The organism is Streptomyces sp. NPDC087300 (genome assembly GCF_044744425.1).
Lineage (GTDB): Bacteria > Actinomycetota > Actinomycetes > Streptomycetales > Streptomycetaceae > Streptomyces.
The window spans coordinates 109950-284647 of the sequence record NZ_JBIUYI010000012.1 but is presented as its reverse complement, the minus strand read 5'-3'; the positions used below and the strand labels follow the sequence as shown (position 1 = coordinate 284647).

Here is a 174698-nt window from a genome sequence, read left to right as displayed (position 1 = left end):
GGAGGGGGCACCTCCCTGCTCGAGCGAAGCCGAGAGCTTGGGGGAGGGCGTGCCAGACCCCGCGAGCCCGGCCTGATCCAAACGAAAGGCCCTAGCGCTCCTCGACCGACTCGAACCGCCACCTGTGCACCGTCCGCGTCACCAACTCCGGTGCGGGTTCGGCCAGTTCGGGCAGGTCCGCGTCGAGCGGCGCGTCCCACCAGGTGATGACGAGGACCCGGTCCTGCGGCGCGCGGAACGTCTCGCGTCGCAGCGGCTCGCCGGGCAGCGCCTGCGCCCGCGCCCAGGCGAGCAGGTCGTCCCCGCGCCCGTCGACGGCGCGGGCCTCCCACATCAGCGCGACGCTCACGAGTACAGGTTCTCCTTGCTGACCTCGTGCACGTGGTCGTGGTCATGGCCGTGCGCATGCCCCGGCACGTGCGGCTCCGTCACCGGCAGCGACGAGTCCGCCGACAGGTCCCAGTCCGACGCGGCCCTGTTGCGCGCCACCATCTCGGCGCCGAGGGCCGCGACCATCGCGCCGTTGTCGGTGCACAGCTTGGGGCGCGGCACCCGCAGCCGGATCCCGGCCTTCTCGCACCGCTCCTGGGCCAGCGCGCGCAGCCGCGAGTTGGCCGCCACGCCGCCGCCGATCATCAGGTGGTCGACGCCCTCGTCCTTGCAGGCCCGCACGGCCTTGCGGGTCAGCACGTCGACGACCGCCTCCTGGAAGGACGCCGACACGTCCCGCACCGGCACCTCCTCGCCCGCGGCCCGCTTCGCCTCGATCCAGCGGGCGACGGACGTCTTGAGGCCGGAGAAGGAGAAGTCGTAGGCGGGGTCGCGAGGACCGGTGAGCCCGCGCGGGAACGCGATCGCGTCCGGGTCGCCCTCGCGCGCGTAGCGGTCGATGACGGGCCCGCCGGGGAAGCCGAGGTCGAGCACCCGCGCGATCTTGTCGAACGCCTCGCCCGCCGCGTCGTCGATGGTCGCGCCGAGCGGACGTACGTCCGAGGTGATGTCGGTGGACAGGAGCAGCGAGGAGTGGCCGCCCGACACGAGCAGCGCCATCGTCGGCTCGGGCAGCGGCCCGTGCTCCAGCTGGTCCACGCAGATGTGCGAGGCGAGGTGGTTGACGCCGTAGAGCGGCTTGCCGAGCGCGTACGCGTACGCCTTGGCGGCCGAGACGCCGACGAGCAGCGCGCCCGCGAGGCCGGGGCCCGCGGTCACCGAGATGCCGTCGAGGTCCTTCGCGCTCACCCCCGCTTCCTTCAGGGCTCGGTCGATGGTCGGCACCATCGCCTCCAGGTGCGCACGCGAGGCGACCTCGGGCACGACGCCGCCGAAGCGGGCGTGCTCGTCGACGCTGGAGGCGATGGCGTCGGCGAGCAGCGTGGTGCCGCGCACGATGCCGACGCCCGTCTCGTCGCAGGAGGTCTCGATGCCGAGGACGAGAGGTTCGTCGCGCGAGTCAGCCATGAATCTCGGTTCCTTGTACGCCGGTTGCGGGGGTGGAGGGGTCGGTGCGGCGCATGACCAGGGCGTCCACGTTGCCGGGCTGGTAGTAGCCGCGCCGGAAGCCGATGGGCGCGAAGCCGAAGCGCTCGTACAGCTTCTGCGCCCTGGTGTTGTCGACCCGCACTTCCAGCATCACCTCGGGGCACTCGAAGGCGGTCGCGGCGCGCAGCAGGTCGGTGAGGAGGCGGGCGCCGAGTCCGGTGCCCCAGTGGTCGCGGGCCACGGCGATGGTCTGGACGTCGGCGAGGTCGCCGGACGCGGCGAGCCCCGCGTACCCGACGAGGCGGTCGCCGTCCATGGCCACCACGTAGCGGCGGGTGGCCAGCGGACCGCGCGCGTGCGCGAGCTCCGACCAGAACATGCCGCGCGACCAGGCGTCGTCGGGGAAGAGCTCCTTCTCCAGGACGAACACGGGATCGATGTCCCACCAGCGCATCTCGCGCAGTACGGCGCCCTCGGTCGGCCGGGTCGCCTCGGTCGCCTCGGTCACTTGGGGGTGACCACCTTGTAGTTCTTGGGCACCTGCGCGTCGGGTCGGCGCAGGTACAGCGGCCTGGGCTCCAGGAGCTCCTCGCCCGCGGCCAGCCTCTCGGCGGCCAGCGAGGCGAGCGCGGCCGCCGAGACGTGCTCGGGGGCGCGGGCGTCGGGGAACGTGTCGGGGTAGAGCAGCGCGCCGGCGCCGACGGCGGGCAGCCCCGCGACCTCGGCGGCGATGTCCGCGGGCCGGTCGACGGCGGGGTCGCTCACCCGGGTGCGTACGTCGTCGTAGCGCGCCCAGTAGACCTCCTTGCGCCGGGCGTCGGTGGCCACCACGAAGGGGCCCGAGTCGATGCCGGAGGCGTACGCGAGGCCGTCCAGGGTGCACACCCCGTGCACCGGGACGCCGAGCGCGAGGCCGAACGTGTCGGCGGTCATCAGGCCGACGCGCAGCCCGGTGTAGGGGCCGGGGCCCACGCCGACGACGATGCCGGTGACGGCGTCGAGTCTCAGGCCGGCGTCGGCGAGCACACGGTCGACGGCCGGAAGCAGCAGTTCCCCGTGGCGGCGGGCGTCCACCTGGCTCGACTCCGCGATGACGGAGGAGCCGTCGTGGAGGGCGACGGTGACGGCGGGCGTTGCGGTATCCAGAGCGAGCAAGAGCACGCGAACAGCCTACGGCTCCGAGGCCCCGCGCACGGCCGCACCGGGACGGGGACGGCCGCCCGGGGGCGGTCGGGCCCGCCGCCGGGGGGACGGGGGCGCGGCTGCCCCGGGGTGGGGCGCGGCGGCTGCTACCGTCACCCCGTAGCCGTACGCAGTACGAAGAGGATGGGTGGCGCAAGGTGTCAAGGAGCAGCTCGGGAATCGTGGCCGGGCTCACCGCCGCTGCGGTCGCCGCGGTCGCCTTCCTCGCCTACCAGGCGTCGGCCAGCGTGCCGGACACCCTGGGGAAGCCCGACAAGTCGCCGTCCGCCGGCGCCTCGCGCTCCCCCAAGGACAAGAAGAACCCCACGGCGCTGCCCGGCCAGTCCGGCGCCGGCGAGCGGGTCGTCTACTCCCTGGGCGACGACCGCGTCTGGCTGGTCACCGCGGCGGGCAAGGTCAAGCTCACGTTCGAGGTCACGCCCGGCACGGTCGACCCGGCCCCCGGCAAGTACGCCGTGACCTCGCGCACCGGCTCGGTCACCGGCACGGACGGCACCCCGATCGAGCACGTCGTGATCTTCACGTCCAGCGACGGGGTCGCGATCGGCTTCAGCGCGGCCGTCGACGGCTCGACGCCCGAGCCCGACCCCGCCAAGAAGACCGGCGGCATCCGCGAGTCCCGCGAGCACGGTGACGCGATGTGGCAGTTCGCCGGGATCAGCCAGAAGGTCGTCGTCGTTCCCTAGCCCCGTCACCCGTGGGGGTCGGCGCGCTGGGCGGCGTGGAGACCGCGCTCGCCGCGGCGCAGGACGCCAGCAGATCGCTCATGGAGAGCCGCGCCGGATCCGGCACGCGCGAGGGCCCTGGCACCGGCAGCCCGTGCGGCTGCGGCGGTACGTCACGTTCTGAAGCCGACATGGACGCCTCCTGGGCTCCGGGGGCAGACGTGGTTAGGTAGACCTAACCAGTACCGGTATCCATGTGACCACGCCCGGCGCACGCCGCGCAACATTTTGCCGACGACTTGTCGGCACGTTCGGCGGAACGTACGAGGGCCCCCGGCGGCACGCGCCGACGAGTTCAAGCCGCGCGGGGCTGGCGCCGGGCCTGGGGGCACGTCGCCCTGCGCAGGGCGACGCCGCCGTAGAGCGGGCCTCGCGAAGGGACACGCCGCCCGAGAGCGGGGTCCGCGCGGGGGCACGTCAGGGGTCGCCCGAGAGCCCGGCCCCCGAGGGCTTACGCCGCGAGCAGCGTCAGATCCGCGTCCGCCCAGCGCGCGCCGAGACCGGTGAGCGTCACCTCACGGACCTCGTCCGTCGTGTCGCCGACGGCCCGGTCGATGACCACCCTGAGGCGGTCGTCCGAGAGCTCCTCGACCTTGCCGTCGCCCCACTCGACGACGATCACCGAGTCGGGGAGCGAGACGTCGAGGTCCAGGTCCTCCATCTCGTCGAGCCCGCCGCCCAGGCGGTACGCGTCGACGTGCACGAGCGCGGGGCCCACGCCGAGCGGGGGGTGGACGCGGGCGATCACGAAGGTCGGGGACGTGACGGCGCCGCGTACGTCGAGGCCCTCGCCGAGCCCCCTGGTCAGCGTCGTCTTCCCGGCGCCGAGCTCACCGGTGAGCATGACGAGGTCGCCGGGGCGCAGGATTTTGGCCAGGCGGCGGCCCAACTCGCCCATCTGCTCGGGCGAGTTGACGGTGATCTTGAGGGCGGCGGCGGGGGCCTGGTGGTGCGGTGCTTCCATACCGCCCACGTTAGCCCCTGGACGCCGCCGCACCGTCCGCCACCGGGACACCACCGGCGCGCGCGAGCAGCTCCAGGAGCCGGTCGGTGACCACCTCGGGATGCTCCAGCATGACCATGTGCCCCGCGTCGGGGACGAGCACGAGCTCCGCGTCGGGCAGCCGCTCGGCGATGGCCTCGCTGTGCCCGCTCGGCGTCACCATGTCGTGCTCGCCCGCCAGGACCAGCACGGGCAGCTCCGCGAAGTGCTTGAGCGCCTCCGCCTTGTCGTGCTCGGTGAAGGCCGGGTAGAACTCCGCGACCACGTCGATCGGCGTCGACTCGATCATGCGCTCGGCGAACCGCGCGATCGCCGGGTCCACGTCCTTGGACGAGAACGAGTAGCGCTTGATGACGCCGGCGAAGAGGTCGGCCGTGGCCCGCCGCCCCCGCTCCACCAGCTCGGCCTGCGAGCCGAGCGCCCGCAGCACGCCGGGCAGCACCCGCCGGACCGCGTTCATCCCGGCCACCGGGAGCCCGAAGTTCACCTGTCCGAGCTGCCCCGACGACGTACCGACCAGGGCCACGCCGACGACGCGCTCGCGGATCAGCTCGGGGAACTGGTCGGCGAGGGCCATCGTCGTCATGCCGCCCATGGAGTGCCCGACCAGGACCAGCGGCCCCTCGGGAGCGGCCGCGTCGATGACGGCCTTCAGATCGCGCCCCAGGTCGTCGATGGAGACCGGCACGCCGCGCTCCAGCTGGTCGACGCCGCGGCCCGAGCGGGCGTGGCTGCGCTGGTCCCAGTAGACCGCGCGCACGACACCGCGCAGCGCGGCCCGCTGGAAGTGCCAGGAGTCCTGGCTCAGGCAGTAGCCGTGGCTGAAGACGACGGTCACGGGCGCGGGCTTGCGCCGCCCGAGGCGCCCGCGCGGCCGCGCGGCGCGGGCGCTGTCCGGTTCGACCTCGTCGACCTCGTAGGCGAGCTCCGTGCCGTCCTCCGCGTACGCCGTGCCCGGCATGCCGCGCAATGAGCCGTACGGGCCCGCCGAGTCGAGCGCGAGCCGCGCCTTCTTGCGCATGCCGCGGCCGACCGTGAGCCGTTCGATGGCGACGCCCGCCGCGGCGCCCGCGGCGATGACGCCTATCGCGGCACCGGCCACCGAGGCCCTGCGCCAGTTCCCGGTCGCGGCTGCGGCCTCCGTCACCGCTTCCACCGCGGCCGCCCCCGTGCTGCTCTCGCTCACGTGCCGCTCCTCAGTCAGTCGTCCGTCTGCTCGTCCGCTCCGGGCCGCTCGTTCACATAGACGCGCGGGACGCGCGATCCGATGCGCGTGACGATCTCGTACGCGATGGTGCCCGCGGCCTGCGCCCAGTCCTCCGCGGTCGGCTCACCCCGGTCGCCGGGCCCGAAGAGCACCGCGTCGGACCCCACTTCGGGCAGGTCCCCGCCTAGATCGACCACAAACTGGTCCATCGCGATACGACCGGCCGCCGTCCGCCACTTGCCGTCGACCAGGACGGGGCCCGCGCCGGACGCGTGGCGCGGGATCCCGTCGCCGTATCCGGCGGGGACGAGGCCGAGGGTGGTCTCGCCCGGGGTGGTGTAGTGATGCCCGTAACTGACGCCATGACCCCCGGGGGCGCGCTTCACATGGGCGAGCGAGGCGGCGACCGTCATGACGGGGCGCAGGCCGAACTCCTGTGAGGTGCCGACCTCGGGGCTCGGCGACACCCCGTACATCGCGATGCCGGGGCGTACGAGATCGAAGTGCGACTCCGGCAGGGTCAGCGTCGCCGGGGAGTTGGCGATGTGCCGCACCTCGGGGCGCACGCCCTGCTCCTCGGCGTACGCCACCATCTCGCGGAAGACCGTGAGCTGGGCGGCGATCGAGGGGTGGCCCGGCTCGTCGGCGCACGCGAAGTGCGACCAGAGGCCGGTGACCTCGACCGTCCCCTCGGCCTCGGCGCGCAGGCACGCGGCGATCAGCTCGGGCCAGTCGGCGGGCATGCAGCCGTTGCGCCCCAGGCCCGTGTCGGCCTTGAGCTGGACGCGGGCGGTGCGGCCCGCGTCGCGGGCGGCGGCCGTCACCTCGCGCAGCGCCCACAGGGCGCTCACCGACATGTCCAGGTCGGCCTCGACGCCCTCGCGCCAGGGGTCGCCCGGCGTCCACAGCCAGCACATGATCCGGCCCGGCAGCCCCGCGGCGCGCAGCGCGAGCGCCTCCTGCGGCGTCGCGGTGCCCAGCCACTCGGCGCCCGCATCGACCGCGGCCCTCGCGCAGGACACCATCCCGTGTCCGTACGCGTCGGCCTTCACCACGGCCATGAACGCGGCGCCCCGCGCGCGGGCGCGCAGGGTCCGCACGTTGGCACGGAGGGCGGCGAGGTCGATCTCGGCGCGGACACGGAAAGGGGCTGTCTCGTTCATCGCGGACAAGTGTCTCAGAGGCCACCGACAGCCCCTTCTCCCGAGGCCCTGGCCAGGACCGGCTCAGGTGCCCGGCTTGCGGCCCCACACGTAGACCCGGTCGCCCTTGAGGAGCGTCTTCCACAGCGCCTTGGCGTCACTCAGCCGCATGTTCACGCAGCCGCGCGAGCCCGGCGGGTTGTAGACGTTGCCGTAGATGGCGTGGAAGGCCTGCCCGCCGTCGAAGAACTGGCTGTACGGCATGGGGGTGTTGTACAGCGACGACCAGTGGTTCTTGTGCTTCCAGTAGACCTTGTGCCAGCCGGTGCGGGTCGGGTAGCCGGCCCGTCCGGTGCGGATCGGCACGGGGCCGAGCAGCACCTTCTCGCCCTGCTGCACCCACATCAGCTGCCGGGACAGATCGACGCAGGCCAGCCGGTACGCGCGCGTGGGGCACTTCTTCGTCGCGTTGGGGTTCGCGCGGGCGTCGAGCCACCGCATCCTGGCCCAGGTCACCGGGCCCGCGAAGCCGATGGCGGGCCGGATGCCCTGCTTGCGCTGGAACGCCCGCAGGGCCCGGCAGTCCGCCGCCGACTGCCCGCCGTCCACCGGGCGCCCGAGCCAGCGCTCGGCCTGGCGCTGGTAGGGCCCGGTGCGCTTGGTGCACGCGGGCGCCGCGGCCTTGCCCGCGACCTCGCTCGGCGGCACGTACTCGACGAGGGCGTCGGCGCCCTCGGGCGCCTCCAGGGGCTCGATCGCGTCCTCGGCGGCGCTCGGCCGGTACACGTGCGGCAGCAGGGCCTGGTCGGGGGTGTCCAGCTGCCAGGGGTGGAGCGGGGAGAGCGGGACGCCGGGCACCAGTGCGGCGGGCGCCGGGGACGCGGGCCGCGGCGGCGCGGGGTCCGCGGCCGCGGGCGCCGCGGGCAGCGCGGCGGCCAGGGCGAGCAGCACGGTGAGTCCGTGCCGGACTGTCTTACTGATCATGCGATGAGCGAACCCCGGACCGTGCCGTGCCGCCGTCAGCCGCGCTCAGGTGTCACTCGAAGAGCAGTACGCCCGCACTCCCGCGCGCTACCGCCGTACGTCCCGCCAGGCGGCCGGCACCGCGTCCGCCACGTCGTGCGCCCCCACCGGCGCCCCGTCCGCGGCGAGCCGCGCCGCGAGACCGTGCAGATAGGCGCCGACGGACCCGGCGTCCAGCGTGCCGAGCCCCGCGGCGAGCAGCGAGCCCGCGAGCCCGGACAGCACGTCGCCGCTGCCCGCGGTGGCGAGCCAGGGCGTCCCGGTGGGATTGACGCGTACGACGCCGTCGGCCGAGCCGACCAGTGTGGTGGACCCCTTCAGGAGCACGGTCGCTCCGTAACGCCCCGCCAACTCCCGTACGGCGGCGAGCCGTCCCGACTCGACCTCGTCACGGGAGACCCCGAGCAGCGCGGCGGCCTCGCCCGCGTGCGGGGTCAGCAGCGTGGGCGCGCGCCGCTCGCGCACGGCCCGCTCCCCCGCGAGGCGCAGCCCGTCGGCGTCGATCAGCACGGGCACCTCGGCGCCGACCACGTCCCGCAGCCGCTCCGCGTCGTCCCCGAGCCCCGGACCCGCCACCCACGCCTGCACGCGCCCGGCCTTGGACGGGGGTCCCGTGGACACCAGCGCCTCGGGGAAGCGTGCGATGACGGCGTCGGCGGCCGGCCCCACGTACCGCACGGCGCCCGCGCCCCCGCGCAGCGCGCCCGCGACGGCGAGCACGGCGGCACCCGGGTAGCGCGCGGACCCCGCGACGATCCCGACCACGCCCCTGCGGTACTTGTCGCTCTCGCCGGTCGGCACGGGCAGCAGCTCCGCCACGTCGGCGTACTGCAGGGCCTCGACGGCACGCTCACGCCCGCCCATGTCGAGCCCGATGTCGACGAGCCGCACGACACCCGCGTACTCCCTGGCGGGGTCGATGAGCAGCCCCGGCTTGTACGTCCCGAAGGTCACGGTCACATCCGCGCGCACCGCGTCGCCGTGCACCTCGCCGGTGTCCGCGTCGACGCCGCTCGGCAGGTCGACGGCGAGGACGGCCCCGGCCGACTCCCTGGCGGCGGCCGCGAGCTCGGCGGCGCGGGGCCTGAGCCCGCCGCGCCCGCCGATCCCCACGATCCCGTCGACCACGAGCCGAGCGCGCCGTACGACCCCGTCCGCCCGCGCGTCCGCCCCGTCCACGACCAGGCCCCCGGCGGCCCGCAGCGCGGCGAGCCCTCCGCCGTGCGTACGCTCCGGCGCGAGCAGCACGGCACTGACACCGGCCCCCCGCCGGGCGAGCCGGGCCCCCGCGTACAGCGCATCGCCCCCGTTGTCCCCGCTGCCCACCAGGAGGGTGACCCGCGCCCCGTAGACCCTGCCGAGCACCCGCGCACACTCCACGGCGAGCCCCGCCGCGGCACGCTGCATCAACGCCCCCTCGACCAGGCGCCCCATGAGCGCCCGCTCCCCCACCCGAACACTCTCCACGCCATACGCAGTCCGCATGCCCCCAGTCTCTCTCCCCACCCGCCCACCCGTTTCTCCGCGCCTCTGGGTGGCCAGTAGGGGCCGGTGGCTCCTGTCGCGCCTCGGCTGCGTCTCGGGGCGGGGCCGCGGCGGTATGTCCGTCCTCGCTATCCCGGTGAACCGTCGTCGTCATGCACCTCGGCACGTGGCCACTTGTGCTCCGGGCAGACATACCGCCACGTCCCCTCCGGTCTCGCTCGCGGCTGCGAGCCGGTGGGACACCGGGTGAACTGGGGCATCGGCGCAGTCCGGGGTGTACGGAAAAGCACCCCGCACCGGGGCGCGGCTGCGGGACCGGCCCGACCTACCGCCACGTCCTCTCCGGTCACGCTGTCCGGACGTGTGTGGGGCAGCCCCCACCTACCCCTCAGCAATAACCACCGCAGAAGCCACCCCCGCATCATGGCTCAACGACACATGCCACCCCCGAACCCCCAGCACGGCCGCCCGCTCCGCCACACTCCCCCGCACCCGCACCCGCGGCTGCCCGCTCTCCTCGACCCACACCTCGGCATCCGTCCACCGAAGGCCCCCCGGCGCCCCCAACGCCTTGGCCAGCGCCTCCTTCGCGGCGAACCGAGCCGCCAGCGAGGCCACGCCCCGCCGCTCGCCGCTCGGCAGCAGCAGCTCCTCCGTCACGAACAGCCGCTCCGCCATCCCCGGCGTCCGCTCCAACGCGGCCCCGAACCGCTCGATCTCCGCCACGTCGATGCCAACCCCGATAATCACCGGCTCAGCGTGACACACCCCACCGACACCCCACCCCGCCCGCCGTTCAAACAGCCGTAACAATGGACTGTGATCTCTTCGGTCTCCGAGCCAACCAAGGCTGCGCGGAGCGCCCACCGGCACAAGCCGGAGGCGACTCCCTACGTCGATCTCACCCGCACGGAGTGGAGCGCGCTGCGCGCCAAGACTCCCCTGCCCCTGACCGCCGAGGAGCTGGAGAAGCTCCGCGGCCTCGGCGACGTCATCGACCTGGACGAAGTCCGGGACATCTACCTCCCGCTCTCCCGCCTCCTGAACCTCTACGTAGGCGCGACGGACGGCCTGCGCGGCGCCCTCAACACGTTCCTGGGCGAGAAGGGCTCCCAGTCGGGCACGCCCTTCGTCATAGGAGTCGCCGGCTCCGTGGCGGTCGGCAAATCGACGGTCGCCCGCCTCCTCCAAGCACTGCTCTCCCGCTGGCCCGAGCACCCCCGCGTCGAGCTGGTCACCACGGACGGCTTCCTGCTGCCCACCAAGGAGCTCGAATCCCGCGGCCTGATGTCGCGCAAGGGCTTCCCCGAGTCGTACGACCGCCGCGCGCTCACCCGCTTCGTGGCGGACATCAAGGCAGGCAAGGACGAGGTCACCGCCCCCGTCTACTCCCACCTGATCTACGACATCGTGCCCGGCCAGCGCCTCACCGTCCGCCGCCCCGACATCCTCATCGTCGAGGGCCTGAACGTCCTGCAGCCCGCGCTCCCCGGCAAGGACGGCCGCACCCGCGTGGGCCTCGCCGACTACTTCGACTTCAGCGTGTACGTGGACGCCCGCACCGAGGACATCGAGCGCTGGTACCTGAACCGCTTCAAGAAGCTGCGTGACACCGCGTTCCAGAACCCGTCCTCGTACTTCCGCAAGTACACCCAGGTCTCCGAGGAGGAGGCACTCGACTACGCGCGGACGACCTGGCGGACCATCAACAAGCCGAACCTGGTGGAGAACGTGGCACCCACCCGGGGCCGCGCGGCCCTCGTGGTCCGCAAGGGCCCGGACCACAAGGTCCAGCGCCTGAGCCTGCGCAAGCTGTAAGCCACCCGGAAGGTCCTGCCACCATGCTGCATCTGCGTCTCATCACCCCGTCGGACAAGACCGACGACGTGGTGCGCCTGATCGAGAAGACCGTCGGCACCACCCACCTCGCGGTGGTGCCCGGCGCCGCCCGCAACCCGGCGGGCGACGTCATCATGTGCGACGTCGCGCGCGAGGCGGGCGACGAGCTGATCGGCGGCCTGCGCGCCCTGGACATCGACAAGTCCGGTTCGATCGCGGTGGAGAACATCGACCTCTCGCTCTCCTACCGGGCGGACAAGGCGGAGGACGAGGCGCCCGGCGAGGGCGCGGACGCGGTCCTGTGGGAGCAGCTCACCGACGCCACGCACGAGGAGTCGACGCTCTCCTTCACCTACGTCGCGTTCATCACGCTCGCCACGATGATCGCGGCCTGCGGCGTGGTCCTCGACAACGCGATCCTGATCGTGGGCGCGATGGCGGTGGGCCCGGAGTTCGGCCCGCTGGCCGGCTTCTGCACGGCCCTGGTGCGGCGCGCGCCCCGCCTCGCGCTGCGCTCGCTGATCGCGATCGTCGCGGGCTTCGCGGTGGCGATGCTGGTGACGGTGGGATTCAGCTACTTCATGGACGGCGTCGGCCTGTTCAGCCAGGGGATGCTGGACAAGGACAGGCCCAACACGGCGTTCGTGTACGCGCCGGACTGGTTCTCGTTCGTCGTCGCCGTCCTCGCGGGAGCCGCGGGCATGCTCTCGCTGACCTCGGCGAAGTCGGGCGCCCTCGTCGGCGTCGCGATCTCGGTGACGACGGTCCCCGCCGCGGCCAACGCCGCGGTCGCCCTCAGCTACGGGGAGCCGGGACAGACCTGGGGCTCCACCGAACAGCTGCTGCTCAACCTGCTCGGCATCGTCCTGGCGGGCACGCTCACGCTGCTGGCCCAGAAGTTCTTCTGGGCCAGGCAGCGCGAGCGGGCCGCCAAGTCACAACAGGCCTAGCCCAGCGCGGACTTGACGACGTCCGCGAGCCGCTGGGCCACCGAGCGGGCCTGCTCGATGTCGGCGGCCTCGACCATGACCCGCACCAGCGGCTCGGTCCCGGAGGGGCGCAGCAGCACCCGCCCCGTGGAGCCCAGCTCACGCTCGGCGTCGGCCACCGCGGCGGACAGCTCGGGCGAGGTCCGCACGCGCGACCTGTCGACGTCGGGCACGTTGATGAGCACCTGCGGGAGCCGCTCCATGACGCCGGCGAGGTCCGCGAGCGTACGACCGGTCTCCGCGACCCGGGCCGCGAGCAGCAGACCGGTCAGCGTGCCGTCGCCGGTCGTCGCGTGGTCGAGGATGATCACGTGCCCGGACTGCTCGCCGCCGAGGGCGTAGCCGTGCTCCTTCATCGACTCCAGGACGTAGCGGTCGCCGACGGCGGTCTGTACGAGCGAGAGCCCCTGCCCCTCCATGGCGAGCTTGAAGCCGAGGTTGGACATCACGGTGGCGACAACGGTGTCGTGCCGCAGCGAGCCGTGCTCACGCATGGCGAGGGCGAGCACGGCGAGGATCTGGTCCCCGTCGATCTCGGCACCGGTGTGATCCACGGCCAGGCACCGGTCCGCGTCCCCGTCGTGCGCGACGCCGAGGTCGGCCTTGTGCTCGACGACGGCGGCCTTGAGCAGCTCCAGGTGCGTGGACCCGCACCCGTCGTTGATGTTGAGGCCGTCGGGCTGGGCGCCGATCGTGATGATCTCGGCTCCGGCGCGCGTGAACGCCTCGGGCGAGACCCGGGCGGCCGCGCCGTGCGCCTCGTCCAGGACGATCTTCAGCCCGTCGAGGCGGTTCGGCAGGACCCCGATGAGGTGCGCGACGTACTGGTCGAGCCCCTGGTCGTACGACTTCACACGGCCGACGCCGGACCCGGTGGGCCGCTGCCAGGGGGCGCCGGTGCGGTGCTCCTCGTACACGGACTCGATGCGGTCCTCCAGCTCGTCGGCGAGCTTGTGGCCGCCGCGGGCGAAGAACTTGATGCCGTTGTCGGGCATGGCGTTGTGGCTCGCGGAGAGCATCACGCCGAGGTCGGCGCCCAGCGCACCGGTGAGATGCGCCACCGCGGGGGTGGGCAGCACACCGACGCGCAGGACGTCCACGCCCGCGCTCGCCAGGCCCGCGACCACCGCGGCCTCCAGGAACTCCCCGGACGCGCGCGGATCCCGGCCGACCACCGCGACCGCGCGATGACCTTCAAAGGTGCCCGCCTCGGCCAGTACGTGCGCCGCCGCCACGGAGAGTCCGAGCGCGAGCTCGGCCGTCAGATCCGCGTTGGCGACACCGCGCACGCCGTCCGTGCCGAAGAGTCGTCCCACTGCTGTCCTCCGAACGTTCCAGAAAAGCCGATACCCCTGTACCGGTGATGCCCGGCGTCCCAGGGGTTCCTGATAGACGAACGCCCCGGCAGCACGATGTGTGCCGCCGGGGCGAACGAAGAGTACGAGCAGGCAGCGATTAGCGCTTGCTGTACTGCGGGGCCTTGCGGGCCTTCTTGAGACCGGCCTTCTTGCGCTCGACCGCACGGTCGTCACGCTTGAGGTAACCGGCCTTCTTGAGGGCGCCACGGTTGTTGTCGACGTCGGCCTCGTTCAGCGCACGGGCGACACCGAGACGGAGCGCACCGGCCTGACCGGAGACGCCGCCACCCGAGATGCGGGCGATGACGTCGTAGCGGCCGTCGAGCTCGAGCACCTTGAAGGGCTCGTTGACTTCCTGCTGGTGGACCTTGTTCGGGAAGTAGTCCTCGAGCGTACGCCCGTTGACCTTCCACTTGCCGGTGCCCGGGACGATCCGGACGCGGGCGATGGCGTTCTTGCGACGGCCCAGGCCGGCGGCCGGCTGCGGGTCGCCGAAGCGCGCGGCGTTCGACTCCGAGGTGTACTCGCCCTCGACGGGCGCCTCGGACTCGGTGGTGTACTGCTCTACGTCAACAACCTCGGTCTCTTCGACCGGCTGCTCAACGGTGGTCTCGGCCACGATTCTCCTCAGAATTCTTTACGTCTTTGGGGGTGGCCGGAACTACTGCGCGACCTGGGTGATCTCGAACGGCACGGGCTGCTGAGCGCCGTGCGGGTGCTGGTCGCCCGCGTAGACCTTCAGCTTCGAGAGCATCTGACGGCCCAGGGTGTTCTTGGGGAGCATGCCCTTGACGGCCTTCTCAACGGCCTTCTCGGGGCTCTTCTCGAGCAGCTCGTCGTAACGGACGGAACGCAGACCACCCGGGTAGCCGGAGTGGCGGTACGCCATCTTCTGGGTCTTCTTGTTGCCGGAGAGGTGCACCTTCTCGGCGTTGATGATGATGACGAAGTCACCGGTGTCAACGTGGGGCGCGTAGATCGGCTTGTGCTTGCCGCGCAGAAGGGTCGCAGCAGTGGTCGCCAGACGACCCAGGACGATGTCCCGGGCGTCGATGACGTGCCACTGGCGGGTCACATCGCCGGGCTTGGGGCTGTACGTACGCACTTCGTAGCCTTCGCTTCTTCAGTGGATGGGGTCCAGACACACGGCACCCAGGAAGCGATCATGCAGCTGGGGCTCACAATGCCGGGGACGCTGCCCGTATGCGAGCCACTGGTAACTGCTCCAGGGAACCTACGCAAGGCCCTTTCGCGTGAGAACGACGAAGCCAATACGTATCAATCCCCGAGGGTACCCGCGCCGCCCCGTACGGGTCAAAACGCGCGCCAGGAGCCCACCACACCGACTCCACCCCTCAAGGGACCTGCCCTTCCAGGCTACCTGCCCCGCCGGACCCGCAGCCGCGATCTCCACCCGAGGCACATGCGGCGGGGCGCGACGCCCCACCGGGCCGCGGTCGCGAGCGCTCCGGAGGGGCCGCGGCGGCATGTCCGCCCGGAGCACAGGTGGCGGCGCGCCGAGGTGCATGACGACGACGGCTCACCGGGATAGCGAGGACGGACATACCGCCGCGGCCCCGCCCCACAACCGCACCCAGGCGCACAGCCCACAGCCCGCACCCGGCACCCGGCACCCTCACCCACCCCGAACCCCCACCCCTTCCCGCCGCCCCCGAGGCACCACGAGCCCCCGCCCCGCACCCCCACCACGAGCCCCCCGCCCCACACACCGGCACCCGGCCACCCCCGCGAGCAGGCACAACGTCGCCGCGTCCTTGAAGGCCCGCCGCGTCCCCGGCTCCAGCCACGGCCAGGCGAACCCCGGCACCTGAGGCACGAGCGCCACCCAGAACCACGGGCTCCGGGCCACCGCCCCCGGCGTCAGCGCCCCGGCGAGCAGCAGCGGCAGGACGACCAGGAGGTAGTGGTCGTACGAGGGCCGGGAGACGAGGAAGGCCGAGAGCATCAACATCACGGCACTCTCCACGAGCCGCACGGGCTGCCCACCCCCTCCACCCGCGCCGTCCCCACCGACACCGCCATCCCCACCGTCCCCCCTGCCCCACCGCCGCCACGCACACCACACCCCACCCCCCGCCGCCCCCACGGCAAGCAACGTGGCCAGAGACTGCGGCACCCCGAGCCGCGCGAGCACCGCCCCGGGCGACGCCTCGTAGAGGCGGACGAAGCTGTCCTCGCCGCGGAGCAGGAACGGCAGGGTCCGGGTGACGAAGCCCCCCGGATCCGGCAGCACGAGCGCCGCGGCCGCCGACCCCACCACCGGCACCCCCACCGCGACGGCCAACGCACGCCACCGCCGCGCGAAGAGGAAGAGCAGCACGACGGGGGCGAGCAGCGGCTTCACCGCGACGGCCGCACCGATGGCCAGGCCCGCGGCGACCCACCGGCCCCGGCCGGCGAGGAGCAGCGCGAGGGGCAGTACGGCCGCGGAGGCCACCGTCCAGTTGCCGAGCGCGACCAGGTGCCCGAAGGGCGCGAAGCCGAGCGCGAGCCCGAGCAGCCCGTACGCGGCGAACCTGCTGCGCAGGCCGGCCCCGTGGATCCGCAGCGCGCACGCCCACCCGAACACGAGGCCCGCGGTGACCCCGGCGGGCACGAGGAAGCGCACCACCGCGGTCGGCAGCAGCGCCTGCGGCACCGCGGCGAGCACGGCGCCCGGCAGATAGAGGAAGTGCCGGTCGGCGTAGGGCGAACGCCCGTGCAGCCAGGCATCGGCGGCCCGCACCACGATGGCGTTGTCCATCCCGCCGTCCGGCACCGCGAGCCCCACCCGGACGCTCCCGGCGAGCAGCACCACGCCGAGCACGGCCCAGGCGTGCCAGGAGGCCGGGCGTAACAGCCACGCACGGACCGCCTCCCCCACCCCTCCCGCCCCGTTAACCTCCGTTTTGCCCGTATCCATACGCCTCAGGCTAGGTCGAGGCCCCCGCTCCACCCCCGCTCAACATCCCCAACTCCCCGTCTAAGATGCGGCCCATGAGCTTTGGGCAAGGGGGACCTCAGTGGGGTCCGGGGGGAACGGGCGGGCCCGGCGGCGGGCCCACGCCCGACTGGGCGGCGCTCGCCGAGGCCTCCGAGGCGCGCACCCGGCGCCGCAAGTGGCTGCTGATCGGCGGCGGCGCGTTCGCCACGATCGGCATCGCCGCGGCCGTCGCGATCACCGTCGTCTCCGCGAACAGCGACGACAGCTCCGCGTCGAACAAGCCGGCCAGCGAGCTGCCCGCGACCGCGGACATCCCGGGCGCCAGCACGGACCCGGAGCCGTCCTTCAAGGAGACCACTCCGCCGCCCCCGCCGGACCCCAAGGACTTCATCGCCAGCGCCAAGAAGGACAAGGCCCCGCTCACCCCGGAGGGCCTCTTCCCCGGCAAGACGTACACGGCGGGCGAGAGCGTCTACAAGAAGGGCGCGACCGACAGCACCGAGAAGTGCTCGTCCCGCACCCAGAGCGCGCTCGGCGCGGTCCTCGCCAGGAACGACTGCACCCGTCTGATCCGCGCCAGCTACCTCAAGGACGGCATCGCGGTCACGGTCGGCGTCGCCGTCTTCGACACCTCGGCCGACGCCGCCAAGGTCAAGGCGCAGGCCGACAAGGGCCTGGTGCAGTCGCTGCCGGGCAAGGGCATCGCCGACTTCTGCCGCACCGGCGTGTGCCGCGGCACGTACAACGCCTACGGCCGCTACGCGTACTTCACCACCACCGGCTACACCAGCGGCAAGAACGTCACGGAGAAGGACACCAAGGCGTACGCCGTCGGCGACGACCTGGCCAGGTTCGCCTTCCAGCGGATCAACCAGCGGGGCGAGGCCCAGGCATCGGCCGCGGCCAACGCCCCGCAGCAGTAAGGCGATCGGGGGCCCGGCCGGGACTCAGCAGCACCCGGCCCCGGGCAGCGTCCGCTTGTTGCGCGCCTCCTTGCTGCGCGCGGCGAGCAATTCGTCGGCGGGGTAGCCGACTTCCTCCAGCGTGAGCCCGTGCGGCCGCACGACGTGCACGGCGGAGTCCCGCACCCCGGCGGCGAGCACCTTCGCGGGCCACTCCACGGGCCGGTGCCCGTCCCCCACGAACAGCATGGCGCCCACCAGCGAACGCACCATGTTGTGGCAGAAGGCGTCCGCCCGCACGGTCGCCTCCAGGATCCCGTCGGGCCGCCGCACCCAGTGCAGTTGCTGAAGCGTACGAATGGTCGTGGCGCCCTCACGCTTCTTGCAGTACGCCGCGAAGTCGTGCTCGCCGACCAGCTTCTCGGCGGCCTCGTTCATCGCGTCGAGGTCCAACTCCCAGTCGTGCCAAAGGACATGACCGCGCAGCAGCGGGTCGACGCCGCCCGGGTGGTCGGTCACGCGGTAGGCGTAGCGCCGCCACACCGCCGCGAACCGCGCGTTGAACCCCGCGGGCGCCTCGGCCACCTTCCACACCCGCACGTCGTGCGGCAGCCGTCCCGCGAGCCTGCGCAGCAGCTTGTCGCTGTGCTCGGCCCACACGCTCTCCGGCAGATCGACGTGGGCGACCTGCCCCCGCGCGTGCACCCCGCTGTCGGTCCGCCCCGCGACGGTCAGCTCGTACGTCTCCTGCGACCGGGTCACCGTCCGCAGCGCGGCCTCGATCTCCCCCTGGACGGTCCGCTGCCCCTGCTTCTGCTTGGCCCAGCCGGAGAAGTCCTTGCCGTCGTACGAAAGGTCGAGACGCACCCGAACGAACCCGGGCTCCACTTCATCACTCACACCAACATCCTCTCAGCCGCACCGGCACGCGAAAGCGGGCCCGCCCCGAAGGGCGGACCCGCTCACAGAAGCGCGGAGCCTCAGGCGTCCTTGGACTCCTCGGCAGCCTCAACCGGCTTCGCGTCCTCGACGGGCGCGTCCTTCTTGAGGGTGTCTTCCTTGACCGCACGCTTGGTGGCGGCCTCGGCCTCACCGGTGGCCTCCTGGGCCACGGTCAGGGCCTCCACCAGCTCGATGATCGCCATGGGCGCGTTGTCGCCACGACGGTTACCGATCTTGGTGATGCGGGTGTAACCACCGGGGCGGTTCTCGTAGCGCGGGCCGATCTCCGTGAAGAGCGTGTGCACGATGCTCTTGTCGGTGATGACGGACAGCACCTGGCGGCGGTTGTGAAGGTCACCCTTCTTCGCCTTGGTGACCAGACGCTCCGCGTAGGGACGCAGACGACGGGCCTTCGCCTCGGTGGTGGTGATGCGGCCGTACTCGAAGAGCTGCTTGGCGAGGTTCGCCAGCAGAAGCTTCTCGTGCGCGGCGCTGCCGCCCAGACGGGCACCCTTGGTGGGCTTCGGCATGGTGTTTCTCCTTGATGTCTGCCCCGGCCGTATCAGGTACCGAGGTCAGTGGCCGTGCCCCGATAGGGGCGCGGGGAACTGCGCGACCAGCCACGACGGACGCGCAGCCAAAATCCGTCCTAAACGCGAAGCGCCTAGTACTGCTCGGTCTCCACGAAACCCGCATCCGCGTCGTCGTCCGCGCCGAACGCGTCGGCCGCGGCGGTCGGGTCGAACCCGGGAGGCGAGTCCTTGAGGGCCAGGCCCATGCCGTTGAGCTTCATCTTGACCTCGTCGATCGACTTCGCACCGAAGTTGCGGATGTCGAGCAGGTCCGCCTCGGAGCGGGCCACGAGCTCACCCACGGAGTGGATGCCCTCGCGCTTGAGGCAGTTGTACGACCGAACGGTGAGCTCGAGCTCCTCGATCGGCAGGGCGAGATCAGCGGCAAGGGCGGCGTCCGTCGGGGACGGGCCCATGTCGATGCCCTCGGCGTCGATGTTGAGCTCGCGGGCCAGACCGAACAGCTCGACCAGGGTCTTGCCGGCGGACGCCATGGCGTCACGCGGGCGCATGGCCTGCTTGGTCTCGACGTCGACGATGAGCTTGTCGAAGTCGGTGCGCTGCTCGACTCGGGTCGCCTCGACCTTGTAGGTGACCTTGAGGACCGGCGAGTAGATCGAGTCGACCGGGATGCGGCCGATCTCCTGGCCGACCTGCTTGTTCTGCACGGCGGAGACGTAGCCGCGACCGCGCTCGACGGTCAGCTCCATCTCCAGCTTGCCCTTGCCGTTGAGCGTGGCGAGGACGAGGTCGGGGTTGTGCACCTCGACACCGGCCGGGGGCGCGATGTCGGCGGCGGTGACCAGACCGGGACCCTGCTTGCGCAGGTACATGACGACCGGCTCATCGTGCTCGCTGGAAACGACCAGCTGCTTGATGTTGAGGATGAGGTCGGTGACGTCTTCCTTGACGCCCGGCACGGTGGTGAACTCGTGCAGGACACCGTCGATGCGGATGGACGTGACGGCCGCACCCGGGATCGAGGAGAGAAGGGTCCGGCGCAGGGAGTTGCCGAGGGTGTAGCCGAAGCCCGGCTCCAGCGGCTCGATCACGAACCGGGAGCGGAATTCGTCGACGACCTCTTCGGTCAACGAGGGACGCTGAGCGATCAGCATGAAGTGATTCCTTCAGTCATGGGCACCCACTATTTGATGCCCTTGAGTACTACAAGGGTACGGGCGGCACGGCCCGAAGGAGCCGTACCGCCCGAAAACCTCAGACCAAGCGGCCCGTGCTGAAAAAGATCAGACGCGGCGGCGCTTGGGCGGACGGCAGCCGTTGTGCGGCGTGGGCGTCACGTCCTGGATCGAGCCGACCTCAAGACCGGTCGCCTGCAGCGAACGGATCGCGGTCTCACGGCCGGAGCCGGGACCCTTGACGAAGACGTCGACCTTGCGCATGCCGTGCTCCTGGGCGCGACGGGCAGCCGACTCGGCGGCCATCTGCGCGGCGAACGGCGTGGACTTGCGCGAGCCCTTGAAACCGACGTGGCCGGCGGAGGCCCACGAGATCACGTTGCCGGTCGGGTCCGTGATGGACACGATCGTGTTGTTGAACGTGCTCTTGATGTGAGCGTGCCCGTGGGCGACGTTCTTCTTTTCCTTGCGGCGCACCTTCTTGGCAGCGCCCTGACGACCCTTGGGGGGCATCTATAACTCCTACGGGAGGTGGTCGGTCCTGCAGCGTCAGCTGTCGATAGACCGCTGAGCGAGGACTACTTCTTGCCCGGCTTCTTCTTACCGGCGATGGCGCGACGCGGGCCCTTGCGGGTGCGGGCGTTCGTGCTGGTGCGCTGACCGCGGACCGGCAGACCACGACGGTGACGGAGACCCTGGTAGCAACCGATCTCGACCTTGCGGCGGATGTCGGCCTGGATCTCGCGACGGAGGTCACCCTCGGTCTTGATGTTGGCGTCCACGTACTCACGGATCTTGACGAGGTCTTCCTCGGTCAGATCGCGGACGCGGGTGTTGCGGTCCACCTCGGTGGCGTCCAGCGTCTGCTGGGCCAGCGTGCGGCCGATGCCGAACACGTAGGTGAGGGCGACCTCGATGCGCTTCTCGCGCGGGAGGTCAACACCTTCAACGCGTGCCATTCATGGCTCCTGTTGATTCTTCGGAGGTCTTCAGCAGAACCACTCCCAGGTGCCGTTCCCTTGTGAAAAGGGTTGGTACATCCTGAGTCCCCGGCCTCCGACCGGGGGTGCCGCCCTCCATTACCGAAGGAACTGAAGAGGGACGGGTTCTGCGTATCTACTTACTTGCGTCGCGCGAAAATCTGCGAACTGCAGTCGTGCGTCAGCCCTGGCGCTGCTTGTGGCGCGGGTTGTCGCAGATGATCATGACCCGGCCGTGACGGCGGATCACCCTGCACTTGTCGCAGATCTTCTTGACGCTCGGCTTGACCTTCATTGGGTGAGGTTCTCCGGGTCAGTGCCACCACCCCGCGCGAGCGGGATGCGGGCAAGATCTACTTGTACCGGTAGACGATCCGGCCACGCGTCAGGTCGTACGGAGACAGCTCCACCACGACCCGGTCGTCAGGGAGGATGCGGATGTAGTGCATACGCATCTTGCCGCTGATGTGTGCCAGGACCTGGTGGCCGTTCTGGAGCTCCACCTTGAACATGGCGTTCGGAAGAGACTCGACGACAGTGCCTTCGATCTCGATGGCACCTTGCTTCTTGGCCACGCTTCGCCCTTCGAATCGACTACCTTGATCGACTTCGTTCCCCGTATGCAGACACACGGATGCACGAGAGCCGACGCGTCAGTCTACGTCAGTGCACTCGGAAAGACGAATCGAGAAAGTTTGCCCCACAACAAAGATCGTTAAGCAAACAGGCTCGCGCGACCGTCCCGGCGAACTGAGTCACCTCAGCCGAGCGGATCCGGCGCCACGGAAACCCCGTACTCCGCCAGCTTCGCCCTGCCGCAGTCCGGCGACGTCAGCACGATCGGGCCCTCCTCCGTCAGCGCGACGGAGTGCTCCCAGTGCGAGGACCAGGTCCCGTCCGTCGTGATGACCGTCCAGTCGACCATTTCCAGACGCCCCTCTCGCGGGCTCGGCGCCGGGGCGCCTCACAAGCTTCGAGCGGCTGCGCCGGACTCCGTCCGCCGGACCGGGCTCGGCAGCGCGTCAGCCCAACGGATCCGGCGCCACGGAAACCCCGTACTCCGCCAGCTTCGCCCTGCCGCAGTCCGGCGACGTCAGCACGATCGGGCCCTCCTCCGTCAGCGCGACGGAGTGCTCCCAGTGCGAGGACCAGGTCCCGTCGGTCGTGATGACCGTCCAGTCGTCCTCCAGCACTTCGGTGCGGGGGGTACCGAGGGAGACCATCGGCTCGATGGCCAGGCAGAGGCCGGGGACCAGCTTCGGGCCCTTGCCGCGGCGGCGCTCGACGTAGTTCAGGAGGTGCGGGTCCATGTGCATCTCGGTGCCGATGCCGTGGCCGCCGTAGTCCTCGACGATGCCGTACTTGCCGCCGCCGGGCTTCGGCTGGCGGCGGATGTACGTCTCGATGGCGCGGGAGATGTCGACGAGGCGGTTGCCCTGCTTCATGGCGGCCAGGCCGGCCCACATCGACTCCTCGGTCACCCGGGAGAGCTCGATCAGCTCCGGGGCGTGACCGGTGCCGACGAACGCGGTGTACGCCGCGTCACCGTGCCAGCCGTCGATGATCGCGCCGGCGTCGATGGAGATGATGTCGCCGTCCTTGAGGACGGTCTTCTCGTCGGGGATGCCGTGCACGACGACCTCGTTGACCGAGGTGCAGATCGTCGCGGGGAAGCCGCCGTAGCCGAGGAAGTTGGACTTCGCGCCGTGCTCGGCGATGACCTTGCGCGCGACGTCGTCGAGGTCCTTCGTGGTGGCACCGGGCACCGCGGCCTCACGGGTCGCGGCGTGGATGGCGGCGACGACAAGGCCCGCCTCACGCATCTTCGCGATCTGCTCGGGGGTCTTGATCTGCACCATGGGACTTCCGCTCTCCGTCATCCGTCAACGACCGGCTACGCACACACGAACCGGGTACGTAGACAACAGTACGGCCGCGGTCCCCTCACGGGCACCGCGGCCGAACAGCGTACTGGCTACTTGTCGCCCTTGAGGGCGTCCATCGCGCGCTCCGTGACCTCTTCCACCTTGCCGAGCGCGGAGATCGTCACGACCAGACCCTGGGTCCGGTAGTAGTCGATGATCGGCTCGGTCTGCGTGTGGTAGACCTCGAGGCGCTTGCGGACGGTGTCCTCGCTGTCGTCCTCGCGCTGGTACAGCTCGCCGCCGCAGACGTCACAGACACCCTCGGTCTTCGGCTGCGCGTACGTCACGTGGAAGACGTGGCTGGAGTGCTTGCGGCAGATGCGCCGCCCCGCGATCCGCTTGACGACCTCGTCCTCGGGGACCTCCAGGTCCAGGACGGCGTCGAGCTTCACGTCGTCGGCCTTGAGGGCCACGTCCAGCGCCTCGGCCTGCGACACGTTCCGCGGGAAGCCGTCGAGCAGGAAGCCGTTCTCGGCGTCCGGCTGGGCCATGCGGTCCTTCGCCATGCCGATGGTCACCTCGTCGGGGACGAGGTTCCCGGCGTCCATGTACGCCTTCGCCTGCTTGCCGAGCTCCGTGCCCTGGCTGATGTTGGCACGGAAGAGGTCGCCCGTGGAGATGTGCGGGATCGACAGGTTCTTGGCGAGGTACGCGGCCTGCGTGCCCTTGCCCGCACCGGGCGGCCCGACGAGGACGATTCGCATCAGCGGAGGAACCCTTCGTAATTGCGCTGCTGGAGCTGGCTCTCGATCTGCTTCACGGTTTCCAGACCCACACCCACGATGATGAGGATGCTCGTCCCGCCGAACGGGAAGTTCTGGTTAGCCCCGAAGCCCACCAACGCCATCGTCGGCACAAGAGCGATCAGACCCAGATACAGCGAACCCGGCCATGTGATCCGGTTGAGTACGTAGCTCAGGTACTCAGCGGTCGGACGGCCAGCCCGGATGCCCGGGATGAAGCCACCATACTTCTTCATGTTGTCGGCGACTTCCTCGGGGTTGAAGGAGATCGCGACGTAGAAGAAGGCGAAGAAGACGATCAGAACGAAGTACGTGGCGATGTAAATCGGGTGGTCACCCTTGGTCAGGTTCGCCTCGATCCACGTCTTCCAGCCGGACTGGCCACCCGCGAACTGGGCGACGAGAGCCGGGATGTAGAGCAGTGACGAGGCGAAGATCACAGGGATGATGCCCGCCTGATTGACCTTCAGCGGAATGTACGTCGACGTTCCGCCGTAGGAACGGCGGCCGATCATTCGCTTCGCGTACTGGACGGGAATGCGGCGCTGCGCCTGCTCGACGAAGACCACCAGACCGACCATGACGAGACCGACCGCGATCACGGTGCCGAACTCGATCCAGCCGCCCGCGAGGTCACCCTGCTGCTTGATGGCCCACAGGGCGCTCGGGAAGGTGGCGGCGATCGAGATGAACATCAGGATGGACATGCCGTTGCCGATGCCGCGGTCGGTGATGAGCTCACCGAGCCACATCACACAGGCCGTACCGGCGGTCATCGTGATGACCATCGTGACGGTGACGAAGATCGACTGGTCGGGCACGATCTCGCTGGCGACCGAGCAGCCCTGGAACAGGGTGCCGGTGCGGGCGGTGGCGACCAGGCCCGTGCCCTGAAGGATCGCGAGCGCGATGGTCAGGTAGCGCGTGTACTGCGTGATCTTCGCCGTGCCGGCCTGGCCCTCCTTCTTGAGGGCCTCGAGCCGGGGGATCACCACGGTCAGCAGCTGCAGAATGATGCTCGCCGTGATGTACGGCATGATGCCGAGGGCGAAGATCGTGATCTGGAGCAGCGCGCCACCACTGAACATGTTGACGAGACCGAACAGGCCCTGGTTCGAGTTGGCCTGGTCGATGCACTGCTGGACGTTGGTGTAGTCAACTCCCGGAATCGGCACGTGCGTACCGATCCGGTAGATCACGATGATCCCGAGCGTGAAGAGCAGCTTCTTGCGCAGGTCGGGCGTCTTGAACGCCCGGGCGAACGCGGTGAGCACGGTGCCTCCTGCGACCCCCGCGCGCGTGCGCCAGAGGTGGTGGTCTGAGGTTCGACGAATACGTATCAGTCAAGAAAACCGTGCGGACAGACCGCACGGAGCTTAGACAGTGCACGCCACCTTACCGGCGACCGTGCCCCCCTTGGAACGACCAACCGGGGATGCCCCTTTTGTGGGGCATCCCCGGTTGGGAATCGCTCATGTCATCGACACGTCTGAGGGAATATCAGACGAGCTCGGTGACGGTACCGCCCGCGGCGGTGATCTTCTCCTTGGCGGAGCCGGAGACGGCGTCAACCGTCACCTGCAGCGCCACGGTGACCTCACCCTGGCCGAGGACCTTGACGAGGCTGTTCTTGCGAACCGCACCCTTGGCCACGAGGGCCTCGACGGTGACCTCGCCACCCTCGGGGAACAGCGCGCTCAGCTTGTCGAGGTTCACGACCTGGAACTCGGTCTTGAACGGGTTCTTGAAGCCCTTGAGCTTCGGGAGACGCATGTGGAGGGGCATCTGGCCACCCTCGAAGCGCTCCGGAACCTGGTAACGGGCCTTGGTGCCCTTGGTACCACGACCAGCGGTCTTACCCTTGGACGCCTCACCACGACCCACACGGGTCTTGGCGGTCTTGGCGCCCGGGGCGGGCCGGAGGTTGTGGACCTTCAGCGGGTTCTGCTCCGCCATGTCAGTCGACCTCCTCAACCGTCACGAGGTGGCGGACGGTGTGCACCATTCCGCGGAACTCGGGGCGGTCCTCCTTGACGACCTGCGTGTTGATCCCCTTGAGACCAAGGGAGCGCAGGGTGTCGCGGTGGTTCTGCTTGCTGCCGATGTACGACTTCGTCTGCGTGACCTTGAGGCGAGCCATTACGCACCCGCCCCGGCACGTGCACGAAGGAGAGCCGCGGGGGCGACGTCCTCGAGGGGCAGACCACGGCGAGCCGCGATCTCCTCGGGACGCTGCAGGCCCTTGAGGGCCGCCACGGTCGCGTGCACGATGTTGATCGCGTTGTCGGAGCCCAGGGACTTCGACAGGATGTCGTGCACGCCGGCGCACTCGAGCACGGCACGCACCGGGCCACCGGCGATAACACCGGTACCGGGGGAAGCAGGCTTGAGCAGGACGACGCCCGCGGCCTTCTCGCCCTGGATCGGGTGCGGGATGGTGCCCTGGATACGGGGGACCTTGAAGAAGTGCTTCTTGGCCTCCTCAACACCCTTGGCGATGGCGGCCGGCACCTCCTTGGCCTTGCCGTAACCGACACCCACGGTGCCGTCACCATCGCCCACTACGACGAGCGCAGTGAAGCTGAAGCGACGACCACCCTTCACAACCTTGGCGACACGGTTGATCGCGACAACGCGCTCAACGTATGCGGTCTTCTCGGCGGCAGCGCCACCGTCGCGACCCTTCCGGTCCCGCCGCTCGCCGCCACCGGCACCGCCACCGCGGCGCTGGGGTCCAGCCATTGGAATTACCTCTCTCTGTTTCCGCTAGCTACGGAACCGACTCAGAACTTGAGTCCGGCTTCGCGGGCGGCGTCCGCCAGGGCGGCGATGCGCCCGGCGTACTGGTTACCACCACGGTCGAACACGACAGCCTCGACACCGGCGGCCTTGGCGCGCTCGGCGACCAGGGCGCCGACCGACTTGGCAGCCGCGGACTTGTCGCCCTCGGCACCGCGGATCGTGGTGTCCAGGGTCGAGGCCGACGCAAGGGTGTGACCCTTGATGTCGTCGATGACCTGGGCCACGATGTGGCGGTTGGAGCGCGTCACGACCAGGCGCGGACGCTCAGCCGTACCCGAGATGTGCTTACGGATGCGGATGTGACGACGCTTGATGGCAGCACGCTTGTAAGCGTCGCCCTTAGCAATCTTGACACCGTATGCCATGGCTTACTTACCCGCCTTTCCGACCTTGCGGCGGATGACTTCGCCTTCGTACTTGACGCCCTTGGCCTTGTACGGGTCGGGCTTGCGCAGCTTGCGGATGTTGGCCGCAACCTCGCCGACCTTCTGCTTGTCGATGCCCTCGACCGAGAACTTGGTCGCCGATTCGACCTTGAAGGAGATGCCCTCGGGCGCCTCGATCAGGATCGGGTGGCTGTAGCCGAGCGAGAACTCCAGGTTGGAGCCCTTCGCCAGGACGCGGTAACCGACACCGCTGATTTCGAGCTTCTTCACGTAACCCTGGGTCACGCCGGTGATCATGTTCGCCACCAGCGTGCGGGACAGGCCGTGCAGGGCCTTGTTCTGACGCTCGTCGTTCGGGCGGGTGACGTTCAGAACGCCGTCCTCACCCTTAGCGATCTCGATCGGCGCGACGACGGTGTGGCTCAGGGAACCCTTGGGGCCCTTGACCGCGACCGTCTGGCCGTCGATGGTGACGTCCACGCCGGCGGGAACCGTGATGGGGAGCTTGCCAATACGCGACATTAGCTATTCCTCCGTTCCCGACTACCAGACGTAGGCGAGGACTTCCCCACCTACGCCCTTCTTGCCTGCCTGCTGGCCGGTCAGGAGACCGTGCGACGTGGAGATGATCGCCACGCCGAGGCCGCCGAGGACCTTCGGCAGGTTGGTGGACTTCGCGTAAACCCGGAGACCGGGCTTGGAGATCCGCTTGATGCCCGCGATGGAGCGCTCACGGTTCGGGCCGAACTTCAGCTCGAGAACGAGGTTCTTGCCGACCTCGGCGTCCTCGACCTTCCAGCCCGTGATGAAGCCCTCCTGCTGGAGGATCTCCGCGATGTGAGACTTGATCTTGCTGTGCGGCATACCCACGGTGTCGTGGTACGCCGAGTTCGCGTTACGCAGACGAGTCAGCATGTCCGCGATCGGATCAGTCATGGTCATGAATTGGCCTTCGGCCTCTCTCGCCGTGGTTTCCTATCTGCGCCATCCCTCTCCCCACTCAGAGGCGGGACGGGTGCGGCGCGGGGACCTACGGCGTAGTAAGTCGGTCAGGGCGGCAGACGCCCAACCCTCCTAGCCTAAGCCATGTGGAGGACGGCATCTGCCAACCCTTTACTTACCGAGAGATCCAGACAATCCCGTATGCCCAAGGGGCAGTGGGACTACCAGGAGCTCTTGGTCACGCCCGGCAGCTCGCCACGGTGAGCCATCTCACGAAGGCACACGCGGCACAGGCCGAACTTGCGGTACACGGAGTGCGGGCGGCCGCAGCGCTGGCAGCGGGTGTAGCCACGCACACCGAACTTGGGCTTACGAGCAGCCTTGGCAATCAGAGCCTTCTTCGCCATCTCGCTTACGCCTCCTTGAACGGGAAGCCGAGGTGACGAAGGAGCGCACGGCCCTCAGCGTCGTTGGTCGCCGTGGTCACCACGGTGATGTCCATACCCCGGACGCGGTCGATCTTGTCCTGGTCGATCTCGTGGAACATGACCTGCTCCGTGAGACCGAAGGTGTAGTTGCCACGGCCGTCGAACTGCTTGGGGGACAGACCACGGAAGTCGCGGATGCGCGGCAGCGCGAGCGACAGGGTGCGGTCCAGGAACTCCCACATGCGGTCGCCACGGAGCGTGACGTGGCAGCCGATCGGCTGGCCCTCGCGCAGCTTGAACTGCGCGATGGACTTCCGGGCCTTCGTCACGGCCGGCTTCTGACCGGTGATCGTGGTCAGGTCGCGGATGGCGCCGTCGATCAGCTTCGAGTCACGGGCGGCGTCGCCGACACCCATGTTCACCACGATCTTGACCAGGCCGGGGGTCTGCATGACGTTCTCGTAGGAGAACTCTTCCTGCAGCTTGCCCGCGATCTCCTCGCGGTACTTCGTCTTGAGACGCGGAGTGGTGGTGGTCGTCATCAGATGTCCTCACCCGTCCGCTTGGCAACGCGGATCTTGTTGCCCTCGTCGTCGAAGCGGTAACCGACACGCGTGACAACCTTGTTGCCGTCCTTCTCCACGACCAGCTGGACGTTGGAGACGTGGACGGGGGCCTCGGTGGTCACGATGCCGCCGGCCTGCGAGCCGCTGGCGGTCGGGCCGGCCTTCGTGTGCTTCTTGACCCGGTTGACACCCTCGACCAGGACGCGCTCGTCGCGCGGGTAAGCGGCAATGACCTTGCCCTGCTTGCCCTTGTCCTTACCGGTGATGACCTGGACCAGGTCGCCCTTCTTGATCTTCATGCTTACAGCACCTCCGGCGCGAGCGAGATGATCTTCATGAACTTCTTCTCGCGCAGCTCACGGCCGACGGGGCCGAAGATACGGGTGCCGCGAGGGTCGCCGTCGTTCTTCAGAATGACGGCGGCGTTCTCGTCGAAGCGGATGTACGAGCCGTCCGGACGGCGGCGCTCCTTGACGGTGCGAACGATGACCGCCTTGACGACGTCACCCTTCTTCACGTTGCCACCGGGGATCGCGTCCTTGACGGTGGCGACGATGACGTCACCGATGCCCGCGTAGCGGCGACCCGAGCCACCGAGAACACGAATGGTGAGAATTTCCTTCGCACCCGTGTTGTCGGCGACGCGAAGTCGCGACTCCTGCTGGATCACGTCTATCTCCTGTTTGTCTGCCGGTTCCCCCGGGGCAGTTCAGTGAACTGCCCCGGGAGCCTGGCGGAACGAACTCTGCGGGAAACCCCTCAGAGCTGTACTTGTCGGAATTCCCTTGCGGGAATTGCCTACTTGGCCTTCTCGAGGATCTCGACGATGCGCCAGCGCTTCGTCGACGACAGCGGACGCGTCTCCATGAGGAGGACACGGTCGCCGACGCCGGCAGCGTTCTGCTCGTCGTGCGCCTTGAGCTTGTTCGTACGGCGGATGACCTTGCCGTACAGCGCGTGGGTCACGCGGTCCTCGACAGCGACGACGACGGTCTTGTCCATCTTGTCGCTGACGACGAGACCCTGACGGGTCTTGCGGAAGCCGCGCGCGGCCTTCGTCTCTTCAGTCACGTTGCTCTCGCTCATCAGGCGCTCTCCACCGTCTCGATGCCCAGCTCGCGCTCACGCATCAGGGTGTAGATCCGCGCGATGTCCTTGCGGACGGCCTTGAGCCGACCGTGGTTCTCGAGCTGGCCCGTCGCCGCCTGGAAGCGGAGGTTGAACAGCTCTTCCTTGGCCTCGCGGAGCTTGTTGACAAGCTCCTCGTCGCCCAGTTCGCGCAGCTCGGACGCCTTAATTCCCGCCGACATCACGCTTCACCTGCCTCGCGCTTAACGATCTTGCACTTCATCGGCAGCTTGTGCGCTGCACGAGTCAGCGCCTCACGCGCGATCTTCTCGTTGGGGTACGACAGCTCGAACATCACGCGTCCGGGCTTGACGTTGGCGACCCACCACTCCGGGGAACCCTTACCGGAACCCATGCGGGTCTCGGCAGGCTTCTTGGTGAGGGGGCGGTCCGGGTAAATGTTGATCCAGACCTTGCCGCCACGCTTGATGTGACGCGTCATGGCGATACGAGCGGCCTCGATCTGACGGTTCGTCACGTACGCCGGGGTGAGGGCCTGAATGCCGTACTCACCGAACGCAACCTGCGTGCCACCCTTGGACATACCGCTGCGCTTCGGGTGGTGCTGCTTGCGGTGCTTGACCCTACGGGGGATCAGCATTTCGGTCAGGCCTCCGTTCCGGTGCTCTCAGCAGCCGGAGCGGCAGCGGCGGGAGCCTCGGCCTTGGGGGCCTCGGCAGCCGGCGCGGACTGCTGCTGCGGCTTGCGGCCGCGGCCGCCACGCTCGCCACCACGGCCACCACGGGCCGGGCGGTCGTTGCCGCCACCGCGGGCCGGGCGGTTACCCGCACGGGCAGCGGCGTTCTCGGCGCGGACCTCGGCGATGTTCTTGACGTCGCCCTTGTAGATCCAGACCTTCACGCCGATGCGGCCGAAGGTCGTCTTGGCCTCGAAGAAGCCGTAGTCCACGTTCGCGCGGAGCGTGTGCAGGGGCACACGGCCCTCGCGGTAGAACTCCGAGCGGGACATCTCGGCGCCGCCGAGACGACCGCCACACTGGATCTTGATGCCCTTGGCGCCCGCCTTCATCGCCGACTGCATGCTCTTACGCATGGCGCGGCGGAAGGAGACGCGGGAGGACAGCTGCTCCGCGACGGCCTGGGCCACGAGCTGAGCGTCGACCTCGGGGTTCTTGACCTCGAGGATGTTCAGCTGGACCTGCTTGCCCGTGAGCTTCTCGAGGTCACCGCGGATGCGGTCGGCCTCGGCGCCACGACGGCCGATGACGATGCCGGGACGAGCGGTGTGGATGTCCACACGCACGCGGTCACGGGTGCGCTCGATCTCCACCTTCGAGATGCCGGCGCGCTCCATGCCGGACGTCATCATCCGACGGATGGCGACGTCTTCCTTGACGTAGTCCTTGTACAGCTTGTCGGCGTACCAACGCGACTTGAAGTCGGTCGTGACACCGAGCCGGAACCCGTGCGGGTTTACCTTCTGGCCCATTACCGGGTTCCTTCCTTGCTGCTGACGACCACGGTGATGTGGCTGGTCCGCTTACGGATCCGGTAGGCACGGCCCTGGGCGCGCGGACGGAACCGCTTCAGGGTCGGGCCCTCATCCACGTACGCCTCGCTGATGACCAGCGAAGAGGCGTCGGTGTGGTCGTAGTTGTGCGCGGCGTTGGCAATGGCGCTGTCAAGCACCTTGCCGACCGGCACGCTCGCGGCCTGCGGGGCGAAACGCAGGACCGCCTGAGCCTCCGTGGCATCCATGCCACGGATGAGGTCCACCACGCGGCGGGCCTTCATGGGCGTGACGCGGATGTACCGCGCCTGGGCCCTGGCTTCCATGGTTGTCCCTTCGGTGTTAGTCATAGTCGATTCCACCCCGCCTTAGCGGCGCTTCGACTTCCGGTCGTCCTTGACGTGACCCCGGAAGGTGCGCGTCGGCGAGAACTCGCCGAGCTTGTGGCCGACCATCGACTCGGTGACGAACACCGGGATGTGGGTCTTGCCGTTGTGCACCGCGATGGTGTGACCCAGCATGCTGGGGATGATCATCGAGCGACGGGACCAGGTCTTGATGACGTTCTTGGAACCGGCTTCGTTCTGAGCGTCCACCTTCTTCACGAGGTGGCCGTCAACGAAGGGTCCCTTCTTGAGACTGCGCGGCATCTAAACCCGCTCCTAGCGCTTCTTGTTCGACTTGCGGCGGCGGACGATGTACTTGTTGCTCGCCTTGTTGCGATCACGAGTACGACCCTCCTTCTTGCCCCACGGCGAGACCGGGTGGCGACCACCGGAGGTCTTGCCTTCACCACCACCGTGCGGGTGGTCGACCGGGTTCATCACGACACCACGCACGGTCGGGCGAACGCCCTTCCAGCGCATACGGCCGGCCTTGCCCCAGTTGATGTTCGACTGCTCGGCGTTGCCGACCTCGCCGATGGTGGCGCGGCAGCGAACGTCGACCAGGCGGATCTCACCGGACGGCATGCGAAGGTGCGCCATGGCGCCTTCCTTCGCGAGCAGCTGCACGGAGGCACCCGCGGAGCGGGCGAACTTCGCGCCGCCGCCGGGCCGCAGCTCGATGGCGTGGATGGTCGTACCGACCGGGATGTTGCGCAGCGCCATGTTGTTGCCGGGCTTGATGTCGGCGCCAGGGCCGCTCTCAATCCGGTCACCCTGCTGCGTACCGCGCGGGGCGAGGATGTAGCGCTTCTCGCCGTCCGCGTAGTGCAGCAGCGCGATGCGCGCGGTGCGGTTGGGGTCGTACTCGATGTGCGCGACCTTGGCCGGCACGCCGTCCTTGTCGTGACGACGGAAGTCGATCACGCGGTAGGCGCGCTTGTGTCCGCCACCCTGGTGACGAACGGTGATCCGACCGGCGTTGTTACGGCCGCCCTTGCTGTGCAGCGGGCGAACCAGCGACTTCTCCGGCGTGGACCGCGTTACCTCGACGAAGTCGGCGACGCTGGAGCCACGACGGCCCGGCGTAGTCGGCTTGTACTTGCGGATTCCCATTTCTCAGTCCTCGTCCGATATTCGGACCAGGGCGCTCCGTTAGGAGGCCTGGCCGAAGATGTCGATACGGTCGCCCTCAGCAAGGGTCACGATGGCGCGCTTGGTGTCGGCACGCTTGCCGAACCCGGTGCGCGTGCGCTTCCGCTTGCCCTGACGGTTGATCGTGTTGACCCCGGTGACCTTGACCGAGAAGACCGCCTCGACGGCCTGCTTGATCTGGGTCTTGTTGGAGCCGGGGGCCACGATGAACGTGTACTTGCCCTCGTCGAGCAGCGCGTACGACTTCTCGGAGACGACCGGCTTGACGAGGACGTCGCGCGGGTCCGAGAAGGACTTGCTCAGCGGGGTGGGCTCAACAGCGATCTTGCCCTCGGTCGCGATGCGCTTCGCCTTGGCGACGCGCGCGGCCTTGGCGGCCTTCGCAGCCTTGGACGCGATGCTCTGGTGACGAATAGCCATCAGGCTTCGCTCCCTTCGGTCTCATTGGCCTTGGGGCCAGACACGAAGGACTCGAAGGCGGCCTTGGTGAAGACCACGTCGTCCGAGACGAGCACGTCGTACGTGTTCAGCTGGCCCGGCTCCAGGATGTGCACCTGGGGCAGGTTGCGGGCGGAGAGCAGCGAAGTCTCGTCCGCGCGGTCGATGACCAGGAGCACGTTCTTGCGCTCGCTGACCTTGCCGAGCAGCGTCTTCGCGGCCTTCGTGGAGATGTCGCCCTCGACCACGTTGGTGACAACGTGGATGCGAGCGTTGCGGGCCCGGTCGGTGAGGGCGTGGCGCAGGGCCGCGGCCTTCATCTTCTTCGGGGTCCGCTGCGAGTAGTCACGCGGCTGCGGGCCGTGGACAACGCCACCGCCGGCGAACTGCGGCGCACGGGTCGAACCCTGGCGCGCGCGGCCGGTGCCCTTCTGGCGGTACGGCTTCTTGCCGCCACCACGGACTTCGCCGCGGCGCTTGGTCTTGTGCGTGCCCTGACGGGCAGCGGCCAGCTGCGCGACGACGACCTGGTGGATCAGCGGAATGCTGATCTTCTCGACGTCGAAGATCTCCGCGGGGAGCTCGACCGTCCCGGTCTTGTCGCCTGCCGGCGAAAGGATGTCAATGGTGCTCATGGGTTACCTCAGGCCCCCTTGGCCGCAGTACGGACCAGGACGAGGCCGCCGTTCGGACCAGGAACCGCGCCCTTGATGAGCAGCAGGCCCTTCTCCGCGTCAACGGCGTGGACGGTCAGGTTCTGGGTGGTGACCCGCTCGCTGCCCATGCGACCGGCCATGCGCTGGCCCTTGAACACACGGCCAGGCGTGGCGCAGCCACCGATGGAACCGGGCTTGCGGTGCACGCGGTGGGCACCGTGGGAGGCCTTGCCACCGGCGAAGTTGTGACGCTTCATCACACCGGCGAAGCCCTTGCCCTTGCTCTTGCCGGTGACGTCGACCTTGATACCGGCCTCGAACGTCTCGGCAGTCAGCTCCTGGCCGAGGACGTACTCGCTGGCACCAGCGGTACGGATCTCGACGAGGTGGCGACGGGGGGTCACGTCGGCCTTGGCGAAGTGGCCCTTGAGGGGCTTGTTCACCTTGCGCGGGTCGATCTCGCCGAAGGCGATCTGGACCGACTCGTAGCCGTCGCTGTCATTCGTACGGACCTGGGTAACGACGCAGGGTCCGGCCTTGACCACGGTCACCGGGACGACACGGTTGTTCTCGTCCCAGACCTGGGTCATGCCGAGCTTCTCGCCCAGGATGCCCTTGATCTGCTTGGTCATCTTCTCCGCGCCCTTCAGAGCTTGATCTCGATGTCAACGCCGGCCGGAAGGTCCAGGCGCATCAGCGAGTCAACGGTCTTGGGGGTCGGGTCGAGGATGTCGATCAGACGCTTGTGCGTGCGCATCTCGAAGTGCTCGCGCGAGTCCTTGTACTTGTGCGGCGACTTGATGACGCAGTACACGTTCTTCTCAGTGGGCAGCGGCACCGGGCCCGCGACCGACGCACCAGTACGCGTCACCGTCTCGACGATCTTCTTCGCCGAGGAGTCGATGACCTCGTGGTCGTAGGCCTTGAGCCGGATGCGGATCTTCTGTCCCGCCATGGCTACTTAGTAGTCCTTCGTCTCGAACGCTCTGGCTCCCCGGTAGGTCCTTTTTTCCACTTCCTCCGACCCACGCGGTCGGGCGTGTCGCAGTCCCGCCCACACAGATCTCCCGAAGGATTTCCCTGCTAGGGGCTGCGGCCCTTGATGACCACGGGTCCGGGGGAAGAAACCCACCGGGCGCCTGGCCGAGCCACCGCACTGCACTTCCCGAAAGATTCCCGTACGTCCGCCACAGCGCTGCCTGCGGGCCTTGCGGCCTTTCGACAGATGTGGCGACGAGTACTGTGGGACTCGCTTCCGGTCCTCCCGGCGGGAGGCGCACAGCATCGGCACTCAACCGAGCAACCTGAACAGTGTGCCATACGGGGCATGCCGAAGGCCAATCGGGCCGAACTGTCAAGCTGCCACGGCCGACATCGCGTACGCAAAGGGCCGTCCGGTCCATAGCAAAGAGCCCCGCCCACCCGAAGGTGTGCGGGGCTCTTCGCTGCGCTCAGTTCAGAGCGACCGGGTCTCCCCGATCTCCAAGCAAGCGGGAAGCTTACTTGTTGATCTTGATGACCTGGCCGGCGCCGACGGTCCGGCCACCCTCACGGATGGCGAACTTCAGGCCCTCTTCCATCGCGACGGGCTGGATGAGCTCAACGGTCATCTCAGTGTTGTCGCCCGGCATGACCATCTCGGTGCCCTCGGGGAGGGTCACGACGCCGGTCACGTCCGTGGTGCGGAAGTAGAACTGCGGGCGGTAGTTGTTGAAGAACGGGGTGTGACGGCCACCCTCGTCCTTCGACAGGATGTAGGCCTGGGCCTCGAACTCGGTGTGCGGCGTGACCGAACCGGGCTTGATGATGACCTGGCCGCGCTCGACGTCCTCGCGCTTGATGCCACGGAGGAGCAGACCGACGTTCTCACCGGCCTGGCCCTCGTCGAGCAGCTTGCGGAACATCTCGATGCCGGTGACCGTGGTGGTGGTCTTCTCCTGCTTGATGCCCACGATGTCAACGGTCTCGTTGACCTTGAGGATGCCGCGCTCGATACGACCGGTGACGACGGTGCCACGACCGGTGATCGTGAAGACGTCCTCGATCGGCATCAGGAACGGCTTGTCGACGTCACGCTCGGGCTGCGGGATGGACTCGTCGACGGCCTTCATCAGGTTGAGGACGGACTCACCCCACTCCTTGTCGCCCTCGAGCGCCTTGAGCGCCGAGACCTTGACGACCGGCAGGTCGTCGCCCGGGAACTCGTACTCGGAGAGGAGCTCACGGACCTCGAGCTCGACGAGCTCCAGGATCTCCTCGTCGTCCACCATGTCGGCCTTGTTCAGGGCGACGACGATGTACGGAACGCCGACCTGGCGGGCCAGGAGCACGTGCTCCTTGGTCTGCGGCATCGGGCCGTCGGTGGCGGCGACCACGAGGATGGCGCCGTCCATCTGCGCGGCACCCGTGATCATGTTCTTGATGTAGTCCGCGTGACCGGGGCAGTCGACGTGCGCGTAGTGACGGTCCTCGGTCTGGTACTCGACGTGCGCGATCGAGATCGTGATACCGCGCTGGCGCTCCTCGGGAGCCTTGTCGATCTGGTCGAAGGCCGAGGCCTCGTTCAGGTCGGGGTACGCGTCGTGCAGCACCTTGGTAATGGCGGCCGTGAGGGTCGTCTTACCGTGGTCAATGTGACCGATGGTGCCGATGTTGACGTGCGGCTTAGTCCGCTCGAACTTTGCCTTCGCCACTGAATCCTCCTGCGGAGTGGTTCTGTACGCCTTGCTTCATCGGCGCCAGGTGATCTTTGCTGGGAAGCCAGCCGCCGGGGTTCTTGCCCGAGGGGTTCGAACCCCGGCGGATGGTGTCAAGCCTAAAGCGTGAACTCGGGTGAGTTACTCGCCCTTGGCCTTCGCGATGATCTCCTCGGCGACGTTCCGCGGAACCTCGGCGTAGGAGTCGAACTGCATTGAGTAGCTTGCGCGACCCGACGTCTTGCTGCGGAGGTCTCCGACGTAGCCGAACATCTCCGAGAGGGGCACGAGGCCCTTCACGACGCGAGCGCCGCTGCGCTCCTCCATGGCCTGGATCTGGCCACGGCGGGAGTTGATGTCACCGATGACATCGCCCATGTAGTCCTCGGGCGTGGTGACCTCGACGGCCATCATCGGCTCGAGCAGCACGGGCTTGGCCTGCCGCGCGGCCTCCTTGAAGGCCTGCGAACCGGCGATCTTGAAGGCGAGCTCGGAGGAGTCGACCTCGTGGTAGGCACCGTCGAGAAGGATGACGCGGACGCCAGTCATCTCGTAGCCGGCCAGGATGCCGAACTGCATGGCCTCCTGCGCACCGGCGTCCACCGACGGGATGTACTCCCGCGGGATGCGGCCACCGGTGACCTTGTTCACGAACTCGTACGACGCGTCGCCGTCGAGGATCGGCTCGATCGCGATCTGCACCTTGGCGAACTGACCGGTACCACCGGTCTGCTTCTTGTGGGTGTAGTCCACGCGCTCGACGGCCCGACGGATCGTCTCGCGGTAGGCGACCTGCGGCTTGCCGACGTTCGCCTCGACGCGGAACTCGCGCTTCATGCGGTCGACGAGCACCTCGAGGTGAAGCTCGCCCATACCACCGATGATGGTCTGGCCGGTCTCCTCGTCCGAGTGCACCTGGAAGGAGGGGTCCTCCTCCGAGAGGCGCTGGATGGCGACACCCAGCTTCTCCTGGTCACCCTTGGACTTCGGCTCGATGGCGACCTGGATGACCGGCGCCGGGAAGTCCATGGACTCCAGGATCACCGGCTGCTTGTCGTCACAGAGCGTCTCGCCCGTGGTGGTCTGCTTCAGACCCATGACGGCGACGATGTCACCGGCGCCCACCGACTCGATCTCCTCACGCTTGTTCGCGTGCATGCGGTAGATCTTGCCGATGCGCTCCTTCTTGCCCTTGACGGAGTTCAGCACCGCGGTGCCGGAGTCCAGGCGGCCGGAGTAGATCCGGACGAAGGTGAGCTTGCCGAGGTGCGGGTCGCTCGCGATCTTGAACGCGAGAGCCGAGAGCGGCTCCTCGTCAGAAGGCTTGCGCTTGACGACGACCTCGGGGTCCTTGACGTCGTGGCCCTCGATGGCCTCGACGTCCAGGGGCGACGGCAGGTAACGCACGACCGCGTCGAGCAGGGGCTGAACGCCCTTGTTCTTGAACGCGGTGCCGCAGAACACGGGGGTGACGGTGGTGTCGCCGCCCTTGCCGGAGGCGATGGTGATGCGACGGATCGCCGCGTACAGCTGCTCCTCGGTGGGCTCCTGGCCCTCCAGGTACAGCTCCATCATCTGCTCGTCGTTCTCCGCGACCGCCTCGAGCAGCTTGCCGCGGTACTCCTCGGCAGCCTCGGTGTGCGTGTCGGGGATGTCGACGATGTCGTAGGCCTCGCCCATCTTGGTCTCGGCGGACCAGACGAAGGCCTTCATCGTGACGAGGTCGACGACACCCTTGAAGTCAGCCTCTGCGCCGATGGGCAGCTGCATGACGATGGGGGTCGCACCGAGGCGGTCGACGATCATGTCGACGCAGCGGTGGAACTCGGCACCCGTACGGTCGAGCTTGTTGACGAAGCAGATGCGCGGGACGCCGTAGCGGTCGGCCTGACGCCACACGGTCTCGGACTGCGGCTCGACACCGGCGACGCCGTCGAACACCGTCACGGCACCGTCGAGTACACGGAGCGAACGCTCTACCTCGACGGTGAAGTCGACGTGACCCGGGGTGTCGATGATGTTGATGGTGTGGTCGACGTCGTTCATCGGCCAGTGACAGGTGGTGGCAGCAGAGGTGATCGTGATGCCACGCTCCTGCTCCTGCTCCATCCAGTCCATGGTCGCGGCGCCGTCGTGGACCTCACCGATCTTGTACGAGACACCGGTGTAGAACAGGATCCGCTCGGTGGTCGTCGTCTTGCCCGCGTCGATGTGAGCCATGATGCCGATGTTGCGCACCTTGGCCAGGTCAAGTGAAGTGGTAGCCATATCGGCTCAGTCTTCTCTCGGTCTCGATGGGGGTAGCGACTACCAGCGGTAGTGCGCGAAGGCCTTGTTGGACTCGGCCATCTTGTGGGTGTCCTCACGCTTCTTCACAGCGGCACCAAGGCCGTTGGAGGCGTCGAGGAGCTCGTTGAGCAGACGCTCGGTCATGGTCTTCTCGCGACGGGCGCGGGAGTAACCGACCAGCCAGCGCAGGGCGAGCGTGTTCGCACGACCCGGCTTGACCTCGATCGGGACCTGGTAGGTCGCGCCACCGACACGGCGGGACTTGACCTCGAGAGTCGGCTTGATGTTTTCCAGCGCGCGCTTCAGCGTGATGACCGGGTCGTTACCGGTCTTCTCGCGCAGGCCCTCCATGGCGCCGTACACGATGCGCTCGGCGGTGGAGCGCTTGCCGTTCAGCAGCACCTTGTTGATGAGGGAGGTCACCAGAGGAGAACCGTAGACCGGGTCGATGATGACCGGGCGCTTCGGGGCGGGGCCCTTACGAGGCATTCTTACTTCTCCTTCTTGGCGCCGTAGCGGCTGCGGGCCTGCTTGCGGTTCTTGACGCCCTGGGTGTCAAGGGAGCCGCGGATGATCTTGTAACGAACACCCGGCAGGTCCTTCACACGGCCACCACGCACGAGCACGATGGAGTGCTCCTGCAGGTTGTGTCCCTCACCCGGAATGTAGGCCGTGACCTCGATCCCGGAGGTCAGACGCACACGCGCGACCTTACGGAGGGCCGAGTTCGGCTTCTTCGGGGTGGTCGTGAACACACGCGTGCAGACGCCACGGCGCTGGGGCGAACCCTCGAGTGCGGGCGTCTTGTTCTTCTCGACCTTGTCCTGCCGGCCCTTACGGACCAGCTGCTGGATCGTAGGCACTACTTCTCCGGTTTCTGTGTGCCGAATAGTAAAGCTAACCTGGAACGTCGCCGACCCACGCGGTCGGGTGTGTCGAATGCTGCAGACTCCCGCCGCAAGGCGGAAAGGGGCGCAGATTACGGTGGCCGTTCTCGGACTCGCGATGCGGTTGAAGACACGCGCACGAGCCCAGGCACACCCCAGGCACAAGGTCTGAGCGTACCTACCTCATCGGGGTTGGTCAAAACAAATGCGGTGGGGGGCGACACGCCGGGCTTTTCGACTCCCGATCCGACCATCAGGGCGCCCCCCTCTCGCCGCCGAAGCTCCCGCGCGCGTTACAGCGCTTCCAGCACGTCACGCGCGCCCGTTTGATGTCATGCACACAGTCAGTACGGTGATCCTTCCGTTGAGTGACGATCGGGGAGGGCCCATGGCAGGCGCGTACTTACCGGGCGGGGGCCTGGACGATCAAGTGCCCTTCCTCGCGAGGCTGGAGCGTGAGGACCGATCCACGCTCCTGGCCTTGGGGAACGAACTGCGCTTCGGGCCACGCGTCGCGCTCCTGCACGAACGTGAGCCGTCATCCCATGTGCTGTTGATCGTGCAGGGCTGGTCCAAGGTGACCGCTGCCGCGCCCAATGGGTACGAGGCCCTGCTCGCCCTGCGGGGTCCCGGCGACATCATCGGTGAGTCCGCCGCCCTTACCGGGCGACCACGGTCGGCGACCGTGACAGCACTGGAGCAGGTCCGCGCCGTGGCCGTGCAGCGCGAAGCCTTCACCGACTTCCTTGCCCACTCCCCCGCGGTCTCGTTCGCCCTCCTCGGGCTCACATCCGACCGCACCCGAGCCGCCGACCGGCGACGCCTCGAGTTCGCCTCGATGGGTGTGCGGGAAAGGTTCGCCGTTCTGCTGCTCGACCTGGCACGCACCCACGGGCGCCGTACCGACGAGGGCATCGAGCTTTCCGTGCCCTTGAGTAAGCAGGAGCTCGCGGGCTCCGTGGGTGCGTCCCGGGAGATGGTCCAACGCCTCCTGAAGGAGCTGCGCACACGCGGGGCCGTGGTCACCGGACGACGCGCGCTGCTGATCGCGCGTCCGGACGTCCTTCGCCGCATCGCAGGAGCCGAGCCCACGGACATGTGACCGCACGCCACAGCGTGTGCGGAGCGGTTCTGTGCACACGTTCACAGTTCGAGTGCGTCATCGTCCCTCACGACGGCGGGTTCTCCGGCGCCAAGCTGCTGCACGGCACAGCTCCCCGACCGAGAGGCGACCATGAGCGACCCCGTGAGCCGGACGATCCTCCTGCTCGACATCGAGAAGTACAGCGCCCGGGACGACGTGGAGCAGGCGTACCTCCGGCGCATGCTCTACGGCATCACCGACCGCGCCCTGGAGAGCGCCGGCATCGACAAGACGGTGCGGCTGCGCGCCGACCGCGGTGACTCCGTCATGGAACTGATCGATGCCGGCGCTTCGGTGATCGCACTGCTGCGTGCCTTGCTGACCGAGGTTCCGGTGCAACTGCGCGCGGTGAACCGCACTGCGTCGACATCCGCTCAGATCAGGCTCCGAGCCGTACTCGCGACGGGCTACGTCGCCGTCGACGAGCTCGACGGCTGGGTGGGCTCCGACCTCAATCTCGCCTGCCGCCTGCTCGACGGCGACCCCCTGCGCGCGGCTCTGCGGGAACGCTCGGACGACTTCGCCCTGTGCGTGTCGGAGAGCGTGCACCGCGGAATCATCCAGCACGACTATCCAGGTGTCCCCGCGGACTCCTTCCACGCGATCACGGTGCCCAGCAAGAACGGTCCCCTGCTCGCGTGGCTGCACGGACGTGTTCCCGAGCACGTGGGCCGTCAGCACGACGCCGACAGCCCTGCGCAGGAGCCTCGCCGGCCGTCGCGCGAGCCCTCTCCTGTCACCTTTCTCGGCGGCTCCCCGTCTTTCGGCGGCAGTTTCGTCAACGGCGACCAGCACGGCGTGAGCGGCGGAACCGTGAACGGAGACGTCCATCTCGGGGGCGGCGGGGCCGGCGGAAAGGGTGACCGGGGATGAGTGCGGGCGAGCCGGGAGCCAGGCAGGCACCCGGAGCAGCCACCGGACCTCAGCAGCGCGGCGGTGACAAGGAAAGCCCCGCAGCTCCGCAGTCCGGCCCCGAGGCCTCGGACGCCGAAGGCACCGAAACCAAGGAACCCGAGCAGGACCAGCCGCAGGAGGCGTGGTCCGCCCGCAGGGATCTGGTGGACCACAGCCCGAAGGCCATGGGCGTCGGCTCCAACGCGCGCTTCGGTGGCAGCCTGGTCGCCGGCGACCAGCACGGCGTCAGCGGCGGTCGGGTCGCCGGCGACGTGATCATGGGCAGCAAGACCGTCTACCACTTCGGGGTCTCCGCCACGAGCCACGGCTCCGGCGAGGTGCCGCAGCCGACACTGGACCGGCTGGCCCCCTACTTCGTCGCGGACGAGACCTTCTTCGACGGCCTCCTGATGCGGCTTCGCGCGGAACGGGTCCTCGTGCTCTCCGGCTCCCACTTCACCGGCCGCCGGACCGCGGCCCTGATGCTGCTCCACCGCTTGGGCGTCTCCCCCATCCGCACTCTCGTACGCGACACCACCCCGGCACAGCTCGTCCAGCAGCTGAGTGACGACCAGCACCAGGCCAAGGGATACGTGCTGTGCGACTTGACCACGCGCCGCGACCAGCCCCTCAGGGAGCCGCATCTCCTTGCGGCCCGCGCCCAACTGGTCGAGGACGACGCGTACATGGTCATCACGGTCGGCCCCACCGCCGCTCTGGAGGACATCGTCGCCATCGAGTGGCGTCCGCCGAGCCCGGATAACGTACTGACTGCGCACCTGTCGGTGCTGACGGACGAGGTGACAGCACACCAACTCCTCGCGCTCCCGTCCGTCGCGGAGTTCCTCGCCCGTGACCACCAGCTGCGCGAGGTCGCGGCCTTCGCGAAGCACATCAGACGGTACGTGGACGGAGAGATCACCGAGGCGGCCGTCGGGGACTTCTCACTACTGACTCTCGAAAGTCAGGTCCAGGAGTGGTTCGAGGAGAACGAGGAACTCGTTCCGCTCCGGGACAAGGCCTTCCTCGTCGCGCTGGCCGCCTTCGACGGCGGGCCGTACGCGCTCACCGCCGAGCTGAGCGACCTGCTCTACGCCTTCCTGCAGGAGACGGAGAACTCTGCCCACCGGCCCGAGGTCCCGGTGTTCGGCACCCACATCGGCAAGCGCCTGCAACTCGCCCGCGCCCGGCGATATCCGGAGGAGGAGAACACGGAGTGGGGTCCGGTCACCCAGTCGAAGGCCGCTTTCCTCGACGACCGGGTCTCGCTCGTCCTGCTGCGCGAGGTGTGGACGGGGCACCCCTCAGCCAGGCCTGCCCTGGTCAGCTGGCTGCAACGGCTCGCCGGTGACGGCCGGCCGCTGGTCCGCACCCGCGCGGCGTCCACCGTCGCAGTCCTCGCCTATGCGGATCTGCCGTCCACCATGGCGCTGATCATCGAACCGTGGGCCACGTCCCATCTGTTCGGCCGCCGCCTCGTCGCGGTGAACTCGCTGACGCTCGCCCATCTCCTCGAAGCGCCCAACATCCCGAGCATCCTCGACGCCTGGTGCGAGAGCGACGACGAGGGCATGCGCTGGGCGGCGATTCGCGCCTACGGCCTGATCGGCGCGGAACGGCCGAAGCAGACGCTCGCCGCACTCCGCGGCGCCGTACGCATGGAGTACAGGTCGGCCGAGGACGACGAGGGCGACGACATCGATGAGCTCATGGTGGAACAGCTCGCGCAGTCGGTGGAACTGCTGCTGCTCTCGCCCGCCGGAGATGAGGTCCTCTCGGAACTGCTCCGCACGCTCGACGACGACCGGCCCGTGCACGACCTCGCTCTGGGCGGCTTCCTGAGCGCGTGCGCACGGCGGGCAGAGGGGGACCGGCACGGGCGGCCGCTGGTTCTCGACTGGTACACCGCCTCGGCCGCCAACGGCGGCCGAGCGGCCGGCCAGATCGTGTGCCTGTGGCGCTCCGCGCTCGACGACCGCCACCACACGCGGGCCGCCCTCGAGGAACTGAGTACGTGGATCCGCATCGCCGACCAGGATCCCACCAGCGAATGGGCACTCGCCTCCCTGCTCGCCGCCTTGCCCACGACGGCCGCCGAGCGCCAGCGCCTGAGCCATCTCCTGCGCACCATGCGCGGCGAGGATGGCACGGCCCCGCCGCCCGTCGCGGCCCGCCTGGTGTCCGCCGTTCCAGGCCACTCCTGAAGCGCGCAGACCGCAGCCATTCGACGTACGAACCCGCCGAGGAGACAGACACCATGGCTGACTTCCGCCGTCCTCCGGACTGGCAGCAACCCGCCGACCGCCACACCTCGCTGATCGATCCCGTGATCACCGTGCGGCAGCTCTCGCGGTTCGGATTCGCCCGCAAGGCATTGACCAGGATCGATCACGCGCTGGTCTTCTCGACCGCCAAGGGCGAGTACGAGACCTATCTGCCGCCTCTACGCCCGGGGCGCGGCGAAGTCGCGGCGAGGCGGTACACGGCGGTGTACGAGGTGGACATGGGCATCCATCCGCACCGGGCCGAGATCTCCCTGCCCAGCGACAATGACGCCTTCGAATTCATCGCGACCGTCGACCTGTCCTGGCAGGTCGTCGACCCTTCCGCCTTCGTACAGGGCGGCCACCGGGACGTACCCACCCTGCTCCTCGGCGAGCTGCAGCAGGCCACCAGGTCCCTCACGCGACAGTTCGCCATCCACGACAGCGCGGGCGCCGAGGAACAGGCACTGCGCGGCCTCGCCGACCGGCCATCTCCCGGCGCCTCTGTCGGACTGAAGGTGATCTGGACCCTTCGTCTCCGCCGCGATCAGCAGGACATCGAGCACCAGCGCCGACTCCAGTCCATCGGCCACACCTCCGCCGAGCAGATACGTACGGAACAGCTCGGCATGGCGTATGACATCGAGCTCGACCGACGTACCCGCCAGCAGGACGCGTTCCAGGTGGAACGGGCCATGGAGTACGGCCGGCGCGACCAGGAGCTCGTGCTCCAGCGGCAGGAATGGCAACAGGAGCAGGACCGACTGCGCGCCCGTCACGAGGCGGAACTCCGCGAGCTCGACGCCGAGAAGATCGCGTTTTACCAGCGGTACCTGGAGGAGGGCGGCGTCGTCGCCTGGGCGATGCATCTTGCCTCCAACCAGCAGGACTCACGCCTCGTCCTCAACAGCATGCGAGAGGACCAACTCCGCCTGATTCAGGCGAAGATGGAACTGGCGAGGGAACTTCTCAGCGGCGACAACGCCGAGGACTACGAACTGGAGAGCCCCAAGCGGCTCGCGCTGGACGCCATGCACGAGATCTTCAACCAGCACCTCCCGGGGATCCCCGGCTCCCAGCCAGTCCCTCCCCCTTCCTCACCATCGGCGGAGGCTCGGCTTGCCAAGGCGGACCCGCCCGGATCCGCTCCCGAACAAGTGGTTCCCACGGAAGGGCAGGACAGCACCTTTCCGGGCTGGCGGCCGCCCCCGGGATACGACACCTCACCGAGCGCACCAACACCGAAGCGTGACGGCGACGAGCGAGGGGACCACACCTCGTGACCAGCCCCGCCGCTCAGGCACCCACTCCCCGCGCACCGGAGACCGCGCTCGGAGCCAGGACCGCTGAACGCCTCCTCTCCGATATGCGCAGCGAGATCGCCCGGGCGGATGCGAAGGCAGCGGTGCTGGTGACAGCTCTCGGGGTGATGTCAGGCGTTTTCGGCGGTCTGATCGCCCGCAACCAGTGGACACCGGCCGCCCTCTCTGCCCCTGGCTTTTCGACCTGGTGGGCGGGTGTTCTCGCACTCGCCCTCACTCTGCTCGCGCTCCTCATGGCCGTGCTGCCGCGCTACGGAACGAGCACGTGGGCGCCAGGCGCCCCCTTGTCGTACTTCGGCGACATCCAACGGGCCGCCCGCGGAGGCCACTTGGCAGAGGCGCTGATCGACACCGAGCGCGATCCAACGGCGGACGCGATCACCGCACTGGCAGCGACCAGCCGTATCGCCCTGCGCAAGCACCAGTGGGTACGCACCGGCCTGATCACATTCGCCATGGCCTCGGTGCTGCTCCCCGGATCCCTCCTCATCGGCTGAACTTCCTTTCCCGGAGGCAGACCATGGACCGACCACACACCCCGCAGCAGCCCGATCCCTCCGACGACGACATGTCCCGACCATCTGCCCCTGACGACCTCGACTATCGCCACCGCGGTGGCCGTCTCCACTTCACCGCCCACCAGCGCGGGCTCGATGCCACGGCCCTCGGCCGCATCATCCTGTACCTGCCTGGCACGCTCATGAGCCTGCTGGTCCTGCTCCTGACAGCAGCTGCGCTGGATGCCTGGCTGGGTATTCCGCTCTGGATACTGCCGGTTGTCTGGCTGCTGTCCGGAGCCATGGTCTTCCACCGCCCCACGGAAGACTTCCTCGCCCGGTACCTGCTGCGACTGCACCGTCCGATGCCCGAGGAGTACGCACGCCTCGAACCCGTATGGCACGAGGTGACCGCACGCGCGGGCGTCGACGGACGGACATACGAACTCTGGGTCGAGGACAGCGACCACCTCAACGCCTATGCCGCAGCCGGTCACATCGTCGGGGTCACCAAGTGCGCCCTCGACCGTCTGCCGAGCTCACAGCTCGCCGCGGTGCTCGCCCACGAGCTGGGGCATCACACGGGCGGCCACGTCTGGGTCTCGCTGCTCGGCTACTGGTACGCACTGCCGGGACGAGCGGCCTGGTACGCGATCCGCGTCGTCCTCGCCTTCGCTCTGGCGATGACCACGTACTTCTCCTGGCTGGCGACAGCAGCCCTCGTCATCGCGATCGGCATCGTCAGCTACACCACGGTCACTCGTCTGTACGGGCTGCCGCTGGTGCTGCTAGTCACTCCGTATCTGATCGCCGCCGTCGGGCGGCGGGCCGAACTGCGCGCGGACCAGCACGCCGCCGCGCTGGGCTTCGCCCCCATGCTGGCTCAGGTGCTGCAGGCGATGCACACCACCGAGGCCGAGTCGAAGTGTCGGGCGATGGCCGCCTACGGGCCCAAGCAGACCGAGCGCAGGTTCCTTGCCCAGTTGCTCTCCACGCACCCCGACTACGCGACCCGCATTCACCGTCTGCGCCCGTACTTGTGACCGTCATGGCCACTGAAACACCAAAGGGCGTCCACCCCGCAAGAAGCGGAGTGGACGCCCATCAGTTCAACTCAAGCCAACCGGCAAGCAACGCCTACTGGTTGTAAGGCCCGTAGTCGTAGTCCTCCAGCGGCACAGCCTGACCGGAGCCCGTGCCGAACGGCGAGTAGTCGATGTCGTCGTAACCGACGGCCGAGTACATCGCTGCCTTGGCCTCCTCGGTCGGCTCCACCCGGATGTTGCGGTAGCGGGAGAGACCCGTACCGGCCGGGATGAGCTTACCGATGATGACGTTCTCCTTGAGGCCGATCAGGGAGTCGGACTTGGCGTTGATCGCCGCGTCCGTCAGGACCCTGGTCGTCTCCTGGAAGGAAGCCGCGGACAGCCACGACTCCGTCGCCAGCGAGGCCTTGGTGATACCCATCAGCTGCGGACGGCCGGAGGCGGGGTGACCGCCCTCGGTGACCACACGACGGTTCTCGGTCTCGAACTTCGAGCGCTCGACGAGCTCGCCCGGCAGCAGCTCCGCGTCGCCGGACTCGATGATCGTCACACGGCGCAGCATCTGCCGGATGATGATCTCGATGTGCTTGTCGTGGATCGACACGCCCTGGCTGTTGTAGACCTTCTGGACTTCGCCGACCAGGTGGACCTGGACCGCGCGCTGACCGAGGATCCGCAGCACGTCGTGCGGGTTGGTGGCACCGAAGGTGAGCTTCTGGCCCACCTCGACGTGGTCACCCTCACGCACGAGGACCTTGGCGCGCTTCGAGATCGGGAAGGGAGTCTCGTCGCTGCCGTCGTCCGGCGTGACGACGATCTTCTTGGTCTTCTCGGTCTCCTCGATGCGGATGCGGCCTGCCGCCTCCGAGATCGGGGCGACACCCTTGGGCGTACGAGCCTCGAAGAGCTCGACGACACGGGGCAGACCCTGGGTGATGTCGTCACCGGCCACACCACCGGTGTGGAAGGTACGCATCGTCAGCTGGGTACCGGGCTCACCGATGGACTGGGCGGCGATGATGCCGACCGCCTCACCGATGTCGACCAGCTTGCCGGTGGCGAGCGAACGGCCGTAGCAGAAGGCACAGGTGCCGACCGCGGACTCACAGGTCAGGACCGAGCGGGTCTTGACCTCCTCGACGCCGTTGGCGACCAGGGCGTCGATGAGGACGTCACCGAGGTCGACGTTGGCCGGCGCGATGACCTTGCCGTCGATGACGACGTCCTCGGCCAGCATGCGGGCGTACACCGAGGTCTCGACGTTCTCCGTCTTGCGGAGCACACCGTCCTCGCCCTTGACCGCGATCTTCAGCTTCAGACCGCGCTCGGTGCCACAGTCCTCCTCGCGAATGATGACGTCCTGGGAGACGTCGACCAGACGACGGGTGAGGTAACCGGAGTCGGCGGTACGGAGAGCCGTGTCCGCCAGACCCTTACGGGCACCGTGCGTGGAGATGAAGTACTCGAGAACGGTCAGGCCCTCACGGAACGAGGCCTTGATCGGACGCGGGATCGTCTCGTTCTTCGCGTTCGACACCAGACCACGCATACCCGCGATCTGACGCATCTGCATCATGTTTCCTCGGGCACCCGAGTCAACCATCATGAAGATGGGGTTCGTCTTCGGGAAGTTCGCGTTCATCGCCTCGGCAACCTCGTTGGTCGCCTTGGTCCAGATCGCGATGAGCTCCTGCGTGCGCTCGTCCTTGGTGATCAGACCGCGCTCGTACTGCTTCTGGACCTTCTCGTCCTGGGCCTCGTAGCCCGCGACGATCTCCTTCTTGGCCTCGGGGACCACGACGTCGGAGATGGCCACGGTGACGCCGGAACGGGTCGCCCAGTAGAAGCCCGCCGCCTTCAGGTTGTCGAGCGTCGCCGCCACGATGACCTTGGGGTAGCGCTCGGCGAGGTCGTTGACGATCTCGGAGAGCTGCTTCTTGCCGACCGAGTAGTCGACGAACGGGTAGTCCTCGGGCAGCAGCTCGTTGAAGAGCGCACGGCCCAGGGACGTACGCAGCCGGAAGCTGTCGCCCTGCTGGTACTCCTGCTCGCCCTCCTCGGCGACCGGCGGGGTCCAGCCGCGCGGCGGGATGGTGCCCACCGGGAAGCGGATGTCGACGGTCGACTGGAGCGCGAGCTCGCCGGCGTCGAACGCCATGATCGCCTCGGCGGTGGAGCCAAACGCACGGCCCTCGCCCTTGACGTCACGGAGCTCACCGTCGGTGGTCAGGAAGAACAGACCGAGGACCATGTCCTGGGTCGGCATCGTGACCGGACGGCCGTCGGCCGGCTTGAGGATGTTGTTCGAGGACAGCATCAGGATGCGGGCCTCGGCCTGCGCCTCCGCGGAGAGCGGCAGGTGCACGGCCATCTGGTCACCGTCGAAGTCCGCGTTGAACGCGGTGCAGACGAGCGGGTGGATCTGGATGGCCTTGCCCTCGACCAGCTGGGGCTCGAAGGCCTGGATGCCGAGGCGGTGCAGCGTGGGCGCACGGTTCAGGAGAACCGGGTGCTCGGCGATGACCTCTTCGAGGACGTCGTACACGACCGTGCGGCCGCGCTCGACCATCCGCTTGGCGCTCTTGATGTTCTGCGCGTGGTTCAGGTCGACCAGGCGCTTCATCACGAACGGCTTGAAGAGCTCCAGTGCCATGGCCTTGGGCAGACCACACTGGTGCAGCTTCAGCTGCGGACCGACGACGATCACGGAACGCGCGGAGTAGTCCACACGCTTACCGAGCAGGTTCTGACGGAATCGACCCTGCTTACCCTTCAGCATGTCGCTGAGGGACTTCAGCGGACGGTTGCCGGGGCCCGTGACCGGGCGACCACGACGGCCGTTGTCGAAGAGGGCGTCGACCGCCTCCTGGAGCATGCGCTTCTCGTTGTTCACGATGATCTCGGGCGCACCGAGGTCGAGAAGGCGCTTCAGGCGGTTGTTGCGGTTGATCACGCGGCGGTACAGGTCGTTCAGGTCGGAGGTCGCGAAGCGGCCACCGTCCAGCTGCACCATCGGACGCAGGTCCGGCGGGATGACCGGCACGCAGTCGAGCACCATGCCCTTGGGGCTGTTGCTGGTCTGCAGGAACGCGGAGACGACCTTGAGGCGCTTGAGCGCACGGGTCTTCTTCTGGCCCTTGCCGGTACGGATGATCTCGCGGAGGCGCTCGGCCTCCTCGTCGAGGTCGAAGGACTCCAGGCGCTTCTGCAGCGCCGCGGCACCCATCGAGCCGTCGAAGTACGTGCCGAAGCGGTCACGCAGCTCGCGGTAGAGCAGCTCGTCGCCCTCGAGGTCCTGGACCTTGAGGTTCTTGAAGCGGTTCCACACCTCGTCGAGACGGTCGATCTCGCGCTGCGCACGGTCGCGCAGCTGCTTCATCTCGCGCTCGGCACCTTCGCGCACCTTGCGGCGCACGTCGGCCTTGGCGCCCTCGGCCTCGAGCTCGGCCAGGTCGGTCTCGAGCTTCTTGGCGCGGGCCTCCAGGTCGGAGTCGCGACGGTTCTCGATCTGCTGGCGCTCCACGGAGACGTGCGCCTCCAGGGAGGGCAGGTCGCGGGTGCGGCGCTCCTCGTCCACGAACGTGATCATGTACGCCGCGAAGTAGATGACCTTCTCGAGGTCCTTCGGGGCGAGGTCGAGGAGGTAGCCCAGGCGCGACGGGACGCCCTTGAAGTACCAGATGTGCGTGACAGGGGCGGCCAGCTCAATGTGGCCCATCCGCTCACGACGCACCTTGGCGCGAGTGACCTCGACGCCGCAGCGCTCGCAGATGATGCCCTTGAAGCGGACACGCTTGTACTTACCGCAGTAGCACTCCCAGTCCCGGGTCGGACCGAAGATCTTCTCGCAGAAGAGTCCGTCCTTCTCGGGCTTGAGCGTGCGGTAGTTGATGGTCTCCGGCTTCTTGACCTCGCCGTGCGACCACTGTCGGATGTCGTCCGCGGTGGCAAGGCCGATCCGCAGCTCGTCGAAGAAGTTGACGTCGAGCACTTGTCGTCAATCCCTCTTTCGGGGTCGTGTCTCAATCATGGTCTGTACGGGTCCGGGGCAGGGCCGGGACCTCACGAGGAGGTCCCGGCCAGACCCGTCAGACCTCTTCGACGCTGCTCGGCTCGCGCCGGGACAGGTCGATACCGAGCTCCTCCGCCGCGCGGAAGACGTCCTCGTCCGTGTCGCGCATCTCGATGGACATGCCGTCCGAGGAGAGCACCTCCACGTTGAGGCAGAGCGACTGCATTTCCTTGATGAGCACCTTGAAGGACTCGGGAATGCCGGGCTCGGGGATGTTCTCGCCCTTGACGATGGCCTCGTAGACCTTCACGCGGCCGGTCACGTCGTCGGACTTGATCGTCAGCAGCTCCTGGAGGGCGTAAGCGGCGCCGTATGCCTCCAGCGCCCACACCTCCATCTCACCGAAGCGCTGACCACCGAACTGGGCCTTACCACCCAGCGGCTGCTGGGTGATCATCGAGTACGGGCCGGTCGAGCGCGCGTGGAGCTTGTCGTCGACCAGGTGGTGCAGCTTGAGGATGTACATGTACCCGACCGAGATCGGGTCCGGGAACGGCTCGCCGGAGCGGCCGTCGAACAGCTGCGCCTTGCCGGACGGCTGGACCAGGCGGTCGCCGTCGCGGTTCGGGATCGTGGCCTCGAAGAGACCGGAGATCTCGTCCTCGCGGGCGCCGTCGAAGACCGGGGTCGCGACGTTGGTGCCCGGGGGCACCTGGTCGGCGCCGATGGCCTGCAGACGCTGGGCCCAGTCGTCGGCCAGGCCGGAGACGTCCCAGCCGCGGCTGGCGAGCCAGCCGAGGTGGATCTCAAGGACCTGTCCCGGGTTCATTCGGGACGGCACACCCAGCGGGTTCAGGATGATGTCGACCGGAGTTCCGTCCTCGAGGAACGGCATGTCCTCGATCGGAAGGATCTTCGAGATAACACCCTTGTTGCCGTGCCGGCCGGCCAGCTTGTCGCCGTCCGTGATCTTGCGCTTCTGCGCCACGTAGACACGAACCAGCTGGTTCACGCCCGGCGGCAGCTCGTCGCCCTCTTCACGGTCGAAGACGCGGACGCCGATGACCTTGCCGATCTCACCGTGCGGCACCTTCAGCGAGGTGTCACGCACCTCGCGGGCCTTCTCACCGAAGATCGCGCGGAGCAGGCGCTCCTCCGGCGTCAGCTCGGTCTCACCCTTGGGCGTGACCTTGCCGACGAGGATGTCGCCGGCGACGACCTCGGCACCGATACGGATGATGCCGCGCTCGTCGAGGTCGGCGAGGACCTCTTCGGAGACGTTCGGGATGTCCCGGGTGATCTCCTCCGGGCCGAGCTTGGTGTCACGGGCGTCGACCTCGTGCTCCTCGATGTGGATCGAGGAGAGGACGTCGTCCTGCACGAGGCGCTGCGACAGGATGATCGCGTCCTCGTAGTTGTGACCCTCCCACGGCATGAACGCCACGAGCAGGTTCTTGCCGAGGGCCATCTCGCCCTCTTCGGTCGCGGGACCGTCGGCCAGGACCTGGCCCTCGATCACGCGGGCGCCCTCGTCGACGACAACCTTCTGGTTGACGGAGGTGCCCTGGTTCGACCGGGAGAACTTGGCGATGCGGTACGTGGTGTACGTGCCGTCGTCGTTCGTGACGGTGACGTAGTCCGCGGAGACCTCCTGGACCACACCCGCCTTCTCGGCCTTGATCACGTCACCGGCGTCGACCGCGCAGCGGTACTCCATGCCGGTGCCGACGAGGGGAGCCTCGGCGGTGATCAGCGGCACGGCCTGACGCATCATGTTCGCGCCCATGAGGGCACGGTTGGCGTCGTCGTGCTCGAGGAACGGGATCATCGCGGTCGCGACCGACACCATCTGGCGCGGCGAGACGTCCATGTAGTCGACGTCCGTGCCGGGCACGTAGTCGATCTCTCCGCCACGACGGCGGATCAGGACGCGGGCCTCGGCGAAGTGGAGGTCCTCCGTCAGCGGCGCGTTGGCCTGCGCGATGACGAAGCGGTCCTCCTCGTCGGCCGTCAGGTAGTCGACGTCGTCGGTGACCTGGCCCTCGACGACCTTGCGGTACGGCGTCTCGACGAAGCCGAACGCGTTGACGCGGCCGTACGAGGCGAGCGAACCGATCAGACCGATGTTCGGGCCTTCGGGCGTCTCGATCGGGCACATGCGGCCGTAGTGGGACGGGTGCACGTCACGGACCTCGAAGCCGGCCCGCTCACGGGAGAGACCACCCGGGCCAAGCGCCGACAGACGGCGCTTGTGGGTGAGACCCGACAGCGGGTTGTTCTGGTCCATGAACTGCGAGAGCTGCGAGGTGCCGAAGAATTCCTTGATCGACGCCACGACCGGGCGGATGTTGATCAGGGTCTGCGGCGTGATCGCCTCGACGTCCTGGGTCGTCATGCGCTCGCGGACGACGCGCTCCATACGAGCCAGACCCGTGCGGACCTGGTTCTGGATGAGCTCGCCGACGTTGCGCAGACGACGGTTGCCGAAGTGGTCGATGTCGTCGGTCTCGACGACGATCGACGTGCCGCTGTCGCCAACGGTCTCGACCTCACCGGCGTGCAGCTTCACCAGGTACTTGATCGAGGCGATGATGTCCTCGACCGTGAGGATGCCCGCGTCGAGCGGAGCGTCCGCACCCAGCTTCTTGTTGACCTTGTAGCGGCCGACCTTCGCGAGGTCGTAGCGCTTCGGGTTGAAGTAGAGGTTCTCAAGCAGGGTCTGAGCGGCCTCACGGGTCGGCGGCTCGCCCGGACGGAGCTTGCGGTAGATGTCGAGCAGCGCGTCGTCCTGGCCCTGGGTGTGGTCCTTCTCCAGGGTGGCGCGCATGGACTCGTACTCGCCGAACTCCTCGAGGATCTGCTCGGTCGTCCAACCGAGAGCCTTGAGCAGTACGGTGACCGACTGCTTGCGCTTGCGGTCGATGCGGACACCGACCATGTCGCGCTTGTCGATCTCCATCTCCAGCCAGGCACCCCGGGACGGGATGATCTTGGCGGAGAAGATGTCCTTGTCGGACGTCTTGTCGATCGAGGAATCGAAGTAGACGCCCGGCGAACGGACCAGCTGCGACACGACGACACGCTCGGTGCCGTTGATGACGAAGGTGCCCTTGTTCGTCATGAGCGGGAAATCGCCCATGAAGACCGTCTGGGACTTGATCTCGCCGGTCTCGTTGTTGGTGAACTCGGCGGTGACGAAGAGCGGGGCGGCGAACGTGAAGTCGCGCTCCTTGCACTCGTCGATGGAGTTCTTCGGGGGCTCGAAACGGTGGTCGCGGAACGTCAGGGACATCGACCCGGAGAAGTCCTCGATCGGGGAGATCTCCTCGAAGATCTCCTCCAGACCGGACTTGGTGGGGACGTCCTGTCCGCTGTCCAGAGCCGCCTCGACACGAGCCTTCCACGCGTCATTGCCGAGCAGCCAGTCAAAGCTCTCGGTTTGCAGCGCAAGAAGGTTCGGAACCTCGAGGGGCTCCTTGATCTTTGCAAAGGAGATGCGCAGCGGGGCGGTGCTGGCGCCGTTGTTCGTATTCGCGGTCGAGGCAGTGCGCGAGGCGGCCAAGAGGGGGTCCTTCCGAGGGCTCGGACTCACTACGCGCGTACCGGTCCCAGGCGGGACACAGGGAAAGAAGTCCCAGGTCAGGGAAGATTCAGTCCACAGTGCTCAAGCATGGGCATGCCCCTGGTGACGGGCAGGAGGCAGCTAACAGGCAGCGCAAAGGGTCAGTGTAGCCACTCGGCCCACTGATGTCCAGTGCGGGTTTTTGAAGACCCTCGTTGTTCTCAACCCCTGCTGCAAGCCACGCCCTCGATGCACATCGATACTGCCCTCTTCGCCGCCGATCCATGCCTCGGATCCGGATCGTTGTGACGACGCGTCCTGAGAATTGCGCGCTGCGTGCGGTTCGTCAAGGCCCCCCTGCCCTGACTTGGCTCTGAGATCGTCACCGTCACGGGCCGTCCCGAGGCACAACGAAGATCACCATACTCGCCGGGACCGACATCGCAAGGCACCCGTGGCGGGAGTGCCCGTGAACGCCGAAAGGCGACCACCCAGTTGGGTGATCGCCTTTCGGTACGTGCGCGTTACAGCGCCAGAGCCTTACGGCTCAAGAGAGTCGAACGACTCGCGAGGTCACTTGACCTCGACGGAGGCGCCGGCGCCCTTAAGGGCCTCGGCGGCCTTCTCCGCGGCGTCCTTCGCGACCTTCTCGAGGACGGGCTTCGGGGTGCCGTCGACGAGGTCCTTGGCCTCCTTGAGGCCCAGGGAGGTGAGCTCGCGCACGACCTTGATGACCTGGATCTTCTTCTCGCCGGCACCCGTGAGGATGACGTCGAACTCGTCCTGCTCGGCCTCGGCCTCAACCGGGGCACCCGGGGCGCCCGGGGCGGCAACGGCGACGGCCGCGGCGGCGGTGACGTCGAACTTCTCCTCGAAGGCCTTCACGAACTCGGAGAGCTCGATGAGGGTCATCTCTTCGAACTGCGCGAGCAGGTCGTCCTGGGACAGCTTCGCCATGGTGGCGTCCTTCCACTAATTCGGCTGGTGCCGGGTGTACATGAAGGCGGGCGTACGTTGGGCCCGCTGTGACCGTCGCGTCACGCGGCGGTCAATGTGCGAGCCGAATTACTCGGCACCGCCCTGCTCGGCCTGCTTGGCACGAAGCGCCTCCGCGGTGCGGACGAACTTCGACGGCAGCGCCTGGAAGAGCTGAGCAGTCTGCGACTGCTTGCCCTTGAACGCGCCGGCCAGCTTGCTGAGCAGAACCTCGCGGGACTCGAGGTCCGCAAGCTTCTTGATCTCGTCGGCGGACAGCGCCTTGCCGTCAAGGACACCGCCCTTGATGACGAGGTTCGGGTTGTCCTTGGCGAAGTCACGAAGACCCTTCGCCGACTCCACCGGGTCACCGGTGACGAAGGCAACCGCCGTCGGACCGTTGAACAGGTCGTCGAGCGTGGTGATCCCGGCCTCGTTGGCCGCGATCTTGGTCAGCGTGTTCTTCACCACGGCGTACTCGGAGTTCGCACCGAGGGAACGGCGCAGCTGCTTGAGCTGGGCCACGGTGAGACCCCGGTACTCGGTCAGCACGGCGGCGTTCGAGCTGCGGAACTTGTCCGTGAGCTCGGCTACCGCGGCAGCCTTGTCGGGCGTCGGCATAGAGCGTCGGCCTCCTTCCGGGTGATGAGGACCGCTCAGAAGGGGCTGGGAAAAACAGAACGCCCCGGCACAGGTGCACGGGGCGTGAGCTCGACCGGACGAATCCGGGAGCACTTCCACAGTCACCTGCGCGGGTCGTCCGCAGTCTTCAGCGGATCCTTCGGCCACCGCACACCCTTACGAGCACACGGCAACGACCAGCGGTCTTTGGCTTCTGTGGAAGAGTACGCGAACGGGTCCGCGACAAGCAAATCCGGTCAGATGCCGCTGTCGGCACCGGCCCCGGCGCCGCCCTTGCCGAGCTCACCGAGCTCCTTGAACATCTCCATCAGGTCGAAGGTCTGACCGGCCGGCGGGGCGGTCACCTTCGCCGCGGTGCCGTAGTCGGAGAACTTCTGCGAGGTCTTGACCGTGCCCTCGGGGCTCTTGATGTCGATGTCCATGCGGACCGGGTAGTCGTCCTCGTTGACCCAGACCTCGGTGTCGTAGCCCTTGATGCCCGACTTCTCGATGTTCTTGAAGAGCTGCTCGCGCTCGCTCTTGCTCAGGAGGTCGTCGAGGGCGTCGTTGGTCTGCATCATCTCCTTGACGGAGAGACGGCCCTTGTAGCGCTGGGTCTGGGCGCCGTCGACCTTGGCGGGGCCGACGTGCTTGAGGTTCGGCGACTTCAGGAGCATCGCGAGCTGCTGCGCCGGGTCCTGGTTCATGCTGTCCAGGCTGCCGGTCATCTGCTCCATGAGCTTCTCGTCGCCGGACTGCTTGGCGACGGCGCCGATGTCCATCTTCATCCAGCGCTTGCCGTCCATGTCCTTGGCCGCGGCCGCGCCCATGTCCATGTAGATGACGTTGTCGCTCCAGAGCATCCGGACCTTCTCCGGAGCCTCCGGGTCGCCCTCGGTGAGCGCGGAGCCCGACATCGTCATATCCATGACGGTGGGGTCCCAGCCCATGACGCCGGACAGCTTCATCTCGCCGGCGCCGCCCATGGCCTTGCCCATCTTGCCGGGCGGCGTGGACATGGTCATCTCGACCTTGGCGGACTTGGCCTTCGAGGTCTTCTCGTACGCGGCCGTGATGACCTCGGTGACCTTCGACTGCGACTGGATCTCTCCGGCGGCGTTCCCGCCCTTGTCGCTGTCCGACCCCCCACAGGCCACGGCACCGGTACAGAGCAGCGCGGTGGCGAGCACGGCGCCCGCCACCCGCTTGCGACTCTGGTTCTTCCCTGCGACTACAGCAGTCATGACCCCACCCCTAGGAACACATGATCGACACATTTCTGAGGCCGAGGGTACCTGAGGGGGGAATCGTCCTGCCTGCGGGTTATGCCGCGGGCTGCTGCTGGCCCAGGAGGTCCTTGAAGCTCACGGTGTCCGCGGACGCGGGCTTCTCGACCGACAGTGGCGTTCCGTAGTCGCTGTAGTACGCGGTCTGCTGGAAGGGGCCGTTCTTCGTGTCGGCCGCCTCGATCTTCTTGACCAGCAGATCGTCGTCGTTGACCCAGATGTCGATCTGCTCGGTGCTCATCCCGACCTGCTCGAACTGCTTCTTGAGCTCGGCCGACTTCTCCGCGTCGAGGTTCGCGCTCTTCTTCGTGAGGTCCGCGACGTCGACCGTCCCCGAGTAGTGGGTCGCCTTCGTCCCGCGGACCTTCTCCTCGCCCACACGCTTCACGTCGCCCGAGGCCAGCAGCATCTTCACCGACTGGTTGGGCGTCGTGTTCTGCATCTGGTCCTTGAAGACCTCGCCGGCCGCGCCGCTCATCTCGGCGAGGGTGTCGTAGTCGTACTCCACCCAGTGCTTGCCACCGCCGGCCTGGGACGCGAACTTGTCCCCCATGTTCGCGTAGAAGCCGTTCTTCAGATAGCGGTAGTTGATCTTCGTCTGGCCGAGCTGCGCCATCTGCTGGGCCTGCGTACCGCCGGTGAAGTTCACCGTGACGTCGCCCGTGATGCCGTCGGACCAGCCCATGACGCCCTTCATGTCCATGGTCGACTGGGTGCCCATCGAGGTCGTGCCCTCGACCTTGGCGGTGTCGGCCTTGTCCGTGGAGCTCTCGACGCTCTTCAGGGCGGCGATCGGGCTGACCTTGATGCCACCCTCCTTGGCGCCCCCGTCCGCCTTGTCGGAGCCGTCGGAGTCGCCCGAACCGCAGGCCGCGAGGCCGGTCAGTGCGGCGGCCACCGCTATCGAGAGACCGGCGCGTCGCATGGTCGTGCTGTTCATCTAGTCCCACCCCTTGGCAGTTGTGGTGAGCCTGCACGCTAGCGCAGGCCCCTGACAGGCGTTGCTCCGAAGACTCACGGAAACGAGGACGGGCCCCGCACCTCGAAAGGTTGCGGGGCCCGTCCAGAACGCGTACGCGACGCGGCTGCCGTCAGTTTCAGACGGCGGCCGGGTCCTCCTCGACGAGGAGGTTGCGGGTGCGGTTCGAGTCCAGCGGAATGCCGGGGCCCATCGTGGTGGCGATGGCGGCCTTCTTGATGTAGCGACCCTTGGCGGCCGACGGCTTCAGACGGAGGATCTCCTCCAGGGCCGCGGCGTAGTTCTCCACCAGCTTGGTGTCGTCGAAGGACACCTTGCCGATGATGAAGTGCAGGTTCGAGTGCTTGTCGACGCGGAACTCGATCTTGCCGCCCTTGATGTCGTTGACAGCCTTGACGACATCGGGGGTCACGGTGCCGGTCTTCGGGTTCGGCATCAGACCACGCGGACCGAGCACACGGCCGAGGCGGCCGACCTTGCCCATGAGGTCCGGGGTGGCGACGACGGCGTCGAAGTCCAGGCGACCCTTGGCGACCTCGTCGATGAGCTCGTCGGCGCCGACGATGTCGGCCCCAGCGGCTTCCGCGGCCGCAGCACGGTCACCGGTCGCGAAGACCAGGACCCGGGCGGTCTTGCCGGTGCCGTGCGGGAGGTTCACGGTGCCGCGGACCATCTGGTCGGCCTTGCGCGGGTCGACACCCAGACGCATGGCGACCTCGACGGTGCCGTCGAACTTGGTCGAGGAGGTCTCCTTGGCGAGACGGACGGCCTCGAGCGGGGCGTACAGCTTCTCCCGGTCGATCTTGGCGTCCGCAGCGCGGAGAGTCTTGCTGCGCTTCACTTCTGCTCCTGTGGGTTCAGGTATGGAGTCGTGGTGCGGGCCGGCGCGTGGCCCTGCCACTGAGAAAGGTCAGACGGAGGGGAGTCTCAGCCCTCGACCGTGATGCCCATGGAACGGGCGGTGCCGGCGATGATCTTCGACGCGGCGTCAAGGTCGTTGGCGTTGAGGTCTTCCATCTTGGTCTGCGCGATCTCACGGATCTGCGCCTCGGTGACCTTGGCGACCTTGGTCTTGTGGGGCTCGCCAGAGCCCTTCTCGACACCAGCGGCCTTGAGGATCATCTTGGCGGCCGGCGGCGTCTTGGTGATGAAGGTGAAGGAACGGTCCTCGTAGACCGTGATCTCCACCGGGATCACCCAGCCACGCTGCGACTCGGTCGCGGCGTTGTACGCCTTGCAGAACTCCATGATGTTGACGCCGTGCTGGCCCAGCGCGGGACCGACCGGCGGGGCCGGGTTGGCGGCACCAGCCTGGATCTGGAGCTTGATAAGCCCCGTGACCTTCTTCTTCTTGGGAGGCATTGCTCTCTCCGGGTCCTAGTGAGAGTTTTCAGCCAGCCATCCGGTCATCCGGATGGAGGCATACCGCACAACGATAACGGGTATAGTCGCGCAGCTAAAAACCGAGCAGGTCAGACCGGCTTTGGCAGCCTGTCTGACCTGGTCGGAGGCGTGTGTTCCAGCAGAAGCTAGTTCTTCTGGATCTGGTCGAAGCTGAGCTCGACCGGGGTCTCGCGGCCGAAGATCTCGACGAGGCCCTTGACCTTCTTCGAGTCGGCGTTGATCTCGTTGATCGTCGCCTGCAGCGTCGCGAACGGGCCGTCGGTGACGGTGACCGAGTCGCCGACCTCGAAGTCCAGGACCTGGACCTCGACCTTGCGCTGCGGAGCGGGCTTGCCCTCGGCCTCGGCGGCCTCGCGGGCGGCCTTCTCCTCGGCCTCGGGGGCGAGCATCTTGACGATCTCGTCCAGGGTCAGCGGGTACGGGTCGTAGGCGTTGCCCACGAAGCCGGTGACACCGGGGGTGTTGCGGACGACGCCCCAGGACTCGTTCGTCAGGTCCATGCGCACCAGCACGTAGCCGGGGAGCTTGTTCTGACGGATCGTCTTGCGCTCGCCGTTCTTGATCTGGGCGACCTCTTCCTGCGGCACCTCGGCCTGGAAGATGAAGTCCTCGACGTTGAGCGAGACGGCGCGCTGCTCGAGGTTGGTCTTCACGCGGTTCTCGTAACCCGCGTACGTGTGGATGACGTACCACTCGCCCGGGAGGGTGCGGAGCTCTTCGCGCAGGGCGACGATCGGGTCGACCGGCTCGGCCTCCTCGACGGGCTCCTCCGCGGCGTCCTCGACGGACTCCTCGTCGGCGACCTCGGCGGCGGCGATCTCGTCCTCTTCGGACTCGGCGACAGCCTCGGCGTCGCCCTCCAGGTGCATGGCAGCCTCTTCGGCGGCCTCGCCCGCGGCAGCGTCGGCGGCCTCGGCCTGATCCGGCGCCTCGGCGTCCGCCGCCTCGACGATGTCGAGCTGGTCCTCCACGGACTCCGCGTTGTCCACGCGAGGCTCAACGGCGTCGTTCAGGTTCGGGTCAGACACGGTGGCTGCTTCTTCCTGGATACAGAGGGGTGGAACGCGCGAAATGGGCGCCGGGAACGGCGCCCTTCGCTCTCGGCTCAGCCGAAGATGTACTTGACAGCGTGGCTGAAGCCATAGTCAATCACGGTAACAAGACCGATCATGATGACGACGAAGACGATCACCACTGTGGTGTAGGTCGTCAGCTGACTGCGAGTCGGCCAGACAACCTTACGGAGTTCCGCGATGATCTGGCGGTAGAAGAGCGCGAGACGGCCGAAGGGGCCCTTCTTGCCGCGCTTGCCGCCCTTGCGGGCCTTCTTCTTCGACTCCGGCGCCTCGTCCTGGGCATCAGGCATGTCGATGGAGCCCACGGCGTCCGTCACTCGTCCTCACCTGATTCCGGGTCGTGGCCGTGCCGCGCCCGGTATGAGCCGCACGGCGGTGCAATGCAGTACGTACATGCGCACACATCCTGGCGAAGGAGTGTGTAGCAGGGCCGGAGGGACTTGAACCCCCAACCGCTGGTTTTGGAGACCAGTGCTCTACCAATTGAGCTACGACCCTTTGTTTTCCCCAACCTACCGCATCCGCCCATGCGCACCGAGTGCGTTGAGAGGGTGCGGCCTGTGAGGGCCAACGAGCAGTGAGTGTACGTGCTCCGCGGCCCTCCGTCGAACAGCTTCAGATCCGATGCTCTTGGAAACCCGTGTGCCCGGGGCGTTTCGGGTCTGGAACGATGGGGTTATGAGCGCTGCAACTTCTCCGACCGAGCGCCGGGTGTCCGCCCGCATCGGTGCGATCTCCGAGTCCGCGACCCTCGCCGTCGACGCCAAGGCCAAGGCACTCAAGGCCGCCGGGCGTCCGGTGATCGGGTTCGGCGCGGGTGAGCCCGACTTCCCGACCCCGGATTACATCGTCGAAGCGGCCGTCGAGGCCTGCAAGAACCCGAAGTTCCACCGCTACACGCCGGCCGGCGGGCTCCCCGAGCTCAAGGCCGCGATCGCCGCGAAGACGCTGCGCGACTCGGGCTACGAGGTCGACGCCTCGCAGGTCCTGGTGACCAACGGCGGCAAGCAGGCCATCTACGAGGCGTTCGCCGCGATCCTCGACCCGGGTGACGAGGTCATCGTCCCCGCTCCGTACTGGACGACGTACCCGGAGTCGATCCGCCTGGCCGGCGGCGTGCCCGTCGAGGTCGTCGCCGACGAGACCACCGGCTACCGCGTCTCCGTCGAGCAGCTTGAGGCCGCGCGCACGGAGCGTACGAAGGTCGTGCTCTTCGTCTCCCCGTCCAACCCCACGGGCGCCGTCTACAGCGAGGCCGACGCGGAGGCCATCGGCCGCTGGGCCCTGGAGCACGGCCTGTGGGTCCTGACGGACGAGATCTACGAGCACCTCGTCTACGGAGACGCGAAGTTCACCTCGCTCCCCGCGATCCTTCCCGAGCTGCGCGACAAGTGCATCGTGGTCAACGGCGTCGCCAAGACGTACGCGATGACCGGCTGGCGGGTCGGCTGGATCGTCGGCCCGAAGGACGTCGTGAAGGCGGCGACGAACCTCCAGTCGCACGCCACGTCCAACGTCTCCAACGTCGCGCAGGCCGCCGCGCTCGCGGCCGTCTCCGGTGACCTGGTCGCCGTCGCGAAGATGCGCGAGGCCTTCGACCGGCGCCGCAAGACCATCGTGCGGATGCTCAACGAGATCGACGGCGTGCTCTGCCCCGAGCCCGAGGGCGCCTTCTACGTGTACCCCTCCGTGAAGGCCCTCATCGGCAAGGAGATCCGTGGCAAGCGCCCGCAGAACAGCGTCGAGCTCGCCGCGCTGATCCTGGAGGAGGCCGAGGTCGCGGTGGTGCCCGGCGAGGCCTTCGGGACGGCCGGCTACCTGCGCCTGTCCTACGCGCTCGGTGACGAGGATCTCGTCGAGGGCATCTCGCGGATGCAGAAGCTGCTCGCCGAGGCCCGCGACTGACGTCCGGGGCACGGAAACAGCACTCCACGCGTGCGTGCGGGCCGTCCTCCCCTTCGGGAGGGCGGCCCGTTTCTTCGTTCGGGGGAGGCCACGAAGGGGGAAAGCCGCTACCGGGACGCCAGGTGCGTACGGCAAGATCCTCGAATGGAGCACGTACGAGACGTAAGAGAGCTGCCGAAGGCCCATCTGCACCTGCACTTCACCGGATCGATGCGGCCCGCCACCCTGCTCGATCTCGCCGACAAGTACGGGGTGCGCCTCCCCGAGGCGCTGACCGGCGCCGCACCACCGAAGCTGCGCGCGACCGACGAGCGCGGCTGGTTCCGCTTCCAGCGCCTCTACGACGCGGCACGCTCGTGTCTGCGCGAGCCCGAGGACATCCAGCGGCTGGTGCGCGAGGCCGCCGAGGAGGATCTGCGGGACGGTTCGGGGTGGCTGGAGATCCAGGTCGACCCGACGTCGTACGCGCCGCGTCTGGGCGGGCTCATCCCGGCCCTGGAAGTCATCCTGGACGCCGTCGAGAGCGCCTCGCGGGAGACCGGCCTCGGGATGCGCGTGCTCGTCGCGGCGAACCGCATGAAGCACCCGCTGGACGCCAGGACCCTGGCCCGGCTCGCGGTGCGGTACGCGGACCGGGGCATCGTCGGCTTCGGGCTCTCCAACGACGAACGGCGCGGCATGGCGCGGGACTTCGACCGGGCCTTCGCGATCGCGCGTGAGGGCGGGCTGCTCGCGGCGCCGCACGGCGGCGAGCTGACCGGGCCCGCCTCGGTGCGGGACTGCCTGGACGACCTGGACGCGGCGCGCATCGGGCACGGCGTCAGGGCGGCCGAGGACCCGCGCCTCCTGAAGCGGCTCGCGGACCGCGGCGTCACGTGCGAGGTGTGCCCGGCGTCCAACGTCGCCCTGGGCGTCTACGAGAAGCCGGAGGACGTGCCGCTGCGCACGCTCTTCGACGCCGGGGTGCCGATGGCGCTGGGCGCCGACGACCCGCTGCTCTTCGGCTCGCGCCTGGCCGCGCAGTACGACATCGCGCGCGTGCACCACGGTTTCACCGATGCCGAACTGGCCGAGCTGGCGCGGCAGTCGGTGCGCGGCTCGGCCGCCCCCGTCGACGTACGGGACAAGCTGCTGGCCGGCGTGGACCAGTGGCTGGTCAGCTGATGCCCTTCAGGAGGGTGCGGGCCAGGGCCGCGGCGAACTCGTCGACGGGCTGCGGGGGCTGCGCGCTGACCGTGGCGTCGTAGGCGAAGGCACGCTGCGCGCAGGCACCCATGAGCAGCGAGGCGGCCGCGAAGGTGTCGGCGTCGGAGTCGATGCGGCCCGCGTCGCGCTCGGTCCGCAGATAGGCGTCCAGGGCCTCGATGGGCAGGTGGGGGCCGGTGCCCAGTGCCCGCATGGAGTCCTCGTGCCGGCGCTTGAGCTTGGTCTCCGCGTACAAGGAGGCGCCGATCGGGAAGCTCTCCGCGTAGAAGTGGGTCGCCAGGCGGGCGATCTCGGTGAGGTTCTCCTCCACGGAACGCTCCCCCGGCTCGTCGATGAGCTGGCGCAGCCGCGGGTTCAGCCGTGGCAGCCGCTCCTGGAGGACGGTCACGAACAGCTCCTCCTTGCTCTCGAAGTGCTTGTAGAGCGCCGCTTCGGAGCAGCCCGCCGTCTTGGCGATCTCCTTGGTGGTGGCGCGGGTGAGGCCGAGGGTGAGCATGAGTTCGTGGGCCGCGTCGAGGATGCGGGCCCGGGTGGGCTTCTGCTGCATGTGTCGTCCAACCAGGCTTGACGAGTGGGTGAGTGAATACCCACTCTAGGGGTGAGTGAATACTTACCCACCATGGGAGGGTGCACGATGAAGCTCACGGTGTTCGGTGCGACCGGCGGTATCGGCAAGGAGCTCGTCCGGCAGGCGCTGACGGCGGGACACGAGGTGACGGCCGTCGTACGCGACCCCGCGCGCCTGGAGGTGACCGGCGAGCGCCTGGAGGTCTTCCGGGCCGACGTGCGCGACCCGGAGGCGCTGCGGCCCGCGGTCGCGGGGCGGGACGCGGTCCTCTCCGGGCTCGGCGCCCGCAAGCGCGCCGACGCGGGCATCGCGACGGAGCTGACGCGCTCGGTGCTGCGCGCGATGGACGCGGAGGGGGTGCGGCGCCTGCTGGTGGTGAGCGCGGCTCCGGTGGGCCCCGAGCCCGCGGACAACCCGCTCCTGGACCGGATCGTGCTGGCCGTGATCGGCCGGGTCCTCAAGGACGTCTACGTGGATCTGACCGCCATGGAGGCCGAGCTGGCCGCCAGCGCCACGGACTGGACCTCCGTCCGGCCCCCGAAGCTCGTGGACAAGCCGCTCACGGGCTCCTACCGCACGGTGGTGGGCGGCTCTCCGCGCTCGGGGCGCACGATCGCGCGCGCCGACGTGGCGCACGCGATGCTGGCCATGGTCGACGACCGCTCCACGGTGAAGCAGGGCGTGGGCGTGGCCTACTGACCGGCCCCTACAGGCTGACGCCCACCGTCACCGGCTCGTTGACGAGCGTGATCCCGAAGGCCTCGCGCACGCCCACGACGACCTCGCGGGCGAGGTCCAGGAGGTCCTCGGTGGTCGCGCCGCCGCGGTTGGTGAGCGCGAGGGTGTGCTTGGTGGAGATGCGGGCCCGGCCCTCTCCGTAGCCCTTGGTGAAGCCCGCCTTGTCGATGAGCCAGGCCGCGGAGGTCTTCACCCGGCCGTCGCCGGCGGGGAAGCCGGGCGGGGTGACATCGGGCCCGAGCCGGTCCGCCACGCGCGCGTGGAAGACCGCGAACTCCTCGTCCGTGAGGATCGGGTTGGTGAAGAAAGACCCTGCCGACCAGCTGTCGTGGTCCTCGGGGTCGAGCACCATGCCCTTGCCCGCGCGCAGCTTCAGGACGGTCTCCCTGGCGATCGCCGCCGGGACCCTCTCCCCCGCCTCGACGCCGAGCGCGCGCGCCGTCTCGGGGTACTTGAGGGGGGCGCTCATCCCCTGGGCGTCCTCCAGCTCGAAGCGCACGCGCAGGACCACGAAGCGATCAGGATCGGCCTTGAAGCGACTGTGCCGGTACGAGAAGTCGCACTCGGCGTTCGGAATCGTGACCGTCTCGCGGGTCTTCCGGTCGTACGCGATCACTTCGGTGATCGTCGAGGAGACCTCCTGGCCGTACGCCCCCACGTTCTGGATCGGCGTCGCGCCCGCGGAGCCGGGAATTCCGGCGAGGCACTCGATGCCCGCGAGACCGGCCTCGACGGTGCGGGCGACCGCGTCGGTCCAGACCTCACCGGCGGCGAGTTCGAGGCGGGTGCCGTCGAGCGCGAAGCCCTGCGTGGCGATGCGCAGGGCGGTGCCGTCGAAGCCCTTGTCGCCGATGACCAGGTTCGATCCACCGCCGATGAGCAGCAGTGGGGTTCCGGAGTCATCGGCCTCGCGGACGGCGGCGACCACCTCGGCGTCGGTCGCCGCGGTGATCAGACGGGTCGCGGGACCCCCGAGGCGGAAGGTGGTCAGCGGGGCGAGCGGGGCATCGTGGAGTTCCTGCACGTGCTCAAGAGTACGAGAACGGCCCCACCGGTCAGGGCGGGGCCGTTCCCGTCGGTGCCCGTCGCCTCTCAGACGGAGGTCAGCTCGCCCTGCGGCGCCGGCTCCGGAGCGCTCCCCTCGGGCGTCGCCCGACCGCGCGAGGGGATGCACAGCGCCGCCACCGCCGCGAGGGCCACCACCGCGGCGCCCACCCACAGCGCGGGCACCAGGCCGTCCACGAAGGTCTGCGCGGGACCGTAGCCGCCCTGCGCGGAGAAGATCGAGGACATGACGGCGATGCCGAGCGCGCCGCCGACCTCGCGCAGCGCGTTGTTGGCCCCAGAGGCGATGCCCTGTTCGTGCGCCTTGACGCTGGACATGACCAGGTTGGAGGCCGGGGCGAAGTAGAGGGACATCCCGATGCCGCTGAGGATCAGGGCCGGGAGCTGCACACCGTACGACGCGTCGGGGGCCACCACCACGGCGTACCAGGCAAGGCCCACGGCCTGGAAGAACAGTCCCGCGGCGACGACCGGACGGCCGCCGATCCGGTCGGAGAGGTACCCGGCGAGCGGCGAGACGAGCATGGGCATGCCGGTCCAGGGCAGCATCCGCAGCCCCGCCTCGGTGGGCGAGTAGCCGAGGACGGTCTGCATGTACTGGCTGAGCAGGAAGATCGAACCGAACATCCCGAGGAACATCAGCAGGCTCGCCGCGTTGATGCCGGAAAACGCACGACTACGGAAGAGGCGCATCGGCAGCATCGGCGCCTCGTGGCGGATGCCGTGCACGACGAAGCCGCCGAGGAGCACTACGCCGATGCTCATGCTGATCAGGACGGTGGCGCTGGACCAGCCGTCGAGCGGCCCGCGCACCAGGGCGTACACGACTCCGAAGAGGCCGCCGCTGGCCAGCAGGGTGCCCGTGATGTCGAGGCGCGCACCGGTGCCGTACGACTCGGCGAGGCGGAGGCGGGCGAGCGGCAGCAGGGCGACACCGAGCGGCACGTTCAGCCAGAAGATCCACTGCCAGGACACGTGTTCGGTGAGGCTGCCGCCGATGAGCGGCCCACTGGCGACCGCGAGCCCGTTGACGGCGCCCCAGATCCCGTACGCCATGCCGCGCTTGGCCACGGGAACGGCCGCCGTCAGCAGGGTCAGCGTCAGCGGCATCATGATCGCGGCGCCGACGCCCTGCACGGCACGGGCGGCGATCAGGGCCGACAGGCCGGGCGCGAGGGCAGCGGCGGCCGAGGCGCCCGTGAAGACCGTGAGCCCCACGAGGAAGAGCCTGCGCCGCCCGAAGCGGTCTCCCAGCGCCGCGCCGAACATCAGCAGCACGGCGAAGGTGAGGGTGTAGGCGCTCACGGTCCATTCGAGATCGTGCAGCGCACCCCCGAGGTCCTCGCGGATGGACGGCAGGGCGGTGGTGACGACGAGGTTGTCGAGCGCCGCCATGAACCCGGCGACGCTGGTGACGACGAGCGCCCAGGCGGTGCTGCGCCGGCTCGGTACGGGCTGTTCCATGACTCTCCCCCTGGAGGTCCAGCTGTTTGATGCTGGTACTTGATGTCTAGTTAGTAATTGATGACTAACTTTGCAGGACAGGCAGAACCCATGCCGCCGACCGGCAGGAGGCCCACCCCGTTGGAACGGTGGTGCGGAACTAACTCTTCACACTCTCCGAAGAGTGGCCCTCAGGACCCCCGGAGTCGCCGTCAGCAGACCTGCCCTCGACCTGGGCCGAGATCTGCAGCCCCTCCCAGACGGGGTCCTTGTCCGTGAAGCCCATCGCCGAAAGGCTGTTGATGAGCATCCCGTAGGCGAGGAATCTCGTGGTCTCGTTCACGTCCGCGCCCAGCGGCCCGTGCACCGTGTGCCACAGGTCCATCCAGGCCGCGCGGACCATCTCGCCGAACTCGTGGTCTCCGGAGGCCTCCGCCGCGGCCACGGCCACGTACGTCTGCAACTGCATCTGCAGCTTGTCCGGATCCTCCGCGATCACATCGGTGTAGGCGCACGCCATGGCGCGCAGCGCCTCTTCGCCGTGCAGCCCTTCGGACGCGGCTTCGAAGACCTTGCGGATGTCCTCCATGCACCGGGCGGACGCCGCGAGGAACATCGCCTTCTTGCCGGGGAAGAGCCGGAAGAGATACGGCTGCGAGACACCCACGCGCTTGGCGATCGCCTCGGTGGAGGTGCCGTAGTACCCACCCCGGGCGAACTCGCTCACCGCCGCGCGGATGACGCTCTCGCGCCGCTCTTCTGCGCTCATCCTGACCATGCGGCTAAGTTAGTGGCCAATCACTACCTACGTCAACCAGTAAGGAGCGCCCGCAATTGCGGGCGCTCCTTACTGCTGTGAACCGCTACGTACTGCCTCGGTCAGGCGAGCTGGACGACGGCCCGGGACATGCCCAGGACCTTCTGCCCCTGGCTCGTCGCGACGAGGTCCACGCGGACACGGCCGTCGTCGAGCTTGGCCCCGACCTTGGCCGCGACCTCGATGACCGCGCCCTTGTCGTCGTTCGGGACGACGACGGGCCGGGTGAAGCGCACGCCGTACTCGACGACCGCTCCCGGGTCGCCCGCCCAGTCGGTCACCACGCGGATCGCCTCGGCCATGGTGAACATGCCGTGCGCGATGACGTCGGGGAGGCCGACCTCGACCGCGAACTTCTCGTTCCAGTGGATCGGGTTGAAGTCACCGGACGCGCCCGCGTACCGCACGAGTGTGGCGCGCGTCACGGGAAAGGTCTGGGGCGGCAGCTCGGTGCCGACCTCGACGTCACCGTAGGAAATCTTCGCCGTCATCGCCTCAGGCCCCTTCTGCCGCGGGCTCGGCCGCACGCGCGACGAGCTTGGTCCAGACGGTCACGACGTGCTCGCCGGCCTCGTCGTGGACCTCTCCGCGGATGTCCAGGATGTCGTTGCCCGCGAGCGACTTGATGGTTTCGATGGACGAGGTGACCGTGAGCCGGTCCCCCGCGCGCACCGGGCGGGTGTAGACGAACCGCTGGTCGCCGTGGACGACCCGGCTGTAGTCGAGCCCGAGTTGCGGGTCCTCGATGACCTGATCCGACGCCTTGAATGTGATCGCGAACACAAAAGTCGGCGGGGCGATCACGTCGGAATGACCGAGCGCCTTGGCGGCCTCCGTGTCGGTGTACACGGGATTGGCGTCGCCCACGGCCTCGGCGAACTCCCGGATCTTCTCCCGGCCGACCTCATAGGGATCGGTGGGCGGATAGGACCGCCCCACGAAGGACTGGTCGAGCGCCATGGACTCGGCACCTCCTGCGGTTGGTTTCATCAACGACGCGAGGCCGCCCCCAACGTTCTGGGGACGGCCTCGTGTACGAGCCTGTGTTTAGCGCGTTTCGCGGTGCGCAGTGTGCGCGTTGCAGCGCGGGCAGTGCTTCTTCATCTCCAGTCGGTCCGGGTCGTTACGCCGGTTCTTCTTGGTGATGTAGTTCCGCTCCTTGCACTCCACGCAGGCCAGCGTGATCTTCGGGCGGACGTCGGTGGCAGCCACGTGAGTGCTCCTTGACGGACGGATGGACGGATGAACGCAAAAAGAGTAGCCGATCGAAGGACCGACCCCACAATCGGCTACTTTGTGTAGCGGTGACCGGACTTGAACCGGTGACACAGCGATTATGAGCCGCTTGCTCTACCGACTGAGCTACACCGCTGTAGATGCCGGATCTCCTCGCCCGAAGGCGAGGATCACTCGACATCAGAGCCCCAATGCGGAATCGAACCGCAGACCTTCTCCTTACCATGGAGACGCTCTACCGACTGAGCTATTGGGGCGAGCGATGAAGACATTACACGGTTGGTCGCCGATCGCCCAAATCCGTTTCGCCAGGGGTCTCCGGGGGCATCGAGAAGGCCGCCTCAACCGTCTCTGAGCACCTCATCAGTGCCGTCGCACCACACCGGTACGACTATTGCGCTCCTCCTCGAAGCGGGCCTTTCGCCGCCCTAGGCTCGACTCACGCTGCGTGATCTTGACGCCCCGACCGACTGCAGCCGCCCCCGAACCCCAGGAGCGCGATGCCCGACAGCCAGCCGCAGCAGCCCCACTCCTCCGGCTCCTCAGGCCCCGACCCCGCTGCCGAGTCCGGTGCCCTGCTGCTCAGCGGGGCGCGGCTCACCGACGGCAGGACCGTGGACGTCCGGCTCGGGGGCGGGCGCATCGAGGCGGTCGGCACGGCCGGCAGCCTGACCGCCCACGCCTCGCGCGTGGACCTCGGCGGCTTCCTGCTGCTCCCGGCCGCCGCCGAGCCGCACACGCACGGTGACACGGCGCTGTCGGCCGAGACCGACGGGCCCGTCTCGTACGACATCCCCGATGTGCAGCGCAGGGCCACGGAGTCGGCGCTGTTGCAGCTCGGGCACGGCGCCACCGCGGTGCGGTCCCACGTCCGGATCGGCGACGTCCAGGGGCTGGGCCCGCTGGAGGCGGTGCTCCAGGCGCGGCGTTCGCTGCGCGGGCTCGTCGATCTGACGGCGGTCGCCGTGCCGCGGCTGCTGACCGGTGTGGCCGGGGCCGACGGGCTCGCGATGCTGCGGGACGCGGTGAAGATGGGCGCCTCCGTAGTGGGCGGTTGTCCGGATCTCGACCCCGATCCGACGGGGTACGCGGAGGCCGCCCTCGAACTCGCCGCCGAGCACGGCTGCCCCGTCGACCTGCACACGGACGGGTCCGATCCGGCCAGGCTCGGGCGGCTCGCGGCGATGGCGGGCGGGCTGCGCCCCGGGGTGACGATCGGTCCGTGCGGCGGCCTCGGCCGGCTGCCCCTGGATGTGATTTCGCGCACTGCGGAGCAGCTCGCGGCGGCGGGCGTCACGGTCGTCTGTCTGCCGCAGGGCGGCTGCGGCAGCGCCGAGCGGCGCGGTTCCGCTCCCGTGCGGCTGCTGCGGGCGGCCGGGGTGCGGGTCGCCGCGGGCAGCGGCGCGATGCGGGACGTGTCGAACCCGGTGGGGCGCGGCGACCCCCTGGAGGCCGCGTACCTGCTGGCCTCCCGCTGCGGGCTGCGGCCCGAGGACGCCTACGGGGCGGTCAGCGGGTCCGCGCGGGCGGCCATGGGGCTTCCCGAGGTGCGCGTGGAGGCGGGCTTCCCCGCCGAGCTGCTCGCCGTGCGGGGCGACCGGCTCGCGGGGGCGCTGTCGCTCGCGTACAGCCGGATCGTGGTGCACCGGGGGCGCGTGGTGGCACGCACCAGCGCGGTGCGCGAGTACTGCGACTCGGCCGCCGCGGTGGCCCTCGATCTGCCCCGGCAGGGGCGCGCCAAGGGGAACGAGCCGGGGCGGCCCAAGGGCGACGAGACGGCCTCCTGAGCGCTTCTGAGGGGGCGTCGGCGACTCGGGGCCCGGCGGGCCCTTCACGGGCCGGGCCAGGGCGTGTTGGGGCCTCTCCCGGAATCCCGGACCCGTACGCCTTCACCCGTGGCCCGTCGGCCGCGCCCGAAGGCGTCCGGTCCGCGTGGGGCGATCCTGCCCGCCCTGCCGTACGGTCGGAAACATGCGCATTGTCATCGCTGGGGGTCATGGTCAGATCGCGCTGCGGCTCGAGCGTCTGCTCGCCGCGCGCGGTGACGAGGTCGCCGGGCTGATCCGCAACGCCGGGCAGGAAGCCGCGCTGCGCGAGGCCGGTGCCGAACCGCTGTTGTGCGACCTGGAGTCGGCGTCCGTCGACGAGGTGGCCGGGCATCTGCGGGGTGCCGACGCCGCCGTGTTCGCGGCGGGCGCGGGTCCCGGCAGCGGCGTCGACCGCAAGGGCACCGTGGACCGCGGCGCCGCCGTGCTGTTCGCGGAGGCGGCTGAGCGGGCCGGGGTGCGGCGCTATGTCGTCGTGTCCTCGATGGGCGCGGATCCGGCGCACCAGGGCGACGAGATCTTCGACGCCTATCTGCGGGCCAAGGGCGAGGCCGACGCGTACGTGCGTTCGTGTGACGCCCTGGACTGGACGATCCTGCGCCCCGGAATGCTGACGAACGACGCGGGCACCGGACTCGTCCGCCTGGAGGCGTCGACCGGGCGCGGGCCGATTCCGCGCGACGACGTGGCCGCGGTGCTCGCAGAGCTCGTGGAGACGTCGGCGACGGCCGGGCTGACGCTGGAGCTGATCAGCGGGTCCGTGCCGGTGGCGGTGGCGGTCAAGTCCGTCGCGGGGAACTGAGGCCCCGCGAACGGGTTCCCGGCCCCGGGCGGCTCTCGGGTGTCACGCGGGTAGCGCGGCGAGTGGCGCGCGAGTGTCGCGCGGGTGGCGCGCGCTCAGAACAGCGGGAGCTGCCCAGGGACCACCGGAACCACATAGCCGTCCAGGGCGGGCTGCGCGGCGCCGAGCTGGGCGTGGCTGCGCGATCCCGGACAGGAGACGAGTTCCTCACCGGCGCGCGGCCCAGGCGGATCATGGCGGGCGAACCGGCCACCGACGACGGCGATCTCGCGGCGGCACTCAGGGCAGTTCCTGCGGCGGGATGACATGTGATCAGTGTGCCCATGGGAGACGCGTGAGGCGCGTCATGGGCGGGTGCGGGGCGTCTTACGGAGGAGTACTGGGGCCCTGCTGGGGCTGTGCCGGGTCCGTGCCAGGGCTCTGCCGGGGCTCGGTGGGCGCACGAAAAGACCCTCCCCGATCCGCGTTTCCGCGAAATCGGAGAGGGTCTCCTTCGTGTGGCGGCGCCAGGATTCGAACCTGGGAAGGCTGAGCCGGCAGATTTACAGTCTGCTCCCTTTGGCCGCTCGGGCACACCGCCTGGTTTGCTGCCTGATTCCGCTTGCGCGGCGCTCCGTGGCAACGACGTAAACGATACCTGATGGACAGGGGTGCTTCGCCACCCGATTGATCGGCACCCCGCGCGGGGGCGGTGGCTAGGCTTTGCGGATGCGGCCAGCGACAGAGGGCCGTGTATCCGCTGAGTACGCATACCCCGATACAAGGAGCCACAGGACATGGCCGACTCCAGTTTCGACATCGTCTCGAAGGTCGAGCGGCAGGAGGTCGACAACGCCCTCAACCAGGCCGCCAAGGAGATCTCGCAGCGTTACGACTTCAAGGGCACGGGTGCCTCGATCTCGTGGTCCGGCGAGCAGATCCTGATGGAGGCGAGCGGCGAGGAGCGGGTCAAGGCGATCCTCGATGTCTTCCAGTCCAAGCTGGTCAAGCGCGGCATCTCGCTGAAGTCGCTGGACGCGGGCGAGCCGCAGCTGTCCGGCAAGGAGTACAAGATCTTCGCCTCGATCGAGGAGGGCATCTCCCAGGAGAACGCGAAGAAGGTCGCCAAGATCATTCGTGACGAGGGCCCCAAGGGCGTCAAGGCGCAGGTCCAGGGCGACGAGCTGCGGGTCAGCTCGAAGAGCCGGGACGACCTGCAGACCGTGCAGGCGCTGCTCAAGGGGCAGGACTTCGAATTCGCGCTGCAGTTCGTGAACTACCGGTAGTTTCCGCGGTCGTACGACGCCGAAGGGCGGGCACCCCACCGGGTGCCCGCCCTTGCTGCTGGCCGCAGTTCGGGGAAGCGGCGCTCAGCGCCGGGAGTGGCCGAAAAGGATGCGGTAGGCGATCAGCAGGACGAGCGAGCCGCCGATGGCCGCGGCCCAGGTGGCCCCGTCGTAGAAGTCGTTGACGATCGGGCGGTCGAGGTAGCGGGCGGAGAGCCAGCCGCCGATGAAGGCGCCCGCGATGCCGATGACGGTCGTGCCGATGAAGCCGCCCGGGTCGCGGCCGGGCAGCAGCAGTTTGGCGGCGGCTCCCGCGAGCAGTCCCAGAACGATCCAGCTGACGATGCCCATGGGGCGACCTGACCTCTCTCGCGAACCCTTCTCGCGCGGTGAGCTTTTGTGCCTTGTTGTCCTGGAGGACGTCTCTACGGAGCCGCTCGGTTGCGGTGATCCGTGAGGTGCGGCGCATGACACAGCGGCCGGGACCATGGCCTGCGACGGCCATCTGCCGGGTGTGTCGAGTACGGGGCGCCGGAGAGGGGGCGGGGGCGCGCCCCCGGGGAGGCTGGTGCGGCGCCGCACCAGCCCCGCGTCAGGCGGGTGTCACGCGTGCGTGGGTGTCGTGCCAGGTGGGCAGGTCCGGGTCGTCGTTGTCCTCCTCGTACCAGCCCGTGCCGTCGAGCCAGGCCGTGAGCCAGGTCGCAAGGCTCGGGGAGTCGACGAACCACATGTGGCGGGGGTCGCCGCCGTTGGGCTCGAAGAGGAGGACCTGCGCGGAGTCGTCGCGGCAGTCCACGCACGCGTACATCGCGCAGCCCCAGTGGGATATCGGCAGGACGCCGTCCGGCCAGCCCTGCTCCGACGCACGCAGGCCCAGGTACTTCTCGACGACGGCGGGCTCGCCTCCCGAGGACTTGCCCTCCAGGAGGGACAACAGGCCGTACTCCGGGCCGAATCCGCCGTCCCCCACGCGCGTGTAGAGCGCGGCGAGCAGCGGTGGCAGGCGGAAGCCCAGGGCGGCCTCGGCGCGGGCCAGCTCGGGTGCGGCCAGGGGCGCGGGCAGGGCGTCCCAGCCCCAGGGGCGGGTGGCGCGCGCCTCGGCGGTGACACGGGCCAGCAACTGCTCGGTGTCGGTCATGAGTTCATGCTGGACCACGGCACTGACAATCCGTCCGCCCTCAGGCCAGGACGACCTCGATGCCCCCGCGTACGAGACAGTCGAGCAGTTCCTCGAAGGACGGCGGGCGGTGGTCGGTGCGGGGTGTGACGCCCAGGCAGGTCCTCGCGACGTGCGCGTCGTGCCAGACGAGCGTGAAGGGCGACAGGGCCCCGAAGCCACCGCGCAGGCACTCGGACAGGCTGTCCGGATCGCGTCCGAAGTAGCCCGCCGGGCCGTTCACGGCCTCGCCGAGCGCACAGTAGAAGGCCGGTTCGTCGGTGATGTGGCAGCCGTCCAGGTGGTAGTCGACGCCCGGACCCGCGTCCGGGCTGCGTCGCCTGCCGTTGACCCGGGTGACGCCGAGCCAGTGCGCCCGGCCTACCGTCCCGTGCCGCGCCCAGCCGTTGGGCTCTTCGGGGCGGCCGCGCCACCAGGTGTCCCAGACGTCCCCGGCGGCGCGTGAGGGGCGCACGGTCCACGGGTCGACGGCCAGGTCGACGAGGCCGCGTCCGCGCGCGGACGGGATCCAGGCGACGACCTCGCCCTCCACGGCGTGCTGGAGGGTCTGCCCCATGCTGCCGAGGCGCAGCACCCTGCCATGCCCCAGATCGCTGCCGCCCGCCTCCAGGGCGGCCCGCAGGGCGCCGCGCGGCGAGCAGCCGATGAGCCGGATGGGCGGCTCCACGAGCTCGTCGGAAGTGCCTGGCTCGTCCGGCAGTTGATCGGCGAAGAGCTGCTCGGCATCGGCGCACAGCGCCCAGATGTCGTCGTAGGGGGACCGGTCGGGGTCGTACGCCGCCAGTGCGTACCTCGGCAGTTGCACCGGAGTGCGCCCGCTCTAGTAGCGCGCGGCGAACGGCTGGTCGGTACGGACGATCTCGCGGCCGAGCGGCAGCAGGGAGACCGGGATCAGCTTGAAGTTGGCGATGCCCAGGGGGATGCCGATGATCGTGACGCACAGCAGGAAGCCGGTGACGATGTGGCCGATGGTGAGCCACCAGCCCGCGAGGACCAACCACAGCACGTTGCCGACGCAGGAGGGCGCGCCCGCGTCACGGCGCTCGACCGTCGTGTACCCGAACGGCCACAGGGCATAGCGGCCGATGCGGAAGCTGGCGAGGCCGAACGGGATGCCGATGATCGTGATGCACAGCAACGCGCCCGCGACGAGGTACGCGAGGAACATCCAGAAGCCGCAGAGCACGAGCCATATGACGTTCAGGATTGTCTTCACTGGTGGCGACCTGCCATCTGCTCGAGTCGGGCAATGCGCTCCGCCATCGGCGGATGCGTGGAGAACATCTTGGACATGCCCTGCCCCGGGCGGAAAGGGTTCGCGATCATCATGTGACTCGCCGTCTCGAGACGGGGCTCGGGCGGCAGCGGCAACTGCTTTGTCCCGGCATCGAGTTTACGCAACGCACTCGCCAGGGCCAGAGGGTCTCCGGTGAGCTGGGCGCCGGACGCGTCGGCCTCGTACTCCCTGGAGCGGCTGATGGCCAGCTGGATGACGGAGGCCGCGAGCGGGCCGAGCAGCATGATCAGGAGCATGCCGAAGATGCCGGGGCCCTCGTTGTCGTTCGAGCGGCCGATCGGGATCAGCCAGGCGAAGTTGACCAGGAACATGATCACGGAGGCGAGGGCTCCGGCGACCGACGAGATCAGGATGTCGCGGTTGTAGACGTGGCTGAGCTCGTGGCCGATGACGCCGCGCAGTTCGCGCTCGTCCAGGATCCGCAGGATGCCTTCCGTGCAGCACACGGCCGCGTTGCGCGGGTTGCGGCCAGTGGCGAACGCGTTCGGCGCCTCGGTGGGCGAGATGTACAGGCGGGGCATCGGCTGGCGGGCCTGGGTGGAGAGCTCGCGGACCATGCGGTACAGCTCAGGGGCCTCGAACTCGCTCACCGGGCGGGCACGCATGGCGCGCAGGGCGAGCTTGTCGCTGTTCCAGTACGCGTACGCGTTGGTGCCGAGCGCTACGAAGAGCGCGACGACCAGGCCCGTACGCCCGAAGAAACTGCCGATGACGAGGATGAGCGCGGACAGTCCCCCGAGGAGTACGGCGGTCTTCAATCCGTTGTGCCGGCGGTGCACGGTACGCCCTCCTGATGGTGCGTGGGGGAACCCTCTGCTGACTGGTGCTTCCACTGTTCAGTGGACCCTCCCGTACTGGTCAACGCCAGGCGGAGAGCACTAGTTCCCTTGTGCGCGCAGGAGCGGTGTAGGCCGCGCGGGTGAAGGACCGCGTACTCGTCGGGGGCGGGCCCTCAGAAGAGTCCGGTGTCGGCGAACCGCAGCACGAGCTGGGGCGCTCCGGAGAGGGCGATTCCCAGGACGGCGGTCACGGCGATGGCCGCGGTGAGCGGGGCCGGGGCGCGGTGCCTGACCGGCTCGCCCTCGGGGGCGCGGAACAGCAGCGCGGTCCACTGGAGGTAGTAGAAGAGCGCGATGACCACGTTCACGGCCATCACCACGGCGAGCCAGCCGAGGCCCGCGTCGACCACGGCGGAGAAGACCGTGACCTTCGCGAAGAGGCCGATGATGCCGGGCGGCAGGCCCGCGAGGCAGAGCAGGAAGAAGCCGAGGACGAGGGCGGCCAGCGGGCTGCGCGCGTACAGGCCCCGGTAGTCGCTGACGCGGTTCAGGCGCTGGGTGCGGCCGACGAGGGCGGCCACGGCGAAGGCTCCGAGGTTCACGGCCGCGTACATCAGGGCGTACGCGACGGTGGAGCCGATGGCCTTCTGGGCGCCCGCGTCGTCGTCGGCGTATCCGGCGGCCGCGATCGGCACCAGGAGGTAGCCGGCCTGGCCGACCGAGGACCAGGCGAGCAGCCGGACCGCGCTGTACGCGCGCGTGGCCTGCTGGCGCAGCGCCGCGACGTTGCCCGCGGTCATGGTGAGGGCGGCGAGGACCGCGATCGCCGGGCCCCAGACGTCCGCGTACGAGGGGAAGGCGACGACGGTGACGAGGATGAGACCGGTGAAGCCGACCGCCTTGCCGACGACGGACAGGTAGGCGGCGACCGGCAGGGGCGCGCCTACGTAGGTGTCGGGTACCCAGAAGTGGAAGGGCACGGCCGCCACCTTGAAGGCGAAGCCGACCAGGGTGAGGGCGACGCCGGTCTGGGCGAGCGTGTGCAGCTGTCCGTCGACGTCCTGGAGCTTCGTGGCGATCTCCGTGAGGTGCAGCGTGCCGGTCGCGGCGTACACGAAGCTGACGCCGAGCAGGCTCACCGCGGTCGCGGTGACCGAGGAGAGGAAGAACTTCAGGGCCGCCTCGGAGGAGCGCTTGTCGCCGCGCTTGAGGCCGACGAGCGCGAAGGCCGGGAGCGAGGCGACTTCGAGGGCGACGATGAGCGTCGCGAGGTCGCGCGAGGCGGGCAGCAGGGCGGCGCCCGCCGCGGAGGAGAGCAGCAGGAACCAGTACTCCCCCGCGGGCAGTTCGTCCGGGGAGTCCTTGAGGGTGCTCATGGAGAGCAGGGCGGCGACCAGGGCGCCGCCGAGGACCAGGAGCTGGATGACGAGGGTGAAGCGGTCGGCGGTGTAGCTGCACGCGTGCGCGGCGCCGCCGGTCAGGCAGAAGGTCGAGCGGTCGTCGTCCCCGCCGTCCACGAGTGGCAGCAGCGCGAGCGCGGCGGCGGCCAGGCCTGCCACGGAGACCCAGCCGAGGACCGCCTTCTTGCCGTCGCCCACGAAGAGGTCGGCGACGAGCACGACGAGGCCGACGACCGCCGCGATGGTGGGCGGTGCGATCGCGACCCAGTCGACGGACTGGACGAGGCTTGCGGCGCTTTCGGCGGCCACGGTCACGACTTGCCTCCTGTGAGGAGCTTCTGCACGGCCGGGTCGGTCAGGCCGAGGAGAGCCGCGGGCCAGAGTCCGGCGAGGACGGTGAGGGCGACGAGGGGGGTCCAGGCGGCGAACTCGTAGCCGTGGACGTCGGCGAGTGCCTTCGGCGCCGGTGCCGTGGCGGGCTCGACGGTGGCCTCGGCCGCGGGCTTCGGCAGCGGGCCCATGCAGACGCGGCGCACCACGATGAGCATGTACGCGGCGGTGAGCAGGGTGCCGAAGGCCGCGATGGCCATGAAGGTGAGGAAGGCGGGGCGGCTCAGGTCGTCGGCGGGCTTGAACGCGCCGAACAGCGCGAGCATCTCGCCCCAGAACCCGGCCAGGCCCGGCAGGCCGAGCGAGGCGACGGCGCCGAAGGCGAGCAGGCCGCCGAGGCGGGGGGCCTTGCCGTAGAGCGCGGCGCCGGACTCCTGCGCGAGGGAGTCGAGGTCGGTCGTGCCGGTGCGGTCCTTGAGCGCGCCGACCAGGAAGAACAGCAGGCCGGTGATGAGGCCGTGGGCGATGTTGGCGAACAGCGCGCCGTTCACGCCGGTCGGGCTCATCGTCGCGATGCCGAGCAGCACGAAGCCCATGTGGCCGACGGACGAGTACGCGATGAGGCGCTTGAGGTCGCCCTTCGCGCCCTGCCTGGCGAGCGCGAGGCAGGCCAGGGATCCGTAGATGATCCCGACGACCGCGAAGGCGGCGAGGTACGGCGCGAACTCCCGCATCCCGTCCGGCGCGACGGGCAGCAGGATGCGGACGAACCCGTACGTACCCATCTTCAGCATCACGCCGGCCAACAGGACCGAGCCGACGGTCGGCGCGGCGGTGTGGGCGTCCGGCAGCCAGCTGTGCAGCGGCCACATCGGCGTCTTGACCGCGAGCCCGATCCCGATCGCCAGAACGGCGATGACCTGCACGGATGTGGACAGGCCCCGGCCGTTGTCAGTGGCGAGTGCCACCATGTCGAATGTGCCTGAGTTGAGCCCGATGAGGAGGAGGCCCAGCAGCATCACGACGGAGCCGAGCAGCGTGTAGAGGATGAACTTCCAGGCGGCCCGGGTCCGTTGCTCGCCGCCCCAGCGGGCGATGAGGAAGTACATCGGGATGAGCACCATCTCGAACGCGAGGAAGAACAGCAGCAGATCGAGGACGGCGAAGGTCGCGAGGGTGCCGGACTCGAGCACGAGGATCAGTGCGACGAATGCCTTGGGGGACGGGCCCGCGGGCATTTTGAAGTAGCTGTAGAGCGCGCAGAGGAAGGTCAGTAGCGCGGTCAGGACCAGAAGGGGGAGCGAGATGCCGTCGATGCCGAGGTGGATGCGCACGTCGAGTGCGGGGATCCAGCTGATATCGGTCGTGGCCTGCATCTTCGACGGCTGGTCGTGGTCGAAGCCGAGCGCGAGGACGATCGCCGCGATGAGGACCGCGCCGGTCACGACCACGCCGTGGCGGAGCACGGCCTGGTCGGGTGACTTCCCCTTCAGTCCGGGCGGGGCCGGCAGGAGAGCGGCCACGGCGCCGATGAGCGGGCCGGCGACGATCAACGCCAGAAGGAACTGCATCACGGACTCACTGATACCGATCACGGCTGCTCACGCTCCGGCGGTGGCGACGAGGACGGCGGCGACGGCCAGGACGACCGCGCCTGCGAGCAGCGCGCTCAGATAGGTCTGCACGTTGCCGGTCTGCGCACGGCGGACGGCCGCGCCCAGCCAGCGGGGGGCCGCGCCCGCGCCGCGCACGTACGTCTCGACGACCTCGCGGTCGAGGAAGCGCACGAGCCGCGCGGCGGCCCGCACCGGGCGTACGAACAGGACGTCGTAGACCGCGTCGAGGTGGAAGCCGACGGCCGCGTGCCGGTGCAGGGGGCCGAGCAGCAGACGGCCGGGGTCGGCCGGGTCGGGTGCCGACGCCACGTCTCCGTACGCCGGGGCGTGGCTGGCGATGGCCTCGGCCTCCACCGTGCCTCCGTCGCCCTCCGGGTTCGCGGCGACCGCGCCCATCGGGACGCGGGCGGCGAGCGCCGTGGTGTGCCGCCACGCGCCGTAGGTGACGAGGGCGCCGACCAGCGCGAGGCCCGTGCCCAGGACGGAGGTCGTGAGCGTCGGGGTCAGCGAGTGGCCGTCGAACCAGTCCGGCAGGACGCCGACGGCGAGACCGAAGACGAGGGAGGGGACGGCGAGCACCCAGAGCACGGCCGTCATGGTGACGGGCTGCTTCCCGTGGTCGGGGGCCTGCGCTCCCCTGCCGTGGAAGGCGAGGAGCCACAGACGCGTCGCGTACGCGGCGGTGAGGAGGGCGGTGAGCAGACCGGCGACGAGGACGATCCAGCCCGCCGCGGTGGGCGCGGACTCGGCGTGGCCCGTGGCCGTGTGCTCGGCGGCGCCGAGCACCGCCTCCTTGGAGAAGAAGCCGCTGAACGGCGGGATCGCGGCGAGCGCGAGGAGCGCCACGGTCATCGTCCAGTAGGCGTCGGGGATGCGGTCGCGCAGGCCGCTCATGCGGGACATGGCGGCGAGCGAGTTGGTCCCTGCGGCGTGGATGATCACGCCGGCCGCGAGGAACAGGAGCGCCTTGAAGGCGCCGTGCGACAGGAGGTGGAAGACGGCGGCACCGCGGTCGCCGACGGCGAGGGCGCCGGTCATGTAGCCGAGCTGGCCGATCGTCGAGTACGCGAGGACGCGCTTGATGTCGTCCTGGGCGAGCGCGGCGAGGGCCGAACCGGCCATCGTCACGGCGGCCATGACGGCGAGGACGACCAGGGCGGCCGCCGAGGCGGCGAAGACGGGGAGGAGCCGGGCCACGAAGTAGACACCGGCGGCGACCATCGTCGCGGCGTGGATCAGCGCGGAGACGGGCGTGGGGCCCGCCATCGCGTCGGGCAGCCAGGTGTGCAGCGGGAACTGCGCGGACTTGCCCGCCACGCCCGCGAGGAGCAGCAGGGCGATCAGCGTCGGGTGGTCGAGGCCGCCGTCCGTGACGGTCGCGAGGATCGTCGTGACGCGGAACGAGCCGGTGTCCGCGGCGAGCGCGAACAGACCGATCAGGAAGGGGACGTCGCCGAGCTTGGTGACCAGGAAGGCCTTCAGGGAGGCGGCGCGCGCCTCGGGGGTCTCCCAGTAGTGGCCGACCAGGAAGTACGAGCAGATGCCCATGATCTCCCAGCCGACCAGGAGCACCATCAGGTCGCCGGAGTAGACGACGAGCAGCATCGCGGAGGTGAAGAGGGAGACGAGAGCGGCGTACGAGGGGTAGCGCGGGTCCTCGCGGAGGTAGCCCGTCGAGTAGATCTGCACGCAGGAGGCGACGACGCCGACCAGGACGGCGACGAGGGCGGCGAAGCCGTCGATGTGCAGGGCGAGTTCGACGGGGACCGAGCCGGTCGGGGTGAGTTCGGTGGCGGCGTCCAGGGCGGCCGTGCCGCCGCCGGTGCCGCCGCCCTGCCGGACGGCCACGAGCACGGCGAGGAGCAGCGCCGTGAGCGTGGGCAGGACGGCGAGGGGACGTACGAGACCGGGGACCTTGCGGCCGAGCAGCAGGCCGGCGGCCGCGCCGAGGAACGGCAGGAGGGGGACGAGGACGGCGAGGGTGGTCGTGGTCACGCGGTGGCCTCAGCCTTCTGCGACTTCTGTGCCGGGTCGGGCTCTTCGGCGTGGTCGGCACCGTCGGGGTCGTCCGGGCCCTCGGCGGTGTCGCGGAGTTCGTCGACGGCGGAGCTGCCGCGGTTGCGGTAGACGGCGAGGACGATCGCCAGGCCGATGCCGATCTCGGCGGCGGCGATGGCGATGGTGAACAGGGTCAGGGCCTGGCCCGCGTGCAGGGCGTCGCGGAGCCAGACGTCGAAGGCGACCAGGTTGAGGTTGACGGCGTTGAGCATCAGCTCGACGGACATCAGGACCAGGATCGCGTTGCGCCGGGCGAGCACGCCGTACAGGCCGACGCAGAAGAGGAGGACGGCGAGGACGGCGGGATAGGCGAGGTGGAGGTGCATCAGCTGTTCTCCTCCTGGTCCTTGGCGACGCTTCGGTCCTGGGCGGCGCTTCGGCCCTTGGCGACGCTTCGGTCCTGGGCGGCGCTGCCGTTCGCGGTGGCCTTCTTGCGGGACAGGACGATCGCGCCGACGAGGGCGGCGAGGAGGAGGACCGAGAGTGCCTCGAAGGGCAGGACCCAGTGCCGGAAGAGGATCGAGCCGGTGACGTCGGTGGAGCCCTGGGCGGCGCCGTCCAGGTCGATCACCGTCGTACGGAACGCGTCCACGACGACCCAGACCAGGGCGGCCGCCGCGACGAGCGCCACCGCGAGCGCGACCGGGCGGTTGCCCGAATCGGCGTCCGGGGAGCGGCCGATGGGGGCCCTGGTCAGCATCAGACCGAAGAGGAGGAGGACCACGACGGATCCGACGTAGATGAGGACCTGCACCCAGGCGATGAACTCTGCGGTGAGCAGGAGGTACTCGACGGCGAGTCCGCCGAGCGCGACCACCAGCCACAGCGCGGCGTGCACCAGTTGCTTGGTCGTGACGGTGATGACGGCCGCGCCGAGGGTGACGAGGCCGACGAGGAGGAAGGCGATCTCGACGCCCGTCGGGGACAGGAAGCTCTGTGTCGCGGCGGCGATGTTCACGACTCGTCGCCCTTCGCCTCGACGGCGGCAGTGGCCGTAGCCGCCGCCTCGGCCGCGGCCAGCTTCTCGGCGGCCTTGCGGGCGGTGACGAGTTCCTTCGGGTCCTCGGCGGCCGGGTCGAGGGCGGGTGGTGCGGGGACCGTCCACATCCACTCGCGGAGCTTGTCGCGCTCGTGGGTGAGTTCGTGGATGTCGGTCTCGGCGTACTCGAACTCCGGGGACCAGAACAGTGCGTCGAAGGGGCAGACCTCGATGCAGATGCCGCAGTACATGCAGAGGGAGAAGTCGATGGCGAAGCGGTCGAGGACGTTGCGGCTGCGCTCGCGGCCGCCCTCGACGGCGGGCGGGACCGTCTCCTTGTGGGAGTCGATGTAGATGCACCAGTCGGGGCACTCGCGGGCGCACAGCATGCAGACCGTGCAGTTCTCCTCGAACAGGCCGATGACGCCACGGGTGCGCGGCGGGAGTTCGGGCTGGGCGTCGGGGTACTGCTCGGTGACGGACTTCCGCGTCATCGTGCGGAGGGTGACGGCGAGGCCCTTGGCAAGGCCTGACCCAGGGATCGGAGGCATCAGTTGATCGCCACCTTCACGATTCCGGTGAGCGCGATCTGCGCGAGGGCGAGCGGGACGAGGAAGGTCCAGGAGAGCTTCTGGAGCTGGTCCTCGCGGAGACGGGGGTAGGACACGCGCAGCCAGATGACCACGAAGGCGAGGACCGCGGTCTTCAGCAGGGTCCAGACCCAGCCGAGGCCGTCGGCACCCCACGGGCCGTGCCAGCCGCCCAGGAACAGGACGGTGGTCAGGCCGCACAGGACGACGATTCCGGCGTACTCGGCGAGGAGGAAGAGGGCGAAGCGCAGGCCGGTGTACTCGGTGTACGCGCCGAAGATGATCTCCGAGTCGGCGACCGGCATGTCGAAGGGCGGGCGTTGCAGTTCGGCGAGGCCCGCCACGAAGAAGACCAGGGCGCCGACGATCTGCCAGGGCAGCCACCACCACTCGAAGGCGTCGACGATGCCGGGCAGCGAGACCGTGCCCGCCGCCATCGCGACCGAGGCGGCGGCGAGCAGCATCGGGAGTTCGTAGGCGAGCAGTTGGGCGGCGGTGCGGAGGCCGCCGAGCAGGGAGAACTTGTTGGCGCTCGCCCAGCCCGCCATGAGCGAGCCGAGTACGCCGACGCCCATCACCGCGAGCACGAAGAAGATGCCCGCGTCGACGACCTCGCCGACCGCGCCCTCGCCGGGGCCGATCGGGATGGCGATCAGGACGAGGAGGTAGGGCAGGAGGGCGACGGCGGGCGCCAGTTGGAAGATGCGGCGGTCGGCCTCGGCCGGGACGACGTCTTCCTTCTGGGCGAACTTCACGCCGTCGGCGACGAGTTGGGCCCAGCCGTGGAAGCCGCCCGCGTACATGGGGCCGAGGCGGCCCTGCATGTGGGCCATCACCTTGTGCTCGGTCTGGCCGATGACGAGGGGGAACACCAGGAACACCGCGAAGACGATGACGAGGCGCAGGGCCACGTCGAGGGCGTCGTTCACTCGGTGCCTCCTGTGCGTCCGCCGTTTTCCGGGGTCTCGGGTGACTCAGGTGCCTCGGGTGACTCGGGTGACTCTGGGGCCGAGGGTGACTCGGGCCGCACCGCGGGCTCGGGCTCGGGCCGCACCGCCTTCGCCTCCTGCTGCGGCTCCTGCCGGGACTCTGGCTCCTGCACCGGCTCCGGCTCCGCGCTCTTCGTCGCGTCGAACGCCGGGCGGGCGTGGTGCCACGGGGCGTCGGACGCGCTCGGAGCCGAAGGCTTCGCGGCATCCGGCTTCTCGGGCTCAGACTTCACAGGCTCAGACTTCTCCGGCTCGGACTTCTCCGGCTCGGCCGGGGCCTCCGGAGCCGGGGTCGAAACCGCGGCCTCCGGCGCCGCCGCCCGCTGTGACGCCGACCCCTGGCTCACGCTGCGCGAGCGCCTCGCGGGTCGCGCCGGGGCCGCCTCGCCGGACGCTCCCCCGGTAGCGGGCTGGCCGGCGGCAGCGGTCTGGTCGGTGGCCGCAGCGTTCTGGCTGGCCGAACCCTCCCCCGCCGTACGGCTCCTGCGGGCCGGGCGTTCGGCGCCCGCCGCGCGGCCCGCGCCACGGGCCGGGCGGGCCGGGGCAGGCGGGAGCTGGCCCTTCAGCGGGCCCCACTCGTTGGGGTCGGGTACGCCGGGCGGCAGCATCTGGCGGCGCTTGGGCCCGCCGTGCTCGGACTCGCCCGGCTCCTTGGCGCCCGGCCACGCCTTCGCGACCCGGGCGGCGAGGACGAAGTCCTTGCGCAGCGGGTGGCCCTCGAAGTTCTCGGGCAGCAGGAGCGGGGCGAGGCCGGGGTGGCCATCGAAGGTCACGCCGAACATCTCGTGCGTCTCGCGCTCGTGCCAGGCCGCGCCCGCGTAGACGTCGACCGCGGAGGCCAGGACGGGGGCGTCGTGCCCCACCGTCGTACACAGGAGGAGGCGGCGGACCGGTGCGAGGGCGACGACGTGCGCCGAGACGCGGAAGCCGACGCCCGGTTCGTCGACCGCGCTCAGCCAGTCGAAGTAGGTGCAGGAGAGCGTGGTGCGGGCGGTTTCGAGGGCGGTGGTCCAGGAGGCCGGCGGGACGTCGACGGTCAGCACGTCGTACGACTCCTCGGCCGTCGCCTCCGGGCCGAAGAGTTCCTCGGCGGGGCTCGGCAGCCAGCCGGTCATGTCGTGGCCTCCCCGGGGGCGGGCGGTTTCACGAGGCCGCTCTGGAGCGCGGCGGTCGAGGGTCGGGCGCCGGACCCGTTGCCGTAGCGCTCGCCGAGCGACTCGCGGGCGATCTTCTCCTGGAGCTTGAGGATGCCCTGGAGGAGCGCTTCGGGGCGGGGCGGGCAGCCGGGGACGTACACGTCGACGGGGATGATCTGGTCGACGCCCTTCGTCACCGAGTACGAGTCCCAGTAGGGGCCGCCGCAGTTGGAGCAGGCGCCGAACGAGATGACGTACTTCGGTTCGGGCATCTGCTCGTAGAGCCGCTTGACCGCGGGCGCCATCTTGTCCGTGACCGTGCCGGAGACGACCATCAGGTCGGCCTGGCGCGGTCCTGGCGCGAAGGGGATGACGCCGAGCCTGATGAAGTCGTGGCGCGCCATGGACGCGGCGATGAACTCGATCGCGCAGCAGGCGAGGCCGAAGTTGAAGACCCAGAGCGAGTACCGGCGGCCCCAGTTGAGGACCACCTTCATCGGCTCGGGGGCCAGCCGGGCGAGCGCGCCCAGCCTCTTCGGCTCGGGAAGCAGCACGGGTTGCGGACCGGAGTGCGGACCGGGGTGCGGCTCGGATGACGACACGGGCTGCCCGTCGTTGTCCGGGGTCACGTCCACGTCAGGACGCCCTTCTTGTATGCGTACAGCAGGCCGACGGTGAGGAAGCCCAGGAAGATGAACATCTCCACGAGGGTCGTCGCGCCGTAGCCCGGCGCGGCGAAGACCGTCGCCCAGGGGAAGAGGAAGATCGAGTCGACAGCGAAGATCACGTAGAGGAACGCGTAGACGTAGTAGCGGACCTGGGTGTGGGCCCAGCCGTCGCCGACCGGGTCGACGCCGCATTCGTACGTCAGGAGTTTCTCGGGGGTCGGTACCACCGGGCGCAGCAACCGCCCCGCGCCGAAGGCGACGGCGACGAACAGCACGCCCACGACGGCGAGCAGCCCGACGACGGAGTACGACTGGTAGTAGCTCGCCGCGACGTTCGTCACGTGCACGTCAGTCCCTCACTCCCTGACCGCCCTTGACCCTGATCCTGTTCGACGATCTGTACGCACGGGAGTCTAGGGCCTGCTAAAGCCTCGGTAAGCAGAGCGTCACGCTTCGGTCAGGACGAAAACGCCGTGCCGCGGCCGGGGCGGGGCGCGGTGGGGCGGCGTGCTCTGCGGGGCCGGGCCGGTCGAGGTGGGGATATCCCCCCTCTCTCCGGGCGGCCCCCCTCATGGCGCGGCGGCGGCGGGCCGGGCACCCTTGCGCGTATGACCGCACGCACCACGTCTCTTCATGACGACCGGCCGCCGCCCGCGCACTTCGCGTACGACGGGTACACCTGGAAGGAGATCGCGCACCTCCTGGTGAATCTGCCGATGGGGCTGCTCGGTTTCCTCTACGCGGTGACCGTGCTGTCCATCGGCGGCGCCCTGACCGTGACCGTCGTCGGCCTGCCGCTGCTCGCGGTGGGGCTGCTGGGCGCGCGCCGGTTGGGCCGGTTCGAGCGGGCGCGGGCCAGGCGGCTGCTCGGCGTGCACGTCGACGAGCCGAGCCCGATGCCGATCACGGGTTCGACCGGTTTCTTCGGCCGCCTGTGGGCGAGCCTGCGGGACCCGGTGGGCTGGCGCACGATGCTCTACTCGTTCATCCGGCTGCCCTGGGGCGTGCTCACCTTCGCCGTCATGATGACGGGGCTCTTCGTGGCCTGGCCGGTGCTGGCGTTCATCGCGCGCGGACTGACCAACGCCGACCGGGCGATGGTGCGCGGACTGCTCTCGCCCTCCGACGAACTGGAGCGGCGCATCGCCGAACTGGAGTCGGACCGGGGCGTGGTCGTGGACACCGCGGCCGCCGACCTGCGCCGCATCGAACGCGATCTGCACGACGGCGCGCAGGCCCGCCTCGTCGCCCTCGCCATGGGGCTCGGCCTCGCCAAGGAGAAGCTCCTCGAAGACCCGGACGCGGCGGCCCTGATGGTCGACGAGGCGCACGGCGAGGTGAAGCTGGCCCTCCAGGAGCTGCGCGACCTGGCCCGCGGCATCCACCCCGCGGTCCTCACCGACCGCGGCCTGAACGCCGCGCTCTCCTCGGTGGCGTCGCGCTGCACGGTGCCGGTGCGGGTGACCGCCGATCTGCCGGCGCGCCCCGCCGCCGCCATCGAGGGCATCGCGTACTTCACGGTCTCCGAGCTGCTCCAGAACGTCAGCAAGCACAGCGGCGCGCGGTCCGCGGGCGTCGAGGTGTGGCGTGCGGAGGACCGGCTGCTCATCCAGGTCACGGACGACGGGCGCGGCGGCGCGCGGCTGGACGGGGGCAGCGGCATGGCCGGGCTCGCGGACCGGCTCGGCGCGGTCGACGGGCTCTTCGTCATCGACTCGCCCGAGGGCGGGCCGACCACGATCACGGCGGAGCTGCCCTGGCGCGACCGTGCCACGGACCCCGTGCCGCAGACCGGCGCCCGCCGCAAGTAGCCATCGGGCCCCCACGGCACGCGCCGAGGGGTAGGGAAAACCCCCGGTCGAAGAGGCCGACGCGCTCCATGGTCCGCACGTGCCGGGACAGCGAGTCTGGAGGCACGACAACCGAGCAGAAACGGACGACAGCGATGGCCACGGAATACGGACAGGGGTACGCGCGGATGGACCGGCCGGACTTCCGGGCAGCCGACGTCGAGGAGCGACGCCACCGCATCCCCGCCGGGCTGCGCGCCCCCGTCGAGGCCCGCACCCTGCGGGAGCTCTGCTACACCGTGCTGAGCCTGCCGATCGGCATCTTCGCGTTCGTCCTCGCCGTCACGATGGTCTCGCTCGGCGCCGGACTGCTGATCACCTTCATCGGCATCCCGGTGCTGGCCGGCGCGCTGGCCGCCTGCCGCGGCATCGGCGCGCTGGAGCGGACCAGGGCGCGGGCGCTGCTCCGGCTCGACGTCGCGGCGCCCGAGCCGCTGCGCCCGGCGTCCAGCGGCCCGATGTCGCACATCGGGGCCGTCCTCAAGAGCGGGGCGTCCTGGCGGAACCTGCTGTACTGCCTGCTGCTCATGCCGTGGGCGATCTTCTCGTTCACCGTGGCGATCGTCTTCTGGACGTACGGCTGGGCGATGCTGACGTACCCGCTGTGGTTCTGGCTCTTCCCGCTGTACGGCGGCCAGGACGGCATCCAGCTCTACGGGGGCGACGGCCACCAGATCTACCTCGACAACCCGTTCGAGATCGGGGTCACCGCGGCGACCGGTCTGCTGATCACGCTGGCCACGCCGTGGATCCTGCGGGCCCTGACCACCGTGGACCGCCTGATGGTGCACGGCCTGCTCGGCCCCTCGCGCCTGGCGACCCGCGTCGTGGAGCTGGAGTCGGACCGCGGTGTCGTCGTGGACACCGCCGCCGCCGACCTGCGCCGCATCGAACGCGATCTGCACGACGGCGCGCAGGCCCGCCTCGTCGCCCTGGCGATGGACCTGGGTCTGGCGAAGGAGAAGCTCACCGAGGACCCCGAGGCCGCGGCGCGCATGGTCGACGAGGCGCACGGCGAGGTGAAGGTCGCCCTCCAGGAGCTGCGCGACCTGGCCCGCGGCATCCACCCCGCGGTCCTCACCGACCGCGGCCTCGACGCGGCGCTCTCCGCGCTCGCCGCCCGCTGCACCGTGCGGGTCCAGGTGGAGGTGGACCTGACGAGCCGTCCCGCCGCCGCCATCGAGGGCATCGCGTACTTCACCGTCTCCGAGCTGCTCCAGAACGTCAGCAAGCACAGCGGGGCGGGCCAGGGCACGGTCGACGTCTGGCGGACGGAGGACCGGCTGATGCTCCAGGTCACCGACGACGGCAGGGGCGGCGCCGACGTCTCGGCGGGCTCCGGTCTGGCCGGGCTCGCGGAGCGGCTCGACGCGGTCGACGGCATCCTGGTGGTCGACTCGCCGCCGGGCGGCCCGACCGCGATCACCGCGGAACTCCCCTGGCGTGCCTAGCGGTTGAGCGGCTCCTGCCGCGTACCCGAACCTCGCCCGCGCCTCCCCCGGATCGACTGCCTTCGCCCCCAGCGGCGCAGGACGTCCCGGGGGAGGCGCCGCCGTGCGGAGGGCCCGGAGGACGCCGGGTTCACGCCCGCGAGGACCGAACACGGCAAAGCCATCTGCCCGCGAACGCCATAAGGCCCCCGCGTCCGCGCGATACTGAAGGGGCCGGGGGTCGGAATTTCATACGCGGGGGGCCGTGGACGTGGAGGACAAGGTGCGGGTGGTCATCGCCGAGGATTCAGTGCTGCTCAGGGAGGGCCTGACCCGGTTGCTGACCGACCGCGGGCATGACGTGGTCGCTGGTGTGGGTGACGCGGACGCACTGATCAAGACAATCACCGAGCTGGCGTCGCAGGACGCCCTGCCGGACGTGGTCGTCGCCGATGTGCGGATGCCGCCGACGCACACCGACGAGGGGGTGCGCGCCGCGGTCTACCTGCGCGCCCAGCACCCCGGCCTCGGCGTCCTGGTCCTCTCGCAGTACGTCGAGGAGCAGTACGCGACCGAGCTGCTCGCCGGGTCGAGCAGGGGCGTGGGATACCTGCTCAAGGACCGTGTCGCCGAGGTGCGGGAGTTCGTCGACGCGGTGGTGCGGGTGGCCGACGGCGGTACGGCGCTGGACCCGGAGGTCGTGGCGCAGCTGCTGGGCCGCAGCCGTAAGCAGGACGTCCTCGCGGGGCTTACTCCGCGTGAGCGCGAGGTACTCGGCCTGATGGCCGAAGGACGGACGAACTCGGCGGTCGCCCGGCAGCTCGTGGTGAGCGACGGAGCCGTCGAGAAGCACGTGAGCAACATCTTCCTGAAGCTCGGCCTGTCCCAGAGTGACGGGGATCACCGCCGGGTGCTCGCGGTGCTCACCTACCTCAACTCATAGAGAACTGACACCCTGTCAGATAAACGTCGAGCCGAGAGTCATCCAGTCGAGAGTCCTAGAACCAAAGGATGAGCGGGAAGCGTCATCCAAGAAGGGCCGGGGGGCGAGGCAAAACATGACAAGCCAGCACGTAAGGGCGTCTCAAAACGGCGTCCACCATGCGAGCGACCCGAGGAAGGCGACCCTTACAGACGTAGGGTGGGTCTTGGAGGCGTCAGCCGTCCTGGCGTTTCCGCTCAGCCGCCTCGAGGGAGGTCCAGTTCAGTGACCAGCCAGGTCAGTAGCCCAGCCGAGCAGGCCGACGGGGCAGTCGTCGGAGAGCAGCGCAAGCACACGGGTGAGAAGGACGTACGCCGCCTGGACCGAGTGATCATCCGCTTCGCGGGTGACTCCGGTGACGGCATGCAGCTCACCGGCGACCGGTTCACTTCCGAGACCGCTTCCTTCGGCAACGACCTGTCGACGCTGCCGAACTTCCCCGCGGAGATCCGCGCACCCGCCGGCACGCTCCCGGGTGTCTCCTCCTTCCAGCTCCACTTCGCCGACCACGACATCCTCACGCCGGGCGACGCCCCGAACGTGCTCGTGGCGATGAACCCGGCGGCGCTGAAGGCGAACATCGCCGACGTGCCGCGCGGCGCGGAGATCATCGTCAACACCGACGAGTTCTCCAAGCGCGCGATGCAGAAGGTCGGTTACGACGTCTCGCCCCTGGATGACGGCTCCCTGGACGGCTACAGCGTGCACCCGGTGCCGCTGACCACGCTGACCGTGGAGGCGCTCAAGGACTTCGACCTCTCACGCAAGGACGCGGGCCGCTCGAAGAACATGTTCGCGCTCGGCCTGCTCTCCTGGATGTACCACCGGCCGACCGAGGGCACCGAGAAGTTCCTGCGCACCAAGTTCGCCAAGAAGCCGGACATCGCCGAGGCCAACATCGCGGCGTTCCACGCGGGTTGGAACTTCGGCGAGACCACCGAGGACTTCGCGGTCTCCTACGAGGTCGCCCCGGCGTCCCAGGCGTTCCCGACCGGCACGTACCGCAACATCTCCGGGAACCTCGCCCTGTCGTACGGCCTGATCGCGGCGGGCCGGCAGGCCGATCTGCCGCTGTACCTGGGCTCGTACCCGATCACGCCGGCCTCGGACATCCTGCACGAGCTGTCCAAGCACAAGAACTTCGGCGTGCGCACCTTCCAGGCCGAGGACGAGATCGCGGGCATCGGCGCCGCGCTCGGCGCGGCCTTCGGCGGTTCGCTCGCGGTCACCACGACGTCCGGGCCCGGCGTCGCGCTCAAGTCCGAGACCATCGGCCTCGCCGTCTCGCTCGAACTGCCGCTGCTCGTCGTGGACATCCAGCGCGGCGGCCCCTCGACGGGCCTGCCGACCAAGACCGAGCAGGCCGACCTGCTCCAGGCGATGTACGGGCGCAACGGCGAGGCCCCGGTGCCGATCGTGGCGCCGAAGACCCCCGCCGACTGTTTCGACGCGGCCCTGGAGGCGGCCAGGATCGCCGTCACCTACCGCACCCCGGTCTTCCTGCTCTCCGACGGCTACCTGGCCAACGGCTCGGAGCCGTGGCGCATCCCCGACGTCGACGAACTCCCGGACCTGCGCGTCCAGTTCGCCTCGGGCACCAACCACACCGAGGACGACGGCACCGAGGTCTTCTGGCCCTACAAGCGCGACCCGCAGACGCTGGCCCGCCCCTGGGCCATCCCGGGCACGCCGGGCCTGGAGCACCGCATCGGCGGCATCGAGAAGCAGGACGGCACGGGCAACATCTCGTACGACCCGGCCAACCACGACTTCATGGTCCGCACCCGGCAGGCCAAGATCGACGGCATCGAGGTCCCGGACCTGGAGGTCGACGACGCGGGCGGCGACGCCACCACCCTGGTCCTCGGCTGGGGTTCGACGTACGGGCCGATCACCGCGGCGGTCCGCCGGCTGCGCGCGGCGGGCGTGCCCATCGCCCAGGCCCATCTGCGCCACCTCAACCCGTTCCCGCGGAATCTGGGCGAGGTCCTCGGACGCTACGACAAGGTGGTGATCCCCGAGATGAACCTCGGTCAGCTCGCCACCCTGGTGCGCGCCCGGTTCCTGGTGGACGCGGTCTCGTACAACCAGGTGAACGGAATGCCCTTCAAGGCCGAGCAGCTCGCCACGGCTCTCAAGGAGGCCATCGATGGCTGACACGAAGACGGCCGGGTCGGAGGGGACCGGGAGCACGATCGAAGCGCTTTCCCTGGTGCCCAAGGCCGAGGCCAAGCAGTCCATGAAGGACTTCAAGTCCGACCAGGAGGTGCGCTGGTGCCCCGGCTGCGGTGACTACGCCGTGCTGGCCGCCGTGCAGGGCTTCATGCCCGAGCTGGGTCTGGCGAAGGAGAACATCGTCTTCGTCTCGGGCATCGGGTGCAGCTCCCGCTTCCCGTACTACATGAACACCTACGGGATGCACTCCATCCACGGCCGCGCCCCGGCGATCGCCACCGGACTCGCCTCCTCGCGGCGGGACCTGAGCGTCTGGGTGGTCACCGGTGACGGCGACGCGCTCTCCATCGGCGGCAACCACCTCATCCACGCCCTGCGCCGCAACGTGAACCTGAAGATCCTGCTCTTCAACAACCGGATCTACGGCCTCACCAAGGGCCAGTACTCGCCGACGTCCGAGGTCGGCAAGATCACCAAGTCGACGCCGATGGGCTCGCTCGACGCGCCCTTCAACCCGGTCTCGCTGGCGATCGGCGCCGAGGCGTCCTTCGTGGCCCGCACCGTCGACTCCGACCGCAAGCACCTCACCTCGGTGCTCCGCCAGGCGGCCGAGCACCCGGGCACGGCGCTGGTGGAGATCTACCAGAACTGCAACATCTTCAACGACGGCGCCTTCGAGGTCCTCAAGGACAAGCAGCAGGCCGAGGAGGCGGTGATCCGCCTGGAGCACGGGCAGCCGATCCGCTTCGGCGCCGAGGGCACCAAGGGCGTGGTCCGCGACGCCCTGACCGGTGACCTCAAGGTCGTCGCGGTCACTCCGGAGAACGAGGGCGACATCCTCGTCCACGACGCGCACTCCGCGTCGCCGACGACCGCCTTCGCGCTCTCCCGGCTGGCCGACCCGGACACCCTGCACCACACGCCGATCGGCGTCCTGCGCGACGTCGAGCGGCCGGTGTACGACACGCTCATGGCCGACCAGCTGGACAGCGCCATCGAGCAGAACGGCAAGGGCGACCTCGCTGCGCTGCTTGCGGGTGGCGATACGTGGACGGTGGTCGGCTAAGCACCTTCGCGGGAGACGCCGTACGCCGACTGCGGGTTCACCGTGGCCGGTCGCGCAGTTCCCCGCGCCCCTTCGGGGTACGAGGCCCGGTCCTGATCCGTCAGGACCGGGCCTCGTCGTACGTCTCGCGCGCCTTCTCCACGTCGGCCATGCGCCGCTCCGTCCAGGTCGCCAGGGTCCTGACCTGCACGGCCGCCTCGCGGCCCAGGTCGGTCAGGGAGTAGTCGACGCGGGGCGGGATCACCGGCTTGGCGTCGCGGTGCACCAGCCCGTCGCGCTCCAGGGTCTGCAAGGTCTGCGTCAGCGACTTCTCGCTGACGCGGCTGATCTCGCTGATGGCGCGGCGCAGCTCGCTGAAGCGGTACGAGCGCTCTTCGAGCGCGATCAGGATGAGCACGCCCCAGCGGCTGGTGACGTGCTCCAGGACGAGCCGGTAGGGGCACATCGCCTCGCCACCGCGGTTCGGGTCACTTACTGCCATGCAAGTACCTTACTTCAAGGTAGGTACTTACGGATAGTTAGCGCAGTAGTTAGGGTGAGTGGCAGACCGCACCGAAGAGTTACTCATCAGGAGTTTTCAGACATGAGCATCGTCGTCACCGGAGCCACCGGACACCTCGGCCGTCTCGTCGTCGAGGGACTGCTCGCCGCCGGGGTCCCCGCGGGGGAGATCGCCGCCGTCGTACGCGACAAGGACAAGGCCGCCGACCTCGCCGAGCGCGGCATCGAGCTGCGCATCGCCGACTACAGCGCCCCGGAGACCCTGCACGGCGCCTTCGCCGCGGGCGACCGCGTCCTGCTGGTCTCCGGCAGCGAGGTCGGCCGCCGGGTGGCGCAGCACCGCGCCGTGGTCGACGCCGCGCGCGAGGCGGGCGTCGCACTCCTCGCCTACACCGGCATACTCGGCGGCCCCGACGCCGACTTCGAGCTGGCCGCCGAGCACAAGGAGACCGAGCGGCTGATCCTCGACTCCGGCCTGCCGCACGTCTTCCTGCGCAACGGCTGGTACCACGAGAACTACACCGAGCACCTCGCCCCGGTCCTGGCGCACGGCGCCGTCGTCGGCTCCGCGGGCGACGGCCGGATCGCCTCCGCGTCCCGCGCCGACTACGCCGCGGCCGCCGTCGCCGTACTGACCGGCGAGGGCCACGAGGGCAAGGCCTACGAGCTGAGCGGCGACGTGGCGTGGAGCCTGCCCGAGTACGCCGCCGAGGTCGCGGCCCAGAGCGGCAAGGACATCGCGTACACCAACGTCCCCGCCGAGCAGCACCTCGCCGTCCTGACCGGCGCGGGGGTCCCCGAGCCGATGGCGTCGATCCTCGTCGACGTCGACGCGGCCGTCGGGCGCGGGCGCCTGGCCGGGACGAGCGGGGACCTGGCGCGGCTGATCGGTCGGCCCACCACGCGGATCGCCGACGCCGTGTCCGTGGCGCTCAAGGGGTGAACCCCCCGGCTCCGGGGGCGGAGCGTCGCTTGTGCTCATCGCCCTGCGGGCTCGTCCTCAAACGCCGGACGGGCTTTCCGGTGTCATGAGCGTCTCCTTCTTATGGGCATGACAGGTGCGGGCTCCCGGCGCTACCTTCAGTGAGGCAGCGCGGGGCTGCCGCGCACCTAGGAGGGGCCGTGGACAGCGGAGCAGCCGGGCAGTCGAGGAGCGAGCAGCGGATCGGCCTGCTCAACGGCTTCGCGGCGTACGGAATGTGGGGCCTGGTCCCCCTCTTCTGGCCCCTGCTCAAACCGGCCGGCGCCCTTGAGATCCTCGCCCACCGGATGGCCTGGTCCCTCGTCGTGGTCGCCGTCGCGCTGCTCTTCGTGCGGCGCTGGGCCTGGGCGGGCGAGCTGATCCGGCAGCCGCGCAGGCTGGGCCTGGTGGCGATCGCCGCGACGGTCATCACCGTGAACTGGGGGCTCTACATCTGGTCGGTGAACTCCGGCCACGTCGTGGAGGCCTCGCTCGGCTACTTCATCAACCCCCTCGTCACCATCGCCATGGGCGTCCTGCTGCTCGGCGAGCGGCTGCGGCCCGTGCAGTGGGCGGCGGTCGGCGTCGGCCTCGCCGCGGTGCTCGTGCTCGCGTTCGGGTACGGGCAACCGCCGTGGATCTCGCTCGTCCTCGCCTTCTCCTTCGCGACGTACGGCCTGGTGAAGAAGAAGGTCAACCTCAGCGGCCTGGAGTCGCTCACCGCCGAGACCGCCGTGCAGTTCCTGCCCGCCGTCGGCTATCTGGTGTGGCTCGGCGCGCAGGGACGGTCCACGTTCGTGTCCGAGGGCGCGGGGCACGCGGCGCTGCTCGCCGCGACCGGCGTGGTCACCGCCATCCCCCTGGTCTGCTTCGGCGCCGCGGCGATCCGGGTGCCGCTCTCCACGCTCGGGCTGCTCCAGTACCTCGCGCCGGTCTTCCAGTTCCTGCTCGGGATCCTGTACTTCCACGAGGCGATGCCGCCCGAGCGCTGGGCGGGCTTCGCGCTGGTGTGGCTCGCGCTCTCGCTGCTGACCTGGGACGCGCTGCGTACGGCGCGGCGGACGGCGGTGCGGGTGGCTGCCGCCAGGGAAGCGGTTGCCTTGGCGGCGGGGTCGACACCGGCTGATCCGGCTGATCCGGCTGATCCGGCCGGTCGCGAGAAGCGCGAGCCTGCCCTCTGAGCACGGTGGGCATCCGCGGCTCTATCGGGACGCCCAGGCTCCTGCCTCCACTCGCTCCCTCACGTACATGGAGAAGTCGCGCGGCTCGCGGCCGAGCACGTCCCTGACACCCGTGGTGGGCGTCGAGTTGTGGCCCTCGGCGAGGAAGGCGAGGACGTCGGCGAGGGCGCGGGCGTCCGGCTCGGGGACGCCGTCCGCGACCAGTTCGGCCACGTACGCGTCGGCGGTGACGTGCTCGAAGCGCATCGGCCGCCCGGACGCGGCGGACATCTCGGCGACCGCCTGCCCGAAGGAGAACGCGCGCGGGCCCGTGAGCTCGTAGACGCGGTGGGTGTGGCCCTCCTCGGTGAGCAGCGCGACCGCCACGTCGGCGATGTCCCGCACGTCGATGAACGGCTCGGGCACGTCGCCGACGGGCAGTGCGAGGCGGCCCGCGAGCAGCGGTGCGTGGAAGAGGTCCTCGTCGAAGTTCTGCGTGAAGTTGTTGGGGCGGATGATCGTCCAGTCGACGCCCGCCGCGCGCACCGCGGCCTCCGCCGCGGCCATGCCCGGCTCGAAGGTGTCGCCGTACACCTCGATGCCGCGGCCCGAGAGGACCACGAAGCGGCGCACGCCCGCGGCCACGGCCCGCGGGACGAAGTCCGCGACGGGAGCGGGGTCGGTACCGGCGAGCGGCGCGACCAGATAGAGGGCCCGCACGCCGTCGAGCGCGGGCGCCCAGGTGGCGCGGTCGGCCCAGTCGAAGCGGGTCTCGGCGCTGCGGGAGGCGGCCCGGACGGGGTGCCCCGCGGCGCGCAGGCCCGCCACGACGCGGCGGCCGGTCTTGCCGGTGGCGCCGAGGACGAGGATGGGGGCGGTGTCGTTCTCGTGGTTGTGCTCCGTGTTCGTCATGGCTCCAGCCAACTCGCGGGACGCCTGGGGAGACATGGGCGTCCGTCTCGGGTGGATGCGCGTCCGTCTACCGTGGAGGAATGGACGCTCTGGGAGATCTGCTGCGGGGGGTGCGTGCCGACGGCGCGCTGTTCGGCCGGGACGTCCGGGCGGGTGCCTGGGAGATGTCGTGCACGGACGGCGCGGCGCTCGAACTGATCGCCGTGGTGCGCGGCGCGGCGCGCATCAGTGCGGGTCCCGGGGAACCTCGGCTCCTGCGCGAGGGCGACGCCGCGGTCGTCTGCACGGCCGCGCCGTTCGCCCTGAGCGCGGGTGAGCCGGGCTCCGCCGAATGCGAACTGGTCACCGGGGCCTACCAGTTGGAGAGCTCGGTCGGCCGGCGGCTGATCAGCGCGTTGCCGCCGCTGCTGGTCGTACCGGGCAGCGAGGAGTGCCTGCCCATCGTCGAGTTGATCGCCGCCGAGGTGGCCGCCGAACGCCCCGGACGTCAGTACGTGATGGACCGGATGCTCGACTGGATGCTGGCCTGCACCCTGCGCGAGTGGTTCGACCTGCCCGACTCGCGCCCGCCTTCCTGGTACCGCGCGCTCGGCGACGACGTGGTCGGCCCCGCGCTGCGCGCCATGCACGACGAACCCGCGCGGTCCTGGACGGTGGCGGCGCTGGCCGCCCGCGCCCAGGTCTCGCGCGCGGCCTTCGCCCGCAGCTTCACCGACCTGGTCGGCAGGCCCCCGATGGCGTACCTCACCGAGTGGCGGATGACGCTCGCGGCCGAACTGCTGACCGAGCCGGGCGCGACGGTCGCCGCGGTGGCAGGCCAGGTCGGCTACGCGGACGGCTTCGGCTTCAGCGACGCCTTCAAACGCATCAGAGGCATGGCCCCGAGCAGCTACCGCGCGTCCCTGACGGGGGGTCGGGCGGCTTCCGGGGTGCTCAGGGCGGTGGGTTGAGGGGACGAGGTGGACTCCCCCTGCGGATGCGCCCCGCCGCCACCCGCGCCCCTCCCCCTCCCAGCCACACCGCTCCCGAGGCCCCCGCCCCGCCGCCCCCACACCCCGACCCCCGCCACGACCGCGCCCAGTACCGCCATGACCACCGGAACGATCAGCGCCCAGCGGAACGCCGACAGGTCTGCGTCAGCCCCCTGGGCTCCGTGTCCGGCGGGTGCGGACGTGGCCAGGCCGTAGACGGCCGTCACGGCCGAGATGCCGATCGCCGCGCCGAACTGCGTGGCCGTCTGGAGGAGGCCGCTCGCCAGGCCCTGCTCCTTCTCCGCCACGCCGTCCGTCGCCGCGATCATCTGCGGGCCCAGCGTGAGCGCGAAGCCCGTGCCCGCAAGCAGCAGCGTCGGGAACATCGCGGCGTACGGCCAGTCCGCGCCGACCGGCAGGAACAGTGCGTACGCCGTGACGGCCAGCAGGAAGCCGCCGAAGATCACGCGCGTGTTCCCGAACCGCCGGACCAGGCGCGGCGTGAGCGTCGGCGAAAGGATCACGTCGCAGCCGAGCACGATCATCGCCACGGCCGTCTGCCAGGACGACCAGCCGCGCAGCTCCTGGAGGTACAGCGTCAGGACGAACTGGAAGCCCATGAAGGCCCCGAGGTACAGCAGCGAGCCGAGCCCCGCCCGCACCACGGACCCCGTGCGGAAGATCCCGAGCCGCACCAGCGGATCCGCCGTGCGCCGCTCGATCCGCACGAAGGCCGCGACGAGCAGCAGCCCCACCACCGCCGCGGCGGCCGTCAACGGCCAGTCGGCGAAGCCGTGTTCGAGCCGGACGATGCCGTACGCGAGGAGCAGCATGGCCCCGGCGGCCGCGGCGGCCCCCGGCAGGTCGAACCGCCGGTTCCCGCCCTCCCCGGCGCGGCCCGCCTCCGCGGGGACGAGCCGCAGCGCGGCGGCGAGGATCGCGGCCGCGAAGAACACCGGCGCGAAGAAGACCCACTGCCAGCCGAACCCGGTGAGCAGCCCGCCCACGACCAGGCCGAGCGAGAAGCCGCCCGCCGAGGTCCCGGCGAAGACGAGCAGCGCCTTGTTCCGCTCGGGCCCCTCCGCGTACGAGGTGGTGATGATCGACATCGCGGCGGGCGTCATGAACGCCGCGGCCACCCCGGTGACGAACCGCGCCACGACCAGCATCCACCCCTCGGTCGCGAAGCCGCCGAGCCCCGAGAAAGCAAGGAAGATCCCCAGCCAGAGGAGGAACATCCGCCGCCTGCCGAGCAGATCGGCCGCCCGGCCGCCGAGCAGCGTGAAGCCCGCGTACCCGAGGACGTAGGCGCTGACCACCCAGGCCGCCGTGCCGGTCGAGAGGCCCAGGTCGGACCGGATCGCGGGGATCGCGATCGCGACCATGGCGATGTCGATGCCCTCCAGGAAGACCGTCCCGCAGAGGACGAGCAGCAGTGCCCAGGCACGTGCACCCATGGTGGAACTCCTTTGTGGGCAGGGGCGATCACTCGCAACGGTGACTCGCATCGGTCACTCGCAACGGTTACTCGGACGAGGGTCGGTTCCCTCTTGTAACCATTGGCATCCTGCGGCAGCATCGGGAGGCATGGAAGAAGGCACTTTGAAGTCACCGAGTAACCCCGGAGGCACCGTGGGCCGCGGCAGCGCCGTGGACTACGGAGAGGCCGATCCCTTCCAGTGGGACACCCGCGAGGACTGCCAGGTGCGGCAGATCCTCGACCGGGTCGCCGACAAGTGGTCCCTCCTCGTCATCGCGCTCCTGGACCGCCGCCGCCTGCGCTTCACCGAGCTGCGGCGCGAGATCGACGGGATCAGCCAGCGCATGCTCACGGTCACGCTGCGCCAGCTGGAGCGCGACGGCCTGGTGAAGCGCACCGTGCACCCGGTCGTGCCGCCCCGCGTCGAGTACGAACTCACCCCGCTCGGCGGCACCTTGCACCACACGATCCAGACCCTGGTCTCCTGGACGGAGGAGCACCAGAACGAGATCGCGGCCGCCCGCGCCGACTACGACGCACGCGCCACCGCGGAGGAGGCGGCGGAGGAGACGGGGGGCCGCTGAGCTACCGCGGGGGAGACGGAGGCCGCTGAGCCGACCGCCGGGGTCCGGGACCATTCCGGCCCGACCCGAATGACCCCTTGGGCGGCGGGAGTTCACCCACCCATGGGTAACCTGTATAACTGGTTACCATGACAACCCTGCACTGGAAGCTCGTCATCGACGCCAACGACCCCCACGCCCAAGTGGCCTTCTGGGGCGAGGTGCTCGGCTACGAGGTCGAGGACAACAGCGCCCTGATCGAGCGCCTCCTCGGCTTCGGCGCGGTGACCGAGGCCGCGACCCTCGACTTCCGCGGCCGCCGCGCCTGGCGCGACCTCATCGCCGTCCGGCACCCCGACGACCCGTTCGACGAGGACACCGGCACGGGGCTCGGCCGCAGGATCCTCTTCCAGCGCGTGCCCCAGACGAAGACCGGCAAGAACCGGCTGCACCTCGACGTGCACTCCGAGCCGGGCCGCCGCGACGAGGAGGTGGCGCGCCTTGAGGGGCTCGGCGCCACGGTCGCCCGGCGCGTCAAGGAGCCCGGCGGCGAGTGGGTGATCATGCGGGATCCGGAGGGCAACGAGTTCTGCGTGCACTGACGCGGACGCCGACCTGGGCGCGGGCGCCCCCGGCCCGCCCGCGCCGCCCCCTCCACTCGCGCAGCCCGAGACGCCCCCTCCGCTCGCGCCGTCCCGTCCGTACGCGCCCCGCGATGGCAAGCTGACGTTGACGCACCGTCAGCGAGGAGGCCGCCATGCCCCCGGGACGCGCAGCCCCGGCCCCATGCCCCACCCGGCGGCCGCGCGCCCACCGCCTCCTGCTGGCCGTCTGTGCCGCCTTCGCCCTGTTCTCCCTGGCCCTGGTCCCGCTCTCGCTGCCCCTCGGCTGGGACGAACTCGTCTACGCCAGCCGGTTCCCGCCCCACGCGCCCGCCACGCCCTTCAGCGCGCCGCGCACCCGTGGCGTCCCCTTCCTCCTCGCGCCCGTGGCCTCCTGGAGCGATTCGGTCGTCCTGCTCAGGCTCTGGCTGACGCTGCTCGCGACGGCCGCGCTCTACCTGGGGTTCCGCCCCTGGCTGCGCGTCCCGCACCGGCCGTCGGCGGCCGCCGTCGCGGCCGCGCTGTACGGCTTCCTGTGGATCGCGCTGTTCTACGCGAGCGCCGCGATGCCCAACCACTACACGGCGATGGGCGCCGTCGGGGCGGTCGGCCTCTTCCTGCGGGCGCGACCGGCCCCCGCCACGTACGCGGGAATCGCGGCCTGGCTCGCGCTCGCCACCCTGATGCGGCCCAACGACGGCGCCGCGATCGCCGTCCCCCTCCTGCTCGCCGCCCTGCTGGTGCCCGTGTGGCGCGGCCGCGGACGGTTCCTGGCCGTGCTCGGCGGGCTCGCGGCGGGGGCGCTACCCTGGCTCGTCGAGGCGTACGTCCGGTTCGGCGGGGTCCGCGAGCGGCTCGCGCGGGCCAGCGAGGTCCAGGGCGACCTGCGCCCCCTGCTCTCCTTCGTGCATCAACTCACCGTCCTGGACGGCCCGTTGCTCTGCCGGCCCTGCGACGGCGACGGCATCCGGCTCGTGGCGGCGCAGTGGTGGCTCCTGCTTCCGCTGCTGGTGGCCGCCGGGCTCGGCGCGCTCCGCAGGCGCGCGCCCGACGCGCTGCCCGCCCACGCCCTCGCCCTCCTCACGGCCCTCAGCGCCGCGCTCCCCTACCTCCTGCTCGTCCCTTACGCCGCTCCCCGGTTCCTGCTGCCTACCCACGCCCTGCTCGCGCCCACCGCGGCGACGGGGCTGCTCGCGCTCGCAGGGTTCGCGCGCAGGAGGGCGAAGGGGCCGTCGGCGGGCGCCGCCGTGGTCGCCCTCGCACTCCCCCTGGCCCTCGCAGGCCACCTGGTCGTCCAGCTCCTGCTCGTGCACGGCAACGCCAGGATCCAGGCGGGCGCCCGCGGCGACTGGGCCCGGGTCGCCGCGGTGCTGCACGAGCGGGGCGTCGGCGGCGCGGGGGCGCCCGCCTCCTGCGTGCTGCGCGGGAACACCTCCGTGATCCCCGTCGCGTACGCCACGGGGTGCGCGCCCGGCACGTCCCGCGGGCCCGGCGACCCGCGCCGCCCCACCGCCCTCGTGCTCCGCGACGCGGCGCCCCCGCGCTGGGCCCGCGACTGGCCGCGCCACACCGTGCCGGGCACCTACGCCCCCGGCTGGGTCGTCCACGTACGCCCCTGAGGCCGCCACGCCCCGCATCGGGCCAGGAGCGACACCCCACCGCCCGATATCCGTAACTCGGTGCCCGTTTTGCGCTCTTGACGTCACGGCGGCCCCACCAGCACCATCGGGCGCACTCGAACTCGTAAGCCATACGAGTTCAGTTCGAGCAACTCACCCCACACAAACAACTCACCCCACACAAAACGGAATACGCAACACGGAAACCGGAGCCCCCCACATGAAACTCTCCGTTCCCGGACGTACCGCCGCGGCCGCCTTCATAGCCGTCGCCGGACTCCTCACCACCAGCGCGATATCCAGCGCGGCGCCCGCCCCCGAGGCGGCCGCCGCCCCGGACGTCCCGGTCGCCAACGTCAAGGCGCACCTGTCCGAACTCCAGTCCATAGCGAGCGCCAACGGCGGCAATCGCGCCCACGGGAGCGCCGGGTACAAGGCGTCCGTCGACTACCTGAAGGGCAAGCTGGACGAGGCCGGATTCACCACCTCCGTGCAGGAGTTCACGGCGGGCGGCGACACCGGCTACAACCTGATCGCCGACTGGCCCGGCGGCGACGAGGGCAAGGTCCTGATGACGGGCGCCCACCTCGACAGCGTCTCCGAAGGTCCCGGCATCAACGACAACGGATCGGGCTCGGCCGCCGTCCTGGAGACCGCGCTCACCGTGGCCCGCGAGAAGTACAAGCCGTCCAAGCACCTGCGGTTCGCCTGGTGGGGCGCCGAGGAGATGGGCATGGTCGGCTCGTCGGACTACGTCGAGAAGCTGCCGTCCGCCGACCGTTCCAAGATCAGCGGCTATCTGAACTTCGACATGCTCGCCTCCCCGAACGCGGGCTACTTCGTGTACGACGACGACCCCGGCATCGAGAAGACGTTCAAGGACTACTACGCGGGCCAGAACATCACCACGGAGCCGGACGACGAGGGCGACGGCCGCTCCGACCACGCCCCGTTCAAGGACGCGGGCATCCCCGTCGGCGGCCTGTTCAGCGGCGCCGAGACCACCAAGTCGGCGGCGCAGGCGGAGAAGTGGGGCGGCACGGCGGGCGAGGCGTTCGACAAGTGCTACCACTCGTCCTGCGACGACGAGTCGAACCTCGACGCGACCGCGCTCGACCGTAACAGCGACGCGGTGGCGTACGCGGTGTGGGGGCTCTCGGCGTGACGACCGCGCCCACGGCGTGACGGCCGCGCCCACGGCCGCCTGAACGGACCGCCGGGGGAGCCCACTTGAGCGGCTCCCCCGGCGCGACGCCCCCGGAAGGGCGCCCCTGAGCGCCACCCTGGACACGATTACTTGCGCGTGCATATAGTGCACGCGCAAGTACTCGTCACCCCGGACGCCCTCGTCGCGCCGGCCGCACCCAGGGGGATCCCCATGACCCGCTCGTTCCTCTTCGTCCTCGGCAGCGCCCGCACCGGAGGCAACTCCGAGCTCCTGGCCCGCAAGGCCGCCGAGCAGCTGCCCTCGGACGTCGAGCAGCGCTGGCTGCACCTGGCGGACCTGCCGCTGCCCGACTTCGCGGACCTGCGGCACGAGGAGAACGGCACCCGCGCGAGGCCACGGCCCGAGGGGAACAACGAGGCGATCCTCCTGGACGCCACCCTCGCGGCCACCGACATCGTCATCGTCTCGCCGCTGTACTGGTACTCCCTCTCGGCCAACGTGAAGCGCTACCTGGACCACTGGGACGCGTGGCTGGAGACCCCCGACGCGGACTTCAAGGAGACGCTGAAGGGCCGCACCCTGTGGGGCGTGACCGCGCTCGCGCACCGCGAGGAGGAGGTGGCGCAGCCGCTGATCGGCACCCTGAACCACACCGCGGCCTTCTTCCCCATGAACTTCGGCGGCGTGCTGCTGGGCAACGGCACCCGGCCGGGCCACGTCCTGAACGACGAGGAGGCCCTCACCCGCGCCAAGACGTTCTTCGCGCAGGAGGCGCCGGTCGCCCGCTACCCGTTCGACAACTGAGCGCCCGCCAGCACCCGTTCAACGCCCGAACGCCCGCTCCCCGCGCTTACGCCATGATGTCCTTCGCCCCGAACCGCGCCCACGCCGCCGACCCGAACACGGCCGCGTACAGGCCCTGCATCTGAAGGTTCTTGAGCAGGTCGTCCCAGTAGATCGGCTCGCGCATCAGATCGGCGAACGACAGCCAGTAGTGCGAGAAGAAGTACGGGTGCAGGCCGTGCAGCTGCGGGATCTGGTCGAGGATCTGGACCGTGATCAGCAGGCCGACGGTGGTCGCCATCGCCGCGATCCCGCTGCTGGTGAGCGTCGAGACGAAGAGGCCGAGCGCGGCCACGCCGATCAGTGAGGCGGCCACGACGAGCGCGATGAGCAGGGCCCTCACCAGGCCGTCCCCGAAGCTCATCCGGGTGCCGGAGATCGTGGTGACATCGCCGAGCGGGAAGAGCAGCGCGCCGGTCGCGAGCGCGGACGTCGCCACCACCAACGTCGCGACCAGGCAGAACGTCAGCGTGGTCGCGTACTTCACGAGCAGCAGCCGGGTACGGCCCGCGGGGGCGACGAGCAGATAGCGCAACGTGCCCGCGTTCGCCTCGCCCGCGATCGCGTCGCCCGCGACGACGCCGATCGCCATCGGCAGGAAGAACGGCAGGGTCGCGGCGAGCGCGGTGAAGACCAGGAACAGGCCGTTGTTGGTGATCTGCGCGATGAACGCGGGGCCGCCGCCCTCACCGCCGCCGCCGATCGTCGAACCGTCGCTCGTCTCGATCTTGACCGCGACACCGACGAGGATCGGCACGGCGGCGAGCACGGCGAGCAGCGCGATCGTCCGCCAGCGGCGGAAGGTGATCGCGAGTTCGCTGCGGAAGAGGCCGAGGGTCCACACCGCTCGTGGCTCCCGCGCGCCGCCGGTGGCCCGCGGCCCGCCCTCGTCCACCCGCACGGTCTCGGCCCGTGCGGTCTCAGCCCGCGACATCGAAGCCCTCCCCCGTCAGTGCCACGAACGCGTCCTCCAGGGAGGCCCGTTCGAGCGCGAAGCCGCGGACGCGGACGCCCGCGCCGACCAGCGCGGCGGTCAGATCGGCCAGCTCCACGTCCTGGCCCGGCGGCTCGCACGTCACGCGGTCCTCCGTCACGACGAGGTCCGCCGCGCCGCGCTCCTTGAGCACGCGGGCCGCGTCGCCCGGGTCCGGTGTCGTCACCACGAGCCGCCCGCGCGCGCCCGCCGCGAGATCGGCGACCGGGCCCTGCGTGATGAGGCGGCCCCGGGTCATCACGGCCGCGTGCGTGCAGACCTGTTCGATCTCGTCGAGGAGGTGCGAGGAGAGGAAGACCGTCGTGCCCTCCGACGCCAGCTCCCGCACCAGCGTGCGGATCTCGCGCATGCCCTGCGGGTCGAGCCCGTTGGTCGGCTCGTCGAGCACGAGCAGCCTGCGCGGCTGGAGGAGCGCGGCGGCGAGCCCCAGGCGCTGCTTCATCCCCAACGAGTACGCCTTGGCCTTCTTGCCCGCGGCCGCGGTGAGCCCGACCCGGTCGAGCGCCGCGTCGGCCCGCGCCGTGCGCGTCCGGGGATCGGCGGCGGGGTCGGCGGAGTCGTACCGCAGGAGGTTGTCGCGGCCGGACAGGAAGCCGTACAGCGCGGGGCCCTCGATCAGCGCGCCCACGTGCGGCAGCACGGTGCGCGTGGCGCGCGGCATGGGACGGCCGAGCAGCTGGGCCCGGCCCGACGTCGGTTCGATGAGGCCCATCAGCATGCGGATGGTGGTCGTCTTGCCCGAGCCGTTCGGCCCGAGGAACCCGAAGACGCTGCCTTCGGGGACGGTGAGGTCGAGCCGGTCGACGGCCAGGTGCTTGCCGTAGCGCTTGGTCAGCGCGTGCGTCTCGATCACGCTGGGCGGCGCACTGCCCGCCGGCGGTCCCCCGATGCTGCCCGACACCGTTTCCTCCCACTCCCTGCGGACCGCGCCGCGATCAGCAAGCGGACCGGGGGTGCCCGCACCCCCGGTCCGCCGGTCCTGCCCGTGCCTAGCGGCTCGCCGCCTTCACGAGCGCGTCCTTGGTGACCGCGCCCACGTAGACCTTGCCGTCGTCCGTGACGAGCGCGTTGATCAGGCGGGTCGAGAAGACCGTGCCCGTGCCGAACTTGCCGCTGACCCGGTCGCCCAGGGAGTCGAGCAGCTTCTGCGCGTCCGGCGGGACGTCGCCCGAACCGGCCGTCGGCAGGCCCTTGCCGCCCGGCAGCTTGAGCTCGGCGACGGAGTTCCAGCCCTTGCCGATGACGTTCAGACCGTCGAGGCCGCCCGCGGCGTCCTCCTTGAACGCCTTGCCGCCCTGGTCCTTGCCCTTCAGGTGCGCGCCGCGCTCGGCGTCGTCCGCCTCGGTGACCTTCGCGCCCTTGGGCGGCGTGAAGTCGAAGGTGGACGCGGCCGGCTTGCCGAAGTCGACCTTGGTGAAGCCCGCGTCGACGACGGCCGCGCCGCCGGAGGCCGGGGTCAGGGTGAACTTGAGCGGCGTACCCGTCTCGGCGTCGACCGCGACGGTGATCTGGCCGATCGTCGAGCCCGACTGCTTCGGCTTGACCACCAGGCGGTACGCGTCGCGGCCCGCGACCTGCGCGGTCCCGTCGACCTTGACGGACGTCGTGTCGTCGACGGCCTTCAGGGCCTGCTCGGCGAAGTCCTTGGGGGTGGCGGGCACCTCGTCGGAGCCCTTCGCGCCCTTGTCCGCGCCCTTGCCCCGGTGCTCGCCCGCGCCCGCCCCGGCGTCCTTGGCGTGGTACGCCTCGTTCGACGCGCTGTCGTACGCCCAGACGTCGTCGCCGTTGTGGATCAGGCTGTACTCGGCGGCGTCCTCCAGGACGGACACCTTCTGCTTGTCGGGGCCGTCGGCCGCGACGCGCAGGGTGTGCGTGCCCGAAGCCAGCTCCATCAGCTTCGACTTGGGGTCGGCGGCCGAGCCCTTGCCCTGCTCGCCCCCGTCGCCGCCCGAGCCGCCACCGCCGGCGAAGCCGCCCGCGAGGCCGCCCACCGACGGCAGGCCGAGATCCGTGCTGATCTTGACGTTGCCGGACAGCTGCTGCGTGTCCGAGGCGGCGATCTTCTCGATCAGTTGCTGTGCGGAGATCTTCGGCAGGTCGGGGTCGCCCGAGGTGGCGAGCGCCGGGACGAGCCCGATGGTCGCCGCCGCCACCCCCGCCACCGCGATCGGGACGACGTAGCGCGCGGCCTTGCGGCGGCCCACGCGCGGCTCTCCCGTCTCGCTGGTGTCCTGCTCCGGTTCGTACGGTGCCATGTGTGCCCTACCTCCGTGGTCGGCGGCGACCTTCCCGGTCCGTGCCTCGTCCACCCTGCGCCGCCATTCTCACCCGAATTGGTCAGGAGTGGTGGTCCTTGCTCATCTCCATCCGACCAAATCGGCCGCCGAGAAGCGTCAGACCCCGGGCGCAACTCCACGTACTGCCACGGGATGAGACGGAGGGGCGGCGCCTCCCCCGACCCGTAGGGGTGATCACCGACGCAGGAACACGTAGTCCGCCCGGTAGGGCACGGCCACGGTCTCGCCGGGCGTGCAATCACGCGCGGGCTGGACGCCGCCGACGGTGTTGAGCCGCAGGATCTCCGCCGTCGCCGAGAGCAGGCCGCCGCGCCCGCCGAACTGCCGGGCCCTGAGGGCGAGCTCGGGGATGTTCCCGGCCCCGTTCGGGGTCTTGGAGATCAACCGGGCGCTGACGCCGCTGCGGTCGGGAGCGACCCACTGCGGCGTACCGGAGCCGGGCGCGGTGAAGCGGTGCGCGATGCCGCCGCCGAGCACGGCCCGCACGTCGCGTTGCGCGAAGGCGTACGTCCCCGAGCCGTCGCCGGCCTTCTCGCACGCGTAGATCTGCTTGCCGCGCACCACGGACGCCTGGAAGGCGGCCGGGGCGTCGCGGAAGTCGACGTCCGTACCCACCCTGTTGAGCTGGCCGCGGACGGCGCCGCCGGGGAACTCGGCGGTGTGCAGGTTGGCGTAGAAGCGGTGCGGGTCCGCCGTCAGCCGGGCGAGCAGCGCGGCGTCGTCGACCCTGACGGTGCCGGTGACGCTGTTTCCTCCGCGCTTCTTGAGCAGCCCGGTGAAGTCGACCTCGACGCCGCCGTTGGCGCCCTTGTCGCCTTGGTGGATGTGGAGGGCGGTGGGCCTGCCGGTGCCGCGCCACTTGACCGTGACGGACACCCGGTCGCCCTTGACCTCGACGGACTCAAGGGCCCTGCCGTCCTTGTCGCCGACGGCCGGTCCGCCGGGCACCGGCACCTCGTTCGCACCGTTCATGCTCGCGACGAGGACGGTGCCGCCGCGGCCGCCGGTCTCACCGCCCCGGCCGCCCTGGCCGCCGCCCGAGCTGTTGGCGACGCCCGGCCAGGCCGCCAAGGAGACGGTCGCGGCCGCGGCGACCACGACCGTGGAGCCGAGCAGGGTGCGTCGGCGGCTCGTGCCGACGGTGGTCCTGGTGAAGGTGCCCATGATCCGTGATCTCCCCGTACCGGAGCCGGCGCCCCCTGCGCCGGCTTCTGGGCATGCGTACGGAAGGGATCCGAGCCTGGACTCAATCCAGCCTGGAGAGACCGACGTGACCTACGTCACACCGAAGGACCTCAGCCGGCCCGGTGCACCACCAGGTCGCAGAGCTCCACCAGGGACGCCTTCGCGTCGCACTCCGGCAGCGGCGCGAGCGCGGCCCGCGCCTCCTCCGCGTACCGCACGGTGTCCCTGCGGGCCTGTTCGAGCGCCGGGTGGGCGCGCAGCCTGGTGAGCGCCTCCGCGTGCCGCGCGTCGTCCGTGAGGTCGGAGTCGAGCAGCTCGCTCAGGGCGATGTCCTCGGCGAGCCCGAGCCGCGCCACGCGCTCGCGCAGCCGCAGGACCGGCAGCGTGGGGATGCCCTCGCGCAGGTCCGTGCCGGGTGTCTTGCCCGACTCGTGGGAGTCGGACGCGATGTCGAGGACGTCGTCGGCGAGCTGGAAGGCGACGCCGAGGCGCTCGCCGTACTGCGTGAGGACGTCGACGACGGTCTCGTCCGCGCCCGACATCATCGCGCCGAACCGGCACGCCACGGCGACGAGCGATCCCGTCTTACCGCCGAGCACGTCGAGGTAGTGGTCGACCGGGTCGCGTCCCTCGGTCGGCCCCGCCGTCTCCAGGATCTGGCCGGTGACCAGGCGTTCGAACGCCTCGGCCTGGATCCGGACGGCCTCGGGGCCGAGGTCGGCCAGGATGTAGGAGGCGCGGGCGAAGAGGAAGTCGCCGGTCAGGACGGCCACCGAGTTGCCCCAGCGCTGGTTGGCGCTGTCCACGCCGCGGCGCACGTCCGCCTCGTCCATCACGTCGTCGTGGTAGAGCGTCGCGAGGTGGGTGAGCTCGACGACCACGGCGGAGGGCACGACGCCCGGTGCGTAGGGGTCGCCGAACTGGGAGGCGAGCATGACCAGGAGGGGGCGGAAGCGCTTGCCCCCGGCGCGGACGAGGTGCTGGGCGGCCTCCGTGATGAACGGGACCTCGCTCTTGGTGGCCTCGAGCAGGCCCTCCTCGACAGCCGCCAACCCGGCCTGGACATCGGCTTCGAGAGCCTGGTCCCGCACGCTAAGACCGAACGGCCCGACGACGGTCACGAGAGGTTCTCCTGTCTGCTGACGATCACATGGCGAACTCGGTCGATCATTGGATCTCGGTCCGATGACACGGTTTGTCGATGTGTCGCTGCCATCACTCAAGTCAGCGTATCCGGTCGACTTTCGATCACGGCGAGCACCTGCCCGCCCAAAGGCGGCCAGGCGGAGTGCAATCTCCCCCGGTATGTTCTTGATCAGCCCATACGACCGAGAAGGCAAGACCGCACCACAAGAACCGTAACGACCGGGAGCAGCCGCTTTGTCCCGTACTACGGCCGAGTACGAGCCGCCCGCAGAGCCGCCGACGGACCCGCCGGCGGCCGACGACCACGCCTTCTTCGGGCAGCCTCGCGGTCTGCTCACCCTCTCCGGCCTGGAGGTCTGGGAGCGGTTCTCGTTCCTCGGCATGCAGGCCATCCTGGTCCTCTACTTCGCCGACTCCGTCGCGAACGACGGCATGGGGATGGATCCCGGCACGGCCGCATCGGTCTCGGCGGCGTACGGGACGCTGGTCTATCTGGTCTCCGTGGCCGGCGGCTGGCTCGCCGACCGCATCCTCGGCTCGTACCGCGCGGTCCTGTGGGGCGGCGTCCTGATCGCCTGCGGCCACTACTCGATGGCGGTGCCGACCCCGACGATGACGTGGGTGGGCCTCGGCCTGATCAGCGCGGGCACCGGGCTGCTCAAGCCGAACGTCGCCTCGATGGTCGGCAAGCTCTACCGCACCGAGGACCAGCGGCGCGACGCCGGTTTCGCGCTCTACTACATGGCGATCAACGTCGGCGCCTTCGCGGGCCCGCTGATCACCGGCTGGCTCGGCGACCACAAAGGCTGGCACTGGGGCTTCTCGGCGGCCGCGATCGGCATGACGTTCGGCCTGATCCAGTACGTCGCGGGGCGGCGTCACCTCGCGGGGCGCAAGGCGTCCGCCGAGTTCGCACTGCCCAGGGACGCGATGCGCAGGGCGGTCCTGACGATCGTGGCGGGGCTGGCCGCCCTCGCACTGGTCGCGGGCGTCCTGGCGGCCGTCGGCTGGCTGACCATGGACCGCTTCGTCGACCTGCTCACGCTCATCTCGGTGATCGCGCCGGCCGTCTACTTCGCGGTGATGTTCCGCAGTCCGCGCGTCACGGGCGAGGAGCGCCGCAGGCTGCGCCCCTACGTGGTGCTCTTCCTCGCCTCGGTGGTCTTCAACTTCATCCTCTTCCAGGCGTACTCGACGATGATGCTGCTCGCGTCGACGAACGCGCGGACGTCGATCCTCGGCTTCCACTTCCCCGCCAGCTGGTACGCCTCCGCGCTCGGCGCCTTCGAGGTCGCGCTCGCCCCCGTCGTCGCCACCCTGTGGGCGCGGATGGGCCCGCGCCAGCCGCACGCCTCCAACAAGATCGCCTTCGGTGTGATCCTCGGCGGTCTCTCGTTCCTCCTGATGGTCATCCCGACCTCGGGGCACACCGGCGACACCTACAAGATGGCCGCCTGGTGGATCGTCGGCTCGTACCTGCTGCTCGGGCTCGGTGACGTGCTCCTGGAGACCTCGGGCATGTCGGCCACCACGAAGCTCGCCCCGAAGGCCTTCGCCAGCCAGACCATGGCCCTCTGGTTCCTGTCCCTCGCGCTCGCCAACGGCATCCAGGCACAGGTCGTGAAGCTGTACGGAGAGGTCTCCAATCCCGCGTACTTCGGCGTGAACGGCGCCATCGCGGTGCTCGCGGGCATCGCCGTCATCGCGCTCGCCCCCTGGCTGCGCCGCACCATGCACCCCGTCCACTGAGGTTCCTCCCATGTCGCACAGCCCGAAGATCCGGACCGACTTCCCGTACGAGACGACGCACGACGACATCCGCGTACCCCTCACCGACGGGACGAAGCTCTACGCGCGCGTGTGGCGGCCCGTCACGGACGAGCCCGTCCCCGTGCTCCTGGAGTACCTCCCCTACCGGCTGAGCGACTGGACGGCGCCCCGCGACCGGCAGCGCCACCCCTGGTACGCGGGCCACGGCTACGCCTCCGTACGCGTCGACGTGCGCGGCCACGGCAACAGCGAGGGCCTGCCCACCGACGAGTACTCCGCGCAGGAGCTCGCGGACGGCGTCGAGGTCGTGAACTGGCTCGCCGCGCAGCCCTGGTCCAGCGGCAAGGTCGGCATGTTCGGCATCTCCTGGGGCGGCTTCAACTCCCTCCAGATCGCGGCCCTCGCGCCCGAGCCGCTCAAGGCGGTCGTCACGGTCTGCTCCGCGGACGACCGCTATGACAACGACGTGCACTACATGGGTGGTTCCGTCCTCGCGGTGGACATGCACGCCTGGGCGGCGACGATGCTCGCCTTCGTGTCCCGCCCGCCGGACCCGCTGTTCGTCGGCGACGCCTGGCGCGCGATGTGGCTGACCCGCCTCGAAGCCGTCGAACCCCTCATCCACACCTGGCTGGAGCACCAGACCCGCGACGACTACTGGCGGCACGGCAGCGTCTGCGAGGACTACGCGGCGATCGACGCGGCCGTCCTCGCCGTCGGCGGCTGGCACGACCCGTACCGCGACACGGTCCTGCGCCTGGTCGAACACCTGCCCGGCGACGTACGCGGCCTGATCGGCCCCTGGTCGCACCAGTACCCCGACCGCGGCCTGCCGCCGGGGCCCGCGATCGGCTTCCTCCAGGAGACGCTGCGCTGGTGGGACCAGCACCTCAAGGGCATCGACACGGGCGTCATGGCCGAGCCGAAGCTCCGCTCCTGGATCAGCGAATCGCACCCGCCCGCCACCGTCTACGAGGAGCTGCCCGGCGGCTGGACCGGCGAGCCCGCCTGGCCCTCGCCGAACGTCACCCCCCTCTCGTACGCCCTCCAGGGCGCCCCCGTGATCGTCGACTCCCCCCAGCACACCGGGCTCGACGCGGGCCGCTTCTTCCCCTTCGGCAACGACGCCGACCTGCCGCCCGACCAGCGCGACGAGGACGCCAAGTCGGCCTGCTTCGAGTTCGAGGTGCCCGCGCGGGTGCGCGTCCTCGGCCGGCCCAAGGTGACGCTGCGGCTGCGCATGGACGTCCCCTACGGGCAGGCCATCGCGCGCGTGTGCGACGTGGCGCCCGACGGCTCCTCGACGCTGGTCACCCGGGGCGTGCTCAACCTCTCCGCGCGGCACGGCAGGGACCGCGCCGACGCCTGGCCGCCGGGCGCCACCGAGGACGTGACGTTCGAGCTCAACGGCATCGGTCACACGTTCCCGCCAGGACACCGCATCCGCCTCGCCGTCTCCTCCGCGTACTGGCCCTGGATCTGGCCGCAGGCGGATTCCGCGGGCTTCACCCTGGAGCCGGTCGGCAGCTCCCTCGAACTGCCCGTGCGCGAGGGCGACCTGGACCCGGCGATCACCTTCGAGCCCCCCGAGCAGTCGGAACCCCTCGGCGTCGTCCACCCGGCCACCCTGGACGAACAGCGCCCCGAACGGCTCGTCGTACGCGATGTCGCCAAGGGCGAGTGGCGCCTGGAGGTCGACCCGCGCTACGGCGGCACGCGCGTGTACCCCGACGGCCTGGAATTCACCGAGGACGCCCTGGAGACGTACACGATCAACGAGTCCGACCCGCTGAGCGCCCGCACCCGCTCCGACTGGACGATCCGGCTGCACCGGCCCGAACTGGCCTGGGACGTACGCGTCGAGACGCATTCGGAGATCACCTGCGACGCGACGGACTTCATCACCTCGAACGAGGTGGTGTGCAAGGACGGCGACGAGGTCGTCTTCCACCGCACCTGGGAACGGCGGATCCGGCGCACGGCGGGCTGAGGGCCGCGAGCGGTCCCGCCGGGCCGCCCGCGCCGCGCTAGCCGCCCTTCAGCAGGCCTTCGAGCACGACGGCGATCCCGTCGTGCTCGTTGGACAGGGTCAACTCGTCGGCGACCGCCTTGAGTTCGTGGTGGGCGTTGGCCATGGCCACGCCGTGCGCCGCCCACACGAACATCGGGATGTCGTTGGGCATGTCACCGAAGGCGACCGTGTCGGCCGCCGTCAGGCCGAGCCGCTCGGCGGCCAGCGCGAGCCCGGTCGCCTTGGTCACCCCGCACGGCTGGAGCTCCACGGTGCCGGGCCCCGACATCGTCACCGTGGCGAGCGAGCCGACCGCGTCCCTGGCCACCGCGGCCAACTCGTCGTCCGCCAGCGTCGGATGGCGCAGCAGGACCTTGCTGATGGGCTCCTCCCAAAGCACGCCGCGCCCCGGCACCCGCACCGCGGGGAGCGTGGGGTGCGGCATCTCGTACCCCGGCTCGATGAGCGTGAGCCCCTCCACCCCGTCCTGGTCCACGGCCGCGTAGACCTGCCCGACCTCGGCCTCGATCTTGCCGAGCGCGGCCTCGGCGAGCTCGCGGTCGAGGGTCACCGACCACTCCATGCGGTCCGCACGCGCGTCGTAGAGCTGCGCGCCCTGACCGCAGACGGCGAGGCCGTCGTAGCCCAGGTCGTCGAGGAGCGGCTTGACTCTCGGTGCGGGCCGCCCTGTCACCACCAGATGCCGCGCCCCCGCGGCCGCCGTCCGCGCGAGCGCGGTCCGCGACCGGTCGGAGACCGTGTCGTCGCCGCGCAGCAGCGTTCCGTCCAAGTCGGTGGCGATGAGGGCATATGCAATCCGAGCGGCCATGATCGAGAGAATACGGATCCTGAGCCCCGGCGTATGCGGCTTGACAGGGCTGATGTGAGGCCGGATGCGGCCGAGCAGTCCACGGTTCACCGGAAAGTGGAAGATCCCATTCCGGAAAGTGCCCGCCAGGCCTGGGAACACCCGATCATCCGGCCCGCATATGCCCCGCCCGCCCGGCCCGGCAAAGCTCGCCCGCGCGCCTGATCAGCCGTACGCCTGTGCCACGTGCCGCGCGAGCCGCGGCGACGCGAACTCCGTGCCGCACACGAACCGCATCACGGGCCCGAACGAGGAGCCGCCCAGCATTCCGGTGAAGTACAGCCCCGGTATCGACGACGCATAGCCCGCGCCGAGCCTCGGAGTACCGCGGCTCACCGCGAGACGGGCCCGCAGCTCATGGCCGAGGAAGTCCATGGCCTCGATGTCGACCCGGTAGCCCGTCGCCGCCACCACGTGGTCCGCGGTGAGGTCCTCCCTGCGGCCCGCGTGCGTCTCGACGGTCAGGACCGGCTGCCCCTCGCTCACCCGCGAGGTCCTGATGCCGCGCACCTCGCGGGTCTGTACCTTGCCGTCGTACCGGTCGCGCAGCCACCAGGCGCCCAGCGGGCCCAGGATGCGCCGGACCAGGAAGTGCCGTGCCGCGGGCGGCAGATGGCGGTAGGGATCGGCGTGGTAGCTGAGGGCGTACAGCGACCAGGCCCGGCCGAAGGGGGACTCCGGGCGGAACTTCGGCTGCTGCCACGGCGGTTGGCCGAACGCCACCGCGCCCTTGCCGCGGGCCACCACCCGCACCCGCGCGCCCGCCTCCGCGGCGAGCACCGCCGTCTCCAGGGCGGACTGCCCCGCGCCCACCACGATCAGGTCGCGCCCCGAGAAGCGGGACAGGTCGTGCAGCTGCGAGCTGTGCGAGACAGGGCCCGTGGGGGTGGGCCCGTCCGGCACGGCGGCGGCCAGCTCCGCGGGGAGCCTGGCCAGACCCGAGAGGCCCGTGGCGACGACGACCGCGCGGGCCGTGAACTGCTCCCCGGAGTCCAGCTTCAGCTCGAATCCCCCCGGCCCGCGCCGGTCCACGGAGACGACCCTGACCTGCTCCAGGTCGGGCACGAGCTTCTCCTGGAACCACTGCCCGTACCCGACGAAGGTCTCGACGGGGATGATGTCCTCGTCGGTGACCAGGCGCCGGATGCCCGCCGCGTCGCAGTAGTCGAGCAGGGTGTGGCCGCGCTGCGGCGCGTCGATGTTCGAAGCGACCGGGGTCGACTTCAGCAGCATCCCCTCGGGCATGCCGGTCCGCCAACTCACCATCGGCTCGCCGAACACCCGCACCGGAATGCCGCGGGCCCGCAGATGGGCAGCGGTGGACAGGCCGTACGGCCCGGCCCCGATGACTGCTACCGGTTGAGTCACGAAGTCCCTCCCCAGGACGTCACTGCACGCGTGTGCCTACTTCGTGGTCGTGCCGCTGCCGCGGCGGTTGGTCCGCCACAGCTGATACAGATGCTTCGCCCCCGGCCGCACGAACCGGGCGAGCATGGTGAAGAACGGCTTCATGTCGTCCGCGGCCAGCCACGCCAGCTCCGTGCCGCTCGCGCGGGTGGGCGCGTGCGGCGTCGTGTATCCGCTGCGGCGGTACGCGAGCAGGGCCGGCAGGTCGATGTTCTCCACCACGTACCGATGACCGGCGCGCTGTTCCCCCTCCGGAACGGCACGCCCCGTCAGATCCAGGTGCATCGCACGGACGACGTCGACGCCCGACTCGCTCTCGAAGAGCCGGAACTGGGCGCCCATGCGCGGGTTGAAGTCGAGCAGCTTGTACTGACCGTCGCGCCGGTCGAAGCGCAGGTCCAGGTCGATGACGCCGGTGAAGCCGATCTGCTTGATGAAACGCGCGGCGAGGTCGGCGAGTTCCGGATTGTCCACGACGTACGCGTTCGCCGTCATGCCCGCGTGCGGCGGCCAGGAGCGGACCTTGACGCCGGTGAACATCGCGCGCGGCATCGAGTCGGCGCCGAAGTACGCGTGCACGATCCAGTCCTCGGCCTGCTCGCGCGGCAGGTACTCCTGAAGTATCACGCCGGGCCGCTCGCCCCAGTCGCGAGACAGTTCGAGCAGGCCACGCGGGGTCTCTATCCGCGTCGTGCCGTTCACCGCGGGGCGCGCGCGCCGGGTGAACGCCTCCCGGTTCTTGGCCACCACGGGGAAGCGCGCCGACGCCGCGAACCGCGCTATGTCCGCCCTGCTCTCGGGGAACGACGCGGTGGGCGAGGCGATGCCGTGCTCCACGCACAGCTCGTGCAGCCCCTGCTTGCTGGCGAGCCGGCGCGGCAGTTCCGCTTCCACCCGGGGGAAGAGGAATCCACCGAATCCCGTGCCGGTCCCCGACAGCTCGTCCTGGTGCTCGGCGATCAGGACGGCCGCCTCCTCGTCGGTGGGGATGAGGACGGTCGGCCTGCCGATGCTGCGCCCTATCCGCAGCAGCCCGTCGACGAGGCGCTCCGGCTCTTCCGTCCCGGTGGTCGGCCAGGGGAAGGCACGGGTCAGATGGCGGGAGGCGGCGGCCGGCGTGAGGCGGTCCTCCGTGATCGCGTACATGGGCACGCCGAGGCGGCCGAGACTGCGGATCGCGCCCACGCCGCCGTGGTGCAACGGGTAGTTGCCGAACTTGACGATGAGACCCGGAACGTTCCGGTCCGGTGTGAGTCGCGCGCTGTCGGACATCCTGGCCACGGGTCCCCCCACGTATGCCCCCTACCGACCCGGACCCACCCCGTCCGCGTCCCCCACCAAAGGACGCTAAGCCGGAATTGAGCACTCCAGCAAGGCTTATTCGGACATTGCGAACTCTTTAGGCACTGCCGAAACAGGGGGCCGCACACGTAACGTGTGGCACACCCCTATGGAAAGCGAGGCAGGTACGCATGTCCGAGCAGACCCCGCTCGATCCGGCCGCCGACGACTCCCGCGGCCTCCCCGAGGGCGACTCCTCCGGCCGTCCCGCGGGCGACCCCGGCCTGCCCGACGGTGATCCCTTCGGCCTGCCCGAGGGCGACCCCTTCGGCCCGCACAACCTCCCCTACGGAGTGTTCTCCCTGGCCGGGGAGGGCGAAGGCCGGCGCAGGGTCGGCGTGCGGCTCGGCTCGTACGTCCTGGACGCGGGCGCCGCGGCCGCCGCACTCGGCTCCCCCTACGTGTCGCTGCTCGCGCGGGCGACGCTCAACCCGCTGCTCGCCGCGGGCCGCACCGCGTGGTCCGACGTGCGGCGCGCGCTGACCGCCTGGGTGACCGTCCCGGCCCACCGCGAGGCCGTACGCCCCTTGCTGCACCCGCTGTCCGAAGTCACGCTGCACCTCCCCTTCGAGGTCGCGGACTACGTCGATTTCTACGCGTCGGAGCACCACGCGACCCACCTGGGCCAGATCTTCCGCCCGGACGCACCGACCCCACTGACCCCCAACTGGAAGCACCTGCCCATCGGTTACCACGGCCGGTCCGGCACCGTTGTGGTCTCGGGGACCGAGGTGGTACGCCCGACCGGCCAGCGCAAGGCGCCCGCCGACAGCGCCCCCGTCTTCGGTCCCTCGGTGCGGCTCGACATCGAGGCGGAGGTCGGCTTCGTCGTCGGCGCCCCCTCCGCGCACGGCACCCCCGTACCGCTCACGGACTTCCGTGAGCACGTCTTCGGCCTCTGCCTCCTCAACGACTGGTCGGCGCGCGACATCCAGGCCTGGGAGTACGTTCCGCTCGGCCCCTTCCTCGGCAAGTCCTTCGCCACCTCCGTGTCCGCGTGGATCACCCCTCTGGAGGCGCTCGACGCGGCCCGCGTCTCGCCCCCGGAGCGCACCCACCAGCTGCTGCCCTACCTGGACGACTCCGCGGAGTCGGTGGCGGACGAGCCGGGCGGCTACGACCTGCGCATGACCGTGACCCTCAACGGCCAGGTGATCTCCGAGCCGCCGTTCTCCAGCGTGTACTGGACGGCCGCCCAGCAGCTGACCCACATGACGGTCAACGGCGCCTCCCTGCGCACCGGTGACCTCTACGGCTCGGGCACGGTGAGCGGGCCCGCGGCGGGCCAGTACGGCTCCCTGATCGAGATCACCTGGAACGGCCGCGACCCGCTCGAACTCCCGGACGGCAAGCGCTCGTTCCTCGAAGACGGCGACGAGGTCACCCTCTCGGCCTGGGCACCGGGCCCGAACGGGACCCGGGTGGGACTCGGCGAGGTGACGGGGCGGATCTCGGCGGCGCGCTGAGACCGACCGACGAGACCGTCGAGACCGGCGAGACCGTCGAGACCTTGGGCAGGGGGGCGGCTCCGCGTGGAGCCGCCCCCCCCTCCCGTGTCCGGCCCGCGCGCACCCGGCCTACGCGTCCCAGTCCGGCTCCTCGTCACCCCACTCCGGCTCCGGCTCGTCGCTCGACAGGCGTCCCGCACCGGCGGTGGCGGTGGCGGTGGCCGTGGCGGTCGCGGTGGCGTCCCCCGCGCCGCCCCCGGCGCCAGGCGCCCCGCCGAGGAACTCGGCGACGACACCGACCACTCCCTCGCCGTACGTCGCCCGCTTCTTCTCGCCCACGCCGCTGATGCCCGACAGGTCGGCGACCGACGTCGGGCGCAGCGTGGCGATCTCGCGGAGCGTGGCGTCGTGGAAGATGACGTACGCCGGGACGCCCTGCTCCTTGGCCTGGGCGCCGCGCCAGGCGCGCAGCGCCTCGAAGAGCGGCACCTCTTCCTGGGGCAGCTCGGCGACCGCCGCCGCGGACTTCGCCTTGCGCTCGCCCTTGGACGCCCGCGCCGCCGGAGCCCGCTTCGGCTCCTTGCGCAGCCGCACGTCACGCTCCCTGCCGAGCACGGTGCCGCTCGTCTCGGTGAGCACCAGCGTGCCGTACTCCCCCTCGACCGCGATGAGGCCCTGGGCCAGCAACTGCCGGACCACGCCCCGCCATTCGGCCTCCGCGAGCTCCTCGCCGATGCCGAAGACGGACAGCTGGTCGTGGTCGAACTGGATGACCTTGGCGGTCTTCTTGCCGAGCAGGATGTCGATGATCTGGCCCGTGCCGAACTTCTGGCCGCGCTCGCGCTGCAGCCGCACGACGGTGGAGAGCACCTTCTGCGCCGCCACCGTGCCGTCCCAGGTCTCGGGCGGGGTGAGGCAGGTGTCGCAGTTGCCGCAGGACTCCGCGCCCGCCTCCTGTCCGAAGTAGGTCAGGAGCTGGGCGCGACGGCACTGGGCGGTCTCGCACAGCGCCAGCATCGAGTCCAGGTGCGAGGCGGCCCGCCGCCGGAACGCCTCGTCGCCCTCGCCGCCCTGGATCAGCTTGCGCTGCTGGACGACGTCCTGCAGCCCGTAGGCCATCCAGGCCGTGGAGGGCGCCCCGTCGCGGCCCGCGCGGCCCGTCTCCTGGTAGTACCCCTCGACGGACTTCGGCAGGTCGAGGTGGGCGACGAAGCGGACGTCCGGCTTGTCGATGCCCATGCCGAAGGCGATCGTGGCGCAGACGACGAGGCCCTCCTCCCGCAGGAAGCGGGCCTGGTTCGTCGCGCGCGTGCCGCCGTCCAGGCCCGCGTGGTACGGAACGGCCTCGATCCCGTTCTTGCAGAGGAACTCGGCGGTCTTCTCGACCGAGTTCCGCGAGAGGCAGTAGACGATGCCCGCGTCGCCCGCGTGCTCCTCCTTCAGGAAGGACAGGAGCTGCTTCTTCGGCTCGGCCTTGGGCACGATGCGGTACTGGATGTTGGGCCGGTCGAAGCTCGCCACGAAGTGCTTGGCGTCGGGCATGCCGAGCCGCTCGGTGATCTCCCGGTGCGTGGCGTGCGTGGCCGTCGCCGTGAGCGCGATGCGGGGCACGTCGGGCCAGCGCTGGCCGAGCACGGAGAGCGCCAGGTAGTCCGGCCGGAAGTCATGCCCCCACTGCGCGACACAGTGCGCCTCGTCGATCGCGAAGACGGAGATCTTGCCCCGCGAGAGGAGGTCGAGGGTGGCGTCCAGGCGCAGCCGCTCCGGCGCCAGATACAGCACGTCGAGCTCGCCCGCGAGGAACTCCGCCTCCATCACGCGCCGCTCGTCGAAGTCCTGCGTGGAGTTGATGAACCCCGCCCGCACGCCGAGCGCCCGCAGCGCGTCCACCTGGTCCTGCATGAGCGCGATGAGCGGCGAGACCACGACTCCCGTGCCCGGTCTGACCAGCGCGGGGATCTGGTAGCAGAGGGACTTGCCGCCGCCGGTGGGCATGAGGACGACGGCGTCCCCGCCGCCCACCACATGCTCGATGATCCCTTCCTGCTCGCCTCGGAACGCGTCGTACCCGAAGACGCGATGGAGCGTCCGCAGCGCGTCGCTCTCCGTCACCGAACCCGCCACCGGGTCCGGTGCCGTCACCTCGCTCATGCCACTGATCCCATCCATCGCCCTGTCCCCCGCCGTACCGGTCGTCCCCGTCGCACGTCCTGCCTCGACCACTGCCTCCACGATAGGGCTCCGCACCGAAAGACCGGAAAGTTATCCACAGGCTCGTGCCCGCCACACGTCGCCGCCCGGCACCCCAGTCGAACAGGGTGCCGGGCGGCGACGTATGGAAGGGGCGGGGGCTACCGGACGAAGACTCCCGCCTGACCCGCCAGATCCAGGAAGTACTGCGGGGCCACACCGAGCACCAGCGTCACCGCGACGCCGACGCCGATCGCCGTCATCGTCAGCGGCGAGGGCACCGCGACCGTGGGGCCTTCCGCCTTCGGCTCGCTGAAGAACATCAGCACGATCACGCGGATGTAGAAGAACGCGGCGATCGCCGACGACAGGACACCGACCACGACCAGCGCGCCCGCGCCGCCCTCGGCCGCCGCCTTGAAGACCGCGAACTTCCCGGCGAACCCGGAGGTCAGCGGGATGCCTGCGAAGGCGAGCAGGAAGACCGCGAAGACCGCGGCGACCAGCGGGGACCTGCGTCCGAGCCCGGCCCACTTGGACAGGTGCGTGGCCTCGCCGCCCGCGTCCCGCACCAGCGTGACGACGGCGAAGGCGCCGATCGTCACGAAGGAGTAGGCCGCCAGGTAGAAGAGGACCGAGGAGACGCCGTCCGGGGTGGTGGCGATCACACCCGCGAGGATGAAGCCCGCGTGCGCGATCGAGGAGTACGCCAGGAGCCGCTTGATGTCGGTCTGGGTGATCGCGACGATCGCGCCGCCCAGCATCGTGATGACCGCGATGCCCATCATGACCGGACGCCAGTCCCAGCGCAGTCCCGGCAGGACCACGTAGAGGAGGCGCAGGAGCGCGCCGAACGCGGCCACCTTCGTCGCCGCGGCCATGAAGCCGGTGACCGGCGTCGGGGCGCCCTGGTAGACGTCCGGCGTCCACATGTGGAACGGCACCGCGCCCACCTTGAAGAGCAGCCCCATCACGACCATCGCGACGCCGATCAGGAGCAGCGCGTCATTGCCCATGGTGTCGGCGAGCGCCGGGTCCACGGTCTTCACGTTGCCCTCGACGACGTTCGCGATCGTCGCGTACGACACCGAGCCCGCGTACCCGTACAGGAGCGCGATGCCGAAGAGCGTGAACGCCGAGGCGAAAGCGCCGAGCAGGAAGTACTTGACGGCGGCTTCCTGCGACATCAGGCGCTTGCGGCGGGCGAGCGCGCAGAGCAGGTAGAGCGGCAGGGAGAAGACCTCCAGCGCGATGAAGAGCGTCAGGAGGTCGTTGGCCGCGGGGAAGACGAGCATGCCGCCGATGGCGAAGAGCGCCAGCGGGAACACCTCGGTGGTGGCGAACCCGGCCTTCGTGGCGGCCTGTTCGCCCTCGCTGCCCGGCACGGCGCCGGCCTGCGCCACGAACGAGTCGACGCGGTTGCCGTGCGTCACCGGGTCGAGGCGGCGCTCGGCGAAGGTGAAGATCGCGACGATTCCGGCCAGCAGGATGGTGCCCTGAAGGAACAGCGCGGGCCCGTCGACGGCGATCGCGCCCATCGCCGCGATCTGCGCCTTCGTCGTACCGAAGCCACGGGCGGCGAGCCCGACGACCGCGGCGAAGGCGGCGGCGAGCGCGACCACGGACACGAACAGCTGTACGTAGTAACGGGACTTGCGCGGGACGAAGGCTTCGATGAGCACTCCGATGACGGCCGCGCCGATGACGATCAACATCGGCGACAGCTGCCCATACTCGATCTTGGGTGCGTCGATCTTGTCGATCGGGTCGGTCGCCGCCATTGTCCACAGGCTGTGGACGGCTGATGCGCTCACTTGGCCGCCTCCACCTCGGGCTTGGGGTCCTTCTTCTGTACGTCGGACATCGTGTGCTTGACCGCCGGGTTCACCAGCTCGGTGAGCGGCTTCGGGTAGACGCCGAGGCCGATCAGGAGAGCGATCAGCGGGGCGACGACGACCAGTTCCCGCACGCGCAGGTCCGGCATGGCCGAGACCTCCGCCTTCACGGGGCCCGTCATCGTCCGCTGGTAGAGGACGAGGGTGTAGAGCGCGGCGAGCACGATGCCGATCGTCGCGATGATCCCGACCACCGGGTAGCGCGCGAACGCGCCGACCAGGACCAGGAATTCACTGACGAACGGCGCGAGCCCCGGCAGCGAGAGCGTCGCGAGACCACCGATCAGGAAGGTGCCCGCGAGCACCGGCGCCACCTTCTGCACGCCTCCGTAGTCGGCGATGAGCCGCGATCCGCGCCGCGAGATCAGGAACCCGGCGACCAGCATCAGCGCGGCGGTCGAGATGCCGTGGTTGACCATGTAGAGCGTCGCGCCGGACTGCCCCTGCGAGGTCATCGCGAAGATGCCGAGGACGATGAACCCGAAGTGGGAGATCGACGCGTACGCCACCAGGCGCTTGATGTCGCGCTGGCCGACCGCGAGCAGCGCTCCGTAGATGATGCTGATCAGGGCGAGGACCAGGATGACCGGCGTCGCCCACTTGCTCGCCTCGGGGAAGAGCCCGAGGCAGAAGCGCAGCATCGCGAAGGTGCCGACCTTGTCCACGACGGCCGTGATCAGTACGGCGACCGGGGCGGTGGACTCCCCCATCGCGTTCGGCAGCCAGGTGTGCAGCGGCCACAGCGGCGCCTTCACCGCGAAGGCGAAGAAGAAGCCGAGGAAGAGCCAGCGCTCGGTGTTGGTCGCCATGTCCAGCGTGCCGTTGGCGCGGGCCTCGGCGATCTCCTGGAGCGAGAAGTTGCCCGCCACCACGTAGAGGCCGATGACCGCGGCCAGCATGATCAGGCCGCCGACCAGGTTGTAGAGGAGGAACTTGACCGCCGCGTACGAGCGTTGGGCCGCGGCGTTCTCGTCGCTGCCCGCGTGGGCGCGGTCCCCGAAGCCACCGATGAGGAAGTACATCGGGATGAGCATGGCTTCGAAGAAGATGTAGAAGAGGAAGACGTCGGTGGCCTCGAAGGAGATGATCACCATCGCCTCGACGGCCAGGATCAGGGCGAAGAAGCCCTGGGTCGGCCGCCAGCGCGACGACTTGGTCTCCAGGGGGTCGGCGTCGTGCCAGCCCGCCAGGATGATGAAGGGCATCAAGAGGGCGGTGAGCGCGATGAGGGCGACACCGATGCCGTCGACGCCCAGCTCGTACCGCACCCCGAAGTCCGCGATCCAGGAACGCGATTCGGTGAGTTGATAGCGGTCGCCGTTCGGGTCGAACCGCACGAGGACGGTCACGGCGAGCGCGAGCGTCGCGAGCGAGACGAGCAGCGCGAGCCACTTGGCGGCGCTCCGCCGGGCGGCCGGCACGGCCGCCGTGGCGATCGCGCCGACCGCGGGCAGGGCCGCCGTCGCTGTCAGGAGAGGAAAGGACATCGGTATCAGACCGCCCTCATCAGCAGGGTCGCGGCGATGAGCACCGCAGCGCCGCCGAACATCGAGACCGCGTAGGAGCGGGCGTAGCCGTTCTGCAGTTTGCGCAGCCGTCCGGAGAGGCCGCCGACCGAGGCCGCGGTGCCGTTGACGACTCCGTCGACCAGGGTGTGGTCGACGTAGACCAGGGACCGCGTGAGGTGTTCGCCGCCTCGCACCAGGACGACGTGGTTGAAGTCGTCCTGGAGGAGGTCGCGGCGGGCGGCCCGGGTGACGAGCGAGCCGCGCGGGGCGGTGACCGGGACGGGACGCCTGCCGTACTGCATGTAGGCCAGGGCCACACCGATGATCAGGACCACCATGGTGGCGCCCGTGACCGTGGTGGCGCTGAGCGGCGAGTCTCCGTGGGAGTGCTCGGTGACCGGCTCCAGCCAGTGCATGAAGCGGTCGCCGATGGAGAAGAAGCCGCCCGCGAAGACCGACCCGAAGGCGAGCACGATCATCGGGATCGTCATGGACCTCGGCGACTCGTGCGGGTGCGGCTCGTTGCCTTCCGCATCCGGCTGCCAGCGCTTCTCGCCGAAGAAGGTCATGATCATCACGCGCGTCATGTAGTACGCGGTGATGGCCGCACCCAGGAGGGCCACCGAGCCGAGGATCCAGCCCTCCGTGCCGCCCTTGGCGAACGCCGCCTCGATGATCTTGTCCTTGGAGAAGAAGCCGGACAGGCCCGGGAAGCCGATGATCGCCAGATAGCCGAGCCCGAAGGTCACGAAGGTGACCGGCATGTACTTCCTGAGGCCGCCGTACTTCCTCATGTCGACCTCGTCGTTCATGCCGTGCATGACCGATCCGGCGCCGAGGAAGAGCCCGGCCTTGAAGAAGCCGTGCGTCACCAGGTGCATGATCGCGAAGACGTAGCCGATGGGGCCGAGGCCCGCGGCCAGGATCATGTAGCCGATCTGGGACATCGTCGACCCGGCGAGGGCCTTCTTGATGTCGTCCTTCGCGCAACCGACGATCGCACCGAACAGGAGCGTGACCGCACCGACGACGGTGACCACCAGCTGGGCGTCCGGCGCCCCGTTGAAGATCGCGCCGGAGCGGACGATCAAGTAGACGCCCGCGGTCACCATCGTCGCGGCGTGGATCAGGGCCGAGACCGGGGTCGGGCCCTCCATCGCGTCACCGAGCCAGGACTGCAGCGGCACCTGCGCGGACTTGCCGCACGCGGCGAGCAGCAGCATCAGGCCGATGGCCGTGAGCTTGCCCTCCGAGGTGTCACCCGTGGCCTCCAGGACGGGCCCGAAGGCGAACGTCCCGAAGGTGGTGAACATCAGCATGATGGCGATCGAGAGGCCCATGTCGCCGACCCGGTTGACCAGGAAGGCCTTCTTCGCGGCGGTGGCCGCGCTGGGCTTGTGCTGCCAGAAGCCGATCAGGAGGTACGAGGCGAGGCCGACGCCCTCCCATCCGACGTACAGGAGCAGGTAGTTGTCGGCGAGCACCAGAAGGAGCATCGCCGCGAGGAACAGGTTCAGGTAGCCGAAGAAGCGGCGGCGCCGCTCGTCGTGCTCCATGTACCCGATCGAGTAGATGTGGATCAGGGTGCCCACACCGGAGATCAGCAGGACGAACGTCATCGACAACTGGTCGAGCTGGAAGGCGACGTCCGCCTGGAAACCCTCCACGGGGATCCAGCTGAACAGGTGCTGCGACAGGGAGCGCTCCTCGGCGCCCTTGCCCAGCATGTCGGTGAACAGCACCACGGCGATGACGAAGGAGCCGGCCGCGAGCAGCGTGCCGAGCCAGTGGCCCACGCGGTCCAACGCCCGCCCGCCGCACAGCAGTACGGCCGCTCCGAGCAGAGGCGCCGCGACGAGCAGCGCAATCAGGTTCTCCACGATTCAGCCCCTCACAGCTTCATCAGGCTGGCGTCGTCGACCGAGGCCGAGTGGCGGGAACGGAACAGCGACACGATGATCGCGAGCCCGACCACGACCTCCGCGGCGGCGACGACCATCGTGAAGAAGGCGATGATCTGGCCGTCGAGATTGCCGTGCATACGGGAGAACGTGACGAACGCGAGGTTGCACGCATTGAGCATCAGCTCGATGCACATGAACACCACGATCGCGTTCCGCCTGATGAGCACGCCGGTCGCGCCGATCGCGAACAACAGGGCGGAGAGATAGAGGTAGTTGACCGGATTCACTTCGACGCCTCCTCGGTCCGCCCGATGTCGGTCTCTCGCAGGTCGGGCCGATCGAGGCGGTCGGTGGAGCGCTGCTCAAGGGCACGAAGGTCCTCGATCGCCTCGCTCGACACGTCGCGGATCTGGCCGCGCTCGCGCAGGGTCTGCATGACCGTGAGCTCCGAGGGGGTGCCGTCGGGGAGCAGGCCCGCGATGTCCACCGCGTTGTGCCGTGCGTAGACGCCGGGGGCGGGCAGCGGCGGCAGGTGCTTGCCCTCGCGCACGCGCTCCTCGGCCCGCTCGCGCTGGGTCTTGGCGCGCTCCGTGCGCTCGCGGTGGGTCATCACCATCGCGCCGACCGTGGCCGTGATGAGCAGGGCGCCGGTGATCTCGAACGCGAACACGTACTTCGTGAAGATGAGGCCCGCCAGGCCCTCCACGTTGCCGCCCGCGTTCGCCTTGCCGAGGCCGTTGAACTCCTTCACGGAGGCGTTCCCGATGCCCGCGAAGAGCAGCACCGCGAAGCCGAGACCGCACAGGAGGGCCAGCCAGCGCTGCCCCTTGATGGTCTCCGTCAGGGAGTCGGCGGCGGTGACGCCGACGAGCATGACCACGAAGAGGAAGAGCATCATGATCGCGCCGGTGTAGACGACGATCTGGACGATGCCCAGGAAGTACGCGCCGTTGGCGAGGTAGAAGACCGCCAGGATGATCATGGTCCCGGCCAGACAGAGCGCGCTGTGCACGGCCTTCTTCATGAGGATGGTGCACAGGGCGCCGATCACCGCGACCGTGCCGAGCACCCAGAACTGGAAGGCCTCGCCGGTGGAGGTGGAGTAGGCGGCGAGCGCGCTCATGCCTCCACCCCCTCGGACTCGTCGGCGGGCTTCTCGCCCTTGGAGACGGCCACTTGGGGAACGGTCCCGGGCGCCGCCTCGGTCACCAGACCGCGGTAGTAGTCCGTCTCGTCCATGCCGGGGAAGATCGAGTGCGGGCTGTCGACCATGCCCTCGTCGAGCCCGGCGAGCAGCTGCTCCTTGGTGTAGATGAGGTTCTCGCGGCTGCTGTCGGCCAGCTCGAACTCGTTCGTCATCGTCAGCGCGCGCGTGGGGCACGCCTCGATGCACAGTCCGCACAGGATGCAGCGGGCGTAGTTGATCTGGTAGACGCGGCCGTAGCGCTCACCGGGTGAGTAGCGCTCCTCCTCGGTGTTGTCCGCGCCCTCCACGTAGATGGCGTCCGCCGGACAGGCCCAGGCGCAGAGCTCACAGCCGACGCACTTCTCCAGGCCGTCCGGATGGCGGTTGAGCTGGTGCCGGCCGTGGAACCGGGGAGCGGTGGTCTTCTGCTGCTCCGGATACTGCTCGGTCAGCCGCTTCTTGAACATGGCCTTGAAGGTCACGCCGAAGCCCGCCACGGGGTTCTGGAACCCCTGGTTCGATTGATTCGACTGGCTCGGTTCGGCCGGCTGCTGCGGCTGCGCCGGCAGCTTCGACTTGCCCGACCGGGCCGGCTGGTTCGACTGCTCAGCCATCGGACGCCTCCTTTCCGTCATTGCGGGTTCCGTCACTTTGAGTATCGGGGCCACCACTGACAATCAACTCCCGCTCCTGGCGCGAGCGTCGGCGTGGCACGGGTGGCAGGCTCTGGCCGGGCAGCGGCGGTACGGGGAATCCGCCCGCCATCGGGTCGAAGGCGGCGGGCGCCTCCTGCTCGGCGAGCGCGGCGTCGTCCTTCTCGCGTTTGTCGCGGAAGATGTCGACGACCACGGAGAGCAACAGCAGCGCGATGACACCGCCGCCCACGTAGAGCGCGATCGAGGTGAAGTCGTAGTTCTCGTTGCGCATCGCCCTGACCGTGGCCACGAGCATCAGCCAGACCACCGAGATCGGGATCAGGACCTTCCAGCCGAGCTTCATCAGCTGGTCGTAGCGCACTCGTGGCAGCGTGCCGCGCAGCCAGATGAAGAAGAACAACAGCAACTGGACCTTGATGACGAACCAGAGCATCGGCCACCAGCCGTGGTTCGCGCCCTCCCAGAAGGTGCTGATCGGATACGGGGCCCGCCAGCCGCCCAGGAAGAGCGTGACCGAGACCGCCGAGACGGTGACCATGTTGACGTACTCGGCGAGCATGAACAGCGCGAACTTGATGGAGGAGTACTCGGTGTTGAAGCCACCGACGAGGTCGCCCTCGGACTCCGGCATGTCGAACGGCGCGCGGTTGGTCTCGCCGACCATCGTCACGATGTAGATCAGGAACGACACCGGCAGCAGCAGCACGTACCAGCGGTCGGCCTGCGCCTCCACGATCGCCGAGGTCGACATCGACCCGGAGTAGAGGAACACCGAGGCGAACGCGGCGCCCATCGCGATCTCGTAGGAGATCATCTGCGCGCAGGAGCGCAGACCGCCGAGCAGCGGATACGTCGATCCGGAGCTCCAGCCCGCGAGGACGATGCCGTAGATGCCGACGGAGGCGACCGCGAGGATGTAGAGCATCGCGATCGGCAGGTCGGTGAGCTGCATCGTGGTGCGCTGGCCGAAGATCGAGACCTCGTTGCCCGCCGGGCCGAAGGGGATCACGGCGATCGCCATGAAGGCCGGGATCGCGGCGACGACCGGGGCGAGGATGTAGACGACCTTGTCCGCGCGCTTGACGATCAGGTCTTCCTTCAGCATCAGCTTGATGCCGTCGGCGAGGGACTGCAGCATGCCCCAGGGGCCGTGCCGGTTGGGGCCGATGCGCAGCTGCATCCAGGCGACGACCTTGCGCTCCCACACGATGGAGAAGAGCACCGTCACCATCAGGAACGCGAAGCAGAAGACCGCCTTGACGGCGACCAGCCACCAGGGGTCACGGCCGAACATGGACAGGTCTTCCGCCGCAAGCGGCACCACGGTGTGCATCACGACGTCACCTCCGGGGCCTCAGAGGGCTCCGGCAGGACCGCCGGGCCGATGCGGACGAGGTCGCCGGGGTGCGCCCCGGTGTCCGAGGCGACGCCTCCCCCGGACGAGTTCAGCGGCAGCCAGACCACCCGGTCGGGCATCTCCGTGATCTGGAGCGGCAGTTCGGCCGTCCCTGCCGGGCCGCTGACGGCGAGGACGTCGCCGTCCTTGACGCCCGCCTCGGCGGCCGTCGCGGCCGACACGCGCGCGTGGGCCGCGTGCCGCGTCCCCGCCAGCGCCTCGTCGCCGTCCTGGAGGCGGCCCCGGTCGAGCAGCAGCCGGTGGCCCGCGAGCACGGCCTCTCCGGCGGCGGGCCGCGGCGGCTGCGCCCCGGACTCCAGCGGCTCGGTGGCGTGCGGCCCGTCCCAGCCGCCGAGCCGGTCCAGCTCGCGCCGGGCGGTCAGCAGATCGGGCAGGCCCAGGTGGATGTCACCGGCGTCGGCCAGCATGTGCAGCACGCGGGCGTCGGTGGGCGCCAGCCTGCGCGTCATCTGGTCCGGCTTGAGCGCGGCGTCGAACATCCGCGCGCGGCCCTCCCAGTTGAGGAAGGTGCCCGGCTTCTCCGCGACCGCGGCCACCGGGAGCACCACGTCGGCGTGGTCGGTGACCTCACTGGGCCGCAGCTCCAGGGAGACCAGGAAGCCGACCTCGGCGAGGGCCTCACGCGCGCGTGCCGGGTCGGGCAGGTCGGCGACCTCGACGCCCGCCACCAGGAGGGCGCCCAGCTCACCGGTCGCGGCGGCCTCGACGATCTGGCCGGTGTCGCGGCCGTAGCGGTGCGGGAGTTCGCCGACGCCCCAGGCGGCCGCGACCTCTTCGCGCGCACGCGGGTCGGTGGCCGGGCGCCCGCCGGGCAGCAGCGAGGGCAGCGCTCCCACCTCGATGGCGGCCCGCTCCCCCGCCCTGCGCGGGATCCACACCAGCTGCGCGCCGGTGGCGGAGGCGGCCCGTACGGCGGCGGTCAGGCCGCCGGGCACGGCCGCGAGCCGTTCGCCGACGACGATGACGGCGCCCTCGCCGCGCAGCGCCTCCGCGGCCTTGGTGCCGGCGTCGGCGAGACCGACCCCGGCGGCCAGCGCGTCCAGCCACTCCGTCTCGGTGCCGGGCGCGGCGGGCAGCAGCGTGCCGCCCGCCTTCTCCAGGCCGCGGGTCGCGAACGTCGCCACGGAGAAGGTGCGTTGGCCGTGCTTGCGCCAGGCCTTGCGCAGCCTCAGGAAGACGCCGGGCGCCTCCTCCTCGGACTCGAACCCGACGAGCAGGACGGCGGGCGCCTTCTCCAGGGCGGCGTAGGTGACGCCGGTCCCGTCCAGGTCCCTGCCGCGCCCCGCCACCCGGGCCGCGAGGAAGTCGGCCTCCTCGCTGCTGTGCACGCGCGCGCGGAAGTCGATGTCGTTCGTGTCGAGCGCCACGCGCGCGTACTTGCTGTACGCGTAGGCGTCCTCCACGGTGAGCCGGCCGCCGGTGAGCACACCGGTGCGGCCGCGCGCCGCGGCGAGACCGCGGGCGGCGGCATCGAGGGCCTCGGGCCAGCTGGCGGGCGCCAGTTCACCGGTCGACGCGTCGCGCACCAGGGGGGTGGTGAGCCGGTCGGGCTTCTGCGCGTACCGGAAGCCGAAGCGCCCCTTGTCGCAGATCCACTCCTCGTTGACCTCGGGGTCGTCCTGCGCGAGCCGCCGCATGACCTTGCCGCGCCGGTGGTCGGTGCGGGTCGCGCAACCGCCCGCGCAGTGCTCGCACACCGAGGGCGAGGACACCAGGTCGAAGGGGCGCGAGCGGAAGCGGTACGCCGCGGAGGTGAGCGCGCCGACCGGGCAGATCTGGATGGTGTTCCCGGAGAAGTACGACTCGAAGGGGTCGCCCTCACCCGTGCCGACCTGCTGGAGCGCGCCGCGCTCGATCAGCTCGATCATCGGGTCGCCCGCGATCTGGTTCGAGAACCGGGTGCAGCGCGCGCAGAGCACGCACCGCTCACGGTCGAGCAGCACCTGCGTGGAGATCGGCACCGGCTTCTCGTACGTCCGCTTCTTGCCATCGAAGCGGGAGTCCGGGTCGCCGACCTGCATCGCCTGGTTCTGCAGCGGGCACTCGCCGCCCTTGTCGCAGACCGGGCAGTCCAGCGGGTGGTTGATGAGCAGGAGCTCCATCACGCCGCGCTGCGACTTCTCCGCGACCGGCGAGGTCAGCTGCGACTTCACGACCATGCCGTCCGTACACGTGATCGTGCAGGACGCCATCGGCTTGCGCTGGCCCTCGACCTCGACGATGCACTGGCGGCAGGCGCCCGCGGGGTCGAGGAGCGGGTGGTCGCAGAACCGGGGGATCTCGATGCCGAGCAGTTCGGCGGCGCGGATCACCAGGGTCCCCTTGGGGACGCTGATGTCGATGCCGTCGATGGTCAACGAGACGAGGTCCTCGGGCGGAACCGCCGCCTCACCGCCCCCGGAGGGAGCGCTATTAGTGGTCACTGTCATGCGTTCACCTCCGTGGTGTGGGCGGGCCGGTCGGCCCAGAGCGTCGACTTGGCCGCGTCGAAGGGGCAGCCCCTGCCGGTGATGTGCTGCTCGTACTCCTCGCGGAAGTACTTCAGCGAGGAGAAGATCGGCGAGGCGGCGCCGTCGCCGAGGGCGCAGAACGACTTGCCGTTGATGTTGTCGGCGATGTCGTTCAGCTTGTCGAGGTCGGCCATCACGCCCTTGCCGGCCTCGATGTCGCGCAGCAACTGCACCAGCCAGTAGGTCCCTTCGCGGCAGGGCGTGCACTTGCCGCAGGACTCATGGGCGTAGAACTCGGTCCAGCGGGTCACGGCCCGCACCACGCACGTCGTCTCGTCGAAGCACTGGAGCGCCTTGGTTCCGAGCATCGATCCGGCGGCGCCCACGCCCTCGTAGTCGAGGGGTACGTCGAGGTGCTCGTCGGTGAACATCGGGGTCGAAGAGCCGCCGGGCGTCCAGAACTTGAGCCGGTGCCCGGCCCGCATGCCGCCGCTCATGTCGAGCAGCTGGCGCAGCGTGATGCCGAGCGGGGCCTCGTACTGTCCCGGGTTGGTGACGTGCCCGCTGAGCGAATAGAGCGTGAAGCCGGGGGACTTCTCGCTGCCCATCGACTTGAACCAGTCTTTTCCGCGGTTGAGGATCGCGGGAACGGATGCGATCGACTCGACGTTGTTCACCACAGTGGGGCATGCGTAAAGGCCCGCGACCGCAGGGAAAGGGGGACGCAGTCGCGGTTGGCCTCGACGGCCTTCGAGCGAGTCGAGCAGCGCGGTCTCCTCACCACAGATGTACGCGCCCGCGCCCGCGTGCACGGTGAGTTCGAGGTCGAGTCCGCTGCCCAGGACGTTCTTGCCGAGGTAGCCCGCCGCATAGGCCTCGCGGACGGCCTCGTGCAGCCTGCGCAGCACGGGGACGACCTCGCCCCGCAGATAGATGAAGGCATGCGACGAACGGATCGCGTAGCACGCGATCACGATCCCCTCGATGAGGGAATGCGGGTTCGCGAAGAGGAGCGGGATGTCCTTGCAGGTCCCCGGCTCCGACTCGTCGGCGTTGACAACTAGATAGTGCGGCTTGCCGTCGCCCTGCGGAATGAACTGCCACTTCATTCCGGTGGGGAAGCCCGCGCCGCCCCTGCCGCGCAGACCGGAGTCCTTCACGTACGCGATGAGGTCGTCCGGCTCCATGGCGAGGGCCTTGCGCAGGCCCTCGTACCCCTCGTGGCGTCGGTAGGTCTCCAGCGTCCAGGACTTCTCCTCGTCCCAGAAGGCCGAAAGAACCGGCGCGAGCAGCTTCTCGGGGCTGGTCTCGTTGTCGATCTCGGCTGCCAAGGTCATCACTCCCCCTCCTCGGCGGTCGGTCCGGCCGGGTGGGCCGGGTCGGATGCCGAGGTCTGCTGCGGTGCGTCGTGCGAGCTGAGGTGCTCGGCGGGCGCCTCGTCCTGTGGGCCTCCGGTGCGCGGGTGGACCACGCGCGGCTGGGCGACCTCGCCCTTGGCCAGGCGCAGTCCGATCAGCGAGGCGGGTCCCGCGCCGCCGGTCGCCTCCACGGCGCCGGGCCGCTCGTCGGGGAAGCCCGCAAGGATCCGGGCGGTCTCCTTGTACGTGCAGATCGGCGCGCCACGGGTGGGCTCGACCTGCACGCCCGCGCGCAGGTCGTCGACGAGCCGCTTGGCGGAGTCGGGCGTCTGGTTGTCGAAGAACTCCCAGTTGACCATCACCACGGGGGCGAAGTCGCAGGCGGCGTTGCACTCGATGTGCTCAAGCGTGATCTTGCCGTCCTCGGTCGTCTCGTCGTTGCCGACGCCGAGGTGCTGCTTGAGCTCGTCGAAGATCGCGTCGCCGCCCATCACGGCGCACAACGTGTTGGTGCAGACGCCCACTTGGTAGTCGCCGGACGGCTTGCGCCGGTACATGGTGTAGAAGGTCGCGACGGCGGTGACCTCGGCCGTGGTCAGGCCCAGCGCCTCGGCGCAGAACCGCATGCCCGTGCGCGTGACGTGCCCCTCTTCGGACTGCACCAGGTGCAGCAGGGGAAGGAGGGCCGACCGCGAGTCCGGATAGCGGGCGATGACCTCCTTGGCGTCCGCGTCGAGCCTGGCGCGTACGTCGGCCGGGTAGTCGGGGGCGGGGAGTTGGGGCATGCCCAGGCTGACGCCCGCGCCCTGCTCGGAGGGGGTGGTGGTCACCGGTCGACGCCTCCCATCACGGGGTCGATGGACGCGACGGCGACGATGACGTCGGCGACCTGGCCGCCCTCACACATCGCCGCCATGGCCTGCAGGTTGGTGAAGGACGGGTCGCGGAAGTGGACCCGGTAGGGGCGGGTGCCCCCGTCGGAGACGACGTGCACGCCGAGTTCGCCCTTGGGCGACTCGACCGCCGTGTACGCCTGCCCCGGCGGCACGCGGAAGCCCTCGGTCACCAGCTTGAAGTGGTGGATGAGGGCCTCCATGGAGGTGCCCATGATCTTCTTGATGTGGTCGAGCGAGTTGCCCAGGCCGTCCGGGCCGAGCGCCAGTTGCGCGGGCCAGGCGATCTTCTTGTCCTCGACCATGACCGGGCCGGGGGCGAGCCGGTCCAGGCACTGCTCGACGATCCGCAGCGACTGCCGCATCTCTTCCAGGCGGATCAGGAAGCGCCCGTAGGAGTCGCAGGTGTCGGCGGTCGGGACGTCGAACTCGTAGTTCTCGTAGCCGCAGTAGGGGTCCGTCTTGCGCAGGTCGTGCGGGAGGCCCGCGGAGCGCAGGACGGGGCCGGTGGCGCCGAGCGCCATGCAGCCGGAGAGGTCCAGATAGCCGACGTCCTGCATGCGGGCCTTGAAGATGGGGTTCCCGGTGGCGAGCTTGTCGTACTCCGGGAGGTTCTTCTTCATCTTCTTCACGAACTCGCGGATCTGGTCCACGGCGCCCGGGGGCAGGTCCTGGGCGAGTCCGCCGGGCCGGATGTACGCGTGGTTCATCCGCAGGCCGGTGATCAACTCATAGATGTCGAGAATGAGTTCACGATCACGGAAGCCGTAGATCATGATCGTCGTCGCGCCGAGCTCCATGCCGCCGGTGGCGATGCACACCAGGTGCGAGGAGAGCCGGTTGAGCTCCATCAGGAGCACGCGGATGATCGAGGCGCGGTCCGGGATCTGGTCCTCGATGCCGAGGAGCTTCTCGACGCCGAGGCAGTACGCCGTCTCGTTGAAGAACGGCGTCAGATAGTCCATGCGCGTGACGAACGTCGTGCCCTGCGTCCACGTGCGGTATTCGAGGTTCTTCTCGATGCCCGTGTGCAGATAGCCGATGCCGCAGCGGGCCTCGGTGACGGTCTCGCCCTCGATCTCCAGGATCAGCCGCAGCACACCGTGCGTGGACGGGTGCTGGGGACCCATGTTGACGATGATGCGCTCGTCGTCGGCCTTGGCCGCGGACTGGACGACCTCGTCCCAGTCGCCGCCGGTGACTGTATATACAGTCCCCTCGGTGGTCTCGCGGGCGGAAGAAGCGTGGGAAGTTCCCTGAGTTGCAGACATCAGCTGTACGACCTCCGCTGGTCCGGAGCCGGGATCTGGGCGCCCTTGTACTCGACGGGGATGCCGCCGAGGGGGTAGTCCTTGCGTTGCGGGAAGCCCTGCCAGTCGTCCGGCATCATGATCCGCGTCAGCGCCGGGTGACCGTCGAAGACCAGGCCGAAGAAGTCGTACGTCTCGCGCTCGTGCCAGTCGTTGGTCGGATAGACCGCGACCAGGGAGGGGACGTGCGGATCGGCGTCGGGGGCACTGACCTCGACGCGGATCAGCCGGGTGTGGGTGAGCGAGCGCAGGTGGTAGACGGCGTGCAGCTCGCGGCCCTTGTCGCCCTCGAAGTGCACCCCGCTCACGCCGGTGCAGAGCTCGAAGCGCAGCGCCGGGTCGTCGCGCAGGGTCTGGGCGACGCGGACGAGGTGCTCGCGCGCGATGTGGAAGGTCAGCTCGCCGCGGTCGACGACCGTCTTCTCGATCGCGTTCTCCGGAACGAGGCCCTGCTCTTCGAGGGCCCCCTCCAACTCGTCGGCGACCTCGTCGAACCAGCCGCCGTAGGGGCGCGAGGAGGCGCCGGGCAGCGTGACGGTCCTGACGAGCCCGCCGTAGCCGGAGGTGTCGCCGCCGTTGTCGGCGCCGAACATTCCCTTGCGTACGCCGATGACCTTGCCGGCCTCGTCGCGCGGCGCCGGTACGCCGTTGCCGTTCAGGTGCTCGTCGTGCGAGTCGTGCGCGTCGCTCACCGCAGCAGCCCCTTCATCTCGATGGTGGGGAGCGCCTTGAGGGCCGCCTCCTCCGCCTCTCGGGCCGCTTCTTCCGCGTTCACGCCGAGCTTGGAGCCCTGGATCTTCTGGTGGAGCTTGAGAATCGCGTCCATCAGCATCTCGGGGCGCGGCGGACAACCGGGCAAATAGATGTCAACGGGGACAACGTGGTCCACACCCTGCACAATCGCGTAATTGTTGAACATCCCACCCGATGAGGCGCAAACCCCCATGGAGATCACCCACTTGGGGTTGGGCATCTGGTCATAGACCTGCCGCAGCACCGGCGCCATCTTCTGGCTCACCCGGCCGGCCACGATCATCAGGTCCGCCTGGCGCGGTGAACCGCGGAAGACCTCCATGCCGAAGCGCGCCAGGTCGTACCGCCCGGCGCCCGTCGTCATCATCTCGATGGCGCAGCACGCGAGGCCGAACGTGGCCGGGAAGACGGATGACTTGCGCACCCAGCCCGCGGCTTGTTCGACGGTGGTCAGCAGAAATCCGCTCGGCAGTTTCTCTTCGAGTCCCATGCTCTTTGGCCCCTCAGACCTTTAGTCCCATTCCAGGCCGCCGCGCCGCCATACGTACGCGTAGGCGACGAAGACGGTGAGCACGAAGAGCAGCATCTCCACGAGCCCGAAAATCCCGAGCGCGTCGAAGGTGACGGCCCAGGGATAGAGGAAGACGATCTCGATGTCGAAGACGATGAAGAGCATCGCCGTCAGGTAGTACTTGATGGGGAATCGCCCACCACCGGCCGGCGTCGGTGTCGGCTCGATGCCGCACTCGTACGCCTCGAGCTTGGCTCGGTTGTACCGCTTTGGACCGATAAGCGTGGCCATGACCACGGAGAAGATCGCAAAGCCTGCCCCGAGGGCTCCCAGCACGAGGATGGGCGCATAGGCGTTCACGCTCCTCGCTCCTCTCAGTCGGCACTGACTGTTGGCGGTTGCGTCGGACCGATGCCCTGAATCCCATCGAAGATCGCGTACATGTGAAGCAGGTCACAAGCCCAACTGCCCCGCATCTTATGCCCGGCGGTCTGTGATCTGCGACACGGGGTGCGACAACGGCTTTGTGATCTCCACCACCTGACGAAGGATCATGAAGTCGGATGAGCGGTGATCTTCGTACGCGAAGCGCCTGAGTGATCACTAGTGGTGACAACTTGGCGAGTTACCCCTGGTCGAGGGCGTGCCGCCCTATCAAGCCAGGCGACTCACAGGCAAATTGGCGCTGGACGGGATCGCTTGATAGAGGAGCCGCGTTCACACTTTGGCGGGAGAGGTGTGGACGGATGTGGACGCGTGCGCCGATTCACGAACGGGTGGGCGGCGGGTGAGATCGCCGTCCCGGCGGGCGACGGGTGACGTGGCCGTCCCGACGGGCTGCGGGTGACGTGGTCGTCCCGACGGGCCGCGGGTGAGTCGGCCGTCCCGGCGGGCTGTTGGTGAGGCAGGCGTCCCGGCGGGCAGCGGGTGAAGAGGCCGTCCCTGCGGGCGGCGGGTGAAGGGGCTCGCGCGCGAGGCGGGTGGCGGGGGCGGGGTCGCCGCGCGGGGCGGGTGGCGGGGTCCACCCGCGATACGGGTGGCGGGCGCGGCGGACAGCGGCGCGGGGCGAGTGGCGGGCGCAGAGGACTGCGCGCTGGACGGGCGGCGTTGAGGTGAACGGCGGGCTGGGCGAGCGGCAGGCGAAGGGGACAGCGCGCGGGTCGCGCAGTGGGAGAAGGGGCGGGCCCGGGACGCGCGATCGGTGAGGCGGGCGGCATGCGGGACGCACGGCAGGCGAAGCGGCACCGGGCTGGACGCACGGCAGGGAGATGGCAGCGAGCGGAGCGCGCGACAAGGGGACGCGGGCGGCGGGCAGGACGCACGGCGAGCGCGGCGGACGGCATGAGCGACGCACGGCGGACGAAGCAGACTGCGCGCGGGACGCGCGGTGGATGAAGAGGACGGCGCGCCGGACACCCGCCAGGCGACGAGGACGGCGCGCGGCGCACATCAGGCGGAGCGGACGGCCAGCCCGCGGAACGCCCACCCGGCGGAGCGGGCCACACCGCGCGCACGCCGAACGAAGAGGACAGCCCGCGAGGCGCACGCCCGGCGATGAGGGCCGCGCTGGGCGCCCGCCAGACGAAGAGGAGAGCCCACACAACGCCCACCGGGCGAAGCGGGCCGTACCGCCCTCCCGCCAGCCGAAGAGGGCAGCCCACAGAACGCCCGCCAGACGAAGACGGCCTCAAGCAAGGCAGATCGCGGCGAGAGGGCGAGGGGGGGGCGCGGCAGCGCGGCAAGGCAGCGAGCCGGCCAGCAGGCCAGAGGACACGTGAACGAAGCCGCGGCGGCTTCGCCGCTTCTTCACGTCCGGCACGCCTCCCTCACTCCCTCCCAGTGGTTCGAAATCACCACAGAGGGCACCCGAAAACTCCGGGAGATCTCAGGGAGGTCTCAGCCAGGTCTCAGGGAGACCCCCGTGAGGGTCGAGGTGTGACCTGTGCCACAGAGGCTCTCGCGTCGAATAAACCGGGCTTGGCCAACCGCCTCAACGGGTGGTAGACCGAGGGCAATTCGGACGTATCACGGAAAACCCATGATCACAGGCGTGATCGACCGTGTCCGCATTGCCCGTTACGGCGTCAATAAAGAGCGACACGCCCGGGATTCAGCCGCGCTCCGGGCAACTGTGGCGCAGGACACGTTTCTTGAAGGGAACCCTGAGTCCCTGATAGCGGTTGGTCTCATGTCCCACACCGCTCACATACCCAGCCACCGGAAGCCCCGTCGCAGCGCCACGAAGGTCGCCCTGCGCGCCGGAGTTGCCGGTGGCGTCCTCAGCACCCTGGCAGTGGCCGCGGCGGCCGGTACGGCGAACGCGGCCGAGCCGGTGTCCGAGACCATCGAGATGCCCACGCTCACCGCCGATCTGTCCGCCCAGATCGCGCAGTCCGCCGACGTCACCCAGCAGGCCGCCGACTCCTACGAGTCGCGCGCCGAGCAGGACGCCGCCGCCTCCAAGGCCGCCAAGCAGGCCAGGGAAGACCAGGCGCAGGCCGAGAAGAAGGCCGAGGCCAAGCGCAAGGCCGAGGCCGCCGCCAAGAAGAAGGCGGAGCAGGAGCGCGCCTCGCGTTCGGCCGAGCGCACCAGCCTGTCCACGCAGTCCGGCGGCGGCTCCTCCGCGAGCTCCTCCGACTCGGTCGCCCCGGCCAGCGGCAGCGTCGGCTCGGTCATCAGCTTCCTCAAGGCGCAGCTCGGCGACGCCTACGTGATGGGTGCCTCGGGCCCCAACGCCTGGGACTGCTCCAGCCTCGTGCAGGCCGCGTTCAAGCAGGCGGGTGTGGACCTTCCGCGCGTCTCGCAGGACCAGTCGACGATGGGCACCGAGGTCGGCACCTCGAACCTCCAGGTCGGCGACATCCTGTACTGGGGCGGCAAGGGCTCCGCGTACCACGTCGGTGTGTACATCGGTAACGGCCAGTACCTGGACGCCGCCAACCCCGGCAAGGGCGTTGTCATCCAGGACCTGTCGGGTTACCCGGCCTCGGGCGCCGTGCGCGTCCTCTGACGGCCCCTTAGAGCCACGACCGAGGGCCGGAACCCCCCTGGAGGGGTTCCGGCCCTCGGCATGCCCTGAGGCGGCTTCCCAGCCGTCCCCCGGGTATTCCTCAGTCGTTCTTCGGCGACAGCTCCGCCATCTCGGACCAACCGCTGCCCTCGATCTCGGTGTTCACGATCTGCGGCACCGAGGCGATGAGCCCGCTCATCGTCTCCAGGCCGGCCTTGAAGTGGTCGGAGCCGACGTGCGCGGCGCCCGCGTCCCCGTCGGCGAACGCCTCCAGGAGCACGAACTGGTTCGGGTCCTCGACGGAGCGGGACCACTCGAAGAAGACGTTGCCCGGCTCCGCGCGCGTGGCGGCGGTGAATGCGGCGGTCCGCTCGATCCAGCTGTCGCTGTGCTCGGGGCGGACGGTGAACTTGACGGCGATGAAAATCATGCGGCCAGCGTCCGCCCGCTCCGGGGCGGCGGCAAGCGCGCCGGGCCGCTATTCCGACGCTGCCGGAAAACCGCGCCGCGCGGCCCGCGTGAGGACCCCGGCCAACTCCCCGCGCCGCCCGCGGAACTCGGCGGTCGGCAGGGACACCGAGAGCGCCCGCGCCCCGTCGTCGAGCGGTACGGCCACACAGGTGTACGCCGGGTCCGTCTCCCCCACCGACACCGCGACGCCCGCTGCCCGCACCCGGCGCAGCTCGGCCTCGAACCGGTCGGGGCTCGTGATGGTGTGCTCGGTCAGGCGCGGCAGGCCGTGCTCGTCCAGATAGCGCCGCCTGGCCGGCCTGCCCAGCGAGGCGAGCAGCACCTTGCCGTGGGCGGTGGCGTGCGCGCCCTGGTCGACGCCGACCTCGAACGGGTCGGAGCCGTCGGCCAGTACGGCCGTGGTGCTGTCGACGACCGCGATCCGGCCGCCCCTGCGGGCGCTGAGGTAGGCGTGGGCGCCCGCTGCCCTGCGTACGCCGAGCAGCAGCTTGCGAGTGCCCGCGTCGACCCCCGCGTGCCGCTGGAAGGAGCGGTACAGGGCGGGCACGCGCGGGCCGAGCGCGAAGCCGTCCGGGGTGCGCGCCAGATGGCCGCGCGCGGTGAGCGGGGCGAGCAGGTGGTACACGGTCGAGAGGGCACAGCCCAGTTCGGCGGCGAGCGCCTTGGCGCCGACGGGCCGGGAGGACCGGGCGACCGCCTCCAAGAGGTCGAGCGCCCGGTCCACCGAAGCGGGGCCGCCGTGCTCCTGGGTCACGCCTTCGGAGCCACCTTGCTCAGTCCGTTGATGATCCGGTCCATCGCGTCGCCGCCCGTCGGGTCGGTCAGGTTGGCGAGCATCTTCAGCGTGAACTTCATCAGGATCGGGTGGGTCAGACCGCGCTGGGTGGCGATCTTCATGACCTTCGGGTTGCCGATGAGCTTCACGAAGGCGCGGCCCAGCGTGTAGTAGCCGCCGTAGACGTCCTTCAGGGTCTGCGGGTAGTTCTGCAGCGCCAGTTCGCGCTGGGCGGGGGTGGCACGCGCGTGTGCCTGCACGATGACGTCGGCCGCGATCTGGCCGGACTCCATGGCGTACGCGATGCCCTCGCCGTTGAACGGGTTGACCAGGCCGCCCGCGTCGCCGACCAGGAGCAGGCCCTTGGTGTAGTGCGGCTGGCGGTTGAAGGCCATCGGCAGGGCGGCGCCGCGGATCGGCATCGTCATGTTCTCGGGGGTGTAGCCCCAGTCCTCCGGCATCGAGGCGCACCACGCCTTGAGGACCTCGCGCCAGTCCAGCTCGCGGAAGGCCTTGGAGGAGTTGAGGATGCCGAGGCCCACGTTGGAGGTGCCGTCGCCCATGCCGAAGATCCAGCCGTAGCCGGGAAGCAGCCGGTCCTCGCCGGGTCCGCGCCGGTCCCACAGCTCCAGCCAGGACTCCAGGTAGTCGTCGTCGTGGCGGGGCGAGGTGAAGTACGTCCGTACGGCGACGCCCATCGGGCGGTCCTCGCGCCGGTGCAGGCCCATGGCGAGCGAGATCCGCGAGGAGTTGCCGTCGGCCGCGACGACGAGCGGGGCGTGGAAGGTGACCGGGGTCTTCTCCTCGCCGAGCTTGGCGTGCACACCGGTGACGCGGCCGGTGCGGTCGTCGATGATCGGCTCGCCCACGTTGCAGCGCTCGTGCAGGCGGGCGCCCGCCTTCTGCGCCTGCCGGGCGAGCTGCTCGTCGAAGTCGTCGCGCTTGCGGACCAGGCCGTAGTCCGGGTAAGAGGCGAGATCCGGCCAATCGAGCTGGAGGCGCATGCCACCGCCGATGATGCGCAGGCCCTTGTTCCTGAGCCAGCCCGCCTCTTCGGAGATGTCGATTCCCATGGACACGAGCTGCTTCGTGGCGCGGGGCGTGAGGCCGTCGCCGCAGACCTTCTCCCGCGGGAACGCGGTCTTCTCCAGGAGCAGCACGTCGAGCCCGGCCTTGGCCAGGTAGTACGCCGTCGTCGACCCTGCGGGCCCGGCGCCGACGACGATGACGTCCGCGGAGTGTTCGGAGAGGGGCTCGGTCACGGCGGGTTCTCCCCAAGGCTCGAAATCATTGTGCCGACCGGCACGGGATATGGGCAGTCTATGAGGCGGTACCGATCAGCCAGCCGAAGGGCCACACGTGAGCGACCAGACAGCGACCCTGCCCGCCGTGCACCTGCGGGTTCCCACCCATGAGGACGCCGTCGCCTGGCACCGGCTCTTCGACGACCCGGAGGTCATGGAGTTCTTCGGCGGCACGTCCGCGGAGCTCTCCATGTACGAGGAGCTGACCGCGCGCCAGCGCAGACACGACGCCGAACTGGGCTACTGCCTGTGGACCTTGCTGGACGCGGACGGTGAGCCGATCGGCTTCACCGGCGCCCAGCCGTGGCCCCGCGACTGGGGTCCGACGGGTGAGATCGAGATCGGCTGGCGGCTCGGCCGCGCGGCCTGGGGCAAGGGGTACGCGACCGCCGCGGCGCAGGCGACGGTCGAACGGCTGCGTGCCGTGGGGGTGCCGAGCGTGGTGGCGATGATCCGCTCGGGCAACGAGCGCTCCATCGCGGTCACCCGGCGGATCGGCATGGAGCTCGCCGAGACGTTCACCACCCCGTGGGCGCCCGGCGACCCGGAACCCCGGCGGGTGGCGCACTGCTTCCGGCTCGCCCTGTAGCGGGTCTACCCTGCGGGTACCGGGGACCTGCCGGTACCCGCAGGGGGTGACGTCCGTGCCCAATCCGCCCGAGCCGCCCGACGTGCGCGTGCCGCGACTGGTCGGCCTGATGGCCATGGACGCGCGCGAGGCCGCCGCGCGGTACGGCGTGCGGCTCGTGGCGCCCGACCGCCCCGGCTTCCACGACGTCGTGCTCGACCACGTCGTACGCCAGTACCCGCCGCCCGACGCGTGGGTGCCGCACGGCGCGGCCGTCACCGTCTGGTTCGACCTGGGTCCCGGCGAGGGCGAGGGCGGCGCGGGAGTGCGTGAGCCGCGCCGACCGGGGCCGCCGGACGGCGGTGCGCTGCGCAGGGAACTGGACGAGCCGGGCCCCGAGGTGACGGCGGCGCCGTGAGCGCCGCCGGAACGCCGGGCCGGGGACCGGTCTCCGGCAGCCTCAGTCGCTGATCAGCCGCCAGGTGTCCAGCGCCGTCTGATGCGTCTTGGCGCCCTCACCGGCCGGCAGGAAGTCCTCGCGCCAGGAGAACTGGATCGCATACTCCGTGCCGTTCTCCGCGATGTAGCTCTGGTCGATGGCGTGGATCGTGCGGTCCGACCCGTCCGTGTAGGTGTACTCCCAGATCGCGCCGGACCGCCCCTGGAAGGTGTTCCGCTCCAGCCGGACGCGCTGGTAGTCGGACTTGTCCGGGGCCGACTTGGTGTGCTTCTCGATGTTCAGGAAGTTCTCGTACGAGGTGTAGGGCGCGTCCGTGACGACGCCGACGAGGAACTCCTCGCGCCCGGTCGAACCGGCGTACGTGATCTGCCCCGGGCGCTGCGGGTCCACGGGCTCCCTGCGCCAGCCGGCCGGCGCCGCGAAGGAGAACCCTTCGGGGTCCCGCATGATCTCGGAGCCATCGGGGACGTTCACCACGCCGAGACCGCCCGAGCCGTCGGAACTCCCCGAACTGGCCGAGGCCCCGCTGCTGTCGGGCTCCGGGCTGCCCGTCGCGCCGGACGCCACCGGGCTCGGCTGCGGGGAAGGGGACTGGCTCGCCGACGACTTGGCGTCCTTGGCCGCGCCGTCCGTCTTGTCGTCGCCGCCGTCCTGCCAGAACAGGATCCCGGCCGCGGCGCCGCCGCCGATGACCAGGGCCCCGGCGATCGTGGCGACCCAGATGCCCGCGCTGCCACGGGAGTTGGGGGCTGGCGGCCGCTGACCGAGGTGGAAGGCACCGGGGTCGTGGAAGACGGCGGGCACGGGCGCGGCGCCGGGCGGCGGGGTCGGTGCGGCCTCGGGTGAGAGTGTGGGCGCGTACGAAGGAGCGGGCAGCGCCCCGGGCACGGCAGGCGCCGCCGGGTGAACGGTAGGCGCCGTCGGGTCGGCGGCAGGCGCCGCCGGGTCGGCGGCAGGCGCCGCCGGGTCGGCGGCAGGCGCCGCCGGGTCGGCGGCAGGCGCCGCCGGGTCGGCGGCAGGGGCCGCCGGGTGGGCGGGAAGCGCCCGCTCCCCCGCCATCTGCAACAGGAACGGCGCGAGAAACGTCGCCGCCGCGAGCCACAGCATCCCGAACAGCAGGACCTCGGGGACGCTGATCCCCGTCTCCACCGTGCCGTTGCCACTGATCCCGCCGAACTCCGAACCCCCGCCGATGCCGCCGTCCCCGGACGCCTCGACGCCGAATCCGCTGAACCCGGCGAGCAGCAGGACGAGCCCGAAGAAGAGACCGGCGGCGAGGAACTGCTCGCCGCGGCGGCCCGGACCGCGCCGCGCCGCGATGACGCCGACGGCCAGCGCGCAGACCAGGCCGAGCGCCAGCGCGCCCACGATCGCCCAGTCGTTGGTGACGTCGCCCAGTTCGGCGAGCCCGAAGGAGCCGCTCTCCTGGCTCCCGCCGTACATCGAACTGCCGCCGCTCACCGACGCCTCGGCCGACGCGCCCCAGCCGATGCCGAGCGCGGTGACCGCGAGGTTCGGCAGGAGGAGCAGCGCGACCAGGAGCGGCGAGATGTCCGAGTCGTCGAGGTCGGTGAGTTCGCCCAGGTCGTCGACCTGGGCGAGGCTGATGAAGGCGACGACCGAGCAGAGCACCAGGACGACGACGAGGGCGCGCAGCGCGGTGCCCGCGGCGCGGACGGCGGCCTGCGCGCCGGGCCGTGCGGCGAGCCGGTGCGCGAGGTCGTCGCGGTGCAACACCCCGTAGGAGACGACGAATCCGAGCAGCAGGGCGCCGAGCGCGGCGAGCACCGGGGACGACGAGACCTCGACGCTCATGATGTCGGGCTGCGCGAAGAGCGCGAGCGCGAGCACGCCGGCGGTCACCAGGAGCGTGACGCGGACGGCGGCTTCGAGCCCCGCAGTGCCGCCGGGCGCGGTGGCACCGGCCCCCGCACCGGCGCGCGTCAGGATCCTGGTGCGCAGGACGCGTACGCCGATGAGGAGCGCCACGATCCACAGCGCGGTCACGGTCAGCGGGACGAAGTGCAGCGACGCGGTGCCCTGGAGCACCTGGTCCGACGAGCCCGAGCCGAGGTCCGTCGTGCCGCCGAAGGCCGGCCGCTGCTCGTGGCCCGACAACTCGAAGCCGCCGCCCACGGATTGGAGCAGCAGCGCGAGGCTGACCCGCAGCCGGTCGACGAATCCGACGACCACCTCGTCGTCCTGCCCGTACGACGGACTCGCCAGCGCGACCGCCCCGACGAGCAGCAGCACGAGCGGCCACACGGCGGCCCGCACGGCACCGGCCCAGTCCCCACGGAACGTACGGCCGAAGAAGGCACCGACGGGTGACGGGGTGACGGGACCGGTCGCGGGGACGTAGGCGGGCGGCGGGGGCGCGGTGGGTGCGGCCGCCGGCTCGGGAGCGCGTTCGCGTCCGCACTTCATGCAGAAGCGGGCCTCATCGGGAGCGGGGGCCCCGCAGTGTGGGCAAGTGGACGCCATCGAAACGCTCCGTCAGTCCAGAGATCACCAGCGAGAAGGACCGACCCGTAAGAACCGCATAAAGAAAAAGCCGGGTCGTATCAACGGACACATCTTGCCCGGTGACCGGTTCCCATGGGCGCGGGATCCTCAGTCTCAACTGGAGCGTTACGAAGAGCCCTTGATCAGGCCTGCTTGAACCCGCGGTGCAGCGCCACCACGCCGCCCGTGAGGTTGCGCCACGCCACCTTCGACCAGCCCGCGTCCTGGAGCAGCGCGGCCAGCGCGGGCTGGTCGGGCCAGCTGCGGATCGACTCGGCGAGATAGACGTACGCGTCCGGGTTCGACGACACTGCGCGCGCGACCGGCGGCAGCGCCCGCATCAGGTACTCCTCGTAGACCGTCCGGAACGGGCCCCACGTCGCGTGCGAGAACTCGCAGATCACGACGCGGCCGCCGGGCTTCGTCACGCGGTACAGCTCGCGCAGCGCGGCGCCCGTGTCCTGGATGTTGCGCAGCCCGAAGGAGATGGTCACGGCGTCGAAGGTGTCGTCCTTGAACGGCAGCTTCGTCCCGTCGCCCGCGGTGAACGGCATCCACGGGTGGCGCTTCTTGCCGACCGCGAGCATGCCGAGCGAGAAGTCGCACGGGACGACGTACGCGCCGGCCCGCACGAACGGCTGCGAGGAGGTGGCGGTGCCCGCGGCGAGGTCGAGGACCTTCTGCGCGGGGCGGGCGTCGACCGCCTTGGCGACCTCCTTGCGCCAGAGGCGGGCCTGGCCGAGGGAGAGTACGTCGTTGGTGAGGTCGTAGCGTTCCGCCACATCGTCGAACATCGAGGCGACTTCGTGCGGCTGCTTTTCTAGGGAGGCGCGGGTCACTTTCCCATTGTGTCAGGCCGTGGCTCCCTGTTGGCGGGGGGCTTCGCCTGCGGCGGGCGTTTCGCTGTCGCGTCTGCCGTGACCTGTTCGTTGGCGGGTGCGGGTTGTCTTGGGTTGCTCGCGCAGTTCCCCGCGCCCCTTAAAACGGGGCGCCCCGCTGACGTCGCCCTTCTAGCGGGCCCTGTACAGCAGGCGGCCCGCGATCACCGTCGCCACGCAGGTGGACGCGCCGCGTGCCACCAGCTCGGCCCTGTTCTGTACGTCGAAGACCGCGAACCTCGCCGGGGCGCCCTCCGCCAGGGGCGGGAGCAGGACCAGCGGGGTCGGGGAGAGGGAAGGGGGGCCCGGCAGTCGCGGGGGGCGTTGGGCCACCGCGAGGCCCGCTCTGCCCACCGCGTCCATCACGGGGCGGGCGCGCAGTTCGCCCGCGACCGCCACCGTGCCGTGCGCCAGCATCCGCTGCACGCCGCGGCGGGCGCTGGCGCTCAGGCGGGACGGGTCGGCGCGGAAGATCGCCGCCGCGCGCTCGCCGCCGATGGGGCCGGTGCCCAGCTCGTCGGCCTCCCGGGGGTCCGGGTGGTACGTGGCCTCAAGGAGCTCGGGGCCGTACGGGTTGAGCAGGCCGGGCGTCAGGATGCCGGGCCAGCGCCGGACCCGGGCCGAGGGGTGCGCGGCGGCCAGCTCCTGGTGGGGGCCGACGGCGGCGATGGTCGCGCCGTCGGCCAGGACCGCCGTCTCCGGAGAGTGCTCGGCGACGTGAAGTGTCAGCAACAGGGCCTCAGTTGGCGGTGAGGAGCTTCAGCTCGGGGTGGGCCGTGCCGCCCTCGATCGCCGTGGAGGAGATGTGCGAGGCGACGCGGTCGTCGACGGGGTCGTTCGCCGGGTCGTCGTGCACGACGAGGTGCTCGTACGTCGTGGCGCGCTGGGCCGGGACGCGGTCCGCCGTGCGGATCATCTCGATCATCTCGCGCAGGTTGTTGCGGTGCTTGGCGCCGGCCGAGGAGACCACGTTCTCCTCCAGCATCACCGAGCCGAGGTCGTCCGCGCCGTAGTGCAGCGTGAGCTGGCCCGCCTCCTTGCCGGTGGTCAGCCAGGAGCCCTGGATGTGCGCCACGTTGTCGAGGAAGATCCGGGCGATCGCGATCATGCGGATGTACTCGAAGATCGTCGCCTGGGTGCGGCCCTTGAGGTGGTTGTTCTCGGGCTGGTACGTGTACGGGATGAAGGCCCGGAAGCCGCCCGTCCGGTCCTGTACGTCGCGGATCATCCGCAGGTGCTCGATGCGCTCGGCGTTCGTCTCGCCGGTGCCCATGAGCATGGTGGAGGTGGACTCCACGCCCAGGTTGTGGGAGATCTCCATGATCTCCAGCCAGCGCTCGCCGGACTCCTTGAGCGGGGCGATGGCCTTGCGCGGACGGGCGGGCAGCAGCTCGGCGCCCGCGCCCGCGAAGGAGTCGAGGCCCGCCGCGTTGATGCGCTGGATCGCCTCCTCCACCGACACCTTGGAGATCCGGGCCATGTGCTCGACCTCGGACGCGCCGAGGGAGTGGATGACCAGCTGCGGGAAGTCCTTCTTGATCGCGGCGAAGTGCTTCTCGTAGTACTCCACGCCGTAGTCCGGGTGGTGGCCGCCCTGGAACATGATCTGGGTGCCGCCCAGCTCGACGGTCTCCGCGCAGCGGCGCAGGATGTCGTCGAGGTCGCGGCTCCAGCCCTTCTTGGTGTCCTTCGGGGCGGCGTAGAACGCGCAGAACTTGCACGCCGTCACGCAGACGTTCGTGTAGTTGATGTTCCGCTCGATGATGTACGTCGCGATGTGCTCGGTGCCCGCGTAGCGGCGGCGGCGCACGGCGTCGGCGGCGGCGCCGAGCGCGTGCAGCGGGGCGTCACGGTAGAGGTCGAGCGCCTCTTCCGGGGTGATCCGCCCACCTGCGGCGGCACGGTCGAGGACGGACTGAAGGTCGGCCTTCTCGGTCACCGGGGCGTCCCTTTCGTAAGGGTTGTGGACGGGCCATGCCAGCGTACGCCAGGGGCTTTGTGCCTCCGACGCGGGCTCAGGCCGCGTACGACCCGATGAGCAGGCCCACGAACGCGCCGCCGAGCAGGAAGGGCCCGAAGGGGATCGCCGTCTTGCGTCCGGCGCGGCGGGCGATCACCAGCGCCCCGCCGTACAGCGCGGCCAGCAGGAAACCGGCGAAGGTGCCGAGCAGCAGCGAGCCCCACCCGTACCAGCCGAGCACCGCCCCCAGGCACAGCGCGAGCTTCACGTCGCCGAAGCCCATGCCGTTGGGGTTGATGAGGAAGAGCACGAAGTACGCGCCGGCCAGCGCGAGCGCCCCGTACACCGCGCCCGGCCACGAGCCACCGTGCTCGGGCAGCAGCGCGGCGCCCCCGAGCAGCAGCGGCGCGGCGCCCGCGAGCGGCAGCGTCAGGACGTCGGGGAGCCGGTGCACGGTGAAGTCGACGACGGCGAGCAGCACGCCGAAGGGCGCGAGCAGCAGCCAGACCCCGAGCTCGGGCCGCGCCCCCGTGGTGAGCGCGAGCGCGGCGCAGACGAGGGCGGTGGCCGGGGCGACGACGAAGGTACGGGGCCCGTACCAGTCGCCCTCCGGGCTCCGGGCGAGGCCGACCCACGAGCCGAGCGGCTGCCCGCTCGGCGTCTCGGTCCGCCACGCCTTCTCCGGCGGTACGGACAGCCGGTGGGCGGCGCGCGGCACGAGCGTCCCGACGAGGGCGCCCCAGAGGGCACCGCCGAGGACGAGGATCAGCGACAAGAGGGGCTTCCTGTTGTGGGCAGGCGTTCCGCACGGCGGAACGGGTGGGCACGACCCCCGGTGCCGAGCACCGGTGACCGAGGCGCTAGCTCACCGCGGTGAGGCCGCTGCGCCAGGTGGGCAACAACTCGTCCAGCAACGCCTCGGTCCTGGGCGGCAGCCCGCGCGCACCGCTCCGGGTGACCAGATCGGCGGCGACCTGCTGCAGGCGGGCCGGGTCCTCCGTGGCGTGCGTCGCGCGCAGCAGCTCTTTCCAGAGCCGCTCATCGCCCGGCGCGGAGCCCAACGCGGCGTTCAGCGCCTCGATCGCCTTCTCCGCGCGCCCCTTCTCCAGGTGGAACTCGGAGAGGGCGAGACCGATGTCGGCGACGAGCAGCGGCAGCTGCGCGTCGATGATCTCGTGCGTGAGCCAGGCGTACCGGCCCTGCGGCCGGTCGGCGAGCAGCGGCCCGCGCACCAGGACGAGCGCGTCGGTGAGCATCCGCCCGCGCACGGCACGGTTGCCCGCGCCGCGCCCCTGCGTGGCCTCGTGGTAGAGCGAGCGCAGTACGTCCAGGTCGGAGACGACTGACTTGGCGAGCGTGAGCCGCCCGGTCCGGTCGGCGCGCAGGCGGGGCGATCCGTCGGGCTCGGTGCCGAGCCACTCGCGCAGCCGGTCCACGAGCGCGTCCCGCACGTCGTCGGTGACGCCGCGCGGCCACAGCGCGGAGGCGAGCACCCGGGGGTGCACGCCCTCGCGGTGCAGGAGCAGCAGGGCGAGCGCCTCGTGCATCAGCGGGCTGCGCTCGCCGTCCGGCGCGTCCAGGCCGATGATCTCGTACGTACCGACGAGGCGGGCGTAGACCGCGGGCCGCCCCTGCTCGGTGACGTCGACGAGGAACGGCGGGGCCACGGCGGGCGCGCCCCCGTCCGGACCGCCGCCGGCACCGGCGCTCTCCGGGTCGGCCTCGCTGAAGAGCCGCACGACGGCGCGCTGCTGGGCCTCGGGCAGCGCCTGGGCCTCCAGTTCGAGCCCGAGCAGCGGGGCGAGCAGCTTGCCCGCGCGGGTGATCTCCATCTCCCAGGCGGCACCCGGCAGGTCGCCGGACTCGGTGCCGACCAGGTAGCCGATGCCGAGCCTGCTGGCGTCGGCGGCGAGCTCGGCGAGCTTGACCGCGTCCTCCGGGCCCGGCTCGGCGGCGAGCAGCACCAGGTGCGGGGCCCAACGGGTGTGCTGGGCCGGGCCCGTACGGCCGGTGAGCACCGAGTCGTGGCCCGCGGCGCCGAGCGCGCCGCGCCGCTGCCTGGTCTCGGCCTCCATGGTCTCGATGAGCGCCTCGACGTCCTCGAGGTGGCGCAGCCGGTTGGGCGCGAGCGGGGTGAGGTCCTGGCCGAAGCCGACGACGGTGATGGTCATCCGGTCCGACCAGCCGTTGGTGGCCAGCTCGGCGGCGACCGAGGCGAAGACGGCGGCGCGGTCGGCCTCGCTGCCGCTCAGCGAGACGATGCCGGGCACGGACTCCAGGTTGAGCAGGAGCCGCGAGTCGTCGAGGGTGCCGAGGCTGACGAGCCCCGGGTAGGGCGCCGCGGTGTCGACGTCCTCGTACCGCTCGGCGTCGGTGCGCGCCAGCATCCAGAACGTCTGGTCCTGCCCCAACTGCCAGGGGGCGGGCGGGCGTCCCGCGGGCTGCGCGAGCTGGAGGTGCAGGTCGCCGTTGCTCAGCCACGCCGCGTACACGGTCGGCAGGGCGCGGTTCTCCTCCGCGAGGGAGGCGGCGAGGCCGCGCAGCGAGAGGTCGAGCAGGCGTACGCCCTCGGGGTCGGCGCCCACGAGCAGCGCGTCCTGCACGTCGGCGGCGTCACCGGTCGGCGTCGGCGGCTGCATGCCGCGGCCACCGCCGGTCGCGCCCATGGCGGACTGCCACAGGGCGTGCCGACGGCGGCGGCCGAGCGCGAGGAGCAGTCCGGCGGCGAGCAGGGGCGCGCCGAGGAGGGCCTCGGGAAGCCCGAAGGAGGAGTCGTCGGAGGCGCCGGTGGCGGCGGGGGTCTGGTGCTGCCCCTGCTGTCCCTTGCCCTGACCGCCCTGGCCGTCGCCCGCGGGGCGCTGCTCGGGCAGGGAGATGTGCGCGGTGTCGCGGTCGACGGAGCCGCCACCACCTTGGTGACCACTGCCACCCTGCTCCCCGCCTTGCTCGCCCTGCTCTCCGCCGCCCTGCTGGTGGTCGCCGGACTTCGAGTAGTCGGAGATCTGCTCCTGCACGTCCTTGGAGACCTCGGGCGCCTCGTCGGGCATCTCGACGATCTCGCCGCCGTGCGCGTCCGCGGGCATCTCCATGATCCAGCCGGGCCGGATGAGGCTCGCCTCGGAGAGCCGCGAACCGTCGGGCTGCTCGCGGTCCTTGTTGAGCTGGTAGATCTCCTTGTACCTGCGCCCGTCGCCCAGGTGCCGCTCCGCGACCTCCCACAGGGAGTCGTGGTGGCGCCCCTCGGGCGGCTGGATCCGGTAGTACTTCGTGTCCCCCGCCTTGGCACCGCTGCCGCCGTCGGCGTGCGCGGCGGCCTGGTCGGCCTGCGCGGCGAGCGCGTCGGCGGCGCTCCCCGCCTGCTGCTGCTCCTGCCCGAAGAGCCCGGGGGTCTGGTGGGCGGAGGCGGCGGTCGCGGGCTTCTGATTGCCCTCAAGGGACTGCCCGAACTGCGAGAGCCCCGGCGCGAAGCTGGCGGCCGTGGCGCCCACCAGGAGCAGGGCGGCGACCAGTTGGCGGGCGAGCAGCTGACTGCCGCCCGCGCCCGGCACCCGGCCGGGAATGCCGACGCCGGAGAAGGCGGCCTTTATCTCCACGAGCACACAGGCGGTGAACTGCGCCCAGGCGAGCCAGACGACGACGGTCAGCACGTTGATGAACGTGTTGACCGTGATCTCCTGCTGCAGCCAGTCCAGCGAGGGCGCGCCGCCGGGCAGCGGCCACCCCACGAAGTACGCGAGCGCTCCGGGCACGCCGACGAGCAGCACGGCCAACGCGACGAAGGCGAAGAACGCCTTGACGAAGTCCCCGAAGGAACGCCTGCGCCCCGGCAGGGGCTGCGGCGTCCTGTTCCGCGGAGACTGCGGATTCGGCGGGCCGCCGCCCGTCGAACGTGAAGTGCTGCGCGCCATGGCGGGTGTCCTGGTGTCCTGTGGTGAGGAGTGGATGGTGACGGTGGTTTCTGATCGGTGGCATGAGCCTACTGAGCCGATGGTACGGAAGGGCCCGAAGGGCAGACAGCGGTATCACCTCTCCCACCTGCCCGTTTCATAACTCCCCGCACCAAAAGCCCGACTCGCCATGCCCGGTTGTGTCCTTCTCCGGCCCCCCGCCGACCACTCCACGACCGCTCCAGGCCCATCCCCGCCCAGGTGACGCCCGCCCTCACCCCGCGCGTCACAGTTGCGGCACGGAATCGCTGCGCTCGCGTAGCACTCTTCGACCGTTCGCTTCCGTCACCCCCGATGCCACGGGATGCTTCTCCCGGCGCCCTGCTGCCGCCGCACCCCACTTGGTAGCTTCGTTCTCGCCTGCACACCTGCACACACCCGCGTGTGCGCCGAACTCTGGGGGACCGTGCGGGGAGACACAGAAGTGACCGGCTTCGACGTCACGGGGACCTCGGCCCCCTGGGTCGTCTTCGTCCCCAAGGGCACGCCCGAGATCCACCAGCAGCTCTCCGCCCTGGAGGCGAAGGGTGGACGCGTGCATCGGTTCGACGCCGTCGATCTCATGACCGAGCAGGGCATCCACCGCGCCTTCGCCGAGAGCCTCGCGTTTCCCGGGTACTACGGGAGGAACTGGGACGCCCTGGTGGACTGTCTGGACGACCTGTGCGGGGCCGTCACCGGGGGCGTCGGTGTCGCGGGGGTCGTGTGCGGGGCGGATCCTCTGCTCGAAGCGGAGCACTTCCCCCTTTTCGTCTCGGTCCTCTGCCAAGGTGCGGACCGGGCGAATTCCGCGGTCGACCTCGACGGCTTCCCGGTGGATCGTCCCGCCGTCGCCGAGCATTTCGTCTTCGAGTTCGACGCGTTCGACCGTGAAAGGATCGAGCGCGGAGTGCGGCAGCCCGATCTGGTCGTCAGTTCGGGGGACGGGTTCGTCGTGGTCGGGCTCGATCCGGATGAATGGCACCGGCGCGCCGCGCAAGCTACATAAGCCGCATGAGCTGCATAGGGGGCATCACCATGGGCGGTAAGGGCAAGAGCGATCTCTCCATCCCACTCACCGACCTCGACGACTACGGCAGTCGGCTGCGTTCCGTGAAGGACCGCATGAACCGCACCAAGAAGACCTTCGAGTCCTACAAGGACGACATCGGCGACGGCGGCGTGTACGACGCCCTCGACGACTTCGAGTCCAACTGGGAGGACGGGCGCGAGGACATCGGGCAGCAGCTCGACCAGCTCGCGGACCTCTCCGACGCCGTCGTACGCGAGTTCAAGAAGCTCGACGACGACCTGGCCAAGCAGGCCAGGGACTCCGTGAAGGCGGGCAAGGAGAAGGCCAAGGAGAAGGGGAAGGGCGACGGCGGGAAGTAGCCTGTCAGCCCACCTCGTTCTCCGCGAGCGCCCGCCCCTTCACCGTCACGTCGCCCCCGTAGAACATCCCCGTGAAGACCGGGCTGTAGGTCATCTGGACCTCCACCTCGACCTGTTGGGCGTTGGCCGTCACGCAGTGGGTGTTGGCCACGTCCGCGCCGATCAGGCCCGCTTCCTCCACGAAGGCGCGGACGCGGGCGCCGCAGTTCTCGTAGTTGATGGGCGCGCCCTTTGCGCCCTCGTAGATGCCCTCGGTGTCGAGGTCCTGCGCCGCGTAGCGCGCGGCCTGTTCGGCGATGTCCGCGGCGCGTTCCCGCTTGGAGATGGACAGGCCGCCGTCGATGACGAACGCGGAGAGCGTGAGGAAGACGATGGCGAAGATGATGACCGCGCCCGCGCCCGAGCCCCGGTCGTCCAGGTGGGCGCGGCGGGCGTCGAGCCACCCGCGTACGACCGATGGGAGCTTCACGCCGACCTCCGGTACGGGTCGAGCGGCGAGCTGAACTCGGCCTTCAGCGTGGTGGCGACGTCCAGGCCGAGCATGGCGAGGCCCTTCACGCGGCAGCTGACCTCGACCGTGAAGAAGGGGTCGACGTCCGGGTCGAAGCCCGCGCTCTTCTGGATGACGCTGACCGGGCCCGAGCAGACGTCCGCGAGGTCGGCCTGTGCGGCCTTGCGTGCCTCGGCCATCGCCGTGCCGTGCTCCTTCTGGATCGAGCCCGCGCGCGCGGCGTCCCGCGCGGCGCCGTCGATGGCCCCGCGGCCGTCGACGAGTTGGCCGAAGGCCACCAGAACCAGGATGAAGAGGATCATCACCGGGGCCAGGAACACGACCTCGATGCTGGAGAGCCCCCGGTCCTCGCGCAGCCCGGCGGCGGCCGGGGCGTCGCGCGGTGCCTGCCGCGTCACTCGCCCTCCTCCACGAACCGCTCCACAGGACCCGCCGACTGCGCGTGCACCGTCATGTCGAGGCCGGGGAAGACCGAGGGCACCTTCGCCGTGATCTCCACGCCGACCGTGTTCTGGCCCGGCTCCACCGTCTTCACGGTCGGGTTGAGCACCAGCTTCGGGCCGAGCTGGCGGATGTAGGCGTCGGCCACGTCGCGTGCCTCGCCCCGCCAGCCGCCCGCGTTCTCGTCGGCCGTGGCGCGGGCCTTGCGCGCGCCCGCCTGGGCCGCGGCCTGGGCGACGTGGTCCGCGAAGAAGTACAGCGCGAACTGCACCGTCGCGAAGATCATGAAGAACAGGACCGGGGTGAGCAGCACGAACTCGACCGCGGTCATGCCGGATTCGCCGCGGGTGGAGGCGGCCTCCACCCTGCGGCGTACGAATCCACGCATTCCTCGCACCCGAACCCCGTCGCCCTTCACGATGCCCTCAGCGGCCCCCGAAGTACCCGCGTCAGCAGGTGCTGCCGGCGTCCGCGCCCTCGATGCAGTCGCTGACCTTGTGCGCGCCCTTGTCCAGGGCCGCGTTGATCACCGCGGCGACCACGCCCACGATCGCGACCACGACGGCCGAGATGATGACCCACTCGACCGCGGAGGCGCCGCGGTCCAGTTCGCCCGAGCGGGCGCGCTGCACCCGTCCCTGCAAGAAAGTGATCATGAAGTCCAGGCCCGGGTTACCGGTGCTGAAGTTCCGTCCGTTCATGGTGAGTTGTCCTCTCAGGAGTGGTGGGGGGATGAGTGCCGGTCCCCGTTGTCGTCCGGCACCGCCGTCGTCGTTGGATCGCTGCCGCTAGACCTGGAACACGCGCATCGCCGCCGGGTAGATGAGGAAGACCAGGAATCCCGCACACAGCATCAGCTGTGCCACCAGCATCGACTGGGACTTCTCGCCCGCACTGCCCTCGATCTCGGCGAGTTCGCGGTGTCGCATCGTCTCGGCACGGGAGGCGAGCGACTCGCGCACCTTGGCGCCGTCGTCCGCCACCAGCGCCAGGGACGCCGACAGGTCCTTGAGCTCTTCGACGCCCAGTTCCTCGCCGAGCGAGCCGAGGGCCTGCCACTGGCTGACACCCGTGATCCGGGCGTCGGCCAGAGCGTTTCGAATGCGTTGCGTCGCCCATCCGTCGGAGACCTCCGCCGCCGCCATGAGCGCCTCGGGGAGGCCACGGCCGCCCGCGAGGCTCATCGACACCAGGTCCAGATAGGCGCCGATGACGCGGCGCAGATCGCGCCGCTTGTCCGCCGCGTCCCTGCGTACTTCCAGGTCCGGCAGGAAGAAGAAGAGCACGCCGAACATCAGCGCGAGCCACACCGGGATGATCGGGCTCCTGCCGACCCCGAGCGTCCAGATGACGGCGAAGAGGAAGGGCCCGAAGAACACACCGGCCGCGGCGAGCAGCACCTTGGTCGCCAGGAACTTCTCCCAGCTGCGGTCGAGGACCGCGAGGTCCGCGCGGAGCGAACGCTGCTCCCAGCCCTGCTGGAGGTAGAAGTCGGCGACCCGCATGCCCACCCGGCTGCGCATGTTCCCGAGCCGGGTCGGCGCCTCGGTGTCCGAGGTGGCCCGGTGCGACTCGTAGGCCGCGCCGCGCGCCCGCATCGCGTCGATGCGGGCGACCGTCGCGACCGCGCTGCGCTTGGACGGCATCAGGGCGCGCACGAGGGCGAAGACACCGAGGCCGAGGACGGCACCGATCACTATCGGCATGGTCAGGCTCATCGACGTACCCCCTCAGGATTCGCGTAGCCGGGCAGGCCCTGCTGACCGGGATGGCCCTGCTGCGGCGCCTGCTCGGGGCCGCGCGGGCGCACGAACTGCACGCCCGGCTCGTCCTTGACGAGGAAGCGGTCCGGCGTCTCCACGGTGGACAGCTTGCGCAGCCACCAGAAGCCGAGCGCGAACAGGCCGCAGACCAGGGCGAGTACGGCCTGGCCCACCGCCGTGCCGTACGGCTCGACGAAGTCCCTGTTGAAGATCGAGAGGCCGAGCACGAAGGCGACCGAGACCGCCACCACGATCTGCACCGAACGCCGGGTCGACGCGCGCTGCGCCATGACGCGCTGGCGCATGTCGACCTCCTCGCGCGCCGACTTGGCGAGCGCGCCGAGGACGTGCCGCAGGCCGGGGCCGCGCAGCTTGGCGTTGAGGATCAGGGCCGCGACGATGATGTCCGCGGACGCGTCGTCGATCTCGTCGGCGAGTACCTGGAGCGCCTCGGGCAGCGGCGTACGCGCGCGCAGCCGGTCCACGAGGGCGTCCAGGTGCGGGCGCAGGACCGGGGCCGCGGCCCGCGCGGAGGCGGGGATGGCCTGTTCGAGGCCGACCGCGCCCGCGATGGTGTCGCGCAGCGACTCGGTCCAGGCGGCGAGCGCCTCGACGCGGCGCATCTGCGTGCGTTCCTCGGCGGCGCCGCCGAAGAGCTTGTCCCAGAAGAAGACGAGGATGCCGGCCGCGATGCCCGCGACGGCCCAGCGGGTCAGGAGCAGCACGACCAGGCCGACGCCGATCGCCGCGGAGCCGCGCCTGCCGATGAAGCTGATCAGTTCGCCCGCGCGCTGCGAGGCCTTCTGCTTCTCGTGCGCGGGCTTGGCGGGCAGACCGCGGATCGCGACCGCGAGGAGCGCGAGGCCGCCGCCCGCGGCGATGCCGCAGCCGAGCGCGTACAGGACGGGCAGCGAGAAGATTCCGCCCATCGAGCCGAGTGAGTTCATGTCGTGCTCACCCCCATTGCCCGGCGGGCCGGTAGCCGAAGGCCGCGAGGTCGTCCATGCAGGCGATCGGCGCGTGCGCGACGACGCGGCCGTCGGGCGCCTCGGCGAAGACCTCGCTGGAGAGCACCCGCCCGTCCACGCCGTTGACCTCGCGCACCGACGTCACCATGCGCTGGAGCTTGCCGCCGGTCTGGTAGTTGTTGCGCCGCTGGATGAAGACGACGAAGTTCACGGCGCCCGCGACGAGCATCTGGCTGGCCTCGATGGGCAGCCGCTCGGAGGCCTGCAGCGCGTACGTCGAGATGCGGTTGAAGACCTCGCTGGAGCTGTTGGCGTGGATCGTGGAGAGCGAGCCGTCGTTGCCCTGCGACATCGCGTTCAGCATCGTCACGATCTCGTCGCCGAGCACCTCACCGACGATGACGCGGGAGGGGTTCATACGCAGCGACCGGCGCACCAGCTCGGCCATCGAGATCTCGCCCTGGCCCTCGGAGTTGGGCAGCCGCTCCTCGAACGCCACCACGTTGGGGTGCAGATCGGCGAAGGTGTCCAGGCCGAGTTCGAGCGCGCGCTCGACGGTCACCAGGCGCTCGTGCGGCGGGATCTCGTTGGCGAGGGCGCGCAGCAGCGTGGTCTTTCCCGCGTTGGTCGCGCCCGCGATCATGATGTTCTTGCGGGCCCGTACGGCGCAGGCCAGGAAGTGCCCGACCTCCGGCGTCAGGGTCCCGTTCCCCACCAGGTCCGACATGAAGACCTTGCCCATGCGGGCGCGTCGGATGGAGAGCGCGGGGCGCCGCGTGACGTCCATGACCGCCGACAGACGCGAGCCGTCGGGCAGGCGCAGGTCGAGCTGCGGGTTGGCGGAGTCGAAGGGCCTCGACGACAGGCCCGAGTAGGCACCGAGGATCTGGATGAGCTCGACGAGCTCCTCGTCGGTCTCGGCGACCGGGTCGGCCTTGACCTCGCTGCCGTCGGCGAAGCCGACGAACACCTGGTCGTAGCCGTTGATGTCGATGTTCTCGACCTCGGGGTTGTCCAGCAGCGGCTGGAGCCTGCCGACGCCGAAGAGCGCGGCGTGCACGGCGGCCGCGTACTGCTCCTCGGTCTCCGCGTCGAGCGGGGTGCGCCCGGCGTTGATCTCCGCGCGCGCGTACTCCTCCAGGATCTGCGCGATGACGGCGCGGGCGTAGTGCCGCTCGTCCTCGCCGGACATCGGGGTGACGCCGGAGACCTGGTCGAGGCGGCGCTGCTCGGCGATGCGGTCACCGGCGTCCTGCCGGAACCGCTTGACCAGCTGATGATCGACGGGTGCGCTCATCGGCCCGCCCCGGCGGTCGGGTTGGCCCAGGCCGCGCCGTACTGCTGGTACAGGTCGACGGTCACCTTGCGGGCGGACCGGATGAGCAGCGACTTGTCGAGCCTGCCGCGCCTGCGCCCGGCCAGCTGCTCGGCGCCCGCCGGGTCGTCCGCGAGGGTGCCCACGACCCGGGCGCCGGTCTGCGCGGCCACCAGCATGTCGTTGACCTGGTGGACGAGTTTCGCGGACGTCGAGGGGTCGGCGATCAGCAGTACGCCGATGAGCGGCTGCGCGAGCGTCGCCGCGCCGCGCGGACCGCCGTGCAGCTTGGTCGCGAGGGCCGCGGCCCGGTCCCGGACGCGCGCGATGGCCTCGGGCTCGGTGCGCGAGACGAGCAGCACGAGCGCCGCCTGCGGGAAGAGCTCGACGGCCGGGGTGTCGCCGCTGATCCGGCCGCAGTCCGCTATCACGTCGGCGGGCGCGTTCGGGGAGTCGGCGAGCTGCGAGAAGGCGCGGCCGAGGGTGGGCCACAGGCCCGCGAGCCCGGCGGCCTGCTCGGCGATGCCGAGGCCGACGAGCACTTCGAGCCCGCCCGACAACGGCTGGGTGTGGTCCCAGAGTTGGTCGGGCACCAGGCCGCGACGGGCGGTGGCGGCGATGCTGAGCATGCCGGTGTTCGGGTTGAGCGGGCCACCGTGCGCGGCGGCGCTGCGGTAGACCAGGTCGCCGCCCGCGGGGTCGGTCTCCGCGACGAGCACGCGGCGCGGCCAGACGGCGGCGAGCGCGACGGCGGCGGTGGTGACGCCGGGGGACCCCTTGTCCGCGGCGAGAGCGATGAGCGCCATGTCTCTTCTACTCGCCTCTAGTTGCTGTCATTGGTGACGCGGACGATGACGACCTTGCCGTCGGACGCGGAGCTGGCGAGCCCGGCGACCTCCTCCTGCGGTACGAGGAGGGTGATGTTCAGGTTGCCCGTGCTCACGGTGGCGTCGCTCTTGGCTGCGACGGTGTTCACGCGGGCGGAGGCCACCAGCGGCTCGCCGCCCGCGGCGCCGCTGCCGCTCGCCGAGCCCTTGCCGGTGGAGGTGCCCGAGACGACCGGGTAGGCGGCGACGGTGTCACCGGACTTCAGGTCGGAGGGGTACTGGCCTTCCTTGAGGGAGAGACCGACGGAGGCCTTACCCGCGGGCAGCCCGGAGCTCTTGGCGAACATCTCGCCGACGGCGATGGAACCGGCGGGGATGGCGCTCTTGGCCTTCAGCTTGGAGAGGGCGCCGCGCTGCTCCCACGGGATGTAGTGGATCGACGTGTCCTCGGCGACCATCACGGACTTGATGTTCTTGTCCGCGTCGGGCGACTCGCCCGCCGCGATGGGCGCGACCACCTTCACGACCTCGATGCGGTCACCGGCGCGCAGCACGAGCACCGTGGCGCCGAGGGCGCCGACGAGGATGAGGAGTACGGCCAGAGCGGCAAGTGCCGGTTTGCGCTCGCGAGGCGGCGCGGGAAGGCGCTCGCCGACACCTGGCTGAGCCGGCGCGGCGGAACGGTTGTTGCCCGCCCCCATACGCTCCTGGATCTTCACGCAACTGCTCCCCGCACGCCCAAGAAGATTCGGTCAATTTCCGTCATTCGCGACACTCGCGACTCTCTACGCTCCACCTCGGGCGGGCTATTCAGCCCCAGGCTCAGTGTCAAGTCATCGCACCGTATCAGCAGCACATAAGCCCCTCAAGGCGCGTTAAGGATCGTGAAGCGCGGCCCTCTCATCGTTATCCACGCGCAATCCTCGCCCTCTGGTTCCGATGTCACCCCGGGGTCTCAGGGAGCGGGATTGATGTGCGTACGCGAATATGGAGGCTTTACTCAACTGGGGTCGAGGGGGCCTCGGGTGGCGACTTTCATACGGTCCCGTCCGGCTCGCGGGAGGTCCACGCCATGATCGGTCGGCCCCAGGAGGGACGCCGGGCGGAGCGGGAACGGTTCCCACCCTCTTCCCATCCGCCACGGCATGCGCCACGCCACTCAAAAGGGGAGCCGACGCCTCCCGAAGCACCACCACCGAACGCCCTCCGGTCCTCCGCATAACCCACGCAACTGCGGGGCGGCGCTGCTGACGTGGGTGGCTGGACTACGGGGCGACCGGGACGACCGACCAGCCGGAAACGGACTCCGGGGCAAGGCGAGCCAAGGGATGCCAAAGGTGGCTAAAGATGGCCAGATCGGCACGTATGCCTGGACGACGACTCTCACCGACCCGAGCGGGGAGCCCAACACGCGCCTGCGGCGACCCAGTTGGCCGTTGGCTCGGGTCAAACTCCCAGCGACCACGCGGCGTCAATGGCGTCGCGAGGAATATTGGGGTCCGCCCAATCCGCCGTCACAGCCACCCAGCCGCGCGCATCTCCCCGGACGGAGAATTCCTGCGGGACGACCAGCCCGTGTTCACCGGCATAGCGCACGGTGTCCGACCGCCAGACCCATTCACCATCCGTCTTGACCGATGAACACCCGGGCAGAACGAAGCCGCAGACAATCACCGCGGGGCCGCCCTTCAGGTATCGACTCCTGGGCCAAGGCCCAGGTGCCGTATGGCATCGCAACACCGATGTAGTTGCCCAGCCCTTTGCTGGACGGCGGTGGCGGGCCCGCCTCCTGGGCGAATTCAGCTCCTGAAGCGCCGGACCAATGAACCCACCGACCCCTATCAACCTCTCACACTCCGACGCGAGGAGCTCCACAAGAATTCGTTGAACCGTAGACCAAACCCCGTCCAGTGCACGGCATTTGACGGCTCAATGGTTCGGACCTTTCGCGCACGCAGAGCAGTGACTCGCAATCCCTCGCACGAAAGAGAAACCAACCCCCCATGAAGACCCCCACGACAACCTCCACGAAGACCCGCACGAGAACGGCCGCCGGACTCGCCGCCTCCGCCGCCGCCCTGGCGATGGTCGCCACCTCCGCGCCCGCCGCGCACGCCATCATCGGTGGCACCGAAGTCTCCAATGACGCCTACCCGTTCATGGTCGCGCTGATGGAGAAGGGCTCCGGCAGCGCGCTCGACCGGCAGTTCTGCGGGGGGAGCCTCGTCACGGCCGACACCGTGGTGACGGCCGCGCACTGCCTCGTCGACGACGCGGGCAAGCCCGTGAAGCCCAAGTCCCTCCAGGTGGCCGTCGGGCGTACCGTGCTCTCGGCCAAGCAGGGGCAGATACGGAACATCGCCAAGGGCGGCGTGGTCGTGCACCCGCGCTACCTCAAGGGCAAGGAGGCGTACGACGTGGCCTTCCTGCAACTGGCGAAGCCGGTCAAGGGCATCGCCCCCGTCGCGCTGCCCACCCAGGGCACCGACGCCCTGATCCGCCCCGGCCAGAAGGCCACCGTCGCGGGCTGGGGCAACACGGACACCGAGATGACCTACACGCCCGACCGGCTGCGCCAGGTCAAGGTCCCGATCATCTCCCACGCCGAATGCGGCACGAGCTACAAGGAGTACGACTCGAAGGTCAACTTCTGCGCCGGGGTCGAGGGCAAGGACTCCTGCCAGGGCGACAGCGGCGGCCCCATCTTCCGCAACGTGCCCGGCCGCAGGGCCCCGATCCTGATCGGCGTCGTCTCGTACGGCGACGGCTGCGGCGCGCAGGGCGCCCCCGGCGTCTACACGTCGCTGAGTTCGGCGAAGCTGTGGAAGACGCTGGACGAGTCGCCGGCGGGCAAGAAGGTGAAGCGGGGGCTGCACCGCCGCTGAGGCAGGGCGGCAGGTGAGCCGATGGCCCGGGGCGTCATGCGCTGACGCCCCGGGCCCACCGAACTCGGCGAGGAACCCCCGCGCCGCCTCGTGGATCTCGAAGGCCCCGTGCTCGGCGAGGGTCCTCTCCCACTCGGCCGTGGCCACGGACCGCCCCGGGTACCACCCGGCCGCCCGCAGCACGCGGTCGGTCTCCGCGGACCATCGCTGTCCGAACTCGTTACGCACCCCGGGCCCCTGGTCAAGTGGTCAGCGGTACCAGTCTTCGCCCGCGCTCCCGAGCGCGCTGCGCAAGAAGCTCTCAAGGTGCGGCGAGACCCAGTTCCGGGAATCCGTCTCGTGGTCCCACACGAACACGTCGTCCCGCTCCGGGGTGCGCACGAAGGCGAACTGGTCACCGCCGCCGTTGTCCCCGAAGAAGAGCATGGAGTCGAACGGCATGTACAGGGTGCGGTACTGCTCATCGGTCCTCAGGGACGAGTTCTCCGACAGGATCTTCTCCGCGGTCCAGATGACTTCCGTACCGTACTCGTCTTCGACGCCGTCCGTTTCCAGGAGAAGCGAGGAGAGAGACGAAGGGAGCGATTGCCCAAGTCCGCTTTCAATAGCGCGAATTCTCTCACTCTCCGCCGCTTCGGACAGTTGCACATCCGGGAATTCTGCAGCAAGCTCACGCCACATGTTGCTCCTTGAGGCTATCTGATGCGCGGTTGGAACCAGTTGCCCAGCTTATCATCCACCTTACTGACGTGATCGAGGACTTCCTGCCGCGTGGGGGCGGGGTTCGCGTTGTAGAACTTATTCCATTCAACGCGTATCGCACTGAGGTGGACTTTGCTGTTGATGTCGCCCTTAGGTATGCCGCGCAAGTTCTCAAGCGAGTGGATCTCGTCCGCCGAGAAAAGGTTTGGATAGCGCTTCAACACCTGCTGCTCGATGGCATGGTGCACCACCACCTTTCCCTTGAGAGCCGGATGCGCGTCGAAGAAGGTCTTCTTGTAGCTGTGACTCGTGGTGCTGCCGACAGCGCCCTCCTCCCTGACCGGTATCCCCTTGCCGAGGACCGTCTCGTTCCGCGCGGCAGCCTGCTTCGCCGCGTCCTCGCAGGGCGTCAGACCCAGCGGGTCGACCCATGTCAAAGGATTGCGGACGTAGGAGGCGGGGTTTGGCCCCGGCGCGAGGCCCAAGGGGTCCTGCGTCAAGTACCGGGCGATTTGCGGGTCGTAGTACCGAAAGTGGTTGTAGTGCAGCCCGGTTTCCGGGTCGAAGTACTGACCGGGAAAGCGCAGTGGCGTGTAGGCGGCAGCGCCCGAGTCCCACGTCGTGGTACCCCAAAGCGTGCTACGGGCACGCCAGGCGATTTCCCCCGTTTCGTCGATCAGTTCGGTGGGTGTGCCGACCAGATCGGTGACGATGGCGAAGAATCGGGAGTCGATTTCTTCGTCGGGCGCACCCGCGACGGTCAGCCGCTCGGTCTGGGAAACAGGAGTAAGGCCCTGGTAGTCCCACGTGAGGACCACCTGATGAGAGAACTCGGCGGACGTCGTGCTCTGCTCGCAGAGGTTTATGCCGTCCCAGGTGAAATCGACCCGTTCGACCACCGTCTCACCGTCGGATGCCATCCGGAGTTTCGCCGTGCGACGCCCCAGCGGGTCGTAGGTGTAGCGCCACCGCACGCCGTCCGGGGTGACGACCGCGGTAAGGCGGTCCTCGACATCCCATTCATAGCGCCAGGTATCCGGGCCACGGGAAAGCCGCCGCTTCTGACGCAGGGTCATACGCCCTAGGTCATCGTGTTCGTAGCGAATGTCTCCCGCGCGGGAGATACGGGTACCTGCATAAGTTCGCGCTCCTGTGGCCTCATGCCCGGGGTGAGTGCGAGGCCAGTCGCTGTGGGCCACGTTGCCGGCCGAGTCGTAGGCGTAGGTCTCGGTCCAGTTCGGAGCACGAACGGCGGTGACGCGCCCCATCGGGTCCAGCTCGAAGCGGCGGCTTCCGGAAGCCCGGTCATCGATTCCGGTGAGGCCGCCGTCGGCACGGTAGGCGTAGGAGCGGTGTTGGACGGCTCGACCGTCGATGCCGGTGACCGACTGGCTGGTGAGACGACCCACCTCGTCGAACGCATGGACCAGAGTGACGCTCGTACCGATGCGGCGGGCCTCTGTCCGGCCCGAAGGGTCACGGTCGAAGCCGATGACGCGACCGGACGCGGTCAGCCGGGCAAGACGGCCCGCCTCGTCGTAGGCCCAGGAACTGGTCGCACCGGAGGGCGTCGTACGCCCCACTGGCAGCCCTGCTTCGTCGTACGCGTACGCGAGCCTGCGTCCGTCGACCGTCTCGGCAAGGGGACGGCCGGAGCTGTCCAGCTCAAGGACGAGAGTGGAATCCGGGCCGACGGCGTGCGTGAGGTTCCCGAGTTGGTCGTAGCCGAAGGTGGTGACCGCGCCGTCGGCGTCCTTGCGGAGAACCTGTCCGAGCACGCTGTGCTCGAAGGCGATGGTCTGGCCGAGGGCGTTGGTGCGCGAGGTGAGCCGGCCCGCGGCATCGTGGGCGTAGACGAGGGTACGACCGTCGAAGTCGGTCTCCGAGATCAGCTGTCCGGCCGCGTCGTAGCGGTAGCTCCACGTCAGCCCACCAGGGGCGGCGACTTGGGTCAGACGCAAGGAAGGGTCGTAGCCGAACTCGTACCGTGCCCCGTCGGGGTCGGTCCGGGCCGACAGAAGGTCGAAGTGGGTGTACTCGGAGAAGGTCGTGTGGCCCGACTGATCCGTGTGGCTGGTGCAGTTGCCCTCGCCGTCATAGGTCCAGGTCTCCGTCGCACTGTCAGGAGTGGTCCGACCGATGAGCAGGCCCTCTCGCGACCAGGCCAGACGCGTGGTGCGCCCTGACTCGTCGGCGAGGGCCACGGAGCGCCCGAAGGCGTCACGCCGGAGGAACGTGCTGCCGATCGCGTCGATGATCTCAAGAGGCAGACCCGCCGGATCGCAGCGCACCGTCGTGACGCGGCCCAGCGCATCCGTGACGGTGAGGGGGTGGCCCGCCGGGGTGTAGGTGCTGCGCGAGGTCGTCCCGGCGGAGTCGGTGAGTTCCGTGCAATTGCCGCGCTCGTCGTAGCCGTACCTCCACGAGGTGCCGTCAGCGAGAGCGATGGACGTGACGAGGTTGAGTTCGTTGTACGCGTAGCGGACCACGGCCCCATCCGGCCCGGTCCTCTCCACCGGTTGTCCCAGTTCGTTGTTGACGTAGGCCGTGGTGTGTCCGAGCTGGTCGGTGGTGGCGGAGACGTTGTGGTGGGTGTCGTAGGCGGTGGTGACCGTGGCGCCGAGCGGGTCGGTTTCGGCGACGATGAGGCAGTGGGCGTTGATGGTGACGCGGGTGGTGGCGCCCTCGGCCGTGGTGATCTCGGTGATGCGGCAGTCGGGCCGTGCGGGGTCGGGGAGGTCGTAGGTGAAGGTGTTGGCCATGTGGCCGGCGATGCCCTGCTGGCCGGTGCAGCGGTCCTGCTCGTCGTAGGTGTAGGTGTAGCGGCTGTCGTTGGTGTCCTGCCAGGCGGTCAGGCGCCGGTGTTCGTCGTAGGTGAACCGCAGTGGCAGGCCGCTGGAGTTGGTGACGGCGGTGAGGTTGCCGTCGGTGTAGCCGTAGCGCTTGAGCACGGTGTCGGTGCCGTCCGGGTCCGGGTCGGCCAGGCTCAGGACGGTGACGCGTTCGTCCTCGACGGTGAGTGTGAGGTGGTAGCCGCCGCTGTGCCGGATCGCGGTCGGGGCGCCCTCGGTGTCGTACGCGAAGTCGATGGTGTTGTGGTTGCGGTCGGTGATCCGGGCCAGCAGGGCCACGTCGTCACCGTCGGTGGGTGGGGCGAAGTGGCGGGTGTGGCCGGTGACCGGGTCGGTGAGGCGGTAGCCGCCCTCGCCGGTGGCGGTCAGGGGCCAGCGCGGTCCGGACTCCGGGAGCACGGGGGTGCCCGGCGTTTCGGGGTGCGGGTAGGCCAGGAGCATGCCGTCCTCGGTGACGAACACGAGGCCCTCTTCGTCGGCTTCCAGGCGCTGGTCCAGCGTGGAGGTCCAGGTCGGGCCGAACCAGCCGCCGCTGCGGTAGCCGGAGGCGACCCGGCGGGTGAAGACCAGCGGCAGCGTGCCGGGCAGCGTCACGTCGGTCTCGGTCAGGAACATCTGCCCGGTGGCCACGTCCACCGGGTCACCACAGCCCTTGATCTTGCTCTTGACCCGGTTGAAGGCACCCTTCGCGCCGTCTTTCAGGGCGGTGCGGGCCGACTTGAAGCCCTTCAGCCCGCCCTTGAGCCCCTTCAGGCCCTTGCCGAGTTTGGCCGCGGTGGTGATGCCCTTCATGCCCGGAATGCAGTCCAACGCCGCGAACGCCACGTCCATCAACGTGGCTTGGCCTTTCGCGTATTTGCTCAACGTGTCCGCAAGCACGATCGCCCCGGCCACGATCACGATCGCGGCGAGGATCGGCCCGCCCACGATCATCGCGATGATCCCCACGATCGCGACGACGACCTTGCAGACCGCGACGATGGTGTCCCAGTTGTCCGAGACCCAGTCGCCGATCTCCTCCCACCACTTGCGATTCCTGATGCCCGCGTCGGAGGCCTCGTCGATCTTCCGCTTCGCCGTGCTCGCCGCGTCCTCGCGGATCTTGCGGGCGTCCTCGGCCATCTTCTTCGCCGCCGCCAGCGCGCCCTGCGCCGAGGACACGTCGGACTTCGCCGTCGTCTGGGCCTTATCGGCCGAAGTGGCGTTACGGGTGGCGGCCTTGACCTTGTCCGGGTCGGGCGGCGGAACGTTCTTGCTCTTGGAGCCGCCGTCGTCCTTGTACTTGTCGGCCTCCTTGCCCGCCCGCTCCACCCACGAATCAGCCGACGACAGACGGGACTTGGCGCTGGACAGGTCGGCCTGCGCCTCACGGCCCTTGACCAGCGCCTTGTCCGCCAGGGTCTGGGCGCGCTCCAGCTCGGGCCAGTACGCGGACAGGGCGTCGCCCGCCATCTCGTAGCTCTTCTTGAGCTTCTTCAGCTTGGCCGGGGCATCCTCGAACTTCTCCGTGAACGCGTCCGCCGTCTTGCCCGCCCACCGCAGGATCGCGTCCTCGCCCGCCATCCCCTTGATGTCCCGCAGGACCCGGCCCACGTCATCGGCGAAATCGTGCAGGTTCTTGGACAAGCTGCGCACCCGGTGCGGATCACCCGGCGTCGGATCCTTCTCCAAGTCCAGGACATGCCAATCGCTCGGCCGATGGCCCCCCATGCGTCTTCCCCCGTCGCATCCGCAATCTCAGTCACCCTGAGCGGATACGAAAGTACTAGCCAAGCACCCCTGGTGTCCCCCTCGGGCGACGCTAGTCCGCAAACCGGAACGTAGACGTCACCGCATCGAAGATGTCGAAGAACGAGTCCGCGAGTTCGAGGAGCTGGCTGCTGCCCGAGACCAGGGCGACCTTGCCCTCCTGGCCCGGTACCGGGATGAACGTCTGCATCAGGACCACGCGCATCGTGCGTTCGTCGCCCGGTACGGAGACGTCCTCGATGCCGTACGTCCGCGCCGCGAGCCCCACGCCGGGGATGTCGACCGTCGTCACCTTGCGCCACGCGTCGCCCTCCCGCTTGGCCTCGCGCACACCGAGCTGGGCGACGATGCGGTCGGGGTCCGTCGGCAGGACGTCGCCGTTCGGTGTGCGGGCGCCGACCAGGGAGACCGTGACCGAGCCGGTGACCGGGGTGTCGCCACCGAAGCTCTCCGCCATGCAGCCGCAGTACAGCGCGCCCGACTGCCACGCCTCGTGCGACGCCTTGCGCAGGAACGCCTCGTACGTCTCACGGTGCGGGGCCAGCTCGGGGCGCTCGCGCACACGGTCGTTGAGCATCTGCCGGATCGCGGCGTCCCGGGACTCGGGACGCACGTCGAACTCCCACCACGTCTCCGGCACCTTGATGCTGAATCCGCCGCGCGCGATGGTCTGCGGTGCTGTGTAGCGGGCCATGGTGCGCCCTCCCCGTCGTTCCCCGTGGTGATCGGCTCCGGCCGACCCCGTTGTGATCGGCTCCGGCCGCCCAGCCTACGAGGCGTGCGGGACCGGGGCCTTCACTCCCCCGGTCACTCCCCCGTCGCCCCGTCCAGCCGCTCCCTGAGCAGGTCCGCGTGGCCGTTGTGGCGGGCGTACTCCTCGATCATGTGGGTGAGGATGTAGCGGAGCGAGTACTCCTCGTCGTGGAAGCGGACCGTGACGTCCAGGTCGTCGGTGGCGTCCACCAGGGCGCGGGAGCGGGCGCACTCCGTGTGCCAGATCTCGAACGCCTCGTCGGGATCGGCGCCCGCGACGTCGAAGTCGGCGTACTCGCCGGGCACCCGCGGGCGCCAGTTCGCCCGCAGGTCCTCGCCGTTCAGGACGTTCCTGAACCAGCTCCGCTCGACCTCCGCGAGATGTCTGACCAGGCCGAGCAGGGACATCTCCGAGGGCGGCACGGCCCGTTCGCGCAGTTGGTCGGCGGTCAGGCCCGCGCACTTCATCGCGAGCGTCTCGCGCTGGTACTGGAGGAAGGCGGTCAGGGAAGCGCGTTCGCCGGCGCCGGAGTGCGGGGGTTCGGCTCGACGGTGGAGCGCGGTGCGTATTTCGGCGGTCTCGGGCATCGCGCCATCATGCCGACGCGTTCCCTGCGGGCGCATGTGGATTTCGGCCGCTCCGGTGGGTCGGGAGGAACTGGTGGGTCGGTAGGAACTGATGGGGCCGGAGGAACTGGTGAGGTCGGAGGGGTCCTCGTGGTGGTCAGCCGACCGGTCCCCATGCGCGGCGCGGGCCCTCCGGCTCGTCCGGCGCCACCGCCGCTCCCTGTCCACCCGCTCCCCGTCCATCCGCACCGTGCCCGCGCCCCCGCCCACGCACCAGCCCGACCAGTCCCGCCACGAGCCCGGCGAGCGCGGGCAGTCCGATCAGGCCCGCGAAGCCGAGGAAGAACCAGCCGTCGCTCTCGCCCCGGTCCAGCGCGCGAACCCCGCTCACCAGGACGGCCACGAACAGGACCGCCCAAGGGAGCAGCCACGGCCAGGGGTTGGGCCCGGGTACGGGAGGCCCGCCGCGGCCCTCGCGGAAGGCCGCGTACCAGTAGCGGGCGCACCACCAGGCGACCGCGAGCACGGAGACCGCTCCCGCGCCGAGCCCAAGGCGCGCGAGGCCGCTCAGCCCGTCCCCGAACGCGGTGGCGGTGAGGATCGCCCCGGCCAGGCACATGAAGAGGCAGAGCATGGTCCCCGCGACGAGACGGTGGCGGCGGCTGCCGCTGAGGGATCCGGGCGAGATGTACATGGCGACACCCTAGGGCCGCCGGGCGGATGACCCGTGGAGCCGTGAACGCGCGTGCCGTGGGCGGAAGTTCATGTCGCCGCCGCGCCGACGAGTGCCCCGTGACTCCCCGGCGTACGGCCGAGTAGGGTGCCGGGACGTACGGCCCCACCCGTCACTCACCGCTCAGCCGCCCCGGACCGGCGGCGGACAGGAGCCCCTTCATGCAGCGGACCCGCACGGCCGTCGCCGCGTCCGTCCTCGCCCTCCTGTCGGTCGCGGCGCTCGGCGCCTGCTCGGGCTCCGACGCGTCGGACGACGGCTCGGACGCCAAGTCCGCGCCGTCCACGGCGCCGGAGAAGAAGACCCAGGACCCGGCCGCCGAACTGGGCGAGGCGGCCCTCGGCAAGAGCGAGGTCAGCGGGTACACGGTCAGGAAGCCCGATCAGAAGTTCGCGTTTGCCGGGTCCAAGGACCAGGTCAAGGTCGACAAGGCCGCCTGCGCCCCGCTCGCGTACGCGATGAACCAGTTCCCGCTCGGCACCCCGAAGGCCGATCTCACGCGGGTCGCCTCGTCCGGCGGCAAGACCGTGGGCGCCTTCACGTACGTCTCCCTCGCTGCGTACGGGAACGGCGGCGGGGACGCGAAGGCCGCCTTCGCCGGGCTCACCAAGGCCGTCGGCGCCTGCGGTGCGGGCTTCACCGCGAAGGGGGGCCAGAGCAGCACCGCGTACGACTCCGTCGCCCCCGAGACCGCGCCCGTGCCGGCCGGCGCCGACGAGTCGACCGCGTTCAAGGCCACGACCAGGTACGAGGGCGTCACGCACACGATGCGGACCCAGGCCGTCCGCCATGGCGACACCCTCGCCGTCTACTTCGCGGTGGACGGCATGGCCCTCGTCGAGAAGCGCTCCGGTGACGCGAAGGTCGCCGCCGCCGTCCTGAAGGCGCAGAACGCGAAGCTGGGATAGCGCGGCGGCGGAGTGGCCCGGACTGATCCAAACGAAAGGCCCTAACCCGCCGCCCGCACACTGATCCACCCCGCGAACGCGTCGATGTCGTCCATCGCCCCGAGCACCCGCCGCGGATCCGGCGCCGCGGCGATGACCACTACATCGACTGCATCGACTGCATCGCACCCGGCCGCCTCGTGCCGCCACGCGTACCGCACGCCCGCGACGATCGTGCGGTCACCGTCCGTCCGCGTGTACCGCAGGGAGCGCAGGCCCGTGCCCAGCGCCTCGGTGGTGAAGTCCTCCACGATCGGCTTCTCCACGAGCGCCGTGTCGTCCGTGGAGACCAGGGCCCGCAGGGTCTCCTCGCGCTCGCCGTCCGCCTCGACCGAGGCGACGTACACGGGAAGCGGCATGTCGCGCGGGTCGGGCAGGTGGAGGTAGACGTCGAATCCGGGGTGGCTCTCGGGGAACCGTTCCGCGCAGGCGCGCAGCGTGGCGGCCAGGCCTTTGACGTCCTTGCGGGTCGGCTCCAGGTCGGTGTCGCCCCACCACGCGTCGGACATGTAGCGGCCCCACTCCTTGGGGCCCTTCCACGGCGTGCCCGCCCAGGAGTTCGGGATCCGCATCCACAGGTCGGTGTCGTAGTCCACGTGCGGCCAGCTCATGCTCGGCTCCATCGGAAGGTGCTCATCATCGCGTCAAACAGTTCTACGAAGAGGTCGGCGAGCGCGTCGTCGGGGTCGGCCTCGCCGAGCGTGGAGAAGACGACGCCGAGCCAGCGGCCGGGGTCGCCAGGCACGGGGACGACGTAGTCGACGCGGTGCGAGGCGAGTTCGCCGCCGCCCGGCGCGTCGGCGGCGACCGTGCGCTCCGTACGGACCGCCCGTACGCCGTCGAGCTCCGCCATGGTCGTCTCGCCGTCCCGTCCCGGTGCTTCCAGGAGGCGGCGCGAGACGGCCGACGGGTCCACGGCGACCTCGTCGGGGAACTTCATCTCCGAGACCACGATCGAGGCGGGCACCGCGATGCCGTGCATCCGCTCGATGGGCAGGTAGAGGTCGAGCCCCTCGGCCTTGCGGGCCTCCGCCACGGCGTCCTTCAGGCGGCGCTCCAACTCGCGCCGGTACGGCCCGATCCGGTCGCGCGGCGCGTCCGCGGGCAGCGTGGCGAAGGCGTCGTCGACGATGGCGCGTATCGCCTCCTCCGTGCCGGAGCGCATGGGTATGCGGACCCACTCGGGCGGCAGGATCAGCTGGTAGCCGTGGGGTGCGGTGGTGGTGCGGTCGGTCACGTCGGCCTTCGGCGGAATGCGGTCGGTCATGGCTTGCGCCCTCGCAGGGCACGGAACTTGGGCAGTCCCCACTGAACGAGCGGCGCCGTCAGCGGGATCAGTACGTAGAAGACGGAATCGGTGACGAACCCGGTCAGGCCGTTCAAGAGGGCGTGGGCGAAGACCACGACCGGAATCCCGAAGTCACGCTGCGGCGAGCGCTCGTACTTCAGGATCAGCCCGATCACGAGAGCCGTGGCGACGACGCTCGCGGGTCCAAGGACATGGCGCACGACGAACGTCGTGACGTCATCCGACGCGGCAGCCACGATCATGGCCGCGCAGTACAGGAGCGGAGGCACCAGCGAGATCACGCGCACCGCGGCGACGTCCTTGCCGTAGGCCTTTTCCGCCTCCTCCGCCGCCCGCTCCTTCTCCTCGCGGCTCCGGTCGAGGGCGGCGAAGTAGCGCTCGCCGGGCCGGCGGCGGTCTCCCCGGCTCACCAGGTGGACCCGACTTCGGCGGTGTACTCGTTCTTGTAGTTCTGGAACGGCTCGAAGTACGGCTTGTCGGTCCAGGTGTCGCTGGATCCGGCGAGCTTGCCGCCCAGGTCGATGCCCTGGCCCGCGGCGAAGACCTGCTGGTTGTGGCGCAGGTAGCTCTCGGCGCCCTGGCCGGCCGTGTGGACCGCGTCGTCGCCCGCGTAGGCGGCGCGCGTCTTCATGATGTCCTTGTACGCCACGGCCGCGTCCTTGTCGCCGCCCGCCTTGAGGATGTCCGTCTTGCTGACCTTGGGCAGCGGCGCCTTGGTGGCCACCTTCTCCGCGCCCGAGCCCGCCTTCGCGGCCAGCGCGTCGGCCTGCTCGATCGCCTCGCGGGCCGCGCGCTTCTGCGCCTTGGACGCGCCCTTGCTGGCGAGGGTGCGCCCGGCCTGCCCGTACACCTTGCTCATGCCGTTCTTCGCGGCACTGGTGGCGGCCTTCTTGGCGCCCTGCCCGGCGGCGAGCCGGGTGGCCGCCTGGCCCGCCTTCAGACCGGACACGGCACCGCGCCCCAGGCCCATGGTGGCCAGCGCGAACACGTCGAGGGCGACGTCCGCCCAGGAGCCCTGTCCGGCGGCGGCCATCCCCACTCTCGCCACAAGGACCGCGATTCCCGCGGCGAGGACCACCCCGATCCCGATGCCGGAGATGAAGATCGCCGCGATGGCGAGGGCGGTGGCGACATAGCTGGCGATCTCGATGACGACCTTCAGCCAGCCCGCGTTCTTGTCGATCCAGTCCTTGACATCGTCCCACCAGCTGTCGGTGAGCGGATCGTCGTCGATGGCGTTCTCGATCAGCGTGGCGTAGTGGTCGGCCTCGCTGTCGTACCTCTTCTTCGCCTTCTTGAGGTCCTTCTTCGCCTGTTCCTCGTCGCTCTTGGCCAGTTCCAGGGCGTCTGAGGCGGCGGACTGGGCGCCGCGCAGCTCACCGGCCCAGCCCGAGAGGTGCTTCTTGACGCCCTCGTAGCGCTCCGCGGTCTGGTCGAGCTTCTTGCCGAGTTCGGCGGCCCCCTCGGTCAGCTTGTCCGAGTACTTGCCCTTCAGGCCTTCCTTCTTGGCGATCTTGTGCAGCTTCTCCGCCTGGTCGCGCAGCTTCTTCG

174 protein-coding genes, 4 tRNA genes and 2 pseudogenes (1 of these 180 only partly in view) are annotated in these 174698 nt (G+C 69.9%); 39 read left to right on the top strand and 141 right to left on the bottom strand.

Features of this window, described 5'->3' with window-relative positions; genetic code table 11:
- Positions 1 to 91: 91 nt before the first annotated feature.
- From ACIO9J_RS38695 to tsaB, 4 genes are read right to left on the bottom strand one after another with little or no spacing between them, the layout of a single operon-like run.
- Positions 92 to 349, bottom strand: coding sequence for a hypothetical protein (locus ACIO9J_RS38695; protein WP_402009760.1), 258 nt, complete (start codon positions 347 to 349; stop codon positions 92 to 94).
- A complete protein-coding gene (gene tsaD / locus ACIO9J_RS38690) occupies positions 346 to 1458 on the bottom strand; it encodes a tRNA (adenosine(37)-N6)-threonylcarbamoyltransferase complex transferase subunit TsaD (RefSeq protein WP_402009759.1) in 1113 nt (370 codons plus the stop codon). Before tsaD ends, ACIO9J_RS38695 begins: the two co-directional genes overlap by 4 nt.
- Positions 1451 to 1933, bottom strand: coding sequence for a ribosomal protein S18-alanine N-acetyltransferase (gene rimI / locus ACIO9J_RS38685; RefSeq protein WP_402009782.1), 483 nt, complete (start codon positions 1931 to 1933; stop codon positions 1451 to 1453). Before rimI ends, tsaD begins: the two co-directional genes overlap by 8 nt.
- Positions 1934 to 1983: 50 nt before the next feature.
- Positions 1984 to 2640 (bottom strand): tRNA (adenosine(37)-N6)-threonylcarbamoyltransferase complex dimerization subunit type 1 TsaB, encoded by a 657-nt coding sequence (gene tsaB, locus ACIO9J_RS38680; protein ID WP_402009757.1) that lies wholly within the window; start codon positions 2638 to 2640, stop codon positions 1984 to 1986.
- 179 nt (positions 2641 to 2819) lie between these two features.
- Here tsaB and ACIO9J_RS38675 point away from each other — a divergent pair, with 179 nt between their 5' ends.
- On the top strand, positions 2820 to 3368 hold the full coding sequence (locus tag ACIO9J_RS38675) for a hypothetical protein (RefSeq protein ID WP_402009755.1): 549 nt from the start codon (positions 2820 to 2822) through the stop codon (positions 3366 to 3368).
- A 490-nt stretch (positions 3369 to 3858) separates the two neighbouring features.
- Here the strand turns inward: ACIO9J_RS38675 and tsaE are convergent, their stop codons facing one another.
- The 6 genes from tsaE to ACIO9J_RS38645 form a co-directional block, all read right to left on the bottom strand.
- The gene (gene tsaE, locus ACIO9J_RS38670) at positions 3859 to 4371 is read right to left on the bottom strand and encodes a tRNA (adenosine(37)-N6)-threonylcarbamoyltransferase complex ATPase subunit type 1 TsaE (protein ID WP_402009753.1); all 513 of its coding nucleotides are present in this window, start codon (positions 4369 to 4371) and stop codon (positions 3859 to 3861) included.
- 10 nt (positions 4372 to 4381) lie between these two features.
- Complete coding sequence (locus ACIO9J_RS38665) at positions 4382 to 5596, bottom strand: alpha/beta fold hydrolase (RefSeq protein ID WP_402009751.1); 1215 nt, start codon at positions 5594 to 5596, stop codon at positions 4382 to 4384.
- Positions 5597 to 5610: 14 nt separating this feature from the next.
- Complete coding sequence (gene alr, locus ACIO9J_RS38660) at positions 5611 to 6780, bottom strand: alanine racemase (protein WP_402009749.1); 1170 nt, start codon at positions 6778 to 6780, stop codon at positions 5611 to 5613.
- A 63-nt stretch (positions 6781 to 6843) separates the two neighbouring features.
- Complete coding sequence (locus tag ACIO9J_RS38655) at positions 6844 to 7743, bottom strand: L,D-transpeptidase family protein (RefSeq protein ID WP_402009748.1); 900 nt, start codon at positions 7741 to 7743, stop codon at positions 6844 to 6846.
- A gap of 87 nt (positions 7744 to 7830) precedes the next feature.
- A complete protein-coding gene (locus ACIO9J_RS38650) occupies positions 7831 to 9267 on the bottom strand; it encodes an NAD(P)H-hydrate dehydratase (RefSeq protein WP_402009747.1) in 1437 nt (478 codons plus the stop codon).
- A 381-nt stretch (positions 9268 to 9648) separates the two neighbouring features.
- A complete protein-coding gene (locus ACIO9J_RS38645; protein ID WP_402009745.1) occupies positions 9649 to 10017 on the bottom strand; it encodes a holo-ACP synthase in 369 nt (122 codons plus the stop codon).
- 72 nt (positions 10018 to 10089) lie between these two features.
- Here ACIO9J_RS38645 and coaA point away from each other — a divergent pair, with 72 nt between their 5' ends.
- Positions 10090 to 11085 carry a type I pantothenate kinase gene (gene coaA / locus ACIO9J_RS38640; RefSeq protein ID WP_402009780.1) on the top strand — a complete coding sequence of 332 codons (996 nt, stop codon included), beginning with the start codon at positions 10090 to 10092 and terminating at the stop codon, positions 11083 to 11085.
- 23 nt (positions 11086 to 11108) lie between these two features.
- A complete protein-coding gene (locus tag ACIO9J_RS38635) occupies positions 11109 to 12056 on the top strand; it encodes a DUF389 domain-containing protein (protein WP_402009744.1) in 948 nt (315 codons plus the stop codon).
- Here ACIO9J_RS38635 and glmM read toward each other — a convergent pair.
- The 4 genes from glmM to ACIO9J_RS38615 all read right to left on the bottom strand — a co-directional run bounded on the left by glmM (position 12053) and on the right by ACIO9J_RS38615 (position 16376).
- Positions 12053 to 13411 (bottom strand): phosphoglucosamine mutase, encoded by a 1359-nt coding sequence (glmM, locus tag ACIO9J_RS38630; RefSeq protein WP_402009743.1) that lies wholly within the window; start codon positions 13409 to 13411, stop codon positions 12053 to 12055. The genes ACIO9J_RS38635 and glmM overlap by 4 nt on opposite strands.
- Before the next feature lie 139 nt (positions 13412 to 13550).
- Complete coding sequence (gene rpsI, locus ACIO9J_RS38625; RefSeq protein WP_306332666.1) at positions 13551 to 14072, bottom strand: 30S ribosomal protein S9; 522 nt, start codon at positions 14070 to 14072, stop codon at positions 13551 to 13553.
- Positions 14073 to 14114: 42 nt separating this feature from the next.
- Positions 14115 to 14558: a 50S ribosomal protein L13 gene (gene rplM / locus ACIO9J_RS38620; protein ID WP_030782512.1), complete on the bottom strand. Its 444-nt coding sequence runs from the start codon at positions 14556 to 14558 to the stop codon at positions 14115 to 14117.
- Positions 14559 to 15089: 531 nt separating this feature from the next.
- Entirely contained in the window at positions 15090 to 16376 is a 1287-nt protein-coding gene (locus tag ACIO9J_RS38615; protein WP_402009740.1) for a glycosyltransferase family 87 protein, read from the bottom strand.
- A 74-nt stretch (positions 16377 to 16450) separates the two neighbouring features.
- Between ACIO9J_RS38615 and ACIO9J_RS38610 the strand changes: the two genes are divergently transcribed.
- Complete coding sequence (locus tag ACIO9J_RS38610) at positions 16451 to 17320, top strand: hypothetical protein (protein WP_402009738.1); 870 nt, start codon at positions 16451 to 16453, stop codon at positions 17318 to 17320.
- A 24-nt stretch (positions 17321 to 17344) separates the two neighbouring features.
- Here ACIO9J_RS38610 and truA read toward each other — a convergent pair whose 3' ends face one another.
- The 36 genes and pseudogenes from truA to rpsL all read right to left on the bottom strand — a co-directional run bounded on the left by truA (position 17345) and on the right by rpsL (position 39799).
- On the bottom strand, positions 17345 to 18199 hold the full coding sequence (truA, locus tag ACIO9J_RS38605; RefSeq protein WP_402009736.1) for a tRNA pseudouridine(38-40) synthase TruA: 855 nt from the start codon (positions 18197 to 18199) through the stop codon (positions 17345 to 17347).
- 80 nt (positions 18200 to 18279) lie between these two features.
- Positions 18280 to 18771: a 50S ribosomal protein L17 gene (gene rplQ, locus ACIO9J_RS38600; RefSeq protein ID WP_402009734.1), complete on the bottom strand. Its 492-nt coding sequence runs from the start codon at positions 18769 to 18771 to the stop codon at positions 18280 to 18282.
- A gap of 134 nt (positions 18772 to 18905) precedes the next feature.
- A complete protein-coding gene (locus ACIO9J_RS38595; RefSeq protein ID WP_016645160.1) occupies positions 18906 to 19928 on the bottom strand; it encodes a DNA-directed RNA polymerase subunit alpha in 1023 nt (340 codons plus the stop codon).
- 129 nt (positions 19929 to 20057) lie between these two features.
- The gene (rpsK, locus tag ACIO9J_RS38590) at positions 20058 to 20462 is read right to left on the bottom strand and encodes a 30S ribosomal protein S11 (protein WP_003948617.1); all 405 of its coding nucleotides are present in this window, start codon (positions 20460 to 20462) and stop codon (positions 20058 to 20060) included.
- A gap of 65 nt (positions 20463 to 20527) precedes the next feature.
- Positions 20528 to 20908 (bottom strand): 30S ribosomal protein S13, encoded by a 381-nt coding sequence (gene rpsM, locus ACIO9J_RS38585; protein WP_030782528.1) that lies wholly within the window; start codon positions 20906 to 20908, stop codon positions 20528 to 20530.
- Positions 20909 to 21110: 202 nt separating this feature from the next.
- Positions 21111 to 21224, bottom strand: a complete 114-nt coding sequence (rpmJ, locus tag ACIO9J_RS38580) for a 50S ribosomal protein L36 (RefSeq protein ID WP_003948619.1) — start codon at positions 21222 to 21224, stop codon at positions 21111 to 21113.
- 58 nt (positions 21225 to 21282) lie between these two features.
- On the bottom strand, positions 21283 to 21504 hold the full coding sequence (infA, locus tag ACIO9J_RS38575) for a translation initiation factor IF-1 (RefSeq protein WP_003948620.1): 222 nt from the start codon (positions 21502 to 21504) through the stop codon (positions 21283 to 21285).
- A gap of 185 nt (positions 21505 to 21689) precedes the next feature.
- Positions 21690 to 21848 (bottom strand): annotated as a pseudogene (locus ACIO9J_RS38570) (type I methionyl aminopeptidase); the annotation flags it as partial.
- Between the two features lie 103 nt (positions 21849 to 21951).
- On the bottom strand, positions 21952 to 22788 hold the full coding sequence (map, locus tag ACIO9J_RS38565) for a type I methionyl aminopeptidase (RefSeq protein ID WP_402009732.1): 837 nt from the start codon (positions 22786 to 22788) through the stop codon (positions 21952 to 21954).
- Between the two features lie 116 nt (positions 22789 to 22904).
- The gene (locus tag ACIO9J_RS38560) at positions 22905 to 23558 is read right to left on the bottom strand and encodes an adenylate kinase (protein ID WP_402009730.1); all 654 of its coding nucleotides are present in this window, start codon (positions 23556 to 23558) and stop codon (positions 22905 to 22907) included.
- Positions 23558 to 24871, bottom strand: a complete 1314-nt coding sequence (gene secY / locus ACIO9J_RS38555) for a preprotein translocase subunit SecY (protein ID WP_055553518.1) — start codon at positions 24869 to 24871, stop codon at positions 23558 to 23560. Before secY ends, ACIO9J_RS38560 begins: the two co-directional genes overlap by 1 nt.
- Positions 24872 to 25097: 226 nt before the next feature.
- Complete coding sequence (gene rplO / locus ACIO9J_RS38550) at positions 25098 to 25553, bottom strand: 50S ribosomal protein L15 (RefSeq protein ID WP_098244248.1); 456 nt, start codon at positions 25551 to 25553, stop codon at positions 25098 to 25100.
- 1 nt (position 25554) lies between these two features.
- Positions 25555 to 25737 (bottom strand): 50S ribosomal protein L30, encoded by a 183-nt coding sequence (gene rpmD / locus ACIO9J_RS38545; protein ID WP_055553514.1) that lies wholly within the window; start codon positions 25735 to 25737, stop codon positions 25555 to 25557.
- Positions 25737 to 26339, bottom strand: a complete 603-nt coding sequence (rpsE, locus tag ACIO9J_RS38540; protein WP_055553512.1) for a 30S ribosomal protein S5 — start codon at positions 26337 to 26339, stop codon at positions 25737 to 25739. The genes rpmD and rpsE overlap by 1 nt, the downstream gene beginning before the upstream one ends.
- A 41-nt stretch (positions 26340 to 26380) precedes the next feature.
- A complete protein-coding gene (rplR, locus tag ACIO9J_RS38535) occupies positions 26381 to 26764 on the bottom strand; it encodes a 50S ribosomal protein L18 (RefSeq protein WP_402009727.1) in 384 nt (127 codons plus the stop codon).
- A 3-nt stretch (positions 26765 to 26767) separates the two neighbouring features.
- Complete coding sequence (rplF, locus tag ACIO9J_RS38530) at positions 26768 to 27307, bottom strand: 50S ribosomal protein L6 (RefSeq protein WP_098244247.1); 540 nt, start codon at positions 27305 to 27307, stop codon at positions 26768 to 26770.
- 21 nt (positions 27308 to 27328) lie between these two features.
- A complete protein-coding gene (rpsH, locus tag ACIO9J_RS38525) occupies positions 27329 to 27727 on the bottom strand; it encodes a 30S ribosomal protein S8 (protein WP_135332559.1) in 399 nt (132 codons plus the stop codon).
- A gap of 221 nt (positions 27728 to 27948) precedes the next feature.
- Positions 27949 to 28134: a type Z 30S ribosomal protein S14 gene (locus ACIO9J_RS38520; protein ID WP_003948630.1), complete on the bottom strand. Its 186-nt coding sequence runs from the start codon at positions 28132 to 28134 to the stop codon at positions 27949 to 27951.
- A gap of 5 nt (positions 28135 to 28139) precedes the next feature.
- Positions 28140 to 28697: a 50S ribosomal protein L5 gene (gene rplE / locus ACIO9J_RS38515; protein ID WP_055553506.1), complete on the bottom strand. Its 558-nt coding sequence runs from the start codon at positions 28695 to 28697 to the stop codon at positions 28140 to 28142.
- A complete protein-coding gene (gene rplX, locus ACIO9J_RS38510; RefSeq protein WP_016645174.1) occupies positions 28697 to 29020 on the bottom strand; it encodes a 50S ribosomal protein L24 in 324 nt (107 codons plus the stop codon). Before rplX ends, rplE begins: the two co-directional genes overlap by 1 nt.
- Positions 29021 to 29022: 2 nt before the next feature.
- Entirely contained in the window at positions 29023 to 29391 is a 369-nt protein-coding gene (gene rplN, locus ACIO9J_RS38505; RefSeq protein ID WP_003974257.1) for a 50S ribosomal protein L14, read from the bottom strand.
- A gap of 128 nt (positions 29392 to 29519) precedes the next feature.
- The gene (gene rpsQ, locus ACIO9J_RS38500) at positions 29520 to 29807 is read right to left on the bottom strand and encodes a 30S ribosomal protein S17 (RefSeq protein ID WP_361164950.1); all 288 of its coding nucleotides are present in this window, start codon (positions 29805 to 29807) and stop codon (positions 29520 to 29522) included.
- Positions 29807 to 30031, bottom strand: coding sequence for a 50S ribosomal protein L29 (gene rpmC, locus ACIO9J_RS38495; RefSeq protein ID WP_402009724.1), 225 nt, complete (start codon positions 30029 to 30031; stop codon positions 29807 to 29809). The genes rpsQ and rpmC overlap by 1 nt, the downstream gene beginning before the upstream one ends.
- Positions 30031 to 30450, bottom strand: a complete 420-nt coding sequence (gene rplP / locus ACIO9J_RS38490) for a 50S ribosomal protein L16 (protein WP_059424836.1) — start codon at positions 30448 to 30450, stop codon at positions 30031 to 30033. Before rplP ends, rpmC begins: the two co-directional genes overlap by 1 nt.
- 5 nt (positions 30451 to 30455) lie before the next feature.
- Positions 30456 to 31298, bottom strand: a complete 843-nt coding sequence (rpsC, locus tag ACIO9J_RS38485) for a 30S ribosomal protein S3 (protein ID WP_402009722.1) — start codon at positions 31296 to 31298, stop codon at positions 30456 to 30458.
- Entirely contained in the window at positions 31298 to 31645 is a 348-nt protein-coding gene (rplV, locus tag ACIO9J_RS38480) for a 50S ribosomal protein L22 (protein ID WP_004571827.1), read from the bottom strand. Before rplV ends, rpsC begins: the two co-directional genes overlap by 1 nt.
- Before the next feature lie 42 nt (positions 31646 to 31687).
- Complete coding sequence (gene rpsS, locus ACIO9J_RS38475; RefSeq protein ID WP_018528354.1) at positions 31688 to 31969, bottom strand: 30S ribosomal protein S19; 282 nt, start codon at positions 31967 to 31969, stop codon at positions 31688 to 31690.
- Between the two features lie 12 nt (positions 31970 to 31981).
- The gene (rplB, locus tag ACIO9J_RS38470; protein ID WP_055698225.1) at positions 31982 to 32818 is read right to left on the bottom strand and encodes a 50S ribosomal protein L2; all 837 of its coding nucleotides are present in this window, start codon (positions 32816 to 32818) and stop codon (positions 31982 to 31984) included.
- A 39-nt stretch (positions 32819 to 32857) separates the two neighbouring features.
- A complete protein-coding gene (gene rplW / locus ACIO9J_RS38465; RefSeq protein ID WP_055553493.1) occupies positions 32858 to 33277 on the bottom strand; it encodes a 50S ribosomal protein L23 in 420 nt (139 codons plus the stop codon).
- Positions 33277 to 33930, bottom strand: coding sequence for a 50S ribosomal protein L4 (gene rplD, locus ACIO9J_RS38460; RefSeq protein WP_402009721.1), 654 nt, complete (start codon positions 33928 to 33930; stop codon positions 33277 to 33279). Before rplD ends, rplW begins: the two co-directional genes overlap by 1 nt.
- An 8-nt stretch (positions 33931 to 33938) precedes the next feature.
- Complete coding sequence (gene rplC, locus ACIO9J_RS38455) at positions 33939 to 34583, bottom strand: 50S ribosomal protein L3 (RefSeq protein WP_098244244.1); 645 nt, start codon at positions 34581 to 34583, stop codon at positions 33939 to 33941.
- A 14-nt stretch (positions 34584 to 34597) separates the two neighbouring features.
- Positions 34598 to 34906, bottom strand: a complete 309-nt coding sequence (gene rpsJ, locus ACIO9J_RS38450) for a 30S ribosomal protein S10 (protein ID WP_003948644.1) — start codon at positions 34904 to 34906, stop codon at positions 34598 to 34600.
- Between the two features lie 544 nt (positions 34907 to 35450).
- Complete coding sequence (gene tuf / locus ACIO9J_RS38445; RefSeq protein ID WP_055553487.1) at positions 35451 to 36644, bottom strand: elongation factor Tu; 1194 nt, start codon at positions 36642 to 36644, stop codon at positions 35451 to 35453.
- A 144-nt stretch (positions 36645 to 36788) separates the two neighbouring features.
- Positions 36789 to 38915: an elongation factor G gene (gene fusA, locus ACIO9J_RS38440; RefSeq protein WP_402009719.1), complete on the bottom strand. Its 2127-nt coding sequence runs from the start codon at positions 38913 to 38915 to the stop codon at positions 36789 to 36791.
- Positions 38916 to 38954: 39 nt separating this feature from the next.
- Positions 38955 to 39425, bottom strand: coding sequence for a 30S ribosomal protein S7 (rpsG, locus tag ACIO9J_RS38435; RefSeq protein WP_003974303.1), 471 nt, complete (start codon positions 39423 to 39425; stop codon positions 38955 to 38957).
- A 2-nt stretch (positions 39426 to 39427) separates the two neighbouring features.
- Positions 39428 to 39799: a 30S ribosomal protein S12 gene (gene rpsL, locus ACIO9J_RS38430; RefSeq protein ID WP_003948652.1), complete on the bottom strand. Its 372-nt coding sequence runs from the start codon at positions 39797 to 39799 to the stop codon at positions 39428 to 39430.
- A gap of 412 nt (positions 39800 to 40211) precedes the next feature.
- Here rpsL and ACIO9J_RS38425 point away from each other — a divergent pair, with 412 nt between their 5' ends.
- The 6 genes from ACIO9J_RS38425 to ACIO9J_RS38400 all read left to right on the top strand — a co-directional run bounded on the left by ACIO9J_RS38425 (position 40212) and on the right by ACIO9J_RS38400 (position 46987).
- Positions 40212 to 40925: a Crp/Fnr family transcriptional regulator gene (locus ACIO9J_RS38425; protein ID WP_402009717.1), complete on the top strand. Its 714-nt coding sequence runs from the start codon at positions 40212 to 40214 to the stop codon at positions 40923 to 40925.
- Positions 40926 to 41057: 132 nt separating this feature from the next.
- On the top strand, positions 41058 to 41840 hold the full coding sequence (locus tag ACIO9J_RS38420; protein ID WP_402009715.1) for a hypothetical protein: 783 nt from the start codon (positions 41058 to 41060) through the stop codon (positions 41838 to 41840).
- Positions 41837 to 44065 carry a hypothetical protein gene (locus ACIO9J_RS38415; RefSeq protein WP_402009713.1) on the top strand — a complete coding sequence of 743 codons (2229 nt, stop codon included), beginning with the start codon at positions 41837 to 41839 and terminating at the stop codon, positions 44063 to 44065. Before ACIO9J_RS38420 ends, ACIO9J_RS38415 begins: the two co-directional genes overlap by 4 nt.
- 53 nt (positions 44066 to 44118) lie before the next feature.
- The gene (locus ACIO9J_RS38410; protein WP_402009711.1) at positions 44119 to 45408 is read left to right on the top strand and encodes a hypothetical protein; all 1290 of its coding nucleotides are present in this window, start codon (positions 44119 to 44121) and stop codon (positions 45406 to 45408) included.
- Between the two features lie 83 nt (positions 45409 to 45491).
- Entirely contained in the window at positions 45492 to 45944 is a 453-nt protein-coding gene (locus ACIO9J_RS38405) for a Pycsar system effector family protein (RefSeq protein ID WP_402009710.1), read from the top strand.
- 23 nt (positions 45945 to 45967) lie between these two features.
- Entirely contained in the window at positions 45968 to 46987 is a 1020-nt protein-coding gene (locus ACIO9J_RS38400; protein ID WP_402009708.1) for a M48 family metalloprotease, read from the top strand.
- A 94-nt stretch (positions 46988 to 47081) separates the two neighbouring features.
- Here ACIO9J_RS38400 and ACIO9J_RS38395 read toward each other — a convergent pair whose 3' ends face one another.
- The 11 genes from ACIO9J_RS38395 to ACIO9J_RS38345 form a co-directional block, all read right to left on the bottom strand.
- Positions 47082 to 50981 (bottom strand): DNA-directed RNA polymerase subunit beta', encoded by a 3900-nt coding sequence (locus tag ACIO9J_RS38395; RefSeq protein ID WP_402009707.1) that lies wholly within the window; start codon positions 50979 to 50981, stop codon positions 47082 to 47084.
- A 97-nt stretch (positions 50982 to 51078) separates the two neighbouring features.
- Positions 51079 to 54564: a DNA-directed RNA polymerase subunit beta gene (gene rpoB, locus ACIO9J_RS38390; RefSeq protein ID WP_402009706.1), complete on the bottom strand. Its 3486-nt coding sequence runs from the start codon at positions 54562 to 54564 to the stop codon at positions 51079 to 51081.
- Between the two features lie 573 nt (positions 54565 to 55137).
- A complete protein-coding gene (gene rplL / locus ACIO9J_RS38385; protein ID WP_402009705.1) occupies positions 55138 to 55521 on the bottom strand; it encodes a 50S ribosomal protein L7/L12 in 384 nt (127 codons plus the stop codon).
- Positions 55522 to 55629: 108 nt separating this feature from the next.
- The gene (gene rplJ, locus ACIO9J_RS38380) at positions 55630 to 56160 is read right to left on the bottom strand and encodes a 50S ribosomal protein L10 (RefSeq protein ID WP_402009704.1); all 531 of its coding nucleotides are present in this window, start codon (positions 56158 to 56160) and stop codon (positions 55630 to 55632) included.
- Between the two features lie 257 nt (positions 56161 to 56417).
- The gene (locus ACIO9J_RS38375; RefSeq protein ID WP_402009703.1) at positions 56418 to 57404 is read right to left on the bottom strand and encodes a hypothetical protein; all 987 of its coding nucleotides are present in this window, start codon (positions 57402 to 57404) and stop codon (positions 56418 to 56420) included.
- 79 nt (positions 57405 to 57483) lie between these two features.
- The gene (locus ACIO9J_RS38370; RefSeq protein WP_402009702.1) at positions 57484 to 58386 is read right to left on the bottom strand and encodes a hypothetical protein; all 903 of its coding nucleotides are present in this window, start codon (positions 58384 to 58386) and stop codon (positions 57484 to 57486) included.
- 157 nt (positions 58387 to 58543) lie between these two features.
- Positions 58544 to 59266, bottom strand: a complete 723-nt coding sequence (gene rplA / locus ACIO9J_RS38365; RefSeq protein ID WP_055547823.1) for a 50S ribosomal protein L1 — start codon at positions 59264 to 59266, stop codon at positions 58544 to 58546.
- A gap of 86 nt (positions 59267 to 59352) precedes the next feature.
- Entirely contained in the window at positions 59353 to 59787 is a 435-nt protein-coding gene (rplK, locus tag ACIO9J_RS38360) for a 50S ribosomal protein L11 (protein WP_030782612.1), read from the bottom strand.
- A gap of 167 nt (positions 59788 to 59954) precedes the next feature.
- On the bottom strand, positions 59955 to 60857 hold the full coding sequence (gene nusG / locus ACIO9J_RS38355; protein ID WP_402009701.1) for a transcription termination/antitermination protein NusG: 903 nt from the start codon (positions 60855 to 60857) through the stop codon (positions 59955 to 59957).
- A 77-nt stretch (positions 60858 to 60934) separates the two neighbouring features.
- Positions 60935 to 61222 (bottom strand): preprotein translocase subunit SecE, encoded by a 288-nt coding sequence (gene secE / locus ACIO9J_RS38350; RefSeq protein WP_223776208.1) that lies wholly within the window; start codon positions 61220 to 61222, stop codon positions 60935 to 60937.
- A 108-nt stretch (positions 61223 to 61330) separates the two neighbouring features.
- Positions 61331 to 61403 (bottom strand) — tRNA-Trp (locus ACIO9J_RS38345).
- A gap of 180 nt (positions 61404 to 61583) precedes the next feature.
- Here ACIO9J_RS38345 and ACIO9J_RS38340 point away from each other — a divergent pair.
- The gene (locus ACIO9J_RS38340) at positions 61584 to 62810 is read left to right on the top strand and encodes a pyridoxal phosphate-dependent aminotransferase (RefSeq protein ID WP_402009700.1); all 1227 of its coding nucleotides are present in this window, start codon (positions 61584 to 61586) and stop codon (positions 62808 to 62810) included.
- 144 nt (positions 62811 to 62954) lie between these two features.
- Positions 62955 to 63974: an adenosine deaminase gene (locus tag ACIO9J_RS38335; RefSeq protein ID WP_402009699.1), complete on the top strand. Its 1020-nt coding sequence runs from the start codon at positions 62955 to 62957 to the stop codon at positions 63972 to 63974.
- Here the strand turns inward: ACIO9J_RS38335 and ACIO9J_RS38330 are convergent.
- A complete protein-coding gene (locus tag ACIO9J_RS38330) occupies positions 63967 to 64563 on the bottom strand; it encodes a TetR/AcrR family transcriptional regulator (RefSeq protein WP_402009698.1) in 597 nt (198 codons plus the stop codon). The genes ACIO9J_RS38335 and ACIO9J_RS38330 overlap by 8 nt on opposite strands.
- Before the next feature lie 87 nt (positions 64564 to 64650).
- Here ACIO9J_RS38330 and ACIO9J_RS38325 point away from each other — a divergent pair, with 87 nt between their 5' ends.
- Positions 64651 to 65283 (top strand): NAD(P)-dependent oxidoreductase, encoded by a 633-nt coding sequence (locus ACIO9J_RS38325; RefSeq protein ID WP_402009697.1) that lies wholly within the window; start codon positions 64651 to 64653, stop codon positions 65281 to 65283.
- Positions 65284 to 65290: 7 nt separating this feature from the next.
- Here the strand turns inward: ACIO9J_RS38325 and ACIO9J_RS38320 are convergent, their stop codons facing one another.
- The 8 genes from ACIO9J_RS38320 to ACIO9J_RS38285 all read right to left on the bottom strand — a co-directional run bounded on the left by ACIO9J_RS38320 (position 65291) and on the right by ACIO9J_RS38285 (position 70140).
- Entirely contained in the window at positions 65291 to 66418 is a 1128-nt protein-coding gene (locus ACIO9J_RS38320; protein WP_402009779.1) for a UDP-N-acetylmuramate dehydrogenase, read from the bottom strand.
- Positions 66415 to 67851: a DHA2 family efflux MFS transporter permease subunit gene (locus ACIO9J_RS38315; RefSeq protein ID WP_402009695.1), complete on the bottom strand. Its 1437-nt coding sequence runs from the start codon at positions 67849 to 67851 to the stop codon at positions 66415 to 66417. Before ACIO9J_RS38315 ends, ACIO9J_RS38320 begins: the two co-directional genes overlap by 4 nt.
- Positions 67852 to 67990: 139 nt before the next feature.
- Positions 67991 to 68608 (bottom strand): TetR/AcrR family transcriptional regulator, encoded by a 618-nt coding sequence (locus tag ACIO9J_RS38310; protein ID WP_402009693.1) that lies wholly within the window; start codon positions 68606 to 68608, stop codon positions 67991 to 67993.
- Positions 68609 to 68709: 101 nt separating this feature from the next.
- Positions 68710 to 69138, bottom strand: coding sequence for a MaoC family dehydratase (locus ACIO9J_RS38305; protein ID WP_402009691.1), 429 nt, complete (start codon positions 69136 to 69138; stop codon positions 68710 to 68712).
- A gap of 4 nt (positions 69139 to 69142) precedes the next feature.
- Positions 69143 to 69607 carry a MaoC family dehydratase N-terminal domain-containing protein gene (locus ACIO9J_RS38300; RefSeq protein WP_402009690.1) on the bottom strand — a complete coding sequence of 155 codons (465 nt, stop codon included), beginning with the start codon at positions 69605 to 69607 and terminating at the stop codon, positions 69143 to 69145.
- Positions 69608 to 69694: 87 nt separating this feature from the next.
- Positions 69695 to 69859, bottom strand: coding sequence for a 50S ribosomal protein L33 (rpmG, locus tag ACIO9J_RS38295; protein ID WP_004571794.1), 165 nt, complete (start codon positions 69857 to 69859; stop codon positions 69695 to 69697).
- A gap of 87 nt (positions 69860 to 69946) precedes the next feature.
- A tRNA-Met gene (locus ACIO9J_RS38290) sits at positions 69947 to 70019 on the bottom strand.
- Between the two features lie 48 nt (positions 70020 to 70067).
- Positions 70068 to 70140 (bottom strand) — tRNA-Thr (locus tag ACIO9J_RS38285).
- A 243-nt stretch (positions 70141 to 70383) separates the two neighbouring features.
- On the opposite strand from ACIO9J_RS38285, the gene ACIO9J_RS38280 reads away from it, so the two are divergent.
- Positions 70384 to 71670, top strand: a complete 1287-nt coding sequence (locus ACIO9J_RS38280) for an amidohydrolase family protein (RefSeq protein WP_402009688.1) — start codon at positions 70384 to 70386, stop codon at positions 71668 to 71670.
- A 184-nt stretch (positions 71671 to 71854) separates the two neighbouring features.
- A complete protein-coding gene (locus ACIO9J_RS38275) occupies positions 71855 to 72511 on the top strand; it encodes an SDR family oxidoreductase (protein WP_402009686.1) in 657 nt (218 codons plus the stop codon).
- 95 nt (positions 72512 to 72606) lie between these two features.
- Here the strand turns inward: ACIO9J_RS38275 and ACIO9J_RS38270 are convergent, their stop codons facing one another.
- A complete protein-coding gene (locus ACIO9J_RS38270; RefSeq protein WP_402009685.1) occupies positions 72607 to 72819 on the bottom strand; it encodes a hypothetical protein in 213 nt (70 codons plus the stop codon).
- 190 nt (positions 72820 to 73009) lie between these two features.
- Positions 73010 to 73091: transfer RNA gene (locus ACIO9J_RS38265), tRNA-Tyr, on the bottom strand.
- 196 nt (positions 73092 to 73287) lie between these two features.
- Here ACIO9J_RS38265 and ACIO9J_RS38260 point away from each other — a divergent pair.
- Positions 73288 to 73776 carry a YajQ family cyclic di-GMP-binding protein gene (locus ACIO9J_RS38260; RefSeq protein WP_402009683.1) on the top strand — a complete coding sequence of 163 codons (489 nt, stop codon included), beginning with the start codon at positions 73288 to 73290 and terminating at the stop codon, positions 73774 to 73776.
- Positions 73777 to 73860: 84 nt separating this feature from the next.
- Here ACIO9J_RS38260 and ACIO9J_RS38255 read toward each other — a convergent pair whose 3' ends face one another.
- The 15 genes from ACIO9J_RS38255 to ACIO9J_RS38185 form a co-directional block, all read right to left on the bottom strand.
- Positions 73861 to 74127, bottom strand: coding sequence for a GlsB/YeaQ/YmgE family stress response membrane protein (locus tag ACIO9J_RS38255; RefSeq protein ID WP_402009682.1), 267 nt, complete (start codon positions 74125 to 74127; stop codon positions 73861 to 73863).
- A gap of 241 nt (positions 74128 to 74368) precedes the next feature.
- On the bottom strand, positions 74369 to 74914 hold the full coding sequence (locus ACIO9J_RS38250; protein WP_402009680.1) for an SMI1/KNR4 family protein: 546 nt from the start codon (positions 74912 to 74914) through the stop codon (positions 74369 to 74371).
- Positions 74915 to 74954: 40 nt separating this feature from the next.
- Positions 74955 to 75758: a barstar family protein gene (locus ACIO9J_RS38245; RefSeq protein ID WP_402009679.1), complete on the bottom strand. Its 804-nt coding sequence runs from the start codon at positions 75756 to 75758 to the stop codon at positions 74955 to 74957.
- Between the two features lie 15 nt (positions 75759 to 75773).
- On the bottom strand, positions 75774 to 76169 hold the full coding sequence (locus ACIO9J_RS38240; RefSeq protein ID WP_098244216.1) for a YccF domain-containing protein: 396 nt from the start codon (positions 76167 to 76169) through the stop codon (positions 75774 to 75776).
- Entirely contained in the window at positions 76166 to 77029 is an 864-nt protein-coding gene (gene htpX / locus ACIO9J_RS38235) for a zinc metalloprotease HtpX (protein ID WP_402009678.1), read from the bottom strand. The genes ACIO9J_RS38240 and htpX overlap by 4 nt, the downstream gene beginning before the upstream one ends.
- Positions 77030 to 77202: 173 nt before the next feature.
- On the bottom strand, positions 77203 to 78744 hold the full coding sequence (locus ACIO9J_RS38230; RefSeq protein WP_402009677.1) for an NADH-quinone oxidoreductase subunit N: 1542 nt from the start codon (positions 78742 to 78744) through the stop codon (positions 77203 to 77205).
- Positions 78741 to 80354, bottom strand: a complete 1614-nt coding sequence (locus ACIO9J_RS38225) for an NADH-quinone oxidoreductase subunit M (RefSeq protein ID WP_402009675.1) — start codon at positions 80352 to 80354, stop codon at positions 78741 to 78743. Before ACIO9J_RS38225 ends, ACIO9J_RS38230 begins: the two co-directional genes overlap by 4 nt.
- Positions 80355 to 80360: 6 nt before the next feature.
- Positions 80361 to 82370 carry an NADH-quinone oxidoreductase subunit L gene (locus tag ACIO9J_RS38220; RefSeq protein WP_402009673.1) on the bottom strand — a complete coding sequence of 670 codons (2010 nt, stop codon included), beginning with the start codon at positions 82368 to 82370 and terminating at the stop codon, positions 80361 to 80363.
- Positions 82367 to 82759: an NADH-quinone oxidoreductase subunit NuoK gene (gene nuoK, locus ACIO9J_RS38215; protein ID WP_402009671.1), complete on the bottom strand. Its 393-nt coding sequence runs from the start codon at positions 82757 to 82759 to the stop codon at positions 82367 to 82369. The genes ACIO9J_RS38220 and nuoK (ACIO9J_RS38215) overlap by 4 nt, the downstream gene beginning before the upstream one ends.
- Positions 82759 to 83391, bottom strand: a complete 633-nt coding sequence (locus ACIO9J_RS38210; protein WP_402009669.1) for an NADH-quinone oxidoreductase subunit J — start codon at positions 83389 to 83391, stop codon at positions 82759 to 82761. Before ACIO9J_RS38210 ends, nuoK (ACIO9J_RS38215) begins: the two co-directional genes overlap by 1 nt.
- Complete coding sequence (locus ACIO9J_RS38205; protein ID WP_402009668.1) at positions 83388 to 83963, bottom strand: NuoI/complex I 23 kDa subunit family protein; 576 nt, start codon at positions 83961 to 83963, stop codon at positions 83388 to 83390. Before ACIO9J_RS38205 ends, ACIO9J_RS38210 begins: the two co-directional genes overlap by 4 nt.
- Positions 83963 to 84931, bottom strand: coding sequence for an NADH-quinone oxidoreductase subunit H (locus ACIO9J_RS38200; protein WP_402009666.1), 969 nt, complete (start codon positions 84929 to 84931; stop codon positions 83963 to 83965). Before ACIO9J_RS38200 ends, ACIO9J_RS38205 begins: the two co-directional genes overlap by 1 nt.
- The gene (locus ACIO9J_RS38195) at positions 84928 to 86106 is read right to left on the bottom strand and encodes an NADH-quinone oxidoreductase subunit C (protein WP_402009664.1); all 1179 of its coding nucleotides are present in this window, start codon (positions 86104 to 86106) and stop codon (positions 84928 to 84930) included. Before ACIO9J_RS38195 ends, ACIO9J_RS38200 begins: the two co-directional genes overlap by 4 nt.
- Entirely contained in the window at positions 86103 to 86729 is a 627-nt protein-coding gene (locus tag ACIO9J_RS38190) for an NADH-quinone oxidoreductase subunit B (RefSeq protein WP_402009778.1), read from the bottom strand. Before ACIO9J_RS38190 ends, ACIO9J_RS38195 begins: the two co-directional genes overlap by 4 nt.
- 23 nt (positions 86730 to 86752) lie before the next feature.
- Positions 86753 to 87142 (bottom strand): NADH-quinone oxidoreductase subunit A, encoded by a 390-nt coding sequence (locus tag ACIO9J_RS38185; protein ID WP_361182433.1) that lies wholly within the window; start codon positions 87140 to 87142, stop codon positions 86753 to 86755.
- Between the two features lie 261 nt (positions 87143 to 87403).
- On the opposite strand from ACIO9J_RS38185, the gene ACIO9J_RS38180 reads away from it, so the two are divergent.
- The 5 genes from ACIO9J_RS38180 to ACIO9J_RS38160 all read left to right on the top strand — a co-directional run bounded on the left by ACIO9J_RS38180 (position 87404) and on the right by ACIO9J_RS38160 (position 94298).
- Positions 87404 to 88606 (top strand): sensor histidine kinase, encoded by a 1203-nt coding sequence (locus ACIO9J_RS38180; RefSeq protein ID WP_402009662.1) that lies wholly within the window; start codon positions 87404 to 87406, stop codon positions 88604 to 88606.
- A 134-nt stretch (positions 88607 to 88740) separates the two neighbouring features.
- The gene (locus ACIO9J_RS38175; protein WP_402009661.1) at positions 88741 to 90096 is read left to right on the top strand and encodes a sensor histidine kinase; all 1356 of its coding nucleotides are present in this window, start codon (positions 88741 to 88743) and stop codon (positions 90094 to 90096) included.
- A 262-nt stretch (positions 90097 to 90358) separates the two neighbouring features.
- Entirely contained in the window at positions 90359 to 91018 is a 660-nt protein-coding gene (locus tag ACIO9J_RS38170) for a LuxR C-terminal-related transcriptional regulator (RefSeq protein WP_402009776.1), read from the top strand.
- Between the two features lie 264 nt (positions 91019 to 91282).
- Positions 91283 to 93214 (top strand): 2-oxoacid:acceptor oxidoreductase subunit alpha, encoded by a 1932-nt coding sequence (locus tag ACIO9J_RS38165; protein WP_402009660.1) that lies wholly within the window; start codon positions 91283 to 91285, stop codon positions 93212 to 93214.
- Positions 93207 to 94298, top strand: a complete 1092-nt coding sequence (locus ACIO9J_RS38160; protein WP_402009658.1) for a 2-oxoacid:ferredoxin oxidoreductase subunit beta — start codon at positions 93207 to 93209, stop codon at positions 94296 to 94298. The genes ACIO9J_RS38165 and ACIO9J_RS38160 overlap by 8 nt, the downstream gene beginning before the upstream one ends.
- A gap of 100 nt (positions 94299 to 94398) precedes the next feature.
- On the opposite strand, the gene ACIO9J_RS38155 is transcribed toward ACIO9J_RS38160, so the two are convergent.
- The gene (locus ACIO9J_RS38155) at positions 94399 to 94779 is read right to left on the bottom strand and encodes a winged helix-turn-helix transcriptional regulator (RefSeq protein ID WP_402009657.1); all 381 of its coding nucleotides are present in this window, start codon (positions 94777 to 94779) and stop codon (positions 94399 to 94401) included.
- A 102-nt stretch (positions 94780 to 94881) separates the two neighbouring features.
- Between ACIO9J_RS38155 and ACIO9J_RS38150 the strand changes: the two genes are divergently transcribed.
- Both ACIO9J_RS38150 and rarD read left to right on the top strand, forming a co-directional pair.
- Positions 94882 to 95742, top strand: coding sequence for an SDR family oxidoreductase (locus ACIO9J_RS38150; protein ID WP_402009655.1), 861 nt, complete (start codon positions 94882 to 94884; stop codon positions 95740 to 95742).
- A 179-nt stretch (positions 95743 to 95921) separates the two neighbouring features.
- Positions 95922 to 96941 (top strand): EamA family transporter RarD, encoded by a 1020-nt coding sequence (rarD, locus tag ACIO9J_RS38145; protein ID WP_402009654.1) that lies wholly within the window; start codon positions 95922 to 95924, stop codon positions 96939 to 96941.
- 21 nt (positions 96942 to 96962) lie between these two features.
- Here the strand turns inward: rarD and ACIO9J_RS38140 are convergent, their stop codons facing one another.
- Entirely contained in the window at positions 96963 to 97832 is an 870-nt protein-coding gene (locus ACIO9J_RS38140) for an NAD(P)H-binding protein (RefSeq protein WP_402009652.1), read from the bottom strand.
- Positions 97833 to 97912: 80 nt separating this feature from the next.
- Here ACIO9J_RS38140 and ACIO9J_RS38135 point away from each other — a divergent pair, with 80 nt between their 5' ends.
- On the top strand, positions 97913 to 98782 hold the full coding sequence (locus tag ACIO9J_RS38135; RefSeq protein ID WP_402009650.1) for an AraC family transcriptional regulator: 870 nt from the start codon (positions 97913 to 97915) through the stop codon (positions 98780 to 98782).
- On the opposite strand, the gene ACIO9J_RS38130 is transcribed toward ACIO9J_RS38135, so the two are convergent.
- Positions 98722 to 100260, bottom strand: a complete 1539-nt coding sequence (locus ACIO9J_RS38130) for an MFS transporter (RefSeq protein WP_402009648.1) — start codon at positions 100258 to 100260, stop codon at positions 98722 to 98724. The two genes, ACIO9J_RS38135 and ACIO9J_RS38130, sit on opposite strands and share 61 nt — an antisense overlap.
- A 130-nt stretch (positions 100261 to 100390) precedes the next feature.
- Between ACIO9J_RS38130 and ACIO9J_RS38125 the strand changes: the two genes are divergently transcribed.
- The 5 genes from ACIO9J_RS38125 to ACIO9J_RS38105 all read left to right on the top strand — a co-directional run bounded on the left by ACIO9J_RS38125 (position 100391) and on the right by ACIO9J_RS38105 (position 105039).
- Positions 100391 to 100867, top strand: coding sequence for a winged helix-turn-helix transcriptional regulator (locus ACIO9J_RS38125; RefSeq protein WP_402009647.1), 477 nt, complete (start codon positions 100391 to 100393; stop codon positions 100865 to 100867).
- 128 nt (positions 100868 to 100995) lie between these two features.
- Positions 100996 to 101448, top strand: a complete 453-nt coding sequence (locus ACIO9J_RS38120) for a VOC family protein (protein WP_402009646.1) — start codon at positions 100996 to 100998, stop codon at positions 101446 to 101448.
- 155 nt (positions 101449 to 101603) lie between these two features.
- Positions 101604 to 103067 (top strand): hypothetical protein, encoded by a 1464-nt coding sequence (locus ACIO9J_RS38115; RefSeq protein ID WP_402009644.1) that lies wholly within the window; start codon positions 101604 to 101606, stop codon positions 103065 to 103067.
- 220 nt (positions 103068 to 103287) lie between these two features.
- Positions 103288 to 104232, top strand: a complete 945-nt coding sequence (locus tag ACIO9J_RS38110; protein WP_402009642.1) for a M28 family metallopeptidase — start codon at positions 103288 to 103290, stop codon at positions 104230 to 104232.
- Between the two features lie 213 nt (positions 104233 to 104445).
- Complete coding sequence (locus ACIO9J_RS38105) at positions 104446 to 105039, top strand: flavodoxin family protein (RefSeq protein WP_402009641.1); 594 nt, start codon at positions 104446 to 104448, stop codon at positions 105037 to 105039.
- 46 nt (positions 105040 to 105085) lie between these two features.
- On the opposite strand, the gene ACIO9J_RS38100 is transcribed toward ACIO9J_RS38105, so the two are convergent.
- The 5 genes from ACIO9J_RS38100 to ACIO9J_RS38080 all read right to left on the bottom strand — a co-directional run bounded on the left by ACIO9J_RS38100 (position 105086) and on the right by ACIO9J_RS38080 (position 110675).
- Positions 105086 to 106012, bottom strand: coding sequence for an ABC transporter permease (locus ACIO9J_RS38100; RefSeq protein WP_402009639.1), 927 nt, complete (start codon positions 106010 to 106012; stop codon positions 105086 to 105088).
- Positions 105999 to 106973 (bottom strand): ABC transporter ATP-binding protein, encoded by a 975-nt coding sequence (locus tag ACIO9J_RS38095; protein WP_402009638.1) that lies wholly within the window; start codon positions 106971 to 106973, stop codon positions 105999 to 106001. The genes ACIO9J_RS38100 and ACIO9J_RS38095 overlap by 14 nt, the downstream gene beginning before the upstream one ends.
- A gap of 88 nt (positions 106974 to 107061) precedes the next feature.
- Positions 107062 to 108327, bottom strand: a complete 1266-nt coding sequence (locus ACIO9J_RS38090; RefSeq protein ID WP_402009636.1) for an outer membrane lipoprotein carrier protein LolA — start codon at positions 108325 to 108327, stop codon at positions 107062 to 107064.
- Between the two features lie 216 nt (positions 108328 to 108543).
- A complete protein-coding gene (locus ACIO9J_RS38085; protein WP_402009635.1) occupies positions 108544 to 109533 on the bottom strand; it encodes a CHRD domain-containing protein in 990 nt (329 codons plus the stop codon).
- Between the two features lie 131 nt (positions 109534 to 109664).
- A complete protein-coding gene (locus ACIO9J_RS38080; RefSeq protein ID WP_402009633.1) occupies positions 109665 to 110675 on the bottom strand; it encodes a polyprenyl synthetase family protein in 1011 nt (336 codons plus the stop codon).
- 259 nt (positions 110676 to 110934) lie between these two features.
- Between ACIO9J_RS38080 and ACIO9J_RS38075 the strand changes: the two genes are divergently transcribed.
- Together ACIO9J_RS38075 and ACIO9J_RS38070 are read left to right on the top strand one after the other, a co-directional pair.
- Complete coding sequence (locus ACIO9J_RS38075) at positions 110935 to 112449, top strand: peptide MFS transporter (protein ID WP_402009631.1); 1515 nt, start codon at positions 110935 to 110937, stop codon at positions 112447 to 112449.
- Between the two features lie 10 nt (positions 112450 to 112459).
- Complete coding sequence (locus tag ACIO9J_RS38070) at positions 112460 to 114460, top strand: CocE/NonD family hydrolase (protein ID WP_402009630.1); 2001 nt, start codon at positions 112460 to 112462, stop codon at positions 114458 to 114460.
- A gap of 37 nt (positions 114461 to 114497) precedes the next feature.
- On the opposite strand, the gene ACIO9J_RS38065 is transcribed toward ACIO9J_RS38070, so the two are convergent.
- The 3 genes from ACIO9J_RS38065 to ACIO9J_RS38055 all read right to left on the bottom strand — a co-directional run bounded on the left by ACIO9J_RS38065 (position 114498) and on the right by ACIO9J_RS38055 (position 118028).
- A complete protein-coding gene (locus ACIO9J_RS38065) occupies positions 114498 to 115310 on the bottom strand; it encodes an HAD family hydrolase (RefSeq protein WP_402009628.1) in 813 nt (270 codons plus the stop codon).
- A gap of 204 nt (positions 115311 to 115514) precedes the next feature.
- Positions 115515 to 116717 (bottom strand): FAD-dependent oxidoreductase, encoded by a 1203-nt coding sequence (locus ACIO9J_RS38060; RefSeq protein WP_402009626.1) that lies wholly within the window; start codon positions 116715 to 116717, stop codon positions 115515 to 115517.
- Positions 116718 to 116753: 36 nt separating this feature from the next.
- Positions 116754 to 118028 carry an ATP-grasp domain-containing protein gene (locus tag ACIO9J_RS38055; protein ID WP_402009775.1) on the bottom strand — a complete coding sequence of 425 codons (1275 nt, stop codon included), beginning with the start codon at positions 118026 to 118028 and terminating at the stop codon, positions 116754 to 116756.
- Positions 118029 to 118228: 200 nt separating this feature from the next.
- On the opposite strand from ACIO9J_RS38055, the gene fahA reads away from it, so the two are divergent.
- Positions 118229 to 119563 (top strand): fumarylacetoacetase, encoded by a 1335-nt coding sequence (fahA, locus tag ACIO9J_RS38050; RefSeq protein WP_402009625.1) that lies wholly within the window; start codon positions 118229 to 118231, stop codon positions 119561 to 119563.
- 111 nt (positions 119564 to 119674) lie between these two features.
- Here the strand turns inward: fahA and recQ are convergent, their stop codons facing one another.
- The 15 genes from recQ to ACIO9J_RS37975 all read right to left on the bottom strand — a co-directional run bounded on the left by recQ (position 119675) and on the right by ACIO9J_RS37975 (position 137936).
- Entirely contained in the window at positions 119675 to 121696 is a 2022-nt protein-coding gene (gene recQ, locus ACIO9J_RS38045) for a DNA helicase RecQ (protein WP_402009623.1), read from the bottom strand.
- A gap of 200 nt (positions 121697 to 121896) precedes the next feature.
- Positions 121897 to 123549 (bottom strand): NADH-quinone oxidoreductase subunit NuoN, encoded by a 1653-nt coding sequence (gene nuoN / locus ACIO9J_RS38040; RefSeq protein WP_402009621.1) that lies wholly within the window; start codon positions 123547 to 123549, stop codon positions 121897 to 121899.
- Positions 123546 to 125117, bottom strand: coding sequence for an NADH-quinone oxidoreductase subunit M (locus ACIO9J_RS38035; protein WP_402009620.1), 1572 nt, complete (start codon positions 125115 to 125117; stop codon positions 123546 to 123548). The genes nuoN and ACIO9J_RS38035 overlap by 4 nt, the downstream gene beginning before the upstream one ends.
- Positions 125118 to 125122: 5 nt before the next feature.
- Complete coding sequence (gene nuoL / locus ACIO9J_RS38030; protein WP_402009618.1) at positions 125123 to 127018, bottom strand: NADH-quinone oxidoreductase subunit L; 1896 nt, start codon at positions 127016 to 127018, stop codon at positions 125123 to 125125.
- An 11-nt stretch (positions 127019 to 127029) separates the two neighbouring features.
- Positions 127030 to 127329, bottom strand: a complete 300-nt coding sequence (gene nuoK / locus ACIO9J_RS38025; RefSeq protein ID WP_055543692.1) for an NADH-quinone oxidoreductase subunit NuoK — start codon at positions 127327 to 127329, stop codon at positions 127030 to 127032.
- The gene (locus ACIO9J_RS38020) at positions 127326 to 128165 is read right to left on the bottom strand and encodes an NADH-quinone oxidoreductase subunit J (RefSeq protein ID WP_402009616.1); all 840 of its coding nucleotides are present in this window, start codon (positions 128163 to 128165) and stop codon (positions 127326 to 127328) included. The genes nuoK (ACIO9J_RS38025) and ACIO9J_RS38020 overlap by 4 nt, the downstream gene beginning before the upstream one ends.
- Positions 128162 to 128842: an NADH-quinone oxidoreductase subunit NuoI gene (nuoI, locus tag ACIO9J_RS38015; protein WP_402009614.1), complete on the bottom strand. Its 681-nt coding sequence runs from the start codon at positions 128840 to 128842 to the stop codon at positions 128162 to 128164. Before nuoI ends, ACIO9J_RS38020 begins: the two co-directional genes overlap by 4 nt.
- The gene (gene nuoH, locus ACIO9J_RS38010; protein ID WP_402009773.1) at positions 128835 to 130217 is read right to left on the bottom strand and encodes an NADH-quinone oxidoreductase subunit NuoH; all 1383 of its coding nucleotides are present in this window, start codon (positions 130215 to 130217) and stop codon (positions 128835 to 128837) included. Before nuoH ends, nuoI begins: the two co-directional genes overlap by 8 nt.
- Entirely contained in the window at positions 130217 to 132730 is a 2514-nt protein-coding gene (locus ACIO9J_RS38005; protein ID WP_402009612.1) for an NADH-quinone oxidoreductase subunit G, read from the bottom strand. Before ACIO9J_RS38005 ends, nuoH begins: the two co-directional genes overlap by 1 nt.
- Positions 132727 to 134088, bottom strand: a complete 1362-nt coding sequence (gene nuoF, locus ACIO9J_RS38000) for an NADH-quinone oxidoreductase subunit NuoF (protein WP_402009611.1) — start codon at positions 134086 to 134088, stop codon at positions 132727 to 132729. The genes ACIO9J_RS38005 and nuoF overlap by 4 nt, the downstream gene beginning before the upstream one ends.
- On the bottom strand, positions 134088 to 134939 hold the full coding sequence (nuoE, locus tag ACIO9J_RS37995) for an NADH-quinone oxidoreductase subunit NuoE (protein ID WP_402009610.1): 852 nt from the start codon (positions 134937 to 134939) through the stop codon (positions 134088 to 134090). Before nuoE ends, nuoF begins: the two co-directional genes overlap by 1 nt.
- Positions 134936 to 136273, bottom strand: a complete 1338-nt coding sequence (locus tag ACIO9J_RS37990) for an NADH-quinone oxidoreductase subunit D (RefSeq protein WP_402009608.1) — start codon at positions 136271 to 136273, stop codon at positions 134936 to 134938. The genes nuoE and ACIO9J_RS37990 overlap by 4 nt, the downstream gene beginning before the upstream one ends.
- A complete protein-coding gene (locus ACIO9J_RS37985; RefSeq protein ID WP_402009771.1) occupies positions 136273 to 136971 on the bottom strand; it encodes an NADH-quinone oxidoreductase subunit C in 699 nt (232 codons plus the stop codon). Before ACIO9J_RS37985 ends, ACIO9J_RS37990 begins: the two co-directional genes overlap by 1 nt.
- Before the next feature lie 29 nt (positions 136972 to 137000).
- Entirely contained in the window at positions 137001 to 137555 is a 555-nt protein-coding gene (locus tag ACIO9J_RS37980) for an NADH-quinone oxidoreductase subunit B family protein (protein ID WP_031035164.1), read from the bottom strand.
- A gap of 21 nt (positions 137556 to 137576) precedes the next feature.
- The gene (locus tag ACIO9J_RS37975; RefSeq protein ID WP_003992243.1) at positions 137577 to 137936 is read right to left on the bottom strand and encodes an NADH-quinone oxidoreductase subunit A; all 360 of its coding nucleotides are present in this window, start codon (positions 137934 to 137936) and stop codon (positions 137577 to 137579) included.
- Between the two features lie 1828 nt (positions 137937 to 139764).
- Here ACIO9J_RS37975 and ACIO9J_RS37970 point away from each other — a divergent pair.
- Positions 139765 to 140586 carry a C40 family peptidase gene (locus tag ACIO9J_RS37970; RefSeq protein ID WP_402009607.1) on the top strand — a complete coding sequence of 274 codons (822 nt, stop codon included), beginning with the start codon at positions 139765 to 139767 and terminating at the stop codon, positions 140584 to 140586.
- Between the two features lie 100 nt (positions 140587 to 140686).
- Here ACIO9J_RS37970 and ACIO9J_RS37965 read toward each other — a convergent pair whose 3' ends face one another.
- Genes ACIO9J_RS37965 through ACIO9J_RS37955 form a run of 3 tightly spaced genes read right to left on the bottom strand, consistent with a single transcriptional unit; the run spans position 140687 to position 143094 of the window.
- A complete protein-coding gene (locus tag ACIO9J_RS37965) occupies positions 140687 to 141016 on the bottom strand; it encodes a putative quinol monooxygenase (RefSeq protein WP_402009605.1) in 330 nt (109 codons plus the stop codon).
- Between the two features lie 48 nt (positions 141017 to 141064).
- Complete coding sequence (locus ACIO9J_RS37960; protein WP_402009603.1) at positions 141065 to 141811, bottom strand: IclR family transcriptional regulator; 747 nt, start codon at positions 141809 to 141811, stop codon at positions 141065 to 141067.
- Entirely contained in the window at positions 141808 to 143094 is a 1287-nt protein-coding gene (locus tag ACIO9J_RS37955) for a geranylgeranyl reductase family protein (RefSeq protein ID WP_055543684.1), read from the bottom strand. The genes ACIO9J_RS37960 and ACIO9J_RS37955 overlap by 4 nt, the downstream gene beginning before the upstream one ends.
- Positions 143095 to 143191: 97 nt before the next feature.
- On the opposite strand from ACIO9J_RS37955, the gene ACIO9J_RS37950 reads away from it, so the two are divergent.
- Together ACIO9J_RS37950 and ACIO9J_RS37945 are read left to right on the top strand one after the other, a co-directional pair.
- Positions 143192 to 143725, top strand: coding sequence for a GNAT family N-acetyltransferase (locus ACIO9J_RS37950; protein ID WP_402009601.1), 534 nt, complete (start codon positions 143192 to 143194; stop codon positions 143723 to 143725).
- 46 nt (positions 143726 to 143771) lie between these two features.
- Entirely contained in the window at positions 143772 to 144122 is a 351-nt protein-coding gene (locus tag ACIO9J_RS37945; RefSeq protein WP_402009599.1) for a PASTA domain-containing protein, read from the top strand.
- A gap of 42 nt (positions 144123 to 144164) precedes the next feature.
- Here the strand turns inward: ACIO9J_RS37945 and ACIO9J_RS37940 are convergent, their stop codons facing one another.
- From ACIO9J_RS37940 to ACIO9J_RS37915, 6 genes are all read right to left on the bottom strand, one after another.
- Positions 144165 to 146648, bottom strand: coding sequence for a zinc ribbon domain-containing protein (locus ACIO9J_RS37940; RefSeq protein WP_402009598.1), 2484 nt, complete (start codon positions 146646 to 146648; stop codon positions 144165 to 144167).
- Positions 146649 to 146812: 164 nt separating this feature from the next.
- The gene (locus ACIO9J_RS37935; protein WP_402009596.1) at positions 146813 to 147508 is read right to left on the bottom strand and encodes a demethylmenaquinone methyltransferase; all 696 of its coding nucleotides are present in this window, start codon (positions 147506 to 147508) and stop codon (positions 146813 to 146815) included.
- 171 nt (positions 147509 to 147679) lie between these two features.
- Positions 147680 to 148279 carry a hypothetical protein gene (locus ACIO9J_RS37930; RefSeq protein WP_402009594.1) on the bottom strand — a complete coding sequence of 200 codons (600 nt, stop codon included), beginning with the start codon at positions 148277 to 148279 and terminating at the stop codon, positions 147680 to 147682.
- 7 nt (positions 148280 to 148286) lie between these two features.
- Positions 148287 to 149486, bottom strand: coding sequence for a cyclic dehypoxanthinyl futalosine synthase (mqnC, locus tag ACIO9J_RS37925; RefSeq protein WP_402009593.1), 1200 nt, complete (start codon positions 149484 to 149486; stop codon positions 148287 to 148289).
- 76 nt (positions 149487 to 149562) lie between these two features.
- Positions 149563 to 150282: a prepilin peptidase gene (locus ACIO9J_RS37920; protein ID WP_402009591.1), complete on the bottom strand. Its 720-nt coding sequence runs from the start codon at positions 150280 to 150282 to the stop codon at positions 149563 to 149565.
- An 85-nt stretch (positions 150283 to 150367) separates the two neighbouring features.
- Positions 150368 to 153415: a BTAD domain-containing putative transcriptional regulator gene (locus ACIO9J_RS37915; RefSeq protein ID WP_402009589.1), complete on the bottom strand. Its 3048-nt coding sequence runs from the start codon at positions 153413 to 153415 to the stop codon at positions 150368 to 150370.
- A gap of 463 nt (positions 153416 to 153878) precedes the next feature.
- Here ACIO9J_RS37915 and ACIO9J_RS37910 point away from each other — a divergent pair, with 463 nt between their 5' ends.
- The gene (locus tag ACIO9J_RS37910; RefSeq protein WP_402009587.1) at positions 153879 to 154442 is read left to right on the top strand and encodes a barstar family protein; all 564 of its coding nucleotides are present in this window, start codon (positions 153879 to 153881) and stop codon (positions 154440 to 154442) included.
- A 5-nt stretch (positions 154443 to 154447) separates the two neighbouring features.
- On the top strand, positions 154448 to 154825 hold the full coding sequence (locus ACIO9J_RS37905; RefSeq protein WP_402009585.1) for a hypothetical protein: 378 nt from the start codon (positions 154448 to 154450) through the stop codon (positions 154823 to 154825).
- 4 nt (positions 154826 to 154829) lie between these two features.
- On the opposite strand, the gene ACIO9J_RS37900 is transcribed toward ACIO9J_RS37905, so the two are convergent.
- The 9 genes from ACIO9J_RS37900 to ACIO9J_RS37860 form a co-directional block, all read right to left on the bottom strand.
- Positions 154830 to 155294, bottom strand: coding sequence for a TadE/TadG family type IV pilus assembly protein (locus ACIO9J_RS37900; protein WP_402009583.1), 465 nt, complete (start codon positions 155292 to 155294; stop codon positions 154830 to 154832).
- On the bottom strand, positions 155291 to 155734 hold the full coding sequence (locus ACIO9J_RS37895; protein ID WP_402009582.1) for a TadE/TadG family type IV pilus assembly protein: 444 nt from the start codon (positions 155732 to 155734) through the stop codon (positions 155291 to 155293). Before ACIO9J_RS37895 ends, ACIO9J_RS37900 begins: the two co-directional genes overlap by 4 nt.
- Positions 155731 to 156165 (bottom strand): TadE/TadG family type IV pilus assembly protein, encoded by a 435-nt coding sequence (locus ACIO9J_RS37890; protein WP_402009580.1) that lies wholly within the window; start codon positions 156163 to 156165, stop codon positions 155731 to 155733. The genes ACIO9J_RS37895 and ACIO9J_RS37890 overlap by 4 nt, the downstream gene beginning before the upstream one ends.
- Positions 156166 to 156226: 61 nt before the next feature.
- Complete coding sequence (locus ACIO9J_RS37885; RefSeq protein ID WP_384548596.1) at positions 156227 to 156478, bottom strand: hypothetical protein; 252 nt, start codon at positions 156476 to 156478, stop codon at positions 156227 to 156229.
- 87 nt (positions 156479 to 156565) lie between these two features.
- Positions 156566 to 157495: a type II secretion system F family protein gene (locus tag ACIO9J_RS37880; RefSeq protein ID WP_402009578.1), complete on the bottom strand. Its 930-nt coding sequence runs from the start codon at positions 157493 to 157495 to the stop codon at positions 156566 to 156568.
- Complete coding sequence (locus tag ACIO9J_RS37875) at positions 157492 to 158487, bottom strand: type II secretion system F family protein (RefSeq protein ID WP_402009576.1); 996 nt, start codon at positions 158485 to 158487, stop codon at positions 157492 to 157494. Before ACIO9J_RS37875 ends, ACIO9J_RS37880 begins: the two co-directional genes overlap by 4 nt.
- A gap of 7 nt (positions 158488 to 158494) precedes the next feature.
- Positions 158495 to 159805, bottom strand: coding sequence for a CpaF family protein (locus ACIO9J_RS37870; protein ID WP_402009575.1), 1311 nt, complete (start codon positions 159803 to 159805; stop codon positions 158495 to 158497).
- Positions 159802 to 160629, bottom strand: a complete 828-nt coding sequence (locus ACIO9J_RS37865) for a hypothetical protein (protein ID WP_402009573.1) — start codon at positions 160627 to 160629, stop codon at positions 159802 to 159804. Before ACIO9J_RS37865 ends, ACIO9J_RS37870 begins: the two co-directional genes overlap by 4 nt.
- Positions 160630 to 160646: 17 nt before the next feature.
- The gene (locus ACIO9J_RS37860) at positions 160647 to 161369 is read right to left on the bottom strand and encodes a hypothetical protein (protein ID WP_402009571.1); all 723 of its coding nucleotides are present in this window, start codon (positions 161367 to 161369) and stop codon (positions 160647 to 160649) included.
- Positions 161370 to 162653: 1284 nt separating this feature from the next.
- Here ACIO9J_RS37860 and ACIO9J_RS37855 point away from each other — a divergent pair.
- A complete protein-coding gene (locus tag ACIO9J_RS37855) occupies positions 162654 to 163535 on the top strand; it encodes a S1 family peptidase (protein WP_402009569.1) in 882 nt (293 codons plus the stop codon).
- 45 nt (positions 163536 to 163580) lie between these two features.
- Here ACIO9J_RS37855 and ACIO9J_RS37850 read toward each other — a convergent pair.
- The 6 genes and pseudogenes from ACIO9J_RS37850 to ACIO9J_RS37825 all read right to left on the bottom strand — a co-directional run.
- Positions 163581 to 163682: pseudogene (locus ACIO9J_RS37850) on the bottom strand (hypothetical protein); the annotation flags it as partial.
- 102 nt (positions 163683 to 163784) lie between these two features.
- Complete coding sequence (locus ACIO9J_RS37845; protein ID WP_402009567.1) at positions 163785 to 164216, bottom strand: SMI1/KNR4 family protein; 432 nt, start codon at positions 164214 to 164216, stop codon at positions 163785 to 163787.
- A 14-nt stretch (positions 164217 to 164230) separates the two neighbouring features.
- Positions 164231 to 168799: a DUF6531 domain-containing protein gene (locus ACIO9J_RS37840; protein ID WP_402009566.1), complete on the bottom strand. Its 4569-nt coding sequence runs from the start codon at positions 168797 to 168799 to the stop codon at positions 164231 to 164233.
- A gap of 91 nt (positions 168800 to 168890) precedes the next feature.
- Entirely contained in the window at positions 168891 to 169532 is a 642-nt protein-coding gene (locus ACIO9J_RS37835) for a hypothetical protein (protein ID WP_402009564.1), read from the bottom strand.
- Positions 169533 to 169645: 113 nt separating this feature from the next.
- Complete coding sequence (locus tag ACIO9J_RS37830; protein ID WP_402009562.1) at positions 169646 to 170179, bottom strand: DinB family protein; 534 nt, start codon at positions 170177 to 170179, stop codon at positions 169646 to 169648.
- Positions 170180 to 170315: 136 nt separating this feature from the next.
- A complete protein-coding gene (locus ACIO9J_RS37825) occupies positions 170316 to 170852 on the bottom strand; it encodes a hypothetical protein (RefSeq protein WP_402009561.1) in 537 nt (178 codons plus the stop codon).
- 200 nt (positions 170853 to 171052) lie between these two features.
- Between ACIO9J_RS37825 and ACIO9J_RS37820 the strand changes: the two genes are divergently transcribed.
- Complete coding sequence (locus tag ACIO9J_RS37820; RefSeq protein ID WP_402009560.1) at positions 171053 to 171799, top strand: hypothetical protein; 747 nt, start codon at positions 171053 to 171055, stop codon at positions 171797 to 171799.
- Positions 171800 to 171840: 41 nt separating this feature from the next.
- Here ACIO9J_RS37820 and ACIO9J_RS37815 read toward each other — a convergent pair whose 3' ends face one another.
- The 4 genes in view from ACIO9J_RS37815 to ACIO9J_RS37800 are tightly spaced (each overlapping or abutting the next) and all read right to left on the bottom strand, a layout consistent with a single transcriptional unit that may run on beyond the window.
- Positions 171841 to 172449 carry a hypothetical protein gene (locus ACIO9J_RS37815; RefSeq protein ID WP_402009559.1) on the bottom strand — a complete coding sequence of 203 codons (609 nt, stop codon included), beginning with the start codon at positions 172447 to 172449 and terminating at the stop codon, positions 171841 to 171843.
- Entirely contained in the window at positions 172446 to 173105 is a 660-nt protein-coding gene (locus ACIO9J_RS37810) for a hypothetical protein (RefSeq protein WP_402009557.1), read from the bottom strand. Before ACIO9J_RS37810 ends, ACIO9J_RS37815 begins: the two co-directional genes overlap by 4 nt.
- On the bottom strand, positions 173102 to 173557 hold the full coding sequence (locus ACIO9J_RS37805) for a hypothetical protein (RefSeq protein WP_402009556.1): 456 nt from the start codon (positions 173555 to 173557) through the stop codon (positions 173102 to 173104). The genes ACIO9J_RS37810 and ACIO9J_RS37805 overlap by 4 nt, the downstream gene beginning before the upstream one ends.
- Positions 173554 to 174698, bottom strand: partial view of a hypothetical protein gene (locus tag ACIO9J_RS37800; RefSeq protein WP_402009554.1) — the 3' portion only. Its footprint extends 100 nt past the window's final position; only the last 1145 of its 1245 coding nucleotides appear in the window; the start codon falls outside the window, past its right edge; its stop codon occupies positions 173554 to 173556. The genes ACIO9J_RS37805 and ACIO9J_RS37800 overlap by 4 nt, the downstream gene beginning before the upstream one ends.

Coding starts and splice junctions, on each gene's coding strand:
- tsaD (WP_402009759.1), bottom strand. CDS start 1,458: ATGGCTGACTCGCGCGACGAACCTCTCGTCCTCGGCATCGAGACCTCC.
- rimI (WP_402009782.1), bottom strand. CDS start 1,933: ATGCGCTGGTGGGACATCGATCCCGTGTTCGTCCTGGAGAAGGAGCTC.
- tsaE (WP_402009753.1), bottom strand. CDS start 4,371: ATGGAAGCACCGCACCACCAGGCCCCCGCCGCCGCCCTCAAGATCACC.
- alr (WP_402009749.1), bottom strand. CDS start 6,780: ATGAACGAGACAGCCCCTTTCCGTGTCCGCGCCGAGATCGACCTCGCC.
- ACIO9J_RS38655 (WP_402009748.1), bottom strand. CDS start 7,743: ATGATCAGTAAGACAGTCCGGCACGGACTCACCGTGCTGCTCGCCCTG.
- ACIO9J_RS38650 (WP_402009747.1), bottom strand. CDS start 9,267: ATGCGGACTGCGTATGGCGTGGAGAGTGTTCGGGTGGGGGAGCGGGCG.
- ACIO9J_RS38635 (WP_402009744.1), top strand. CDS start 11,109: ATGCTGCATCTGCGTCTCATCACCCCGTCGGACAAGACCGACGACGTG.
- ACIO9J_RS38615 (WP_402009740.1), bottom strand. CDS start 16,376: ATGGATACGGGCAAAACGGAGGTTAACGGGGCGGGAGGGGTGGGGGAG.
- ACIO9J_RS38610 (WP_402009738.1), top strand. CDS start 16,451: ATGAGCTTTGGGCAAGGGGGACCTCAGTGGGGTCCGGGGGGAACGGGC.
- rplQ (WP_402009734.1), bottom strand. CDS start 18,771: ATGCCGAAGCCCACCAAGGGTGCCCGTCTGGGCGGCAGCGCCGCGCAC.
- ACIO9J_RS38595 (WP_016645160.1), bottom strand. CDS start 19,928: ATGCTGATCGCTCAGCGTCCCTCGTTGACCGAAGAGGTCGTCGACGAA.
- rpsK (WP_003948617.1), bottom strand. CDS start 20,462: ATGCCCCCCAAGGGTCGTCAGGGCGCTGCCAAGAAGGTGCGCCGCAAG.
- rpsM (WP_030782528.1), bottom strand. CDS start 20,908: ATGGCACGCGTTGAAGGTGTTGACCTCCCGCGCGAGAAGCGCATCGAG.
- rpmJ (WP_003948619.1), bottom strand. CDS start 21,224: ATGAAGGTCAAGCCGAGCGTCAAGAAGATCTGCGACAAGTGCAGGGTG.
- map (WP_402009732.1), bottom strand. CDS start 22,788: ATGGTGCAGATCAAGACCCCCGAGCAGATCGCGAAGATGCGTGAGGCG.
- ACIO9J_RS38560 (WP_402009730.1), bottom strand. CDS start 23,558: ATGCGAATCGTCCTCGTCGGGCCGCCCGGTGCGGGCAAGGGCACGCAG.
- rplO (WP_098244248.1), bottom strand. CDS start 25,553: ATGGCGGAGCAGAACCCGCTGAAGGTCCACAACCTCCGGCCCGCCCCG.
- rpmD (WP_055553514.1), bottom strand. CDS start 25,737: ATGGCTCGCCTCAAGGTCACGCAGACGAAGTCGTACATCGGCAGCAAG.
- rpsE (WP_055553512.1), bottom strand. CDS start 26,339: ATGGCTGGACCCCAGCGCCGCGGTGGCGGTGCCGGTGGCGGCGAGCGG.
- rplR (WP_402009727.1), bottom strand. CDS start 26,764: ATGGCATACGGTGTCAAGATTGCTAAGGGCGACGCTTACAAGCGTGCT.
- rplF (WP_098244247.1), bottom strand. CDS start 27,307: ATGTCGCGTATTGGCAAGCTCCCCATCACGGTTCCCGCCGGCGTGGAC.
- rpsH (WP_135332559.1), bottom strand. CDS start 27,727: ATGACCATGACTGATCCGATCGCGGACATGCTGACTCGTCTGCGTAAC.
- ACIO9J_RS38520 (WP_003948630.1), bottom strand. CDS start 28,134: ATGGCGAAGAAGGCTCTGATTGCCAAGGCTGCTCGTAAGCCCAAGTTC.
- rplE (WP_055553506.1), bottom strand. CDS start 28,697: ATGACGACCACCACCACTCCGCGTCTCAAGACGAAGTACCGCGAGGAG.
- rplX (WP_016645174.1), bottom strand. CDS start 29,020: ATGAAGATCAAGAAGGGCGACCTGGTCCAGGTCATCACCGGTAAGGAC.
- rpsQ (WP_361164950.1), bottom strand. CDS start 29,807: ATGAGCGAGAGCAACGTGACTGAAGAGACGAAGGCCGCGCGCGGCTTC.
- rpmC (WP_402009724.1), bottom strand. CDS start 30,031: ATGTCGGCGGGAATTAAGGCGTCCGAGCTGCGCGAACTGGGCGACGAG.
- rplP (WP_059424836.1), bottom strand. CDS start 30,450: ATGCTGATCCCCCGTAGGGTCAAGCACCGCAAGCAGCACCACCCGAAG.
- rpsC (WP_402009722.1), bottom strand. CDS start 31,298: ATGGGCCAGAAGGTAAACCCGCACGGGTTCCGGCTCGGTGTCACGACC.
- rplV (WP_004571827.1), bottom strand. CDS start 31,645: ATGGAAGCCAGGGCCCAGGCGCGGTACATCCGCGTCACGCCCATGAAG.
- rpsS (WP_018528354.1), bottom strand. CDS start 31,969: ATGCCGCGCAGTCTCAAGAAGGGACCCTTCGTTGACGGCCACCTCGTG.
- rplB (WP_055698225.1), bottom strand. CDS start 32,818: ATGGGAATCCGCAAGTACAAGCCGACTACGCCGGGCCGTCGTGGCTCC.
- rplW (WP_055553493.1), bottom strand. CDS start 33,277: ATGGCTATTCGTCACCAGAGCATCGCGTCCAAGGCTGCGAAGGCCGCC.
- rplD (WP_402009721.1), bottom strand. CDS start 33,930: ATGAGCACCATTGACATCCTTTCGCCGGCAGGCGACAAGACCGGGACG.
- rplC (WP_098244244.1), bottom strand. CDS start 34,583: ATGACCAAGCAGATCAAGGGCATCCTGGGCGAGAAGCTCGGCATGACC.
- rpsJ (WP_003948644.1), bottom strand. CDS start 34,906: ATGGCGGGACAGAAGATCCGCATCCGGCTCAAGGCCTACGACCACGAG.
- fusA (WP_402009719.1), bottom strand. CDS start 38,915: ATGGCTACCACTTCACTTGACCTGGCCAAGGTGCGCAACATCGGCATC.
- rpsG (WP_003974303.1), bottom strand. CDS start 39,425: ATGCCTCGTAAGGGCCCCGCCCCGAAGCGCCCGGTCATCATCGACCCG.
- ACIO9J_RS38425 (WP_402009717.1), top strand. CDS start 40,212: ATGGCAGGCGCGTACTTACCGGGCGGGGGCCTGGACGATCAAGTGCCC.
- ACIO9J_RS38420 (WP_402009715.1), top strand. CDS start 41,058: ATGAGCGACCCCGTGAGCCGGACGATCCTCCTGCTCGACATCGAGAAG.
- ACIO9J_RS38415 (WP_402009713.1), top strand. CDS start 41,837: ATGAGTGCGGGCGAGCCGGGAGCCAGGCAGGCACCCGGAGCAGCCACC.
- ACIO9J_RS38410 (WP_402009711.1), top strand. CDS start 44,119: ATGGCTGACTTCCGCCGTCCTCCGGACTGGCAGCAACCCGCCGACCGC.
- ACIO9J_RS38405 (WP_402009710.1), top strand. CDS start 45,492: ATGCGCAGCGAGATCGCCCGGGCGGATGCGAAGGCAGCGGTGCTGGTG.
- ACIO9J_RS38400 (WP_402009708.1), top strand. CDS start 45,968: ATGGACCGACCACACACCCCGCAGCAGCCCGATCCCTCCGACGACGAC.
- rplL (WP_402009705.1), bottom strand. CDS start 55,521: ATGGCGAAGCTGTCCCAGGACGACCTGCTCGCGCAGTTCGAAGAGATG.
- rplJ (WP_402009704.1), bottom strand. CDS start 56,160: ATGCCGACGCCCGACAAGGCTGCCGCGGTAGCCGAGCTCACGGACAAG.
- ACIO9J_RS38375 (WP_402009703.1), bottom strand. CDS start 57,404: ATGACTGCTGTAGTCGCAGGGAAGAACCAGAGTCGCAAGCGGGTGGCG.
- ACIO9J_RS38370 (WP_402009702.1), bottom strand. CDS start 58,386: ATGAACAGCACGACCATGCGACGCGCCGGTCTCTCGATAGCGGTGGCC.
- rplK (WP_030782612.1), bottom strand. CDS start 59,787: ATGCCTCCCAAGAAGAAGAAGGTCACGGGGCTTATCAAGCTCCAGATC.
- ACIO9J_RS38340 (WP_402009700.1), top strand. CDS start 61,584: ATGAGCGCTGCAACTTCTCCGACCGAGCGCCGGGTGTCCGCCCGCATC.
- ACIO9J_RS38335 (WP_402009699.1), top strand. CDS start 62,955: ATGGAGCACGTACGAGACGTAAGAGAGCTGCCGAAGGCCCATCTGCAC.
- ACIO9J_RS38330 (WP_402009698.1), bottom strand. CDS start 64,563: ATGCAGCAGAAGCCCACCCGGGCCCGCATCCTCGACGCGGCCCACGAA.
- ACIO9J_RS38325 (WP_402009697.1), top strand. CDS start 64,651: ATGAAGCTCACGGTGTTCGGTGCGACCGGCGGTATCGGCAAGGAGCTC.
- ACIO9J_RS38315 (WP_402009695.1), bottom strand. CDS start 67,851: ATGGAACAGCCCGTACCGAGCCGGCGCAGCACCGCCTGGGCGCTCGTC.
- ACIO9J_RS38310 (WP_402009693.1), bottom strand. CDS start 68,608: ATGGTCAGGATGAGCGCAGAAGAGCGGCGCGAGAGCGTCATCCGCGCG.
- ACIO9J_RS38305 (WP_402009691.1), bottom strand. CDS start 69,138: ATGACGGCGAAGATTTCCTACGGTGACGTCGAGGTCGGCACCGAGCTG.
- ACIO9J_RS38300 (WP_402009690.1), bottom strand. CDS start 69,607: ATGGCGCTCGACCAGTCCTTCGTGGGGCGGTCCTATCCGCCCACCGAT.
- ACIO9J_RS38280 (WP_402009688.1), top strand. CDS start 70,384: ATGCCCGACAGCCAGCCGCAGCAGCCCCACTCCTCCGGCTCCTCAGGC.
- ACIO9J_RS38275 (WP_402009686.1), top strand. CDS start 71,855: ATGCGCATTGTCATCGCTGGGGGTCATGGTCAGATCGCGCTGCGGCTC.
- ACIO9J_RS38270 (WP_402009685.1), bottom strand. CDS start 72,819: ATGTCATCCCGCCGCAGGAACTGCCCTGAGTGCCGCCGCGAGATCGCC.
- ACIO9J_RS38260 (WP_402009683.1), top strand. CDS start 73,288: ATGGCCGACTCCAGTTTCGACATCGTCTCGAAGGTCGAGCGGCAGGAG.
- ACIO9J_RS38255 (WP_402009682.1), bottom strand. CDS start 74,127: ATGGGCATCGTCAGCTGGATCGTTCTGGGACTGCTCGCGGGAGCCGCC.
- ACIO9J_RS38250 (WP_402009680.1), bottom strand. CDS start 74,914: ATGACCGACACCGAGCAGTTGCTGGCCCGTGTCACCGCCGAGGCGCGC.
- nuoK (WP_402009671.1), bottom strand. CDS start 82,759: ATGCACCTCCACCTCGCCTATCCCGCCGTCCTCGCCGTCCTCCTCTTC.
- ACIO9J_RS38205 (WP_402009668.1), bottom strand. CDS start 83,963: ATGCCTCCGATCCCTGGGTCAGGCCTTGCCAAGGGCCTCGCCGTCACC.
- ACIO9J_RS38195 (WP_402009664.1), bottom strand. CDS start 86,106: ATGACCGGCTGGCTGCCGAGCCCCGCCGAGGAACTCTTCGGCCCGGAG.
- ACIO9J_RS38180 (WP_402009662.1), top strand. CDS start 87,404: ATGACCGCACGCACCACGTCTCTTCATGACGACCGGCCGCCGCCCGCG.
- ACIO9J_RS38175 (WP_402009661.1), top strand. CDS start 88,741: ATGGCCACGGAATACGGACAGGGGTACGCGCGGATGGACCGGCCGGAC.
- ACIO9J_RS38160 (WP_402009658.1), top strand. CDS start 93,207: ATGGCTGACACGAAGACGGCCGGGTCGGAGGGGACCGGGAGCACGATC.
- ACIO9J_RS38155 (WP_402009657.1), bottom strand. CDS start 94,779: ATGGCAGTAAGTGACCCGAACCGCGGTGGCGAGGCGATGTGCCCCTAC.
- ACIO9J_RS38150 (WP_402009655.1), top strand. CDS start 94,882: ATGAGCATCGTCGTCACCGGAGCCACCGGACACCTCGGCCGTCTCGTC.
- ACIO9J_RS38140 (WP_402009652.1), bottom strand. CDS start 97,832: ATGACGAACACGGAGCACAACCACGAGAACGACACCGCCCCCATCCTC.
- ACIO9J_RS38135 (WP_402009650.1), top strand. CDS start 97,913: ATGGACGCTCTGGGAGATCTGCTGCGGGGGGTGCGTGCCGACGGCGCG.
- ACIO9J_RS38130 (WP_402009648.1), bottom strand. CDS start 100,260: ATGGGTGCACGTGCCTGGGCACTGCTGCTCGTCCTCTGCGGGACGGTC.
- ACIO9J_RS38125 (WP_402009647.1), top strand. CDS start 100,391: ATGGAAGAAGGCACTTTGAAGTCACCGAGTAACCCCGGAGGCACCGTG.
- ACIO9J_RS38120 (WP_402009646.1), top strand. CDS start 100,996: ATGACAACCCTGCACTGGAAGCTCGTCATCGACGCCAACGACCCCCAC.
- ACIO9J_RS38115 (WP_402009644.1), top strand. CDS start 101,604: ATGCCCCCGGGACGCGCAGCCCCGGCCCCATGCCCCACCCGGCGGCCG.
- ACIO9J_RS38110 (WP_402009642.1), top strand. CDS start 103,288: ATGAAACTCTCCGTTCCCGGACGTACCGCCGCGGCCGCCTTCATAGCC.
- ACIO9J_RS38105 (WP_402009641.1), top strand. CDS start 104,446: ATGACCCGCTCGTTCCTCTTCGTCCTCGGCAGCGCCCGCACCGGAGGC.
- ACIO9J_RS38100 (WP_402009639.1), bottom strand. CDS start 106,012: ATGTCGCGGGCTGAGACCGCACGGGCCGAGACCGTGCGGGTGGACGAG.
- ACIO9J_RS38090 (WP_402009636.1), bottom strand. CDS start 108,327: ATGGCACCGTACGAACCGGAGCAGGACACCAGCGAGACGGGAGAGCCG.
- ACIO9J_RS38085 (WP_402009635.1), bottom strand. CDS start 109,533: ATGGGCACCTTCACCAGGACCACCGTCGGCACGAGCCGCCGACGCACC.
- ACIO9J_RS38070 (WP_402009630.1), top strand. CDS start 112,460: ATGTCGCACAGCCCGAAGATCCGGACCGACTTCCCGTACGAGACGACG.
- ACIO9J_RS38065 (WP_402009628.1), bottom strand. CDS start 115,310: ATGGCCGCTCGGATTGCATATGCCCTCATCGCCACCGACTTGGACGGA.
- ACIO9J_RS38055 (WP_402009775.1), bottom strand. CDS start 118,028: ATGTCCGACAGCGCGCGACTCACACCGGACCGGAACGTTCCGGGTCTC.
- fahA (WP_402009625.1), top strand. CDS start 118,229: ATGTCCGAGCAGACCCCGCTCGATCCGGCCGCCGACGACTCCCGCGGC.
- recQ (WP_402009623.1), bottom strand. CDS start 121,696: ATGAGCGAGGTGACGGCACCGGACCCGGTGGCGGGTTCGGTGACGGAG.
- ACIO9J_RS38035 (WP_402009620.1), bottom strand. CDS start 125,117: ATGTCCTTTCCTCTCCTGACAGCGACGGCGGCCCTGCCCGCGGTCGGC.
- ACIO9J_RS38020 (WP_402009616.1), bottom strand. CDS start 128,165: ATGAGCGCGCTCGCCGCCTACTCCACCTCCACCGGCGAGGCCTTCCAG.
- nuoI (WP_402009614.1), bottom strand. CDS start 128,842: ATGGCTGAGCAGTCGAACCAGCCGGCCCGGTCGGGCAAGTCGAAGCTG.
- nuoH (WP_402009773.1), bottom strand. CDS start 130,217: ATGCACACCGTGGTGCCGCTTGCGGCGGAAGACCTGTCCATGTTCGGC.
- ACIO9J_RS38005 (WP_402009612.1), bottom strand. CDS start 132,730: ATGACAGTGACCACTAATAGCGCTCCCTCCGGGGGCGGTGAGGCGGCG.
- nuoF (WP_402009611.1), bottom strand. CDS start 134,088: ATGACCTTGGCAGCCGAGATCGACAACGAGACCAGCCCCGAGAAGCTG.
- ACIO9J_RS37990 (WP_402009608.1), bottom strand. CDS start 136,273: ATGTCTGCAACTCAGGGAACTTCCCACGCTTCTTCCGCCCGCGAGACC.
- ACIO9J_RS37980 (WP_031035164.1), bottom strand. CDS start 137,555: ATGGGACTCGAAGAGAAACTGCCGAGCGGATTTCTGCTGACCACCGTC.
- ACIO9J_RS37970 (WP_402009607.1), top strand. CDS start 139,765: ATGTCCCACACCGCTCACATACCCAGCCACCGGAAGCCCCGTCGCAGC.
- ACIO9J_RS37965 (WP_402009605.1), bottom strand. CDS start 141,016: ATGATTTTCATCGCCGTCAAGTTCACCGTCCGCCCCGAGCACAGCGAC.
- ACIO9J_RS37940 (WP_402009598.1), bottom strand. CDS start 146,648: ATGGCGTCCACTTGCCCACACTGCGGGGCCCCCGCTCCCGATGAGGCC.
- ACIO9J_RS37915 (WP_402009589.1), bottom strand. CDS start 153,415: ATGGCGCGCAGCACTTCACGTTCGACGGGCGGCGGCCCGCCGAATCCG.
- ACIO9J_RS37905 (WP_402009585.1), top strand. CDS start 154,448: ATGAGCTGCATAGGGGGCATCACCATGGGCGGTAAGGGCAAGAGCGAT.
- ACIO9J_RS37890 (WP_402009580.1), bottom strand. CDS start 156,165: ATGCGTGGATTCGTACGCCGCAGGGTGGAGGCCGCCTCCACCCGCGGC.
- ACIO9J_RS37885 (WP_384548596.1), bottom strand. CDS start 156,478: ATGAACGGACGGAACTTCAGCACCGGTAACCCGGGCCTGGACTTCATG.
- ACIO9J_RS37880 (WP_402009578.1), bottom strand. CDS start 157,495: ATGAGCCTGACCATGCCGATAGTGATCGGTGCCGTCCTCGGCCTCGGT.
- ACIO9J_RS37875 (WP_402009576.1), bottom strand. CDS start 158,487: ATGAACTCACTCGGCTCGATGGGCGGAATCTTCTCGCTGCCCGTCCTG.
- ACIO9J_RS37870 (WP_402009575.1), bottom strand. CDS start 159,805: ATGAGCGCACCCGTCGATCATCAGCTGGTCAAGCGGTTCCGGCAGGAC.
- ACIO9J_RS37865 (WP_402009573.1), bottom strand. CDS start 160,629: ATGGCGCTCATCGCTCTCGCCGCGGACAAGGGGTCCCCCGGCGTCACC.
- ACIO9J_RS37855 (WP_402009569.1), top strand. CDS start 162,654: ATGAAGACCCCCACGACAACCTCCACGAAGACCCGCACGAGAACGGCC.
- ACIO9J_RS37845 (WP_402009567.1), bottom strand. CDS start 164,216: ATGTGGCGTGAGCTTGCTGCAGAATTCCCGGATGTGCAACTGTCCGAA.
- ACIO9J_RS37840 (WP_402009566.1), bottom strand. CDS start 168,799: ATGGGGGGCCATCGGCCGAGCGATTGGCATGTCCTGGACTTGGAGAAG.
- ACIO9J_RS37835 (WP_402009564.1), bottom strand. CDS start 169,532: ATGGCCCGCTACACAGCACCGCAGACCATCGCGCGCGGCGGATTCAGC.
- ACIO9J_RS37830 (WP_402009562.1), bottom strand. CDS start 170,179: ATGCCCGAGACCGCCGAAATACGCACCGCGCTCCACCGTCGAGCCGAA.
- ACIO9J_RS37825 (WP_402009561.1), bottom strand. CDS start 170,852: ATGTACATCTCGCCCGGATCCCTCAGCGGCAGCCGCCGCCACCGTCTC.
- ACIO9J_RS37820 (WP_402009560.1), top strand. CDS start 171,053: ATGCAGCGGACCCGCACGGCCGTCGCCGCGTCCGTCCTCGCCCTCCTG.
- ACIO9J_RS37815 (WP_402009559.1), bottom strand. CDS start 172,449: ATGAGCTGGCCGCACGTGGACTACGACACCGACCTGTGGATGCGGATC.
- ACIO9J_RS37810 (WP_402009557.1), bottom strand. CDS start 173,105: ATGACCGACCGCATTCCGCCGAAGGCCGACGTGACCGACCGCACCACC.